A 227,128-nucleotide genomic window follows, 5' to 3' on the forward strand; every position below is an offset into this window, starting at 1 on the left:
CTGGAAAGCGTTGCGCTCGGAGTCTGGATCAAATCGGGATCGCGCAACGAGACGGAAGACGAGCACGGCATCGCCCACCTGCTCGAACACATGGCCTTCAAGGGCACGGCGCGCCGCACGGCCCGCCAGATCGCCGAAGAGATCGAGGATGTCGGCGGCGAGGTCAACGCCGCCACCTCGACCGAGACGACCTCCTATTATGCCCGGGTGCTGAAGGACCACGTGCCGCTCGCCGTCGACATCCTCGCCGACATCCTGACGGAATCGGCCTTCGAGGAGGAGGAGCTGGAGCGTGAGAAGCAGGTGATCCTGCAGGAGATCAACGCCGCCAACGATACCCCCGACGACGTCGTGTTCGACCGTTTCTCCGAGGCCGCCTATCGTGACCAGACGCTCGGACGCGCCATTCTCGGCACGCCGGAGACCGTCGTCTCCTTCACGCCGCAGCAGATCCGCACCTATCTCGGCCGCAACTACACGACCGATCGGATGTTCGTGGTCGCCACCGGCGCCGTCGACCACCAGGAATTCCTGCGCATGGTCGAGCAGCGTTTCGCCAGCCTGCCGACGCAGCCTTCGGCGCCGCCGGTGATGGAAGCGGCGCGTTATATCGGCGGCAGCGTGCGCGAGCCGCGCGACCTGATGGACGCGCAGATCCTGCTTGGTTTCGAGGGCAAGCCCTACCACGCCCGCGACTTCTACTGCTCGCAGATCCTCGCCAATATCCTCGGCGGCGGCATGTCCTCCAGGCTGTTCCAGGAAGTGCGCGAGTTCCGCGGCCTCTGTTATTCCGTCTACGCCTTCCACTGGGGCTTTTCCGATACCGGCATCTTCGGCATTCATGCCGCTACCGGCGGCGAAAACCTGCCGGAGCTGGTGCCTGTGATCATCGACGAGCTGCACAAGTCGGCCAGCGAGATCCACCAGAAGGAGATCGAACGCGCCCGCGCCCAGATCCGCGCCCAGCTGCTGATGGGCCAGGAGAGCCCGGCCGCCCGCGCCGGCCAGATCGCACGGCAGATGATGCTCTACGGCCGGCCGATCTCCAATCCGGAGATGATGGAACGGCTGGAGGGCATCACCATCGAGCGGCTGACCGACCTCGCCGGCCGGCTGTTCTACGATACGGTGCCGACGCTTTCGGCAATCGGGCCGCTGGAACAGCTCGCGCCGATGGAAGACATCATCGCCTCGCTTTCGGTCCCGGCGCCGAAGACGATGCAGGCCAGCTGAGCCGACGTCCGTCTGCCGGGAGTGATCGATGCCAAAATCGGTGTTTCGGTTCCTGTCGCGGCAGCCGGATGCGGTGGAGCTGGAGAATGAGAAATACCTCTTGCGCCTGCCGCGCTACCAGGATTTCACCCAGTGGCACCGGCTGCGCGCCGAAAGCCGCAAATTCCTCGAACCCTGGGAGCCGACCTGGCGGCGCGACGAGCTGACGGAGGGCGCCTACCGCGCGCGCGTCATCCGCGGCAAGCAGGAATATGCCTCGGGACAGTCGATCCCGCTGTTCATCTTCCTCAAGGAAAACCGCACGCTCGTCGGCGGCATCACCATCGGCTATATCAGGCGCGGTGCGGCACAAAGCTGCATGATCGGCTACTGGATGGGCGAACGCCATGCCGGCCAGGGGCATATGTATGCGGCCCTTCAGTTGGTTATTCCTTACATCTTCTCCGGGCTTGAGTTGCACCGTATTGAAGCAGCCTGTATTCCAGATAACGCGCGCAGCATGCGTCTGCTTGAAAAGGCCGGGTTTCAGCGGGAAGGTTATCTGCGCGGATATTTGAAGATCAACGGTCAGTGGCACGACCACGTGATGTTCTCACGGCTCGCCACCGATACGGATAAAGGCAGGAAAACCGACAGCCGATGACCAGAAACAGCATGCTGCCCAAGTCACCGTCCGGACGAGTGATCGCGGTGATCGCAGCCCTTTTCCTGGCGGTCTTCGCCCTTTCGGCGGGCGTTGCCCAGGCGGCCGAACCGGTGAAGATTTCCCGTGACGATACCGCGCTCGATCTCACCGCGACGACCGAGATCTATGCCAACCAGGGCGAGGCCTTCCAGGTGTCGACGGCCGCCGGCGCCGACGGCATCCGCCGGCGCATCGAGGTCCGGGCGAGCTCGGAAAACCATCAGGGCGACTGGGCGGTGTTTGCGCTCGCCAACGTCTCGGAGGAACAGCTGGAGCGCGTCATCGTCGCCCCGCATTTCCGTCTGGTCAATTCCAAGCTGTTCTGGCCGGATCTCGGCTCGCAGCGCATCAGCGCCATCACGCCGAGCGAAGGTTTTGCGCTCGACCGGCAGCCGAGCGACGAGGCCGACGTCTTCCGCATCACGCTGAACCCCGGCGCCGTCATCACCTTCGTCGCTGAGCTGTCGACGCCGGAACTGCCGCAGATCTATCTCTGGGAACCGAACGCCTACAAGGATACGATCAACGCTTTCACGCTCTATCGCGGCATCGTGCTCGGCATTGCTGGCCTGCTCGCCGTGTTCCTGACCATCCTCTTCGTCGTCAAGGGCACGTCGATGCTGCCGGCAACCGCCGCCCTTGCCTGGGCGGTGCTCGGCTATATCTGCGTCGACTTCGGTTTTCTCGGCAAGCTGATCAGCGTCGCCTCGGCCGACCAGCGAATATGGCGGGCCTGCGCGGAGGTGGCGCTGGCCTCGAGTTTCGTCATCTTCCTCTTCACCTATCTGAACCTCAACCGCTGGCACGCGCATCTCGGCTACGCCACGCTCGCCTGGGTGCTCGGCCTGGCCCTGCTCTTCGGCGTGGCGATCTACGATCCGTCGATCGCCGCCGGCATTGCCCGGCTTTCCTTTGCGCTGACGGCGGCGACCGGCCTGCTGCTCATCATCTATCTCGGCTTCAACCGCTACGACCGCGCCATTCTGCTGGTGCCGGCCTGGGCGCTGACGCTTGTCTGGCTGTTCGGCGCATGGCTGACGGTCACCGGCCGGCTCGACAACGACATCATCCAGCCGGCACTCGGCGGCGGCCTGGTGCTGATCGTGCTGCTGATCGGCTTTACCGTCATGCAGCACGCCTTTGCCGGTGGTGCCTTCCAGCAGGGGCTGTTTTCCGACCTCGAGCGGCAGTCTCTGGCCTTGACCGGCTCCGGCGACATAGTGTGGGACTGGGATGTGGCGCGCGACCGCGTCGTCACCATCCCCGACGTCTCAGTCAAGCTCGGCCTCTCCCCCGGCACCATGCATGGGGCAGCGCGCAACTGGCTGCCGCGGCTGCACCCCGACGACCGCGACCGCTTCCGCGCCACGCTCGACGTGCTGCTCGAACACCGGCGCGGCCGGCTCAATCACGAGTTCCGCATTCGCGCCGAGGACGGGCATTTCCACTGGCTGCTGATCCGCGCCCGGCCGGTGCTCGGCTCCAACGGCGAAATCATCCGCTGCGTCGGCACGATTGTCGACGTGACCGAGCCGAAGAACTCCGTCGAGCGGCTGCTGCACGATGCGCTGCACGACAATCTGACCGGCCTGCCGAACCGGCAGGTCTTCCTCGACCGGCTGCAGTCTGTGCTGGCGTTGGCGCCGGCCGGCGAGACGCTGCGTCCGACTGTCATGGTGATCGATATCGACCGCTACAAGCTGGTCAATGATTCGCTTGGAGTGGCCGCCGGCGACAATATCCTGATTGCCCTGACGCGGCGCCTGCGGCGTCTGATGAAGCCACAGGACACGCTGGCGCGGCTTGCCGGCGACCAGTTCGGCCTCATCCTGGTCTCCGAGCACAATCCGGCCAAGGTCGCCGATTTTGCCGATGCAGTCAGCAAGGCGATCATGGTGCCAATCAACTTCGCCAGTCGTGAGATCATCCTGACGGCCTCGATCGGGCTCGCTTCCTGGGTCGACCGGCAGGAGAGCGCCAGCGGGCTGCTGAGCGACGCCGAGCTTGCGATGTATCGGGCAAAACGGGCCGGCGGCAACCGCGTCGAACCGTTCCAGCCGGCCTTCCGCGATTTCGGCACCGACCGGCTGCAGCTCGAAACCGATCTGCGCCGGGCCATCGAGCGCAAGGAATTGTCGATGGTCTACCAGCCGATCGCCCGGCTCGAGGACGTCGAGGTCGCCGGCTTCGAGGCGCTGATGCGCTGGGAACATCCGAAGCGCGGCAATATCCCGCCGTCGGAATTCATCCCGCTTGCCGAGTCCTCCGACATCATCGGGGCGCTCGGCATGTTCGCGCTCGAACAGGCGACCAACGACCTGATGAGCTGGCAGAGCCAGACCGGCGAATTGCCGATCTTCGTGTCGATCAACCTGTCGAGCGTGCAGCTGCTCAACAACGAGCTCTATGACGACGTGCGTTCGGTTCTCGCCAAGACGCATTGCCCGCCTTCGCGGCTGAAACTGGAACTGACGGAATCCATGGTGATGGAGAATCCGGAACAGGCCCGCCTCGTGCTGCAGAAGCTGAAGGAAGCCGGCATCGGCCTGGCGCTCGACGATTTCGGCACCGGCTATTCCTCGCTTGCCTATCTCACCCGCTTCCCCTTCGATACGATCAAGCTCGACAAGGCGCTGGTGCGCGACAGCAGCGACAAGAAGGCGACCGTGCTCCGATCGGTGATATCAATGGCGCGCGAGCTGGAGATGAAGGTGGTGGCCGAGGGAATCGAATCCAACGAGGACGCGATCGAGCTTGCCAAGATGGGCTGCAGCTACGGGCAGAGCTATCTGTTCGGCCCGCCGATGCCCTCGGACTCGGTGCTGCGGCTGCTTCGTGACCGGTTTCCGCTGACGAAACGGGCGTGATCACCGGCGACGACCTCCCTAGAAATGGCGATTGACCGGCGGCCGGCAATATGCGCCACTCCCTTATCACATAAGGAATTTGCGATGCTCAAACTTCTGCTCGCCCTGTCGATCGGCGTCTTTTTCGTTTCGCCGCTTCAGGCCGGTGACGTCCCTCCCGTCATGAAGGCCTGCGTGCCTGGGGTGAAGCATTGTGAACGATGGACTCAGGAATTCCAGACGGCGCTGGCGCTGGCACAGAAGGGCGATCATGCCGCACAGCAGACCGTGGCTTTCTGCTTGTCTTCCGGATGCCATGGCGCGGTGAACGTCGACAAGGTTGCCTCCTGCAGCTGGCACCTCGTCATCACCAATTCGGCTGCGGCCACCGTGCTCGACCGGTCCAACCTCAGGAACACCTGCCGGCCGATGACGCCGGCTCAGAAGGACGAAGCCCGTGCTCACGCCGGCGAGCTCGTCCGCAAGATCTACAATCGTGACATGGCGGCGACCGACCAGATGTAGCCTGGCCTCCTCCGGTTCTCGGCAACGGCTGGCGCGAAAAATAAATCCCGTTGCCGTCCCGGCTTTCGCAGCTATGCTGCCGACACAGAAAATCGGGAGGACCATAATGATCCTGCACTGCGTGTTCCTGCGGCTGAAGACGGCGCTGACGATGGACGACAAGCAATCGCTGTTCGAGGCGATCGTCGCGCTGAAACAGGTCATCCCCGGCATTTTGGATATCAAGTACGGGCCGAATGTTTCGCCCGAGGGCCTGCATGCCGGCTTCGTCGATGGCTTTGCCGTGACCTTCGAAAGCGCTGAAGCGCGGGATGCCTATCTCGTCCATCCCGCCCATGTTGCCGTCGGCGAACGTATCGTCGCCTCGACGGACGGCGGCCTTGCCGGCATCCTGGTCTTCGACCTCAATCTTTAGCGTCTAAAGCGCGCCGCTTGAATCAAAGCCTCATGCGACGCGCTTTCAGAGCGGCCAGCCTTTAGCTCGATTTCGCCATGGCGGCGGCGAGCTGGTCGACATTGTAGCGGAACATCTTCTCATAGGTCGGCGCCGGGCCCTCGGCGTCGGAGAGCGATTCGACAAAGAGCTCGCCGCCGGGCTCGGCGCCGGTTGCCTTGGCGACCTGCTTGACGAGGCGCGGATCGTTGGAATTCTCGAAGAAATAGGCCTTCACATGCTCACTCTTGATCTGCCTGATCAGCTTGGCGACATCGGCGGCGGACGCCTCGCTCTCGGTGGAAAGGCCGAGCGGCGCGAGGAAGCTGACATTATATTCGCGGCCGAAATAGCCGAAGGCGTCATGGCTGGTCAGCACCTTGCGGCGGTCGTCGGCGATCTTGTCGAATTTCGAATGGGCGTATGTGTTGAGCTCGTCGAGCGTCTTTGAATATTTCTCGGCATTGGCCTTGAAGGCAGCGGCATCGGCCGGATCGGCCGCCGACAGCGCCTTTTCGATATTGGCAACCCAGACCTTGACGTTGACGGGACTGTTCCAGACATGCGGGTCGGTGATCTCAGAACCATCCTCTTCCATCGTGCGGGTGGCGATGCCTTCGGAGACCGTCACCGGCTTGCCCTTGTAGCCGGAGGCGGTGATCAGCCGGTCCATCCAGCCTTCCAGCCCTTCGCCGCTGACGAAGGTGACCTGCGCCGCCTTCAAATTCTTAGCATCGGCGGGTGACGGTTCGAATTCGTGCGGATCGCCGTTCGGGCCGACGAGGCTCGTCACCTTCACATGATCGCCGCCGACCTCTTTGACGACATCGGCAAGCACGGTGAAGGAGGCAACGATTTTCAGCGTTTCGGCCGAGGCGGGTGCGGCCGAGAGCGCCATCAGGGCGGGCAGTGCGGCGGCGGCAAGAACCAGTCTGGGCGATATCATCGAAGTCTCCTTGAGGTCAGCCCTTCAGATGCGGGCGGGGGAAGAGGCGCCGGGCGATGCCGGAGGGCGCGAACAGGATTGAGAAGGCGTAGATCAGGGCTGCCGTCATGATGATCGTCGGGCCGGAGGCGAGTTCGAGATGGTAGGAGGCGATCAGGCCAAGATAGCCGGAGGCGGCGGCGCTGGCGGTGGCAATCAGCATCATGGCGGGCAGGCTGCGCGACCAGAGCTGGGCGACGGCGGCCGGCAGCATCATCAGGCCGACCGCCATCAGCGTGCCGAGCGCCTGGAAGCTGGCGACGAGGTTCAGCACCACCAGCAGCAGGAAGAGGACATGATAGGCCGGGCCGCGGCCGCCGACGGCGCGCAGGAAACCCGGATCGAAGCATTCGGCCACCAGCGGCCGGTAGATGGCGGCGAGGACGACGAGCGTCAGCGAAGTGATCGCGCCGATCTGATAGAGAGCGGGCGCATCGATCGCCAGGATGGTGCCGAACAGCACATGCAGCAGATCGATGTTCGAGCCGCGCAGCGAGACGATCAGCACGCCGAGCGCCAGCGATGCGAGATAGAAGCTGGCGAAGCTCGCATCCTCCCGCAGCACGGTCATGCGGCTGACGGCACCCGAAAGCAGCGCCACCGAAAGGCCGGCGACAAGGCCGCCCAGGCCCATGGCCGTCAGCGACAACGAGCCAGCGAGGAGATAGCCGATCGCCGCCCCCGGCAGCACCGCATGGCTCATGGCGTCGCCCATCAGGCTCATGCGCCTCAGCATCAGAAAGACGCCGATCGGCCCCGAGCCGAGCCCGAGGCAGAGGCAGGCGACGAGGGCACGCCGCATGAAACCGAAATCGGCAAAGGGCGCCAGGAAGAGATCGTAGACCGTCATGCCGCCGGCGCCTCTTGCGGTGAGCAGGCCGCGGCGTTCTCATCCCAGCGCTCGGACATGGCGCGGGCCTTCATCAGATTAGCGGAGGACATGACCTCGGCGGTCGAGCCCCATCCGACAAGCTCGCGGGCAAGCAGCAAGGTTTGTGGGAAATGCGCCCGGACGAGCTCGAAATCGTGCAGCACGGCGATGACAGTGCGGCCCTCGCCGTGCCAGCGGATGACGAGTTCGACGAGATCCCGGGTCGTGCGGGCATCGATTGCGGTAAAAGGCTCGTCGAGCAGAATGACGCCGGCATCCTGCAGCAGCAGACGGGCAAAAAGCACACGCTGGAACTGGCCGGCCGAGAGCGACCCGACATGGCGACTGGCAAAGCCGTCGAGGCCGACGGCGGCAAGCGCCTCGCCTGCTCTCTTCAGGTCGAGGGGGCCGACACGGCTGAAGGCTCCCCTCGCCTTCCAGACGCCGAGCATGACGGTGTCGATGACCGAGATCGGAAAGCGGCGATCGATCTCGGCCGCCTGCGGGAGATAGCCGAATTCCGCCCGGCCGAGCCGGTGCTCGACCCGGCCCTCGGCCGGACGAAGCTCACCCATGATCGCCTTCAGCAGCGTCGACTTGCCCGCCCCGTTCGGCCCGGCAATCGCCGTCAGGCTGCCCGGCGCAAAGACGCCGGAGACATGATGGACGGCTGGATGCCTGTTATAGGCGATGGTCAGATTGTCGAGACGGATCAGCGGCGTCATGGCAGCAGAACCGCCCAGCGGGTGGCGAGCCAGAGGACGGCAATGACCAGTGTGATGCCGACTGCCCTCGATAAGGCCGATTGTCCCATGAGGCTGATGGGAAGGCGATCGGGGTTTCGCGGCATGGCTGATCCTAAAATGTAATAACATTACTGCTGTAATGTTATAACGATTGCGGCAAGATTGAGGCTTGGACTATCGTGGAATTGAAAAGGGCGCGAACGCCATGCCCTTTCTTGGCGTCGGCCCCTTCATCTCGGCCCAGGAGATGGCGGCTGCCCCTCATCCGCCTACCCGCACCTTCTGCCCGCTTGCGGGGCGAAGGGACACGCCGCGACCTCTCCGTTCCCCGGTAGACTCTCGCGTGGCAGGTCCGCTCTCCCCGTTTACCGGGACAGGGTTAGGGTGAGGGGCAGCTACTCCGCATGACAGAGCAGCCGTGGCCTGGGAAGAAGGAGGGCGTCTCCGCCAATTCGCCAGCACACGAGCGGCGCGGCAACAATTGAAAAGGGCGACCGAATGGCCGCCCCTTTATCTCTCCGAATGAAAACTCAAAGCAGTTCCAGCATCGCCGCTGCACCGGAAACCGTCGCCTGGCCGGGGCTTTCCTCGACGTTGAGGGCTTTGACGACGCCGTCTTCGACCAGCATCGAATAGCGCTTGGAGCGCAGGCCGAGGCCGCCGGCGGAGAGGTCGGCTTCGAGGCCGACGGCCTTGGTGAAGGCGGCGTCCCAATCGGCGAGGAAGTGGATCTTGCCGAGCCCGCCCGAGGATTGCGCCCAGGCGCCCATCACATGCCAGTCGTTGACGGCGAGAACGGCGATGTCGTCGACGCCCTTGCCAAGAATGGTATCGCGGTTTTCGAGATAGCCCGGCAGGTGGTTCAGCGAGCAGGTGGGCGTGAAGGCGCCCGGCACGGCAAAGAGCACGACGCGCTTGCCGGCAAAGAGCTGCTCGGTGGTGATTTCGACCGGGCCGTCGGTGGTCTTTTCCTTGAAGGTGGCGGCCGGAAGCTTGTCGCCGATCGCGATGGTCATGGTTTTCTCCTCGGGTTTGGCTTGTTGGGTTCGTGCTCTGCGGCGGGCGCCGCCTGGGAATAGGGCGACTATAAGTGCCGGTCACTCAAAGGCAAGCGTGGTCTCCATCGCCCTGTCGCCATCGATGACAAGCACGCCCCAGCGCTTGCCTGACATGTCGTAATCCCTGGGCAGCCTGCCGATCATCATATCGGTCTTGAAGGTGGCGCCATCGCGTTTGCCGCCGCTCTGCTTGGTGAAGGCATAACCGCTCGGGCCGGTGACGATGATATCGGGGGTCCCCTTGCCGTCACCCGGCAGAGCGAGCGTCAGCGACAGCGTCTTCCGATCAGCTGAGATCGCATGCGCCGTCACCTTGAAATCATCCGACGGCGGCTTCGGCAGCGTCGCGTCAGCGGCCGCCAGGATCGCCTCTTCCTCCGGGTGCGACTGCATGGCGCGGCCGAGCTTCAGGCTCAAATTCGCCTGGAAGGGAACGCAGATATCCCTGCAGATGCCGATAAAAGCCGAGGCGTCAATCTCGACTCCGCCTTTGCCAGCCGCCATCAAGGATAGCGGCAGCGTCACCGGCGCGTCATAGGCGATATCCTCGATCCCGCCTTTGAAAAAATGCTTCGGGACGGGATAGGCAATGGCATCGAGGGTCACACCGCTGGCCGGCGCGATGGTGACCTGAGGCGGAATGCCGCTGTTGCCGGGCTCGCGCCAATAGGTGATCCAGCCGGGTTTCGGTTCGATCTGCAGGCCGGCGCGGATTTTGCCGCCGGCATCGGGCGCCAGCGCCACCAGGCGCATGCGGCCGCCCTCGGCCTCGGCCCAGGCGCTCATCTCCGCTTTTGCGGAACAAAAGGGGACGAGGGCCGCGGCCACGGAAATGACCGCCATCAAAAGCCGTCGCGGGGCCATGAAAATAATCATCATGGAACAACGGTTTACCGAAAGTGCTCTCTTGCCGCCAGAAGCCGCGGCCATTTAAATCTTCATTTTCGGTTGATTGATTTGTGACATTGGCCCATCTTTCTCTTGTCGGGGCCTTGGTGCGGTCTGGCAGCAGGAGGAACGATGTCCTTATCGACGCTGAAGAACAGACGGGAACGTGGCTTCTTCGATGGCCAGTTCCTCATCGCCATGCCCGGCATGGAAGACCGCAATTTTGCGCGCACGGTGATTTACATCTGCGCGCATTCGGATGCCGGCGCCATGGGCTTCGTCATCAACCGGCCGCAGAGCCTCACCTTCACCGACGTGCTCCAGCATCTCGACATGATCAAGCAGGAAGAACCGATCGTGCTGCCGCAGCGGGCGCGCGATTTCCCGATCCAGACGGGCGGCCCGGTGGAGAGCGGCCGCGGCTTCGTGCTGCATTCGGACGATTATGCCAGCGACTCCTCGATCCCGGTCAGCGACGACATCTGCCTGACGGCAACGCTCGACATCGTGCGCGCCATCTCCAAGGGCGCGGGGCCGAAGCGCGCGACGATGCTGCTCGGCTATTCCTCCTGGGCGGCCGGCCAGCTGGAAAACGAGGTCGCCAACAATGGCTGGCTCACCTGCCCTGCCAATGAGGAACTGATCTTCGACCGCAATCTCGACGACAAATACGAGCGGGCGCTCGCCGGCATGGGCATCAACGCCGCCATGCTTTCGGCTGAAGCCGGCCACGCCTGACGGTCGCGGCTCACCTGACGGTCGCGGGAACGAATAGGCGCGAGTGACGTTCCCTTCCCGCGCGGACGAGAGGTCCGTCGCCGAGAATGGAGACATCACAGATGGGTAGCACCAGCGACAAGATTTCAGGCAAGGCAAACGAAATTGCCGGCAAGACCAAGCAGGCCGCCGGCAAGGCCATGGGCGATCGCGACATGCAGGCCAAGGGCGACGTCCAGGAAGCCAAGGGCAAGGGGCAGGTCGCAGCCGGCAAGGTCAAGGACAAGCTCAAGGGCGCCGTCGACCGGCTCTGAACCACAGCAGCCCGGATAAACCATGCCTGCTGCGCACGCGCGCAGCGGGCATTTTTAATCCGCCCCCCGCCTTGCAGAGATCAGTACGATGAAACTCTTTGCCTGCGACAATTGCGACCAGGTCGTCCACTTCGACAATCGTCACTGCGTGCGCTGCAACCATCGCCTCGGCTTCCTGCCCGGCGACCTCGCGATGCATGCGCTGGAGCCGCGCGATGAGACGGCCTGGCAGCTCGTTTCCGATCCCGACCGGCACGTGGGCTTCTGCGCCAATGCCGGCCTCGACATCTGCAACTGGCTGGTGGAGGACGAGAGCGACAGTGAATTCTGCGCCGCCTGCCGCCACAACCGGCTGGTTCCGAACACCGATACCCAGAACGGCATAGACCGCTGGCGGCGCATCGGTCAGGCGCAGCGTCATCTCTTCTATTCGCTGCTGCGCTGGAGGCTGCCGCATCCCGATCGCGGCGAAGATCCGCATGGCGGCCTGGTCTTCGATTTCCTCGAGGATTCCCTGCAGGGCAACGGCAATGTCGTGCCGGCCATGACCGGCCATGAGGAAGGCCTGATCACCATCCGCGCCGCCGAAGCCGACGACGCCACCCGCGAACAAGCGCGCAGCTCGATGAACGAACCTTACCGCACGCTGCTCGGCCATTTCCGCCACGAGACCGGCCATTTCATCTGGAACAAGCTGGTCCGCGATCAGAACGGCCTCGATGATTTCCGCGCCGTCTTCGGCGACGAGCGGCAGGATTATGCGGCGGCCCTCCAGAAACACTATGCCGCCGGCCCGCCCTTGGGATGGCAGGATAATTTCATCAGCGCCTATGCTTCGTCACATCCTTGGGAGGATTTCGCCGAATGCTTCGCGCATTACCTCCATATCGTCGATACGCTGGAGACGGCCCGCGCCTTCGGCATCGCCATCGATCCGCGCGGCCACGAGGAAATCGCAGGCGAGGTCGATTTTCTTCCCTATCGGGCACAGAGCGCCGAGCAGCTCGTCAGCGCCTGGGTGCCGCTCAGCCTCGCAATCAACGCCATCCAGCGCAGCATGGGCCAGCCCGACTCCTACCCCTTCGTGCTCTCCTCGCCTGTTGTGGCCAAGCTCGAATATCTGCATCGGCTGATCCAGGGGGCGGCGACGGCGTCGCAGCATTGAGATGAAAAGTGCTCGTCATCGGATGAGTCCGCCCATTGTCGGCTTTCGGGGACGAATTGGCTGGGACGACACCAGATATTCCGTCATCCTCGGCCTCGAGCAGGTCAAGTCCGAGCATGACGGAGATTGGGTTGAACCGACGGGCACATTCACGCCGCCAGTGCTTTATTGAGAGAGGTGCGTAACGGCAAAACCTCCCACACTTAAAACGAAATCGCCTTGCCCTTCTTGAACGGCTCCATGCCCCGGCGCGCAAGTTCATCCGCGCGTTCGTTTTCCGGGTGGCCGGCGTGGCCCTTGACCCAGTGCAGCGTCACCTTGTGGCGGTTACGGGCTTCCTCAAGCGCCTGCCAGAGTTCGGCATTCTTCACCGGCTTCTTGTCCGATGTCTTCCAGCCGTTTTTCTTCCAGCCGAAGATCCACTTGGAGATGCCGTCCTTGACGTAGGCGCTGTCGGTATAGAGGTCGACTTCGCAAGGGCTCTTCAGCGCCTGCAACGCCGAGATCGCCGCCATCAGCTCCATGCGATTGTTGGTCGTCTCCGCCTCGCCGCCGCAAAGCTCCTTTTCGACCTCGCCATAACGCAATACTGCGCCCCAGCCGCCGGGACCGGGATTGCCGGAACATGCGCCGTCGGTGAAGATATCGACGTGTTTCATAGGCTCAATCCGTATTCGGCGGCCGAGCCGATCTGGCGGTGGAAGCGCAGCTTGCGCAGATATTCGAGCGGGTCCTTCTTGGTGACCATGGCGCCCTCCGGCGTCATCAGCCAGTCATAGAGCCGGGTCAGGAAGAAGCGCAGCGCCGAGCCGCGCGCGAGCACCGGCAGGGCGGCGATTTCTTCACCGCTCAACGGCCTGACGCTCTGATAACCCTCGAGCATCGCCATGCCCTTGGTGATGTTGTAGGCGCCGTCCTTCTCGAAGCACCAGGCGTTCAGGCAGATCGAGACGTCATAGGCGAGCAGGTCGTTGCAGGCGAAATAGAAATCGATCAGGCCGGAGAGCTCGTCGCCGAGGAAGAAGACGTTGTCGGGGAAGAGGTCGGCATGGATGACGCCGGACGGCAGGCACTTCGGCCAGGCGGCGGCGAGAAAATCAAGCTCCTTGCGGATCTCGCCCTGCAGGCCGGGTTCGACCTCGTCGGCACGCGCCTCGGACTTCTCCCAGAGCCCCCGCCAGCCATCGAGCGACAGGGCGTTCGGCCGTTTCAACTCGAAGCCCTCGCCGGCCACGTGCATTTCGGCCAGCGCCCGGCCGACCTCGCGGCAATGCTTTGCCTCCGGCTTTCTCAGCCACATGCCTTCGAGGAAGGAAATCAGCGCGGCCGGGCGGCCGGAGAGCGAGCCGAGCAGCCCGCCGTCGCGGCGCGGCAATGGCAATGGACAGGACAGGCCGCGGGCCGAGAGATGCTGCATCAAGCCGAGGAAGAAAGGCAGGTCACTCTTTTCCACGCGCTTCTCATAAAGCGTCAGAATCAGCGGCGCCTTGGAGGTATGCAGCAGGAAATTGGAGTTTTCGACGCCTTCGGCGATGCCCTTGTAGGAGAGCAGCGTGCCTGCATCATATTCCGTCAGGAACCATTTCAGATCGTCTTCGGCGATATCGGTGTAGACTGCCAAGTGAAGTCTCGTCTCTGTATGATGGATGGATGACCTGGGACGCGATCGCGGCCTAGCCGTTGACGAACGCCATGTCGGCCGCGGTCAGCTCGATGCTGCGCAATTCGCGGTTGACCAGGAAGTTTTCGGTTTCCTGCACCGTCTCGGCCAGTTCGACGCGGGCATCGAAGCGGGCGCGGAAGGCTTCGATGATTTCGTTGACGATCACCTCCGGCGCCGAGGCGCCGGCGGAAAGGCCAAGCGTCGAAATCGCGCCGATCTCCTCCCAGTCGAGCTCTGCGGCGCGCTGGACGAGGATCGATTTCTTCGCCCCTGCCCTCAGCGCCACTTCCACGAGGCGCTTGGAATTGGAGGAATTCGGTGCGCCGACAATGATGAAAAGATCGCAGCCGGGGGCCGCCTGCTTCACCACTTCCTGGCGGTTGGTCGTCGCATAACAGATCGAATCCGCCGCCGGCGCAGTCAGGTTGGGAAATCGCTCCTGGAGGCGGGCGATGACGCCGGCGGTATCGTCGACCGACAGCGTCGTCTGGGTGACATAACCGAGATTGTCGGGGTCGGCCGGGGCGTAGGCGTCGGCATCCTCGATCGTCTCGATCAGCGAAACCGCGCCTTCCGGCAACTGCCCCATCGTGCCGATCACTTCCGGGTGGCCGGCGTGGCCGATGAGGACGACGTGGCGGCCAAGTCGATTGTGGCGCATTGCCTGCTTGTGGACCTTGGAGACCAGCGGACAGGTGGCGTCGAGATAGAAAAGGTTGCGGCTCGCGGCATCCTCAGGCACCGATTTCGGCACGCCATGGGCCGAGAAGACCACCGGCTGGGCCCGATGCTCGGGCGGGATCTCGTCCAGTTCCTCGACGAAGACGGCGCCCTTGGCCTCCAGCCCCTCGACGACATAACGATTGTGGACGATCTCGTGGCGCACATAGACCGGCGCGCCATAGGATTTCAGCGCCAGCACGACGATCTGGATGGCGCGGTCGACGCCGGCGCAGAAGCCGCGCGGCCCGCAGAGCCTGATCGTCAAGGGAGGTTTCGCCGCAATATTCATGTCCGTTCCGTCAAAATTCCGTCCGATAGGAGTAAGGGACCTCTAGCCCAATATGGCCGGGAATTGAAGCGATACTATTGCCGAGGTGCCCTGCCGGGTTTTCGGAACCAGGAGATCGCCACCACGGTGACGAGCACGGCGGCAAGCCCGTACCAGGTCAGGGCATACTGCAGATGATCGTTCGGCAGATCGACCTGGGTGACGCCGCCGATCGGCAGGCCGGCCGGGTTGGGCGTGGAATCGGCGTCGACGAAGAACGGGATGACGCGCGCCTTCTCCAGGCCGACGCTGTCAGCCATGACGTCGAGGTCCTTCCAGTAGAAGATGTTCTTGGCGACGTCGTTATCGGGCACCAGCCAGGAGGGCTTGCCGGCAAGTTTGGCGCGCGCGAGGCCCGTGACCGTCTGCTGATCAGTCAGCTGGCCCTGCATGCGCATTTCCGGCTCCTTGTTCTCATAGGGAACGAAGCCGCGGTTGACGAAGAGGATGCGCCCGTCGGCAAGCTCGAGCGGGGTATAGACGTAAAAGCCGGTCTGGCCGCGCCAAGTGGCGAAGAAGTGCCGCTCCTTGTTGTTGATGTAGCGGCCGGTGGCGGTAACCTTGCGGTATTCGATGTCGCCGCCGGAAGCCGCCATCGCCTCGATGCCGGCGAGCGGCACCGGCGCGGCAGCCTGGCGCGCGGCGATGTCGGCGAGCAGGCCTTGCTTCCAGGTGAGGCGCTGCAGCTGCCAGGTGCCGAGCGAAACCAGAATGGCAAGGGCAACCAGCACCAGAAAGCCGGATATGACAGGCAGCCGGCGGCGCGGCCCGGCGTGATCGACATCAGTCACTCAGACGTCCTTCGCGGGCATTATGACGGTACTGCATGGCAATCAGGATGCCCTTGAACCAGCGCAGCGTCAGGAGCGACAGGATGATCGTCAGCGGCGCGAAAATAAGGATATGCACCCAGATCGGCGGCCCATAATTGACCTGCAGCCACAGCACCATGCCAATGATAATGAAGCCGACGATGAGGATGACGAAGACGGCCGGGCCATCACCGGAATCGGCGAAGGAATAATCGAGGCCGCAGGAGGCGCAACGCGGCTTCAGGCCGAGCAGGCCATCGAACAGCTTGCCATGACCGCAGCGCGGGCAGCAGCCCTTGATACCGGTTTTCACCGGATCGAGAGGGGGAAATTGCGCGCTGTCCTCGCTCATGCTGTTCCTTTGCGCGGCCACTTGCGACCGCGGCTTTTCGATGCTGCCTTAACTCTCCCATAAAGTATTCGCATCCCGAATGGAAATGCCTGCGCGATTTCGCCTCACCGATTCGCGCCAAACAGAAGAAGAAGAAGACTGATGACCAATGACAGCCATGCCGGACAGATCATTATCCTGAACGGCGCGCCGCGCAGCGGCAAATCCAGCATTGCCCGGGCGATCCAGGACGAATTCGAGGGACCGTGGATCAACCTCGGCGTCGACAGCTACAATGCGATGACGCCGCAGCGCTATTTGCCCGGCATCGGGCTCAGGCCCGGCGGCGAGCGGCCGGAGCTCGAAGAGCTGATACCTTTCCTCTATGCCGCCCTTTACGAGTCGATCGCCATCCATGCCGGATTGGGCCTCAACGTCGTCGCCGATCTCGGCCATCACGACAGCTATTCGCACCCACTCGGCATACTTCCCGACTGCGCCCGGCGTCTCGATGGATTTTCCGTGCTGTTCGTCGGCGTGCGCTGTCCGCTCGAGACGATCATGCAGCGGCGAGACATTGAACAAGACGGCCGCGAGACGCTGTATCTCCGCGCCACTGCGGACATGCCGGTTCCCGAACCGGTGCAGCGCTGGCAGGACGAGGTGCACCGGCCAGGCATCTACGACATGGAGGTCGATACCTCGGTGCTGACCGCCGACGAATGCGCCGAGGCAATCCGCCAACGCCTCGATCTCGGCATCCCCGGACCTTCGGCCTTCGAAAGGATCGCTGGCGGACGTTGATGCCAATCGTACGTCCCACTCTCCATTAGGCTCAGGCTTGACCGACTTGACGCGAGCATCGACGCCGAGTTCGGCGGCAAATGCCACCATGATCGCTTCCAGGTGCGAAGCTGGGGCAGGAATCGACGAGAACATCGACATCTTTGCCATTTGCCGACGACGATGCGCCCCGCCCATCCGGGTAATATCAATGTGATCGATCGCGGCGTAGTGTTCCACTTGGCTTTGAGAGGAGGATGCTATGCCTACCATATTGGCCTACCACGACGTCAAGGACGTCAAACATTGGCTCACTTCACCGCGCCGCAAAGAGGTCTTCGAGCCCCTCGGCTGCACAAACATTCGTACGTTTGTCGATCCACAGGCGTCCAATCGCGTTGGCCTCGTCATGGACGTTCCCGACATGGGCCGCCTGGAGGAATTTATGAAGTCCAAGCAAGCTGCGGATGCGATGGAGTATGACGGAGTATTGCCGGAGACCTTGGTGATTCTCACTCAATCGTAGCGGGACGTCACGGGCCGCGCCGTGGATTAAGCCCTGCGATCACGGTGCGTGGAGCCAAAACAGAAAAGGCGGACCGAGGCCCGCCTTTCGCTTGAACATCGCTTCCGATCAGCCGGCTGCGACGGGTGCGCCCCAGCCGCCCCAGACATAGATGCAGAAGAACAGGAACAGCCAGACGACGTCGACGAAGTGCCAGTACCAGGCGGCTGCCTCGAAGCCGAAATGCTGCTTCGGTGTGAAATCGCCGCGCAGCGCGCGCAGCAGGCAGACCAGCAGGAAGATCGTGCCGACGAGGACGTGGAAACCGTGGAAGCCGGTCGCCATGAAGAAGGTCGCGCCGTAGATCGAATTCTTGAAGTCGAACGGGGCGTGGGCATATTCGTAGGCCTGCACGCTGGAGAACAGGATGCCGAGCAGCACGGTCAGCGTCAGGCCCTGAACGAGGCCCTTGCGGTCATTGTGCAGCAGCGCATGGTGCGCCCAGGTGACCGTCGTGCCGGAGAGCAGCAGGATGACGGTGTTGTAGATCGGCAGGTGCCAGGGATCGAGGACTTCGATGCCCTTCGGCGGCCAGACGCCGCCGGTATAGGCCATGCGCGAGGCCTGGATCGCCTCGTTCGGAAACAGGCTGGCGTCGAAATAAGCCCAGAACCAGGCGACGAAGAACATCACTTCCGAAGCGATGAACATGATCATGCCGTAACGCAGGTGCAGCGAGACGACGCGGGTGTGAGAGCCCTCATGGGCTTCCTTCACCGTATCGGCCCACCAGCCGTACATGACGTAAAGAACCAGCACGAGGCCGATAAAGAAGAGCCAGGGATTGGCGAGTTCAGCGCCAGCGAGCTTGAAGGAGCCGCCGTTCAGGTAACGCATATAGCAGACGCCGCCGATCGCCATGATGAAGGCGCCGAGCGAGGCGAGAATCGGCCACGGGCTCGGATCGATGATGTGGTAGTCGTGGTTCTTCTGATGCGCATCGGCCATGTGGCTATCCCCGGATGTCTTCCTCACTTCGCTCCCGGCATAGCCGGAAACGAGCCTTGATCAAAGTTTCTTTTCAATCTTTACCGTTCCACCCTCATTCGAAGCGACAGGCTTCGGACCCTCTTTCGGGTAGAACGTATATGACAGCGTCACCGTGTGGATATCTTTCGATTCCACCGCCTTGACGATTTCAGGGTCGATATAGAACACGACCGGCATTTCCAGCTTCTCGCCCGGCTTCAGGTCCGTTTCGGTAAAGCAGAAACATTGCACCTTGTTGAAATAGGCGCCCGCTTCGCCCGGCGTGACGTTGAACACCGCCTGGCCGCGCTGGGTCTCGTTCGAGCGGTTCTCGGCGACGAAATTGACCTGGATGGTTTCGCCGATCTTCGGACTGACCTCGCGCTCGACCGGCTTGAAATTCCATTGCAGGCCGGGGGCGACATTGGCGTCGAAGGTGACGCGCATCTTGCGGTCCAGCACGATGCTCGACATCTGCTCGACGCGCTGGGTCGTGCCGTTATAGCCGGTCACCTGGCAGAAGATGCGGTAGAGCGGCACGGCGGCATAGCTCATCGCACCCATGCCGAAGACGAAACTCAGGCACATCAGCACGACGGCGCCGTTGTTGCGGCCTTGCTTCCTCGGTGCGGCGGCTTTTTCGCTCATCCGGCCATCCCCCCGCCGATCTTGACGATCGTGATCGCATAGAAGAGGACGACGAGACCGGCCAGCACCAGCCCAAGGGCGATGTTGCGGTTGCGGCGCGACTTCATCTGCTTTTCGGTGAGCTTGACGAGATCCATCAGAGCGAGCCTCCCACTTGCGAAACCAGCATAGCGGCCAGCCGGTCGATCATCAAAGCGGAGAATACAGCGAAGAGATAGAAGATCGAGAAGGCGAAGAGCTTCTTTGCCGGCACCATCTTCAGATCGCCGTCGGGCATGCGCCAGACGGCGATGGAACAGGTGATGAAGATCGTACCGAGCACGGCGGCGACGAGGCCGTAGCCGAAGCTCGCGAAGCCGAGGACGGACGGCAGCACCGCGCAGATGGCGGTCAGCACCGCATAGGCGACGATCTGATGCTTGGTCACCCGCTCGCCGGCGACGTTCGGCAGCATCGGCACGCCGACGGCCTCGTAATCGCGCATCTTGAAGAGGGCAAGCGCCCAGAAATGCGCCGGCGTCCAGAGGAAGATGATCAGGAAGAGAACGGTGCTCTCGATCGTCACCGTATTCGTCACGCAGGCCCAGCCGATCATCGGCGGGAAGGCGCCGGCGGCACCGCCGATGACGATATTCTGCGGCGTCGAACGCTTCAGCCACATGGTGTAGATGACGGCGTAGAAGAAGATGGTGAAGGCAAGGATGCCGGCCGACAGCCAATTGACGGCAAGGCCGAGAATGACGACGGAAAAGCCCGACAGCACCAGACCGAAGGCGAGCGCCTCCGACGGCGCGACGCGGCCGGCCGGGATCGGGCGCTTGGCCGTGCGGCTCATGACGGCGTCGATATCGGCGTCGTACCACATGTTCAGCGCGCCCGAGGCGCCGGCGCCGACGGCGATGCAGAGGATGGCGATCAGGCCGAGGACGGGGTTGATGTGGCCCGGGGCCAGCACCAGGCCGGCAAAGGCGGTGAAGACCACGAGCGACATCACCCGCGGCTTCAAGAGCTCGAAATAATCGCGCGCGCTCGCTTCCGACATTTCGCCGTCCTCTGCAAGCGCCTCGTGATTGTCGATAACCGTCATCATTCCGTCCTGAATTTACTATGCCGGACGCCGTTTCGAATGCGGCGTCCGGTTTTCCAAGCGCTTTACTTGATGCGCGGCAGCTGTTCCCACTGGTGATAGGGCGGCGGCGAAGGCAGCTGCCACTCCAGCGTCGTCGCACCCTCGCCCCACGGATTCTCGCCGGCGATGCGCTTCTTGGCGAAGGCCTCGAAGACCGAGAAGAGGAAGATCAGCACGCCGAAGGCCGAGATGTAGGAGCCGATCGAGGAAACATAGTTCCAGCCGGCAAAGGCATCCGGATAATCGATGTAGCGGCGCGGCATGCCGGCGAGACCGAGGAAGTGCTGCGGGAAGAACACCAGGTTGACGCCGATGAACATGACCCAGAAATGCAGCTTGCCGACGAACTCGTTGTACATGTAGCCGGTCATCTTCGGGAACCAGTAATACCAGCCGGCAAAGATCGCGAAGACGGCGCCGAGCGACAGAACGTAGTGGAAGTGAGCCACGACGTAATAGGTGTCATGCAGCGAGCGGTCGAGACCGGCATTGGCAAGCTGGACGCCGGTGACGCCGCCGACCGTGAACAGGAAGATGAAGCCGATCGCCCAGATCATCGGCGTGCGGAACGAGATCGAGCCGCCCCACATCGTCGCGATCCAGGAGAAGATCTTCACGCCTGTCGGAACGGCGATGACCATCGTGGCGAAGACGAAGTAACGCTGCGCATCGAGCGACAGACCGACCGTGTACATGTGGTGGGCCCAGACGACGAAGCCGACGGCGCCGATCGCAACCATTGCGTAGGCCATGCCGAGATAGCCGAAGATCGGCTTCTTCGAGAAGGTCGAGATGATGTGGCTGATCATGCCGAAGCCCGGCAGGATGAGGATGTAGACCTCGGGGTGACCGAAGAACCAGAACAGGTGCTGGTAGAGGATCGGGTCGCCGCCGCCTTCCGGAGAGAAGAAGGAGGTGCCGAAGTTGCGGTCAGTCAGCAGCATGGTGATGCCGCCTGCCAGAACTGGCAGCGACAGCAAGAGCAGGAAGGCGGTGATCAGCACCGACCAGGCGAAGAGCGGCATCTTGTGCAGCGTCATGCCGGGGGCGCGCATGTTGAGGATCGTGGTGATGAAGTTGATCGCACCGAGGATCGACGAGGCGCCGGCAATGTGCAGCGCGAAGATCGCCAGATCGACCGCCGGTCCCGGCGTGCCGCTCGTTGCCAGCGGCGGATACATAGTCCAGCCGCCGCCCGTACCGTAAGCGCCTGCCGGGCCTTCGACGAACATCGACAGCAAGAGCAGCGCGAAGGCCGGGACGATCAGCCAGAAGGAGATGTTGTTCAGCCGCGGGAAGGCCATGTCGGGCGCGCCGATCATGATCGGCACCATCCAGTTGGCAAAACCGCCGATCATCGCCGGCATGACCATGAAGAAGATCATGATCAGCGCGTGCGCCGTCGTGAACATGTTAAACATCTGCTTGGCGCCGTCGATCGCGGCATCGCCTTCATAGCCGTAGACCATCGAGGCCAGGCCGTGGAAGATCTGGATGCCCGGCTCCTGCAGCTCCATGCGCATGGCCACCGACAGCGCGCCGCCGATGATGCCGGCGATGATCGCGAAGATCAGGTAGAGCGTGCCGATGTCCTTGTGGTTGGTCGAGAACAGCCAGCGATTGACAAAGCTCGGCTTGTGCCCGTGATCATGGTGATCGTGATCATCATGCGCATGGTCGTGGTGGGCGTGAGAATGATCGTCGTGAGCGGAAGGTCCAGCCATTGTCCCGATCCCCTTAATTACTGTGCTTCGGCAACGTCGACGGTCTTTGCGGGACCATCGGTTGCGGCCATGAGTGTCTTGTAGGCGCCGGGCAGGTCGCTGGCGGCCGCGGTCAGCCACTGCTTGTACTTGTCCTCGGAGACGACGCGGATGGCGATCGGCATGAACGCATGGTCCTTGCCGCAGAGCTCGGAACACTGGCCATAAAACAGGCCTTCGCGCTCGGCCCTGAACCAGGTCTCGTTCAGGCGGCCCGGTACGGCGTCGATCTTGATGCCGAAGGACGGCATGGCGAAAGCGTGGATGACGTCGGTGGGTGCCGCGGTCACGAGAACGCGCACCGTCTTGTTGACCGGCAGCACCAGTTCGTTGTCGACGGCGAGCAGTCTCGGATAGACCGACTTGTCTTCCTTGCCGGCGGCCGCGCGATCCTGATCCTTCAAGAGGTAGGAATCGAAGGCGAGCGGGCTGTCGCCCGAACCTTCATATTCATAATTCCATTGCCACTGGGTGGCGGTCGCCTTGATCGTCACGTCAGGATTTTCGGGCAGCGTCAGCTGCGCCGTCAGAAGATTGAACGAGGGAATGGCGAGGAAGAGCAGCACCAGGACCGGCCCCACGGTCCAGATGACCTCGATCAGCGTATTGTGGCTCGTGCGCGACGGAACCGGATTGGCGCTGGCGCGGAACTTGAAGCAGACGACGATGAGCAGGATCAGAACGAAGAGCGTGATCGGAACGATAAACCACAGGGTATATTGTTCGAACCAATGAATTTCCCGCATAATCGGCGTCGCCGCCGGCTGCAGCGTCGCCTGCCACGGCGTCGGCTGGTCGGCATATGTGCCGGAAGCAAAAAGCAGACAGACCAGCGCGGTCAGAGCTGCATAAGCCTTCTTCATCACCTTATTATCTCCCTCGAGCGCTTGACCTGCTAAATCGAACGCAGAATCCTTGCCATCTTCAGCGCTTCAAACCACAGTTTGGCATTTGCCGCAACAGGCAGGAGCAATTGTCTATGCGGCATTTTTGCTTAAAGCACAGGCAGGCCGAACGGCAAAACATCCCAAGTTTTTCATCAGCATATGAAAAATGCCATTTCCGGCCGATCCGACCACCGCACATTATTTGACAGAGGTCCAATTTCTGCCGCAGTCCCCCGGTTTTCACGGGGTGGGGCTTTTCATTTCCGGTGGGCAGCTTCAACAATAGCCGCAATGATTCGATATCCAGAGGTTTCCATGGGTTTCCGTTCCCTCGCGCGGTCGCTTCTCGTGACTGCCAGCATCGCGGCCGCAGCGACGACGCCCGTCTTCGCACAGCAACCCGCCCCTTCCCCCGCCCAACCCACCACACCGGCACCGGCCGCCCCTGCCCCGGCGCAGCAGCCCCCGGCTGCCAACCCGAATATCCAGGTAACGCCCGGCCAGACGCAGCCGCAGGCGCCCGGCACCGTGAAATCCAACCACGGCGCATGGTCGGTTGTTTGCGACAAGCCGGCCGGTGCGGCGACGGAACAATGCGCGCTGATGCAGAACGTCATCGCCGAGGACCGGCCGGAGGTCGGGCTTTCCGTCGTCGTCTTGAAGACGGCCGACCGCAAATCGAAGATCCTGCGCGTGCTGGCGCCGCTCGGCGTGCTCCTGCCGAACGGTCTCGGACTGAATGTCGACGGCAAGGATATCGGCCGCGCCTACTTCGTCCGCTGCTTCGCCGACGGCTGTTATGCCGAAGTCGTGCTCGAGGACGAACTGCTCAAGACCTTCCGCAGCGGCGCCCAGGCCACCTTCATCGTCTTCCAGACGCCGGAAGAAGGGATCGGCATCCCTGTTGATCTCAAGGGTTTCGCCGAAGGTTTTGACGCGCTGCCTTGAGGGCGGCTGCGGCCTGTCGCGGGTCCGCCCCTCATCCGCTCAATCCAGCTTCACTTCCGCCAGCGGCCCGCTCTGGTGAAAGGCTGAATTTTGAGAAAACGGACTTTTCCGGTCACGATACGCCGTTTACCGCTTGCCCGCGGGCCAATGTGGGACCATTCTTGGATCGGATCCTGGCGGTGCGGTAAGACAAGAGGTCGGGCCTCGCAACGCTCAGTCTCGACCTCGAAACACTTAACGTGGCGCCTTTTCTCGACTGATCCCGAGCGAGGAGGTTGTCCATGTCCACGCGCTATGTCGACCATCCGCTAAAACCGGGCGACCGGGTGCCGAACGTTGTGTTTGATGCAGTCTCGCGCGAAGGGAAGATCGCGCTTGATGATTTTCGCGGCCGCAGCCCATTGTTGATCGGTTTGTTTCGAGGCCTGCATTGTCCCTTCTGCCGGCGCCATGTCGCGGCCATGGCATATCTCAACCCGATGCTGCGCGAGAAAGGCGTCCAATCGCTGGCAGTGGTAAACACCCCGGTCGAACGCGCGCGGCTGTATTTCCGTTACCATCCGATCCCCGGTATTCTTGCGGCTTCCGACCCGATACGGGCTTCGCACCGAGCCTTCGGCTTACGCGAGGTCGGGATCGACACGGTCATGGCGATACGCATCGATCTGCCGGGCGAATTGCCAGAGCCTATGGGCGTGATGGCGATGGACGATTTTCTCAACAAGAAGGAAGGATATCAAATTACGGAAGCCGATCAGCAGATGATGACCGCCGACCATGGGCAGCTTGTCGGTCAGTTCCTGATCGACCGCGAGGGCATCGTCCGCTGGAGCTTCACTGAAGTTCTGGAGGCCGGGCTGCAAACGTTCAAGGCTCCGAATTCCCGGGAATTGATGTCGGCAGCTTCGCAAGTCGCACATTGACGACAAAAAATCGCTCGACGCCCCGACGGGTGGTCAGCGTCGTCTACTCCGCGCAGAGCGATCAACCGTTTGCATCGCTTCGAGACGCGTCCCACCTCCCGAGACAAAGAATATTCGCCGCGAGGGCTTCACTCCTTGTTATATGGAGCCCTATCTAGGGGATAAGTGCATTCCCGAACATGCCCATTGGAGCCAGACCATGACCACCGATCTCCTGACGCTTTTCGATGCCGACGAAGCCACGATGCGCGGCCTTGTCGCCGAGGCGCTCGCCGGCGCCGATGACGGCGAACTGTTCATCGAGCATGCGCAGGCCGAAGCGCTGACCTTCGACAATGGCCGGCTGAAGGGCGGCAGTTTCAACACCGAACAGGGTTTCGGGCTTCGCGCCGTTGCCGGCGAAGCGGTGGGTTATGCCCATGCCGGCGATCTCTCGGTGGCGGCGCTGAAGCGGGCGGCCGATGCGGTCGGCGCGGTGACGCGCGGCTATTCCGGCACCTACGCCGCCGCTCCCCAGGGCACCAACAAGAAATTCTACGGCGACCAGAACCCGATCGGCCAGCCGAGCTTCGAGGAGAAGGTCAAGGTCCTGCAGGACATCGACGCCTATCTCAGAGGCAAGGACGACAAGGTCCGGCAGGTCACCGCCTCGGTCGCCGCGAGCTGGCAGGTGGTCGACATCCTGCGCGCCGACGGCCACCGCGTGCGCGACATAAGACCGATGACCCGCATCAACATTTCCGTCGTGGTCGGTGAAGGCGAGCGGCAGGAGAGCGGTTCCTACGGCAGCGGCGGGCGCATCGGCTTCGGCGATTTCATTGCCGAGGGCAGCTGGCAGTACGGCGCCGACGAGGCGCTGCGCCAGGCGCTCGTCAATCTGGAAGCGATCGACGCGCCCGCCGGCACGATGGATGTCGTTCTCGGCTCCGGCTGGCCGGGCGTCATGCTGCACGAGGCGGTCGGCCACGGGCTGGAAGGGGATTTCAACCGCAAGAAGACCTCGGCCTTTTCAGGGCTTCTCGGCCAGATCGTTGCCGCGCCCGGCGTCACCGTCGTCGACGACGGCACGATCGACAACCGCCGCGGCTCGATCACCATCGACGACGAGGGTACACCGTCGGGCTACAACGTGCTGATCGAGAACGGCAAGCTCGTCGGCTATATGCAGGACCGGCAGAACGCCCGGCTGATGGGCATGGCGCCCACCGGCAACGGCCGCCGCCAGGGCTATGCCCACGTGCCGATGCCGCGCATGACCAACACCTATATGCTCGGCGGCGACAAGACTCCGGAAGAAATCATCGCCTCGGTGAAGAAGGGCGTCTATGCCGTCTCCTTTGGCGGCGGCCAGGTCGACATCACCTCCGGCAAATTCGTCTTCGGTTGCACCGAGGCCTATCTGATCGAAAACGGCAAGATCGGCGCGCCGATCAAGGGGGCGATGCTGATCGGCAACGGCCCGGATGCGATGAAGCGGGTGTCGATGATCGGCAACGACATGAAGCTCGATACCGGCATCGGCAATTGCGGCAAGGCCGGCCAATGGGTTCCGGTCGGCGTCGGCCAGCCGCATCTGCGCATGGATCAGGTCACCGTCGGCGGCACCCAGGCCTGAGGCGGGAGGATCTGATGGGAGAGATCGAAATCAGAGCCTTTGCCGAAGGCGATGCCGATGACGTGCTGTCGGTGATCCTGCCGATCCAGCGCGAGGAGTTCGGCATCGATATCACTGCCGATGCGCAGCCCGATCTCCGGGTCATCCCGGATTTCTACCAGTCCGGCAAAGGTCAGTTCTGGGTCGCCGTCAAGGACGGCGCCATCGTCGGCACCCTTGGGCTGAAGGACATCGGCAACAATCAGGCGGCGCTGCGCAAGATGTTCGTCGCCGCCGAGGTGCGCGGCCGCGAGCACGGCGTGGCGGCGCGGCTTCTCGAGCGCCTGTTTGACCACGCCAGAGATGCCGGCCTCACCGACATCTTCCTCGGCACGACGGACAAGTTCGTCGCCGCCCAGCGCTTCTACGAAAAGAACGGCTTTACCGAAATTGCCAAGAGCGCCCTGCCCCGCTCCTTCCCGCTGATGGCGGTGGACAGCAAGTTTTACCGGTACAAGGTCGGCTGACCGCCGATGGCGGAAAGGGTTCAGCTGCCGGCAACGGCCATGTCCCTGCCGCGGCACAACTGTCATAAATCTGTCACAAACCGAAATTCGGCCCTATCTCTTCAACGGGATAGGGTTTAGGACGGCTCGTCGTTCATAGCGCAGACCAGGATTGCGAGGTGTTCATGCTGGGTTGGTTTCGAAAGTTGATGCCGCGCGAAGACCGGTTCTTCGTCCTTTTCGAACAACATTCCAGAACGATCGTCGACGCCGCACAGGCTCTGGACAGGTTGCTGTCGGGAATAGAGATCGAGCATCAATGCGAAACGATCGTGCGGTTGGAAGATCAGGCCGACGATATAACGCGCGAAGTCATGCTGGCCGTCCGGCGGAGTTTCATCACACCTTTCGATCGTGGCGACATCAAGGATCTCATCCAATCCATGGATGATGCGATCGACATGATGCACAAAACCGTCAAAACCATCCGGCTCTTCGAGCAGACCAGCTTCGATCCACGGATGCAGGAAATGGGCAAGACCGTTGTGGAAGCTGCCAATCTCATTGCCGAGGCCATTCCCTTGCTTGATCGCATCAGCGCCAATGCGCCGCGGCTTTCTGCCATCGTCGAGCAGGTCACGCAGGTGGAAGGGCGCTCCGACGAGTTGCACGAGCAGGGGCTCAAGGATCTGTTTCGCCGGCACGGCGCCGGCAATGCGATGGCCTATATGATCGGCAGCGAGATCTACGGCGAGCTGGAGAAGGTGGTCGACCGTTTCGAGGACGTCGCCAACGAGATCAGCGGCATCGTGATCGAGAATGTCTGATGGAAGCCGCCCTCGCTCTTCCGCTTCTTGTCGGCCTGATCGGCGTCGCACTGCTGTTCGATTTTCTCAATGGCCTGCATGATGCGGCCAACTCGATCGCGACAATCGTCTCGACACGGGTCCTGAGGCCGCAATATGCGGTCTTCTGGGCGGCATTCTTCAATTTCATCGCCTTCCTGTTCTTCGGCCTGCATGTGGCCGAGACGCTCGGGACCGGCATCATCGACCCGGCGATCGTCACGCCGCAGGTGATTTTCGCGGCCCTGATCGGCGCCATCGTCTGGAATGTCGTGACCTGGGTCTTCGGCATTCCCTCCAGTTCATCCCATGCTCTGGTCGGCGGGCTGGTCGGTGCGGGCCTTGCCAAAACGGGGTTGAGCTCGATCGTCTGGAGCGGTCTTCTCAAGACCGTCTCCGCCATCGTCATGTCGCCGATGATCGGTTTTCTCCTGGCACTGTTCCTCATCCTGGCGGTGACCTGGACCTTCATCCGGCAGACGCCTTTTGCCGTCGACCGATCCTTCCGTTTCCTGCAATTCGTGTCGGCGTCGCTCTATTCGCTCGGCCACGGCGGCAATGACGCCCAGAAGACCATGGGCATCATTGCCGTGCTTCTCTATTCGCAGGGTTACCTCGGCGGCAGCTTCCACGTGCCGCTCTGGGTGGTGATCTCATGCCAGGCAGCGATGGCGCTCGGCACCTTGTTCGGCGGCTGGCGCATCGTCCATACGATGGGCTCGAAGATCACCAGGCTCAATCCGATGCAGGGATTCTGCGCCGAAACGGGCGGCGCCTTGACGCTGTTCGGCGCCACCTGGCTCGGTATCCCCGTCTCGACCACCCATACCATTACCGGCGCCATCATCGGCGTCGGCGCCGCCCGGCGCGTGTCCGCCGTCAGGTGGGGGCTAGCCGGCAACATCGTCATCGCATGGATCATCACCCTGCCGGCAGCGGCAATGATTTCGGCAGTTTCGTTCTGGCTGGTGACCGGCTTGAGCAAAATCTTCTGATGTCGCTCCCGATTTCTTACCAGCTCGGCTGAAACCGCCACTTCCGTTCGATCGCGGCGGCGAGGTCGATGTCGTTACGGCGAGCAAACAGCATGAGGTGACCAAGCAGGTCGGCCGTCTCGTCGGCGAGCTCGCGCCTGATGTCCTCAGGGGAGCGGCCCTTGGCACGGCCGCGGCCGGTCAGGCGGTTCCATGCCTGGGTCAGTTCACCCATCTCCTCCTGCAGCTTCAACAGAAACCAGTCGGCGTCGCGCTCGATGCCGCTCTCGGCGACATGGGCGGAGGAAGCGGCTTCGAACTGGTCGGCAAGACGGCGCAGCATCAATGTTCTCCTTTTGTTTATGGAGGAGACGCTGATTCCCGCTGCTTGTCCAGAGCGCACTGCCTCAGTGGGGCGTTGCGATCAGCCGCGGTCCGGGAGCAGCATGCAGTCATAGGAGCGCTGCTTCAGCGCATCGCAGGCTGAGGCGGCGTCCTCCCTGCTGGCGAAGCCGACGAAGCGGGCGCGATAGATCCTGTTGGCCCCCTGCCCGACCGCTTCGGTATAGGGCGAGGCGGAAACGAGCGGCGCGCCGCCTTCCGACTGCGCCTGGGCAAGAAGCGCCCGCGCCGCATCGGCGCTCGGGGCGGCCGAGATCTGGATCTGCCAGTCGCCGTCGGCCTTTTTCGCCGCGGTCTTCGATGTCTTGCCGGCGTTCAGGATTTCGTCCATCGCGACCGGGCGCTCCAGCGGCACGACGGCGTCATCGGCATAGGCCAGGCTCTTTGCCGCGAGATCGTCGGCCGGACGCGGCGCGTTCGCCGGCACCGGAACGTCGGAAGAATCGGCGGCGGAAGCCACTTCGACCGGCTCCCTGGCGCCGACGCTCGCCACCAGCCTTGCGCCGCCTGACGACGAAGCGCGGCCGAGGTAGCGGTCGAGCAGCGCTTCCATCCTGGCGTCGCGGCTGCGGGCGGTGCGGCCGCCGAGCACCACGCCGACGACGCGGCGGTTGCCGTCTCTGACGGCGCTGACGAGGTTGAAGCCGGAGGCGTTGGTATAACCGGTCTTGATGCCGTCCATGCCCTGGTAGCGGTACATGAGATTGTTGTGGCCGCGCACGGTCTTGCCGCGGAAACTGAAGCTTGCCATCGAGAACAGGCGGTATTCGTTGGGGTAATTCTTCATCAGCGCCACGGCGAGCGTCGACATGTCGCGCGCCGTCGTCACCTGGCGGCTGTTCGGCAGGCCCGATGCGTTGACGAAGACGGTCCGGCTCATGCCGAGCTGGCGGGCCTTGGCCGTCATCATCCGGGCAAAGCCGCTCTCCGAGCCGCCGAGCGTCTCGCCGATCGCGGCAGCGGCGTCATTGGCGGATTTGACGATCATGCCGTAGACCGCCTCGCGCACCGTGATGGTGCCGCCCGCCTTGACGCCGAGCTTGGTCGGCGGCCGCGCGGCAGCGTATCTCGACATTTTGATCGGCGTATCCCAGGCGATCTTGCCGCGTTTCAGCGCCTCGAAGGTGAGATAGAGCGTCATCATCTTCGTCAGCGAGGCCGGATGGTTGAGCGTGTCGGCGTTTTCGGACGCCAGTACCTTGCCGGTGCGGGCATCAAGGATCAGCGAGGCGCTGCCGGCAAGAGCCGCAAGCGGCGCCGAAACGGCAAGCGTCACGGTCAAAACAGCCGCCAAAAGCTTTCTCATGGAGTTCCCCCTGATGCGCTGGCTCTCGATCGGGCCGGCCATGTCTCGCAATGTGACAGAAGCCGCAAGTTTGGCGCGACTTTGCGGCAACGCCTACCATTTTTCTAGTCTTTTCATCGTCTTGGTTAACAGAAAACGAAAGAAGCTGTGCGAAACCGGGATTCAGCAAGGCTTAAGCTGCGGTTGCTAGGTTGCCGCAAAAGGCAATGGGCGGCGCATGGCGGGGCAATTGAAGCGACTGGCAAAACGGGCAGCGATCGGCGCCGGGCTCGAGGCGTCCTTTCTGATCGCCGCGGCCGGCCTGATGCGGCAGGCGCGCGGGCGCGGGGTGATCTTCACGCTGCATCATGTTCGCCCGCACGCAGCCCAGGCCTTTGCCCCGAACGCGCATCTCGAAATCACCCCGCATTTTCTCGATGCGGCGCTCAGGCGGCTGACACGCGACGGCTATCGCTTCGTGCCGCTTAACGAGCTGCCGGCGCTGTTGGCAGAGCCGGAGGGCGGCAGACCGTTTGCGGCTTTTACGCTCGACGACGGCTACGCCAACAACATGGAGCATGCGCTGCCGGTGTTCGAGCGGCATCGGGCGCCTTTCACGGTGTTCGTCACCAAGGGTTTTGCCGAAGGTTCCCATAGCATCTGGTGGGAAACGCTCGCCGTCCTGTTGCGCCAGGCAAAGGACATCCGCTTCGATTTCGGCCGCGGCAGCGAGCGGCTGGCGCTCGCCGGCCCGCGGCAGCAATGGGATGCCTTCGACCGCTTCACCTGGTATATCCACAGCTTCGACGAGGCCCGCGCCGTCGCCGCGATCGACACGCTGGCGCGGGAAAACGGCATCGAGCCGACCGATATCGTGCGCGACCTGGTGATGGGGCCGGCGCAATTGCAGCAGCTTGCCCGACATCCGCTTGCAGCGCTCGGCGCCCACACGATCAGCCATCGCGCCCTTGCCCGCCTGCCGGAGGCCGAAGCGCGAATCGAGATGGAAGTTTCGGCTGATTACGTCGAGGCCTTGACCGGCATCCGTCCCGCCACGATCGCCTATCCCTACGGCACGCCGGAGGCGGCAAGCGCCCGCGAGGCAGCGCTTGTCCGCCGGCTGGGCTTTTCGGTCGCCGTCACGACGCAGCCGGGGCTGCCGGCGGCGGGCAAGCCCGGCTATCTTCCGCGCATGTCGCTGAACGGTTTCTACCAGAAGCAGCGCTATATCTCGGCGCTTGCCTCCGGCATTCCGCTGAAAATCATGGGCCGCTAGCGGCTCACGGATACATCCGCACCTTTTCCCAAGCCCCGACTGGGGACGGGCGGCGAAATTCGATGCGGTCATGCAGGCGGAACTGCTGATCCTTCCAGAATTCGATCGACGTCGGCCGGATGCGGAAGCCCGACCAATAGGGAGGCCGGGGTATCTCGCCAATCGCGTAGCGGGCGGTGTATTCCGCCACCGCCTTCTCCAGCGCGAATCGGCTTTCGAGCGGACGCGATTGTTTGGAGGCCCAGGCGCCGATGCGGCTGCCGCGCGCCCGCGTCTTGAAATAGGCATCGGCCTCGGCGTCGCTCACGATCTCGACAGGCCCGCGCAACCGCACCTGCCGGCGCAGGCTTTTCCAGTGGAAACACATGGCGGCCTTCTTCTGCCCCAAGATTTCGCGACCTTTCTGGCTCTCGAAATTGGTGTAGAAGACGAAACCGTCATCGTCGAATCCCTTCAGGAGAACTATGCGGACATTGGGAAGACCATCTTCGTCGACCGTTGCCAGCGCCACGGCATTGGGATCGTTCGGTTCTGAGGCCTCCGCTTCCTTCAGCCATTCGGCAAAGAGCTTGAAGGGCTCGCCACTTTCGGTAAAGTCACCGCTTGTTAACTCGTTTGCCGACATATTGGTTCAAATGCCCCGGATTATTCAAAACTCGCCCAGCTTTTGATAACTGGACAGGACGCAGGGTGGAAGTCATAGCAAAGTCATATCGCCATACAAAGGGCCTGCGGCAACGCAGCAGCGCCTTCCTGGTTGTCGGCGCCGCAATGCTGTCGCTTTCCGGCTGCCTTGCGGGCGGGATGGATTTCTTGAGCGAGGCCAAGGTCGACCGGTCGGTGGCCACCGGCACCGTGCCGCAGACGCCGCCGAGCACCGACACGCTCTCGGACGAGATGACAGTGCGCAATGCCGTGACTTCGGCCGATGTGCATAAGCTTGAAGGCCAGCCGCTTCCCTGGGCGAATGCATCGACCGGCAGCGCCGGTGTCATCGATACGATCGTCGAAAACAACGAATCGGGCCAGGTCTGCCGGCAGTTCCGCACGACACGGCATTCCTATGTCGGAATCGCCAAATTCTACGGCAAGACCTGCCTCGTCGGCGGCGGCAATTGGCAGCTGCTGAGCTTTCAGCCGGAAAGTTAATTCCGGCGGGAAAGTTGATCCGGGAAAACCTGATCGCGCCCGAAATTTGATCTGCCGGAACCGATCCGGCGCGCGACAGGTTAACGGCCACCGGTTTTCCGCCGAATGCTTAGCAAAGAGCTAACCATTTACGGCAAAACACTCCCTATCCCTCCACAGAAATAAGAAGTGATTAGCAACTCGGCCGCACGATCGGTGTCGAGAGTGGCTCTCCCTGCCTTTGGGCGGTGGTGCCTCAGATGTTGATATTGGACTTCGATATTGGGCGGGGATGCCGGGCAAGGACAGGCGCCCGCATCGCAACACCGGCGGTTTTGACATGCGCGATCCTTACAAAATTCTGGGCGTCAAGCGCGACGCGGCGGCAGACGAGATCAAGGCGGCCTGGCGCAACTTGGCCAAAGCAGCCCATCCCGATCACAATCAGGACGATCCGACGGCGACGGCCCGGTTCGCCGAGATCGGCCGCGCCTATGAAACGCTGCGGGATCCGCGCAAGCGCAGCCTGTTCGACAATGCCGTGCGGATGGCGGAAGCCAGGAGACAGGAACAGACGATCATGCAGCAGCGCCAGGCCGCGCGTGAGGCGGCGGCTCGCGCCAAGGCGGCGCAGGCCAATGCCGAGCGGGTGATGGAAGAACTTGCCCGGGCTGCCCAGAAGGCCGCGGCCGACGGTCAGAGACAGCAGGCCGGCGCCAGCGAAGGCGCCGAGGAGATGGTGGAGCGCATTTTCGGCGCGCAAGCGCGCGCTGCGGCGGGGGGCCAGGCGCAAGGCCGCGCCCAGCAGCCCCAGAACCAGCAGCCCCATAATCAGCAGACGCAGGGCCAGGGCCAGTCCGAAGAGGGCAGACGTGCGGATGGCGAGACCACCGAAGCCAGCGAGGAACTCGGCGAAACGCCAACTAGTGCCGGCGCCAACCTGCCGCTGCCGCTCAGCATTCTGACATCACTGGTGCGCCGCTTCACCGGCGCCAAGGATGCGGGCCTCGAGAAAGCGCCCGACGAGGTGACGACGGCGACGGTGACGATCGACGACGTGCTGAAGAGCGGCTGGATCACCGCGTCGCTGCCGGAAGGCCGCGAAATCGGCTTCGCGCTGCCGGCCGGCACCACGGATGGTCACGAGATCAGGCTCAAGGGACAGGGCTTCAAGCTGCCGGGCATGCAGCGCGGCGATGCCGTCGTCAATATCCGCATCGCCCCCGACCCGCGCTTCACCGTCGATGGTTTCGACCTGCACGCCGTGCTCCCGATCAGCATCGAAAATGCCGTGCTCGGCACCGAGGCACGCATCGACGGCCCGGCCGGGCCGTTGAACATCACCGTTCCCGCATGGTCGGGCTCGGACAAGACGATCGCGATTACCGGCCAGGGATTGCCGCGGGAGGACGGCAGCAGAGGCGATCTCGTCGTCGAATTGCGCATCATCCTGTGGGAAAAACCCGACGACAAGATCACCGATCTGATGCGGAGCATGCGCGAAGGCCTGTTCCTGTGAAATTTTTATGACATTCGCACCCTTTGTTACGATCCCTAACAGTTGATGATCCAGGCCAAGCTTGAACCGATTAACGGCCTATGCCATAGGCAGGATCGATCAGAATCCTAGGGAGCGAAATATGGCTCAAGCATCCGGCCTCATGGCAGGCAAACGCGGCGTCATCATGGGTGTCGCCAACAATCGTTCGATTGCGTGGGGTATTGCCAAGGCCATTCATGCGCAGGGCGGAGAAGTTGCGCTCACCTATCAGGGCGATGCGCTGAAGAAGCGTGTCGAGCCGCTTGCAGCCGAAATCGACGCGACCCTCGTCGGCCACTGCGATGTCGCCGACGAATCCACCATCGACGCTGTTTTCGAAAATGTCGCAAAGCTGTGGGGCAAGATCGATTTCCTCGTGCATGCGATCGGCTTTTCCGACAAGGACGAGCTGACCGGCCGCTACATCGACACCTCGCCCGATAATTTCACCAAGACGATGCAGATTTCCGTCTACTCCTTCACCTCGGTCGCACGCCGCGCCGAGAAGCTGATGACGGAAGGCGGTTCGATGCTGACCCTGACCTATTACGGCGCCGAAAAGGTGATGCCGAACTATAATGTCATGGGCGTCGCCAAGGCCGCGCTCGAAGCGAGCGTCAAATATCTCGCTGTCGACCTCGGGCCGCAGAACATCCGCGTCAACGCCGTTTCGGCCGGGCCGATCAAGACACTTGCCGCCTCCGGCATCGGCGATTTCCGCTATATTCTGAAGTGGAACGAGTATAACGCTCCGCTGCGCCGTACGGTTACCATCGAGGAAGTCGGCGATGTCGGCCTCTATCTCTTGTCCGACCTGTCGCGCTCGGTCACCGGCGAGGTGCACCATGCCGACAGCGGCTATCATGTCATCGGCATGAAGGCGGTCGACGCGCCGGATATTTCGGTCGTCAAGGACTAAGTTCCCCGGAGTCGAGACCGTGCTCATCTACGTGATCAGACACGGTCAGACCGACTGGAATGCCGAGCGTCGCCTGCAGGGCCAGAAAGACGTTCCGATGAATGCCACGGGCCAGGAACAGGCCCGGCAGAACGGCATCGCACTGGCCGAGATCCTCGGTGAGACGGTCGGCGAATTCGATTTCGTCGCAAGCCCGCTCGGACGCACACGCGCAACGATGGAAATCATGCGCGCCGCAATGGGCCTCCCGCCGCTTGCCTATCGCACCGATCCGCGGCTGGTGGAGATTTCCTTCGGCGACTGGGAAGGCTCGACGATCAAGGAGCTGAAGGCGACGCAGCGCGAGCGGGTGGCCGAACGCAACGTCTCCAAATGGGATTTCATCCCGCCCGGCGACGATGCCGAAAGCTACGAAATCCTCTCCTGGCGTACCGGCGCATGGCTGCGCTCCGTCGAGCGTCCGACCGTCTGCGTCACCCATGGCGGCGTTATCCGCACGCTGTTCCAGGCGATTGCCGACCTGCCGAAGAGCACCGCCGCCGAAGGCGGCATTCCGCAGGACCGGATTGTCAGGATCGATACGAGCGAGCGGACGATCGTCTGGCTGTAAGGGATCGACTGGCTTTACCCCTCATCCGCCTGCCGGCATCTTCCCGCCTGCGGGGAGAAGGGACAAGCAGCGAACTCTCCGTTCCCCGCTGAGCTCTCGTGGACATGTCCCCTCGCCCCGCTTTTACGGGGAGAGGGTGAGGGGCAGCCATTGGGCGCAAACCTCATCCAGTCATTCTCTTGAAGTCTGCTTACTTGACGATATCGAGATCGTTGATGACGCGTTTGCCGTCGACCTCGGTGTAGAAGACGATGACCTTCACGCCGGCTTCGAGGCCGTCGAAATTGAATTCCTCCGGCGCCTGATAGGTCTTGCCGTCGTCGAGCGTCAGCACGAGATTGGCCGTGTCGACCTTCTTGATCGTCGCCTCGACATCGGCGCTCTCGGCAAAACCGCTCATCGGCGACAGGAAACTTGCTGTGGCCAAAAGCGTGGCGACGACGAAACGCATGGCAACAATCCTCTTGAAACGCTGCACGAGAACACTTGCCACAGATAATCTCCTGAATATGGCGAAAATTGCCCGTAAGAATGGCTTTTCCCGCCTAATTGATGAATAGCATTTTAAACATAATCAAGACGCTGCGTTAACCACGCCCGTCCGGCCTGCCGGGTTTTCAACATCGACAACAGGCAATCGTAAATTAACCCCTGCCTTTTAGAGTTACCGCGAATATGGGGGTCTCATTTTGCTATCCAGGCTGGGCGACAGCAAGCGGTTGCGACGCGTTTTGAAGAATAGCCGCCTCTCGTTTCTGGTTTCCGCGTTTGTCGCCCTCGTCGTCACCATGGTCGGCTTCGCGCTCGATCGCGCCAATACTGCCGCTCATATGCGCGAACTTCACATCCGCACCGAGAACGAGACGAACCTGTTGCGCGCCAGGGTGAAGGCCGAGATCAATATGAGCCTCACCATGGTCCGCGATCTTGCAAATCTGACCTCCGTCAACAACGCTGCAAGCCGGGAGGAAACGGAGCGCCAGATCAACTGGCTGCTGATCCAGAACCCGGCTTTCATCCATATCGCCGTCGCGCCTGATTTCATCGTCAGCGACCTCTATCCGCAACGCCCCGGCAGCGGGCGGATCGGCCGCGATGTGCGCGAAACCTCCATCTCGCAGCAAGCGACGACCCGGGCCGCCGGCGACCAGACGGCGCGCTTCTACGGCCCGATCAGCGTTGACGGCCGGGACGCCTTCGCCGTCTTCTTCCCGGTTTTCGTCAAGGAGAGCGGCCAGCGGCGCCTCTGGGGCGCCGTGGAGGTCGCCATCGACCGGAAAAGCTTTTACGAGGCGACCGGCCTGGTGGCGGCGCGCGACCGCGAAAACCAGGAGCGCTATCCCAATCTCGACCATCTTTCCATCGCGGTGCGGGATATTGGCCGGTCAACCGGGAACGCCGCGCTTTCCGCGCCGTTCTTCGGTTCGGCCGACATCGACGACAAGGATCCGATCCGCCGCGAAATCAGCTTTGCCGGCGGCAAATGGGAGCTTTCCGCCGTCCCCAAAGGCGGCTGGGCTGCAATACCGGAAAACCGGAGCGAGCTGCGGCTGATCGTCGTTGCCGCGGGATGCATCATCATCGTCCCGATCTTCCTCGCCACACTGCTGCTCGGCGAACGCAACCGCAACATTGCCGAACTGGAGACGCGCGAAGCAAAGCTCATGGAACTGTCGCAGCGGCTGAACCTTGCGCTCGAATCGTCCAATATCGGCATTTGGGAGCTGCAGGATCATTCGAGCAGCCTCCTTTGGGACGCACGCGCCGCTGCACTGCACGGCAAGCCGGCGGAGGAAGGAAGCCGGCCGCTCGACGAATGGCTGGCGGCGATCCTGCCGGCGGATCGTGAGACCGCCGAGGTGCATTTCTTCAGCTGCAGCATCGCCGGCGCCGCCTGCACGGCGCAGTACCGGATCATGCTTGCCGATGGCGGCATCCGGCACCTGCGCTCTGTCGGCGCCCTCTACAGAGATGTTGGTGGCGCCGGCAAGACGATCGGCATCGTCTGGGACGTCACCGCCGATGCGGAGGCCACCGAGGCGCTGCGCAAGGCCAGGGATGTCAGTGAGGTCAAGAATGCCGAGCTCGAGCTGGCGCTTGAAGAGCTTTCGAGCCGCGAGGGTCAGCTCGCCGAGCTTTCGAGCCGGCTCGACCTGGCGCTCAATTCCTATCGGTGCGGCATATGGGAGGCGCGGCCGGATAGAGGCGGCTCGATCTGGAATGAACGGATGCACGAGCTCTACGGGCTGGCGCCGCGCAATGGCTTCATGACCGAGGAGACCTGGCTTTCCCGCATCCACCCCGAGGATCGCGGGCTGGCGCTCGAAAGCGCGCGCCACTTCAAGCGAAGCGGCGATACGCATACGCTCGTCTGCCGGGTGCTCGCCGACGACGGCTCGGTGCGTTATGTGCGCTCGGTCGGCAAGGTCTACCAGACCGGGACCGGCGAAATGAAGATCATGGGCATCGCCTTCGACGCCACCGAGGACATGCTGATGACGATCCGGCTGAAGGCGGCCAAGGACGAGGCCGTCGCCAAGAATATCGAGCTCGAACTTGCCAAGAACAGGATCGAGCACAATTCGCTGCACGATCCACTGACCGCGCTCGCCAACCGCCGCAAACTCGACATCGCGCTGGAAAGCCTGACCAATGACGGGCGCCGGCAGCGGCAGAAATTCTCCATCCTGCACATCGACCTCGACCGCTTCAAGGACATCAACGATACGCTCGGCCATGCCGCCGGTGATGCGATGCTGGTGCATGCTTCGAAGGTGCTCGCCAGGAATGTCCGCGGCAGCGACCTCGTGGCGCGCATCGGCGGTGACGAATTCGTCATCCTCGCCTGCGATGTCGGCGACAAGGAGATGGCGGAGCTTGCGACGCGGATCATCGAGGAGATGCGCCAGCCGATCGATTTCCAGGGCTTTGCCTGCCGCTGCGGCGTGTCGATCGGCGTCGCACTCGCCAACGGCATCCATGTCGACGCGCGCAAGGTGCTGATCAATGCCGATATCGCCCTCTACCGCGCAAAGAGCACGGGCCGTAACCGCTTCGAATTCTTCAATCACACTCTTCAGGCCGATATCATCAACACCAAGCGCACGGCCGATGAAATCCTCGCCGGCATCGATAATGGCGAATTTGCCGCCTGGTATCAGCCGCAATTCTGCGCCCGGACGATGGAGCTGACCGGCGTCGAAGCGCTGGTGCGCTGGAAGCATCCCTCCAGGGGGCTGCTGACGCCAGACAAGTTCCTGCGCATTGCCGACGAGATCAATGTCGTGCAGACGCTCGACCGGATCGTGCTGGAAACGGCGCTGCGCGACAAGGCCCGCTTGTTGGCGCTGGGCATTGTCGTTCCCAAGGTCGCGGTCAATGTTTCAGCCAGACGGCTGCATGACGGCAGCCTGATGGAATCCCTCGCCGGCCTCAATATCCGCCCCGGCGAGATCTCCTTCGAACTGGTGGAATCGATCTTCCTCGACGAGAGCGAGGACGTGGTCTCGCACAATCTGGAACGCATCAAGGCGCTCGGCATTGATATCGAGATCGACGATTTCGGCACCGGCCACACCTCGATCGTCAGCCTGTTGAAGCTGAAGCCGAAGCGGCTGAAGATCGACCGCCAGCTGGTGCAGCCGATCATCGGCGCGTCGCAGGAGCGAGCGCTGGTCACCTCGATCATCGACATCGCCCGCTCGCTCGGCGTCGAGACGGTGGCCGAAGGGGTGGAGACGGCAGCCCATGCCACGCTGCTGCGCGATCTCGGCTGCGACCTGCTGCAGGGTTATGCCTTCTCGCCGGCCCTCTCCTTCGACGATTTCGCCGCTGAGGCGGCCGCAACCGGATGGCGGTTGGCTTCGTGATGGCGATGCCTCGGCAAAGGAGCGAAACAGCATTTCCGCCGCTGCCGGTTTGACGCAAAGAAAGGCTTTTGCCTCGGCGGTTTTTTGGCCTATGAGTGGCACGCCTTTTCAAGCAATGGCGCGATCGGCTTTGGCGCGCCGCCGTGGGAACACATGTCGCACAATACATTCGGTCACCTCTTCCGCGTAACCACCTGGGGCGAAAGCCACGGTCCGGCGCTCGGCTGCGTCGTCGACGGCTGCCCTCCAGGTCTGCGCTTCAAGCTCGAAGACCTGCAGGTCTGGCTCGACAAGCGCAAGCCGGGGCAATCCCGCTTCGTCACGCAGCGGCGCGAGGACGACCTGGTGAAGGTGCTGTCGGGCGTGATGCTCGATGCCGACGGCGAGACGATGACGACGACAGGCACGCCGATCTCCATGCTGATCGAGAACACCGACCAGCGTTCCAAGGATTACGGCGAGATCGCCCGGCAATACCGCCCCGGCCATGCCGATTACACCTATGACCTCAAATACGGCATTCGCGACCATCGCGGCGGCGGCCGCTCCTCGGCGCGCGAAACCGCAGCAAGGGTTGCGGCCGGCGGCATCGCCCGCCTCGTCGTGCCAGGCGTGACCGTGCGTGGCGCGCTGGTGCAGATCGGCAAGCACAAGATCGACCGCCGCAACTGGGACTGGGACCAGATCGGGCAGAACCCGTTCTTCTCGCCGGATGCGGCGATCGTCCCGGTCTGGGAGGAATATCTCGACGGCATTCGCAAGGCCGGCTCCTCGATCGGCGCGGTCGTCGAAGTGATCGCCGAAGGCGTGCCCGCCGGCCTCGGCGCGCCGATCTATTCGAAGCTCGACCAGGACATCGCCTCGCTGCTGATGTCGATCAATGCCGTCAAGGGCGTGGAGATCGGCAATGGTTTTGCCGCCGCCGAAACCTCCGGCGAAGACAATGCCGACGAAATGCGCATGGGCAATGACGGCACGCCGATCTTCCTTTCCAACAATGCCGGCGGTATTCTGGGCGGGATCTCGACCGGACAGCCGATCGTCGCGCGTTTCGCCGTCAAGCCGACCTCGTCGATCCTGACCGAACGCCAGTCGATCGACGCCGATGGCAAGAATGTCGACGTGCGCACCAAGGGCCGGCACGACCCCTGCGTCGGCATCCGCGCCGTACCCATCGGCGAAGCGATGGTCGCCTGCGCCATTGCCGATCATTATCTTCGGGATCGCGGCCAGACCGGCCGTCTGAAATAGGAGCGTCCATGTCTTACGATCAGAAACGCGTCGTCGACGCCATCAGGGCCTTCGAGGCCGGCGAAATTGTCGTCGTCATGGACGACAATGACCGCGAGAACGAGGGCGACCTGATCGTTGCCGCCGTGCATACCACGCCGGAGAAGATGGCCTTCATCGTCCGCCACACCTCAGGCATCGTCTGCGCGCCGATGCCGAAGGAGGAGGCCAAGCGCCTCAACCTCAACGCCATGGTGGCCGAGAACGATTCGGCCCATACGACGGCCTTCACCGTCTCGGTCGACTTCAAGCACGGCACGACGACCGGCATCTCGGCCGACGACCGGACGCTGACGGTGCGCAACCTCGCCAATCCGAATGTCGGGGCCGCCGATTTTGTCCGTCCGGGCCATATCTTTCCGCTGATATCGCGTGAAGGCGGCGTGCTGATGCGCTCCGGCCATACGGAAGCGGCCGTCGACCTCTGCCGGCTCGCCGGCCTGCCGCCGATCGGCGTCATCTCCGAACTGGTCAATGACGACGGCACCGTCACCCGCGGTCCGCAGGTGGTCGATTTCGCCGAGAAGCACGGGCTGAAGCTTGTCTCCGTCGCCGATCTCATCGCCTATCGCCAGCGGAAGGAAACGCTGGTTGAGCACGGCGCCAGCTTCGACATCGACACGCCGTTCGGCAAGGCCAAGGCCCATACCTATGCCCTGCCCTGGGACCCGATGCAGCATCTTGCCGTCGTCTTCGGCGACATCCGCGACGGCGTCGACATTCCGGTACGCCTGCATCCGGAAAATGTCGCCGAGGACCTTTTCGGCAGGAAGAGCCCAGTCGATTTCTACATGGAGAAGATCGCTGCGGAAGGCCGCGGCGTCATCGTCTACCTGCGAGAGGGCTCCGTCGGCGTTGGCCATTACGACAACGGCCGCAAGGCCCGCAACCAGGGCCGCGAAGCCCATGCCGAGGCGCAGACGCGCGAGAGTGAATGGCTGGAAATCGGCCTCGGCGCCCAGATCCTCAAGGATCTCGGCGTCAGCTCGATCAGGCTGCTCACCAGCCGCGAGCGCCACTATGTCGGCCTGGAAGGTTTCGGGATCAAGATCAGCAAGACGGAGATCTGCTGAGGCCAGGCCCTCTCCTCCCTCATCAAGGCCACGACTGGCTATCTGATTTCGCTAGCAGATGGCGTTGGCAACAGGCCTCTGCGCGGTGAATGGGTTCCTCGTGTGCACCCCACTCTCCGTCATGCTCGGCCTTGAGCCGAGCATCCACGCCGCATCCATCAGCAGTAGTCGCATGGATCCCAGGCTCAAGGCCTGGGATGACGGAGAGTGTGGTTGGCGTTGTTGCCAAAACCGCCGTCGGCGCACAGAAACGCCTTCATTCGGCCGGCTCTCATGACGGCCTCCCTTGTAAAGGCGAGAGACAGGCAGAGAGTAATTCGACTACCCTCTCCACCCCTCCAAAAGCACCACCTTCTCCACCCCCGCAAACCTCGCCACCCGCTCGAGCTCCGCCTCCAGCCGCTCCAGCCGCCCGGCCGACGCCCTCACGCCCGGTTCCAGCCAGAGCCGCCTGACGTCGAGCGTTGATTTCTTGCGGTCGGCCTTCATGTCGATGCGGCCGATCAGGCGGTCGCCTTCGAGCAGCGGGAAGACGTAATAGCCATACTCGCGCTTGGCTTCCGGCACGAAGACCTCGATGCGGTAGAAGAAGCCGAACAGGCGTTCGGTGCGGTTGCGATCGCGGATCATCGGGTCGAAGGGGCTGAGCACGCGGATGCGCGGCGGGGCATCGGGATGGCTGTCGAGCGTCGAGAGGAAATCGGCAAGGGCCCAGGACGGCCGCGCCTTGCCGTCGAGCGCCGGTTCGATCAGCACTTCGGTCAGCTCGTCGCGATGGGCCGATACCCAGGCCTTGGCCTCGTCGGGCGAGACCAGGTTCCAGAAGGCGGCGATCTCGCCGTGGGTGGCAAAACCGAGGCGGGCAAGCGCGCTGCGGCAGGCCCAGTCGACAAAATCTTCGCGGCTCACCTCCGGCTCGCGGAATTCGGCCGGGATGACACGCTCGGTCAGATCATAGATCTTCTGGAAATTCGAGCGGCCGGCGATGGCGAACTTGCCGGTGTGCCAGAAATATTCGAGCGCCGTCTTGTTCGGATGCCAGTTCCACCAGCCGCCGGAGACATGGCCATCGGCCTTGACGTCGCGCGCCAGCATCGCGCCGTCGCGCCGCACACGCTCATAAGTCTCCTCGAAAGCCGCCTCGAAACCCTCGCCGCGCCACTTGCGCCAGCGCTCGACGAGGACCTTCTCCTGGTGGCGGAACTTGTGCTTCCAATAGACGAAGAAGGCGCTGGGCAGGATCGAGGCATCGTGCGTCCAGTGCTCGAACAGCGCACGTTCCTTCTCCAGCAGCGCCTTCAGATGCTCGCGCCGATAGGTCTGGTTGCGGGAAAACAGGATCTGGTGATGCGCCCGCTCCACCGTCTGGATGCTGTCGACCTGGACGAAGCCGAGATCGTGGATGAGTTGCAGCAGGCCGGCCTTGGTCAAGGCGCGGTTCGGTGGGGCGCTGAGGCCCTGCTTGGCAAGAAAGACGCGGCGGGCATCGGAATTGGACAGCAGATTCGTCATGGCCGCATCATAATCCGGAAAATCTTCCTAGCCACCCGATATCGACAGGGAGATTTGCTCTTTGTAGAAGCACTGCTATCAGGTTGGCGCCAGCGGCTGCCCCTCACCCTAACCCTCTCCTCGCTCGCGGGGAGAGGGGACGTGCCATACGATAGGCATATGGGAACTGAGAGCTCGCGGCTTGTCCCGTCTCCCCGAAAGCGCGGAGACGGTGGCGGTAGCCGGATGAGGGGCTAGTGTCGGCAATCACCCTGTCGTGAAAAATGCGAGGGACTGGTTTGGACATACAATTCGAAAATGCCGGGGTCAGTTTCGGGGCACGGGTGGCGCTGGAGCCGCTGACGCTCGGCATCCGCGGCAAACGCATCGGCGTCATCGGGCTGAACGGCTCGGGCAAGACCACCTTTGCGCGGCTGATCAACGGGCTGACCAAGCCGACCAGTGGCCGCGTCATGGTCAACGGCCGCGACACGGCCGACGAGAAGACTGTTGTCGCCGATGTCGGCTTCATCTTCCAGTCGCCGCAGAACCAGATCATCCTGCCGATCGTCAAGGACGACATCGCTTTCGGGCTGAAGCGGCGCGGCTTCAGCAAAGCGGAGATCGAGGCAAAGGTCGAGGGCGTGCTTGCCCGCTTCGGCGCCGAGGCGCTGGCCGATCGCCGCGCGCACGAGCTTTCAGGCGGCGAACTGCAGGTGGCCGCACTCTGCTCGGTGCTGGCGACCGGCCCCGGCATTCTCATCCTCGACGAGCCGACCAACCAGCTCGACCTCAAAAACCGGGCACTGGTCGAGAGCATCATCGCCGGACTGCCGGAAAGCGCCATCGTCATCACCCACGACCTCGAACTGATCGCCGGGTTCGAGCGGGTTCTGCTGTTTCACCAAGGGCGGCTTGCCGCCGATGCGCCGGCGGCCGAAGCCATCGCGCGCTACAGGGAGATCGCCGCCTGATGCAATCGCTCTACGTCGAAGGCAACAGCCGCATGCACCGGCTCTCGCCGCGGGCAAAGCTCCTGTCGCTGACGACCTTCGCCATCCTGCTGTTCATCAACCACAATCTCCTTCTGCTCTCGGGCGCCGTGCTGGTGGCGGCGGTCCTCTACGGCACGGTCGGCCTGCCGCTCGGCGAGGCGCTGCGACGGCTGCGGCCGATCTTCCTGACGATTGCGGTCGTCGCCCTTTTCAACCTCATCTTCAACCCATGGCAGGCAGCGCTCGTGCCCGTGCTGCGGCTGACGGCGCTGATGCTTCTCGCCGCCAGCGTGACGGCGACGACGACCATTACCGAGTTCATCGACGAGGTGACGGCGCTCGCCCGCCCGCTCGAACGCACCGGCCGGGTTCAGGCCGACGATATCGGCCTCGCTCTCGGCCTGGTGCTGCGCTTCGTGCCTGAGATCGTCAACCGTTACCAGGCGATCCGCGAGGCGCACAGGGCTCGGGGGCTGAAGGTCCGGCCGACGAGCCTGCTCGCGCCGCTGATCATTCTGACGCTGAAGGACGCGGATAATGTCGCCGCTGCGATTGACGCGCGCCGCATTCGGCGGCATGGAAGTTAACGATTTTTTAATACGGAGTTCATGATGAGCACCCGCGACCTCGTCCTTACCGCCCTCTTTGCCGCGATCATCGTGGCGCTCGGCCTGCTGCCGCCGATCTCGCTCGGCTTCATTCCGGTGCCGATCACCGCCCAGTCGCTCGGCGTCATGATGGCCGGCGTCGTTCTCGGCGCCCGGCGCGGCGCGATCGCCGTTCTGATCGTGCTGCTGCTCGTCGCGATTGGCCTGCCGGTGCTTTCCGGCGGCCGCGGCGGCCTCGCGATCTTCGCCTCGCCGACAGCCGGTTTTCTCGTCGGCTGGATCTTTGCCGCCTTCGTGACCGGCTATCTCAGCGAACGGCTGGTCAACGACAAGCAGTCCGGCCTGGTCCAGACGGTGAGCTTCTTCCTCGCCGCCATGATCGGCGGGATCATCGTGCTCTACGCCTTCGGCATCACCTATCTCGCAACCGTCGCAGGCCTCGGCTTCACGAAAGCCTTCGTCGGCTCGATGGCCTTCATCCCGGGCGATGTGATCAAGGCCGTCGTCGCTGCCCTCCTCGGCCGCGCGGTCATGGTCGGCTATCCCCTGCTGCCGGCGCGCGCTTGAGCCGCGTAACGGCCGATACTTGTTGAGCATACCGACAATGGCCGCCTTCCGCGCGAAGGCGGCCATTGTGCGTTGAAGGAAGTCGCGTGGATCCACATGTCAAGCCTGTGCAGGAGCAAGGGTGGAGTGAGCTCTGCGGCAGGGGCCTCGTACGGGGCGTCCCCCTGCCGCTCGCTCTCCTCAACCTCCGTCATTCCAGGCCTTGAGCCTGGAATCCATTCCTCGTGCTGCAAGAGGCCACATGGATGCTCGGGTCAAGCCCGAGCAGGACGGAGAGTGGGGCGGACGTCATTGCGCGCCCGGCCTCCTCGATTTCACACCTAAGCCCGAGACTCCTTCGCCTGAAATTCGGCAGCGCGCTGCCCAAGCCGGTCGAGAAACCCTCGCAAGATCCTCCGGATCGGCGGCTCTCCCCATTTGCACACCGCAAGCGACATTGCGCAGACGATCGCGACGGCTAGAACCATTGCCAGGAGCGGCGCCAATCCCAGAGCAGTCAACCAGTCGAGAAGCTGGACGCCGATGGCGAAATGCAGGAGATAGAGCGGATAGGTCATCGAGCCGAGGGTCTTCACCGATTGAAGGAAGGAGGCCGGCAGGTGACTGATCCGCTTGCTGTAGCCGACGCTTGCAACGATCGACGCCAGCCCGGCCGCCCAGATTGCGATTGCGGGAAACGACGAGAAGCCATGGCCCGCAGCGGCGAGCGTACGGTTGCTGGTGTTCTCGCCTGCCATGTAGATCTGAACAGCCCCCGTCGCCAGGGCGCAGAGGAAACCCAGCCAGGAAATTCGGTTCATCCGACCCTGAGAGAGCAGCCATATGTAGATGCCGATAGCGAATTGGCAGCCATAATAGAAGGGAATGGCCCGCCAGGCCGTCTCGGTGAATATCGACGGGATGGCTGCATCGGGAAAGGCGTATAACAGTGCAATGAATGCCGTGCTGGACAGCGACAGGCCTAGCGCCAGGGCGGGCATCCTCGTCTTTTGCCTAGCCGCGCACATGATGAAGACGATGGCGTAGAAACAGATCTCACATGCCAGCGTCCAATATTGGCCGTCTATCCAGGGCCCGCCGGGATAGAGCGTGATCGAGCGCAGATAATTCCAGAGGATGCGCCTGTTGACGTCTTGCGTCGCGATGATGATCAGCGTCAGCGATGCGCAGATCCATACCGCTGGGTAGAGCCGCAGAATGCGCCCCTTGAGAAAGGACAAGGCGCTGGCGGAAGCTGCGGAGTTAACGATGACGAAGCCCGATATGACGAAGAACAATTCGACGCCAACCCAGCCGGGTTGGGCGATGTTCTCGATCTCGGGCATTGGATACGGTCGGAGATATAAAGGCGAAGCCCAGGAAGCAAATCCAAGATGAAATACGGTCACCATCAGCGCGCATACAAATCGCAGTGCGTCGATCCCGTAAATATACGGGCTTCCAGCTTCAGATTTTGCCATATTGATTGTCTCCAACACTTATGCCCCGGCACCGCCTCGACTGAGATAGGGCGCACATTTCCTGCGACGACCCAAAAATGCATTGCGTGATGCGTTCGTCTAAGCCCGTCGGATTGCGGCCTGTTTTGCCGGGCTGGAACAGAGTCTTGTTCGGGCAACAAAAAACCGCCTTGAGGCGGTCGGGCGTTCTATCGATTTCCGTTGATCTAGTCTCCTCCTCCACCGTCGCCGCCATCGCAGCCCCCGTCATCAGAGACCTCGAACCCAATTCCGCCATCGCCACCCGAATCGGGACTGCGCCTGGTATTTGCGGTGGTCTGGGCAGTTGTTCCGGCTTTTACCGCGGTTACGGCGAAAGCGAGGAGGCCTGCAACGAGCATGGTCGTCAGAAGATATGAATCCAATCAGTTTCCTTTCGTTTGCTTCAGGAAATCGCGTTTCCTGATCAAAAGTGTAGATTATTTTTCAAGCGCCGCAATAGCACCAATATGAAACTTTCATGACATTTCAGCTCGGGTCAAAACGAACCGTGCCCGTGGTTTCCAGCCTATTCCATGGTCGGCGGGCCGCCGGATCGACACTCCGCCGTGAACCATTCCGCAAAGCGGCGAACCGGCTTCTTCGCCCAGGAGCTGGTGATCAGGTAATAGCCTTGAGTCTCTGCCGTCGAAATGTCCGAGAGCACAACGAGGTCGCCGCGATCGATCTCTCGCCGGAACACTTCGACAGGGCATAGTGCGACGCCATGCCCAGCGATTACCGCCGTGGCAAGAATGTTGAAGTCCTGGAATATCGGCCCGCGAAGCGGGTCGGGCGCCGTTATATCAGCCTTTCGGAACCATTCTTTCCAGCCGTCCATGGATTCATCGTGCAGCAGCTCGGCTGCCGCAAAGGGAACGCCGTCGGCCGTCCAGTTTCGCTTTGCCAGATAATGAATGCTGGCCACCGGCTGGTTGCGCCTGGAGAAAAGCAGGCGGCTCTCCCGTCCCCCTGACACGTCTTGTCCCATGGTAATGAGAACATCCAGGCTTTCGTCATCGAAGCGCTCTTCCGCTTTTGCATAGACGATCCTGACATCAAGATCAGGATCGCTCTCCCGGAAAGATGGAAGTGCCGGAACCAGCCAGCGCGACGCGATCGAAGGAATGCATCCCACGGTTATCGAACGCATATTGTGGTCTCTGCGCATGTTGCCGGTGGCGTGGGCGATGGCGGCCAGCGAGCCCGAGACGGCCAGATAATATTCGGCGCCCGCCGGCGTCAGTGCAACGCCGCGTCCGGATTTTTGCAGCAGCTTGCGTCCCATCCATGTCTCCAGATGTTTGACCTGGTGACTGATCGCGGCATGGGTCACGTGCAGTTCGTCTCCGGCCTTTGAAAGACTCATGAGCCGGGCGGTTGCTTCGAAGGCTCTCAATGCGTTCAGCGGCGGCAATTGCATATGTTCGAATTCCTCACATAAGCAGCAGGATCCATTGGCCGCCCGATATGTCAAATCTTTTAGTATCGCTTCGAACGTGCCGGAGAATATCCGATCGCCCTCGGCCCGCGCCAGATTATGTGTAGAATATTCTAACAAGTCTCTCAAATTAGATCATTTGAAAGAGTCGCGGCTGCAGTGCCTAATGGATCACGGAGATCAACACATCTCAGCCATTCGCGAGGAGACGAACATGTTTGTGAGAAGCCTGAGAGAAGTCGAGCAGACCGAGCGTTTCGTCGATTGGGGCAATGGCACAAGCCATCGTCTGCTGACCAGGGATGACGGGATGGGGTTTACCGTCTGCCACACCGTTGTTCGCGCCAACACCGAAGCCCTGCTGCAGTACCGCAACCATCTGGAGGCCTGCTACTGCATCCAGGGAGCAGGCGAGGTCGAGGATATGGACGGCAATGTCTTCCCCATCCGCGCCGGCGATATCTACGTTCTCGACAAACACGATCGGCACTATTTGCGGGGTGGCAAGGATGAGGATCTCATCCTCGTCAGCGTCTTCAATCCACCATTGAATGGCACGGAACGTCACGATCTAAGCAATAGAAGCGGTTCGGAATACTGAGCCGGCCGCCCCGCCCCGCGACCAATACCGCACACCACGCCGTTCAGGTTTTTTCGCCGCCGCGGGCGATGGGCCGGGGCGGAAAGCGATGGGTTCGGCGGTGGCCGTCAAACCAGCCCCGGCACGACGAACACCAACCAGGCGACGATCGGGCCGATAATGGCAATCAGCGCGCTATAGATCAGCAACTGCTTGAGGACCTGCTCTCGCCTGTCATCCGGCGCATTGGCGACCACAAGAGCGCCATTGGTGGAAAAGGGGCTTGTATCGACGATCGTCGTCGAAATCGCGATGGCCGCGACCACGCCTATGGCGCTGACATGTCCCTGCATGAGGAACGGAACCGCAAGCGGGATGATGGCGCCGAGCAGCGCGGTCGAGGATGCAAAGGCCGAGACGATGGCGCCGGTAAAGCAAAGCAGGAGCGCCACCAGCAGCGGCATGCCGAGACTGGATATGCCGTTCGCGACATAGTCGACCGTACCGGCCTTCTCCATGACGCCGACATAGGTGATGATGCCGGCAATCAAAAGCACGGTCGACCAGCTGACCTTGTCGATGGCCGCCTTCTGGGTCTTCGGGGACAGCAGCGCCAGCGCAACGGCGACGGTCATGGCGACCAGACCGACATTGAACTTGAAAACCAGGGCGCCGATGCCGAGCGCCGTCAGGCCGATCAGGGTGGTGATTCTCTCATTGTTCAGACGCAGCGTCGCCGCCGTATCGGCCGCAGTGCCGTATGCATGGTCCCGGATCGGCTTTGCCGGCGTGCCGCCGTGGCCCCTGATCGAGGCCGACACGCCCTCGGGATGCAGTTCGGGCAAGGGGCCAGGTGATGTTGCCGGCGCGTGCTTCATGATTTTTGCGCCGCCGAAGGCGAAGAACACCAGCACTGATATCGCCAGGTTGAAGAAAAAGCTCGAGAGAAACAACGAGGTCGGTGCGAAAGGCAGGCCGGCCTTCGCGACGATCTGGTTGGTGATGCCGCCATAGATGCTGATCGGCGAAAAGCCGCCTGCCTGGGCGCCGTGGATCACCATGAGACCCATCATCACCGGGTGAATGCGGTACTGAATGGCAAAGCTCAGGGCCACAGGGGCGAGAATGGCCACTGCGGCCGGCCCAAGCGCGCCGAAACCGGTGATGATGGCGGCGACGAGGAACATAACCCAGGGGATCAGACCGATGCGTCCACGCACCAGGCGGACGGCGCATTCGACCAGCCAGTCGATGGTGCCGTTGATCTGCGCGATGGCGAAGAGGTAGGTGACGGCGACGAGCGTCAGGAACAGATCGCTCGGGAAGCCGGCAAAAATATCGCCGGTCTTCATGCCGATTGTCATGGAGCCGAGGACGAAGGCGCCGGCAAAAGCGAGCGCGCCCATGTTGATCGGCTGGATCGTCGCAATGATGAACATGGCGACCAGCAGGCCTATGGCCAGTATTTCAATACCCATGATTCCCCTCCCTCCAGCGCCGTAGCTGTTGCGTTCAAGTTTGATGCGGATGCCGACACGCCTCCTCCCAAAGGGCGGTCGCCTTACGTCCTGGTGTAAAGATCGGCGTATTGCTGCCGCAGGATGTTCTTCTGAACCTTGCCCATCGTGTTGCGCGGCAGGTCGTCGGCGAAGATGATGCGTTTGGGTTGCTTGTAGCGCGCGAGGCGGTCTTGGAGGGCGCTGACAATGCTCTTTTCATCCAGGACGGCGCCAGGCTTGCACACGACGACGGCGGTGACGCCTTCGCCGAAATCGGGATGCGGCACGCCGATCACAGCGCTTTCGACCACACCGTCGATCTGGTCGATCTCGCTCTCGACCTCTTTCGGATAGATGTTGTAGCCGCCCGAAATCACCAGATCCTTGCCGCGGCCGACGATGTGGACATAGCCGTCCCGATCAAGCTTGCCGAGATCGCCGCTGATGAAGAAGCCGTCGGCGGTGAATTCGGCCGCGGTTTTCTCCGGCATGCGCCAATAGCCCTTGAAGACGTTCGGCCCCTTGATTTCGATCATGCCGGTTTCTTCAGGCGGCAGCACCTGTCCGGTGGCGGGATCGGTCACCCGCACCGTCACGTCAGGCAGCGGCAAGCCCACCGTCCCGGCAATCCTCTTTCCGTCATAGGGGTTCGACGTGTTCATATTGGTTTCGGTCATGCCGTAGCGCTCGAGAATCGCGTGGCCTGTCCGCGCCTGGAACGCGGTATGCGTCTCTGCCAGCAGCGGCGCCGAGCCTGAGATGAACAGGCGAATGTTGGCCGCCGCCTGTTTGTCGAAGCGCGGGCTTTGCAGGAGACGCACGTAAAAGGTCGGCACGCCCATCAGCATCGTTGCCTGCGGCATCAGCGAAACGACCTCATCGGCGTCGAACTTCGGCAGCAGGAACATCGAGGCGCCGGCGAGCAGCGTGACGTTGGTGGCGACGAAGAGCCCGTGCGTGTGGAAGATCGGCAGGGCATGAATCAGCCGGTCATCTGATGTGACGCGCCAGTAGTCCCGCAGGGTCAGGGCGTTGGAGAGCAGATTTCCATGGGTGAGCATCGCTCCCTTCGAACGGCCCGTTGTTCCCGAGGTGTAGAGGATCGCGGCCAGATCATCGGCGGCGCGCGAGGCATCGACAAAGTCGGCCGGCTCGTCGCGCGCAAGATCGAGCAAAGAGCCGCTACCGTCGGAGTCGAGGGTTTCGACGATCGCGCCGTGGCGTTTGGCGATGGTCTCCACGCCTTCCCGTGCGGCCGGGGCGACGACCACCAGACGCGGCTCCGCATCACCGATGAAATAGTCGAGCTCGGCCAGCGTATAGGCGGTGTTGAGCGGCAGATAGACGGCACCGCTGCGAAGACAGGCGAGATAGAGGATGAGCGCCTCGACGCTTTTTTCGACCTGCACCGCAACCCGGTCGCCGGGGCGGATGCCGAGCGTGTCCATCGCGCCGGCGATGCGGCCGGAAAGAGCGAAGGCGTCGTCATAGGTCCATAGGCGGGTGCTATCGATCCGGATGAACGCTGCGTCGCCGGGCGCGGCGGCCCGCATGGCGTCGAAAAGATGGTTGCTCACTTTCGCCCTCCTCCAAGCGTGGAATTCATCAGTTGTACGAATGCTCGAGAGCCCTGCTGGCCATGGCCGCCGCGGCGGCCGTCATCGCTCTGGCTGAGCAGGTTTTTGACGGCGGGCGAGGCGATCACTTCGCCGCGCTGCGCCAGCGCCTCGTGGTTGGCGACGATGTCGTCGAGCTTGTAGAGGTAATTGACCATCATACCGTGCGCCTGCTGGATAGCCTTGGGCGAGCGGTCGCCGAGGAAATTCAATCGTTCGAGCCGCGCGCCATTGCCGAGATGGAAGCGGGCAACGGGATCGACGGGACGGCCCTCCGGCGTCCGCTCGGTCAGGAAGTAGCGCGCCGCAAGCGGCAGCAATATGCGCTCCACTTCGGCCGCGCCGTTCTCCTTGCCGGGCCAGTTCGGAACGTCGAGCAAGGCCAGCATTTTCAGGGCCGCTTCGGATAGAAGCAGGCCGTCTGCCGCGGCGCGCACCTTGGCAAGCCAACGGGCAAAGCCCGGGACCGGCGAGAGTGTGACGAAATTCTTCAGGCCGGGCAGGTCCCGGCGCAGGTCTTCCACCACCTGCTTGATCAGGAAATTGCCGAAGGAGATCCCGCGCAAGCCATCCTGGCAGTTGGAGATCGAATAGAAGACGGCCGTCGTCGCCTCGTCGGCATTGATCTGCTCCCTGCCCTCATCGAGCACATCGGCGATCGCCTTCGGCACGGATCGGGTAAGCGCCACCTCAACGAAGACGAGCGGCTCGTCGGCCAGTCGCGGATGGAAAAAGGCAAAGCATCGACGGTCGGCCGGCGCCAAGCGACGGCGCAACTCCTCCCAGCTGGCGATCTCATGCACGGCCTCGTATTTGATGATCTTCTCCAGGATGTTTGCCGGCGTCGACCAGTCGATGGGTCGCAGCGTCAGGAAGCCGCGATTGAACCAGGAGCCGAACAGATGCGTGAAGTCGGCATCAAGCGCGTCATAGGCTTCTGATCGGTCTTTGGAAGCAAGCAGCTGCTGACGCATGCGAACGAGCGTGGCGGTGCCGTTCGGCGCGTGATTCAACCGGCGCAGAAGCTCCTGCCGCCGCGGCTCGGCTGCCTGGTGGAGCGCAATAACGGCGGCCGAACTCTTGTCGGTGCGGTAGCGTTCAATCGCCTGGTCGAGCTTGCTCGCATCAGGTCCGAATTTTTCGTGAAGCATCTGGAGGAATGTCTGCGCGCCCTCGCTGTCGAGGGCCTCCCAGCGATCGAGTATCTCGGCCGCAAGGGCCATGCCGGATGCTTCGCCCCGGCTCGACAGCAGCATTTCACAGAGGGTCTGAAGATCGGCTTTGGCGGCGGCCTGTGTGTTGCGCGAGCCGGAAAACAAAAGCTGGCGACCGTGATCCGTGATGCTTTGCAGCATGTCGGTGAAGAAAGACGCCTCGGGCATGCCATTCTCCTCTCTTCCGAAGACCAGCCGTATTGTGCGGCCATTCAGACGATCTGCTTCCCATCGTCGGGCTTCATCGGTAGTATGTAGAGTGTCATCTTTCGTACACGGCGTCAACATTCGTGTATACAAGAATGGCGCTTGTGTATGAAGGATGCGAGACAAATGTCAGAGAATGCCGGTCGGTGGCTTCGGGATGAGATTGAAAACGCGATACTTTCCTACGAGTTCGCCCCCGGTGAACGGCTTGATGAAACGGTGCTTGCCAATCGGTTCGGCGTATCGCGAACGCCGGTGCGCGAGGCGTTGATGCAGCTTGACGCCATCGGGCTGATCGAAATCCGCCCGCGCCGCGGTGCGATCGTGATAGATCCCGGGCCGCACCGGATCTATGAGATGTTCGAGGTGATGGCGGAACTCGAAGGCCTGGCGGGATCGCTCGCCGCACGCCGGCTGGACAAGGCCTCCCGTGAAGCGATCACCGCCACCCACAGCCGCTGCGAACAATCGGCCGGCGCCGGCGACAGCGATGCCTATTATTACGACAATGAGGAATTCCATAAGGCGATCTACGCGGCAAGCCGCAGCGATTTCCTTGAGGAGCAATGCCAGCAATTGCATCGACGCCTGCGACCCTATCGCCGTCTGCAGCTGCGCGTACGCAATCGGCTCTCGACGTCCTTCGCTGAACATTGCGCCATCGTCGACGCGATCTTTGCCGGAGATGGAGATGCCGCCCGCCGCCTGCTGCGAACGCATGTCGGCATTCAGGGCGAGAGGTTCAGCGATCTGGTGGCCAGCATGGCGTCGAGATGACGAGAGGCCCAAATTTCAGCCGGCGGAAAGCCGAGGCGCATCGCGGAGATCAAGGAAACCATCTGCGTAAAAACCGCAAGCACCGGGCTCTTACTCTTGAGGTTCATCTCCACGATGCGGGGAAACGAAAATGTTTTTCTTATTGGGCCAGGCCGAGAGAAGTGCTTTCCAGAAATCCCGCAGCGCCAGAAGCTGCGCGGCTCTCTGTGTTCCATACATGAACGTCACGACGTCGTCGGCGTCCCACCGACCGGTCTCTCGCTCGTCCTTCATCGCTACCCGCCGCAACGCCCCTAATCCAAAAACCCATACAGCCAGTCGCGCGTTTCCTCGGGCAGGGAGGCCGGCTGCTCGTCCTCTCTGTTGCGGGCCTGCCAGATGATCTCGACCTCGGCGGCGCGCTCCTCCCCCGTGTCGATCGAAACCAAAAAGCCGATGGAGCGCACGCCGATCTTGTCGATGGCGGCGGTGAAGATTGCCGGCTCGTCATGGTGCAGCGGGCGGTGAAGCATGCAGGAGATCTTGCTGGCGCTATAGAGCGGTTCGTCGTCTACATCGGGCCGTGCCGACCAGAAGCTCGCAATGACGGATTCAGCGTAAGAAATATAGGAGGCCAGGAACATCTTGCCGTTCATATCGACATCGCGAAACGGCACGCGTATTTCCGTCACCCCAGGACGCTTTGACTCACTCATCAACAATACTGCCTTACAACATTCCCCCAAACCGACATTACTGCATAATTCATTGGATCGAAACAGATTTGATTCAAAGCGTTAGAGCCTGGCTTGCAGGTTCTCGAAGGCGCGCCGCGGGTATGACGATGCGATCGGAGCAAATATTGCGAGCAACGGTTCGCGTCCCCGAGCGTGGCAAGCGCCGCGGGAGCACTTGTTGAAATCGGCGGGCTATGCCCCATCTGCTGTGGAACATGACAGAAGCGGCCGATAGAGTGTCTCCATGAGCACCCGTCTTTACGAACACCCGATCTTCCTGGAACATGTGACGCCCGCCGGACACCCCGAGCGGTCGGACCGGATCCGCGCCATCAACGTCGCGCTGGAGCATCCGAATTTCGAACGGCTGGAGCGCCGGCAGGCGCCGCAGGCGAGCGAGGATGCGGTGCTGCTTGCCCATCCGGAGGAGCATCTTGCCGCCGTCATGCGGGAGATCCCCGAGGAGGAAGATCGGATCAATCAACTCGAAGCCGATACCTATGCCAGCGTCAAAAGCCTGCAGGCGGCGCTGACCGGGATCGGCGGGGCGATGGCGGCGGTCGACGACGTCTTTTCCGGCCAGGCCGACAATGTCTTCGTCGCCGCGCGGCCGCCCGGGCACCATGCCGAGAAGATGACGGCGATGGGCTTCTGCTTCTTCAACAATGCGGCGATCGCCGCCCGCCATGCGCAGAAGAGGCACGGCGCCGAGCGCGTCGCCATCGTCGATTGGGACGTGCATCATGGCAACGGCACCCAGGATATTTTCTGGGACGATGCCTCGGTGCTGTTCTGTTCGACGCATCAGATGCCGCTCTATCCCGGCACCGGCGCCAAGGAGGAGAAGGGCAAGCACAATACCATCGTCAATGCGCCGCTTTCGCCGAATGTCGGCAGCGACCATTTCCGCGAAGCGTTCAAATCGCGCGTGCTGCCGGCGCTCGACGATTTCCGGCCGGATCTGATCATCATCTCCGCCGGCTTCGACGCGCATCACCGTGATCCGCTGGCGCAGATTAATCTGACGGGTGAGGATTTCGACTGGGCGACGGGCAGAGTCCTGGAACTGGCCGACCGGCACGCGAAGAACCGGGTCGTCAGCCTGCTCGAAGGCGGTTATGATCTCGAGGGGCTGGCCGAATCGGCGGGCATGCATATTCTGAGAATGATGAAGGGTTGAGAATGACTGACAGCGCCAAGCCTGAAGTATCAGGCCTTTCCTTCGAAAAGGCGGTCGCCGAACTCGAAAGCATCGTTGCCCGGCTGGAACGCGGCGACGTGGCGCTTGATGAATCAATCGAGATCTACGAGCGCGGCGAAGCGCTGAAGAAACATTGCGAGACGCTGCTTTCGGCGGCCGAGAACCGCATCGAGAAGATCAGGCTCGACCGCGCCGGCAGGCCACAGGGCGTCGAGCCGCTGGACGGCGCCTGAGCGTAGCGAACGCGGCACTTGAAGACGCTTGGCGATCGGCTTTCGGTCGATCTATGATCCCCTTCCGGAACCATCAGGGGACAAACAATGACGGACAGATTGAAGGGCAAGGTCGCCATCATCTCGGGCGGCGCGACCGGCATGGGGGGGGCTGCCTCGAAGCTGTTTGCGGCCGAAGGCGCGCGCGTTGCGATCATCGACCGCAATGGCCAGGCGGCCGCCGAGACGGTGAAACAGATCCGTGATGACGGCGGCGAGGCCGACTGCTGGACGGCCGATGTCTCGGACGAAGCCGCCGTCAATGCCGCCGTGGCCGGCGTCGAGGAACGCTATGGCTCGGTGACGGTCCTCTTCAATCATGCCGGCACCATCGTCATCAAGCCTTTCCTGGAGACGACGCTTCAGGAATGGGACTGGCTGCACGCCGTCAATGTGCGCTCGATGTTCCTGATGACCAAGGCGGTGCTGCCGAAGATGATCGCCGCCGGCGGCGGATCGATCGTCTGCACCTCGTCGATCTCGGCGGTCGCCGCCACCCCGATGGAAGTGCTGTACGACACCACCAAGGGCGCGGTGCACATGTTCGCCCGCGCCATCGCCGTCGAGTTCCGCGACCGAAACATCCGCTGCAACGCCGTCTGCCCCGGTTTCATCCGCACGCCGCACGGGCTGCGCGAGGTCGCCGACCTGCAGGCGCTCGGCGTCGATGTTTCGGATGCCGCCATTGCCGCGCAGCAGGGACGGATCGGCGAACCGGAAGACGTGGCGCGCGCCGCCCTTTATCTCGCCAGCGATGAATCGAGCTTCGTCAATGGCGCTCATCTCTTCGTCGATAACGGCTTCACCGCGATCTGACATCATGGAGCCTCTTCGGCACATCCTGTTGGACGCGCGGCGCTGCAGGGACTATTTGTGGTCGACGTCCCTGCAAGCGGAGATCCCTCATGTCCTTCTTTCCCGGTAAAGATCCCCTGCCCGGCGATGCCTTCGCCTGCGATGCGATCGAGAACCTGATCATTCCGCGCACGAGCGACATCGGCGGCTTCCAGGTGCGGCGCGCGCTGCCGACGCGGCAGCGGCGGCTCGTCGGGCCGTTCATCTTCTTCGACCGCATGGGACCGGCGATCCTGAAGCCCAATGAGGCGCTCGACGTCAAGCCGCATCCGCATATCGGCCTGTCGACCGTTACCTACCTCTTCGACGGCGAGATCCGCCATCGCGACAGCCTCGGCACCGAAAAGGTCATCCGTCCCGGCGACATCAACCTGATGACGGCCGGCCGCGGCATCGTCCATTCCGAGCGCACGCCGGACAATCTGCGCGGCCACCCGTTGCTGATGTCCGGGCTGCAGACATGGCTCGCGTTGCCCGACGACAAGGAGGAGATCGATCCTTCCTTCGCCCATACGGAAAAGACCGACATGCCGCTGATCGAAACATCAGGGGTGCGCGGCCGGGTCGTCATCGGTTCATTCGAAGGCATGAGATCGCCGGTCGGCACGTTCTCCGACACGCTCTATGTCGATCTTAACCTGCAGCCGGGCGTCCGCTTTCCCTTCGGCGCCGGCCATGAGGAGCGCGCCGTCTACGTGCTGTCGGGCGAGGTGGTCATCGCAGGCGATCGCTTCGTCGCCGATCAGTTGCTGGTCTTCCGGCCCGGCGATCCGATCACGCTGGAAGCCGGCGGCGACGGCTGTCATCTAATGCTCTTCGGCGGCGCGGCGCTGAATTCGAAACGCTATATCTGGTGGAATTTCGTCTCCTCCTCGAAGGAACGGATCGAAAAGGCCAAGGAGGAATGGCGCACTGGCCGCTTCGATATCGTGCCGGGTGACGAAGAGGAATTCGTGCCTCTGCCGGAGGGGTGACGGCGGCGGATAGGCCGCCTGGAAATCAACCCGCCGCGAAATAGCGCGTCAGCGCCCCCTTCGTGCGATTGACGTAGCCGTCCTGCCAACTGTCGTCGACGTTGAGGAAGCCCGACCAGCCCTTCTTGCCCTGGCGCTTCAGTTCCGCCTCGACGGCACGGAAGCGGTAGTGGTCGTAGACATCGAGGATATGCACCGCATAGGCCTCGGCAAGGGCGCGGTCGCCTTTGACGATCAGCATGTTCTCATCATTGGCGTAGGAGGCCTTGAAACCGAGATTATGGCTGCCGAGGACGACGACGCACTCATCCGATAAGGGATCGATCACCAGCACCTTGTCGTGAATGATGGCGCCGACCTTCTTGGCCGTCAGTTCCTCCGCGCCGAAATCCGCCAGCAGTTGCCGGTCGTCGATGCGCGAGGCCCGGACGATCGAGACGTTGGCCTCGTCGAACGTATGCGGCGAGGTGGCGTCGACATCGTCGTCCTCGTCGTCGGGATCGTTCTTTTTGCTGGGGACATAGTTGGGCATGGCCTGGGGGCTGGAAACGGCGCCGGTGACGATCAGCTTCTGGTCCTTGAGGCCGATGTCGATCGCCTCGCCGACGATGCAATCCTTGCCGGACTGTCCGGGATAGAAGGCCAGAAACAGCACCGCATGCTCGGCGCGGCGCATCAGCCGGTAGACCTCGCGAAGGTCGGGCGGTGTATCCTTGCCCTTCCTTCGGCTCTGCATGTTCGGCGAGAACCATGCTTCCACCGAAGCGCCATTGCCGGTGGGCACAATGGACGGCGTCTCGTTCGAGCGACGGAACGCCTTGCTCTGCTGGTTGTCCGGCATGCCGTCGTCGAATTCGACGGGAGCTTCCAGCGTCGCATTATCTTCCAGCATCCGCTCCCAATAGGCAACATAGGCCGCGGCGACCGCATCGTTGCGGACGATCAAGGCGTTGTTGGACTGGCCGGCAAGTCCCGTGGCCGTCCAGTTGGTGCTGCCGGTGAACACGCTGCGCGTCCCGTCGGGCGCTATGTGCACCACGAATTTGTTGTGGCCGATCTGGCTCGAATTGTTGAACATCCGGTGGTGAATCTCGACGCCGGCCTCAATCAGCGCCTTGCGCGCCTCATGATTGCGCACATCCCAATCGTCGCTAACCTTGCCGGTGTTGGCGAGAATGATGCGTAACCTGGCCTTGTTGGCCAGCAGAAGCTCGAGCAGTTCCTTGTCCTCCAACTCATAGAGGGCGATCAGAAAGCGTCCAGGCGCATTCATGAACTCCCTGAGCATCGGAATGACATCGCCGGCCAGATATTTGCGGATGCCGTTCGCCGGATCGGAAATCATGTCGATCAGCTCGTTCGGCTTCTTCACACCGTCTTCCAGCAGGACGTTTCGCAGCCACTGGGCAGCCAGGATACCGTTGGTGAAGGTCGCTTCGAACTGGCCGCGCTTGCGCGTCACATGAACCCGATTGGAGGCGACGGCCGGCCCGAGATAACCGAGCGGCCGCGGCGGCCCTTCATAGGCCTTGACTGAGATTTTCTCGAAGGTGCCGTCAGGCTTCCTGATCGGCCTGCCCTTTTCGTCCCGCTTGTTGATTTGGACGATCTCAGGTGTCGGATCGGGCGCGGCCTGCAGGCCCGGCTTCAGGTCGCCAAGTGGACGGATCTCGTAACGCACGCGGACCTCGTCCGGCCGTCGTCTCATCTCGTTGCGCCGCTTGCGCAGCGTCAGATCGCGCCAGGAGAGCTTCTGCACCGGCCAGAGCGAGGTCGTTTGCGGCAGCCAATGCGGATTGCGCTGTCCCTTGAAGGCTACCCAGGCGGCGCAGGTCACCCGGTCCTCGCTGCCATCGGCTCTTTTCGCGACGTTTCCCTGCTCGTCGAGATACACGCGGACGACTTCGAAGCCGAGGCATCCGTCGATCTTGTCGTCTATCTCCCAGGCCACATAGGCGACCTCGTTGTTCACATAGGCATGCGCTGCAACAATCGTTCCCCATGACCCGTCTCCCAGTGAGCAAGGCAACATTGCTACCCTTCCGTGTCATATTCAAGCTGCTCGCCAGCTCTTCGCGCGTTCGATCGGCTGGGAAAATCGGGCAAATGCAACTCACAGAAATAGAAAGTGATATCTACCGAAACCGCTCACACTTTTTTCCGCCATGCTCTAAGGTGAAAACCTTCGGTTCCTGAAATGCACTTGTTTTGCCCCGATCTAATCGAATAAAGCGAAACGAGGAAAAGCAAGAAAGAGCGCCCGCCCGTGACACAACTGCCGAAGACCCCCCTGCTCGACCAGGTCGTCTATCCCGCCGACCTGCGCAAGCTCGAGGATCGCGACCTGCCGCAGCTTGCCCGCGAGGTCCGGGATGAAATGATCGATGCGGTGTCGCGCACCGGCGGTCATCTCGGCGCCGGCCTCGGCGTGGTCGAGCTGACGATCGCCATCCACAGCGTCTTCGATACGCCCAACGACCGGCTGATCTTCGATGTCGGCCACCAATGCTATCCGCACAAGATTCTCACCGGCCGGCGCGACCGCATCCGCACGCTGCGCCAGGAAAACGGCCTTTCCGGTTTCACCCGCCGGGCCGAGAGCGAATATGATCCGTTCGGGGCAGCGCACTCCTCGACCTCGATCTCGGCCGGCCTCGGCATGGCGATTGCCGCCGATCTCGACAAAACCGACCGCCGCGTCATCGCCGTCATCGGCGACGGGGCGATGTCGGCCGGCATGGCCTATGAGGCGCTGAACAATGCCGGTGCCCTCGATGCCCGCCTCATCGTCATCCTCAACGACAACGACATGTCGATCGCGCCGCCGACCGGCGCAATGAGCGCCTATCTCGCCCGCCTCGCTTCGGGGCGCACCTATATGGGCTTCCGCGACTTCGGCAAGAAGCTGACGGCCTATCTCGGCAAGAATATCGACCGGGCGATCACGCGCGCCGTCGAGCACGCGCGCGGCTACGTCACTGGCGGCACGATGTTCGAGGAGATGGGCTTCTATCATATCGGGCCGATCGACGGGCATTCCTTCGACCATCTGCTGCCGGTGCTGCGCAATGTGCGCGACAATGGCCGCGGGCCGGTGCTGATCCATGTCGTCACCCAGAAGGGCAAGGGTTATCCGCCGGCGGAGGCCGCTGCCGACAAATATCACGGCGTCAACAAGTTCGACGTCATCACGGGCGCGCAGGCGCGGGTCAAGCCGAACGCACCGAGCTATACCAGCGTCTTTGCCGAAGCGCTGGTGCAGGAAGCCGCTCTCGACGACAAGATCGTCGGCATCACCGCCGCCATGCCGAATGGTACCGGTCTCGACAAGCTCGCAGAAGCCTTCCCGTCGCGCTGTTTCGACGTCGGCATCGCCGAACAGCATGCCGTGACCTTTGCCGCCGGCCTTGCGGCGGAAGGCTACAAACCGTTCGCCGCACTCTATTCCACCTTCCTGCAGCGCGCCTTTGACCAGGTCGTGCACGATGTGGCGATCCAGGGCCTGCCGGTGCGTTTCCCGATCGACCGCGCCGGCTTCGTCGGCGCCGACGGGCCGACCCATGCCGGCTCCTTCGACACCGCCTTCCTCGCGACCCTGCCCGGCTTCGTGGTGATGGCGGCGGCCGACGAGGCCGAACTCAAGCACATGGTGCGCACGGCAGCCGCCTATGATGCCGGCCCGATCTCCTTCCGCTATCCCCGCGGCGAAGGTGTCGGCGTCGACATGCCGGCGCGCGGCGAAATCCTGCAGATCGGCAAGGGCCGCATCGTCAAGGAAGGCACCAAGGTGGCGCTGCTCTCCTTCGGCACCCGGCTTGCCGACTGCCTGCTCGCCAGCGAAGATCTCGAGGCTGCCGGCCTTTCGACAACGGTCGCCGATGCGCGTTTCGCCAAGCCGCTCGATCGCGACCTGATCCGCCAGCTCGCCCGCCACCACGAGATGCTGATCACCGTCGAGGAAGGCTCGGTCGGCGGCTTCGGCAGCCAGGTGATGCAATACCTTTCGAGCGAAGGCCTGCTCGACAACGGCCTGAAGATCCGCTCGCTCGTCATGCCCGACATCTGGATGGAACAGGCCAAGCCGGAAGCGATGAACGCCCATGCCGGGTTGGACCGCGCCGGGATTGTTTCGACCGTGTTCCGGGCGCTCGGGCGCGGTGTTGCTGTTGGAGTTGCGGGGTAGATGAATTGTGAGGGCATGCCATGTGGCCCCCTCATCCGCCCTACGGGCACCTTCTCTCCGCTGGGGAGAAGAGGGAATCGACACGCCGCCGCCGGCAGGCGGATGAGGGGGCCACACGCAAGTCCCTCAATAAAAGGGCGGCGCATCTCCCCCGCCTCCCATCTCCGTATTTGCCCAACGCGTCGCTGACGCAGTGGATCGCTGTATGATTCTCGTGTTTATCTGCGGTCCCTCCAACGAAAAAGGGCGACGCATCACTGCACCGCCCTCTTCATCTAGCATCCCACTCTGAGCGCTCTCAGAACTCCGTCCACTCCTCCTGCACCGCAGCTGCGGCGGTTGCCTGGCGCCCGGCGAAGGCCTTGGTGACCTGGCTGGCAAGGGCGCGGGCCGGAGAGGCGACCGGGCGGGAGGCAGGTGTCGCGACTGCCGTCCTCTGGGCCGAAGCGGCAGGCTCGGTTCCGAGCTTGAACTGGCGCAGCAGCTCGTCCAGGGCGCTTGCTTCCTGGGCAAGCGCATGGCTTGCAGCGGTCTGCTGCTCGACCATCGCCGCATTCTGCTGCGTGCCCTGATCCATGTTGTTGACGGCGGTGTTGATCTCCTGCAGCCCGATCGACTGTTCGCGCGTGGCGGTGACGATCGCGTTGACGTTGCGGTTGATCTCCTGCACCTCGGCGACGATCGCTTCCAGCGCCTTGCCGGTTTCGCCGACCAGCGTGACGCCGGTCTGGACATGGGTGCCGGAATTGGTGATCAGGTCCTTGATTTCCTTTGCAGCCTTGGCGGAACGCTGCGCCAGTTCGCGCACTTCCTGGGCAACGACGGCAAAGCCCTTGCCTGCCTCACCGGCGCGTGCGGCCTCGACGCCAGCGTTCAGCGCCAGGAGGTTGGTCTGGAAGGCGATGTCGTCGATGACACCGATGATGTTGGAGATTTCGCCCGAGGACTTTTCGATCTGCTGCATTGCCGAGACCGCCTTGCGGACGACATCACCGGATTTTTCGGCGCCGAGGCGGGTGCGCTCGACGAGATTGCCGACATCCTCGGCGCGCTTGGCGCTGTCGCGCACCGTCGTCGTCACCTGCTCGAGCGCTGCGGCGGTCTCTTCGACCGCGGCGGCTTGCTGCTCGGTGCGATGGGCAAGATCGTCGGCGGCCGAGCGGATCTCGCCGGCGCCGGCATTGATGGCCGAGGCATTGCGGCCGACCGACTGGAGTGCCGCCTGAAGCTTTTCCACGGCATTATTGAAGTCGTTGCGCAGGCTGTCATATTGCGATGCGAAGGGCGTCTGGATGCGGGCGGCGACATCGCCGACGGCAAGGCCGGCCAGGCCACCGGCCAAAGCGTCGACGGCGTAGCGGAGCTCGCCCTCCTCGCGCGCCTTCTGCTCATCGCTTGCCTGGCGCTGGCGCTCTGCATCGTCGCGCATGCGGTCGGTTTCACCGGCAAGACGCAGCTTCTCGATCGCCGCCTGCTTGAAGACGAGAACCGACTGGGCCATGCGGCCGATTTCGTCGCCGCGTTCGACGGCCGGGACTTCGATGTCGTTCTGACCGCCGGCGAGACGATCCATGGCGGCGGTCATGCCGACGACCGGGCGGACGATGGTGCGCGACATCAGCCAGGCAAGAAGGGTGGCGGCAAGCGAGGCGACGATGCCCCCGGCCAGCAGCGTCGTCGTCAGATCGCTGTTGGCATCGGCCCGGATCGCGGCGAGCGCATTCGACTTTTCGCGGGCGGTGGCCTTGATCTTGGCGGACGCCTGGCGGAAACCATCAAGCTGGCCCTTGGTCGCGTTGACGCCGATCTTGACGACCTCTTCGATCGGCATGTCGGTTTCCTTGCGCGCCTTGGTCTGCGGTTCGGCAAGTTCATGGAAATAGAGGTCGGCGGCCTTCTGCATGCCGTCGATCATCTCGACCAGTTGCGGCTCGCCCGCCGCCGTCTGCCTGGCGGCGGCGATCGCCTTCAGCATGCGCTCGCGATTGGCGAAGACGTCGCCATAGGTGCTGTCGCTGCGGAAGAGAATGAAGCCGCGCAGGTTGACCGCCTGCTCGAGCATGGCCTGCAGCGCATCATCGATCTGATTGACGAGCAGCTCCGATTTTTCCTGCTCGGCGGAGGCGGCCGCCGACGCCGTCGCCTTCGAATAGACGAAAGCCGAAACGGACACGAAGATCAGAATGAGGGCTGCGAACGTGGCCGCAAGCTTCCCGTTCAAGGATATATTTTTGGCAGACATCGATGAATTTCTCCTGGCGACAGTCGACGCGGCGAGAGACGGCCGCGCACAAGGCGCAACCGCAGAGACTGGGAATCGGAAACATGATCGGCGGAAGACGCCTGCGCCTTCATGGCGCCAAGCGGTTTGAACCAACCGCTGTAATCGTGCCGACCCTATGCGGGCAGACTTTAAATTTGCTTAAATTGCGCACCTCAGGAATTGCCCGGCAATCCGCAGGGAATAAAATGCTTGCAACCGACGGCTTTGCCGGTCATTCACAGCCGATGTCAGCTCAGAACAGCCAACGCCTCGACCAGCTTCTCGTCTCCCGCGGCCTCTTTGCCAGCCGCTCGCGGGCGCGCGACGCCGTGCAGCGCGGCACCGTCAGGATCGGCGGCCAGCTTGTAACCAAGGCCGGCGCGCTCTTCGGCGACGATGCCGAGATCGAGATCCACGACCCGGCACAGGCTTACGTCTCACGCGCCGCATTGAAGCTCGCCGCCGCTCTCGACCATTTCCGGCTCGATCCTGCCGGCCATCACTGTCTCGATATCGGCGCTTCCACCGGCGGTTTCACCGAGGTGCTGCTGCAGCGGGGTGCTGCGCATGTCACCGCCATCGATGTCGGGCATGGGCAGATGCATCCGCGGATCTCGGCCGATCCGCGGGTGACGAACCGCGAGGGCCTCAACGCCCGCAGTCTCAGCGCCGACGATATCGGCGAGCCCGCCACCTTCATCGTCTCCGACGTCTCCTTCATCTCGCTGAAGCTGGCGCTGGCGCCGGCGCTTGATCTCGCCGCGCCGGGCGCCGTTGCCGTGCTGCTCGTCAAGCCGCAGTTCGAGGCCGGGCGCGAGGCGATCGGCAAGGGCGGGCTTTTGAAAGATCCCTCCTCTGCTCCCGCGGTTGCCTCCGAGCTGGAGCGCTGGTTCACCGAGGACATGGGCTGGAAGAGCCTCGGCCTCATCCCCTCGCCGATACCAGGCGGCGACGGCAATCGGGAATACCTTCTGGCAGGATTGAAAGCGTGAGCACCGAAACCGTCACGATCGAGAAACTCGGCGCCCAGGGCGATGGCATTGCAAACCAGGCCGAGGGGCCGGTCTACGTACCTTTTTCCCTACCGGGGGAAACAGTGGCGATCGCCCGCGTCAAAAGCCATGGCACGATCATGTCGATCGCGGCGCCCTCACCCGACCGGCAGGAGCCGCCTTGCCGGCATTTCGGCCCGGATGGCGTCAACGGCACCTGCGGCGGCTGCACGCTGCAGCATCTGGCGGATGCCCCCTACCGCGCCTTCAAGCGCCAGCTGGTCGTCGATGCGCTGAGATCCAAGGGGCTGACGGCGGAGGTCGGCGAGATCGTTCCGGCCCGGCCGGGCGAGCGCCGGCGCGTGGTGTTTGCGGCGCGCAAGACCGAGAAGGATATGCTGATCGGCTTCAACCAGGCCGAAAGCCATCATATCGTCGCGATCGAGGAATGTCCGATCTCGTCGGCCGGGATCGTCGCCCGGCTGCCGGCGATCAAGGCGATCGCCGCCTCGCTCGCGACCAATGCCGAACCCTTCCGGGTGGCGGTGCTCGAAACGCTCTCCGGCCTCGATCTCGCAGTCGACGAGATCAGGAAACTCTCCGACCCGCAGCGGCGCAAGGCGATCGAGACCGTGCTGGCCTTGCGCGGCATCGCCCGCGTGACGCTGAACGGCGAAATCCTCGTCGAGCCGGCCAAGCCGATCGTCGAATTCGGCGGTGTCGAGGTTTCGCCGCCGGCTGGCGGCTTTGCCCAGGCGACCAAGCCGGCGGAAGAGGCGATGGCGGAGCTGGTGCTTGCCCATGCCGGGAAATCGAAACGGATCGCCGATCTCTTTGCCGGCGCCGGCACGTTTTCGCTCAGGCTGGCGCGGGTCGGCCGCGTCCATGCGGTCGAAGCCGAGGCGAAGGCGCTCGCAGCCCTCGACCAGGCCGCCCGCAATACCCAGGGGTTGAAGCCGGTGACGATCGAAAAGCGCGATCTCTTCCGCCGTCCGCTGATGACGCAGGAGCTGAAGCCCTATGACGCCGTCGTCTTCGACCCGCCGCGCGCCGGCGCGGAGTTCCAGTGCAAGGAGCTGGCCCGATCGGCGGTGAAGAAGATCGCCGCGGTCAGCTGCAATCCGCTGACGCTGGCGCGCGATCTGGCGATCCTCGTCGAGGGCGGCTACCGCATCACCGGGGTGACGCCGATCGATCAGTTCCTGTGGACCTCGCATGTCGAGGTGGTGGCGACGCTGGAGAAGTAACCGGCGTCATTCGGCAATCGGAAACGCCCGCGGCGAGCGCGGGCATCTCCGATGATAACCTTTGTCAAGCTGCGCGGCGGACAGCCAACGCTTCCTGAGCGCCGAGTCTGAACTGCGCCAGAAGCCGCATCAGTTTCGCGGCCTCCTGGGCAAGACCATGGCTGGCGGCCGTCTGTTCCTCGACCATGGCTGCATTTTGCTGGGTGCCCTGATCCATTGTGTTGACGGCAGTGTTGATCTCGGCGAGGCCTGTCGACTGTTCACGCGTGGCGATCACAATCGCCTCGACATGGCGGCTGATTTCCTGCACCTGCGTAACAATCGACTGGAGCGCCTTGCCGGTATCGCCGACGAGTGTGACGCCTGAACGAACCTGAGCATTCGAAGTCGTGATCAGGCCTTCGATTTCCTTGGCGGCCTGGGCCGAACGCTGGGCCAGTTCGCGCACTTCCTGGGCAACGACGGCAAAACCCTTGCCGGCTTCACCAGCGCGTGCGGCTTCGACGCCAGCGTTGAGAGCCAGCAGGTTTGTCTGGAAGGCAATATCATCGATAACGCCGATGATGCTTGAGATCTTCTCCGAGGACTGTTGGATGCTGGTCATGGCATCGACGGCCTTGCTGACGATCTCGCCCGAATGTTCGGCGTCGTTGCGTGTGCGGCCAACCAGACTGCCGGCCTCTTCGGCGCGGCGAGCGGTATCCTTGACGGTCGTAGTGATCTCTTCCAGAGCGGCAACCGTTTCCTCGACGGAGGCGGCTTGCTGTTCGGTGCGGCGGGCAAGACCGTCCGCGGCGGTACGGATTTCCGTCGCTCCAGCGTCAATTGCGTGGGCATTGCTGCCGACGGCCTGGAGGGCAGCGTCCAGCTTGGCGACCGAGGTGTTGTAGTCGCTGCGCAAGCGATCGAGGTGGGAGGCAAAAGGCGTATCGATGCGATGGGCAAGATTGCCTTCGGAAAGTGCTCCGAGCGCGCCAGCAAGCGCATCGACGGCCTCACGGATCTCCGCGGCCTCACGCGTTTTCTGCGCTTCGCGTTCCCGGCGCTCGCGTTCCGTCAGCGAGCGACCCTGCTCAGCCTCGCTTTCCAGGCGCTCCCGGTCGATGGCATTGGCCTTGAACACGGCAACGGTCTCCGCCATCGAGCCGATCTGGTCATGGCGTTCCTCGCCCGGAATGGCGGCGGAAAGATCTCCGCCGGCAATCTTCTGCATGGCGGCGGTCATCGCCGTGATTGGACGGATGACGAGGCCGTGCAACAGCCATGCCATGGCGGCAATCATGATGCCGACGGCCAGAAACGTGGCGACGAAGGCCGCGATGCGGAACTGGTTGAGCGTGGCGAAGGCTTTGTCGCTGTCGACCACGAAGCCGAGATACCACTTTACAGTCGGAAGACCCTCGACGGGTACGAAGGACACGAGCACCGGTTTGCCGGTAAATTCGGTCTCTGTGAGGCTGCCGCCGATCGAGGGGGTGACCGTCGGAAAGGCATCGGCCAATGTCTTCGTCACCAGCTTTGCATCGGGGTGGATGAGAATTTGGCCGCTGCTATTAACGAGGAAAGCCTCTCCCTGCCCGCCAAGATTGATCTCCTTGATCATCTTGACCATGGTTTCCAGCGAGAAGTCGCTGGCGGCAACACCGGCAAGCTTGCCGTCGCGGGAAACCGGGACCGCGGTGCTGATGATTAGATTGCCGCTGGATGCATCGGTATAGGGTTCAGTCAGCACGGGAGCATTTGCCTTGACGGCATCCTGATACCAGGGGCGCTTGCGCGGATCGTAACCCGCCGGCAGCGGCAGGTCGGGCCACGATGTGAAGACGCCCTGCTCATCGCCGAAATAGGTGCTGACAAACTGAGTGACGAGCACGTCATTCTGCAGGACTTTGCGCACGCTGTCGCGATCGACCGCCTTACCGACAGCATCGCCTACCATGGCGGTCAGGATGACGCGCCCATTCATCCAGTTGGCAAGGCTGTGGGCAGCCTGCTCGCCCGAGGATTTGATATTCGCTTCGATTGAAGAGGTGGTCACGCTACGCTGAACGTAATCGATATAATAGGAAAAGGCGGCGAAAGCGGCTAGAACCACGATAGACGCTGCAACCAGGATGCGCGTCATCAGATTGGTCTTCTTTGTCATGCCATGCACTCCTTCAAATAGATTCGGGGGCGCAACGGTTAAGCACGCTGCCAAATGGGCGGCGGCAACCGTTGGATGAATTTGAACAAGGGGGTCAAGCACATCATGCGCCCGGACGGCCGAGGAATCCGTCGCGCTCTAGTTATTTAGCTTATACTTAAAAGGAGCTTAAAATCTCATCAAGAACCGTTAGATTATAGGGGCTCAACGTCGCATAAAAGCTTCGAAGGCGGCCCGCGCCTCTGCACTTTTCAGCCGGGCTGAGAAATGGCGAGCCTCTTCATCGATGCGGGCGATAATTTCCTCGCGCGGGCCGCGGACGAGCTCGCGGGCGATGCGCAGCGCCTCGGGCGGCTTGGCGGCAAGCTTTGCGGCAGCAGCCAGCGTCTGGCTTTCAACCTCTTCCGGCGTCGTCACCTTCCAGACAAGCCCGGCTTCCCGTGCGTCCTCGGCGCTGAAGGTCTCTCCGGCGGCGAGCATGGCAAAAGCCCGCTGGTGTCCCATGATGCGCGGAGCAATCAGGCTGGACGCCGCTTCCGGCACCAGCGCCAGATCGACGAAGGGCGTGCGGAACTGGCTGCGGTCGGAAGCGATCGTCAGGTCGCAATGCAGGTTGAGGGTCGTACCGATGCCGATCGCCAGGCCGTCGACCCCGGAGACCAGCGGCTTTTCGGATCTGACGAGCGCGTAGAGAAAATCGATCAGCTCCTCTCCCATGCCGCCGCCCGTTGCGGCGGCCAGAAAATCGGCGATGTCGTTGCCGGCCGAAAAGCTGCCATCGGTGCCGAGGAACACCGTCACCCTTATCTTCGCGTCCGCATTGGCGCCATTCAGCGCATCGGTCATGGTGCGGTACATCGCCCGCGTGAACGCATTCTTCTTTTCCGGCCGGTTGAAGCGGATGAGCTGGACGCCGGGATGGGCGGAAGGCTGCTCGACGATGATGTGATCGGTCATGGAGTTTTCCTCAGACAAGCAGAATGCGGGCGGCGGCAAGGCTTGCCGCGCCATTGACGACTCGGTCGCGAAGGGCTGCGGTCTCGGCGAGCAGGTTTTCGGCGGCAAAGCGGCAGAGCGCGATTCGGCCCTCGGCTTTGCCGTCGCCGCTCACGGCCAGGCCCCCCTTGGCGAGATAACAGCCGGTGAGCACCAGCCCGAACAGGCGCTGATAGGGCGTGGCGCCGGCGAGCGCTTCCGCGGTTCTGTCGTCTGCCAGCGCCTCCAGAAGCCAGGCCGTGGCCTGCTCAAGGTCGGCGATGGCTGCATCGAGCCGCGCGGCTGTCTCGCCGAAACCATCGAGATTCGAGCGGCGGACACCGTCGGCGATCCCCTTCAACTCGGCGATGAAGCCCTTTACCTGATCGCCGCCGGAAAGCGGCAGCTTGCGGGTGACGAGATCGATCGCCTGGATGCCGTTGGTGCCCTCGTAGATCGGCGCGATACGGGCGTCGCGGAGATAACGGGCCGCACCGGTCTCCTCGATGAAGCCCATGCCGCCATGCACCTGGATGCCGAGCGAGGCGACCTCGACGCCGGCATCGGTTGAAAACGACTTGGCGATCGGCGTCAACAGCGCGGCACGCTCCTGCCAGTGGCGGCGGTCGCCTGCCCGGCGGGACATGTCGATCGCATGGGCGCAGGCATAGGAGATGGCGCGCGAGCCCTGGGTCAGCGCCTTCATTGTGAGAAGCATGCGGGCGACGTCAGGATGTTCAATGATCGGGCTCATGCCGGCGGCCGACCAGCCCGGGGCCTTGCCCTGTGTGCGTTCGCCGGCATAGGCGATAGCCTTCTGAGTGGCGGCCTCGGCGATCGCCACCCCCTGCATGCCGACCGCCAGGCGGGCATTGTTCATCATCGTGAACATGCAGGCGAGCCCCTTGTTCTCCTCGCCGACCAGCCAGCCGATCGCCCCCTTTTCGTCGCCGAACCGGCCGTCGCCATAAATCATCGTGCAGGTCGGCGAGCCATGGATGCCGAGCTTGTGCTCCAGCGCATGGCAGAAGAGATCGTTGCGGGTCCCGAGCGAGCCGTCGTCGTTCACCAGAAACTTCGGCACCAGGAAGAGCGAGATGCCGCGCGTGCCGGCCGGCGCATCCGGCAGCCGCGCCAGCACCAGGTGGATGATGTTGTCGGCCGCGTCGTGTTCACCCCAGGTGATGAAGATCTTCTGGCCTGATATGCGATAGCTGCCGTCGGGCCTGCGTTCGGCGCGGGCTTTCAGGACGCCGAGATCAGAGCCGGCATGCGGCTCGGTCAGGTTCATGGTGCCGGTCCATTCGCCCGACACCATCTTTGCCAGATATTTCTCTTTCAGCGCCGCGCTGCCATGGGTGCTGACCGCCTCGATCGCGCCCATCGTCAGCGTCGGAGCCAGCGCAAAAGCCATGGATCCGGAATTCCACATTTCGAGCGCTGCGACATTCAGCATATCGGGCAGAGCCTGGCCGCCGAAAGCTTCAGGCGCCGTCAGGCCGTTCCACCCGCCGGCGATCCAGTTGCGGTAGAGGTCACGCCAGCCATCCGGCAGCCGGACCTCGCCGTCAATCAGGCGGGCGCCCTGGCGGTCGCCGATTTCAGCGAGAGGCGCCACTTCCTCTGTGGCAAAACGTCCCGCCTCGGCCAGGATGGCGTCGACGAGATCCTCGCCGAGATCGCCGAAAAGACCATTCGACATCACCTCGCTCATGCCGGCTACATGCTTCAATGTGAACGCGATTTCCTCGACGGGCGCCTTGTACATTGCTTCCTCCTCCGTGGGGTACCTGCACCGCATGCAAAGCCCTCCCCGGCAAGGGCTAGTTGATTTTTACGTAAACGTCAATTTTGATTCATACCGCGCGATGCGATAATTCCACTGGCGCGGTGCTTTCCTCTTGCACAGCGGCGCCCATGGACGGCATGGAGAACTGAAGACAATCGATCGCCCTCGCAAAGGAACGGCGACCAATGGATACATTGCCCGTCAACATACCCGGTTTCGTCTGGGCCTATCGTTTCTCGCCGGATGAAAAGACGGCGGTGCGGCTGACCAACACCGCGACGGTGGCGGATCTGACCGCCGAGAACTGCTTCTACTGGCTGCATCTCAACCTCGTCGATGCCCGTGTGCCGGCCCTGCTCGAGACGCTTGACGGACTGACCGAAGACGCGAAATCGGCGTTGACGACGCATGACACGCATGCGGCGCTGACCGTCGACGAGCAGATGCTCTACGGCACGCTCGTCGATTGCCAGCGCGATTTCGACCAGGACACCAACAATCTCGGCTGGCTGCATTTCGCCATGTCGGATCGCTTCATCATCACCACAAGGCTGCAGCCGCTGCGCAGCGTCGAACGGGCGCGCACCCTGATCGAGAAGAACCCGGGCAAATTCTCGCGGCCGGTCGATCTGTTCGAGCTGCTGGTGATCGAGTTCCAGCGCACGCTGATTGCGATCGTCATCGAGCTCACCGAAGAGCTGAACCAGATCGAGGATATCGTCTACGACAATGCGCCGCGCGACGAGCGCCGGCGGCTGGCGCCGGTGCGGCGAACCGTGGTCCGGCTGCACCGGCATCTGCGCACGGTGCTGGCGCTGATGCGCCGCGCGGCGGCGGCCGATGACGATGAAATGCCCTTCGGCTTCGAGGACGTGGCGCGGCGGCTGACGAGCCGGCTGGAAACGGTGGACCACGATGTCTACGCGCTGCAGGACCGGGCCCGCCTGCTGCACGAAGAAATCGATTCCAAACAATCCTCCGAAACCAACCGCCACCTCTATCTGCTGTCGATCATGACCGCCTTCCTGCTGCCGCCGACGCTGGTGACGGGTTTCTTCGGCATGAACACCGCCAACCTGCCCTTCGCCGTCGGCGATTACGGCACGGAATACGCCGTCATCCTGATCATCGCCTCGATTGCGTTTGCCTGGTGGCTGCTGCGGCGGGTGAATATTCTTTGAGGGTGAGAGTTAGACGTGACTGTCGGGAGGCGCAGTCGCTTCTATACCATCAAACGTTGCGGTACTTGCCACAGAGCTCATCCAACGCTCCGTCATCTCGGGCTTGACCCGAGGATCCACGCTGCCCTGGTCCGCAGTGGCCATGGATCCCAGGCTCAAGGCCTGGGATGACGGAGGTTGGGTTAACATTCTTGTCAAATTCGCCGCCGACGCAGCGGATGGCGCGACATTGCGCCTATCGCGTCATGTGGGACGCGGCCACTGTCAGCATTGCGACGCTTCGTTCATCTGATTTCTGCCTCGGCGGTGGCAGAGTGCTCAACTGGCTTATGCCACCACCTCGCCCGGAACGGTTCTTGCACGGTTACTAATATGTTCACCGTGTGGAGGTCTAATGTCATGAAGTGGCACACACCTGGAGAATTTTGCCCTCTGATGCTCGTCGTGAACGGGCCGGAAAAATACAAGCTCGTCGCGAGCCTCTGGGAGGCGGCCCAAATGCTGACCGCCTGCTGGCCCCTCGACGATGGGGAGGAATATCTTACAGCTATCATGGTGTGCCGCGATGCGATCCATGGGGATGTTCCGGCTGAGGACGCGCGGGAAGCGCTAATCCGTGCCGCCAAGGAAGCAGGCATTCCGGTGATCACCGTCGTTCACTGAGTTGTTGCGCCGTTCCTTCGTGCCACGGCCCTCCGCTTCGCTCCCCACGTTTGGCCCTTCCCCTCTTCCGTTTGCGGGAAAGGGGAAGGGTGACGGGCAGCATTCAGGGCCCATCAATAAGGCGAATAGCACTGCTGGCGCGGGCCGTTATAAGGCTGGAAGGTGTTGTCGTAGGCGCGGTAGGACCGGTAGCGGTTCGCGCACCAGGCGACGTGAGCCGAACCCATGCGCGGCGCGGGCGCGGCGTAGCGCGGAGCAGCAATGACCGCGCCGGCGCCGAAGGCGGCGAGCGGATACCAGTAGCCGTTATAGCGGCGATAGCCGGGGCGGTAGTAGGAATAGCCGCGATAGCCGCCATACCAGCCGGGGCGGTAGTAGGCGCCGGGGCGATAGCCAGGCCGGTAGTAGTCGCGGCGGTAAGGCCGATAATAATCGCGGTAGTATTGGACGTTCTCGACAGCCGAGGTTTTTTCAACCTGCGGCGCGGCCGGCATCTGTATTGCTTGCGACGGCACGAAGCCCGTCAGCACGACGGCGGCGGCCAATACCGCGGTCGCAATTTTGTTTCTCAGGCCGATCATTTCTCTCTCTCCGTTCAGTAGCGATAACCGCTTGGTCTTGCAACGCTTTCGGGAGAAAATGGTTCCAAGAGCGGCCGGAACGGGCCGCTTTTGGATAAGCGGGGTCAACCGGCGCGCTCAGGCGACGGCTGAGATTTTCGCCTGATCGCCCTGCAGGCGGTTCACCATGAAGTTCGAATACCATTCGAGAAACTGCATGACGCCGCCCTCGTGCAGGGAAGAATAGGGGCCGGGCTCATAGGCGGGCGAGTGAATGCCGAAGGCATTCTCTTCGACGATCCGGCGATCCTGATCGTTGGTCTCGGTCCAGACATGGGTCAGTTCCTCGAGATTGTAATCCACCCCTTCGACGGCGTCCTTGTGGACGAGCCACTTGGTCGTCACCGCCGTCTCGTTGGCGTTGAGCGGCAGCACCCGGAAGGAGATGGCGTGGTCGCCGAGCAGATGGTTCCACGTCGTCGGATAGTGGAAGAGCAGCATCGTGCCGATACGATTGATCGAGATGTCGTCGGATATCCGGCGCTGCACGGCGGGCTTGCCGGACATAGTGTAGCTTTCGGCGTCCTCGATCAGCGGCATGCGGGCGGTGCGGAACTGACCGTCCGGCGAGATCTGGAACTTGCTCGGCAGGCCGGCGGCCTCGCAGCGCGCCCAATGGCCGGCGATCTCCGGGTCGTCGGCGCCGCCGTCCGTGCCGGTGACGCTCGGCGCTTCCGGATAGGTGCGGCAGAGTTCCGGGTGATTGGCGGCGCAGTGGTAGCACTCGCGGTTGTTTTCCCAGACGAGCTTCCAGTTGCCCTTCTCGATGATCGTGCTCTGGAACGCGATCTTGGTCTCGCCGATCCGGTGCGGCGCCATATAGGGCTCGATCTTGTCGCGCACCGGCTTGAAATCCGGGGCCGTGTCGGCGAGGCAGATGAAAATATAGCCTGCCACGCTCTCGCAGTGGACGGGCTTCAGATTGAAGCCGGTTTTGTCGAAATCGTCGCCCATGTGACGGGCAAAGGCAAGTTTGCCGTCGAGATCGTAGGTCCACTGATGATAGGGGCAGACGAGACGCACGGAAGAGCCGTGCTCCTTCGTGCAGACGCGCGAGCCGCGATGACGACAGCTGTTGTGGAAGGCGCGGATGACATTGTCACGGCCACGGACGATGACGACCGGATAAGAGCCGATCTGGACGGTGAAATAGGCGCCCGGCTTCGGCAACTCGCAATCATGGCCCATGAACAGCCAGTCGCGATAGTAGATCATCTCCATGTCGAGTTTGAAATAATCCTCGTCGGTGTAGAACGGCTGTTCGAGGCTGAAGCCCTCGCGGCGGTTCTTGAGCTGACGTAATACGTTGCTGCGAATATCCATCTTCATGTCCTCGTGCACCGGCTGCCGCGCCTTCAAGCGGAAGGCTATGGAAGCGCGCCTGCTTCCTTCTCCTGCGGGAGAATTGTTCATGACGCCATTTAATCACCTGGCATTCCTGCCGCTTGGTTGTAATGCGACATCGGCTTCGAAATTGACGACAGGATGCGCCGAGGCTTCGACACAGCCCCTCGCGATCGACCCGATGTCGGACTCTGCAGGCAATTATCGTCAATTGCGACATTGCGTAAAGACCGGATTGGCAAAGAGGGCGGCTCCCCGATATTGGTGATTGTCGCATTTACGACATCGCCGGCTTCCGCCGATGCGCCGGTCGCCTCTTAATACCGCTTTAAGCATACGCTCTTATCCTGCTGTCGACCTCAGACCGACGAAGCACGTAAACCATGGCCAGACTCCGCTATTTCGACGCGAAAGAAGTAATCCGGCCGCAGGAGCGGCAACTGGTCGCCGCGCATTCCGAATTCCTGCGCACCGGCCGCATCCCCCGCGAACGGCGGCACTGGCTGGCCGAGGAAAGGCGCTACCTCACCCATGACGAGGTCGCCGCAAAGACCGGCCGCAAGCTGGAGGCGGCCGGCGAGAAGACGCATCAGCACATCAACGGCTTCCACCACTCGATCCAGTTTCCGAAGATGATCTTTCACCGGACGCTGCAGGACAGCCCGCATCTCGGCTATTGCCACGTCACCGCGGCGCGCACCAAATTCGCCCATTATGAAGAGGTGAGCTGGGCCTTCTACATCTCCAATTTCTATTCCGATATCGGCGACAACGACAATTTCTTCGAACGGATCGACGTCGGCTATTCCCGGATGTATTTCGCCGTCGCGATCAAGCCTGGGGAGGATTCCGCCGAAAAGATGACCATCGACCGCTCGGTGCGCGGCAATGGGCTGCTCTTTCGCACCCACGATCCGCAGGCGGCGATCCGAAACATCCTGCTGCTCGGCGCCCGCAACGAACAGCTGCGCGAAATCATCCGCCAACTGTGAGCCAACAAGGCGATTGATCGCCGGCCGCGGAAAGCCTAATGACTGCCGGAACCAGACACGGGCAGCATATGGCACGCATCATCGACATCAGGGCAGACAGGCAGGCGGCGCTCGAAGCGGCCTGTGCCGCTCTTTCCCAAGGTTTTGCCATCGCCATGCCGACAGAGACGGTCTATGGCCTTGCGGCCGACGCCACCAATCCGACCGCCATCACCCGCATTTACGAAACCAAGGGTCGGCCGCGCTTCAATCCGCTGATCTGCCATATGGCCGATCTCGAGATGGCCGAACAGCATGCCGAGTTCGACCCCGTCTCGCGGGCGCTCGCCGAAGCCTTCTGGCCCGGCCCGCTGACGCTCGTACTGCCGCTGAAGGCTGAAAGCCCGATCCACGCGTTGGCGACCGCCGGCCTCGACAGCGTCGGCGTGCGCGTGCCCAAGGGCTTCGCCGGCACCCTGATCGGCGCCTTCGGACGGCCGCTCGCAGCTCCCAGCGCCAACACCTCAGGCGCCATCAGCGCGACCAGTGCGGCCCATGTCGAAGCCGATCTCGGGGCGAGAATCCCGTTGATCCTCGACGCGGGACCGAGCGCGGTCGGCGTCGAATCGACAATCGTCAAGGCGGAGGGTGGCCGGCTACGGCTGCTTCGGCCCGGCGGGCTGGCGGCGCGCGAGATCGAGCGCGTGGCGGGCCAGCCGCTGCTGCGCGCGAAAAAGGCATCGGCGGCAATCGAGGCGCCCGGCATGCTCGCCTCGCATTATGCGCCGGGCGCCAGCGTGCGCCTCAATGCGACGGCGGTGGAACCCGGCGAAGCGCTGATCGTCTTCGGCGGTGCGGCGGTCGAAGGCGCGCGCCAGGCACGCATCGCCCTCGACCTCAGCCCGCGCGGCGATCTGGCGGAAGCGGCGGCCAATCTGTTCGACTACATGAAGCGAGCCGATGCCTGCGGGGTGTCGAGCATCGCCTTTTCGCCCATTCCGGACGACGGACTCGGCGAAGCCATCAACGACCGGCTGCAAAGGGCCGCCGCGCCCCGCGACTGACTGACCTGATAGAAGCGATAGAGGATCGACCAGATGAACAGCGCCGGCATTTCCACCGATCTTCTCGACCGTTTCGCCGCAATCGTCGGCGAAAAATATGCGCTGCGCGATGACGCCGATCTGGCGCCGCATCTGATCGAAAACCGCGGGCTCTATCATGGCTCCTCACCTCTCCTGCTGAAGCCAGGTTCGGTCGAGGAAGTCTCCGAGATCATGAAGCTTGCGACCGAGACCGGAACGGCGATCGTGCCGCAGACCGGCAATACCGGCCTCGTCGGCGGCCAGACGCCGCGCACCGGCCAGGCCGACATCATCCTGTCGCTCGAACGCATGACGAGGATCCGCGACGTCGACCCGGTGGCGAATGTGCTGGTCGCCGATGGCGGCGCCATCCTTGCCGATGTGCAGAAGGCGGCCGAGGCGCATGGACGGCTCTTTCCGCTGTCGCTCGGCTCGGAGGGCTCCTGCCGCATCGGCGGCAATCTCTCCACCAATGCCGGCGGCACGGCCGTGCTTGCCTATGGCAATATGCGCCAGCTCTGCCTCGGCCTCGAAGTGGTGCTGCCGACCGGCGAGATCTGGGATGGCCTGCGCCGCCTGAAGAAGGACAATACCGGCTATGACCTGCGCGATCTCTTCATCGGCGCCGAAGGCACGCTCGGCATCATCACCGGGGCGGTGCTGAAGCTGTTTCCCCAGCCGCTCGGCCACCAGGTTGCGTTCGCCGGCCTCAATTCGGTCGAGGATGCGCTTGCGCTTTTCAATCTTGCCGCCAGCCTCTGCGGCACATCGCTGACCGGTTTCGAGCTGATGCCGCGCTTCGGCGTCGAGATCACCACGCGCCACATCGACGGCGTCCGCGATCCGCTGCAAGCGGCTTACCCCTGGTACGTGCTGATCGACATTTCGACATCGGATTCAGCCGAAACGGCGGAGCGGATGATGAATGGCGTGCTGGAGCAGGGCTTCGAGGCCGGTCTGGTGCTGGACGCCGCGATCGCCTCATCGGTCGCCCAGCAGAAGGCGATCTGGCATATGCGCGAGAGCATGTCGGACGCCCAGAAGCCGGAAGGCGGCTCGATCAAGCACGACGTGTCCGTGCCGGTGTCGAAGATCCCGCATTTCATGGCCGAAGCGGAAAGAGCCGTCATAGCGGCCATGCCGGGCGCGCGCATCTGCGCCTTCGGCCATATGGGCGACGGAAATATTCATTACAATATTTCCCAGCCGATCGGCGCCGACAAGGCCGCCTTCATCGCCCGCTGGCGCGAAATGAACCATATCGTGCATGAGCTGGTGCTCGCCCATGGCGGCTCGATTTCGGCCGAACACGGCATCGGCCAGCTGAAGCGCGACGAACTGGCGGCGATCCGCCCGGCGATCGAGATCGAACTGATGCGCCGCATCAAGCGGGCTTTCGATCCGGCCAATATCATGAACCCGGGAAAGGTCGTCAGTCTCGAGGCGTGAGCGGCGGCAGTCAGGGAATTGTCCCTCTTCCGCCCGCGGGCACGGACCGTTGTCGAGCGCCCTGATTGGCTCTTTCGTCGACCTCACACTCCGTCATCCCAGGCTCAAGGCCCGGGATGACGGAGTGTGGGATTAGCTTTTCGCCAAACGAAGCGGGTGCGCCGGCTTCACCGCCGTGGGCGAGACGAGTGGCTCACCCCCGGTAAGGTTACGGTGAGGGCCCGCCACCCGCGCCGCTGTGCGCGCTCCTGCCTGAACCACCTTAAGCCTGCTGCGTGCCGCCGCCGGTTAGGATCTGCAGCGCCGGCGACTGCTGGGTGCTGTTCTGGACGTCGTACATCGCGGTGAAGCGCCGCAGCAGCTTGTCGACCTTCTTCGGATCCTGGAGATCCTCGAGCTTGACGAAGCGGTTGAGGAGATCGGCCTGCTTGGCGACATCCATGCTCGACATCTGTGACGGCAGGCTGTAGGCCGTGGTGATGACCTGATAGAGCGCCTTGTCGCCGAGGATCGAATAGAGCGAGGTGATGCTGGAGGCCTTGCGACTGAAGTAGAGCGCCAGACGCACACCGTCGTTGCTTTCGCCCTCCTGGGTCTCCAGCGTCTGCTGCAGGTAGAGCTCCTGGGTATTCTCCTCGGCCGCCTTGTTCTGGATGGAGCCTATCTTGGCACGGGTCAGGTTGCCGTCCTTGTCGAAGTTGAAGGCGGCGACGATATCCTTGAAGCGCGCATCGGCCTTGGTGTTGAGGTAGCTCTTCTTGTCGTCGGGATCGGAGGTGAAGATCTTCTTCAGCGTCGCCTTGTCGTAATCCTTCGGGTCGAGGTTGTTCGCCTTCAACACCAGATCGGTCAGGCGGCTATCATCGAGGAAATCGTCGAGCGACTGCACTTTCGCCATACCCTTGGCGAAATAATCCACCTCGGCCGTTGCGTCCTTCGATGCCTTGTCCTTTACCGGCCCAGCCTTCAGCAGCATGGTTACATGCGCCTTGTAGTCCGTGGCGTATTTGGCCATGGTCGCGTCCGGCAGCGCCTGGAGGGGCGCCGCCGGCTTGCCGTCGGGGCCGAAGTTGAAGGCGCGCGCCAGGTTGGTGATGCGCTCGTCCTTCAGCGAGGCGATATAGCCGTCCGGATCATAGGCATCGCTCGTCAGGATTTTACGCATCATCGAGCGCGGCACGTCCTGATCGGCCAAGCCGTAGGCCTGCAGCGCGACATGATAGAGATCCGGCAGATTGTCGTTGCTCTTCTTGAAATCTGCCGTTCGATTGGTGCGCAGGAAGTCGTTGACGCTGTTGATCTCGGAGAAATCGAGCAGGCTCGTGCTGTCGGCCATCATGCTCTTGTAATTGTCGGCAACTTCTTCGATCGCCTCGTCGCGCTCGTCGTCATAGCGCGCCATGTAGTTGTCGTTGGTGGTCTGCGCCTGATCTGCGGTCTGGATCGAGCTGACGACGGGAAGCGATCCGTCGGCGGCAAAGTTGAAATCGGCATTGAGGTCGGAATAGCCGGCCGCGGCAGCGGCGGTCGCATCGGTCAGGATGCTCTTGAGATCGGCGTCCGTGATATCGAACGGCAGATTGTAGGTGCTCTTCAGGAAGTTGGTGATGGCAGGATCGGCGATGAGATCATCGACATTGGCGATCGTCGCCATGCGGGCGGAATAGTCGTCCGTGCGCGCCGTGGCGGCAATTTTCGTGTTGGTGATCTGGGCGGATGTCTGTGCCGCCATGCCATCCTCGAGCGAACCGTCCGCCTTGAAGTTGAAGGCGGCGGCGACGTCGGCATAGGTGCCGGTGCCGCTCTGATCGGTCAGGATAGCGCGCAGATCGACATCGCTGACGGTCGACGGGATGCCGTAGGCGTTGCGGATGAAATTGTTCAGCCGGCGGTCGCTTAGCAGCTGGTCGACATTGGAGATGCCGGCGATCGTTGCCTGGTAATAGACGGCGGCATCGTCGGCCTTGCTTGCCGTGCTGGCGCTTTGCGCCGCACTCTGCGTGGCATAGAGGGTCGCGACCGAACCGTCCGTTTTGAAATTGAAGAGATCGTGGACGTCGCTATAGCCCTGGGCGCTGGCAGCCGCGGGATCGACGAGGAAGCTCCTCAGCGTTGCGTCGGAAACGCTGTCGGCGATCTGCATGCTGGTTCTGAGATAGCTGACGGCGACGGGATCGGACATGATGTCGTCGACATTGGTGATATTGCCGATCATGGCGTTGAAGTGCGCTGCGTTCGCCGCCGATTTGTCGGTGGTCGACTTGCGCTGTGCGTCGGTCTGGATCACCGAACCGTTGATCGAGCCGTCCGCATTGAAGTTGAAGTCGGCATTGAGCCCGGCTTTCCCCTGGGCGGCGGCATAGGTCGAGTCCGTCAGAATGCTCTTCAGCTCGGCATTGCTGAAGCTGGTGCCGAGGCCGTAGGCATCCTTGATATAGCGCGCCAGAACGCTGTCGGCGAGCAGGTCGTCGACATTGGTGATGCTGCTCGACCGCGAGGTCACGCTATAATAATTGGCGGTGCTTGCCGCCGCGTCCTTCAGCTTGTTCGACTGGTCGATCGTCTGGGCACGCGCCGTTGTCGATGTCGTGCCGTCGGCCTTGAAATTGAAGGCGTTATAAACGTCGGTAAAGCCCATCAGCTGGGCATAACCGGGGTCGGTCAACACCATGCGCAGCGCCGGCGCGGTGAAATCGGCGCCCATGCTGTAGGCGGTTTTGATATAGGAGGTCAGTCGGCTGTCGGCGACGAGATCGTCGACGTTGGTGATCGTGCCGATCTTGGCGGTGTAATAGGCCTGATTGTATTCGGCCGCCGTCTTGCTGACATAGACGACATCGGAACCGACGGAATTGTCGATGATCACAGACTGGTTGTTCAGCGTATAGGTCTCGATGATCGACGCCTTCTGCGTCGCAGTCTGGGCGCTGCCGTTGACCGTACCATCGGCATTGAAGCTGAACTGGGCGGCAAGCGCCTTGTATTTGTCGCCGCCCTGCGTGTTGACGACGCTTGTCGGGTCGCTGAGGTCGCTCGTCAGCACCTGCCGCAGGAAATCCTTTGAGGCATTGGTGGGATCGATCTTGAAGGCCTTCAGCACATAGGTGCGCAGCCGGGTGTTGTTGACCAGGTCGTCGACGGTCTGCACACTGTCGATATTGTTGCTGTAATATGTGCTCTCGGTGGCAGACGCCTTGTCGGCATCGACGAAGGACTGCTTGTAGAGGCCGATGAGCTCGTCCTCCTGAGCATCGGTCTGAACGTCCTTGTCGGGTGCGTTGAAATTGAAGGCGGCGGCGAATTCGCGGTAGCGCGTATCGGAAAGCTTGTTGGCGTAGCTGTTCGGGTCGGTCAGATCGCTCTCGAGCACCTTCTTCATGAAGGCCTTGGCATAGGTCATGTCCTCAAGGCCGTAGGCCTTCATCGCGTAGCTGTAGAGCTTGTAATCGCCGAGAAAGTCGTCGACGTCTTTGACCTTGTTGATATTGTCCGCGTAGTACTGGGCATCCTTCTTGACCGTCGCCTGCGAGGCGACCTTGTTCAAGCTCGACGTCATGTCCTTCGACAGGATCGTGTAAGCGAGGGAGGCCGTGATCATCAAAAGCGCCCTTTTCGGCAAAATCTCTAAAGAACGACAAACTGCTGGTGAGCCCATTTTGCCACGCAAAACTTACCCGAGACTTACCTTTGGACTGCGCCATTTCAGGGCAGCGGGCCGTTCACCTTCCGGAAACCCTGCCGGATTCGATTTTGATAACCATCAGGGGAGGCAAAGTTTTCTTAACCGCAATTTTTAAGCTGTACGGAAGGGGGGCCGCCTATTGTCGGACATAGAGGACGAAAAGTCCCGAGGAGAAGACCGAAAACCGGCTCTCAGGTAAGACAAGGGTAGAATGAAATGAACAATCCCGTTTTGAAGCCCGCTTGGGCTGACACGACGCTGCGTCTCGATCCGTCCCGCTTTCCGCAGCAGGTCAGCTACGCCATCCATGATTGTTCGGATGACGTCAGCATCACGATCGACGAACGCGGCGCGGTCCTGCGGAAAGTCCTTCCCTCCAGCGGCCTGCCACTCTCGATTGCCCTGCCGAGGCGCGTCTTCAAGGGTGTCGCCGCCCGCGCCATCGACCATGGCGACGGCGAGGTCACCGTCACACTCGAGCTTCACCATGCGGATCCGGAACTCTGCATTCCGCTGCTCGTCGCCCATGATCTCAGCGACATCGCCGCCGACTGGCGCAGCTGGTCGGAGGCCTTCCGCATTCCGATGCTGATGGTCGAGGCCGATGGCGTCGCCCGGCCGCTCGAAGAGCATATCGGGGCGCTGCGCACCAGTGACCTCAAGCCGCGCCGCCGTCATTCCTACTTCGCCAATCGCCGTCCGCGCTTCCTCGTGCGTCGCACCACCGGGCAGCTGGGCGTCGCCATGAAGATCGAAGGCAAGGAAATCATCGCCCGCAACTGACCGAAATCGCGACAGCGCCATTTCGGCGGTAAGATCTCGGAAAATTTCGAAACCCGGCGCTTGTGCCGGGTTTTTCGTGTTACGGGTCGTTGCCCTCAAGGAAGGGCGAAGAGCAGCGAAAAGAACAGGCCGAGGAAGATGGTCAGGCCGACGCGGTTGTTCGACTTGAAGAGCGCCAGGCACTGGGCGGGATCGTTGATATCGAGCCGGACAATCTGCCAAGCGAACATGCCGGCCGCGCCGAACAAGGCAATAAAGGCGATGAGATTGGCGCCGGCGAGCGCGAAGGCCGCAAACATCAGCAACAGCGTCAGCCCATAAAGGCCGATCAGCCATTGCCTCGTCTTATCACCGAAGAGGCGCGCGGTGGAGCGCACGCCGATCAGCTCGTCATCCTCCTTGTCCTGATGCGCATAGATCGTGTCGTAACCGATCGTCCAGGCAACGGAGGCGGCGTAGAGCAGGATGGCGGCAAAGGAGAGGCCGCCCAGAATGCCGGCCCAGCCCATCAGCGCGCCCCAGGAAAAGGCAAGGCCGAGATAGAATTGCGGCCAGTCGGTGAAGCGCTTGGCATAGGGATAAAGCGCGACGATGCCGAGCGAGAGGAGGCCGAGAAAGACGGTGAACCAGTTGAACTGCAAGAGCACGAAGAGGCCGACCAGCGCCTGAATGCCGATGAAGATCTTGGCGCGGGCGCGGGTGACGCGGCCGGAGGGCAGCGGACGCGAGCGGGTGCGGGCCACTTCCATATCGATCTCGTGGTCGACGAGATCGTTATAGGTGCAGCCGGCGCCGCGCATGGCGACGGCGCCGATGAAATAGAGGAAAAGGTGGGACACCAGCAGGCTGCCGGAATAGAGCCCCTGGCCAACCGCCGCATTGGAGGCGAGCGTGGCCGACCAGAAGCACGGCCACATCAAGAGCTGCCAGCCGATCGGTCGATCCCAGCGTGCAAGCTGCGCATAAGGCCAGAGCCATGGCGGCAGGATCCGGTAGACCCAGTTATCGGAAGGTGCGTCGGAGACGCGATCGTGGAATTCGCCGGTATCTTGCATGCCATTCATCTAGCGGCGGGCCGGCGATCCGGTCAAGAAGCGATCGCAGCGCGCCAGAAGCGTGTCGCATTAAATCTGATTTCGTATGGCCGCGCTTTGGCTCTTTGTTTATGCATGTCGTTTTCCCGGAACCGCGGCACACTTCCGGGCGACATGCATTAAGTTTATGCATGTCGTTGCCTCGGAACCGCGGCACACTTCCGGGCGACATCCGTTAACTTTATGCATGTCGTTTTCCCGGAGCCGCGGTACACTTCCGGGCGACATGCATTAAATCACTGCAGCGAGAAATTGAACCTGTAGGTCGCCGAGACACCGATGAGCACCTGGTTCTTCGAGCCGCGCTGCCGCACGAGGCTGCTGTCGGCCGCCGGACCCGCCAGTCGCTTGTATTCGAGGAAAGAGCTGGCCGACAGGTTTTCCGTCGCCTTCCATGTCAGGGCCGCGCCGGCGCCATAGGACTGGATGCCCGACGACGGCTTGTATTGATCAAGCCCGCTTGCCGCCGACTGTTTGGCGTTGACGCCGTAATAGGCATCATAATAGCCGCTGGTGGCGAATGTCGCGCGCGGACCGCCGGACAATTGCAGGTTGGGGGCGATATCGGTGAAGGCATCAACGGCGAGATCGGCAACGACCCCGTCATGGGAGCGGATGCCTTGGCGAACTTCGGCGCGGGCGCGCAGGAAATCGGTCGGATAGACTTCGACGAAGCCGCCGGCTTCCGCTCCCCATTTGACCTTCTTCATGCCCTTCAGTTCATGACCGTCGCCCTCGTCGCGCGAAGGCACGAATTTGCCGACGAGGCCGGCGCGGAAAGCACCATTATCCATGAGGGCGAAGGACGGATTGTCGTTGCGCGAGGAAAAGCGCGGAGCCGAGCCCTGCCGCCCGGCCGAAATCAGCGGGCTGAACCGGAACTCATAGCGCCGTGAGCCTTCGAATTTCGGCGCTGAAAAGCCGGCGATACCGACGCTGAGATACCAGTCGCCGGACCAGAAATGCTGGCCGCTTTCCTGCGCGAGCGCCAATGCCGGGGATGAACAGGCAATAGCCAGGGAGATCGATACGACTGATCGATGAAACACGTCCGCACTCCAGAAAACGCAAAAACACAGCCGCGGAGAGCGGCGGTGGCTACATTTATCGTGAGGTCGTTACCGCGATGTTAACCACGGCGAGGAGATTGCGCGTCATCGAGACCTAGGAAACCGGCGAGAGCGGCCCCTCATCCGCCTGCCGGCACTTTCTCCCCGCCTGCGGGGCGAAGGGAACAAACCTCAGCCTCTCCGTCCCCGCTAACCTTTCGCACGGCACGTCCCCTCTCCCCGTTTTACTCGGGAGAGGTTGGTAAGGGGCCGTTGTCGGCACGAGAAAAACAGCAAATAGTCGCCCTATCTCTGGTTCCACCGGCGGATGACCGGTTCGGTCAGGTCGTGCTCATAGCCAAGCACGCTGATGCTGGCGGTATCGAGCACGAAATGCGCGCCAGCTTGCGGCGGCAGGCCGAGCCAGCGGGCGGCCAGCACGCGCAGGAAATGCGAACTGGAAAAGATCAGGATGGGGGCTGCCGCTTGGCGAAGCGCATCGATGACGGTGTCGGCGCGGGCACCGACGTCAGCGGCCGTTTCGCCGTTCGGGCAACCGTCGCGAAAGAGCTGCCAGCCTGGGCGCTCCGCCAGGATCGTCTTCGTCGTGACGCCTTCATAGGCGCCGTAATCCCATTCGGCTAGATCGTCGCGGATCGCCGCGCCCGCTCCGAAGCCGGCGAGCGCGCAGGTCTTGCGGGCCCGTTGCGACGGGCTCGACCAGACCAGCGAGAAGGAAAGGCCGGCCAGCCGCTCGGCGAGTTTTCGAGCGGCGGCTTCACCGGTCGCCGTCAGGGGAATATCGCTCCGCCCGGTATGGCGCCCGGACAGGCTCCATTCGGTTTCACCGTGGCGGACCAGGTAAATCTCGGAAAACCATTGCTCATCCGCAGCCCCTTTCATCACAAACGCCGTCGCGGGATCAGAACGTCACCTTTTCCAGCGGTGGCCGCCTCGCCTCGAATTCCTTCAGCTTCGCTTCGTTCTCAGCGATATAGTTGCGGTTGTCGGGAACGGTAAACTGGTTCTTGGCGATCTGGATCTGCAGGATGAACAGCTCATCCCAGCGGAAGCCCATTTCGGAACCGGCCAGATAAAATTCCCACATGCGGAAGAACTGCTCGTCGTAAAGCGCCACCGCGTCGGCCTTGCGCGCCACGAAACGCTCGCGCCAGTGGCGCAGGGTATAGGCATAATGCATCGGCAGGATTTCGACGTCCCTGACGAGGAGCCCGGCCTTCTCCAGGGGCGGCAAGACCTCCCCGACGGAAGGGATATAGCCACCGGGGAAAATATACTTCTCGATGAAGGCATTGGTGCCGAAGCTCGGCTTCGGACGGCCGATCGAATGCAGCACCATGACGCCGTTGTGGTCGAGCAGGTCCGATACCTTGCGGAAGAAGTTGCCATAATTGCCGATGCCGACGTGCTCGAACATACCGACGGAGACGATGCGGTCGAACTTTCGCCCGCTCATGGTGCGGTAGTCCTGCAGCTCGAAATGCACCCGCTCGGAAAGGCCGCGCTTTTCGGCGCGGGCGCGGGAGACCTTGAGCTGCTCTTCGCTCAGCGTAATGCCGGTGAACTCGGCGCCTTCAGTCGCCTCCGTCAGATACATGCCCATGCCGCCCCAGCCGGAGCCGATCTCCAGGATCCGCTGGTTGGGCCTAAGCAGCAGCTTGGCGGCGATATGGCGTTTCTTGGCAAGCTGCGCCTCGTCAAGACCAATACCCGGCGGTTCGAAATAGGCGCAGGAATATTGCCAATCCTCGTCGAGGAAAAGATCGAAGAGCTTGGCCGACAGATCGTAATGATGGGCGACATTGTGCTTGTTACGATTGATCGGCACGCGACTCTTCAGCTGCTGCCAGGCGATACGGCCGACGAGCAGCGCCGCCATCTTGAAGTCGAAGATCTCGTTGGTGGTGTTCTGCTTCACCAGCGATAGGAAGTCGTAGATGTTGCCCTGTTCGAGAATGAACCGGCCCTGCATGTACATTTCACCGAGCTTCAGCGTCGGATCGCGCCGGATGGCGTCCTCGGCCTCCTGATCGGCAAGCCGGGCGACCACCATGTCTCCGGTGCCGTCGCCGATCACGTGAGTCTCGCCATTGGCAAGGGTAAGTTTCAACGAACCCTTGCGGATGATTTGCTGGACAATCGATAGGAAAGCCGACGCCATGGACGCCTCGCAAATGTGACAGGATGGTCACATCAACTTAATAACTCTCCTCCGCCTTACAAGCGCCGGATTTAGCAGTCCGCAAAGAACGCTGCCAAACTGTTGCATTTTTGCCGAAATGACGGTTAAGCCGTTATTTTCGTTTCATGGCTTCGGCGAGTGCACTACCGAAGGCACTCTGGCTCTCCGGTTTCGGAGCTGCAGGCCGGCGATCGTTCTGCGGCCGGCCGCCCTGACCTCCGCGAGAATCAGCACGCGGCTGAGACGCCGAAGAACCATCGTCGCGGCGCATGGAGAGACCGATGCGCTTGCGCTTGGCGTCGACTTCCACGACCCGCACCTTGACGACATCGCCCGCCTTGACGACCTCATGCGGGTCCTTGACGAAACGATCGGCAAGCTGGGACACATGCACCAGACCGTCCTGATGCACGCCGATATCGACGAAGGCGCCGAAGGCGGCGACATTGGTGACGGTGCCTTCGAGCACCATGCCCGGAGTCAGGTCGGAAATCTCGTTGACGCCCTCGGCGAAGGTCGCGGTCTTGAAGCTTGGACGCGGGTCGCGGCCGGGCTTTTCCAGCTCGGCGATGATGTCCTTCACCGTCGGCAGGCCGAATTTCTCATCGATGAACCGGCGCGGGTCGATCGATTTCAGAACGGCGCTGTCGCCCATCAGGGCGCGCAGGTCGCGGCCGCAGGCAGCAACGATCTTCTTGGCGACGCCGTAGGCCTCGGGGTGGACCGAGGAGGCGTCGAGCGGCTCCTTGCCGTTCGGAATGCGCAGGAAGCCGGCGCATTGCTCGAAGGTGCGGCCGCCGAGTCTTGCGACCTTCAGCAGATCGCGCCGCGTCTCGAAACGGCCCTCGCTGTCGCGGTGGCGGACGATCGCCTCGGCGATCGATGGGCCGAGGCCGGAGACACGGGCGAGCAATGGCGCCGAGGCGGTGTTGAGATCGACGCCGACGGCGTTCACCGCGTCTTCGACCACGGCATCGAGCGAGCGCGACAGCTTCTGCTGGTCGACATCGTGCTGATACTGGCCGACGCCGATCGACTTCGGCTCGATCTTGACGAGTTCGGCGAGCGGATCCTGCAGGCGCCGGGCGATGGAGACGGCGCCGCGCAGCGATACGTCGAGATCGGGAAACTCGGCCGCTGCGGTCGCCGAGGCGGAATAGACCGAGGCGCCCGCTTCCGAGACGATGACCTTGGTCGGCTTCGGGGCCGGCAGCTCGGCCAGCATGTCGGCCACCAGCTTTTCGGTTTCGCGGCTGCCTGTGCCGTTGCCGATCGAGATCAGCTCGACATTGTGCTTGCGGATCAGCGACGCGAGCTCGATCTGGGCGCCGCGCACGTCGTTCCTCGGCTGAAAGGGATAGACGGTCGATGTCGCCACCACCTTGCCGGTGCCGTCGACGACGGCGACCTTGACGCCGGTGCGGATGCCGGGATCGAGACCCATGGTCGCGCGCGAGCCGGCCGGCGCGGCCAGCAGCAGGTCCTTCAGATTGCGGGCGAAGACATGGATCGCCTCCTCTTCGGCCCTTTCGCGCAGCTCCCGCATCAGATCGAGCGACAGCGACATGGAAAGCTTGACGCGCCAGGTCCAGCTGGCGACCTCCATCAGCCACCGGTCGCCGGGACGGCTTGTGCCGATCTCATAGGCAGCGGCGATCATCCGTTCGACCGGCTTGTTCGGCGATGCGGTCTCGGCATCGGCCTCGATCGTCAGCGTCAGCACCTCCTCGTTCCACCCGCGCAGCATGGCGAGCGCGCGGTGGCCGGGCGCGGTCGCCCAGCGTTCGGAATGATCGAAATAATCGGAGAACTTCTCGCCCGCCGCCTGCTTGCCGTCAACGACCCTGGCCTTCAGCAGCGCTGCCTGGCGCATATGGGCGCGCAACTTGCCGAGCAGGTCGGCATTTTCGGCAATACCTTCGGCGATGATGTCGCGCGCGCCTTCCAGCGCCGTCTTCACGTCGGGCACGTCAGCCGTGACGAAGCCTTCGGCGAGCACCGCCGGCTCTCGGCCACGCTCGGCCAGGATCGCCTCGGCAAGCGGGCCGAGGCCGCGTTCGCGGGCGATTTCGGCGCGGGTGCGGCGCTTCGGCTTGTAGGGCAGATAGAGATCCTCGAGCTCGGCCTTGGTTTCGGCGCCCGCGACCTTCGCCATCAGCTCCTCGGTCATCTTGCCCTGGCCGGTGATCGATTCGACGATCGCATCGCGCCGGGCTTCGAGTTCGCGCAGATAGACCAGCCGCTCGGCGAGATTGCGCAGCTGGGTGTCATCGAGCCCGCCCGTCACTTCCTTGCGGTAGCGGGCGATGAAGGGCACGGTGGCGCCCTCGTCGAGCAGCTCGATGGCGGCTTTGGCCTGGTCCGGCCGGGCGTTGATTTCGGCCGAGATACGGGCTGCGAGAAAACGGAGGTCAGCGGCCATGGGATTTCCTGTTCCGACGAAAGTTGCGGGACCATAGCGGCGAAAAGCGGCAAGGCAATGCCCGACTGTGGTTTCCACAGCGGAAGTTGGGGAATTGGGGGCATCTGCGTGTCGCCCATCCCCATCGCTCTCTTCCGTTTTTGCGGTTGTGCAGATGCGGCATTCTTTGATAGCAGAAGCAACGTTTTTGGATCGCCCTGCCCGCGGGCGCAAGGAAAAGAGTGACATGCCAAACCTTCTTCTCGAACTTCGCTCCGAAGAGATTCCGGCCCGCATGCAGCGCAAGGCTGCCGGCGACCTGAAGAAGCTCGTCACCGATGCGCTCGTCGAAGCCGGCCTGTCCTATGAGGGCGCGCGCGAATACTGGACGCCGCGCCGGCTGGCGCTCGACATCCACGGCTTGACGGCGCGCTCGGCCGATGTACGCGAGGAACGCAAAGGGCCGCGCACCGACGCCAACGAGAAGGCAATCGAGGGCTTTCTGCGCGGCGCCGGCCTTTCCTCCGTCTCCGAGGCGCAGGTGGTGAGCGATCCAAAGAAGGGCGATTTCTACGTCGCAGTCATTTCCAAGCCCGGCCGCGCGACGGAAGAGATCGTCGCCGAGGTGATGCCCGGCATCATCCGCGATTTCCCCTGGCCGAAATCGATGCGCTGGGGCAAGGCCTCCTCCAGACCGGGCGCGCTGCGTTGGGTGCGGCCGCTGCAGTCGATCGTCTGCACCTTCGGCCCGGAGCATGAAGAAACCGTCGTCATCCCCTTCGAGATCGACGGCATCACCGCCTCCAACGTCACCTATGGCCACCGCTTCCATGCGCCCGAAGCCATCACTGTCCGCCGCTTCGACGATTATGCGGCGAGCCTGGAAAAGGCGAAGGTCATCCTCGACGCCGAGCGGCGCAAGGACATCATCCTGCACGACGCGCGCGACATTGCTTTTGCCAACGGGCTCGAGCTGGTGGAAGACGAAGGCTTGCTGGAGGAAGTGTCCGGCCTCGTCGAATGGCCACAGGTGCTGATGGGCAGCTTCGAGGAAGATTATCTCTCCATTCCCTCCGAGATCATCCGGCTGACGATCAAAACCAACCAGAAGTGCTTCGTCACCCGAAGGCAGGGCGAAGAGACACTGTCGAACAGGTTCATCCTGGTGTCCAACATCCAGGCGCATGACGGTGGCAAGGAAATCGTCCATGGCAACGGCAAGGTGGTGCGCGCCCGCCTTTCGGATGCCCTGCATTTCTGGAAGCGCGACCAGAGCGATATGCCCGACCTCGAGACACTCAAAACATCTGCCGTAAGGTTCGGCCTTGACCTGAAGAAGCCGCTCGACCAACGCATGGCCAAGCTCGATGCGCTCGACGTGACCTTCCACGCCAAGCTCGGCACGCAGGGCGACCGGGTCGCCCGCATCCGCGCGCGGGCAAAGGAATTGGCTGATATCACCGGCGCCGACGCCGGTCTCGTCGATCGCGCCGCCGTGCTCGCCAAGGCGGATCTGCGCACCGAGGCCGTCGGCGAATTTCCGGAACTGCAAGGCTTGATGGGCCGCAAATATGCGGTGCTGCAGGGCGAAAACGCCTCCGTCGCCGCGGCGATCGAGGACCATTACAAGCCGCAGGGTCCGTCGGACCGCGTGCCGGAGAACAAGGTGGCGATTACGCTGGCGCTTGCCGACAAGCTCGACACGCTGACGGGCTTCTGGGCGATCGACGAGAAGCCGACGGGTTCAAAAGACCCGTTTGCGCTGCGGCGTGCCGCCCTCGGCGTCGTTCGTATCCTGCTGGAACGCAGGGTCCGCCTGCCGCTGCTGGCGGCGACCAAGGATGATGATCTGCTCTCCTTCTTCCATGATCGCCTCAAGGTCTATCTGCGTGATCAGGGTGCCCGGCACGATCTGATCGACGCCGTGCTGACGCCTGAAGCCGACGATCTGTTGATGGTGGCGCGCCGCGTCGAGGCGCTGACGGCCTTCATCTCCTCGGAGGACGGCAAGAACCTGCTCGCCGGCACCAAGCGCGCGACGCAGCTGCTCGCCGCCGAGGAGAAGAAGGGCACCGTCATCGCCGACGGCGTTTCGCCGGCGCTCTTCAGGCTCGATGCCGAGAAGGAGCTGTTCGCCGCCATATCGAGCGCTTCGCAGGATGCGGCGAATGCCGTTGCCGGCGAAGATTTTCGCTCGGCGATGGAAGCGCTTTCCAAGCTGCGCGGCCCTGTCGACCGCTTCTTCGAAGACGTGCTCGTCAACGACGAGGACGCGGCCATCCGCGCCAACCGCCTGGCTCTGCTGCGGTTGATCCGCGAGGCGACGGGAACGGTGGCGGATTTCTCGAAGATTTCGGGGTGATATTCGGCTTCTTGCAGTGCCGACGCGGCGCGGTCTCGAACATCTGCCCCTCACCCTAACCTTTGCCGGGGTCGAGCCACGGGTCTCGTCCCGTCCTCCGGACCCCCGTAAACGGGTAGAGGGGACCTGCCCTGCGAGAGGTTGTGGGGAACGGAGAGGTCGCGGCAAATCCCCTTCGCCCCGCGCGCGGGGAGAAGGCGCCGGCAGGCGGATGAGGGGCGTTTTGCTATCGCTTAAACAATCCGCCCACCCAACCCTGGCATTGCCGCCACCACGGCGCTATTCAAACAGCCATGCACAGCAAGATTCTCGTCAGCGCCTGCCTCATGGGGCACGCCGTCCGTTATGACGGACGGGCGAAACCGTTGCTTCACCCGGCGATCGAGAGATGGCGGGCCGAAGGGCGGTTGGTGACGATCTGTCCGGAGATGTCGGCGGGCATGGCGGTGCCGCGGGCGCCGGCGGAGATCGCAGAGGCGGCAACCGGCAAAGAGGTTCTGGCCGGCAAGGCGCGGGTTATAGAGCTGACGGGCGGCGATGTGACGGCAGAGTTTCTGCAGGCGGCGGAGAATGCCGTGGCGCTCGCACGGCAGACCGGCTGCCGCTATGCTCTGCTCATCGACGGCAGTCCGTCCTGCGGCTCCGGGTTCATCTATGACGGCACCTTTTCCGGACGCAGGCAGGCCGGCAACGGCGTAACGGCGGCGGCGCTGAAAGCGGCCGGCGTCGAAGTGTTTTCCGATGGGGAAATCGACCGATTGATCGACCGTCTGGCACAATGAACCCCAAACGACACGGCCGCCGGAGAACCGACGGCCGCTAAGAATTTGGTGCTGAAAATCCTGTTTGTCCCCACACTGCTTTTGTTTTTATGCAATTCCTGACGGAAACCCGCCTCTATCCTGGAATTGCGCTAGGCAGCGCGGCGACCTTGATGCGCAATGGGAGCAGCACCGGCATTGCCGACCCGGAAGCCGCGGATGAGGTCGATCAGTTCGTCGGTGTCGCTGGCGAGCGTCTCGGCCGATGCCGTGGTCTCCTCGGCCATGGCGGCGTTCTGCTGGGTGGCGGCGTCGAGCTGGTTCACCGCTGAAGAGATCGAGCGCAGCGTGGTGTCCTGTTCGGAAGCGCTGTGGGCGATTTTGGCGACGATCTCGTTGGCGGCCTTGATCTGGTCGGAGATGCGCTTCAGCGCCTCGCCTGCCTCGCCGACCAGTCGGACGCCGTGATCGACCTGGGTGGAGGAGCGGGCGATCTGGTCCTTGATCTCCTTTGCCGCGGCGGCGGAGCGCTGGGCGAGTTCGCGCACCTCCTGGGCAACAACGGCAAAACCCTTGCCGGATTCACCGGCACGGGCCGCCTCGACGCCGGCGTTCAAAGCCAGGAGGTTGGTCTGGAAGGCGATCTCGTCGATGACGCCGATGATCTTTGATATCTCCGAAGACGATTTCTCGATGCCGCTCATCGCCTCGATCGCCTCGCTGACGATCGCATCGCTATGGGTGGTCTCGGCGCTGACGGCGTGCACGCGCTTGCTCGCCTCATGGGCGCCATCGGCGGTCTGGCGGACGGCGACCGTGAGCTCATCGAGGGCGGCCGATGTTTCCTCCAGGCTTGCGGCCTGGCGCTCGGTGCGCTGCGACAACTCGTTCGAGGCGCGGCGAATCTCTTCCTTGCTCGTACCGATGTCACTGCCCTTGGCGCTGACCTTGGCCATGGCGGCTTCGAGATGCGACAGCGCATCGTTGAAGTTGTCGCGAAGGGCGGCGTATTTCTGGCCGAGATCGGCGCAGCGGACGGTAAGATCGCCGCGGGCGATCAGCTCCAGCGCCTGGCCGATCGTCGTCACCACGCGGGCCTGGAGTGCGGCGTCGTCCTGCTGCTGGCGCAGGTTGTTTTCGCGCTCGCTTTCCAGCGCCAGCTGCTGGGCCGCCTCGCGATCGGACATCTGATGCCGTTCGCGGATCTTCTCCTGCAGCGACAGCGTCGCCTTTGCCATCATGCCGACCTCATTGTTCATGCCGGTATGCGGGATGGCGATGGAGACGTCCTCTTCGGAGACCGCCTTCAGGGCGGCATGGACATTGTTGAGGGGCCCCGATATGCCGCGGATGACGACGTAGGCCGCAGCCATGGCCAGGAAGAAAAGAACGATGCTGCCGGAGAGCGCGGTCAGGATCGTGCTGTTCACCTGGGCATCGAGATCGTCCATATAGACGCCGGTGACAACGACGACCTTCCAGGGGTCGAAGGCCTGGCCATAGGCCGTCTTGCGATAATCGCCGGCCGGCTGGCCCGGCTTGCTGGTGGAATAAAATTCGACGAGACCGCCGCCCTGCTGGCCGAGTTTGACCAACTCTTCGCGATAGAGCTTGCCCTTGCTGTCCGGCTGCCCCTTCAGGTTCTGTCCGACCTTCGAGGCGTCGTAGTGAAACATCATCTGGACATCGTAGCTATAGCCGAAGAAATAGCCGTCCGGATCGTATTTCATGCCATTGACGGTGGCGTAAGCCTGCTTCTGGGCATCCTCCAGCTTCATTTCGCCTGCGGTCACCTTGGCCTGGTAAAGCTTGAGAACCGAGATCGCCGACTGAACCTCGGCACGCAGCATGTCGTAACGCTCCTTGTAAATGGCATCGACCGAGGAGCGGATCTGCAGGGACGTGGCGATCGCAAAGGCCGACATCAAACCGACGATCAGCAATATGAGCTGCTTCGATATCTTCAAATTTTTCATGATTCCTCGCAAAGGGGAATGAGGGAATACATTCCGGTGCGGTCTTCTACCGCCTGTGCGAGCGCATCTGAGAAGGACGCGTCTACCGCTGCTGAACAACATGCTGCGACCGGTGAGTAAGAATTGAAGCTGACTCAATAAGAAAGCTTTAATTTTATTCAAAACGGCGCAAATTTCCCTAAAAATCAGGGGGCGGAGTTACCAAGCATACCGCTGACTTCACCCGCCGATCGAATATCATCCGTTTTCGCTCTGCAGAACTGCCGGGGCCTTAGAGCTTTTCCGGGCTAGATTGAAGCATTCTGCCGGAGCAGGTTTTCGTCAGGGCAAAGGCGATTGGCGACGGGCATACCCCCAGGTACGTCCGAGCCGATCGCCTTTGATCCTGGCGGAAACATGCCCGGCCCACCGGCCGCACCGCTTCGCCGTGGGCGAAGCGACAAGTGCGTCCGGCGATTCCAAGGTCTTGCAGATTTGCCAAGCAAATCTGCGGGAGGGTTGGCTGAAACGGGCCGGCTGATCGACCGGCCGGCTTGGCCGTAGAGCTGGGCTACGACACGCGCCGGCCGGTCGACCATCCGACTCCGTTTGAGCCAACAGAATGCTTCAATCTAACCCGGAAAAGCTCTAAAGCAGGAATGCACCCCCGCTTCTCTTCGAGGGTGCATTCGCTCCACCGCGGTGGAACCCCAAGCGATCGAAACCTTGATCGGGCAGGGGCAGGGAACTATCGCAGCGGCTCAGATTGGCTTTAGTGGCACACAGCCGTTTTGCGTGTTGATCGTCTAGAAGCGCAGCTTGAATTCGGAAATATCGAGAGCCGCCGGCTTCTCAACCATGCCGGCGGCAACCGGCCTGGCATCGCCGCCGATGACGGCTGCGGTCGTTGCGTTCATGTCGATGCCTTGGGCGGGCGATATCGAAGGTTCGGCGGCAGCCAGGGCTTCCGGCGTTGCCTTGCTGACGAAGACGACGGGCGAACCACCCATCCAGGCTTCGGTGCGGAAGATCTTCGTTTCGCCGCCGACGTGGCGGACTTCGCTTGCCTGGAGGACGCCGGGTTTCAGTTCCGGCACCGTATAGTCCTTGCGGCTATGCTCGGCCTGCAGCGGCGGGCAAGCGGCGCAGCTTTCAGTGACGATGCTGCCTTCTGCACGGCCTGCCGTTTTGCCGATCACCTCAATCGAGGAGGCCATCGCCGTGCCTGCCATCAACAGGATTGCCGCACCGAGGAAAATCTGACGCATCAACGCACCTCCGTCTCACTACGGCAGCGGTATAGCGCAGCTTCGTTTCCATCCCGTCAGGGGAAAGGGTAAAAATTTAAGGAACGTAGCGGTTTATGCTTTGTCCGAGGCTTTTTCGCGCTCGATCGCGCGCCAGCCGATATCGCGCCGGCAGAAGCCGTTTTCCCACCGAACTCTGTCCAGCAGGGCATAGGCGCGGCCCTTCGCCTCGGCAACCGTGCCGCCTGACGCCGTGACGTTGAGCACGCGGCCGCCGGTCGCGACCAGCACGCCGTCCTTCATGCCCGTGCCGGCATGAAACACCTTCTCGCCCTCGCCTGCCGCCGGCAGCGACTGGATCGGTGTGTTTTTCTCATAGGCGCCGGGATAGCCCTTCGAGGCCATGACCACTGTCAGGGCCGGATCGTCGCTCCATTCGGCGCTCACCTGATCGAGCGTGCCATTGGCGGTGGCAAGCAGCAGCGGCAGCAGATCGCTCTTCAGCCGCATCATCAGCACCTGGCATTCCGGATCGCCGAAACGAACATTGTATTCGATCAGCTCCGGGCCCTTATGAGTGATCATCAGTCCGGCGAAAAACACGCCGGAGAAGGGATGCCCGCTCTCGGCCATGCCGCGGATTGTCGGCTCGATGATTTCCTTCATCGTCCGCTCGACCATTTCGGCCGTCATGACCGGCGCTGGCGAATAGGCGCCCATGCCGCCGGTATTGACGCCGGTATCGCCCTCGCCCACCCGCTTGTGATCCTGGGCGGTCACCAGCGGCAGCGCATGTTTTCCGTCGCAGAGACAAAAGAAGCTTGCCTCCTCGCCATCGAGATAGGCTTCGACGACGACTTCGGCGCCGGCCGCGCCAAAGGCGCCCTCGAAGCAGTCGTCGACGGCAGCAAGCGCCTCATCGAGCGTCATCGCAACCGTCACGCCCTTGCCGGCGGCCAGCCCGTCAGCCTTGACGACGATCGGTGCGCCCTGCCCGCGAATATAGGCTTTCGCCTTCGGCGCGTTGTTGAAACGCTGGTAGGCGCCGGTGGGAATGCCGTAGCGGGCGCAGATGTCCTTGGTGAAGCCCTTGGAGCCCTCGAGCTGGGCGGCGCCGGCGGAGGGGCCGAAGACTGCCAGGCCATCGGCGCGCAGCCGGTCGGCGAGGCCGGCGACGAGCGGGGCCTCGGGGCCGACGACGACGAAATCGATCGCCTTGTCCTTGCAGAAGGCAGCGACCGCTTCATGATCGTCGATATTGACCGGCACGAGGACGGCGTGTTCGCCAATGCCCGGATTGCCGGGCGCGGCGTAGAGTTCGCTCAGCAACGGCGATTGCGCCAGCTTCCAGGCGAGCGCGTGCTCGCGTCCGCCCGACCCGATCAACAGAACCTTCATGCGCGACCCTTTCCTGTTCCGTCAGGCGGTTAAGGGCCACGGGCTGAAAGGTCAAGCGGGAAAGCTTACCAGCCCCCGCCTCCGCCGCCTCCGCCACCTCCGCCAGAGGAGCCGCCGCCGGAAAAACCGGAGGATGAACTCGGCGGCGGCGGCGCGGGGATCGTCGACGCGATGGTGGACGCCATTGACGAGGAGAAACCGCCGATACGGTCGGAGAAGCTGCCGCTGTTGAAATCACCGGAATACCAGGAGGGCGAATAGGCCGCGGCCGCGCCGGCGGCGGCTGCCGCGAGCCAGGTCTCGAAGGTGCGCGACCAGGGCTTTTCGACGCCCAAAGCCACGGCATAGGGGAGCAGGGTCTCGAAATGCTGCGGCGACATTTGGGGAGCGCCGGCCATATTCATGCGGTCCTTCTCGGCCAGCGTCAGGTATTGCCGCAGGCCGTCAACGCCGTCCATCATCCTGGCGCCGAGCGGGGTCGGCGCGCCCATGATGAAGACATAGAGGACGTTGAGCAGCACGATGCCGCCGACGGCAAAGAGCATCGGCGTTTCGTGCAGCTCCACCAGCGACGAGGCAAGCGTCAGGACAATGATCGCCAGGATGCTGACGCCGACAAAAACGCCGACCGCTGCGGCGATGACGGCCATGACCTTGGCGAACAGCGATCTGCCGTGGTGCAGCGACTTGACCAAACCGGCGACGAAGACGGAAATGAAGACCGAGATGGCAATCGGGATCAGCATCAGTGCGATCGTGTCAGGCTCCAGCGAGCCGAAGACGAACAGCGCCACCAGGGCGGCGGCGCTGAGCGCGATGCCGCCTGCGGTATAGCCGATGTTGGAATTGTAATATTTGCCGCGATGTTCCTTCTCGATGGCCGAACGGAAGGACTGCCCTACCGATTTTACCCGCTCGCCATTGGCCTTGTCGATCGTCAGCGTCCTGCCTTCGCCGCCGGCCACTTTCAGCAGTTCGGCCTCGCCGGCCTGGAACTTCTCCTTGCCGAGCGCCTTGCCGGTACCGCGAATGACGATCGAGTTTTTCAGGTCTTCGAGCTTGACGTAACCGCGGACCGCAAGATTGAGCGCCGTGGCGGCAAGCGCCGTCCAGCCGCCGCCGGAAAAGCCCCTATTGTCGATGTAGTTGACCAGCGCCGGCGAGATGCCGTCAGGCGCATCCCAGCGCGGCACGACGACGCCTCGGGCGGGATCGCGACCAACCTTCAGCCAGGATCTGAGGTAGTAGGCGAAAACCAGGATCAGGCCGCCGAAGCCGATGAAATAATTGCGGTTGTCCTTCAGCCACCAGGTGCTTTCCATATCCGCGCTCGGCGGATCGATCGAGCCCTTCGGCATCCGGATCGCAAAGGTCAGGCCTTCATTGGGGCCAAGAGGCGCGGTGGTGGAAAAGACAAGGCCGGCGCTGCTTTCTCTGACACGGGCGTTCTTTCCAGTCGCGCCTTGCGGGCCGGTGAAGAAGATCGTCCCCGTCGCAGCGACACCCGGCGGCAGCGTCACCGTCGCCGTCGCGGAGCGGATCGGAAAGATCCAGCCATTGCCGGTGACGTTCCAGTAGAGTTCGTCGTGATCGTCGAAGTAGCGGATCTGGCGGTTGGTCCGGTAGGTGAAGACGTAGCGATGACGGCCCGGCGTCACCGTCACCTCGGCGGAGCCGGCATAGATGCGGATGCCGCCCGATATGGATTCGGTATGCCAGGGCTCGTCCGCGCCGTCGCGGCTGACCGACACCATGTCGAAATCGACGCTGCGGCGACGACCTCCGGCGTCGGTGAAAAAAAGCGGAAAGTCCCGGAAGATGCCATGATTGATCCGGTTGCCCTCGGCATTGACGGTGATCGTTTCCCTCACCGTCATCGCGCCGCTCTTTTCCAGCGTGATGTCGGAGGCGAAGCTGTCGATCACCTCGGCGGCAAAGACCGCCGGCGCGGCGAGCATCAAGATGAGCGCCAAGCAGAATCCGAAAAACCGACGCCCCATTCCTCTCTCCCTGCCGGCGGCCCCGGCCGCGCTTTTCGTCAATCCTTGTCCTGATAGGTCACGCCGAGGGCGGCGAGCGTCCGCCAATAGGCGGGGAAGGTCTTGCCGACGCAATCGGGGTCGAGAATGGTGATGCCATCGATCTTCAGTCCGGCGAGCGCAAAGCTCATGGCGATGCGGTGATCGGCGAAGGTGTCGATCTCGGCCGGAAGACGCTGGCCGGCGAGAACAGGATCGGAATGGACGATCAGATCATCGCCCTCCTCGACGGCCAGACCTTCGCGGATCTTGTTGAGCCCGGTGGACAGGGCGCGGATGCGGTCGCATTCCTTGACGCGCAGATTGGCAATGCCGACGAAGCGGACCGGCGTCTCGTTGAAGGCGGCAAGCACGGCGATCGTCGGAACGGCATCCTGCATCTGCGAGCCATCGATTTCGGCCGGCAGATGCGGGAACTTGGCGATCGTCTCGTAAGCCTTGGCATCCGGCTGGGTGAAGGCATCGTTCGGTACGCCGAGATCGATCTTGCCCTCGCTCAGCACTTCGGCCGCCCAGAGGTAGGTCGCGGCCGATGCATCCGGCTCGATGACGAAATCGGCGGCGCGGTAGCCAGTCGGTTCGACGCGCCAGGTGACGGGGCTGGTCTTTTCGACCTTGGCGCCGAAGGCCCTCATCGCCGCCGTGGTGAGATCGATATAGCCAAGCGCGCCGATATCCTCGCCGACCAGTTCGATGTCGACCGAACGGTCGCCGCCGGCCGCCATCATCAGCAGCGCCGAAACATACTGGCTGGACAGCCCGCCATCAATCAGGATCCGGTCGGCCTCGAAGCGGCCGGTGCCCCTGACGGTGACCGGCGGGCAGCCGGTCTCGGCGGTGATGTCGATGCCGAGCGTGCGCATCGCTTCGACCAGCGGGCCGATCGGGCGCTTGCGCATGTGCTCGTCGCCGTCGACGATGACGGTACCGTCGACCAGAGCCGCAGCCGCCGTCAGGAAACGTGTGGCCGTCCCGGCGTTGCCGAGGAAGAGCGGCGCCTTCGGCGGCATGAGCCGGCCGCTGCCGGTGACGACGAAAGTTGTGTCGTCGGGCTCGTCGATCGCAACACCCATGGCGCGCAGCGCATCGGCCATATAACGGGTATCGTCGCTCTTCAGCGCGCCGGTCAGCCGGCTCGTGCCCTCGGCAAGGCCGGCGAGAAGCAGGGCCCGATTGGTGATCGACTTCGAGCCCGGCGGCATGGCGCGACCGGAAAGCGGCCGGCCCGGCGGGATGATCGTGAGTTTGGCTGTGCGTGTCATGCTACGTCTTCCGTCCATGGGCGAGCTAAAGCGCGTCGCCACCTGCCCTTGCTCTTAATCGGTTTTTTTGCAAAGGCAAAATGCCGGATCGTCAGAATTTGACGCTGGGGACGGCGCGATCGGCCTCGTTGGTGATCTCGAAATACTCCCGCTTGGCAAAACCGAACTGGCCGGCGACGAGATTGGAGGGAAAGCTTTCGACCTTGACGTTGAGGTCGCGGGCCGCGCCGTTGTAATAACGCCGCGCCATCTGCAGCTCGCCCTCCAGAGTTTCGAGCGACGCCTGCAGTTCGGCAAAATTCTGGTTGGCCTTGAGATCGGGATAGGCCTCGGCAAGCGCGATCACCCGGCCGAGCGCCTGGCCGAGCAGGCCTTCCGCCTGCGCCCTGCCGGCAACGTCACCCGATGGCACGGCCTGCGCCTTGTTGCGGAGCGCAACCACCTCCTCGAGCGTCGACTTCTCATGGGCGGCATAGCCTTTGACCGTCTCGATCAGGTTCGGGATCAGATCGGCGCGCCGCTTCAACTGCACATCGATGCCCGACCAGGCTTCCTCAGCCATCTGCCGGGAACGAACCAGGCCGTTATAAATGAAGACGATGTAAAGCGCGATGACAACGATAAGAGCAAGTATCACATACATGCAGATGAGCTCCCCGATTTGATGATCGCACGTTAGTGATTCGGCGTGACAAAGTCATCGTGGTGCGGTCGTTCTTCGCAGATTTCAATCAGACCTTTACATCACTGTCCCTCTAAGAACTGCTCCGCCAATCCGGAGCATAGGTTTCCATCTTTTCGCTTTCTCGCCAAAGATTGAACCGCTCGGTCCAGCGTTGCTCGACGCTCAGGGCAATGGCGAAAGGAAGATAGTGCTCGTAGCATTCGACGGACATTGCCGGGCCATCTATCTCGCCGCGAAAATAACGATTCAAACTAAGGATGTTATTGCGGATCCGCCGCTGCTTCGACGTTGGCATGCGCGACATCGCCAAAACCGCAATAATGCCGGCAATGTGCAGCAAGATCGCCATCAAATATGGCCACTGTTCGCTGATCACCTCAGTCGTACCGATATAGACAAGTGCAACGATCACCGTCACCGGAAGCCCCACCATCAAACCAAGCGCCTGTTTTAACTGCTCGGCGGTGCCGGTCGCGACGGGAAACCGCTCAGGATGGCGGAACATGGTTACAACCAGAAAAACTATGAACAATAACCCTGAGATGGCGGCGGAATAGAGCGAAAGACCCGTAAGGTAGGCGACGGCAATGCCAAGAGCCAGAATTGTCGCCGAAGTTGCCAACATTGCTCGATCTACGCCACCTCTAACTTTCCGATATTCCTCTGCGACAATCTGGTGCAAGTCACGTTCGAAACCATGGAGGGCATGTCTGACCCTGCGCCGATCGTTGACTGGCCTCTCTCCTTCTATTCGACCAAATACCGAACGCGTCACAGCTGGAAGACCATACCATCTGGCGCGCGCCACCTTTCCCTTCTTGCGCACTTGCCTGGCTGACAAATCCAAAGCTTCGGCATCCTCATCAAGGCTGGAAATGCGAAGCATTCTTTTCACTGCGAGATGGCAGGCAGACGCCATGAAGGCTGCCTTTGCAGCACCGGGCTTCCAGTTCAAAAACAAATAGGCGGCTAAAGCAGGCGATATGCTCTCCGTCTCCTTGCTATCGACAGCAATTGAAGATGCGGGCAATCGCCAACCCCGCCACCTACTGAGGATAAACAGACCGGCGAGGAGCAGTCCCAAAATGCTTATGAATGGGAGAAAGTGATCGGAAAGCCACCACTCTACCCGCTTGCCACTCGTCATGGTCACAAAGGTCCCAGCGGGATATTCGATCTCGATGTCTGGCAGGACTCGATCCGCTTTACCAGCTGGAATAGACACCGAGATCTCATTCGATGCGCTCCGCACCATGTCATAGGCGGCCGTCCGATCCTGTTGCGAAGGGCGCAACGTTCCGCCCGGCGGCAGCTTCAGAGTAAGCGTCTTTTTCGCGCCCTGACCGTGCACGCGGCCCATATAGGCCGGCAGGAAGAGAACCTCGCGGTCGCCTTCCTGACGAACCAGGCGTCCGAGCCAGTAAGCGATCTGGATCTTTGCAAGACCAGTGGGCAGATCTGCAGAGCAGTCTTTGCAGTGCTCGGCTCCTATATAGATCGAGTAGCCCGGCACATTATTTTCCCGAGAATAGTATTCGTCGAGTCCGTCGCGCCGGGCTGCGGCCAATTGGAAATCTCGCCAGTGAACACCACCCGCCGCATCCACGAAACGTTGAGGGATATCGACGTAGACCCCGCCGTAATTCATCGCCATTTTTACCGCGATGTCGAAGTGCTCCGACACAAAGGCAGTGCCGTCGGTGTAGACTTCGACCGTACTGTTTGCCGACTGGACGGTGAACTCCTTGTCAAAATCGCTGCACGACGTCAGAACAACCAGTATGGAGCATAAGATGGGCCATGATAAAAGACGCAACATCCTGGCGGCGAAATTCTCATCTGAAAATTTAAAGTAAAGAATATCGTTCTTCAAAAGAGATACCGAAGCTTGCGTTGTCGCAACACCTGACAACGTAGTGATGGTTTGCGCAATACAAAAGAAGGCTGGCCTTGCACCGACGAAATTTTCGAGACTGCCTACGCCGTCTGGCTCGTCAGCTGACGCCGCCGGCGTCAGTCAGCAGGAACGTTTCGCCGCAGAGATCTTTGGGCAACAAAGACGCAGGATTCTCGGCTGTCGTCAAACACCGATATGCGTGCGAATTCGAGCCGCCGTCTGCTCCGGCGAAAGGTCCGTCGTATCAATTTCGACTGTGTGTTCAGCCAGTCCGCGCAACAGTTTATAGTTTGCCCGGAGCTGTTGCAGCTTCGCCGGATCCGTCAGCTTGAGCGCCTCGGATCGGCCGGGAGAGATGAGGCGCCTGGCATTCTCCTCCGGCGCGCAATCGAGGAGAACCGCGACCAGATCCGCGCCTCTGGCGGCAGCCAGATCGACATACGAGGAGAACATCGCACCATCATCCTCGTCATCCGCAAGAGCATCGGTAAAGACGAAGCTTTCAGCCGGATCGGCGTGCAAGGCGTGGTCGAAAACCGCTCGTCGAATCTGCTTACGCAGTGATGCATGCAGAGGATTGCTGCGGGCGAAAAGAACTTCGGCCGGATTGAGCAGCGTGTGATTGTCGATGAGCCGCGCGCCGAGGCTTCTCGCCAGCAATCGGCCGACCGTCAGCTTCCCGGTGCCTGGCCAGCCGTTGAGATGGACGATACGGCTGGCAGGCTTTTGCGTCACGCCGCCTCTTTCGACAGGTTGACGCCGCCGGCGTCGGTCAGCAGGAAGGCTTCGCCGCAGGCCTTGGCCAGCGTGCGCACCCGCAGGATATAGCTCTGGCGCTCGGTCACCGAGATGACGCCGCGGGCGTCGAGCAGGTTGAAGACGTGGCTGGCCTTGATGCACTGGTCGTAAGCCGGGAAGACGCATTTGTGCAGGCGCTGGTTGTCGCTTTGGCCGGGAGCGCCGGCATCGAGCAGCGCCCGGCATTCCTTCTCGGCATCGACGAAGTGGCGATGGAGCATCTCGGTATTGGCGAATTCGAAATTGTGACGCGAATATTCCTGCTCGGCCTGCAGGAAGACGTCGCCATAGCTGATCTTCTCGTCGCCCTCGCGGCCGTTGAAATTCAGATCATAGACGTTGTCGACGCCCTGGACATACATGGCGAGGCGCTCGAGACCATAGGTCAGTTCGCCGGCGACCGGCGCGCATTCGATGCCGCAGACCTGCTGGAAATAGGTGAATTGCGAGACTTCCATGCCGTCGCACCAGCATTCCCAGCCGAGGCCCCAGGCGCCGAGCGTCGGGCTTTCCCAGTCGTCCTCGACGAAACGGATGTCGTGCAGCAGCGGATCGAGACCGATCGCCGCCAGCGAGCCGAGATAGAGCTCCTGCAGATTGGGCGGGTTCGGCTTCAGGATGACCTGGTACTGGTAATAATGCTGCAGACGGTTCGGGTTTTCGCCATAGCGGCCGTCGGACGGGCGCCGCGACGGCTGCACATAGGCTGCCTTCCACGGCTTCGGCCCGAGGGCGCGCAGCGTGGTGGCCGGATGGAAGGTGCCGGCGCCGACTTCCATGTCGTAGGGCTGCAGCACCGCGCAACCCTTGTCCGCCCAGTAACCATGCAGGGTCAGGATCAGCGCCTGGAAGGAGCGCTTCGGGTTCATATGGTCTGGGATGGCTGACATGAAACGGCACCGATTGCTTGGGAATTATCGGCGCGACAGGTGCCATGGTGGGCGGCAGGGGTCAAGGGTTTTGCGGGGGCGAGGAGCTGTGCGGAGACACACGAGGCTTTTCGCCGAGACCTATTCGTCATCCCGCTTCAACCGATATTCCCCGGTCACGGGATCTTTGACCAGCGTGCCGATCGCGCCGGTCTGGCGCTCTTTCTCGGCGCGGCGGGACTTTTCGGCGAGCCTGCGGGCATCGGAGACGAAGCGGCGGTAGAGCCACCAGGCCGAAAAGACCAGCACCAGGATGGTGATAAGCTGTGCCATGCCCTCTCTTGCTCCTCTCAAAGCCCGAAGCGGCTCCACAATGCTCTCTCTTCCGCCACTTCGACAAGTCCCGTTGCGAGACCTGCCCCCGCGCCTTCGAGTGTAACAGGCGATACGCCGGGAATGCGGCGGCCGAAGAGGCCGCGGCCGGCGGTGACGAGTTCCAGCCGGGTCTTCTGGCCGTAGCGCCGCTTCAATTCCTGGCGCATGTCGCCGATACCGTCGATGAGGCCAAGCTCGAGGCCGCGCGTACCGCTCCAGAACAGGCCGGAAAACACCGTCGCATCATCCGTCAGCTTGCCGGCGCGGCGCTCACGCACCATTGCGATGAAGACCTGGTGGATTTCGAGCTGCAGGCTCTTGAGGTACTCGATATCCTTTTCCTTTTCCGGCTGGAACGGATCGAGGATCACCTTGTTTTCGCCGGCCGTATAGACGCGGCGCTCGACGCCGATCTTCTTCAGGAGCTCGGGAAAGCCGAAACCGCCGGAGACGACGCCGATCGAGCCGACGATCGAGGTGGCGTCGGCGATGATCTCGTCGCCGGCAAGCGCGATCATGTAGCCGCCGGAAGCGGCGACATCCTCGACGAAAACAAGCACCTTCTTCTGCTTTTCGCGGGCGAGCTCACGAATGCGGGTGAAGATCAGGCGGGACTGAACAGGCGAGCCGCCTGGCGAATTGATTGTTATGGCAACCGCCGGCGCCTCCTTCATGGCGAAGGCCTTTTCCAGGACCGGGGCGACATTGGCGAGATTGAGGGTGGGCCTGAACTGGCCACCGCCGCTGATGATCGCACCCTGCAGCCTGACGACGGGAACGGTGAGGCCCTCCTTGCGGAACCGTTTCGGCAGCAGCTTTTTCAAGAATCCGGCCATTTCCCATCCTTCGCTTCGGCTCGCGCGATCGTCAATCGGCGATCGCATCCATGTATGCGCTGGAACGACAAACGCAATGGCCGCGTTCCTGAAAAACATCGGATTGATTTTCTTGTTGCGAATGACTTGCATTATCATTCTAATCGGTCATAGTGCACGGACGATAAACAGGTGGAAATGGCATGGACGCCCTCAATCCCAATGCAAAAAGCGGCTGGCGGCACGAACGCGGAGAGGCGTCGCTGTCGGACGTCTACCGCACTGTGGGCACGGGGCGTCACAGCTCGATATGGCGCCGGGCGGGGGCCTTTGCCGGGCCGGGTTACATGGTCGCCGTCGGCTACATGGACCCAGGCAACTGGGCGACCTCGCTCGCCGGCGGCTCGAAATTCGGTTATGCGCTGCTCACCGTCGCGCTGCTTTCCAACGTGATGGCAATCGTGCTGCAATCGCTCTGCGCGCGGCTGGCGATCGCCTCCGGCCGCGACCTCGCGCAGGCCTGCCGCGACGCCTTTCCTAAATATGTCTCAGTGCCGCTCTGGGCCTTTGCGGAAATCGCCATCATCGCCACCGACATTGCCGAGGTGATCGGCACGGCAATCGGCCTCAACCTGCTCTTCGGCATCCCGCTGGAGCTCGGCGTTCTCATCACCGCGCTGGACGTCTTCCTGATCCTCTTCCTGCAGAAGCTCGGCTTCCGCTGGGTGGAAGCCTTCATCATCGCGCTGCTCGGCGTGATCGCGCTCTGCTTCGGCGTGCAGATCTTCCTTGCCGATCCGCAATGGGGCGCCGTTATTACCGGCTTCTTCCCGACAACCGAAATCGTCACCAATCCGGAGATGCTCTATCTCGCGCTCGGCATCCTCGGTGCGACGGTCATGCCGCACAATCTCTATCTCCATTCCGGCATTGTGCAGACGCGGGCCTATGGTCACACGATCCCTGAGAAGAAGGAGGCGCTGACTTATGCGACGATCGACTCCACCGTCGCGCTGTGTTTCGCGCTTCTGATCAATGCCTCGATCCTGATCCTTGCGGCCGCCGCCTTCAATGCCAACGGCAAGACCGACGTCGTCGAGCTCGGCAATGCCTATGCGCTGCTGTCGCCGCTGCTCGGCCTCGCGATCGCGCCGACGCTCTTCGGCATCGCGCTTCTGTGCTGCGGCCTCAACTCGACGGTGACGGCGACCCTTGCCGGCCAGATCGTCATGGAAGGCTTCCTGAAGATCCGGCTGAAACCGTGGGTGCGCCGGCTGATCACCCGCGCTATCGCCATCGTGCCGGCGGCGGTCGTCACCATCTGGTACGGCAACCAGGGCACGGCCGAACTCCTGATCCTCACACAGGTGGTGCTCAGCCTGCAGCTTTCCTTCGCGGTCTTTCCGCTTGTGATGTTCACCGCCAGCCGGGCCAAGATGGGCGAACTCGTCGCGCCGCGCTGGCTGAGCGGCACCGCCTATGTGATCGCCGTCGTCATCGCCGGGCTGAACGTCAAGCTGCTCTTCGACTTCGTCAGCGGCTAGCGATTGACGATCGAAGCCTGGCATAGGCTGCCCGGCCATTGTTGAAATCGTCGACCAGAGGGGAGAACTTGTGGCTCCCCTCTTCGTGCATGATGAGGGCCGCGCGTAGCGACAGCCGCGCACGCGAGCCCTTGATGGCGGTCACCAGGATGCGCACGGCATTTTCCCCGGCGCGTGGATGGATGGCGGTGATCTCGATGCCGCCGAAGCGCCGGCCGCAGGCATCGATGATCTCGGCGATCGACGGAGGCCTGGCGATCAGCGACAATTGCCCGCCCGGGATCATGATGGCGCCGGCCGTGCGGATCCAGCTTTCGAACAGGCCGTCGGTCATCGCATGGGCTTCGGCCTTCAGCGCATCGGGCGTGCGCCGGTCGCCGGCATCGTTGAAGGGTGGGTTCATGATCACGTGGTGGAAGCTTTCATCGGCAAGGCCGGCATCGTTGCGCGCCTTGGCGGTCAGCGTCACATCGGCCTCGATGACACTGAGGCGGGCTGCGAGATGGGCATTTTCCGGCAAAAGGATGCTGCGGCGGGCATAATCGGCCATTTCGGCCGAACGCTCGAACAGCACCACTTGCGTCTTGACAAGGCGCGAGGCGACGGCAAGGCCGGCAGCACCGGCGCCGGCGCCGAGATCGGCAACTTTGACCGGGCGATCGTCGGCGACAAGGGCGGCCAGCAGCATCGCATCCATGCCGGCGCGATGCCCCCTGCCCTTCGGCTGCACCACATGAAAGGCGCCGCGATGGAAGGCATCGATGGTTTCGGCGAATTTACCGGTCATCGCCCGCTCATGTCCTGTCGCGCAGTTCGCCGCCAAGACCGGCGTCGATCAGGATACGGCGGGCCCGGTCGGCCATTTCCTCATCCACCAGCAGGCGGCGCGGCAGCATGCCGAGCGAGCCTTCCAGAACGCTCATCCCCTGATCGGCGATGAAGCAGTGAATTCCGGCATCCTTCATCAGGCTCTCGGCAAAGGAGAGCAGGACGGGATCGTTGGCGCGGATAAGTTCATGCATTTGCCGTCTTTTTCCTTCCAATTTCGGCTGACGCGACAATTCACCCCTTGCCGCGCCCATCGCCCCTTTCTATTGTCAGATGCAATGAATGAACAGGAGTCCGGGTCGTTGGGCGTGGTCATACCGCTTGAAGAAAGCAAAAACAAACTGGCATCCATCAAGCCGTTGGTCGATCTCACCAGGGCTGACATGGAGCGGGTGAACCAGCTCATTCTGTCGAAAGCCGGCTCCGACGTGCAGATGATCCCCGAAGTGGCGAACCATCTGATCTCATCCGGGGGCAAGCGGCTGAGGCCGATGCTGACGCTGGCGGCCGCCTCGCTGTTCGACTACCGCGGCGAAAACCACATCAAGCTCGCCACCTCGGTCGAATTCATGCATACGGCGACGCTGCTGCATGACGACGTCGTCGATGAAAGCGACCTGCGCCGCGGCAAATCGACGGCTCGGATGATCTGGGGCAACCAGGCAAGCGTGCTGGTCGGCGATTTCCTGCTCGGGCAGGCCTTCCGCATGATGGTCGATGTCGGCTCGCTCGATGCGCTCGACGTCTTGTCTTCCGCTGCTTGCGTGATCGCCGAAGGCGAAGTGCTGCAGCTTTCCGTCGCCAAGAACATGGAGACGACGGAAGACGACTACCTCTCCGTCATCCGCGCCAAGACGGCGGCTCTCTTTGCGGCTGCCGCCGAAGTCGGGCCGATCGTCGCCGATGCCGGCCGTTCCGGCCGCAATGCGCTGAAATCCTACGGCATGAATCTCGGCCTCGCCTTTCAGCTCGTCGACGACGCGCTCGACTATGGCGGCAAGGCCGCCGATCTCGGCAAGAATGTCGGCGACGATTTCCGCGAAGGCAAGATCACGCTGCCCGTCATCCTGGCCTATCGCCGCGGCACCACGGAGGAGCGCGCCTTCTGGCGCGATGCGATCGAGGCCGGCAACAGCAGCGACGCCAACCTGGAAAAAGCGCTGGGGCTGATCACCAAATACGGCACGCTGAGCGACACGATCAATCGGGCGGTCCATTACGGCACGATCGCGCGGGACGCGCTGGCGCCGCTTCCCGATACGGTATGGAAATCCGCCCTGATGGAAGTGATCGACTTCTGCATCGAGCGCGTCAATTGATCGAACGCCGCGATCGAGGCTGATTTTCTTGCAGCGCCGCTCCAAAAAAGCCATCCTGTTATGAATCAGTGATGACGACTGATTTGCGACCGGCAGCGGCCGGACGCTCTCGAAGAAAGGTTTCCTAATGCGGCAGAGAATTGCCATCCGTCTTCTTACGAGCGCAGCCCTGGCGGCTGTCCTTTCGCTCGGCGGCGTTGCCGGCGCGAGTGCCGAAGATGCGGCCAAGGCGGGCGATGCCGGTAAGGCCGAGAGCTTCTTCGATGCCGATAGCGTCACCACTTTCTCCGGCGCCTTCCTCGCCGCGCGCACGGCCGATGTCGATCACGATTACGAAACGGCGATCGCGCTCTACAAGAAGGCGCTGCAGATCGAGCCCGGCAATCCCGAGATTCGCCAGCGGCTGATGATCTCGCTGCTGCTCAACGGCGACATCAAGGAAGGCGTCAAATACGCCAATGATCTGAAGAGCGATCCCTCGGTCGAGCGCATCACCACGATCGTGCGCGGCATGGATGCCGTACGCCGCGACGACTACAAGACCGCCGAGTCGATCCTGAAATATAAGGGGCCCAATGATCTCGACCGGATGATGAATGACCTGCTGCTCGCCTGGGCCCGGGTCGGCGCCGGCCGCGGCAAGGAAGCGCTCGCCATGGTCGAGAAGATGAAGGGGCCGGACTGGTTCCGCATCTTCCAGAATTACAATGCCGGTGCGATCGCCGTCGTCACCGGCGACGTGAAATCGGCCCGCCAGCATCTGAACGACGCCGTGCTCGACAAGGAAGGCGGGGCAACGGCGCCCGACACGTTCATGCGTGCGGTGATGGCGCTTGCCCGCCTGGAGGCGGCGCAGGGGAACAAGCAGAAGGCGCTCGATGCCGTGTCCGTCGGCGATAACCTGCTGCCGAATTATGCGCCGCTGAATGCGCTGCGCGACAGTATCGAGAAGGGCGAGAAGCAGGAGCAGCAGGTCAAGACCGCCGAAGAAGGCGCCGCCGGCGTGCTCTTCTCCGTCGGCGGCGCGCTGAACCGCGACGGCGCCGAGGATATCGTCTCGCTCTACCTGCAGACCGCCAACGCGCTCGATCCCAACAGCGCCGATACGCTGGTGCTGCTCGGCGGCATCGCCGAAAAGCAGAACCAGATGGACCGCGCCATCTCCCTCTACAAGAAGGTGCCGGAGAATTCACCGATGCGGCGCATTTCCGAGCTGCAGCTCGGCCTCGCCCTTGCCCAGGGCGGCAAGGTCGACGAGGCACGCAAGCACCTGCAGGCGCTGATCGCCTCCGACCCGAAGGACATCCGCAGCTACCTCGCCTATGGCAGCGTGCTCTCCGACGCCAAGGATTACGAGGCGATGGCCGCCAATTACGACAAGGCGGTCGAAGCGATCGGCCCAATTCCCGGCCGCGCCAACTGGAGCGTCTTCTTCCAGCGCGGCATCGCCTATGAGCGGCTGAAGAAGTGGGACCAGGCCGAACCGAACTTCCGCAAAGCTCTGGAGCTCAACCCCGACCAGCCGCAGGTGCTGAACTATCTCGGCTATTCCTGGATCGACATGAACCGGAACCTCGACGAAGGCCTCGCCATGATCAAGAAGGCCGTCGATCTTCGCCCTGACGACGGTTACATCATCGATTCGCTCGGCTGGGCGTATTTCCGTCTCAACCGCTTCGACGACGCCGTCGACGAGCTGGAGCGGGCGGCACAGATCAAGGCCGGCGACGCGACGATCAACGACCATCTCGGCGATGCCTACTGGCGCGTCGGGCGCAAGCTCGAAGCCGTCTACCAGTGGAACCGGGCGCTCGCCTCCGAGCCTGAAGCGGCCGAAATTCCGAAGATCAAGGAAAAGGTCGCAAACGGCCTGCCCGCTAACGACGATGCCAAGGCGGCCGACAAGAAGCAGCCGGATCCGGCGCCGGTCACGCCGCCGCCGGTCGACAAGAAGTCCTGACGGGCGCCACCGATGCCTGAGCAGGGCTTGGCCAATGCTTTCGGCGTCACCGAAGAGGCGCGCGCGAAGATCAATCTCGCCCTGCATGTAACGGGCCAGCGGCCGGACGGCTATCACCTGCTCGATATGCTGGTGACCTTCGCAGATTGCGGCGACCGGCTGGGCTTCCTGCCGGCGCAGGCTGACGCCTTCACCCTATCGGGCCGTTTCGGCGAGACGCTTGCCGACGACGGCGGCACCAACCTGGTGATCAGAGCGCGCGACCTCCTGCGCGAGGTCGTGGGCGCCCTTGCGTTCCCCGTTCATATCCACCTCCAGAAGAACCTGCCCGTCGCCTCGGGCATCGGCGGCGGCTCGGCCGACGCGGCGGCGACACTGCGGGGGCTGATGCGCCTCTGGGGCACTGGATTGCCGATAGAGACGCTGGCTGCGCTGGCGCTGAAGCTTGGCGCCGACGTGCCCATGTGCCTCGAGAGCCGGCCGCTGATTGCCCGCGGCATCGGCGAGGAGATCGAAGCCGTGCCCGATCTGCCGGCCTTCGCCATGGTGCTTGCCAACCCATTGAAGGGGGTTTCGACGCCGGAGGTTTTCCGCCGGCTCAAGGCAAAGAACAATTCACCCCTGACGCTCGCACAGACCGCAGGCTGGCTTGCGGCGATCGGCGCGGCTCGCAACGACCTGGAGCCACCGGCGCGCGAGGCCGTGCCCGAAATCGCGGCGATCTTGGCGATGCTGCGGACCGAGGGCGCTCTTCTTGCCCGTATGTCCGGCTCCGGCGCTACCTGCTTCGGGATCTTTGCCGACATGGCCGCCGCGCGAGATGCGGCGGCGGCTCTTCACGAGGCGCGGCCCGACTGGTATTTCCAGGCGACGGAAACGGTTTCGGGAGGCATGTGATGGCAGGTTTGGACGAAAAACGGCCCTTCATCGCCGTCGGCATTGCGGTTCTCACCGTCTCGGATACGCGCACGCCGGAGACGGACAAGTCCGGCGATACGCTGGCGGCGCGGATTGCCGAGGCGGGCCACAGGCTGGTCGAGCGGGCGATCGTGCCCGACGACCGGGAGAAAATCGCCACCCAGGTCAAAGCCTGGACCGAGCGGGAGGAGATCGATGTCATCATCACCTCGGGCGGCACCGGTTTTACCGGCCGAGACGTGACGCCCGAGGCGGTGGAGCCGCTGTTCGAAAAGCGCATGGACGGCTTTTCCGCCGTCTTCCACCGTATTTCCTACGATAAGATCGGCACGGCGACGATCCAGTCGCGCGCCACCGCGGGTGTTGCCAACTCCACCTTCATCTTCGCCCTGCCCGGCTCGCCCGGCGCCTGCCGGGACGCCTGGGACGGCATACTGAAAGCACAGCTCGACTATCGCAGCATGCCGTGCAATTTCGTCGAGATCATGCCGCGCCTGGACGAGCATCTGAAACGCGGCGCGCAGAAATAGACTGGAGCTGCCGTTCCAGCGCCGCGGTCGCGCTGTCGAAAATCCGATTCAGACTTTCGGCGCCGACGCGCTGGCATTTGTCATGTGGCAATGCCCGGCAGAGCCGGCATCGAATCCCAGCCATCACCCGACAGCAAAATGCAGCTTATGCCGTGGATATCCGTGACCACGAGCGTCCAGGTGCCGCTTTTGGCGGCATAGACCTCAAGAACGGCGTTCTGATTGACCAGCCCGACGGCGGTGAGCTTCTCACCGAAATTCTGGTCGAGGAAACTGACGACGTCGGATCGACCTGCGCAACTGAGCATCGTCTGCGATGCTGCCGAATGCGGATGCGCGATCACCAATGTCGGCAATATGACGGCCAGCAGGCCGCAGATCATACTGCGTACGCCGTGGATACTACCGCCTGGCATGACGCACCTCCTTTCGCCGGGAACCCGGCAGAAGAGGAGATTTTTCGCCGACCTGTTCTGCCGTTCACCGGCATTCCACGGCACCCGTTGCGAAGCGCGGCGCTTCGGCGGCGCCATGGACGAATTATAGCGCGAAATCCGATTGGGCGCCATCTTTGCGCGATGATGGGAAGCAATCACCAAAGCGCGCTTGCGGCGAGACCAGCCCCTCATCCGGCTGCCGCCACCGACCGGGGTCGAGCCACTGGTCTCGACGTCCTTCGGACCCCGTAAACGGAGCGAAGGAACCATGCCGCAACCTCGCCATCACCACCAACCTCTCGCCGGGCACGTCCCCTCTCCCCGTTTTCAAGGGGCAGGTTAGGGTGAGGGGCACTTTTTCGGACAGCATCGATGCAGGGATGGGCATTCTACCGCGCGGCACGCGCCACCCAGGAAGGAATCAATTCACTTGCGAGCTTGCGCGGCTTCTGGCCCTTGGCGAAGTCGGCAACAGGCATCCCGCTTCTGGCGGCGGCGAGCGCCTGGTTCTTCGGCATCAACAGCCCAAGCTCCAGCGGCGGCCGGGCGCGGGCGACGCGCTGGAAGAAGGGGCGTCGATAGCCGCGCGACGCAGTAAAGCGCGCCGGCGTCTTGTTCAGCGCCACATACTCGGCGATCTCATCGATCCAGCCGGCCTGCGGCCTGGCGCCCGGCTCGACGAAGAGCAGCCATTCGCCTCGGGCCGAGCGAACGATATCCTTGATATCCCATTGTGAATGGAAACGGCAGCCGGCGGCGTCGGCGACCCGCGAGGTGCCGTCGCGCGAGCCGTGATCGAGCACGATCACATCGCTGACGAGCCCTTCCACCGCGCCTGCCACCAATACCGATAAGGTCTGCGCCAGTTCGGATTCCTGATCCTGGCATTCGAGAACAACCGTCAACATCGATTATTCATAATGCGCCGCACAATTTTTTGCCAGCATCCTTTTCCTGATTTTGTTCTTGCATTGTTCTCGTTTTGCCGATAGGAATTTAATCATCACAAACGGGCGGAGGCAACGGCTTTTCGCTGCGGGAGAATCCGATGAGAGAGCAGTCCCTGGCAGGGCAGGCCGCATTCGCGCCTGCCAATACGGCAGATATTGCCGATGCGATGATCGTGTCGTCCGGTCTCAGGGTCGAGGGCGACCGGCGGCGCGGGCGCGGAGCGGGACTGAACCCGACAGGGCGGTTCGAAGCGCTGCAGCGGGAGACGTTCGACGACGGCTGGCAGACGCTGGAAGAGCTGCCGCCGTTCAGGACCGAGGTGCAGATCGAAAAGCCGCGCACCGCGATTACCCGCAACGAATCTCCGGATCTTTCGTTCGACCGCTCGATCAATCCCTATCGCGGCTGCGAGCATGGCTGCATCTATTGTTTCGCCCGGCCGACGCACGCCTATATGGGGCTTTCGGCGGGGCTCGATTTTGAGACGAAGCTCTTCGCCAAGCCCGATGCGGCCAAGCTGCTAGAGCGGGAACTCGCCAAGCCGGGCTACAAGGTGCGGGTGATCGCGATCGGCACCAATACCGACCCCTATCAGCCGATCGAGAAGGAATGGCGCATCATGCGCGGCATCCTCGAGGTGCTGAACAAGGCGAACCATCCGGTGTCGATCGTCACCAAGTCGGCGATGATCCTGCGCGATCTCGACATTCTTCAGGAGATGGCCGGCAAGAACCTGGTGCGCGTCGGCATCTCGGTCACCACGCTCGACCGCAAGCTTGCCCGGGCGATGGAGCCGCGCGCCGCCACGCCGCCGCGACGGCTGGAGACCATTCATGCGCTCTCGGAGGCAGGCATCCAGACTGCCGTCATGGCCGCCCCGCTGATCCCGGCGCTGAACGATCACGAGCTCGAGCGCATTCTCGAATCGGCGAAGGCTGCCGGCGCCGCCGAGGCGAGTTATGTGATCCTCAGACTGCCGCTCGAAGTCAGCCCGCTCTTTCGCGACTGGCTGTTGCAGCACTATCCCGATCGTTACCGGCACGTGATGTCGCTGGTGCGCTCGATGCGCGGCGGCAAGGATTACGACGCCGAATTCGGCAAGCGCATGAAGGGTGCCGGCCCCTATGCCTGGCAGATCGCCCGGCGTTTCGAAATGGCGGCGAAACGCTTCGAGCTGACGCGGCGCAGCGTGCCGCTGCGCGACGATCTGTTCGTGCCACCGGATGGCAGCGGCGTGCAGTTGTCGCTGCTCTGATTTTTTAAGCTTGCGCATCGGCTGCTCAGAAAAACCGCCCTGTTTCGAGCCCCGAGCGCAATTCCTGCGGATGGCCTTGACCGCCACCATCCGCCGGACCGTCCCCGGCCGCCGCCCTGATCCGGGGACTTGCGGGAAATCGGGTTGGCGTGCGAGGTTCAGCCGCATGAAACGTCGCACGCCACCCGATTCTCCCCTGCTTTTCGACACGGTCCCTCTCGTGCCGGATTTCAAGCTCGAGCTCAAAGCCCGCAAGGCCGGTCACTGGCCGGTCGCCGGCGCCGACGAGGCAGGCCGCGGGCCGCTGGCGGGGCCTGTGGTGGCCGCTGCGGTCATTCTCGATCCGAAGCGCATCCCTGAGGGCCTCAACGATTCCAAGCAGCTCTCGGCGCAGCGGCGCGAGGAACTCTTCGTGCAGATCCTGGCGACCGCGACGGTTTCCATCGCCTCCTCCAGCTCGACCCGCATCGACGAGACGGACATTCGCAAGGCGAGCCTGGACGCGATGCGTCGCGCCATCTGCAGCCTCGCCATTCCCGCAAGCTACGTGCTGACAGATGGGCTTGACGTGCCGCCTGGCCTCGATTGCCCCGGACAGGCGGTGGTCAAGGGCGATGCCCGCTCGGTCTCGATCGCCGCCGCCTCGATCGTCGCCAAGGTGACGCGCGACCGGATGATGGCGAGGGCGCATAACGTGTTTCCCGATTACGGTTTTGCCGCGCATGCCGGCTACGGCACGGCGCAGCACCGCGCCGGCATCGAGAAGCACGGCCCCTGCTCACTGCACCGGATGAGTTTTCGGCCGCTGCGCAACGGCGAGGACGGTCCTGAGATGGACGAGTTGATTTCCGAATAGGCTGCAAAAGAAAGGGCCGGCAATTGCCGATCAGGGACGCCGCACGCGGCCAGGAAAAAAACAAGCGCTATCAACAAGAAAAAGGCCAGGACATGCCTGGCCTTTTTCTCATTCTATTCAGAACCGCTCAGTTGAGCCGCGTCTTGACCTGTCCGACGGCGTTGCCGAAGAGCTCGGACTGGACCTTGCCGTCGGCCTTCTTGGCGAGCACCGTCTCGGCGGCCGCGATCGCCAGGTCGACGGCGGCGGAACGCACCGCCTTCATCGCGTCGGCCTCGGCCTGCTTGATCTTCTGCTCGGAGAGCGCCGTGCGGTTGGCAACGAATTCTTCCGTCTTCTTCTTCGCCTCGGCGGTCAGCATCTCGGCTTCGCGCTCCGCGGCGGCAACGATATGGGCGGCTTCCGCTTCCGCTTCCTTGCGCTTGCGCTGATATTCGGCGAGCAGATGCTGAGCTTCCTCGCGCAGGCGCTTGGCTTCAGCCAGTTCATTGCGGATCTGGTCGGCTCGGTCGTCGAGCGAGCGCGCCATCATGCCCGGAACCTTGAGATAGACGACCAGCGCCAGGAAAAGGATGAGGCCGACAAAGGCGAAGAAAGTCGCGTCGAGGTGAAAAATATCCATCGATCAAGCCTCCTTCTTGGCTGCCGCGACGGCGGCGGCGACATCTGCCTGAGCAGCGGTGCTGCCGATCAGCTGTTCGACGACGGCGGCCGCCGTTTCCTCGGCAATGGTGCCGACGTCGGCGAAAGCCTTGGCCTTGATGTCGGCGATACGGGCTTCGGCAGCCTTGATCTTTTCCGACAGGCTCGCCTCGACGGTCCGGCGATCCTCTTCGGCCTTGACCTTGGCAGCGTCGCGGGCGGCGGAGCCGATCGCGTGGGACTTGGCGCGGGCAGCGGCCAGTTCGCCTTCATAGGTCTGGACGGCGGCGTCGGCTTCCGCCTTCAGGCGGCCTGCTTCTTCCAGGTCCTGGGAGATGCGCGTGTGGCGCTGATCGAGGATGGCCCCGATGCGCGGCGCGATGACCTTTTGCATAAGGAGGTAAAAGACGCCGAACGTAATCACCAGCCAGAGCAGCTGAGATGCGTAGGTCGTCGAATCGAAAGGCGGGAACGGGCCGCGGGCGTGTTCGCCTTCGGCAACGCCGGTCTCGGTATGGACCTCGCCTGCGGCCGGAGCGGCGTGCGCATCCGTGCCGGTCGCTGCCGCCGGTGCTTCTTCAGCGTAAGCCGGGGTCACAAAAAACATGCTCACCTCCAGGTGGACTGCAAATGCAAAGGATCACGGCTTGCGGTCGCAGGCCGTGATCCATCTATTCGCCGATATCAGACAGCGAAGAGGAGGAGGAGAGCGACGAGCAGCGAGAAGATGCCCAGAGCTTCCGTAACGGCGAAGCCGAATACCAGACGGCCGAACTGGCTGTCAGCGGCAGACGGATTGCGCAGAGCGCCGGAGAGGTAGCTGCCGAAGATATTGCCGAGGCCGAGAGCCGTACCGGCCATACCAAAGCAAGCCAGGCCTGCACCGATGAACTTTGCTGCTTCCGCTTCCATGTTGAACTCCTTTGAAATGGTTGTTGCGGCGAATGACTGACGCCCTGGAGACGTCGTTGTCGTTATCCTTAGTGCCCGCCCGGATGGATTGCGTCGTTGAGGTACATGCAAGTCAGCACCGCGAAGACGTAAGCCTGAAGGAAGGCGACGAGGAACTCGAGACCGGTCAGGGCGACGGTCATGATGAGGGGAAGAACGGCGCCGCCGATACCGACGGCACCAAGGGTTCCAAGCGAGGCGACAAAGCCTGCGAACACCTTCAGCGTGATGTGACCGGCGAGCATGTTGGCGAAAAGACGAACGGACAGCGAAATCGGACGGGACAGGAAGGAAATGATTTCGATCGCGACGACCAACGGCAGCAATATGCCCGGCACGCCCGAGGGCACGAAGACATTCAGGAAGTGGAAGCCGTGCTTATAGAAACCGTAGGCGAGCACCGTACCGATGACGAGGATCGCCAGCGCGAAGGTGACGATGATCTGGCTGGTGATCGTGAAGAAATAGGGGAACATGCCGAGCAAGTTCGCTGTCAGCACGAACATGAATAGCGAGAAGACCAGCGGGAAGAACTTCATTCCCTGCTTGCCCGCGCCTTCCTTCAGCATGTTGGCGATGAATTCATAGGACATTTCCGCGACCGACTGCGAGCGACCCGGCACGATGGCGCGGTTCGAGGTCGAGAAATAAAGAAAGCCGGCGGCAACGGCTGCCGAAGCGACCATGAAGAGCGATGCGTTGGTGAACGAAAAATCAATTCCGCCGATTTCGATCGGGACAATCTTCTGGATCAGGAACTGATGAGTCGGATCGCTAGACACCGCTTGTTCTCTCTCTTTGGCCCGCAGGACGCGGGGTCATTGCACTGGACCGGGACCGGCCCTCTATTTCTTATCGTCCTTGTCCAGAGGGTGGGCCACCACCCCCGCAGAACGCAGCACGTTCAAAACGCCAGCACAGAATCCGAGAAGCAGAAGAACAATCAACCCCCAAGGCGCCGTGCCAACAAAACGGTCGAGAAGATAGCCAAGGACGGCACCGACGACGATTGCGGCAATGAACTCGCTGGAGAGCTTCATCGCCTGGGCATAACCTTTGCGGCTTACCTCGGCTTGGGCCTCGCTTGCTTGTTCCACTCCCGCCTCAGCGCGCTTGGTCGCGAGTTCCGCTCCCAGTTGCGCACGGCGCTTCTCAAGACTTTCCTCGCGGTCATCCGCCATGGATCTCTCCTCGCCTGCCCGTCGCCCGCACTCCCGCTACCCCGGTCATTCGGACCCCGGACGCGAAGGTTGAGACCCTTCCGGCCCGTTCTGAAGTCGCGCGCAACATAGTTTTAGGGCTTGGTATAGTCAAGGCGTAGACGGCTTCTGTCCAGCCAGAAAATAAATTCGTGAAATCAAAGGGATAAGTCGATTTCCGGCCGAGCGCGCAAATTCGACGGAAAGAATCCGCTTTTGGGGGCGAAAAATCGGCCTGGCCCCAGCGCTTTATCTCAGCTCCAGCCGCCACCATAGGTGCGATAGAAGACGTGGAGACCGATGCGGCCGACCTTCTCCATGGTCTTTGCCCATTTCGGCCTGACATAGACGGCATGGTAGTGTGTTGCCGAACCTACCTGCGGCAGCCAGATCTTGCCTGATGTCACTGCCATGGCCACGTCGCGGGCCACCCGCCAGTGATATTGCGAATTCACCCGGTCCCTGATGGCGTCGCAGGCGAAGGAAAACTGGCAGCGGTTGCGCCAATCCTCGTTCTGGTAGACGACGCCGCAAATGCTCTTGGGATAGGCGGGGTTTCGAACGCGGTTGAGGATAACCTGAGCGACGGCCGCTTGGCCCTTCACCGATTCCCCGCGCGCCTCGAAATAGATGCCGGAGGCAAGGCACTGCTGCTCGCGGGCGGAAAAGACGCTCGGCGGCAGCACGCTTGCGGCCCAGGCGTGATCGCCCGGACCGATCTGGGGGACGAAGCGGCCGCTGTCGGGTTCGGTCAAGATCGAATCGAAGGGCGACTGGCGGGCGTAATCCGGTGCCGCCGGCGCATAGGCGGTGGCCAGCACGTCGGCCTTGTTGCTGGTGACAAGGCTTGCGAGCATCGCCGGCACGCCGACCTCCGGCATCACCGGCTGCTTCTTATAAAAAGAGGTGGCGATCTCGATTTCCCTGCCCTGGATCTTCGGCCTGACGAAAGCCGACCTGTCCTTGAGATCGAAGTTCGGGGTGAACAGCATCTTGGTGCGCTCGAGAATGGAGCCGGCGGAAAAATCCTTCGGCGGCTGCATCTTCTCGACGGCGACGACGCGGCCTTTCTTCGTGCCGCGAATGACGCGATCCTCGTCCGGCGTGTCCTCGTGACCCTTGTCCTTGGCCGTAAAAGCCACCTTGCGGCCATCGGGCAGCACCATGCCGGCGCCTGAGGCGATCGAGCCGGTCGCTGCCGGACCGGCGAAGGCGAGCTCGGCCTGATGGATGGAGCCGGCCGGCGAATTGGTCAGCACCATGCGCCAGCTCTCCCCCTCACGATCGAGACCGGCGAGCATGGTGGCGAGATCGGCGTGGGAAGCAACGCTCGGGAAGATCAGCCAGCCGGCAAGCCCGAAGATAACGGGCGACACCCAGTTCTCGGGAAGAAGACGCAGCTTGCTACGGGAAGGGCTCTTTCGACGCAACACGAACTCCGTGCATGGAACGCGGGAACATGCCATCGAAAATCACTCATTAACCTTGACGTCCGGTTAACGGGGTGTGCCGGAAAGTGACTATGAGCGCCTTTGGATATTCTAATGTGGCGGATAGTTTCGTCCATCCAGAGCCGCTGCGCTCCTTCTGGCCTTATAGCTCTGCAGAGCGAGTTGGACGGGAACGCATCCCCAATCTCCGTTGTCCTCGGCCTTGAGCCGAGGACCCGTGCCGCTGCTGGCAGGTCCAGTGTGGATGCTCGGCTCAAGGCCGAGCATGCCGGAGGTTGAGATGGCGGAAGGGCCGTTCAAAGCGCGGTCACTCCCGTCAGCAATCTCGTCCGCACCCATCAAATAATAACGTGCGAGCCCAGCTCCACGACGCGGTTGGCCGGCAGACGGAAGTAATCCGAGGGGTTGGCGGCGGCGTTGGCCAGCGCAATGTAAAGACGGTCCTGCCAGTAGGGCATGCCCGACTTGGCATCCGGCACCAGTTTGCGGCGGCCGAGATAGAAGGAGGTCGACATGATGTCGAACTTCAGTCCGGTCTTGCGCAGCGTCGCCAGCGCCTGCGAGACGTTCTGCGATTCCATGAAGCCGAAGAGCAGCTCGACGCGCGAGAACCGTTCGGAAATCGGCTCGACCTTGTAGCGGTCGTGGCTCGGTACGCGCGGCTTGTTGACGGTGCGGATCGTCAGGATGACGTTGCGGTCGTGAAGCACGTGGTTGTGCTTGAGATTGTGCAGCAGGGCGGCGGGGGCCGATTCCGGATCGCTGGTCAGGAAGATCGCCGTGCCCGGAACCTGCGCCGGCGAATGCTCGCTCTTGCGCTCGATCGAACTGACGAAGGAAGCGAGCGGAATATCGGTGTGCCGGGTCTTTTCCATCAGGATCGCGGTGCCGCGGCGCCAGGTCCACATGACCACGGTAAAGGCGGTGGCGATCAGGATCGGGATATAGCCGCCATCGTGGATCTTCAGAAGGTTGGCGCCGAGGAAGATCATTTCGAGGACGACGAGCGGCGCGAGCGCGATCACCGCAACCGGCAGCGACCAATTCCAGCGGGCGCGGACGAATTCGAAGGCCATGATCGAGGTGACGACCATGGCGCCGGTGACGGAGATGCCGTAGGCGGTCGCCAATGCGTCCGACGTCTTGAAGCTCAGCACCAGGAAGATGACGCCAAAGAACAGCACGGCGTTGACCGACGGCAAGAAGATCTGTCCCGTGTTGGTTTCCGAGGTGAAGAGGATTTCCATGCGCGGCAGGAAGCCGAGGTTGATGCCCTGGCGCACCAGCGAAAAGGCGCCGGTTATGACGGCCTGGCTGGCGATGATTGTTGCGGCGGTGGCGAGGATGACGACCGGCAGCAGCGCCCATTGCGGATACATCAGATAGAAGGGATCGGACATCGTCTCCGGCTTGCCGAGCACGAGTGCGCCCTGCCCGAGATAGTTCAGCGTCAGCGCCGGGAAGACCAGCAGGAACCAAGCCCACTGAATCGGGCGGCGGCCGAAATGGCCGAGATCGGCATAAAGCGCCTCGGCGCCCGTCACCGTCAGGAAGACCGCACCGAGAACGACGACGCCGTAAAAACCCTCATGCAGCAGGAAACTGACGGCATAATAGGGGTTGAAGGCGGCGAGGATGCCGAAATCGTCGGAGATGTGGGAAATGCCGGCGGCGGCCATGACGAGGAACCAGACGGCGGTGATCGGCCCGAAGAACTTGGCGACGGCACCGGTGCCGCGCGATTGCACGACAAAGAGCAGCGCCAGGATCACCACCGAGATGGGCACGATATAGTCCGCCAGGCTGGGCGTGACGAGTTTCAGACCCTCGACGGCCGACAGCACCGAAAGCGCCGGCGTGATCATCGCATCGCCGAGGAACAGGGCAGCGCCCATCAGTCCGAGCAGCATCAGCAGTGCGGTATGGCCGTTGGCGGTCTTCATCAGAAGGGCGAGCAGCGACAGCGTGCCGCCCTCCCCGTCGTTGTCGGCGCGCAGCAGGAAGAGAACGTATTTGATGGTGACGATGATGGTCAGCGCCCAGATCATCAGCGAAATCAGACTAATGACCTCGAAACGGGTGACACCGTCATGGGCGACGGGCTTCAGCGCTTCCCGAAACGCGTAGAGCGGGCTTGTGCCGATATCGCCGTAGACGACACCGACGGAACCGAGCGCGAGATAGAACAGCTTGCGCGGCGTCATATGGCGTTCGTGCGGAGGATGGCTCTCTTCGGACATGAAATTTCAACAGGCTCCTCAGAGCCAGCCTTTCCAGCGAAAGAAGAAAAAGGGGATGACGGCCGATATTACCATCAAAGTCAGCGAATAGGGATAACCCGCCGTCCAGGCCAGCTCGGGCATGACATGAAAATTCATGCCATAGATCGAGGCGACCAATGTCGGCGGCAGGAACACGACCGAGGCGATCGAGAAAATCTTGATGATCGAGTTCTGCTCGATGTTGATCAGACCGAGCGAGGCGTCGAGCAGGAAGGTGATGTTGGCAGCGATGAAGGAGGCATGCTCCGACAGCGACTGGATATCGCGCGACACGGTGCGGCAGAGTTCCTTCGCCTCGCGGTCTTGCTGGATCGCCGGGATGGTGTGAAAGAATGTCATTAGCCGGGAAAGCGAGCCGAGGCTGTCGCGTAGCTTGCTGATCATACGATGATGGCCGGCAATATCGCGCAGCTTTTCCTCAAGGTAATTCGACGGCTTACGGACCTTTTTAGCCCGGTCGCCGAAGACATGCGTCGACAGGATGTCAATGCGCGAGACTGAGGTTTCCAGGATTTCGGCGGTCCGGTCGACGATCGTCTCCAAGAGCTTGGCGAGAAGGGCCGCACCGCTGCGCCAGTTTTCCGGCAGCCGGTGCAGGGCGGCGATGAACAGCGCAAAGGATTTAGGTTGGGCGTATCGGATGGTGACCAGACGGTTTCCGGCCAGGATGAAGGCGACATCGGTCAGCGTCGGCGCGTCGGTATCCGCCTTCCAGACCAGCGAAGCGGTCATGAAGACGGCGTCGTTCTCGATATAAAGGCGAGCCGACGGTTCGATGTCCTTCAGATCGTCGCGGGTCGGAACTCCGATACCGAGGACCTTTTCGACATAAAGCTCCTCCTCGCGGCTCGGCTCGATCATGTCGATCCAGACGATATCCTGGGGAACGGATGCCGTCTGCGAGAGATCGCGGATCTCGACCGATCTGCAATTGGAACAATAAGCGGTGATCACCGGCAGCGTCTCCGATGCTCACGCCACTTCGTGGTCATCATCTTCATTGCAAGCCTTTCCATCCGTCCGCCATCGCGGCAATGCGAGGGTGGCTCGTTCCAGGTCCAAACGGAAGCGGATCAAGAAAGTTCATACAACTCCGGCTGCATCCGGCCTTGAAGCCAGCATGCCCATTGTGCTCAACCGCATCGCAGTACCCATCCTTCGACCTTGCAGGCGGGCCGGACCTTCGAAACGAAGACGGCCGTCATGAGCATCTGCAGCAACGCCATCATGGCGCCGCGGCATATGAAGCAAAGCCGTGAAATAATCAAGACATCTTCCGTGAAGTGCGCCTTTTCACCACGTTTCCCGCACAATTCGGAGTGATCGCAACGGTGATTCGGCGGTTCAGCGCTTTGCTGTCATCCGCGCCCTGGCCCGGAAGTCGTGCCCATAGCCGGAGACGTCATTCGAAGACGATCGCCGGCGCCGGCCGCTGGGGTTGGCCGCCGAGCTGCTGCCACACCTTGGCGGCGATGCCGCGATAGATGCCGGCGACGACGCCGTTCGGATCGGAGGCGACCAGCGGCGTGCCGGCGTCGGAGGTTTCGCGGATGTTCATCGTCAGCGGCACCTCGCCGAGGAAGGGCACGCCGATGCGCTCAGCCTCCTTGCGGGCGCCGCCGTGGCCGAAGATGTCGTAGCGGGTGCCGGTGTCGGGCGCGATGAAATAGCTCATGTTTTCGACGATGCCGAGCACCGGCACCTCGACCTTGCGGAACATGTTGAGGCCCTTGCGGGCATCGATCAGGGCGAGATCCTGAGGCGTGGAAACGATGACGGCGCCGGCAAGCGGCACCTGCTGGGCCATCGTCAATTGCGCATCGCCGGTGCCGGGCGGCATGTCGACGACGAGGACGTCGAGCTCGCCCCATGCCACTTCGCGCAGCATCTGCATCAGGGCCGACTGGACCATCGGCCCGCGCCAGATCATCGCCGTCTCCTCGTCGACGAGGAAACCCATCGACATGACCTTGAGGCCGTAATTCTCCATCGGATTGATGATGCGGCCATCGATCTGCGTCGGGCGGCCGGAGATCTTCAAGAGCCGCGGCATGGAGGGGCCGTAGATATCGGCATCGAGAATGCCGACCCGGAGACCATTGGCGAGCAGGCCGAGCGCCAGGTTGACGGCGGTGGTCGACTTGCCGACCCCGCCCTTGCCGGAGGCGACGGCAATAATGGCGCCGATGCCGGGGACGCCGATCTTGCCGGCGCGGGGCGGCTGCTGCTGCGGCGCATGCGCGTGGTGCCCGTGATCGTGGCCCCCATGATCATGACCGGCGTGACCGTGAGGCGGATTCGGCACGGGCCGGGCGGCGGGCGCGGCGGACGCCGCCTTTCTGTCCGCGGTCAGCGTGACGAGCGCACCTTTGACACCCGGCATCTCCTTGATGACGCGCTCGGCGGCAAGCCGCATCGGCTCCAGCTCCTTGGCGCGCTCGGCCGGAACAGTGATGGAGAAATAGACCTTGCCGTCGGAAATGAAGACATCGGAGACCATGCCGAGCGCGACGATGTCGTGTTCGAGATCCGGTCCGCGCACGGTCTTCAGAGTTTCGAGAACCTGTTCCTTCGTGACGTCGGTCATTCCACCCTCATTGCTTCTTCTCGCAGACTACGGCGCCGCGCGTCTTTCATTGCGCACACATGATTTTAGTCCTAGCCGATTCCGACCAAGGCATGAAATCATGCGGTAGAGATAGTGGAGCCGCCCGCCTTCGCCAAACAAAATCATCGGGAGGAAAATCAATTCGCGGGCTTCGAAAAACGCCGGCGGGGACCCCGCGAATCCGTTGCGGCCATCAAGTCCGCCGGGCTTTTCGCCCTGATGGCCGCAACGGTCTCTCTCCCCGAGAACCGGCGCAATGCGGGGCGAACTAGCGCAAGCCGAAAAAAAGGCCAGAGAAAAGTGATCAGGAAGAGGAATTCGTGAACAGCTGCGAACGAAGCGGTGCCGAAAGGCAACAACCGCCTCCGACGCCGAACGCCGGGAGAGAAGCGGCGTCGGCGTCGGACAGCGGTGTGTCGGCCGCGCCATTTCCTGGCGCTGGTCATCAAAGTCCCCTCTGGACCTCTGGCAACAAAGATGCAGAAAGCGTGCCAGATGAAAAAAATCGGAAAAGCGCGGAGAAGTGCCGGGGCAGCATCCCGGTTTTGCCTAAGCACTGAGCGGCCGGCCACAGCGCGCCGCCATCTTTGCAACTTATTTGATCAGGCCGATCCGCAGCGCCTTGGCGACCGCCTGGGTGCGGTTGACCGTGTCGAGCTTCTTGGTGGCGCGATTGAGGTAATAATTGACCGTATGTTCGGACAGCGCCAGGATTTCGGCGATTTCGGCGCTGGTCTTGCCGGCCGCCGTCCAGTTGAGGCAGTCGATCTCGCGGTCGGTCAGCGAGTCCGTCATGCGCGCATCGAGGTTGCGGATTTCGGCAAGCCTGTCGAAGACATGGATGGCGATATAGCAAAGCTCGCGCATCTCGGCGGCGCTGAAGGGTTCACGATCGCCCGAGAAGGAGACGGCGCCGCGCAGGCCGGAGGCCTCATGGGTTGGGAAATAGGCGCCGCGCATCATCCTGAAACGCTCGAACAACCCCGTGACCAGGGCGGACTTGCCGTCGTCCCGCGACCAGGTCCCACGCGACATATCGTAAAAGAACGGCCGCGTCGATGTCCTCAACCGCCTCAGAACCGGGCTGTTCACCATCAAGCCCTCTTGGTCGTAAATCGCCAGAAGCTCGGCCGGCCAGCTGGTGATCACTGTGCTGGCTTGAAGATCCATAGAGGTGATCGGCGGCAGGTTGAGAACCATGAAGGCGCGGCTGCGATACGCTTCCGTCACGCGTTTCATGAAACGGAAGATATCGAACTGGGTCTTCAGCCCAGCTATTTCCTGAACATAGTCGTCTTCTTCAGTGGATACCTGTGACAAGGGTGCCATCACATTTCTTCATCTTCGACACAGCAATCGGGAAAATTCCATGCGAATTCTGCCGCCGCATGGTTGGATTGTATCGGGAAATTACAATCTTCGGTTTGAGGAAAATGTGCCATATGCTCAACATTGGGCACATGACCGCTGCATGATTGTAGATTTTCGCGCAGTAGTTGTCCAGATTCGCTAGGGCTCGATATCGCGCTCGTCATAAGCATGCTCCGCAAATCACGTCCAGCAATGGTACGGTAGATGCCTGTTCCGTCAGCGGCGCGGGCCGAGACGGACACGCATGCCTTCCATGATCTTTCTCGCCGCCCGCTGAACGGGAACGGCCCACTGGTGCAGAAGTTCCATCGACAGCCGATAGGCCGGGCCGGTGACCGAAATGCCGCCGATGAAGGTTCGATCCTCCGACCAGATGGGTGCGGCGACACAGCGGATGCCGGCCTCGTGCTCCTCGCGGTCGAAAGCATAGCCCTGTTCGGCAATCTCGCGGACTTCGGCGGCAAGCGTCTCGGCCGAAGCATGGGTCGAGGCGGTAAAGCGGGTGAAGCTCAGGCCGGCGAGGAGATCGACAAGAGTTTCGGGCGGAAGCAGCGAAAGAGCGGCCTTGCCGACGCCGGTGCAGTAGCAGGGCGACGCATTGCCGATCTGTGAATACATGCGCACCGGCTGACGGCCTTCGACCTTGTCGAGATAGATGATCGACTGTCCCCGGAGAACGCCGAGATGCACCGTCTCGCCGGTCGCCTGCTGGAGTTCGCTCAGGTGCGGCTCGGCAACCAGGCGGAATTCGTTGCGCGCCCAGCTGCGCGCGGCAAAATCGAGCAGGCGCAGGCCCGGCGCATAACGGCCGTCGCCATCGAACTCAAGCAACCCCTCCTCCACCAGGTGGCTGAGCTGGCGATGCAGCGTGCCGCGCGGCTGGCCGGCGAGCGCCAGGATATCGGTGAAGCGCAATGGCGCATCCGCGTGGGTGACGAGATCGAGGAGAACCATCAATTTGCCGAGGGTGCCGGTCTCGCGCGCTTGGGCCATGCCGTCGCTCGAAGTCATTGTCTATGTGCCATTGAATCGGTCCGCCCTTGCAAGCATGCGCCCTTGACAGAAAGGCCAGCATAATCCGATAATTCCACATAGTCAAATTAAGTTCCAAATAATGGAACACCAGAGACCGGAGGAGACGGTGAGCGCGGTGGCAGCACAATTTCCCGAGTTCAAGGATCGCGTCGTGCTCGTGACCGGCGGCGGATCCGGCATCGGCGCGGCGATCGTCGAAGGTTTCGCACGTCAAGGCGCCAAGGTCGCCTTCATCGACATTGCCGAGACGACCGGCACGGAACTCGCGGAAAGACTGTCGCGGGAAACGGCGCATCCGGTGCTCTTCTACCATGCCGATCTGCGCGACATCGAGGCGATCCGGCGCACGGTCGATGCCGTCGTTCAGACATCCGGGCCGATCCGCGTGCTCGTCAACAATGCCGCCTGGGATGACCGCCACGAATTCGACGCTGTGACCGAGGCCTACTGGGACAACAATCAGGCGGTCAATCTGCGGCACGTGTTCTTCACCTCGCAGGCGGTGGCGCCGTCGATGCGGTTGGCCGGCGGCGGCGCGATCGTCAATATGTCGTCGATCGCCTTCAAGCTGAACATGGGCGGATTTCCCGCCTATGCGGCAGCGAAAGCGGCAGTTGTCGGACTGACGAAGAGCATGGCCGGCCGGCTCGGGCCGGAAAATATCCGGGTCAACTGCATCCTGCCCGGTATGATCGTCACCGAGCGGCAGATGCAGCTCTGGCTCACCGAGGAAAGCATCGCACGCTCGGTCGAGCAGCAATGCCTGAAATTCCCGCTCAAGGCGGAAGCCATCGTCGGTCCCTGCCTGTTTCTTGCATCCGACTGCGCGGCGGCGATGACCGCCCAGTCCCTGATCGTCGACGGAGGCGTTTTGTAATGGCTAATCCCGCTTATGTCGCGGTGGACTGGGGCACCAGCAGTTTCCGGCTCTGGCTGATCGGCAGGGACGGCGGCATCCTTGCCGAACGCCGCAGCGGCGAAGGCATGACGAGCGCGGCAAAGACCGGCTTTTCCCAGGTGCTATCAGCACATCTTGCCGCCATCGAAGCGCCGGAAAGCCTGCCTGTCATCGTCTGCGGCATGGCCGGCGCAAGGCAGGGCTGGGTCGAAGCCGGCTATATCGACGTGCCGGCGCCGCTCGCCTCGATCCTCACCGCGGCGGTCCGCGTGCCGGGTGAAAGCCGCGACATCCGCATCCTGCCGGGCCTTGCCCAGCGCGATGTGGCGAGGCCCGACGTCATGCGCGGCGAGGAAACCCAGCTCCTCGGCGCGCTCGGTCGCGCGAATTCGGCGGCGCAGGCAGTCTGCATGCCCGGCACGCATTCGAAATGGGTGCATGTCGTGGACGGCAAGGTCACCGGCTTTTCGACCTTCATGACCGGCGAACTTTTCGACGCGATCAGCAAAAACACGATCCTGTCGCATGCCGTGTCAGGTGCCGAACAACAGCCGGCGGATGCGGCTGCCTTCGAGGCGGCCGTATCGGCGGCCTTTGCGCATCCCGCACTTGCCTCCAATCTGCTGTTTACCGCTCGTTCCGGCCAGCTGCTGCACGGGATCTCCGCCGCGGCCGCGCAGGCCCGGCTTTCCGGCACGCTGATCGGCCTCGAAATTGCCGGCGCGCTGCAAGATGCCGCCAACGGCACTGGCATCACCCTCGTCGCCACCGGACGCCTGCAGGCGCTCTACGAGCAGGCCTTCAACACCCTCTCCCTTGCCTTCACCGCCATCGACGCCGATGCGGCCGTGCGCCGCGGCCTATCGGCAGCCGCCGAAGCCATCTGGCCGAATTGAGAAAGCTGACACGATGAACCGTATCCCCTTCCCCGACATGAAGCGTCCGCTGATCGCCATCCTGCGCGGCATCCGGCCCGACGAGACCGAGAGCGTCGTCGGCGCCCTGATCGAAAACGGCCTGACGGCGATCGAGATTCCGCTCAACTCGCCGGAGCCGTTCGAATCCATCGAGATCGCCGCGAAGATGGCGCCGGCCGAGGTGCTGATCGGCGCCGGCACGGTACTGACGGTCGAGGCGGTCGACAGCCTGAATGCGGCCGGCGGCACGCTGCTCGTCACACCCAATGTCGAGCCCGAGGTGATCATCCGGGCGCGCGACTATGGTATGGTGACGATGCCCGGCGTCTTTACGCCGACGGAGGCCTTAGCGGCAGCGCGCGCCGGCGCCACCGGTCTCAAATTCTTCCCGGCGAGCGTGCTTGGCCCCTCCGGCATCACGGCGATCCGGGCGATCCTGCCGCCGGAACTGACGATTGCCGCCGTCGGCGGCGTGTCGGACAAGAATTTCGCCGATTACACCAAGGCCGGCATCTCAGCCTTCGGCCTCGGCACCAGCCTCTATAAGCCCGGAATGACTGCGGCAGAGGTTGCCGAGCGCGCCAAGGCGACCATTTACGCCTATGATGCAGCCATGGGAGCGTGAACGCATGACCGACATTTACGAGTTCGAAGGCAAGACCCTTTGCAACACCAATTCCGTTCTCGGCGAAGGACCGGCCTATGATCCGGACAGCAATACGGTCTGGTGGTTCAACATCCTCGGCAAGGAGCTGCACGAGCTCAGACTCGCAACAGGGGAGAAAAAGGTCCATCCGCTGCCCGTAATGGCAAGCGTGCTGGCCCGCATCGACGCCGAACGGCAGCTGATTGCGACGGAGCAAGGGCTTTTCGTGCGCGACGTGGCGAGCGGCAACCTCACCTTCTATGCCGCGCTCGAAAACGACAGGCCGGAGAATCGCTCGAACGACGGCCGCACCCATCCGTCGGGGGCACTCTGGATCGGCACGATGAGCAAGCGGGCGGAGAACCAGGCCGGCGCCATCTATCATGTCGCCGGCGGCAAGGTGACAAAGATCTTCAACGGCATCAGCATTCCGAATTCGATCTGCTTTTCCCCGGACGGCACGATCGGCTACTACACGGATTCCCGCATCAACCGGCTGATGCGCGTCATGGTCGATCCGCAGACCGGCCTGCCCTCGGGCGAGCCGATCGTGCTCGTCGACAGCATGAACGAACCCGGCGACATTGACGGCTCGGTGGTCGATGCCGACGGCTATATCTGGAATGCCCGCTGGGGCGCCGGCGTCGTCGATCGCTACAATCCCGATGGCTTGCGCATCTCGCGCTACAAGGTTCCCGCCGTCCAGCCTTCCTGCCCTGCCTTCATCGGCGCCAATGCCGACCGGCTGGCGGTAACGACGGCCTGGGAAGGGCTTGACGAGGATGCCCGTTCGGCTCAGCCGAGTGCCGGCGCGCTTCTGGAACTCGGCATCGAAGTCAAGGGCGTGTTCGATCCCGTCTATGTGCTCTGATTGCGGCGTCGGCCAGCCGCATTCAAGGCGCTCCCAAGCGGGGGCGCCTTTTTTCCTCTCGGCCCCGTTCGCTAATAAAAGTTCCGTGATAATCGAGAAATTTTCCGTGTTTTCAACCGGAACCAATCGGCGCACCACTCATTTTCCCTTCGAACCGGCGCGGCAAGGATGATGCATTGCCGAGTCAGCGATCACTCTAGGGAAATGAAAGTAGGTTCGAAATGACACGCAAACTTTTGACGACCGTTGCCGCTGGCGCGCTGTTTGCCACGGCTTTCGCACCGGCGGCATTCTCGCAGACGGCGCCGCAGCCTGCCGATCCCGCCGCCACCAATCAGGCAGCGCCGGCCGACCCGGCTGCCCCCAAGCCGGTCACCCCTGATGTCACCAAGCCCGCAGGCGACGCTGCACAGGCTCCGGCTGCAAAACCGACCACGGATGTAGCTCAAGGTACCTATCTGACGGAGCAGGCTCCGGACCAGATCAGCGCCAACACCTATATCGGCCAGTCGGTCTACAACGGCAACAATGAAAGCATCGGCAGCATCAACGACCTTATCCTCAAGAAGGACGGCGGAATCGTTGCCGCAATCGTCGGCGTCGGCGGCTTCCTCGGCATCGGCGAAAAGGATGTCGCCGTTCCGATAGACAAGATCACGGTTGCCCAGAACACCCAGGACGGCAGTCTCAAGCTGACAACAAGCGAAACGGCCGAATCGTTGAAGGCTGCGCCCGAGTTCAAGACACTGGCAATGCAGTCTGCAGAAAAGGCCCCGGCCGCAACCGGTACCGATACGACGGCAACCGGCTCGACCACGCCTAAGTAAACCGCGCGCGGTAGTATAGCGTAGGCGATGGCGCTCCTAGGGGCGCCATTGCTTTTTCTGATTGCATGTTTCACGCAATTCACCACGCAAAACCGCTGCGCACTTTTGCCTGACGCGATCCCGGGGGCAAAACCGCTGCGCACTTTTGCTGGGATTGGCTGTTTGCTTTACGCAATCCCGGACGCAAAACCGCTGCGCACTTTTGCTGGGATTGGCTGTTTGCTTTACGCAATCCCGGACGCAAAACCGCTGCGCACTTTTGCTGGGATTGGCTGTTTGCTTTACGCAATCCCGGACGCAAAACCGCTGCGCACTTTTGCTGGGATTGCTTATGCGCTGACGCGCTCGGCGGGCGCCATATCGTAATAGTTCTCGTGCAGGAAGCGCAGCGTGGCGATGCCATCGGCCGGACGGCCGAAATGGTAGCCCTGGCCCATGCCGCAGCCGAGTGTGCGCAGCTTCGCCGCTTCGGCATAATCCTCAATGCCTTCGGCCACGACTTCAAGCTCCAAGCCTTCGCACATGGAAAGGATCGCCTTGATGATGTGTTCGGAGGCGCGGTCGGAATTGATGCGCGAGACGAAGGCGCGGTCAATCTTGATCTTGTCGAAGATGAAGTCGCGCAGACGCCCGAGACTCGACTGGCCGGTGCCGAAGTCGTCGAGCGAGATGCGCACGCCGGCGGCGCGCAGATCGGCGATGATGCGATGGGCAGTATCGGCCGAACCCATCACCGCCGTCTCGGTGATCTCCAGTTCCAGGCGGTGCGGATCGAAGCCGACGCGACCGAGGATCGACAGGATGCTGCCGCTCGTGCCGGGATCCATCAGCTGCGCCGAAGAGAGGTTGAAGGACAGGAAGAGTTCGCGCGGCCAGGACAGGGCTGCTTCGGCGGCCTTGCGAAGCAGGGCCTCCGACAGCGCATCGATAAAGCCGCGCTCCTCGGCGAGCGGTACGAAGACGCCGGGGGACACGAAACCGAGATCGGGATCGTTCCAGCGGGCAAGCGCCTCGAAGCCGACGACCTGATTGTTGGCAAGCGAGACGATCGGCTGGAAATGAACGTCGATCGCGTCGGAGATGATGGCATTTCTGAGCGCCTGCTCCAGCTGTGTCGCGCGCTTCATCTCTTGGGCGATTTCACGCGAATAGACGGTGATCTGGCCGCGGCCGCGGCGCTTGGAACGATAGAGGGCGGTTTCGGCGCTCTTCAACAGTTCTTCGCAGTCCTCTCCGGCGAAGGGATAGATGGCGAAGCCGAAGGAGGCAGACAGACGCACATTGCGGTCGCCGAGGTCATAGGGCGCCGACAACACCTCGCGGATCATCTGGCCGAATTTCTCGGCGCTTGCCCGCTCGAAAATCAACGGCAGCACGAAGGCGAACTCGTCGCCGTCGTGACGGGTGACCAGCGCTCCGTCCGGAATGCAAGCCCGGAGCCGGTGGGCGACCTGGCAAAGGATCTCGTCGCCGGCCGAGGAGCCAAAGAGATCGTTGATCGGCTTGAAGCTGTCGAGATTGGCGATACCGATGGTGAAGGGCGCGGGATCGCCGGCGCGCTCGGCGGAGATTTGCAGCACCTTGTCGCGCATGCGATTGCGGTTTCCCAACCCGGTCAGCGGATCGGTATAAGCCATCGCCTGAAGCTCATTGTGACTCACGGTCAAGGAAGCTGTTTCCGCCGATTTCATCATCCAAACCCGAGCTTCCCTCCGCAGCCGGGGAGAGAATGACCGGCATTTCTTAACAATTCGCTAGTAATCAGCCACCTTGACGAACTGATCTACCCCAGATTTGGGGAGGTTGCGGTTTATGGGAGACGTCGACCGGACTTGCGTCTCATCCGCTCGCTCGAACCGGCGCAGCCCCTTCCGTCAGGTATTTCTGAAATATCGTCTCCAGCATGTCGGGACTGACAGGCTTCATGATGACGTCGTCCATGCCCGATTTGGCGCATTCGGCGCGATCGCGCTCGAAGGCCTGAGTCAGCACGCCGATGATCGGGGTGCGGGCTGCGCCACCGGCTTCCTCCATCTGGCGAATCAGGCGCGCCGCCTCGAAACCGTTGAAGCCCGGCAACGAAATGTCCATCAGCACCACCCCGGGCCGGTGTTCGGCCCAGAGGCGCACGACCTCGTCGCCGGTCGCCGCGATCATATGACGATAGCCGAGGCCCTCGAGGATCTGTGAAAACACGATCTGGTTGATATCGTTGTCCTCGGCGACAAGAACCTGCAGGCCGACCGTATCGTCGGAAATGCTGATTTCCCAATCCGTATCCGCACCGCCGCCGCTGTTGCGGCTGTTGCGGTTGAAATGGCGGGCGATCTGGAAGGTAAGTTCGTTGGCGATCTGGAACCCGTCCATGACGAGCGCCGGAATTCCATATTGTTCGGCAAGCTCGAGGCAGCGCATGCCCATCTGATTGTCGATGATCAGCAGATCGAGCGAAATGCCGGAGGAGGTGGCGATTTCCAGGAACCGCTCTTCTTCATCCTCGCCGCGCACCGAGCAGGATTCGAAACCATATTTCGTCAGCGTCCGCAGAGCGGCGGTCTCGGCAGCGAGGTCGGCGGTGACGACGAGGATCTTGCGGCCGGAGAAATTCTCCGGAACGATCGCCTCCATCGCTGCCGGCTCGCGGCGCTCCACCGCGCTCGGCACTGGCACATAGGCGCGGCGATAACTCTGGTTGGCGGAGGCGGTGATCGCCGAGGCGCGGTCGAACTCCTCGAGATCGGCGCCGTCGCGCGGCAGGTCCTGCATGGTCGACACCAGGAAATAGCGGCCGGGCTTGCCGATGCGGTGCTTGCGGCTGACGATGTCGCGCTCGATGCCGTCGCGGGAAATCTGCCGCTGGCGGGAGATCGACATCTCGCCGGTTTCCAGCACGTGACGATCGCTTTCCTCGAAGCGCTTGGCGATCTCGGGTGAGAAGAGGTCGCCGCTCTTGCGCCCGAGCACCTCGTCGGCGCTCCTCTGGTATTTCTCGCAAAAGGCGAGGTTCACCGCGACATAGGTGAGGTTGCGATCCTTGACGAAAAGCGGGAACGGCAGGTTATCGAGAATGTCTTCGGTGAGCTGCACCCGCTCCAGGTCCGAGCGCCACTGCTCCTCGCGCTTCTTGTCCTCGGAGATGTCGGAAACGACGGTGACGCCGTAACCGCCCGGCAGCCTGCGCTTGACGAAGCGGACCCAGCTGTCGGCGCCATGTCGCTCGACGGATTCGAAGCGCTCGCGCCAATGCGAGGCGATCTTCTGCGACAGCCAGTCCTCGCGACTGAGCGAGCCGCTCTGCTTGATATCATATTGCTGGCGAACGCCGGTATCGTAGATCGCGCCCAGGAAATCGCGCAGTCGGATTCCGGGCTTCAGCATCTCGGACGGCAAGGGGAAGAATTCGAGAATCTGGCGGCTTGCGAAGATCAGATGATCGTTCTTGTCGTAGATGATGAACGCTGCCGAAAGGCTGTCGCACACCGCATCGAAGAGCGCCGTCTGCAGATCGGCCCCGGCGAGCGTCCCGTCGGTCTCTGATGATGTGTCCGCCTTTTCGAAGCCGGCACTCATTCCATTTCGTCCCACATCTGTTCGATTTCGCGGCTTCCGGAGGTGTGTGATTAGAAATGCCATTTTTCTGTTAAAACCGGCTTAACACTACCGATCCCCGAATTCGGGGGAGCCGCGGATCACAGTTTCGCCAAGCGATCCGAGACCCCTTCCCTCCAGCCCGCGAATCCCCGAAAATAGCCCATGGCCATCAGACAGCTTTCCGAAACGCTCATCAACCAGATCGCCGCCGGCGAAGTCATCGAACGGCCGGCGAGCGCTGCCAAGGAATTGATCGAGAACGCGCTCGATGCGGGGGCGACGCGCATTGAGATCGCCACGGCAGGCGGCGGCAAGGCGCTGCTGCGGGTCAGCGACAACGGCTTCGGCATGGACGCCGCCGATCTGGAACTGGCAATCAGGCGCCATTGCACCTCGAAGATCTCCGAGACGCTCGAGGATATCAGAACGCTCGGTTTCCGCGGCGAGGCGCTGCCGTCGATCGGGTCCGTGGCGAGGCTCAGCATCGCAAGCCGCAAGCGCGACAGTGCCGGCGGCCACGAGATCGCCGTTGCCGGCGGCAAGGTCTTGCATCTCAGGCCCGCCGCCGCCAATCCCGGCACGATCGTCGAAGTCCGCGACCTGTTCTTCGCCACGCCTGCCCGGCTCAAATTCCTGAAGACAGAAAAGGCTGAAGCCGGCGCCATTACCGAGATCGTCAAACGCATGGCGATCGCCTTTCCCGCCGTGCGCTTCGTGCTGTCCGGCTCGGACCGCGCAACGCTGGAATTTCCGGCGACGGGCGACGATCATCTGGCGCGCATGGCGCAGGTGCTCGGCAAGGACTTCAGCGACAACGCCATTGCGCTCGACGCCGAGCGCGAGGAGATCGCGCTGACCGGCTTTGCCGGCGTGCCGACCTTCAATCGCGGTAACTCCGCGCATCAATATGCCTTCGTCAACGGCCGGCCGGTGCAGGACAAGCTGATCCTCTCGGCGATCCGCGGCGCCTATGCCGAGACGATCCCGTCCGGGCGTTATCCGGTGGCGGTGCTGTCGATCGCTCTCGATCCGGCCCTCGTCGACGTCAACGTGCATCCGGCCAAATCCGACGTGCGCTTCCGCGACCCGGGCCTGGTGCGTGGCCTGATCGTCGGCGCCATTCGCGAGGCGCTCGCGCGCGACGGCAGCCGGGCGGCAACGACTGGCGCAAGCGATATGCTGCGCGCCTTCCGCCCCGGTTTCCAGCCCTATGGGCAGCAGCCACAGGCGCCATGGTCGGCAGAGACCTCCCCTTCCCGCCCCTACCAGCCGGCACCGGCTTTTTCCGAACGGCCGCAGGCATCCTTCGACGGCCTGTCGATGCCGACCGCACGGGCCGAGCCGCAATTTTTTCCGGACCCCGTGTCTCCCGGCCTGGCCTCTCCTAGCCCGGCCGCGCCCGAAACCGTTGGGCGTTATCCGCTCGGCGCGGCACGGGCGCAGATCCACGCCAACTATATCGTCGCCCAGACCGAGGACGGGCTCGTCATCGTCGACCAGCATGCGGCGCATGAGCGGCTGGTGTTCGAGGCGATGCGCAAGGCGCTGCATTCGAAGCGGCTGGCCTCGCAGGTGCTGCTCATCCCCGAGATCGTCGACATTCCGGAAGAGGATTGCGACCGGCTGATGCTGCATGCGGCAGAGTTTGCCGAACTCGGTCTGGCGATCGAGCGTTTCGGTCCCGGTGCGATCGCGGTGCGCGAAACACCGGCCATGCTCGGCGAGGTCGACGCCCATGGCCTGATCCGCCAGCTTGCCGACGAGATCGCCGAATGGGATACGGCATCGGGCCTGTCGGCCAAGCTCGAATATGTGGCGGCGACCATGGCCTGCCATGGATCGGTTCGCTCCGGCCGGCGGCTGCGGCCGGAGGAAATGAACGCGCTACTGAGGGAAATGGAAGTGACGCCCGGCTCCGGCCAGTGCAATCACGGCCGGCCGACCTATATCGAATTGAAGCTCAGCGATATCGAACGGCTATTCGGCAGAAGCTGAAAAAGCTGGCAAAGCCGCCTTTGCGGGAGTATGGCAAACGGATGACAGACTGTAGGGAACGGAGCGCATGAATTTGTTCGAAGGGCACGGAAACCGCGAGGCGAAGATCCGCTATCTCGACGGCGATTTCCAGATTCTCTCGCCCGGCTCCTATGTGGTCTGCGCGATGACCGGAAAAAACATCCCGCTCGACGAGCTGCGCTACTGGAGCGTCGCCCGGCAGGAGCCCTATGCCGACGTTATATCTGCAATCGAAGCCGACAAACGCGCCGGCGTGCTGCCGAACCAGCGGCGCTAGGGAGACGTGTGCCGATGGGTGGTCGGCGCAGGCATCTGACCGAGGGAATCGGCGATCAATTGCATCCCGAGCCCGGGGGCTGCGATTTCGCCAATCGAGCGGTCAGATGTCAGGCCCGCCCGGCGAAGGACGAGCCGTTTGCTTGAACAGATGCCCGCAAGGCATCGACTACGGCGTATGCGCTCTCAACAAATCGCATAGAGAAGCAGCTACTTGAATTTCGCCATGTTCTCGGCCGTCACGAGCGCCGCGCCGGAGTCAATTAATGATTCAACTTTCTCGCCGCGAATAGACTTTACCAGCGCATCCACGCCGAGTTCCGCCATCTTGGTGGGAAACTGCGCCACTGATGCATCCTCGATTCCATTCTTCAGCGCTTCCTCTTCGCCGCAGCAAAAGTCGAAACCGACCAGCACAATCTTGTCACTGGCAATGCCGGCGTTCTTGATTGCGCGTGCCGCGCCAGCAGCGGGGGGGCCGCAAGCGGCATAAATGGCCTTGAGGTCCGGGTTTTTCGTCAACAGATCCTCGGCGACACTGATCCCGAGTTCCTCGGTGCAGTTGGTTGCACCTTTCCCGACGATCTTGACGTCAACGCCCTTCAGTCCTTCGAGCATACCCTTCACACGGTCATCGAGCGCCGGCACACCGGGCACGCCCTCGAGTATCCCGAGCGTATCGCCGTCATGGAGCACGGTTTTGAGGTATTCCCCCGCGATTTTGCCTGCGGCGAGGTTGTCGGTGGTGGCAAGCGCTGTCCTGCCGTTCCAATCCGGAATGTTGTTGTCCATCAGCACGACTTTGATACCGGCCGCTACCGCCTTGTCCAGGGCCGTCGACACGGTGGGATCGACGGGCGTGAGGGCGATGCCCTGCACCCCTCGTGTCACCATCGACTCAATCTGCGCGATCTGGCCTTCGATGTCGGTTGCGGACGTACCCTGGCCGTAGATGATCTCGACGCCCGGATTTCTCTTGGCGTAATCTTTCGCTGCGTCTTCCATTGTTGCGAAGAACGGTACAGGGAACTTGGTTATAAACCCGAGCTTCACTGGCTCCTCCGCCAGGGACGGGACTACAGAGACGACCAGGAGCGCAACAGCTCCCAGTAGGGATTGCGGTTTCATGATTACACCTCCCGTGTTTCGACCGCCCTCTTCTAGAGCGCGATCTCGTTTTCCGCTGCCCCAACCAAGCAGCGATCCCCTCAAGCCTCCGCACCGACGATCATCGCAACAACGTCCTGCTTGTTCGCCTCTGTGGGCTTCACTTCACCCACCTTGCGACCCTGCCGGAGGACAACCGCCCGATCGGCGATCTCAATGACATGCTCCATGTTATGGGTGATGATGATCACGGCATTGCCGTCGGCTTTGAGCTGATTGATAATGTCAAGAACCTGGCGAGACTCGCGAAGGCCGAGCGCCGCGGTGGGTTCGTCAAGGATCACCAGTTTGCGCGCAAAAACAATGGCACGTGCGACCGCGATCGCCTGTCGCTGTCCCCCCGACATCAGTGCGACCGGTGCGTCGAATTTCGGCAGCTTAACCTTCAGGCGATCGATGACGTTCGCTGCTTCCCGCTTCATTTCGCCCGTGCTGAGAAAGCGGAGCGGACGCGGCAACCAGGAGGGGAAAGAGATCTCCCGACCGCAGTAGAAATTCTGCACGGGGGTCAGGTTGTCGAAAAGCGCCAGATCCTGATAGACGGTTTCAATCCCGGCGCGGCGGGCGGCCGCAGTTGAATGAAGCGATACCGGAGCACCATCTATAAGGATCTCTCCTTCGTCGAGACTATGGAGCCCGCTGATGCATTTGACGAGTGTCGACTTGCCGGCGCCGTTGTCACCCAGGAGAGCCGTTACCTCACCTGAATAAGCATCGAAACTTACATTCTTCAGGGCATGGATTGCGCCAAAGCGCTTTTGGGCATTTCGAACCGAAAGTGCCGGTGTGGTGGATGCCGGGTTCATTGCACTGCCGCCGATTGAAGCACGCGTGCGCGCGACTCGAGATGGTTACGAAGCACGTCAGCTTCGACGGCGATGACGATGACGAACCCAATCGCGATCATCTGAAAGAACACGTCGACGCCGAGAAGGTTAAGCGCATTGCGGATGACGCCGATCAACACGGCGCCCATTAGGGCGTGGCCAAGGTGGCCTCGTCCGCCAAGGAAGCTGGCGCCACCGATGATCACAGCAGCAATCGTGTCAAGTTCCAGGAGATTGCCGTAGATCGGCGAGGCGGCACCGGTCCGCCCGGCAAGCAGCACCGCGCCCACGCCGGCACAAAAGCCAGAAACGATGTAGGTCGAGAGCAGAACGCCTCTTACCGGGATGCCCATGCTTGTCGCGGCGTTCGGCGAGCCGCCGACGGCATAGATCCATCGGCCGCAGACCATCGACTTCGTCAGAATCAGAAAAACGATCCCGAACATCCCGATGACAAAAAAAGAATTGGGTACGCCAAGCGTCGTCCCGCCGCCGATGGCGGTAACTGCATCCGGCATCCCACGTATGGTCGTGTGACCCGGAGCCAATTCGAGGGCCAGACCGCGGCAGATGCTCAAAGTCGCAAGCGTGATGATAAAGGGATGTGGCAGTCGACCATAGACAAAGACCAGGCCGTTTATAGCGCCAACGGCAGCACCGGCAAGCAGCATGGCCATGATGACGATGAACGATGAGTCAACCTGCTGGTAGACAAGTCCGCCAATGACTGTCGCCAGTGCAAGGTTCGAGCCTACAGAGAGGTCGATGCCGCGCGTCAGGATGACAAGCTGTTGGCCCATTGCCACCACAGCGATCACTGCTGTCTGCGCGAGGATGTTCCCGAGGTTTACCGGTTTTAAAAAAGCCGGGGTGACAATACTGACCACGGCGATAAGCATAATGAGGATTAACAGTGGACCCAGGCTCAACAGCTTCAGTCCCAGTGCGATGCCAGATTGTCTCGGATGGAAGGTTGCGTCCTGCGAACCACCAGGCCGGGACGAATTTTGAGGCAGCGTCCTGGAGTCTTCCAAATTCCCCGAGCCTCCCTGGTTTTTTATACATAAGAAACATATGATACACGTACGTCAACTTGTTTTTTATGGATATCTAGTCAGATCAGCAGTTGTGCCATGAGAACCGATACGACTTTCAAGCGGGCGTTCAACGATATGATCGACATTGTCCGCACGTTCGATCTTGGGGAGGAGTTACCCTCCGAAAATGCACTGCGCGCCCAGCTCGGCGTAAGCAGGACAACAGTGCGAAAGGTGCTGGCAGGAATGTCCGCACGTGGAATCATCGTATCTGAAGCGCACAGGCGGATCGTCCGTGAGCAACCGCTGCCGATAGAACGCTATCCACGCGAAGAGACCTTGGCGATTTCGGAACAGGTCGAAACAAGCTTCATGGACTGGATGTTGCGCGGTGATGCCTGCCCGGGCACAGAAATCAACGAGGCGGAACTAGCTCGTAGGTTCGGCGTCGCAACAACGATCGTCCGTGAGTTTCTCAATCGATTTCAGAAATATGGGCTGATCGAGAAACGCCCCAACGCAGGCTGGGTCTTCAAAGGGTTCACAGCGAGTTTCGCACTCGAACTGTTTGAGATCAGAGAAATGTTCGAAATGCGTTCGGCGCGGCTGTTCGCGGCCCTGCCCGACAGCTCGCCGGTCTGGAAGCAGCTCCACTCTACGCGGAGCGCACATTTGGAACTGCTCGCCGATATCGACTCCCGGTATCAGGATTTCTCGGAATTGGACAGCCGGTTTCACCGGCTGATTACGGCAGTTGCACCAAACCGATTCATTGAAAGCTTCCAAGACGTGATCGCCATGGTGTTTCACTATCACTATCAGTGGAACAAGCGTGATGAACGGGCGCGGAACGAGGTCGCCATCAGGGAACATCTTGCGCTCATCGAAGCCCTCGAAAGCCGCAATATCGCGTTGATCGATCACGCCTGTCGGTTGCATCTGACGTCTGCTCGCGAAACTTTGCTTCATTCGATCGCATGATCGGGTTGCAGGCAGATTTAGGCGGCCCAGGTGGTTCACAGCAGCCAGTTACGGCCGCTCGGCCGTTCCTGAAGTTACTTTAGCCCCAGCCTTCAATTCCCTGAGGCGCCGATCACGGCAGGCAATGATTGCCCGGTCGATGATCAGACCCGGGGCGAGATGATCCTCGAAGACCATGTCGACCTCGATCACCTTGGCCTTCTGCGCCAATTGCTCCGCCTTGCCGTGATGACCGGAGAGGCGAACGAAATCCTTTGAGGTGGTGACGATCAGGAGGTCCTGGCGTTCGGCCGTCGTCAGGATATCGTCGATCTCCTCCTCGGTCAGGTGTTCGTGGTCGCCGAAGGTCTTGGCGACCGTGATCTCGGCGCCGCGCGATTCGACGGTGCGGAAGAATTTGGCGGGATCGGCGATACCGGCGAAGGCAAGCACCTTGATGCCGGCAAGCCTGTTGTCGCCGCGTACCTTCAGCGATGCGGTGAAATAGGGCTTTGCCGCGCGTGCCGCCATGCGGACGATGCCATCGGCAGCATTACCGCCGCCTACCTTCAGCAGTGCCGTCGCCGAACTCAGCTGCTGGCGGATCGGCGCGCGGACCGGGCCGGCCGGCACGATATGGCCGTTGCCAAGGCCGCGCGTCGCGTCGATGACGAGCAGCGCATAGTCGATCGCCAGCCGGGCGCTCTGAAACCCGTCATCCATGATGATGAGGTCGGCGCCTTCCGCGACCAAGCGCCGAGCGCCGTCGACACGCCGGCGGGAAATCACCGTTAGCGCCTCCTGGGCGAGCAAAAGCGGTTCATCGCCGACGGCGACCGCCCGGTGATGATGGGGATCGACCACCGTCGTCACGTCGAGCGAGCCGCCGTAACCTCTGCTGAGAAAGCCGGGCTTCAGGCCTTTCGCCTTGGCGGCGCGGGCGAGCGTCAGCGCCGTCGGCGTCTTGCCGGCGCCGCCGACGGTGAAATTGCCGACACAGATGACGGGAACGGAAACCGAAGCGCGGCGCGCATGGGCCATGCGATGGCCGGCGATACGGCCGTAGAGAAAGGACAGCGGCGCCAGCAGCCAGGCGCGCCAATCGGCTTTCCTCCACCAGAACGGCGGCGCTTCTGAAATCATTTTGCCGTCCCGCTCCCCGCCCGGCCAGAGAATTCGTTTTCCCGGCGGGATTGAGAGGTTAAAATCGATGAAAATGCAAGCCTTTACGATCAGGCCGGCTGCAGATCGGGCAGCAACGTCTCAAGGGCGGTGATATCGTCGAGCACATGATCGGCCGCCGCGGCAAGTGAATCGCGCGAGCCGGTTCCCGTCAACACGGCGATCCTAAGTCCCGTGCCGGCATTCAGGCCCATGTGCAGATCGTGGTTGTTGTCGCCGACCATGGCGACCTCGGATGGCAAAAGCCCGGTCGCAGCGCAGAAGCCGAGCACCATGCCCGGCTCCGGCTTGACGCCGAAGCCGCTGTCGTAGCCGGCGATATAATCGACATAGCGGGCGAAACCGAAGCGCTCCGCCGTCTGGCGGATGGAGCGCTCATTGTCGCTGGAGGCAACGCCGAGCTTGAAACCGCGCCGATGCAGCCTTGCGAAAAAGCCGGCAAGGTCGGTCACCGGCACGGAAAATTCAGCGGCGCCGGAAAAGAGGTCGTCGAGACGGATCGTCAATTCCCCGATATCGATCATCGATCCGGCGGCGACGAGCCCCTCGGCGATCTGCCTTGTATTGCCGGCGGCGAGCAGGCTGTCGGGAACGATATGGCCGCTCACCGGATCCATGCCGCAGGCAGACAGCAGCCGGTCGGCCAGAAGTGGGTCGCCCTCAGCGGCGATGCGGGCAAGCTCGCGATTGACCGGCAGCCAGCTCTCGTCATAGTCGAGCAGCGTGCCGTCCTTGTCGAAGAGGATGCCTTTGATATGCGCCGGGCCCGACATCGCGTCTCCTCAGACCTGGGCCGCGGCCTTGGGCAACAAACGCGCCTTGACCGTCAGCGGATTGATATAGGGTTCGAGCCCCTTCACCGTCGCCGATAGTGCGCCCCGCATCTCGTGCACGGTGGCGACGCCGGCCTCGATCATGGTACGGCGGGCTTCATCATTGGTCAGCAGGTAATGCACGCCCTTGGCCAGCATTTCGGTATCGCGCACCATGCGGGCGCTGCCGCTGCGGGCGAGCTTCTGATAGGCCTCGCGGAAATTCTGCACATTGCCGCCGGAGAGGATGGCGCAGCCGAGCATGGCAGGCTCCAACGGGTTCTGACCACCCTCGGCAAAGAGCGAGCGGCCGACGAAAGCGATTTCGGTCAGACGGAGATAAAGCCCCATTTCGCCGATCGTATCGCCAAGGAAAACATCGACATCGGCCGACAGGACATCGTCACGGGTGCGGCGGGCGACCTTCAGTCCCTGCTTGACCAGCGCCGCCTCGATCTCGTCGCTGCGCTCGGGATGGCGGGGCACGATGATCGTCAATTGACGATCGCGCTCCTTCAGGGCGCGATGGACGATGCCGGCGGCATTCTCCTCGCCGTCGAAGGTGGAGATCGCCGCCCAGGTCTTGCGATCGCCGATCTGCTTCCTGTAGCGGGAGAAGACAGCGCTGTCATAAGGCGGGGCGTCGGTATCGACCTTCAGATTGCCCGAGGTGATGACGGGAACGGCACCGAGATTGCGGAACCGCTCGGCATCGACATCGGATTGGGCAATGACGAGGGCGAGGTTTTCGAACAAGGCCTCCGCAATCGACGGGCGGCGGCGCCAGCGGGCAAAGGAGCGGTCCGACATGCGGGCATTGACCAGGATCTGCGGGATGCGGCGACGGCCGAGCTCCAGCACCGTCGCCGGCCAGATCTCGGATTCGGCGATAATGGCGCAATCGGGCTGCCAATAGTCGAGGAAGCGGCTGACGGATGGTTTCAGATCCAGCGGCACATATTGATGGATCGCCTCCTGGCCGAGGCGCTCGGCGGCGAGCCTGGCGGAGGTGATGGTGCCGGTGGTCAGGATGACATGGATCTCGCGGCGGCGGATTTCGCGGATCAGCGGAATGACGGCATTGGTTTCGCCGACACTTGCAGCATGGAACCAGACGAGCGGGCCTTGCGGCCGGTTGGCGCTCGGATAGCCGAAGCGTTCCAGGCGGCGCGCCCGGTCTTCCTTGCCCTTGGCCGTGCGGTAGGTCAGATAGAGGCCGACGACCGGTGAGGCCACGGTTCCCGCCAGACGGTATGTGCTCAGACCGAGCCGCGCCATCCGGGAGCTCATCGCGCCAGCCTCCGACCCAAGACGATCGACATCAAACCCATTCCCTTATTATCGTTGCGGCCGGAATGGCCGATCAATTTGTTCAGAATGCGTCAAACGATCCGGATCGACGGGCGCCCGATGCACGAAGGCCCGTTCGGCTGGCGGCGGCTGCCGAGGTCAGTTGCCCCCAGCCTTTTGATGCGGATCGAGCAGACGGTGCATGTGGACGATGAAATAGCGCATATGCGCATTGTCGACCGTCTGCTGCGCCTTCGCCTTCCAGGCCGTCAGCGCCGAGGCATAGTCGGGAAAAATGCCGACGATATCGAGACCGTCCAGATCACGGAACTGGACGTCTTCGAGGCTTTCCAGTTCGCCGCCAAAAACGAGGTGCAAAAGCTGCTTCTTGTCACCGGAGTCAGTCATTTTCTTGTTCTCTTTCTGCCGAATTCCTCCGCCACCTCATCTGCGGGATTTTGACGGAAACGTCAACCGTCTCCTCGCCCGGCAAAAGCCGTTAGAAACTCATCGATCCGGGCCGTCGGCGCCGCACAGAGCACCTTATGGGTGACGTCCGCCCTGTTATAGACGATCGGCTTGCCGTCGAGATCGACGAGGCGGCCACCGGCGCAGGCCAGAACGAGATCAGCGGCGGCAAGGTCCCAGTCGTGCGAATTGCCCTTGACGAAGGTGGCTTCGAGGCGGCCGTCCGCCACCATGGCGATGCGATAGGCGAGCGATGGAATATATTTTTCGCGCCTCACGCGGTCACGGAACGCCGGCGGAAACGTCCTCAACAGGTCTTCGCCGACCGCAAGCCGGCTCACCTCGTCCGGCCCGGCGGCGGAAACGGTGAAGGGCACGCCGTTCTTCAGCGCCACGCCGCCATCGACCGCTTCGTAGAGCTCTTCGAGCGCGGGCGCATAGAGCACACCGGCGACCGGGCGACCGCGATGCACGACCGCGACGCTGACGCACCAGACCAGCTGCCCACCGAGGAAGGCGCGGGTGCCGTCGATCGGATCGACGATGAACAGCGTCTCGCACGAGAGGCGGTCAGCATCGTCCTCGGTTTCCTCCGACAGCCAGCCATAATCCGGCCGCGCCTTGCGCAGGATCGTTTCAAGCGTCTTGTTGGCGGCGAAATCGGCGGCGCTGACGGGAGAGCGGTCGCCGTTCTTCCACCAGACCTCGGGAGACTGGTTGAAGAAGCCGAAGGCGACCGCGCCGGCCTCCTTGGCAGCATCGGCGATCAAGGCGAGATCGCTCTGCCAACGCAGCTTTTCGCTATCGCTCATCCGTCAACCCATTTCCTGCCGCCCGCTTCTCACTGTCCGGCGAGCGTCATGCCTTCGATCGCGAAGGTCGGAGCCGCGACGCCGAACTTGCGGTCGATGTCATTTGCCGGCGTCAGGCGCATGAACATGTCCTTGAGGTTCGAGGCAATCGTCACCTCGGACACCGGGAACGTAAGTTCGCCGTTCTCGATCCAGAAGCCGGTGGCGCCGCGGCTGTATTCGCCGGTGATCATGTTGACGCCGTGGCCGATCAGTTCGGTGACGTAAAAACCGTTGCCGGTGCTGCGGATCAGCTCCTCCGGCGAGATCTCGCCCGGCTCAAGGGCAAGGTTGGTGGAAGACGGCGTGACGGCGCTGCCGCCGCGCACGCCGCGGCCATTGGTCCGCAGGCCGAGTTCGCGGGCCGTCGAGGTCGAGAGGAACCAGTGCTTCAGGACACCGTCTTCGATCATGACAAGCCGCTCGCCGGACACGCCCTCACCGTCGAAGGGACGCGAGGAAGGCCCGCGCACGATCAGCGGATCGTCGGTGATCGACAGCCCTGACTTCAGCACCTGCTGACCCATCCTGTCGCGCAGGAAGCTGGTCTTTCGGGCGACGGCGGCACCGTTGATCGCACCGGCGATATGGCCGACGAAACCGCGGGCGACGCGCGGATCAAAGACGACCGTGACATTCTTGCCGGTCGGCACCTGGCGCGGATTGACACGCTTGACCACCCGTTCGCCGGCCCGGCGGCCGATTTCGGCGGGATCGTCGAGTTCGGCGTAATAAAGCCGGCTGTCGAAATCATAGTCGCGCTCCATGCCGGTGCCTTCGCCTGCGATGACGCTGACGGAGTTGCCGAAACGGGAGGCCATGTAACTGCCTTGGAAACCGTGCGATGTGGCGAGAACGAGGCCGCCCATGCCGGCCGACGCGCCGGCGCCGGAGGAATTGGTGACGCCCGTGACTTCAAGAGCTGCCGTCTCGGCGGCAAGAGCCGCCTCGCGCAACATCTCCGAGGAGACTTCGGTGGCATCGAGCAACTGCAGGTCGGGATAGGACTTGGCAAGGTTCGCCTCGTCCGCCAGGCACGCATACGGGTCTTCCGGGGAAACCTTGGCCATGGCGACGGCCCGTTCGGCCAGCGCCTGGAGATCGAAGCCCGGATTGGCCGAAACGCTGGCGACGCGCTTGCCGATGAAGACGCGGAGCGAAAAATCGTCGCTTTCCGACGATTCTGTCCCCTCGACCTTGCCAAGCCGGACGCTGACCGATTGCGAGCGAGAGCGAACGACGACGGCGTCGGCAGCGTCGGCGCCCGCCTTCCTTGCCAGATCGATCAATTGACTTGCGCGGGAAAGAAGTGTCGAGGAATCGATTTCAGAGGACATGATTTGGCCTTTCCTTCGGCATCCATTTATTGTGCACTCTCCCTGGCATCAAGGCCGCCGCCGCCGATTCTTTGTCAGGGCTGCCAGGATGTTTCCCGCCGTCGAAAGAAATTGCCAGCATGTCAGCGCCCAACGACCTTTTTTCCGAAACGATCCTGCTGCTCGGCGGCGCGGTGGTCGCCGCGCCGATCTTCAAGAAGCTCGGGCTCGGAACGGTGCTGGGTTACCTCGCCGCCGGCATCGTCATCGGCCCCGTCTTCCACGGCATCACCGATGGCGAACAGATCCTTGCCGTGGCCGAGCTCGGCGTCGTCTTCCTGCTCTTCATCATCGGCCTGGAGTTGAAGCCAAGCCGGCTCTGGCAGATGCGGCGCGATATCTTCGGTCTCGGCACGGCGCAGGTGGTGGTAACAGGGCTGGCGCTGACCGCGCTCGCCTGGTTTTCCGAAGTTCTGGATTGGCGCGGCAGCATCGTCGCCGGTTTCGGGCTGGCGCTGTCCTCGACGGCCTTCGCCATGCAGATCCTCGAGGGCGACGGCGACGTCAACACGCGATACGGGCAGCGTTCCTTCTCGATGCTGCTGTTCCAGGACCTGGCGATCGTGCCGCTCTTGGCGCTGATCACCGTTCTCGACGGCAGCGGCAAGGGCAGCAATACGCCGCTCACCGATTTTGCCGTGGCCGTCGGTGCGGTGGCGGCGATGATCGTCATGGGGCGCTACCTGCTGACGCCGCTCTTCCAGATCATCGCCCGCACCGGCGCGCGCGAGGCGATGATCGCGGCGGCGCTCTTTGTCGTCATGGGATCGGCAAGCCTGATGCAGCTTGCCGGGCTGTCGATGGCGATGGGGGCCTTCCTGTCCGGGGTGATGCTGGCCGAATCCTCCTACCGGCACGAACTCGAGGCCGATATCGAGCCTTTTCGCGGCGTACTGCTCGCCATTTTCTTCATCGCCGTCGGCCTGTCGCTGCAGCTCGGCGTTCTCGTCGACAACGCGCTCTTTGTTATCGTCACTGTGCCGATCGTCATGGCCGTCAAGGCGATCATTATCTACGGGCTCTGCCGGATGTCAGGATCGCCGCACAATGACGCAATCCGCATTGCTTTCCTGTTGCCGCAAGGCGGCGAATTCGGCTTCGTGCTCTTTACCACCGCGGGCGTCGTCGGATTGATGTCGACGAGCACCGCATCGCTGCTGGTGGCGATCGTCACGCTGTCCATGGCGCTGACGCCGATCGGCGCGGCGCTGTCGAAGCGGCTGCTCAACGGCGATGAACAGGAGGAGCTGGCCGAGGATTTCGAAGGTGCCGGCGCCGACGTGCTGATGGTCGGCTTCTCGCGTTTCGGCCAGATCGCCGCCCAGATCCTGCTTGCCGGCGGGCGCAGCGTCACCGTCATCGATTTTTCCGCCGACCGTATCCGCCAGGCTTCCTCCTTCGGCTTTCGCATCTATTTCGGCGACGGCACCCGCAAGGACGTGCTGCGCTCGGCGGGCATCGACCGCGCGAAGATCGTGCTCGTCTGCACCCAGAAGAAGGAGATCACCGACAAGGTGGTGGAGCTGGTGCAGGCCGATTATCCGCAGACGCGCCTCTACGTACGCTCCTACGACCGCATCCATTCGATCGAACTGCGCAACAAGGGGATCGATTACGAGCTGCGCGAGACACTGGAATCGGGCCTGCTGTTCGGAAGGCGGACGCTGGAGGCGCTCGGCGTCTCCGAAACCGACGCTTATGAAATCGGCGAGGACATCCGCAAGCGCGACGAGGCGCGGCTCGCCCTGCAGGTCTCCGAGGGGCTCCAGGCGGGGCGCGACATGCTGTTTTCCCACCCTGTCCGTCCCGAACCGCTAGTCAAGCCGAAGCGCGCCGCCGATCCTTTCGAGGATGATCCGCTGGCCGGAATCACGGATGCGACGGCGGACGCATAAATCAAATCCGCAGGCGCGACGCTCGAGCGGATCGACAAGCGGAAGGCACGGAGGTTACTGCCAGAATCTGTCAGCATGCCTCTCTAGGGTCCTCCTGACTGACACACAGGAGGCTAACATGATCGACAGCAACAGCATTCTGCTTTTCGTAATCGACGCGCCGAAGAGCGCCAGCTTTTATGCGCGGCTGCTCGGGCAGGATCCCGTCGAAGCCAGCCCGACCTTCGCCATGTTCATTCTGCCTTCGGGGCTGGCACTCGGACTGTGGGGCAAGGCGGGCGTCGAGCCTGCTCCGGCTGCGGCGGGTGGCGGCTGCGAGGTCGGTTTCAAGGTTGCGACAGCAGACATGGTTGATAGGCTCCACACCGAATGGCAGGACAAGAGCGCGCCGATCCTTCTGCCGCCGACCAACCTCGATTTCGGCCGTAGCTTTGTCGCGGCCGATCCCGACGGGCATCGTCTGCGCGTCTACAACGTGGCGGAGGACTGAGCCATGTCGCGCAGCTGGATCGCTGTCGCATCAGCAAACCATGTCCGCATCGGACGCAAAGCCGGGTTCATGCAAGTCTGTCACGGCAAGGCCGCTCCGCTTAAGCGGAGCGCGCCAGGCGACCGCGTCATCTACTATTCGCCGACCGAAACCTTTGGCGGCACCGATCGCCTGCAGGCGTTCACGGCCATTGGCATGATCGAGGAAAAGGAGGCATATCAGGTGGAGGTTCACCCGGGCTTCCGCCCCTGGAGACGGGATGTCGCCTGGTGGCGAGCCACGGAAGCACCCATCCGGCCGCTGCTCGGTCGGCTATCTTTCACCAGCGATCGGGCTGGCTGGGGATATCGACTGCGCTTTGGTCTCTTCGAAATCGACAATGATGATGCCGAGCTCATAGCCGAAGCAATGTTCTCTGAACCGCTCGCTCATGTCGCGCGGACGCGAACAACGGTGCCCATGCAAGGTTCTTTAGCGTTTTAGCCGCGCTTCGATCTCGCGGTCGAGGGCGAATTTCAGGTCGTCCTTGACGCCGACGGACATGGCAAGCACTTCGCGGGCTTTGAGGAAATCCATGACGCCGGTGCGGCCGACCGTCGGGCGCAGGAAGATATGCGGCTGGCAAAGCTTCAGCTTCAGGGAGATCGCCGTCTGCATCATCAACTGGCCGGAACCGAAGATGCTTTCCATGCGGTTCGGGATATGGGTGCCGTCGCCTTCCGGGGCGCCGACGACGTCGATGCCGACGACGATGTCGGCAAGATCCATCAGGCATTCATAAGGGACCGGATTGCTGATGCCACCATCGATCATTACGCGGCCGCGCAGGCGCACCGGCATGAAAACGGCGGGGATGGAAGACGAGGCGGCGAGTGCCGGAAACAGCTCGCCCTCTTTGATGATCACCTCGTTCTGACCGTAATAATCTGTCGTGATGACCTTCATCGGCACCAGCAGATCTTCAAATCGGGCCGGCAGCTCGGAGGGCAGGAAGGCTTTCAGTATCCGTTCCAGATTGAACTGGCCGATGCGGATGCCCTTGGCCACCGCATCGCGCACCGTTGTCGGTCGCATCCCCCAGATGCGGGCAACGACGGCCGTCTTGTTGCCGACGGTTGCCAGCGCATGTTCGCGGATTTCGGCGCCGGACATGCCGGCGGCCATGCCGGCCCCCATGATGGCGCCGATCGACGAACCCGCAATCGCAACCGGGCGGATCCCGAGTTCGTCAAGGGTTTCAATGACATGGATATGGGACAGGCCGCGCGCGCCGCCGCCGCCGAAGGCAACCGCGACTGTCGGCAAATCGCTGATCGCAGGCAGTTTCGGACTGATGATCTCTGCCTGCTGCACGCCCCGCCCCTGCGCCTATTGCGGCTGATATCGGAAGAAATGCACCCTCGTATCGCCAAAGATGCGGCTTTCGAGGAAAACATAGGAAGGGTGGACCGAAACGACAATGTCGGCGCGCTCTTCGAGCACCGCGATCGCCCCCGGCCGCAGCCAGCCGCCGATGGCGGCCGCCGCCATCGCCTTCTCGCCGAGGCCTTTGCCATAGGGCGGGTCGGCAAAGAGCACATCGAAAGGCTCGAGATTGCCGACGCTGCCGAGATTGGTCGCATCGCGGCGCAGGATGCGGGTGCGTCCATGCAGGCCGAGCGCATCGATGTTTTCCCAGAGCAGCGCCCTGCCCTGGATGCTGTTTTCGACGAAGAGCGCGTGGCGACAGCCGCGCGAGACGGCTTCGAGGCCGACGGCGCCGGTGCCGGCGAAAAGATCGAGGATCCGGGTGCCGTCGACGCATTCCGGATAGGCATGGCTCAATATATTGAACAGGCTCTCGCGTGTCCGGTCGGCGGTCGGCCGGATCTCGTTGGATTTTGGCACGGCGAGAGGCCGTCCGCGAAACTCACCGCCGACGATCCGCACCGCGCGTCATTCCCTTTCCTCGAGCACCACCTCTGGACGGACCGCCCGCGGGCCTGTCACCGCCCGGCCTTTCACCGCCTGGCTTGGCGCCCTTCGGTTTGCCGGAAAAATTCTTGGGTCCGCCGGACCCGGCGCCAAAGCTCTTGCCGCGCGGCTTATCGCCCGAAGGCTTGCCGCTCACAGCCTTGTCGCCGAACGACCGTTCGCCGCGCGGACGCTCGGAGCGACCCTCGCCGGCGAAGCTTCTGGCTGTCCGCGGGCGCTCGTCACCCTCCTCGCGCGGCTTGCGATCGCCACGCGGCTTGCCGGCGAAAGGTCGATCGCCCCGCGATGGACGATCGCCGAAGGGGCGGTCGCTGCGCGGACGCTCAGAACGGCCCTCGCCGGTGGAGACTCTGGCGGCACGAGGACGTTCGTCACCATCCGCACGGGGCTTGCGATCGCCGCGCGGCTTGTCGCCGAAAGGCCGGTCGCCGCGCGATGGGCGATCGCCGAAGCCGCGGTCTTCGCGAGCGGGACGATCCCCGAACGAGCGCTGGCGGCCGAAGCCTTCGACCTCATCCTTGCGGCGGGGCTGCTCGCTCGAACGGATCCATTCACCGTCCTCTTCCCGCACACGGTTGATCGGCGTGCGCGGGCGATCCTCGATGCGATCGAAAGCATTGGTCTTTGCCGCCGGCTGCTCGCCGCGCCGGCGCGCAGTCTGCGCATTCTTGGCGGCCTTGGCCGCCGCCTTCTCGCCGAGAGGCCGGGCGCCGGGCGCCATCCAGACATTGGCGCTGCGGCGCTGGCCGAGCGGCTGGGCGCGCTTCGGCTTGTCTTCATCCCTGCGGCCGCCGTCGCGGCGATCGTCGTCTCTGCGCCCGCCGTGGCGGTCGTCACGTTTGGTGTCGAGGCGGCTCAGCGCCCGCTCACGCTTGTCCTCCTGGCGCCGCGGCCGTTCGCGCTTTTCCGGCGCCGCCGGTGCCGCGGCCTGTTCCTCTTCCTCGGCGGCGACAGCCGGGGCGTTGTAGATCGGCGCGTCGAAATTCGCCTTGGCTTCCTCGATCAGGCGCGGGCCGAGCTGGTCACGCAATGTGCGGCCGCGCACCTCGACGACCTGGCCTTCCGGCAAATCGCCGAGCTGGAACGGCCCATAGGAAATGCGGATCAGACGGTTGACGTCGAGACCGAGAGCGCCGAGCACATTCTTGATTTCGCGGTTCTTGCCTTCGCGAAGGCCCATGGTGATCCAGACGTTTGAGCCCTGGGTGCGGTCGAGGGTTGCCTCGATCGATCCATAGAGCACGCCGTCAACGGCGATGCCGTCCTTCAACTTGTCGAGCGCTTCCTGATCGATCTCGCCATGCGCGCGGACGCGGTAGCGCCTCAACCAACCGGTCGCCGGCAGTTCGAGGGCGCGGGCGAGGCCGCCGTCATTGGTGAGCAGCAGCAGGCCTTCGGTGTTGATGTCGAGCCGGCCGATCGACATGACGCGCGGCAGCTCTTCCGGCAGGTTGTCGAAGACGGTCGGACGGCCTTCCGGATCGGCATTGGTGGTCACGAGGCCCGCCGGCTTGTGATAGAGCCAGAGCCTAGTGCGCTCGATGCCACGGATCGGTACACCGTCGACCTCGATGCGGTCGGCAAGTGTGACGTTGACGACGGGGGTTTCGAGAACCGTGCCGTTCAGCGTCACACGGCCTTCCATGATCATGCGCTCGATGTCGCGGCGGGAGGCGACGCCTGCGCGCGCCATCACCTTGGAAATGCGCTCGGCCTTGGTGTCGCTTTCGGCTTCGGCCGCCGCCGGGCGCGCGGCCGCGGCCTTCGGACCGGCTTTCGGCCTGATATCCCGTGAAAGGGGCTTTGCGCCCGGGCGTTTTGGCTTGTCTTTGGGTGTCATTTGCTGTTTGCCTGCCTTTTGGGCCTGTCTATCAGGTCACGCATCTGCGGTTAAGTGGAAATTCTTGCGATCGTGAAGACAAATCGTTTCATGGAGATGGCGCTTGAAGAAGCGCGCGCCGCAGGAGTACGCGGCGAGGTGCCGATCGGCGCGGTCGTCGTTGTCGACGATATCGCCGTTTCACGCTCGGGAAACCGCACGCGCGAACTCAAAGACGTCACCGCGCATGCCGAAATCGCCGCAATCCGGCTCGCCTGCGAGACGCTTGGGCAGGAGCGCCTTGTCGGCGCCGATCTCTATGTGACGCTCGAGCCTTGCACCATGTGCGCGGCAGCCATCTCGTTTGCGCGCATCCGCCGGCTCTATTACGGCGCCGAGGATCCGAAGGGCGGCGCCGTCGACAATGGCGTGCGATTCTATGCACAACCGACCTGCCATCACGCTCCCGAGGTCTATTCCGGCATCAACGAGGTGCAGTCGGCCGAGATCTTGCGGCGATTCTTTGTGGAACGGAGAGAGGCGCCGTAGTGCTCAGTGCCCGCCGCCATCTTCGGCTTTTGCGCTGATAGCTGCCCCTCACCCTAACCCTTTCCCCGCTCGCGGGGCGAGGGGACGTGCCCTGCGAGACGCTGGTGAGGAACGGAGACGGTGTGGCATGTCCGTTCGCCCCGCGAGCGGGGTCCGAAAGACGGGCGAGGCCCGTGGCTCGACGCCGGTCGGTGGCGGCAGCCGGATGAGGGGCTGCCATCACCGATCTCCTGCGGCGGCGCTAAGCGCTCGGAAAACCCCTACTGCAGGAAGTTCCACCACTGCTTGCCGGAATTGGCGATTGCCGCATCCTTCTTGCGCTTCTTCTGCTTCTTGAGCTCGGGCTCGCCGACGTCGTCGAGCTTTGCCGGGTCGTCGACGGTGCGGTAACCGGGCGGCGGATCGGAAATATAGCGGCGCTGATCGAGGTATGAGCCCTTCTGCAGGGCGCGGGCCTCGCGATAGGCCTGGGTCTGGGCTTCGGTCGTGCGCCGGCCGCCTTCGATGGCGGAGCTCGCCAGCGGCGAGCGGTAATTCGGGTTGTCCGAATTGGCGTCAGCCTCGGAAACGAGGCGGGCGCGGGTCTCCTCCGGCGATTCAAGCCATTGCGGATTGTCCTTGTTGGCCACCGTCGGCTGCGGCGCGATAAGGGTCTCGCGCTGCCCCTCAGCCGGCAGCACCAGCGTCGGACGCGGCGTATATTTGACGCCCTTGTTCTTCGGGTCGGGCCCGGTCAGCGACACGGACTGGCCGAGATCGTCGGTCAGCTGCTCCATGGCCGTCTTGTCGGTGCCGTAGGTCGGGCTGCTGGCGCAGCCGGACACCAGGGAGCATCCCACCATGACAACAGACAGGCAGGCGCCTACACGGAACCAATGCGTTGCGAACATGAAAACCCTTCCAGCCACCGGTGCAATCGTCGCCCTACCGGACAACCGTCCCCCTGACGCAAAAATCCGGCCATTTTCAGGCAGCTTTTACCGGATGAACGCCTCGAAGGCAATTCACCCGGCAAATATCTTCAGGGCGCGGATGCCGAGTTCGCGCAATGCGGCGGCGTCGCGCGCTGAGACGTCGGGATACTCCGGATCGGAACCGACATCGGTGGTGATGCGCCAGGAACGCGCGCATTTGACGCCTTCGGCAAGCCTCGGCACGACGGCAACATCAGGCACCTCGGCAAGACGGAAAGCGTCAGCCGGGCCAGCATCCGTCTTGATCGTGATGCCAGAGGTGATGCAGACTTCGCTGAAGTCCTGGCCCTCGAGCGCCTTGCAAAGCGCCGCGTCGGCGACATGCACGACCGGAGCCGCCTCGAGCGAGGAACCGATGCGCTTGTCCTTGCGCTCGATTTCGAGCGCGCCGGTCACGACGCTGCGGATTGCGCGGATCTTTCTCCACTTCTCGGCCAACGCATCGTTGCGCCATTCCTTTGCGACCGGAGCGAACTGCTCCAGATGCACCGAGATGGCCGAGGGATTGCGCGAGAGCCATGCCTCTTCCATGGTGAAGGGCAGCATCGGCGCAAGCCAGGTCACCACGCAATCGAAAATCATGCGGATGACATAAAGCGCCGAGCGGCGGCGAAGGCTGGAGGGCGCATCGCAATAGAGCGCATCCTTGCGAACGTCGAAGTAGAAGGCCGAGAGCTCGACATTGGCAAAGTCGATCAATGCGCGGGCGATCTTCTTGAAGTCGAAGGCATCATAGTTCTCGCGCACGAGTTGGTCGAGCTCGGAGAGACGGTGCAGCATCAGTTGCTCCAGCTCCGGCAGATCGGCAAGCGCAATGACCTCGCCCTTGTCGTGGGCGAGCGTGCCGAGCATCCAGCGGATGGTGTTGCGCAGTTTGCGATAGGCGTCGACATTGGTCTGGATGATCGTCTTGCCGACGCGGAGATCATCGGCATAGTCCGAGGTCATCACCCAGAGACGCAGGATATCGGCGCCGGCATCCTTCATCACTTCCTGCGGGGCGGTGACGTTGCCCTTCGACTTCGACATCTTCTCGCCCTTCTCGTCCATGGTGAAACCATGGGTGAGGACGGCGTTATAGGGCGCGCGGCCGCGGGTGGCGGCCGATTCCAGGAGCGAGGAATGGAACCAGCCGCGATGCTGATCAGACCCTTCGAGATAAAGGTCGGCCGGCCATTTCAGGTCGGGGCGGTCTTCCAGTGTGAAGGTGTGCGTCGAGCCGGAGTCGAACCAGACGTCGAGGATATCCATGACCTGCGTCCACTTGGCCGGATCATGCTCGTTGCCGAGGAAGCGCTCCTTGGCGCCTTCGGCGAACCAGGCGTCTGCGCCCTCTGCGTCGAAGGCATTGAGGATGCGCTGGTTGACGGCCTCGTCCTTCAGGACTTCGCCCTGCTCATTCACGAAGACGCAGATCGGCACGCCCCACGCTCTTTGACGGGAAAGCACCCAGTCCGGGCGCTGCTCGATCATCGCGCGCAGACGGTTTTGGCCAGCGGCCGGCACGAAGCGGGTGTCATCGATCGCGCTCAGCGCCCGATTGCGCAGCGTCGTCCCATCCGACAGCGTCTTGTCCATATAGACGAACCACTGCGGCGTGTTGCGGAAGATCACCGGTTTTTTGGAGCGCCAGGAATGCGGATATTGGTGCTTCAGACGGCCGCGGGCAAAGAGCGCGTTCCGATCGATCAGCGCCTTGATGACGCGATCATTGGCATCGCCCTTCTTGCCGTTGTCGTCGATCACGCGTGCGCCTTCCAGACCGGGGGCATCGGCCGTGTAGAAGCCGCCGTCGTCGACCGGAAACGGGATCTTGGTCTCGATGCCGCGCGCCTCGATCTCACGGGCATGCGCCATCCAGACGTCAAAGTCTTCGCGGCCGTGGCTCGGCGCCGTGTGCACGAAACCGGTACCGGCATCGTCAGTGACATGATCGCCCTCGAGCAGCGGGACTTCGAACTCGTAACCGCCGTCGAGGCCTCTAAGCGGATGCGCGCAGGTGATGCCGGCGAGATCGGCAGCCGTGACGTCGGCGAGACGCTTGTACTGCAGCTTTGCCTTGGCAAAAGATTCTTCAGCCAGCTTGTCGGCGAAGATCAACCTTTCACCCGGGCGCGGGCCGAAATCGTTCTCGGCGGCCGTGACTTCGTAAAGACCGTAGGCGACACGTGAGGAATAGGCGATCGCGCGGTTGCCGGGGATCGTCCAGGGCGTGGTCGTCCAGATGACGACGAAGGCATCCTTGAGGCTCTCCGAGCCCTTCGCGACCGGGAACTTCACCCAGATCGTGTCGCTTTCATAATCGTGGTATTCGACCTCGGCTTCGGCAAGCGCGGTGCGCTCGACGACCGACCACATGATCGGCTTGGAGCCGCGGTAGAGCTGGCCGCTTGCGGCGATCTTCAGCAGTTCACCGGCGATACGGCTTTCCGCATGGAAGTTCATCGTCAGATACGGGTTTTCGAAGTCGCCGACGATGCCGAGGCGCTGGAACTCGTCGCCCTGGACCTTGATCCACTTCTCGGCATAGGCGCGACACTCGCGGCGGAACCCGATCATCGCCGCCGGCTCGCTCAGGTCGGGCTTGGCCTTGCCCTTGGCGCGATAGTTCTCCTCCTCGATCTTCCATTCGATCGGCAGGCCGTGGCAATCCCAGCCGGGCACGTAGTTGGCGTCATAGCCGCGCATCTGGAACGAACGGTTGATGACGTCCTTGAGGATCTTGTTCAGCGCATGGCCGATATGGATGTTGCCATTGGCGTAGGGCGGGCCGTCGTGCAGGACGAATTTCTCGCGGCCGGCGGCGGAGGCGCGCAGTTTCTTGTAGAGATCCATCTGCTGCCAGCGGGCAACGAGCTCCGGCTCCTTCTGCGGCAGACCGGCGCGCATCGGGAAATCGGTTTCGGGCAAATAGAGGGTCTTCGAGTAATCGATCTTTTCGGCGGTTTCGGTCATGTTCGACAATCGTTTTTGGCGGCCCAGGGAGGGGCGCAACGGACGTGAAAATAGGTGGCGGCGGAAGCGCCTGCTCGCAAGCGCCAAAAACCCGGACCTCCCGGCCGCTTAGCGCGCGCGGAAGGCCGGGCCGATAATTCGTATCGTGGTCGCCAGCCGAAATTTCGTCATAGCGCCGGTTCATAGGCGTTTTTGCCGGGAAAAGGAAGAGAAGAAATCGCAGGCCTGGCAACCCAGGTCAGGGCCGATTCCACCATGCGGAATATCCCGAGCCGTGACGAACTCAGGCGAAACACAGTTTCCGATCAAGTTCGCCGAGCGGCACGACGCCCGCCAACAGCGCCCTCGCCTCCTCCTCGTCGCGTTTGATCTGGGCGACGAGCGCATCGAGGCCGTCGAATTTCAGCTCGGGCCTGATATAGCCGAAGAAGGAGACGGCGCAGCGCTGGCCGTAGAGATCGCCGCTGAAATCGAAGAGATAGGTTTCGAGCAGCGGCGCGCCGTTTTCCGTGACGGTCGGTCGGCGGCCATAGCTGGCGACGGCATCGTGGAGCATTCCGTCCTGGCGGCGGAAGCGGACGGCGTAGATGCCGGCGGCGAGTTCGGCCTCGGGCGGCAGGCGCATGTTGGCGGTGGGAAAACCGAGCTGGCGGCCGAGCTTTTCGCCGTCGATCACCTCGGCTTCGACAGTGTAGCGGTAGCCCAGCATGCCGGCCGCTTCGCTGACATTGCCGTCCTTCAGGAGCGCCCGGATGTGGCTCGAAGAGACGACGTCGGCGTTCTCGTCGCGGAAGGCATCGATCAGAGTGACGCCGAAACCATAGGTCTGGCCGGCATTCATCAGAAAGGCAGGACCACCTTCGCGACCGCGACCGAAATGGAAATCGAAGCCGGTGACGACCTCGGAGGCGCCGAGCCAATCCTTCAGGATCGAATGGATGAAATCGTCGGCCGAGCGCTGCGAAAATTCATAGTCGAAGGGATATTCGATGACCGCATTGAAACCAAGGGTTTCCAGGATGCGGGCCTTGAGCGGCGCGGGCGTCAGACGGAAGACCGGTGTCTGCGGCCGGAACACCGTGCGCGGATGCGGCTCGAAGGTCAGCACCAGGGCAGGAATGCCGCGCGCCTTGGCGATTTCGAGCGCACGGTTCAGCACCGACTGATGGCCGCGATGCACGCCGTCGAAATTGCCGATGGCGATCACCCCGCCCTTGAGATGGGCGGGCAAGGGTTCGCGGGTTTCATTGCGGTGGAAGACGGTCATCGGCTGGCTTCTCTTCATGCAAGACGCGGCATCCACCACTTCGGCGCCGCCTTCTCCCGATCGAGATAGGCGTTGAGGATCGCTTCGTCGGTCTCGCCGTTCAAGGTGTATTCCTTCGCGTGAATACCGCCGCTGATGTAGAGAAGATCGAGACCGAAATTCAAGGCGCCGCGCACATCCGTCGGCATGCCGTCTCCGATCGCCAGCACGCGGTCAATGGAAAAATCGCCGCGAAGCTCGCGGGCGGCCGCAAGCGTCGCTTCGTAGATCGGCTGGTGCGGCTTGCCGGCAATGCGGGTTTTGCCGCCTAATTGCTCGTAATAGGCGGCCATGGCGCCGGCGCAGGGGATGATGCGATGGCCACGTTCGACGACGAGGTCGGGATTGGCGCAGATCATCGGCACGTCGCGTGCCTGAAAATCCAGAAGCATGTCGGTGTAATCCTCGGGCTTCTCCGTCTCGTCGTCGAAAAAGCCGGTGCAGACGAGCGATTGCGCTTCGCCCGCCGGCCGACGTTCGACGCCAATGCCTTCGAGAAGCGCCTTGTCGCGCTCGGGGCCGAGCAGAAAGACCGTCTTCGGCCCTTCTGAAATCAGCCCGCGAGTGACGTCGCCCGAGGTGACGATCCGGTCATAGGCGCTGTCGGGGACTCCGATATGGCGCAACTGCTCAACCACCTGCCAGGAAAGGCGCGGCGAATTGGTGATGAGGACGACGGCGACGCCGCTCTCACGCGCGGCTTGAAGGGCGGCGGCGGCCTTCGGAAACGGATCGACGCCGTTGTGAACCACCCCCCAGACGTCGCAGAGCACCACGTCGTAATGCGCCGATATCTGCGAGAAGTTTTCTATCCGCCTGGCCATGCCGATTTCCCGATTTGCTTCAGTCACCGGTGACATTGCAAAGGCGCAAGGCGATGGCAAGGCATTTTCTTCACCTTGGCAGACAAGAGCGCCGGCAATCCCGGCCAGAGCGAATGGCAAGGTCGGGCGACGTTGCCGAACGCAACGGTTAGAGAACATTTCAACGACAATCTCCGATAATTCACCGCCTCTTCACAATTCCGGCACAAAAATTCGTGATTGCTCTCATTGACTCCTCTCGGAGCCATCCCTAAATGCTCGAGCGCTAGCACTCACCTTAGAGGAGTGCTAACACTTATCCATGTGGACCGCTCCGGTCCGCGAATGTCATTCGATCGAGGGATTAGACAATGGCAAGCACCAATTTCCGTCCGCTTCACGACCGCGTCGTCGTTCGTCGCGTCGAGTCCGAAGAGAAGACCAAGGGCGGCATCATCATTCCCGACACCGCCAAGGAAAAGCCGCAGGAAGGCGAAATCGTCGCCGTCGGCTCCGGCGCACGTGACGAGTCCGGCAAGGTCGTGGCTCTCGACGTCAAGGCTGGCGACCGCGTTCTGTTCGGCAAGTGGTCCGGCACTGAAGTCAAGATCAACGGCGAAGACCTTCTGATCATGAAGGAAGCCGACATCATGGGCATCATCGGCTGATCGGCCGATCCGCTTTCCCGAAATGGCTGACGGGCGTTTCGCCCGAACAAATCGAATTCAGGAGTCACAAACATGGCAGCTAAAGAAATCAAGTTTGGCCGCACCGCGCGCGAAAAGATGCTGCGCGGCGTCGACATTCTCGCCGATGCAGTGAAGGTCACGCTCGGCCCGAAGGGTCGTAACGTCATCATCGACAAGTCGTTCGGCGCTCCGCGCATCACCAAGGACGGCGTTTCCGTCGCCAAGGAAATCGAACTCGAAGACAAGTTCGAAAACATGGGCGCCCAGATGGTCCGCGAAGTCGCTTCGAAGACCAACGACATCGCCGGCGACGGCACCACGACTGCAACCGTTCTTGCCCAGGCGATCGTTCGCGAAGGCGCCAAGGCCGTTGCCGCCGGCATGAACCCGATGGACCTGAAGCGCGGCATCGATCTCGCCGTTGCTGAAGTCGTCAAGGATCTCCAGGCCAAGGCCAAGAAGATCAACACTTCGGAGGAAGTCGCCCAAGTCGGCACGATCTCCGCAAACGGCGAACGTCAGGTCGGTCTCGACATTGCCGAAGCCATGCAGAAGGTCGGCAACGAAGGCGTCATCACGGTTGAAGAAGCCAAGACCGCCGAAACCGAACTCGAAGTCGTCGAAGGCATGCAGTTCGACCGCGGCTATCTCAGCCCCTACTTCGTCACCAACCCGGAAAAGATGGTCGCCGACCTCGAAGACGTCTTCATTCTCCTCCACGAGAAGAAGCTCTCGAACCTGCAGTCGATGCTCCCGGTTCTCGAAGCCGTCGTCCAGACCGGCAAGCCGCTCCTCATCATCGCTGAAGACGTCGAAGGCGAAGCCCTTGCAACGCTCGTCGTCAACAAGCTGCGCGGCGGCCTGAAGATTGCTGCCGTCAAGGCGCCTGGCTTCGGCGACCGCCGCAAGGCCATGCTCGAAGACATCGCCATCCTGACCGGCGGCACCGTCATCTCCGAGGACCTCGGCATCAAGCTCGAAAGCGTCACGCTCGACATGCTCGGCCGTGCCAAGAAGGTTTCGATCTCCAAGGAAAACACCACGATCGTCGACGGTTCGGGCGCCAAGTCCGACATCGAAGGCCGTGTTGCCCAGATCAAGGCGCAGATCGAAGAAACCACCTCCGACTACGACCGCGAGAAGCTGCAGGAACGCCTTGCCAAGCTCGCTGGTGGCGTTGCCGTCATCCGCGTCGGGGGCTCGACCGAAGTCGAAGTCAAGGAGAAGAAGGACCGCATCGACGACGCCCTCAACGCGACGCGCGCTGCCGTTCAGGAAGGCATCGTACCGGGCGGCGGCGTTGCCCTGCTCCGTTCTTCCGTCAAGATCTCCGCCAAGGGCGTCAACGACGACCAGGAAGCCGGCATCAACATAGTTCGTCGCGCTCTGCAGGCTCCGGCCCGCCAGATCGCTGAGAACGCTGGTGACGAAGCTTCGATCGTCGTTGGCAAGATCCTCGACAAGGATCAGGACAACTACGGCTACAACGCCCAGACCGGCGAATATGGCGACATGATCGGCATGGGCATCATCGACCCTGTCAAGGTCGTTCGCACCGCCCTGCAGGATGCCGCTTCCGTCGCATCGCTGCTGATCACCACCGAAGCCATGATCGCCGAGCTGCCGAAGAAGGACGCTCCGGCTATGCCGGGCGGCATGGGCGGCATGGGCGGTATGGACATGATGTGATAGGCCTCCGGCCTGTCACAACATCGTCCATGAAACCGCCCATCATTCAAAATGGTTCAGCGCGTAAAGCGCGCTGAACTGGCGGTATGGACATGATGTGATAGGCGAAAGCCGTCACTGAAATCCATTCCGGCACATCCGGAACAGGAAGGGCGGCCCTCGGGTCGCCCTTTTCTTTTCGCCAAAAATGATTCGACCCGTTGCGCGCTATTTTATGCTGCGCAGTGCGTCCGCGCTCGCGAAGCTTTCGTCAGGCTTATGTCGCCGCTCATTTCCTATGCGCGGGAGATTGCTTACGGGGGGCAGGCTTTCTCCCGCAAGCGCAGCGAAACGGGTCGAAAAGCGCTGAAACTGATCACTTCTGGCCGAAGACGCGGGGATGCCGACATTTCCCGCAACTGATGCCGATCCGAACAGCCCTTAAAAAGCCGTTGCCGTTTGTGCAAAAGCTCCTATAAATCCGCGCTGCAATTGATGCGCGCCCGGCGATGATTTTCGCCATCAGACGAGCGCGAGAAGGCGATGCCATAGTTGCGTACTCGAGAGGCTCCGGTCCGGAGACTCGAACGGCCGCAACGATCGCCGGTGTAGGCGCGGGCATTATGCCCCTGTCCCATGATCCTGTTTCTTTGTGTTTGCCGAGCGTGCGGCGTCGGAGCCGCATCCGAACTGGGGAACGCCTTGTTTAAGATCGCCAAAGCCAATGCAGCCGTGCCCTTGATGACCGGCTCCCTGAACGACAATCATCAAAATCACCAGATGCTTGCTCAGCTGTCAGTTTCCGAAAGCTGGACCGGAGATTTTTCGACCGGCCTGATCCGTCTCGGCAAATGGAGCGCGATGCTGCACGGCATCTCCGCCGATGAATGCGGCCTGCTGAACCTGATCCGCTGCTACGATACCAAGGATCGCAGCCACGTGCTGGAGCTGTTCGAGCAGGCGGCGACGCACTGCTCCTCTTTCTGTTTTTCGACGACGATCATCACGCGGAACGGTTTCCGTCAGCCGCTGTTCTGCATGGGGGAGTCGAGCGGGCTCGAGGAGAAATACAGCGGCCGCATGGCCGGCGTCTTCATCTTTCCGCGCTTCAAGCTGCAAGACGCAACCCAGATCACAAGCTGGCAGTGAAGACCGGCGACGCGAGATAAAGGCCGCCTCCGGGCTCAGCCACTAACGTAAAACGTGGAATCGCTAAATTTGCGGTTCCCTAAGCCTATCGCGTGAACCTAACTTCACGTGGCAGGCTTTCGGGCATTGGCTTCTGATTTGGTATTCGGCGCATAGCGGGCCGCGAGAAAGCTCGTCTCGACCAGTATCGGTCACCGCGATGCGGCCGGCATGACATCAGCACCATCCATGACATAGGTCGCGTAGCGATGGTCGCGGATCAGGCTTATCTTTTGCCCGCGCCATTCGAGCAGCATGAAATAGGAAGGACCGCCCGACGGTTCGGCCGATACCAGCAATATTTCCCGGCCTTCCAGCCAGGCCGGTTCGAGCCTGACCGGCGGATATTGGGCATAGTAGGTGAAGAACCGACCGACGTCGGCGGCACCCGAGATTTCCGGCCGTCGCGCCTGGCGAAGCCGAACGTCATCGGCCAGCAAGCGACGCAGCGCGTCCCAATCTTGGGCGTTGAAGAGCGCTGCAAAGTTCTGGGCCTCGGGACTTGGCGACGGCGCGACCTCAGACCGCACGTCGGAGATCGCGCGCAATCGCGTCCTACCGCGCGACAGATGGGCCTTGACGGCATCGACACTCAGTTCCAGCAGCGCTGCGATATCCGCAAGCGACTCTCCCAGCACATCCTTGAGGATCACCGCGCTGCGTTGCGGCACCGGCAATTCTGCAAAATGACCCAGGGCGATACTCACCGTGTCCCGCCGGATCAGCGCGTCCTCCGGGCCGACGGCGCTGATATCGGCCAGATCAAAGGCCATCTCAAGCGGCTCCGACCGGCGCGTACTGCGCTGGCGCAGGGCATCTATGGCTCGATTGTGGACGATGCGAAACAGCCACGGTCGCAGCCGCGTGCCCGGTGGGATCGAGCCGGCCGTCGCAAATACCCTGACAAACGCGTCCTGAATCACGTCCTCGCCGTCGATCACCGAACCCACCAGACGAGCAGCATAACGATGCAGTTGGGGGCGAAGCGCGTCCGCTTCCCTGGCCAGGTCTTCGAGCAGAGTTTTCCTCTCTTCGGCCCCGAGAGCTGGGTCTTTCGTCATTCGATGACCGTCACACCTGTATCACCACGCACGGCATAGACCATGGCCTCGGCGAGGCCGGAATCGCCGATCAGTTCGGCGACCGTATCACCGAAAGTCCGCGGCGTCATGTCCGGCCAGGTGGCGGCCTGCTCGGCAAATGTCCGACCCGCCTTCGCAGCATAGGCCCCAATTCCGGTATCGCCCACACCAGTTCCAACGAACATCTGCCGGGGAACGATGACCCGGAACCGCAAGCCCAGGCCGAGTTCGGCCGACAAGTCTTCGGCATATTTTGCAATGAACCACTGCGCGCGCTTGGCGCCGGCATAACCTCCCGATAGCGGCGACCCCTGCACGGCGGCTCCGCTGGAGACCAGGACGACGAGCCCGCCCGGCGCCATTGGCAAAGTCAGGGCAGCCTGTACCCAATGCAGCGCGGCCTTGACGTCCACATTCCAGTTGGTCGTGAATGCCTCCCAGCCAATGCGGTCGATCCGTTCCATGGACGGTTTCGCACCGGCATTCATGATGACAATATCAGGTCGCGTCTGCTCCATGATCCGCCACGCCGCGTCGGCATCGGTCGCATCGGCGGATATGGCGGTGACGGCCGGTTGCTTAGCCGGCCGCTGCTCAGCCGTCGCGTCTCGGGCGACCACGGTGACTTCGGCCGCGCGAGCAACGAATGCCTCGGCGAGCCCACTCCCCAAGCCGCGGCTCCCGCCGACGACCACGATTCGCTTTCCTTCCAGATCCATTTCTCAGTCCTTAGTCGGGTCGGTTTCGACCGCTCGACGACGGTCGCAACAACGACGCTTCAAGGAGGTGAAAAGAGTCATCGCCATCTGCGATTTGTGGAAGCCGGCGTCAAAAAAGCCTGACTCCGACCGAATGCCGCCGGGATTGCGGTCGTCAGCCGAAGCGGATCGCGTCCTTGATACGGGGTTTGCCGGTTTCCAGTCGGACTACCGCGCCGAACCTCCACATCTGCGGCGATCGCGAAGTTCGGGCGATGCGGGTTCTTGCAAAAGCTGACGTTCACTCCCCGGGAGAGAGAGGCAATCGAAGCCGCGTTGAGTGTCCGAAATCTCCAGCTTGAGTAATACCCCCTTAGTGGCTGGGCCTCAGGGCGGCCTTTTGCATTTTCCGGCGGATCGTCCGTTACTCCGGTTTGACCGGAATGTTGAGGCCTCTGGCGCTTGCCGGGCGGGCGATGCAGCGCTCCAGCCAATCGGAGACTGCGGGGAATTTCGCATAGTCGAGAATCTCACGGCCGCCATAGAAGATGTCGGCGCCGCGGACCCAGGTGAAGGTGGTGATGTCGGCGATCGTATATTGATCGCCCATGATCCACTGACGGCCCTGCAACCGGCCTTCGAGCACGCCGAGCAGGCGTTTGGATTCATCGCGGTAACGCTCCACCGGATAGGAATTATTGGCGACCTTGTCGGCGGCGAATTTGTGGAAATGGCCGAACTGGCCGAGCATCGGACCTATTCCGGCCATCTGGAAAAACACCCACTGGATGCATTCATAGCGGCCGGCGGCATCGGCGGGGATGAGCTTGCCGGTCTTTTCGGCGAGGTAGAGCAGGATGGCGCCGGATTCGAACAGGCCGATCGGCTTTCCCCCAGGCCCGTCCGGATCGATGATCGCCGGAATGCGGCCGTTCGGGTTCAGGGATTCGAATTCCGGCGACTTCTGCTCGTTTGCGGCAAAGGAAATATAATGCGGCTCATAGGGGAGCCCAAGTTCTTCGAGGGCGACCGATACCTTCACCCCGTTCGGCGTCTGCAGGGAATAGAGCTGGATGATATCGGGATTTTTCGCCGGCCAGCGCGTGGTGATCGGAAATGCGGAAAGATCTGCCATAGGGGACTCCATGTTTGGCGGCGACCATAGAAGACGATGCTCCAGAAAGGCAAGCGACGGCATCGTTCCATATTATTGAACGAAGCGTCTGCTTCCGTTTATCTTTCCATAACGGCAGAAAAAGGCGACATAGAACGCATCAGAGGTCCAACAGGTGCCGGGGCACCAAGATCTCCAGAGCCATTCAAACGGAGACAATGTCCATGTCGAACGCCAACAATGTCATCATCCTGATCGCCCGGATCCTTCTTTCCTTCATGTTCATCTTTGCCGGCTTCGGCAAGGTCACCGATCCGGCTTCCACTGCCGGCATGATCGCCGGCGCCGGCCTTCCGGCCTCCACCGCGCTCACCTATCTCGCCGGTCTCTTCGAACTCGCAACCGGCATTGCCGTGCTCGTCGGTTTCCAGGTCCGCATCGTCGGCTGGCTGCTTGCCGTCTTCTGCGTCTTCACCGGCGTGGTCTTCCATCTTGCGCCAGTCAACGTTCCCGATTTCCCGGCCGCCGCCAACGGCTGGATTAACGGCCTGAACTTCGTCAACTTCCTGAAGAACATCACGCTCGCCGGCGCCTATATCATGCTCGCAACCAATGGCGCAGGCGCCTACTCGCTCGACGCCCGCCGCGGTGCCTACGCAGCCGCCTGATAGCAGTTGATATCCTCCCAAAAATGCAAAACCCGCCGTCATCCGACGGCGGGTCATTTTATGCCTTGATGACCGGGATCAGAGGGCGGCGCGCACCGCCTCGATGATCGCCTGCACCGCCGGCTCGCCCGCATGGCTCTCCTTGCGGGCGCGCACGAGGCAAGCCTCTGAATGCAGGATGATGCCGTCCTGGAGCACCTTCAGATGATTGGCGCGCAGCGTCGAGCCGGTGGAAGTGATATCGACGATGATATCGGCCGAGCCGGAGGCGGGAGCGCCTTCGGTCGCGCCCAGGCTTTCGACGATGCGATAAAGCTGAATGCCGTGCTGGCTCGAAAAGAACTGCTGGGTCAGGCGCCAATACTTGGTGGCGATGGCAAGGCGTCGACCGTGGCGGGCGCGGAAATCGGCGGCGACATCGCCGAGATCGGCCATGCTGTCGACATCGAGCCAAATCTCGGGCACCGCGACGACGACATCGGCATGGCCGAAGCCGAGCCGGGCGCAGAATTCGACGCGCTTGTCGGCCTCGGCAAAGCCTTCCCGCATCAGATCCTCGCCGGTGACGCCGAAATCGACGGTGCCGTTGCCGAGCTCGCGGGAGATTTCCGACGCCGACAGGAAGGTGATCTCGATATCGTCCCAGCCTTCGACGCGGCCGCGATAGGAGCGGTCGTTGCCAACCGCCGAGATCGGCAGGCCGGCCCGCTCGAAGATCGCCGAAGCGTCGTCCTTCATCCGGCCCTTGGAGGGAAGCGCGATGGTGATCGTCATGCGGCTGCCCTTTCGGTTTCGATGCGGTCGAGCCAGAAGGAGAAGCCGACGGCCGGAATGCGGTCCGTCGCGCCGAGGAAGGTCAACAGCCGGTCGAAGCGGCCGCCGCCGGCCAGGACCGCGCTCGAGCCTTCCACCGTCACCTCGAAGACGAGGCCGGTGTAATAATCGAGCGGACGCCCGAAAGCGGCGCGGTAATCCAGGCAGGACAGGTCGACGCCGGCATCGGCAAGGGCGGCGACGCGGCCGTTGAAGCGCGACAGCGCATTGCCGAGCTTCAGGCCGGCAGCGTCGGCAAAGCCGGCAAGTGCTGCGGACGCATTGACGAGCGGCACGTGCAGAGACAGGAACTCTTGCAGCACATGGAAGGCCGCATCGTCGAGACGCGTCTCGGACAGGATGAGCTTTTCCTTGAGCCGCCGGGCGATCTCCAGCGGCGAGCGGCTGGCATTTGAGGAATAACCGGTCGCCTGCATCTCGTGCTCGATATGGGCGACCAGCGCCTGCTCGTCACCTGACACAACAAGCCTGGCGATATCGTCGTCAAGGCCGGTGACGAATTGCGGGCTGACGAGGCTTGCCAGCAAGGCTTCCAGCTGCGTCATATTGCCGAAAGCGTGGATCAGGCGCTTCTGCCAGCCGAGCGGCAGGCCGAGCGCCTGAACGACCGCTTCGAACACCGCCTGATCGCCCAACGTCACGGCTAAGCGCCGGCCCGGCAGCAGGCGGGCGAGAATGCCTGTGGCGTCACCAATGGCGCGGGCATCGGCGCCAGGTATGTTGATGTCGCCGAGATCCTCGATGCCGGCCTGGTAGAATTCATTGGCGCCTTCGCGGCGCTGGCGGAAGACTTCGCCGAGGTAGGCGTAACGCTTCGGCGTGCCGGTTGCCGTCTCGATGTGGCGCAGACAGACGGGGATGGTGAATTCGGGACGCAGGCAGAGGCTGGCGCCGGTTTCGCTTTCCGTCATGAAGATACGGCGGCGAAGATCCTCGCCGGCGATATCCAGGAACGGCTCGGCCGGCTGTATGACCGGCGTATCGATGCGATCGGAATTTCGCGAAGCGAATTCGGCAAGCAGGTCGTTGGAGAATTCCGGGAGGTTGATCAGGGGCATGCTGCGCTCCGAACAACAGGCGAAGGGCGTGCCGGAAGGCACGTATATGTCTCAGACATCACCGCCAGCCCTCTTCCGATCCTCCGCCTGCGCGGCAAGGATTTCCCTCACCTTGGCGACGAGATCGGCTTCCATAACCGTCTCCTGCGCCACGCGGGCTTCGCGCCAGCTGGCATTGTCCTCGATCTCGCCGGAAAGGCGCTTGCCCTCGATCAGATCCTTGATCTGCACGACGCCTTCAGCGCGCTCGTCGCCGCCCTGGATGATGGCGATGGGGCAGCCGCGGCGGTCGGCATATTTCAGCTGGTTGCCGAATTTCTTCCAGTTGCCCTGGAACATCTCGGCGCGAATACCGGCGGCGCGCAATTGCTGCGTCATCTTCTGGTAGCGGCCCATCGCCTCGACATCGCCGTCCATGACGGTGACCAGCACCGGCTCGATCACTTCGCTGGCGCCAAGCTTGCCGAGGTTCTTCAGCGCCGTCATCAGCCTGGAGACGCCGATCGAAAAGCCGGTTGCCGGCACCGGCTGGCCCATGAAGCGGGAGACGAGGCCGTCATAACGACCACCGCCGCCGACCGAGCCGAAAACGACCTTGTCGCCCTTCTCGTTGGTGACGTCGAAGAGAAGCTCGGCCTCATAGACCGGGCCGGTATAATATTCGAGGCCGCGCACGACGGAAGGGTCGATCTTGATTCGATCGGAGCCGTAGCCGGCGCTCGTGACGAGCGCACCGATGAAATTCAGCTCCTCGACGCCTTCGCCGCCCTTCGACGTTCCGGCGACGAGTCCGGCGAGGCGTGCGGCGCTTTCGGCGTAATCCTTGATGCCGACGAAGAACAGAACCTTGTCGATCTGTTCCTGGTTGAGCCCGGCGCCCTTGGTGAAATCGCCGGATTCATCCTTGCGGCCGGGACCGAGGAGTAGCGAGACGCCTTCCGGGCCGAACTTGTCGAGCTTGTCGATGGCGCGCAGCACGTTGAGGCGCTGGCCGGCCTTGTCGCCGCCGCCGAGGCCGATCGCCTCCAAGACCCCATCCAGAACCTTGCGGTTGTTGACGCGGATGACATAGTCACCGCGCTTGATGCCGAGCGCCTCGAGCGTATCGGCCATCATCATGCACATTTCGGCATCGGCCTGGACGCCCGGCGCGCCGACGGTATCGGCGTCGAACTGCATGAACTGGCGGAAACGGCCGGGGCCCGGCTTCTCGTTGCGGAAGACGTAGCCGGCGCGATAGGTGCGGTAGGGCAGCTGGATCTCGTTGAAATTCTCGGCGACATGGCGGGCAAGCGGCGCCGTCAGGTCGTAACGCAGCGACATCCATTGCTCGTCGTCGTCCTGCAGCGAGAAGACGCCCTCGTTCGGCCGGTCGCTATCGGGCAGGAACTTGCCGAGCGCATCGGTATATTCGAACAGCGGCGTTTCGACAGGATCGAAACCATAATGCTCATAGACTTCCCGGATCTTTGCCGTCATCTCGTTGACGGCGCGGATATCGTCGGCCGTCCGGTCGACGAAGCCGCGCGGCAGGCGGGCCTTGAGCTTTTGCGGTTTCTTCTGCTTGTCGTTCATTTCCGGGAATTCCGCTGACTGTGACAGTGGCGGTGTCCTAGCGGATTGGGCGGGGAGCGGCAAGGGCGGAGGGCCTTGATGGCGCTGCCAGAATCGATTGAACGATGAGGCATTGTTCAGAATGCGGATATGATCATGATCACCGAGGCGCTCCTCTATGCCGCGACATTGCCACTGACCGGCAAGCGCCATCGGAAGTTCATCCGCAATTCCGTCAATCTCTGGTCGCGGGCCGGACGTTGCGCCGGGGATTGGGCCGACCACGAAGAGAAGAGCCGCAACGCAATCCGTGCAGCAGCGGCCGGCCTCAGGCAGAGGCGGACCGCCGTCGTGCTCGGCTCCGGTCTGTTGCGGGATGTGCCGATCGATGAGCTGGCACGCGATTTCGACACCGTCGTGCTCGTCGATCTCATTCATCTCGCCTCGGTGCGGCTGTGGCTTGCGGCCAAGGGCTATCGCAACGTCCGGCTGATCGAGCGCGATCTCTCCGGCTACGACGATTTCGCCGCCGGTCAGGAGCCCGAACCGCTCGCCTTCCTGCGTGGCGTGCCCTATCTCGATTTCGTGGTTTCCGCCAATCTCTTGTCCCAGATCGGCCGCGGCGTGAAGCGACGCCATGAGGCCGAGGCGGCCGGTCGAATGCCTGAAGACACGGTGGAGAGGCTGATCACCGCGCATCTCAGCGGGCTTTCCGAACTTTCCTGCCGGCATTGCCTTGTGACCGACATCGCCTATGCCGTCATCGACCGCAACGGCAAAACACATGAGGAGACCGACCTGCTGCACGGCGTCACCCCGCCGCCGGCGAAAGCGGTCTGGACATGGCCGGTCGCTCCGCTCGGCGAGGAGAGCAGGGATTACCGGATCGAACACAAGGTCATTGCCGGCTGGTGATCCGGATGGGGCCGTCGGGCAGCACTTGGCGTGCAGCAGGCATTCACCTATATGAAACACCATGCGCATGATCGCCCTCATCACAATGTTTCTCGGCTGGCTGGTCTACGGCGCCATGTCCGCATGGGCTGGCTGTCCGACATGCGCGTCGATGAATGCGCCGGCCGCCGGCGGCAGCATGCACCATGAAATGGCTGGCATGCCGATGCCGAAAGAAGCAGGCAAGGCCGGTTCCTTGAAAGACCCTTGCGCCAGCGGAAACTTCGCGCATATGCCGCTTTGCGCCGCCTGTCTTATGCTGCCGGCGGCAGTGATGACCGTGGCGGGCGGAAAATCCAATTTCGGCTATCCGGCGCCGCCGCTTGCCCGCGCCCTTGATGACAACAGGCCTGCTCCACAGGCACCGCCTCCCCGACTGGTCTGATACCCGCATTTTCCATGCAGATGGGCGGCTTCGGCTGCCCGGGAACTCTATTGTCAGACAGAGGAAGGAACTCTCATGTCTTTGAAAATCATCGCCCTTACCGCCATGCTTGCCGCTTTTGCCGCACCCGCTTTCGCCGAAGACAAGCCCATGGATATGAGCGAGCCAATGGGCAACCACGACGCGGCCAGCCACGCCTTCAGCGAGGCGAACGACAAAATGCACAAGAATATGATGATCAAGTATAGCGGCGACGCCGACGTCGATTTCGTCCACGGCATGATTCCGCACCATCAGGGCGCGATCGACATGGCCAAGGTCGAGCTCCAATACGGCAAGGATCCCGAAATCCGCAAGCTCGCCGAAGCGGTGATCAAGGCGCAGGAGGCCGAGATCGCGGAAATGAACGCCTGGTTGAAGGCCCACGGCAAGTAGTCAGCCGTTGCTGAAGGGGAACGCCCGATAGGACAGGCGTTCCCCGGACCTTAGAGTGGTGAGGTCAGTCCTTCGGCTCGAAGTCGGCCGGGCGGCGACCGGCGCCTTGTCGCGACAGCATCCAGCCCGGATATTCTGGGGCAAGTGCGCTCACCTCGTCGAGCCTCTGCATATCACCTTCGTCGAGTTTCAGCCGGACGGCGGCAAGGTTCTGGTCGAGCTGATCGACACGCTTGGCGCCGATGATGACCGAGGTGACGAAAGGCTTGGCGAGGATATAGGCGAGCGCGACGGTCGCGACGCCGACACCATGCTTCTCGGCGATCTCGCGCATGACGGCGACGCAGGCCCAAGCCCTGTCCCTGTCGACCGGCGGGAAATCGAAACTGGCGCGGCGGCCTTCGCCATTGCCAGGCGCGCCCGGACCATATTTGCCGGAGAGCAGGCCGCCGGCGAGCGGCGACCAAACCATCAGGCCGAGCTTTTCCTCCTGCATCATCGGCACGATGTCCCGTTCGAGATCGCGGCCAGCGATGGAATAATAGGCCTGCACCGTCTCGAAACGGGCAAAGCCGCGGCGTTCGGAGACACCGAGCGCCTTGGAAATACGCCAGGCCTGCCAGTTGGAAACACCGATATAACGAACGAGGCCGCGCGAAACGAGATCGTCGAAGGCGCGCAGCGTTTCCTCGATCGGCGTCACCGTATCGGTCGCGTGGATCTGATAGAGGTCGATATGATCGGTCTGCAGGCGCTTGAGGCTCGCCTCGACCGAATCCATGATATGGCCGCGCGAGGCGCCGCGGTCGTTCGGCTTGTCGCCCATGATGCCATAGACCTTGGTGGCGATGACGACGTCCTTGCGCGGCACATCCAGGTTCTTCAGCGCCTGGCCGAGCAGCCTTTCGGATTCGCCGGATGAATAGACATCGGCCGTGTCGATGAAATTGACGCCTGCTGCCAGCGAGCGCTCGACGATCCGGTCGGCGGCATTCTGGTCGACATCGGCGATGGCGCCCCACATGCTGCCTTCTTTGGCGTCGCCGAAGGTCATCGTGCCCAGGCAGATTTCCGAGACGAAAAGTCCGGTATTTCCGAGTTGATTGTAACGCATGGTCGAAAAAATCCTTTGTGTCTGCCGCAAGAGGGACTTGCGAACGGAAGAACTTCATCTTTTGATTATTGGCCTGCGCGCGACAGGCACAGCCGTGGCTGGCTGCTGGGTGAGGCCCATTCGATGTAGTGCGACGGCGACGCTTTTCAACGCCAAGCCCTGTCGCATCGGAGGCTGACGCCCTTGTCTCGACATAGCCCTTGTCTCGACACAGGCGGCCGATAGATTGACGGCCATAATTGAAGAGGTGCGCATGTGACGACGCGAGCACTGACGACGATCGGCTTCGATGCCGACGACACGCTTTGGCAGAACGAACAACATTACCGACTGACCGAGGCCTATTTTACTGAGCTTCTTGCCGATTTCGCTGAAGGCCCGAAGATTTCCGAGCGGCTGCTGGAAGCCGAGAAACGCAATCTTCGCCATTACGGCTTCGGCATCAAGGGCTTCACGCTGTCGATGATCGAGACGGCGATCGAGATCACCGAGGGCAAAGTGCCGGCGAGCGTCATCGCCAAGATCCTCGATACCGGCCGCGACCTTCTCAGCCATCCGGTCGAGATCATGCCGCATGCGCGCGACACGTTGGAGGCGCTTGCCGGCAAATATCTGCTTGTCGTAATCACCAAGGGCGATCTCTTCGACCAGGAGCGCAAGCTTGCCCAATCCGGGCTCGGCGACTTCTTCGATGCCGTCGAGATCGTATCCGACAAGACGGCCGTCACCTATCGCCGCATCTTCGCCAAGGTCGGAGACGGGCCGGAGCGGGCAATGATGGTCGGCAATTCGCTGAAATCGGATATCGTGCCGGCGATCGCAGCCGGCAGTTACGGCGTTTTCGTGCCGCACGAACTCACCTGGGTGCTGGAACATGTGGACGAGCCGAGAGAAGCGCCGCGCTTCCGAAAGATTGGCCATCTCGGCGAATTGCGCGAGCTGATCGATGGGCTCGCATAGCGGGCCCAGGCGACACGCATTAAGCCAGCCTCATTTCGCCTTGGGAGGCGCCTTCGGAAACAGCGAGGGCGAGTCCGGCTCAGCCGGCGGATGCTGCGGGGCGGCGGTCAGCGGCTCGATGAGGATGCTGAAGGGGGCCCCGAGGCCGCGGCGCGGCGAGACCTTGGAGTAGTAGGGACGCAGCAGCCAGGTGGTGTTTTCCTTCACCGTCGTCTGAAAGCTCATGCCGTCCTCATCGGTGCCGAAGAAAGCTTCGTCGTCGGGTTTCGACAGGTCGAAGATCGCCAGGAAGGCGAACTTGCTCTTGGTGGAAAAATCGATCTTCACGTGCTGACCGGCGCGCACCGGCAGCGTGTAGACGTGGCCGCTGCCGAATTTCGTCCATCCCTTGAGCTGCATGGTGACGGCCGGAAACTGCAGCTTCTCCAGTTTCTCACCGGGATCGAGCTGCGGCGTCTGCGCCGCGGCAAAGGCCGGCAAGAACAACAGGGCAAGGGCGGCGATCGATATTTTCACGGACAGATCTTTCATGGTCGAACCAGGACGGCGCGCATCGCCTCCACCTCGGGCCGACAGAAGCAGCCCTCCAGATGATCGTTGACGAGGCCCATCGCCTGCATGAAGGCATAAACTGTGGTCGGGCCGACAAAGGTCCAGCCGCGTTTCTTCAGATCCTTCGAAATGACCACCGATGTCGGCGTCGTCGGATTGGCGACGATGTGCTCACGGTCGACCACAACAGGCCGCTCATTGTGGCCGGGTTCGTAGCGCCAGAAATAACGGGCGAGCGAGCCGAATTCGTCCCGAAGCTCGATGGCGCGCCCGGCGTTGTTGATCGTGGAAACGATCTTGCCGCGATGACGGATAATGCCGGCATCAGCCAGGCAGCGGGCCACATCCTTCTCACCGAAGAGGGCAACCTTCTCGAAATCGAAGCCGGCGAAGGCGGCGCGGAAATTCTCCCGCTTGCGCAGGATGGTCAGCCAGGAAAGACCGGATTGGAAACCTTCAAGGCAGATCTTCTCGAACAGGCGAATATCGTCCGTGACGGGGCGGCCCCATTCCTCGTCGTGATACTTGAGATAGTCCGGCAGGTTGGCGTGCCAGTGGCAGCGGCTCCTGCCGTCCTCGCCGATGATGATGCCAGTCGTGCTCATGTCCGCTTCATTCTCCGGGATCCGCGTCGTTCTCCGGTCATGATTCCGGCTTTACCATTTGCAAACCGTCTTTCCAAACCGATCGGTAACCCTGACGAAAAGTTTATTCGGCCGGTCGGTCTTTCATGGATCGATCTTTACCATTCGCTGGCGGATGGAGTGGCAGCGTCTTTGCGAGCGGAACATCTCCGCCAGGCGGACCCATCCCGCCAGTCCATTTTCGGTCATTTGTAGAGAGTTCGTCCGATGATGAAACACCTTTTTCTTGCCTCAGTCTTCTGCGGCATCTTCTCCACGGCCGCCATTGCAGACGACCGCTACGCCACCCGCCCGCCTATTATCCTCAGCCCCGATCTGACCGCACCTTGGATCAATCAGCTCGGCGGCAAGGTCCGGCCGGTCGTCTATCAGCGCCCGGTCGTCCAGCCGCAGCAGCGCGGCCTCTTCCAGCGCCGCGTCACCCGCCAGGCGCAGCAGCCGGCCCCTCAGACGGTTTCGGCGATCAATCCCGGCATACCGGCAATCCGCCACCCAATCGAGCCGCAATATCTGCCGCAGATGGTCGATTACGACACCACGGAAAAGCCTGGAACCATCGTCATCGATACCAACAACCGCTTTCTCTATCTCGTCATGAATGGCGGCAAGGCACGGCGCTACGGCGTGGGTGTCGGCAAGCCGGGCTTCGAATGGGCCGGCGTCCACAAGATCACCCGCAAGACGGAATGGCCGGATTGGACGCCGCCTTCCGAAATGATCAGCCGCGAGGCCGCCAAGGGCCACTATCTGCCGGCGCGCATGGACGGCGGCCTGGAAAATCCGCTCGGCGCGCGCGCCATGTATCTCGGCTCGACGCTCTACCGCATCCATGGCACCAATGCGCCCTGGTCGATCGGCAGCGCCGTTTCTTCCGGCTGCATCCGCCTGCGCAACGAGGACGTCGTCGATCTCTACGACCGCGTCAACGTCGGAACCCGCGTCATCGTCATGTAACGGCGCACGCAAAAGCTGGAGCACCAGCAAGAGTGTGCAGTGGTTTTGCGTTGAGAATTCAGTAAAAACAAAGAGATGGAGCATTTTCGTGTTTCGGAGAAATACGGAAATGCTCTATGAAGCCGCTAGGACAGGTGGCTCCACTCGTCAAAATTGCTTTATCCGGCCATGTCGATCTTGAATCGGGCAGAAGATCATGTAGCTTCGGGCGGACTTGCTTGAGGGGAATCGACTAATGATCAAAGTGATGCCGGGACTGGCCGCGGCCGGACTTGTCCTGTCCTTGATTTCTACATCAGCCTTTGCCGCGCCTGCCGGCCCGGCTTCCGACAATGCACGGCATCCGGCGCAGATCATGCGCGTGGCGCAGATGCCGAAATATGTAAAGCCGCAATTCAAGCGCAAGAAAGTGCGCCTGGTGACGACGGAAGTGGCCGGCACTGTCATCATCGATACCAATAACAAATATCTCTACCTGGTCGAAGGCAACAACCGCGCGACCCGCTACGGCATCGGGGTCGGCCGGGACGGCTTCGGCTGGTCGGGCATCGTCAAGATCGGCCGCAAGGCTGAATGGCCGGCCTGGACGCCGCCGGCCGAAATGCGCCGCCGCGAAGCCGCCAAGGGTCACATCATCCCCGCTTACCAGGAAGGCGGCGAGGACAATCCGCTCGGCGCCCGCGCCATGTATCTCTACCAGGGTGGCCGCGACACCATCTTCCGCATCCACGGCACCAACCAGCCCTGGACGATCGGCCTCAATATGTCTTCCGGCTGTATCCGCATGATGAACGAGGACGTGATGCATCTTTACGATCGTGCGCCTGTCGGCACCAAGGTGATCGTCATCGGCCCCGGCAACAAGCAGGGCAATGTGGCTTTCGAGGACAGGGGTATCGACGTGCTGCGCACCATGTTCGGCGGCTGAGCAACACTTGTCAAAAAACGAGGGCGCTTTTTAGAGGCGCCTTTTATTTCTCTTGGACTTTGCGGCTGAAAGCTGGCAGACGTGCCTAGGAGTGGACATATTTGCAATATCGGGGCTATTCAATGACATATGCGCTGCGTTCTTCCGCTTCCCTGCTTGCGGGCATCGCGTTTTTCACATTCTGTTCGGCAGCATCCGCCTCGGCGGAAGATCTGCAGTTCTCCATTTACGGCGGTTACCAGACCGCGCCGCACAGCGGCGTCGATCTTTCCGACGGCACGCATTTCACCGCCGGCTGGGAAGGCAAGTCCTTCGGCGCGCCGCCCTATTACGGCGGCCGCGTCACCTGGTGGCTGGAGAATTTCAACAAGCCGAACTGGGGTATCTCGCTCGATTACACCCATGACAAGGTCTATGCCGACGACGACACGCTCGCCAAGGCCGGCTGGTCGCATTTCGAATTCACCGACGGTCTGAACCTGCTGACGGTGAACGGGCTCTACCGCTTCCAGGATCCGAGCCGCCGCTGGACGCCTTATCTCGGCGCCGGCATCGGCGTGAACATTCCGCATGTCGAGGTGATTCGTCCCGAGGGCAAGACCTGGGCCTACGAATTCGGCGGCGTGACGCTGCAGGCCCAGGCCGGCGTCGATTTCAAGGTGACCGACCGCTGGTCGACCTTTGTCGAATACAAGGGCACCTATTCGCGCGTCGACGTTCCGATCGACAGCGGCGTTGACCTGAAGACCAACATCTTCACCAACGCCGTCAACGTCGGCGTCTCGTTCCACTGGTAATGAATTGAATTTCGGCTGCGGCGCTATTTCGTGCCGCAGCTGACCTTGCCCTCGGCAGCATAAGGTTTGCTGCCGCCTTCGATGGTCAGGGAATAGGTGCCGCTGAAATTCGACGCCGGCTTGCCACGGACGCCGGCGACCACCACCAGATCCAGCGTTGCGCCGCCAGTATCGTCACCGCCGCCGTCGAAGACCTCCAGAAGCAGTTCGCCATCGCGCGACCAGTGATTGCTCAGATGCTGCGATTCGAACAGACGTTTGGCAAAGGTCGCTTGCGCGGGATCCTTGACAACAAGCGCACCGCGGAAATGGTTGAGCCTATGGCCGGCATCGCTTGCGAAACCGCTTTCAAGGGTGAAGCGCGCCTGCGCGTCATCGGCGGAACAGAATAGGCGGCTGTCGGCATGGGCCGCGCCTGCCGCACCGAGCAGTCCCGCAAGTACAATCATTCCCCGCCACATCGCCCAACCTCCCGGGAGCGGCCCGAATGGGCCCGCATTCCCGTCAGCCTAACGGCAAACCGGTTAATTTTTCCGGCATAGCGCCGCCATAGGCCCAGTCGAGAAGCTCGACCGTATGCAGGATCGGGATCTCGGTGCCGGCGGCGATCTGGGTGATGCAGCCGATATTGCCGGTGGCGATGATGTTGGCCTTGGTGGCCTCGATGTTTTTGACCTTGCGTGCCTTCAGCGCCGCCGAAATCTCCGGCTGCATGATGTTGTAGGTGCCGGCCGAGCCGCAGCAGAGATGGCCTTCGGCCGGATCGCGCACGGTAAAGCCCGCCGCCTTCAGCAGTTGCTTCGGCGCAAGGGTGATGCGCTGGCCGTGCTGCATCGAACAGGCGGAATGATAAGCGACCGTGATGCCCCTCGGCATATGGGCCGGCAGGTCGAGGGTCGCCAGATATTCGGTAATGTCCTTTGCCAGCGCCGAGACTCTGGCCGCCTTTGCGGCATAGGCGGGGTCGAGGCGCAGCATGTGACCGTAATCCTTGATCGTCGTGCCGCAGCCCGATGCGGTGATGAGGATCGCATCGAGGCCATGGCTGTCGATCTCGCGCGTCCAGATATCGACATTGGTGCGGGCGCTTGCGAGCGCCTGTTCGGCCCGGCCCATATGGTGGACCAGCGATCCGCAGCAGACCTCGCCTTCCGGCGCCACGACCTCGATGCCGAGCCGTGTCAGCAGCCGGATCGCCGCCGCGTTGATGCCGGGATCGAGCACCGGCTGGGCGCAGCCGGTGAGAATCGCCACCCGGCCGCGCCGCCCCGCCTCGGGCCGATGGGTGCCGGGTTTTGAAAAGTCTGAAGCCGCCGGGATGCGGCGCGGCGCAAGCGCCAGCATGGCGGCAAAGGGCTTCAGCGCTGCCCCCCGCATCAGGCCGGCAAAGGGGCGGCCGAGACGGGCGAGATGGAGCGCCAGCCGGAAACGGCCGGGATAGGGCAGTACGGTCGCGAGAATGGCGCGCGTCAGCCGGTTCGTGAACGGCCGTCTGTAAGTCTTTTCGATATGGGCGCGGGCGTGATCGACCAGATGCATATAGTCGACGCCCGAGGGACAGGTGGTGACGCAGGCAAGGCAGGAGAGACAGCGGTCGATATGGGTGACGACCTCGGCATCGGCGGGGCGGCCGTTTTCCAGCATGTCCTTGATCAGGTAGATCCGCCCGCGCGGGCTGTCGAGCTCGTTGCCGAGCGTCACATAGGTGGGACAGGTGGCAGTGCAGAAGCCGCAATGGACGCACTTGCGCAGGATCTTTTCGGATTCGGCGACATGGGGGTCGGCGAGTTGCGATGGGGTGAAGTTGGTTTGCATCTAGCGGGACCTCCGCTTTGGGGGCGCTGTGCCTGGGGCACCCCCCTCTGTCCTGCCGGACATCTCCCCCACAAGGGGGGAGATCAGATGGGCGCAACGGTTTCCCCAAACAGCCACCGTGGAATTACTTCGATACGGCAGAGAGGGACCGGTGATCCAACCTCTTGCCAATCTTCCCTCTTGTGAGGGAGATGTCCGGCAGGACAGAGGGGGGTGGACCACGCGCAAACTCATCTTCTCACCCCATCTTCCCCGGATTGAAGATCCCCGCCGGATCGAACTTCTCCTTCACCCGCCGCGACAGCATCGCCACTGCCTCCGGCTCCGGATGGAAGGCCGCCGTTGCCGCCCTCGCCGCGTCCGAAGCACGGATCAGCGTCGCATGGCCGCCACCGAGCACCTTGATGAAGCGGCGGACCAGATCTGCTTCGGGGTCCGCCTCCATCCTCATCCAGACGAGACCGCCCTGCCAGTCGTAGAAGGCGTCGACGCCGGCTTCTAGACGAAGGGCCGCGACCAGCTGGTGGCCGGCTCCCGGCGCGACCGAGACGCGCCAGACCGGCCGTGTCGTACCGTCGGCATAGGGTAATACATCACGGATTTCTCGCCAGAGCCTCTGGCTCTCCGGCTCATCCAGCCGCGTCACCGTGGCAAAGGCCGACATCGCCGCCGCAAGCTTTTCCATGCGCACGCCGACCGAACCGGCCAGGCCCTCAACGCGCAGAACCGTCGCCTCGCCCTCGGGCAATTTGCCGGCAAGGAATTTCCAGGTCACCGTCAGCGGCAGATGGGCGGCACTGGAGACCTCGACCGGCAGCGCCATCGCCGCCGCCATGGCATTGGCCGCTTCGGCATCGTTGAGGCCGGAGAGAACCAGCGTCTGTTCCGTCTTCGGGCGCGGCGGCACGCGGAAGGTCAGTTCGGTGAGAAAACCCAGCGTTCCATGCGAGCCGGCGATCAGCTTGACGAGATCGAGGCCGGTGACGTTCTTCATCACCCGGCCGCCGGCCTTGATGATCTCGCCCCTGCCGTTGACGAAGCGAACACCGAGCAGGCTGTCGCGGGCCGCTCCGGCAACGAGGCGGCGCGGGCCGGAAACATTGGCGGCGAAGACGCCGCCGATCGTCGGCTCGCCCGACCTGCGCATGATTGGGCGATGATCCATTGGCTCGAAGGCAAGCATCTGGCCGCCTTCGGACAGTGCCGCCTCGACCTCGGCAAGCGGCGTACCCGAGCGGACCGTCATGACCATCTCGCCGGGATTGTAGGCGATGATACCGGAAAGCCTGGTCGATCGCAGCCGGTCTTCTGATGCAACGGCATTGCCGAAACCGGAGCGCGTATCACCGCCACAGACAGCGAGCGGCCGGTTCGTCTCCGCATGTGCGAGGACGATCGCCGCCGCCTGTTCCTCGCTTGTCGGCATCAGATCGATCATGCGGCAGGGCGCCCTTCGAGCGGGAAGACCTTCGACGGGTTGAGGAGCCAGCCCGGATCGAAGGCGGCGCGCACCGCCATCTGCTGGGCGAGATCGGCCTCCGAATATTGATGGCGCATCAGGTCGCGCTTTTCGATGCCGACGCCATGCTCGCCGGTGAGGCAGCCGCCGGCATCGACGCAGAGCTTGAGGATATCGTTGCCGGCGGCTTCTGCGCGGGCGGCATCCTCGGGGTCGTTGGCATTGAAGAGGATCAGCGGATGCATGTTGCCGTCGCCGGCATGAAAGACGTTGGCGACCCGCAGGCCGTAGTGATCGACGATCTCGGCAGTTCTCTTCAGCACATGGGAAAGCTGGCTGAGCGGCACGGTGCCGTCCATGCAGATATAGTCGGCGATGCGGCCGGTGGCGCCGAAGGCGGATTTGCGCCCCTTCCAGATCAGCGCCGCCTCGGTGGCCGACTGGCATTCGCGCACGGTCTTCACAGCATGGCGGCGGGCGATCTCGACGATGTCTTTGAGGGTGGCGTCCATTTCGGCGTCCGAACCCTCGACCTCGACAATCAGCAGTGCCCCGACATCGAGGGGATAGCCGGCATGGGCGAAGGCCTCGCAGATCTCGATCGCCGGCTTGTCCATGAACTCGATGGCAACCGGGATGATTCCGGCGGCGATGACATCGGCAACGCAGGCGCCGGCCTCTTCCGAGCTTTCGAAGCCGAAGAGCACCGGACGGGCGCCTTCCGGCTTGGCGATCAGCCGCACGGTCGCCTCGGTGACGATGCCGAGCTGGCCTTCGTGGCCGCAGACGAGGCCGAGCAGGTCGTAACCGGCCGCGTCGAGCGCCTTGCCGCCGAGTTCGATCACCGTGCCGTCGACCAGCACCATTCTGACGCCGAGCAGATTGTTGGTGGTGACGCCATATTTCAGGCAGTGGGCGCCGCCGGAATTCATGCCGATATTGCCGCCAATCGTGCAGGCGAGCTGCGAACTCGGATCAGGCGCGTAGAAAAAGCCGTCGGCCGAGACGGATTCGGAGATGTTGAGATTGGTGACACCCGCCTGAACCACGGCGACACGGTTCGGCAGATCGATTTCGAGAATGCTGTTCATCTTCGACAGGCCGAGCACAACGGCATCCTCCTGCGGAATGGCGCCGCCGGAAAGCGAGGTGCCGGCGCCGCGCGGCACCACGGGAATGCCGTAGCGTTGGCAATAGCGCATGACGGCCGCCACCTCGGCCGTGGTGCGCGGCAGGGCGACGGCAAGCGGCAGGCGGCGATAGGACACGAAGGCGTCTGTCTCGAACGGCACAAGTTCGCGCGCCTCATGAACCAGGCATTCCGGTTGCAGAAGATCGGCGAGATCGGCAACGATCCGGGCGCGGCGCGCCAGCACATCGGCGCGCGGGGCGAGAAACGGAATGGCGTCGGACATGATGTCCTCCCTGACCCTGACGACCGGAAGTCACAGCGGTAAGATGACAGCGGGAAGGGCCGCCAGCCTCTGTCGCCGGTGAACCGGCTTAGCACTTTCCCGAAAGTGGCGCAAATGCTAAGCACTTATGCCAAAAGGGGAAAAAGTCTGAAAACCTTATGACCAATCTGGGTGATCTCGAAATTTTTGCCAAGGTCGTTTCGACGGGAAGCATGTCGCTCGCCGGGCGGGCGCTCGGCTGTTCCCCAGCCGTCGTCTCCAAGCGCATCAAGCGGCTGGAGGACCGGCTCGGTACCCGGCTTTTGCAGCGCACGACGCGGCAGATCTCGCTGACGGAAGCCGGACAGGGTTTTTACGACCGCGTTCTCGGCATTCTCGCCGGGTTGGAGGAGGCCGAATTCTACATTTCCGGCCGCTCGGCGCAAATGCACGGCACGCTGAAGATCTCGGCGCCGACCTCCTTCGGTCGCATGCATATCGCGCCGCATCTGAAGGCGTTCATGCAGGCGCACCCGGAGCTTGCGATCAACCTGGTGCTGACCGACGAATTCAGCGACATCGTCGGCGGCGGTTTCGATCTGGCGATCCGGATTGCCGAACTGACCGATTCCAGCCTCGTCGCCCGACGGCTGGCGCCCGTGCGCCGGCTGCTCTGTGCTTCGCCGGATTACCTGGCCGCGCATAGCGAGCCCAGGCATATCGACGATCTGAAACACCATCGCTGCCTGCCGGCGCACAATAACGACACCTGGCGGCTGAACGGGCCGGACGGAGCCCTCAGCCTGCGGCCAGACGGCATGCTGATCACCAATTCCAGCGAGGTGATCCGCGAGGCCGTCATCGCGGGGCTCGGGATCGCGCTGCGGTCCACCTGGGATATCGGCGAGGAACTGAAGGCCGGCCGTCTGGTGCAGGTGCTGCCCGCCTATGAGGGCTCGCACAATGTCGCGCTCTCGGCCGTCTATCCTAGCCGGCAGTTCCTGCCGGCCAAGGTGCGGCTGTTCATCGACTATCTGAGCGAGCTTTACGGGCCGATCCCCTATTGGGAGCGCTGATGGCGGCCCGTAACCGCGGCACGAAAGTGCACGAAGCAAGGCAGCGGTCGGACAGCGAGGCATGGTTACCACATTTTCAAAAATCCTGGTGGAACAATTCGTCCCGCCATTGATTAGGGGTCCGGACGAAGCCATATTGTACACCTGTGCAACATGGCGCATTCGAAACAGGATGTGACGGTTTTTTTGAGCCTGCCCCAGCCCGATTTCCCCTATGAACGGCGGTTAAATCATGTTTCGGACCGTCGCGGCTTTGGATTGTGTCAGCGTTCCGTGATACACGCATATGAGTGATTCCTAACAACCACTGTAAAGGTGACCCGACAATTGACTCTTCTCGCCCGATTGGCCTCCGATGTGCGACTGATGTTCCGGCGCCCGCCGCGACAGCAATATGGTGCGCTCTGCTACCGGTTGAAGAAGAAGAGCGGTGAAGTCGAGGTACTCCTGATGACGAGCCGCGACACCGGCCGCTGGGTCATTCCCAAGGGCTGGCCGATGAACGGCAAGTGCGCCCATGAGGTCGCCCTGCAGGAAGCTCTGGAGGAAGCCGGCGTTCGCGGCTCCGTCGAGGCGGAAACGCTCGGTTCCTACACCTATCCGAAAGTGCTGCGCGACGGTGTGCAGGTGGTTTGCAAAGTGCAGGTCTATGCGCTTGAGGTCACCGACATGGCGAAGAACTTCAAGGAAAAAGGCGAACGCACCATCGAGTGGGTCTCGGTCGACGAGGCGGTGAGCCGCGTGCGCGAACCGGAGCTTCGCAACCTCTTCCTCGCCTTCAAACAAAAGATGACCGACAAGCTTTCAGTCAGACCGGCGAAGCGAATTCCGGTGGCCAAAAAAGGTCCGGCGGCCAAGCAAATTCCAGCGGAATGAATCCTGCCATCTTGCACTGCTAGGAAAGCAGCGTAGAAGCAGCTTCATCCCTCAGGAAAAAGAATGCCGCCCCGTCCCGCAGTTCTTACCAAACGCACGCTCGATAAAGACCTCGATAAAATCACCTATGTCGAGGACGCGGCAAAGCACGTTGCGCGACTGCTGGTGGCACCCGGGCTCGGGCTGATTTTCGTCGGCCTGGTCATGCTCTTTGCCGGCGTCTATGTCTTCGACCGTCCGGGCGCCGTACTCGTCGTGGCGGCAGCGGCCCTTGCCGGCTACATGGCGATGAATATCGGCGCCAACGACGTGACCAACAACGTCGGTGCGGCCGTCGGTGCACGCGCCATGACGATGGGCCAGGCGCTGGTCATTGCTGCGATCTTCGAGGTCTTGGGCGCCACGATCGCGGGCGGCGAAGTGGTCAAGACGATTTCCTCCGACATCGTCGATGCTGGCCAGGTGTCGCCGGCGGTGCTCGGCTGGATCATGATGGCGGCGCTGACCGCAGCCGCCCTTTGGATCAACCTTGCAACCTGGATGAACGCGCCCGTTTCCACCACGCATGCGATCGTCGGGGCGGTGATCGGGGCCGGCATCTCAGCTGTGGGGCCGGAGCCGGTGAATTGGCGGGTAATGTTCGAGATCGCCTCGAGCTGGATCACCTCGCCGCTCCTTGGCGGACTGATCGCGGCCGGCCTGCTCTATCTCGTCAAGACGCTCATCATCTATCGCGACGACAAGATCGCGGCGGCGCGGCGTTGGGTACCGGTGCTGGTCGCGACGATGGCTGGCGCCTTCATGGCCTATATGGTGCTGCAGCTGTCGCCGATCGGTAGATTTCCGCCCTTCACCGTCATTCTGATCGGGATCGCCATCGGGCTGGTGACCTGGCTTATCGCCCGGCCGCTCGTCCTCGTCCAGGCGCGGGATCTTGAAAACCGCAACAGTTCACTGCGGGCGCTGTTCCGGCTGCCGCTGATCGGCTCGGCGGCGCTGCTATCCTTCGCGCATGGCGCAAACGACGTTTCGAACGCGGTCGGGCCGCTTTCGGCGATCGTCCATTCGGTCGGCATCGGCGGCGTTGGCGGCGTCGGCCATTCGCCCCTCTGGGTGATGCTGATCGGCGCCTTCGGCATCTCCGTCGGCCTGCTGCTCTTCGGGCCACGGCTCATCCGCCTCGTCGGCGAGGAGATCACCAAGCTCAATCCGATGCGCGCCTATTGCGTCGCGCTGTCGACCGCTTTCACCGTCATCGTCGCCTCTTGGCTCGGCCTGCCGGTCAGCACGACCCATATCGCCGTCGGCTCCGTCTTCGGCGTCGGCTTCTTCCGCGAATGGTATACGCGCCATTCGAAGCGCCGCATCGCCTATATCAGGCGCAAGACGGAGAGCTTCGATATCGACGAGCCGGAGGAGCCGAATATCCACGAGAGGCGGCGACGCTATCTGGTGCGGCGCTCGCATTTCATGACGATCATCGCCGCCTGGATCATCACCGTGCCGGTTTCGGCAGCGCTTGCGGCGATGATTTATTGGGTTATGTTCGCGCTCTTCGTTTGAGATCCCGAGTTTTTTCCAATGCGCGCCAATTTCCGCATGCAACGACTTTTCGTCGACGCGCCGCTTTCCAGCGGCGCCGTCGTGGAGGCGAATGCCGACCATTTCAACTATCTCGCCAACGTGCTGAGGATGGAGGACGGCACAGACATCCTGCTCTTCAACGGCCGCGACGGCGAGTGGCGGGCGACGCTGTCCTTCCCGACGCGCAAACGCATCCTGCTGACGGCAACCGAAGAGACGCGGCCGCAGCCGGCGGCCACGGACCTGCACTATCTCTTTGCCCCGCTCAAAGTCGGCCGCATGGATTATCTCGTGCAGAAAGCGGTGGAAATGGGCGCCGGGCTGCTGCAGCCTGTCATGACCCAGCATGTGCAGGGGAAGATCACCAATCTCGACAAGCTGCGCGCCAATGTCGTCGAGGCGGCGGAGCAATGCGGTATTCTCGGCATCCCTGCCGTGGCCGAGCCGGTGAGGCTTTCCGACCTGCTCGACCATTGGCCGAGCGAGCGCCGCATCATCTATTGCGACGAGGGTGACGCCGGGCAAAACCCGCTGCCGGTGCTGGCAGCCATCCAAGAAAGGCATCTCGCTCTGCTCGTCGGGCCGGAAGGCGGCTTTTCGGAGGATGAGCGGGCGCGGCTTCGAAGCCTCGATTTCGTCACTGCCATTCCGCTCGGACCTCGCATCCTCCGGGCCGATACGGCCGCTGTTGCGGCGCTGGCAGTGGTCCAGGCGGCGATCGGCGACTGGACATGACCGGGAAAACGGGTTGACGCGGAAATCACTGCTGTTTTTTTGATGCGTCGTTGAAAGAATTTCACTTGCAACATACGTGGCTTGGGTCCTAATCACCTTCCAATTGCCCGGCCCCCTGGGCGCCTTTTGAATACAGGTACCCCGCATGGCCCGCGACACTACCGACCAGACACCGCTCTCTTCCGTTCAGGAATTGACCGATTACATCGCCGCGGGCAACAAGCCGCGGGAGCGCTTCCGGATCGGCACCGAACATGAGAAGTTCGCCTTCTTCCGCGCCGACAACAGCCCGGTTCCCTACTTCGGCGATGCCAGCATCTCGGCCCTGCTTACCGGCCTGCAGAAAAAGAGCGGCTGGGAGCCGATCATGGACGGCGGCAACATCATCGGCCTTGCCGAGCAGCACGGCATGGGGGCGATCTCGATCGAGCCCGGCGGCCAGTTCGAACTGTCAGGCGCGCCGCTGGAGACAATCCACCAGACCTGCAGGGAATCGAACCAGCACCTGGCGACGCTGCGCGAGATCGCCGAACCGATGGGCATCCGTTTCCTCGGCATCGGCGGCAGTCCGAAATGGACCTATGCCGAAACCCCGCAAATGCCGAAATCGCGCTACGAGATCATGACCCGCTATATGCCGAAGGTCGGCACCAAGGGCCTAGACATGATGTATCGCACCTGCACGATCCAGGTGAATCTCGATTTCTCCTCGGAAGCCGACATGCGCCAGAAGATGCGCGTCTCGATGAAGCTGCAATCGCTGGCGACCGCGCTGTTTGCATCCTCGCCCTTCACCGAGGGCAAGCCGAACGGGCTGCTCTCCTGGCGCGGCGATATCTGGCGCGATGTCGACAACCAGCGCTCGGGCCTGCTCGATTTCACGTTCCGCGACGATTTCGGCTTCCGCGATTATGCCGAATGGGCGCTCGACGTGCCGATGTATTTCATCGTCCGCGACGGGCACTATCACGACTGTACCCATGTGACCTTCCGCCAGTTCATGAACGGCGCGTTGAAGGGCGAGGTCGCCGATCCGGCGCCGACGATGGGTGACTGGACAAACCATCTTTCCACGCTCTTCCCGGACGTGCGAATGAAACGCTTCCTCGAAATGCGCGGCGCCGACGGCGGCCCATGGCGGCGCATCTGTGCGTTGCCCGCTTTCTGGGTCGGCCTGCTCTACGACGATGCGGCCCTTCAGGCCGCCGACGAGCTGACGAAGGATTGGAGCTTTGCCGAGATCGGCGCCCTGCGCAATGCCGTTCCGGCGCAAGGGTTGAAGGCCGAGTTTCGCGGGCATGCGCTGCTCGAGGCGGCGCGCGAGGTCGTCGGCATCTCAAGGGCCGGCCTCAAGGCGCGCGGCAGGCTTAACGGCGAAGGCCAGGACGAAAGCATCTTCCTGGCGCCGCTCGACGAGGTGCTTGCCAAGAAGGCGACGCTCGCCGAGGATCTGCTGTCGCTCTATCACGGCCGCTGGCAGGGTTCCGTCGAACCGGTCTTCGAGGATTATCAGTACTGAGATCGTCCTAAGCCCCTCTGACAAAAAGCCGTTTGCGTATTACCATTTCCGGATATAGTGACGTCACAACGCGTCACGACTCGGGGAAAGGGACCTCCATGCTGCCACTCTTCGATATGATGATGCAGGCGCAGAACGGCGCGGCGATGGAAGCGATCGCCCGGCAATTCAACCTGGCGCAGGAACAGGCGACGAAGGCCATGGCGGCGCTGATGCCGGCCTTTTCCGCCGGCCTGAAGCGCAGCACCGGCAATCCTTACGATTTCGTCGGGCTGATGCAGGCCGTCGCCTCCGGCAATTACGCGCGATATTTCGAGGATATGAGCCGGGCCTTCACGCCGGAGGGCATTTCCGACGGCAACAACATCCTTGCCCAGTTGTTCGGCTCCAAGGAGGTTTCGAGGGCGATCGCAGCCCAGGCCGCCCAGATGACCGGGATCGGACAGGACATCTACAAACAGATGCTGCCGGTGCTGGCCGACACGCTGATGGGCGGGCTCTTCAAGCAGACGACCGGCCAGATGGCCTCTCCTGTCAACCCCTTCGCCAACACGGCGATGGGCGAGAGCATTCAAAAATGGCTTGAGAGTACGGGCTTTGCGCCGAAGCCGAAGGCAGCCCCGGAGTCCAGCATTTTCGACAATCCCTTCACGCAGGCGATGCAACTGATGTTTTCGATGCCGAAACAGCAACCGGCGCCTGCCCCGAACCCATTCCTCGACAATCCTTTCGCCAAGGCCTTCCAGGAGATGATGGCCGGGCTCGGCCAGCAACCGGCAGCCCAGCAGCCTACCGCGAAGACGCCGGAGGCTCCGAAGGAAGAGGCGAAGGTCAATGCCGACAGCTATGCGGAGATGTTGAACGCCATGTTCGACAGCGGGCTGGAAGTGCAGAAGAGCTACCAGAGGAATCTGGAGGCGATTTTCGAAACTTACCGGCCGAAGCCTTCGCCTGACCCTAAGACATAAAAAGACCCGGCGATGGCTGGGAAAGCCGATCGCCGGGTCAAGCGGCAGGGCTATTGGCTATCACCCTGCGGGGAAACTTGCGCTCCTACTCGTCGCAGGAACGGAAGAACTGCAGGCGCCAACGATTGCGCGCCGAACGCGTCAGATGTTCCGACGGATCCTCGAAAAACGTCGAGGCCAGGAACGCCGAGGTCAGATCGGCCCTGGTGAGGCCGATATCTCTCAGCTGCGTATCATTCAGATCATGCAGCGCGTTGATCTCCATGCGATTGCGAAACACGCGAAAGAGGAAGGTCAACGGGGCGAGGCCTGCCGCCAGACGCTGGGAAAACGTCGGGGTAAGCTTGCCGCAGTCGAGTTCTAGTGTCCGGTCTGTCGTGTGCATCGAACTCTCCTTTCTTTCGGGGCACGCAACAACCCACCCCTGCCGCGAGGTCGTGCGGAAGGGAGCAGGCTGAATTCGGCTCGGACAGGCAGGGTGTCTGTCCTTCACTTTGCTTGATTTGCATCCCGAAGATGCCAAAGACCTATTGATCAGTCCAACGAATGTTTCTAATGATTATCATCAGCTATCTTTATAGGTGAACCCATGTCCGCGCCTCTTGATCTCGACCAGTTGCAGACTTTCATCGCCATCGTCGATTCCGGCAGCTTCACCAAGGCCGCCGACAGGGTCTACAAGACCCAATCCGCCGTCTCCATGCAGATGCGCCGTCTCGAAGAGCGCATCGGCAAGCAGCTGTTCATCAAGGACGGCCGCGGCAATCGGCTGACGGTCGAGGGTGAAAAACTGCTCAATTACGCCCGGCGCATCATCCGCCTCAACAATGAGGCGATCGCCGCCTTTGACGACAACAGGCTGGAGGGGACGCTACGCATCGGCACGCCGGACGATTACGCCGACCGCTATATGCCTGAGATCATCGGCCGTTTTGCCAAGACGCATCCGAATGTCGAGCTTTACATCGTCTGCGAGCCGTCGATGGACCTTGCCGAGCGCATGCACAAGGGCGAGCTCGATATCGCCCTCGTCACCCACAATCCGCGCGAGCGCATGTCCGATGTGGTCAGAACCGAGCCGCTCTGCTGGGTCGGCTCGGCCAACCATCCGATCCGCGACGATGCGCCGGTGCCGCTAGCCGTTGGCCGCCGCGACTGCCAATGGCGCCAGCTTGCCTGCTCGGCGCTCGATGCCGTCGGGCGCGAGCACCAGATCCTGTTCACCAGCTGGTCCTGCACCGTCGTCGCCGCGGCCGTGCTTGCCGGTATGGCGGTCTCGGTGATGCCGGAATCGGCGCTGCGGACGGGCATGAAGGTGCTGAGCCAGGCCGACGGTTTCCCGGCGCTGCCGCCGGTGCAGATCGGCATCATGAAACGGCCTGGCGTCTCGCTGTCGCTGATGAACGCAATCACGGCCCATATCACTGCCTGCCTCGACAACATCACGCCGGCTGTCGTCGACGACGGGCTGGAAGCGGATGTCAAATCCGCCCAGGCGCGCCTTTATCCGCGGCTGAAGGCTGCCAATATGGTGCCGAGCTGGTAGAAGTCCTCAGGCGACGCTCGCGGCAAAAAGGGAGGCGCGGATGACGCGTTTCCACTCGCCGAGCATGCGCTGCGCTATGGCCTCTTCGCTGACGGCCGCAAGTCGGATGACGGCGCCGATCAGGTGGCTAAAAAGGTAAGTGCGCGCGAACATTTCCTCGTCGCAACGGTCGGGAGCCAACCGGCGTACAGCGTCATCGAAGATACCAGCGACGCGACCGCTATGCTCGATATTCAGCCGAAGCAGATCCTGATCGGTCTCGGTTCCCATCCAGACGCCGAGATAAACGGGATCGTCGCGATAGGATTCGTAATACCAGTCGATGGTGGCGCAGACGAGATCGAGGGCCTGGTCGAGGGACTGCACGTCGCTGAACATCGCCGCCGTCTTCGCCTGAATCGCCGAAGCGTGCTGGTCGAACAGGGCTTTGACGATCGCCGCCTTCTCCGGGAAATACTGGTAAACCGAGCCGATCGGCACCTTGGCGGCGACCGCGAGTTCCGTCATCCGCATGGCGCTGACGCCCTTTTGGGCGATTATCTTGGCGGCGGCAGCGAGGATAAGATCCAGTCTCTGGATGCTACGCTCCTGCTTCGGCTTCCTGCGCAAGCCGATGCGATCCATGCTTTCCGCGCCCATGTCGTTCCCATTCTTATTGTTTCGCGCCGCAGGCTATCTACCACCACCGCGTCGAGCGGATATGACATTGCAGGCCTTCATCAGCGGTAAATGGAAACGCTCAGATTTTAACGATAGGCAAACGCGTGAGAAATCAGGCTCCTAGGCCGCATTGCTCTGATTGACGAGGGCGCAAAAAACGTCAGATAGTTGTAAAATCCGGCAGATTGCCGCCTGCGCACATCGCCGTCAGCCCATCGCCATCCAGATGGCGAGCCAACCCCACATGGCTGCAAGCACCAGATAACCGGCAGCAAAGATCGGGCTGCGGTAACTGAGATCATTGCTGGTGACGTGAATGGCGGCATGAGCGTAACGCAGAGCGACGAAGAGCCAGGCGAGGCCGAGGGCGACAAGATTGTCGGCCTCGGCGATATAGAGAAGAATGCAGCAGGGGTAAAAGAGTACAGGCAATTCGAACTGGTTGGCGAGGCAATTCTTGACGACAAGGCTTTCGGCGGGTTCGTCACGATTTTCGCGATAGTCCTGTTTGCGGATCTTTCCGACCCGCACCATTTTCCCGCGTCTCAGGCCAAGAAGCGCGTAGAGACCATAGACCAGGGCCACATGGGCAAGGAGTGGCCAGAAGATTTCATAGCCGGTCATGATCGCCACTTCCTTTCCGCTTTATATGCCGTTGGCAGCATTAGCGGAAAGGATAAGCGGATGCCAGCGGCTCGCCGCTGTGCAACCGCAAACCCGATATTGTCTTCACACCTGGGCGCTGCCGCCATCGACGAAGAGTTCGGCACCGCTGACGAAGCTGGAATCCTCCGAGGCAAGGAAGAGTGCGGCAGCGGCAACTTCCTCGGCGCGACCGACCCTGCCCATAGGCACCTGGGCTGCCAAGGCGTCGAGCAAGCCCTGCTGCTGCGTTGGGTCCTTGCCCGCCAATTCGACCAGTCCAGTCGTTTCCGTCGGGCCAGGACTAAGCGTGTTGATCCGAATGCCGCGATCCTTCAAGTCGAGGATCCAGTTGCGCGCAAAGCTGCGCAAGGCGGCTTTCGATGCGGCGTAAACGCTGAAGGCGGGTGTGCCGGTCGAGCCTGCGGTCGATCCCGTCAAGATGATCGATGATCCTGGCGAGAGCAGCGGCAAGGCCTTCTGCACCGTAAAGAGAACCCCCTTCACGTTCCGATCGAACGTGTCGTCATACTGCTCTTCAGTGATTTCGCCGAGGGGCAACATGGAGCCGCCACCCGCGTTGACGAAGAGCACGTCAATTTTCCCGGATTCTGCCTTCACCCGTTCATAGAGGCGATCGAGGTCGGCGAGATTGGCTGAATCCGCCTGAATTCCCACAACCTCGCCGCCTATCTCAGCGATTGCTGCATCGAGAACATCCTTGCGGCGACCCGTGATAAAGACCCGGGCGCCCTCGGCTACGAAGCGCTTGGCCGTTGCAAGGCCGATGCCCGAAGTGGCGCCCGTGATAACCGCAATCTTTGCGTTCAGTCGTTGTGTCATTGTCGTCTCCTTGGTTCGACTGAAGCTGAGATATGGACGAAAGCATCGTTGCGGAATAGAAAGAGTTGAAAGCCATTGTTTCAGGAATGAAATGACAAAGTTTCCCGATTTCGAGGGTCTGGCGATGTTTGCGAAGGTCGCGGAAGAGCGTTCCTTCCTTCGGGCTGCGCAGACGCTCGGCGTGTCGGTGCCGACCGTTTCGCGAGCCGTCAGCCGTCTTGAGCACAGACTCGGCGCCAGGCTCTTCAACCGGACGTCCCGGCAGCTGGCGTTGACCGAATTCGGCCTGCGACTGGTCGATAGCGCCGCACGAATCTATGCCGAGGCCGAGAGGGCGGAGGACGCTGCCCGGGAGATTGCCACCCGGCCGAAGGGTCTCATCAGGCTTGCCGCACCGATGGCCTTCGGGACGCGCTGGCTTGCCCCGGTCCTGCCTGATTTTTTCGAGCGCTTTCCGGAGATTTCCATCGACCTGCACATGAGCGATGCCGTCGTCGATATCGTGGGAGAGGGTTTTGATGCCGCGCTCAGAATCGCAGTACTGCCGGATTCGTCCTTGGTCGCGCGAAGGCTGACGCCGGTGGATCGCTTCATTCTCGCTGCACCCGCATATCTCGACCGGTACGGCGTGCCGGAACATCCGCGCGACCTAGCGGCTCACCATTGCCTGGGATACGCCTATAGGGCGCGACAGGATGTCTGGCGCCTGCGCAACAGTGAAGGCAAGGAGGAGGTCATCGTGCCAAGTGGCTCTCTCAAGGCCACAAATTCGCAAGCCTTGGTGCCAATGGCGCTAAGCGGCCTCGGGATCATCGAACTTCCGGAGTTTCTCGCGCATGACTATCTGATAGACGGCCGGCTGAAGCCGATTCTTCCCGACTGGACACTGCCGACCGGCGCACTGTATTTCGTCACACCTTCCGCGCGGAACCGGCCAGCGAAGGTCGAGGTACTTTCCGATTTCATGATGGCGAGATTGTCAAATCCGGTTTGGCGGCGAAGGAGCTGATAGCCACTTCAGTCCTGGCGTGGCGACAGCCAACGGGCAATTGCAAGCCGGGCCGCGACGATGAAGCAGATAGCGAGGCTTGCGAATTTCAACCGCGTCATCCACGGCAGCACGTGCATTGCAAGACCTGCGGACGCGCTGTTGCCGAAGGCAATCAGACTGGAAATGTTCTCGCCGTAGTCGGAGATGCCGTAGATGAAAGGCAGCAGAGAGATCGCCTTGGCTATGAGCGGATGAAGTGACCGGCCGAACCACGAGCCGACGGGACCAAGCCTGAGGAAGACGACGAACAGCAGCGCCGTCAGCAATGCCGGAAAGATCAGCTCCGGCCCGAAATACATGGCGCTGAGCAGTTTGGCCGCCGTCTTATTTTCATCGAGCAGCTTCTGCATGTGGAAGACGGTCGATTCGTCGTAGCCGGCGAAGTAGGTGTCGAGCACCGCCTGCCCGGTTTCGTGCTTGAAAGGAACGACGAAGCCGAAGGTCGTCCAGGCGAGCACGGCAAGGCAAAGGGCGGCGAGCAGCGCGACGATCCAGAGCGGAATTGCGCTGCCCGCCTTCATGATCAGAGGCCGGCGCCAGGATAGTTCGGGCTCTCGCGGGTGATCGTCACGTCATGGGCGTGGCTTTCGCGAAGGCCGGCGCCGGAGATGCGCACAAAGGTGGCGCGCTCCTGGAAATCCTTCAGGTCCTTGCCGCCAACATAACCCATGGCCGCCTTGAGACCGCCGGCGAGCTGGTGGACGACGGCCGAGACCGGTCCCTTGTACGGCACCTGGCCCTCGATGCCTTCGGGCACGAGCTTCAGCGTGTCGCGCACCTCAGCCTGGAAATAACGATCGGCCGAACCGCGGGCCATGGCGCCGACGGAGCCCATGCCACGATAGGCCTTGAAGGAACGGCCCTGGTAGAGATAAACCTCGCCTGGGCTCTCGTCGGTGCCGGCGAGCAGCGAGCCGATCATGACGGCAGAAGCACCGGCGGCGATCGCCTTGGCAAGGTCGCCGGAGAATTTGATGCCGCCGTCGGCGATGACGGGCACATCCTGATCCTGGGCGGCCTGGACGGCCGACATGATGGCGGCGAGCTGCGGAACGCCGACGCCGGCGACAATGCGCGTCGTGCAGATCGAACCCGGGCCGATGCCGACCTTGACGGCGTCGGCGCCGGCATCGATCAGCGCTCGGGTGCCGTCATAGGTGGCGACGTTGCCGGCCATGATCCTGACCGAGTTGGAAAGCTTCTTGACCCGGGCGACAGCATCGAGAACACGCTGCGAATGGCCATGGGCGGTATCGACGACCAAAAGGTCGACGCCGGCCTCGATCAGGCGTTCGGCCCGCTCGAAGCCGTCATCGCCGACGCTGATGGCGGCGGCGGCGCGAAGCCTGCCCTGCGCATCCTTGGAGGCGTTCGGGTTCAGCTGCGACTTCTCGATATCCTTGACGGTGATGAGGCCGACGCAGCGGCCTTCGGCGTCGACGACCAGCAGCTTCTCAATACGATGCGAGTGCAGCAGGCGCTTGGCTTCCTGCTGATCGACGCTCTCCTTGACCGTGACCAGATTGTCCTTGGTCATCAGCTCATGGATCTTCTGCTCCGGATCCGAGGCGAAGCGGACGTCGCGGTTGGTGAGGATGCCGACGAGGCGGCCGGACTTCTCGACCACCGGGATGCCGGAGATGCCATGCGATTTCATCAGGGAGAGCGCTTCGGCAAGCTTCGCCTCCGGGCCGATGGTGACCGGATTGACGACCATGCCGCTTTCGAACTTCTTCACCTGGCGGACCTCTTCGGCCTGCTCGATCGGCGTCAGGTTGCGGTGGATGACGCCGAGGCCGCCGGCCTGGGCCATGGCGATCGCCAGCCGGCTCTCGGTGACGGTATCCATGGCCGAAGAGAGGATCGGGATGTTGAGATCGAAGTCGCGGGCGATGCGGGTTGCGATATTCGTCTGGCCGGGCATGACCTCGGAATGGCCGGGCTGCAGCAGCACGTCGTCGAAGGTAAGCGCGTCCGCGCCGGTTGCCGTTTCAATGATGCGGGCCATGGCCAAATTCCTTCAGTTAAGAAAATGCAACCCGTCCCGGAAACGAATCGTCCGCCCCGGCGGTGTGCATGAGTTGCTTGGAAGTTGGCGAGGGCTGGTAACACGTCTATGACAGGAAGGAAATAGCAAAAAGCCCGGCGTGGCCGCCGGATCGTCATGGGAGCCATGCATCTACCGCATCGGCCCGAAAATCGGAATCGATTTCGGAAAGCACGATGCGTAGATTCAAAGTGTTACAGCGTCCCTTGCGCGTCTGCCAAGACGCGCGGCGCGGGAAAGCGCATCGCGTCAAACTTCATTCATGCGATGCGCTTTAGCTCTTTGTTTTTACGCATGTCGTTATCCCGGAACCGCTACACACTTCCGGACGACATGCGGTAGATCAAATGTCGAACTGATAGGTCTTCGCCACGAAGCGATAGCCGCCATCCTGCCTTTCGGCGAAACCGACCGCGGGGAACGGCATGTGGTAACCGAGGAAGGCGATCTTGTCGGTGGCGATCATGTCGAAAACCTTACGGCGGCTGGCCGCCGCCTGCGCCTTGTCCATATCGAAGCGCACTTCCCAATCCGGGCGCAGCAGCGACAGAATATAGTGGTTGGCCGTATCGCCTGTCAGCACCAGGCGCTTGCCCTCGGATTCCACATGGAACACCATGTGGCCCGGGCTGTGACCGGCGGCCAGCATCGCCGTCATGCCGGGCGCAATGCTGTCACCGTCCTTGATGAAGGTGGCTTTTTCGACGAGCGGCGTCAGGTTGGCAAGCACGGCCTTGTGGCCGCCTTCGGCGGGCGTGCCTTCGCGTGATTTGTTCGACCAGAAATCATATTCGGCCTGACCGATGACATAGCGGGCATTCTTGAAGGCGGCTGCGCCATTTTCCATGAGACCGCCGATATGATCGCCGTGCAGATGGGTGAGCGCCACGAGGGTGACGTCGTCGGCCGAGTATCCTGCGGCTTTCAAGCCTTCGGCAAGCCGGCCGGCGCCACGCGCCCGCCCCGCTGCACCGAAGCCGGTATCGACAAGAATGACATCCGCGCCGGTATCGATGAGGGCAGGCGTATAGCCGCTCAGGAGCTTGTCGGCCGGCAGGAAGTTTGCAGTCAGCAATGCCTTGACCGTCTCGGGATCCTGATTGGTGCCGTAGGTTTCATAGGGTTTTTCGGAGATGTTGATGCCATCGCGCACCACTGTGAATTTATAGGAACCGAGCTTGAATTGATCGATCTCGGGCAAAGGCATTGCATTCATATTGCTGCTTTCTCCAGTCGCGGCCGCCACGGCCTTCTCTCTTAAAATCACCGGCGCAGCCAGCAGCCCGAGGCCTGTGGCAAAAAACGTGCGCCGCCTTATTGGCGTTGAGATTGCCATGTCCACTCCCCTTTGATGCGCGGCGCGCCATCGCGCCGACCCGACGATCTGGCCGTATTTCCTGCCCGGGTAGGTGAACATAGGTCAATGTTGATAGGGAAGGATGTCGGGCAAGCCATCTCACGCAGACGTGAACCGAACGTTCCATCGAAGCGGATTGAAGGATTGGCAGGCCCGGGAAGTGAGTCTACACAGCAAATGCCTTTCCTGCTCCAATCCGCAGCCTATCAAGGCTCCCGCCTATGAACCGCATCGTCCCGCTGATCCTTGCCGTCGCTCTCTTCATGGAGCAGATGGACTCCACCGTGATTTCGACGGCGTTGCCCGCAATCGCCGGGGATCTCAATGTCGGGCCGATTACGCTGAAGCTGGCGCTGACCTCCTACATGGTGGCGCTGGCGGTGTTCATCCCGGTCAGCGGCTGGATGGCCGACAGGTTCGGCGCCAAGAAGATTTTCCGGCTTGCCATCTCCGTCTTCGTCATCGGCTCGATTTTCTGCGCCTTCTCGTCCAATCTCGTCGAATTCGTGTTTGCCCGCTTCCTGCAGGGCATGGGCGGCGCGATGATGACGCCGGTCGGCCGCCTGGTGCTGGTGCGCACGACGAAGCGCAGCGATCTGGTTTCCGCCATGGCGCTGCTGACGATCCCGGCGCTGGTCGGCCCGCTCACGGGCCCGCCGCTCGGCGGCTTCATCACTACCTATTTCAGTTGGCATTGGATCTTCCTGATCAACGTGCCGGTCGGCATCATCGGCATCTGGCTTGCAACGATCTTCCTGCCGGAGGTGGAAGCGATCGCGCCGCCGAAGCTCGATTTCACCGGCTTCGTGCTCACCTCGCTTTCAGCCGCCGGCGTCGTCTTCGGCCTGTCGGTGGTCAGCCTGCCGGCCCTGCCGCCGATCATCGGCATCACCGCGACCTTTATCGGCCTTGCCTGCGGCGTCCTCTACATCAGCCATGCGAAGCGCCACCCAGCGCCGATCCTCAACCTCAACCTGTTCAAAAATCCGACGTTCCGGGCTTCGACCATGGGCGGCAATCTCTTTCGAATCTGCGTCGGCGCCATGCCGTTCCTGACACCGCTGATGCTGCAGCTCGGCTTCGGGCTGACGCCGTTCCAATCCGGCCTCATCACCTTTGCCGGGGCGATCGGGGCGATCACCACAAAGTTCATGGCCAAGCGCGTTTTCGCCGCCACCGGCTTTCGCACGACACTCGTCGGCGCCGCCATGGTGACGACGCTTGTGACCGTCATCACCGGCTTCTTCACGCCGGCAACGCCGCACCTCGTCATCATCGGCGTGCTGCTTCTCGGCGGTTTCTCCCGCTCCTTCATGTTCACCGGCGTCAATGCGCTTGCCTTCGCCGATATCGATGATGCCGAAGCCAGCCAGGCGACATCGATGAGCTCCGTCATGCAGCAGGTCAGCCTGGCGCTCGGCGTCGCGGTGGCGGCCGCAATATTGGAGACCTCGATCTATATCAGGGGCGAGGCGCTTGATGTGGCCGATTTCCATCTGGCTTTCTACATCTTTGCCGGACTGACGGTGATTGCGACCATTCCCTTCGTCCGGATGGATCGCAACGCTGGCGCCCTCGTTTCCGGCCATCGCTCGAGAGGCGTGAAGCCGTCGGCCATCGAAGCCGAACAATCGATGGTGAAATAGGCCGGGCTTTATTCGGGACGTTCGCAGACTGCACTAAGCTTGTTGCCGTCGAGGTCGCGGACGTAGGCCGCATAGAAATGGGCATGGTAGGAGCGCAGGCCAGGCCCGCCTTCATCCGCCGCGCCCGCCGCAATCGCGGCTGCGTGGAAGGCATCGACAGCCGCCCGCGTTTCGGCCGCAAGCGCCACCATGGCGCCGTTACCGGCAGTCGCCCGGTGGCGATTGAACGGCGTCACCACCCAGAAGCGGCAGCGCGTGTCGCCTTCGGCGGAATAGCCGATCTCCTCTTCTGTATGACGCTGGCGACGATAGCCGAGCGCACCCAGCACGGCGTCATAGAAATGACCTGCGCGATGAAGATCGTTGGTTCCGAGCGTGATGTAGAGAAGCATGGGATCATCATCAACCGGGATGGACCCGAGATCAAGCTTGCTCTGCGTCAGCTTCCGCCTTGCGGCCTTTGAAGCCCTTGGCCAGCAGGAACATCTCCACCGATTCGGCGCGTGACGAGTTCGGCTTGACATGGACGACCTGGCGGAAATTCTGCTTCAGCATGGCGAGCAGATCACGCTCGGTGCCGCCCTGGAAGGTCTTGGTGAGGAAATGCCCGCCCTCTCCCAGCACCTCGACGGCGAAATGGGCCGCAACCTCGCACAAATGCATGGTGCGCAGATGATCGGTTCTGTGGTGGCCCGTGGTCGGCGCGGCCATATCGGAAATGACGAGATCGGGCGTGCCGCCGACCGCCTCCATCAGCTTTTCCGGCGCGCTCGGATCGAGGAAGTCGAGCTGCAGGATCTTGACGCCGGGAAGCTGGGCCATTTCGAGGAAATCGATCGCGGCCACACGCACGTCCTCATCCGTCGAACCGGTGACCTTGGCGGCGATCTGTGACCAGCTGCCGGGAGCCGCACCCAGATCGATGATGCGCCTGGCGCCGCGCAGGATGTGGTATTTCTCGTCGATCTCCAACAGCTTGAAGGCGGCGCGGGCGCGATAGCCTTCGAGCTGGGCGCGCTGCACATAGGGATCGTTGATGTGGCGCTGCAGCCATTGGCGGGAGGACGCCTTCATCTTCTTGTTCTTGACGCGCTGGCCGAGCTTGCGGCCGGTGCGGTTTCCCGCGATCGGTGCCTTTGTCATGCCCTTCCCCTTATTTCGCCCGCTGGCCGCGGCGGTTGCGATGGCGCCGCCACACGCCGTCATCGGCCATCATGTCGGTGAGCAGGCCTTCCCTCAAGCCGCGATCGGCGACCCGCATGCGCGGGCTCGGCCAACGGCGGCGGATCGCCTCCAGAATGGCGCAGCCGGCAAGCACCAGATCGGCCCGGTCCGGCCCGATGCAGGGATTGGCGGCGCGGCTTTCGAAATCCCAGGAGAGAAGCTTCGCCTGCATGGCGGAGACCTCGTCATCCGAGAGCCAGATGCCATCGACCTTGCGCCGGTCATAGCGCGGCAGGTCGAGATGGACACCGGCAAGCGTCGTCACCGTGCCCGACGTGCCGATCAGGTGGAAATCGCCAGTCTGGGCGATCTCGATCTCCGGGCAGTCGAAGCATCCGAGCATGGCTTCGACCTCGCGCACCATGCCTTCGAAAACATCCGGCGTGACGTCGCGCCCGCCGTGACGCTCCGACAGCGTCACGACGCCGACCGGCAGCGAGGTCCAATGGGTGATGTGATTGGCGAGCCGGCTGAAGCGACTATCGCCGATGCGGATGACGGCGATCTCCGAGGAGCCGCCACCAATATCGAAGAGGACGACGGAACGAGTCTCGCGGCCAACGAGCGAGGAGCAGCCGGAGACCGCGAGGCGTGCCTCGGTCTCCCGGTCGATGATCTCAAGTTCGAGGCCGGTTTCGGCGACAACGCGGCCGAGGAACTCCGCGCCGTTGACCGCCTGACGGCAGGCCTCGGTGGCGATCAGCCGCATGCGGCGGATCTCCCGGTTCCTCAGCTTGCCGGCGCAGATCCTCAGCGCCTCGATCGCCCTTTCCATCGCCTCGTCGGAGAGACGGCCGCTGGCGGCAAGACCCTCGCCGAGCCGTACGATGCGGGAAAAGGCATCCACGACGCGGAACTGGCCCGGCCGGGTCGGCTGGGCTATCAGCAGACGGCAATTATTGGTGCCGAGATCGAGCGCGGCATAGAGTTCTTCCGGCCATGCGTGCTCGCCGGCCTGACGATCCCCCTGGTGACCGTGGCTCTCCTGGCGGCCTTTGCGGCCGGCGCCGGCGCCGTTCTGCATCTCGCGCGGGACGGCACTGCGCACCGTCTCTTCGACGCGGCTTTCCTGCAGGGGCACATGGGAAGGCTTTGCCGATGACAGCGGCCGGCCCTGCAGCCCGCGCTTGCCGCGATGCTTCCGGCGGTTGCGCCGGCTCGATGCCTGTTCGCTGTCGGGCCGGGCGGCTGCCGCGTCCTGTTCCACCTTCTGGTTTTGAACTGAACTATCCTGCGAAGCGCCTTGACCGCCGCGACGACGGCGCTTGCGCTTGCGAGCCGGATGTCCGGCCGCATCTTCCATGGGGCGCGCAGGCTGCCCGGCACTGCCGGGGAACTCATGCGAAGCGGGATGGGCGACGCTGCGGGTTTGCCCGCCGCGCTTGCCCTTGCGACGCCTGGACTTCTTGCCGTCCCTGCGCCCTGCCGCCGTCGCCCCGTCAAATTGCGGCTTCGCGCCGCCTTCGGGGTCTTCCACGTTGTTTTCCACCGCGCCGCGCAAGTCCCGGAGGTATGCAGCAGGCGCTCGTTTGATTTTTGCGTTGCCGCAAGAATATCAGCGCCCGCCAAAATCACCAAATTCTTTTTTGACAGAGGGCTTTGCGGAAGAGTTTCACCGCCGGCCTGAGAAGGCCGATTTTTTTCAAAACAGGTATTTGCAATCGCCGGGCTTTTGTTTATAAGCGCCGCACACCAGCCGAACCGCCCGCCGGTTCGCTTGCTGGGGAATAGTTCAATGGTAGAACAGCGGACTCTGACTCCGTCGATCTTGGTTCGAATCCAGGTTCCCCAGCCAATTCTCTCCCAGTCCTTTAATTCCGTGATTTTCCAGTCATGCCGGATATCGTGTTGGCATCATTGGGGACCTGATGCCCAGAACTGCAGCCCGCAGCTGATGCCCACGCGAGTGAGCGCGGCCAGCGTCCCAGCGGGCAGGCAAGGGCAACGCACGCTTCGAATACGAGCGGGACGTCATGCTTTGGCATCTCAAAGACGCGGCGCGTTGTAAATCACTCCACTGGTTCCCCTAGTCTATGATGTGGTAGCCGCCGTCGATGTAGATGGTGTCGCCGGTGATCAGCCGCGCTGCATCATGAGCGAGGAAGGCCGTTGCCATGCCGACATCGTCTATCGACACAAGGCTGCGTGTCGGCGCCCTTTCCTCGGCCTTGCTAAGAAGCTCGTCGAATTCCGGGATGCCGGAGGCAGCCCGCGTCGCCAGCGGGCCTGGCGAGATGGCATGCACCCGAATGCCCTTCGGCCCGAGTTCGGCGGCGATGTAGCGCACGGCGCTTTCGAGCGCCGCCTTGGCGACACCCATGACGTTGTAGTTCTTCACGACCATCTGGCTGCCGTAGTAGCTCATGGTGAACAGCGTCCCGCCGCGTTTCATCAGCGGTTCCGCAAGATGCGCCATGCGAATGAACGACCAGCAGGAAATGTCCATCGTCTTCAGGAATCCTTCACGAGGCACGTCGACCACTCGCCCCTGCAGAGTATCCTTTGGCGAAAAGGCAATCGAATGCACCAGGAAATCGAGCTCGCCCCATTGCTCGGCTATCCGGTCGAACACCGCCTCCAATTGTGCCGGCAGGGAAACGTCGAGCGGCATGAAGATGGGCGCTTCCAGCGCCTCGGCCAGCGGCTCGACATGGGGCTTGGCCTTGTCATTGAGATAGGTCACCGCGAGCTCGGCGCCGAGCGCACGGAAGGCTCTGGCGCAACCCCAGGCGATCGACTGGTCATTGGCGATGCCGACCACCAGCCCGCGCTTGCCTTCAAGAAGCTTGGCCTTCACATCAGGGATCATCATCAGCCCCTCTCCCGGGTCATGGGTTGCCCATCATGCGGCGAGCAATGCGTATGTATGCCGCGCGATCATCAGTTCCTCGTCGGTCGGCACGGCATAAATGGCGAGCCTGCTATCGTCGCCCGAAATCAACAGCTCGCCGGCGGCGTTTCGCCTGCTGTCGAGCTTGGCGCCTAACCATTCCAGCTTCCTGCAGATCCGCTCACGCATGACCGGCGAGTTTTCCCCGACGCCGGCGGTGAACACGAAAGCGTCCAATCCGCCGAGAGCGGCCGCGAGCATGCCGGCATTGAGGCCGATGCGATGTACGAAATGATCGAGCGCGAGTGCCGCACCCGGCTCCTCGCTCGCTAACAGGTCGCGGACGTCGTTGCTGGCGCCCGAGAGGCCCTTGAGGCCGGATTCCCTGTAAAGAAGGTCCTGCAGCTCAGCTGCACTCATGCCGCGCTGCTGGAGAAGATAGAGAAGCACGCCCGGATCGATCTGGCCGCATCGTGTGCCCATCGGCAGGCCATCCAGAGCAGTGAAGCCCAGTGTGCTCTCCACGCTTTTTCCGCCGCGGAGCGCGCACATCGAGGCACCGCTTCCGAGGTGGGCGACAATGACCCGTCCTCGGCCAACGTCCGGCGCGATCTCGGCCAGCCTTCCGGCGACATATTCGTAGGACAGGCCATGAAAACCATAGCGCCGGACACCCTCTTCGAAATAACGCGCGGGAATGGCGTAGTGGTCAGCCATCGGATCATGGCCGCGATGGAAGGCCGTGTCGAAGCAGGCGATCTGCGTTAGCTGCGGCTGACGCTCCAGCAGTGCGCGGATCGGCGCGAGATTGCTTGGCTGGTGCAACGGCGCAAGCGGCGTATAGCGCTCCAGTTCGTGCAGCAGGGTTTCGTCGATGCGCGCCGGGCGCATGTGGTTCGGGCCGCCATGGACGACCCGATGGCCGACGGCAATCAGACGGCCGTCGTGCCGCTCGCGCAGCCATTCGCCCACAAGGCGCATCGCCGCGGGCAAATCGGCAACGGTCTCGTTTGGATAGCTTGCGTCCGCCAGCCGCTCGCCGCCAGCACCCTTGATGGCCAGGCGCGGCGCAGTGCCGATGCCTTCCATCTTACCCTTGACCAGTCGCGTGAGCGAACCCGAGACCGCGAAGACCTCGAACTTCAGGCTGGAGGAGCCGGCATTGACGACGAGGATGGTGTCCATTGCATCATCCCCCCTGTATCGGCGCCGTGCGGCGGCGCGCATCGGCCAGCAGGACGCCGACGGCGCAGGAGGCAAGGCGCGCCAGCACGGAATCTGCCCGCGACGTCAGGATGATCGGCACGCGCGCTCCAAGCACGATGCCTGCTGCATCTGCCTTCGCCAGGAACGTCAGGTTCTTCGCCAGCATGTTACCGGATTCGAGATTGGGGACGACGAGTATCTGGGCGTGGCCGGCCACCGGCGACTGGATGCCCTTTATCCGTGCAGCCTCCGGATCGATCGCATTGTCGAAGGCAAGCGGCCCGTCGAGAATGCCGCCCGTTATCTGTCCGCGCTCGGCCATCTTGCAAAGAGCAGCGGCGTCGATCGTCGAAGGGATCTTCAATGTGACCGTCTCAACCGCCGAAAGGATCGCCACGCGGGGCGTGCCCAGGCCGACCTGGGTGAAGAGATCGATGGCGTTCTGAACGATGTCGCGCTTGGCATCGAGATCCGGCGCGATGTTGATGGCCGCGTCGGTAATGAACAGCGTTTCCGAATGGTGCGGGACATCCATCACGAAGACATGGCTGATCCGCCGCGCCGTCCTCAGTCCCGTGGCCGATGACGTCACGGCGCGCATGAGCTCATCCGTGTGGAGGCTTCCTTTCATCAGCAAATCAGCGCCGCCTTGGCGGATGATCTCCACCGCCTTCGCCGCCGCCGCGTCGCTATGCGGCGTGTCGACCAGCTCGAATGGGGAGATATCGATGTGATGCGCGTCTGCAATTGTGCGCACCTTTCCCGCCGGCCCGACCAGGACCGGACGGATCAGTCCTATCTCGGCTGCCTCGACGGCGCCGCGCAGCGATGTCTCGTCGCAAGGATGGGCGACGACCGTCGTCATCACAGGAACCTGCTTTGCCTTGGCGATCAGCCGCTCATACTTCTGATGCGGCACGTACTCTTTCCCAACGTCGTCTAAATCCTGCATCTTCACACTCCATGTTGAAGGGCGGGCTCAGTCCCTCGGCTTCAGCATCTTGTCGGCTAACTTGCGCGGCGAACAGACTTCCCCGGGATGGCCTTCGCCGGCGACAAGACAGGTTCCGGCAGCGTCTCTCCGGAAAGGCCGAATATCCCGACAATCCTCTTCCAGCGCTGTTCGGCTTCGCCGGAAAGCGCGCCGCGCACGTTCAAGACCTCACGCAGGGAAGACAAGGCCTCGCGGCGAACACTCTCCTCCGCCGGCAATAGCCGTGGGATAGCGCTCACGGCAGCCTCTTCGTCGATCAGCAGCATGAGGAACTGGTCGCGGATCAAGGCCTTGAATTCCGCGAGCGTCATCGCCGGCATGCCGTCCTCGGTGCGCCGCATCCGGCGAATGGCGGCAAAGCCACGCTCATCGGCTGCACCATTGGCCATGGCGACGTAGAGCAGGCTGCGCGCCAGACCTTCCCGAAGTCCGCCGTCCTCCATTTGCGCCTTGAGTTCCTCGATCCTCTCCTTGAGAACCTGCGCATGCAGCGCGGTCTTGCTTGCTCTGCGCTGCGGCCTAGTGTCAGACGGATCGATGCCGACTGCCGCCTGCAGGAGCGGAGACCCGTAGACGGAGAGGAAGGTCGCCTCGCTCAGCGCCTCGATCCCTTGACGCCATGCATCCAGCCCCGCAACGACCTGGCGTGAGAAGGCTTGCTCCAACGCCAGGAAGGGATTGTCGGCACGAACGGGACGGCGCTCTTCCGCCACATCGAGGGCGAGATCTGCAATCGGCGCCATCCAAGGATTGACGTCGCTAAACACCTCGTATTGCAGCCGGAGCGGATGCATCTCACGCAGATGCTTGGCCGCCCAATCCGGCGCCATTGCGCGGACGAAAGGCTGAAGGAAAGTCCGGTAGAGGGACAGGTTGATCTCCGAGACCTTCGCAACGGTCGCAAAACGCCGGTCATCCGCGGCGTTATTGCAGCCGAGCGCGCGGATATCGTCCAGCGTCCTTGCCTCGCAGCGCATGATCCAATCACCCTCGACGAGGTCCCCGCCTACTGTCTCAGCGGTCTTTGCCTCGAAAATCGCCTCGTAGAGCCCGGGTGGCAGCGCATCGATCAGATCGATATTGCTGGAGAATTCTCCATGCTCCTTGCGGGCAACGCTCGCGGACACGAAAATTCCGAGGTGACCGATCGTTTCGTGCACCGTGTAAACGATCGTCTGGCCGTGTGAGCGTATCTCGTTCACATCGTCATAGAGATCCAGAATCCAGCCGAGCGCCTGCGCGGGCGGCGTGACGTTGTCTCCCTTCGAGCAGAAGACGACGATCGGCGTGCGGATGTTGCGAAGATCGATCGCCTCGCCCTTTGACGTCTTGATGCGGCCCGCGGCAAGATTGTTGCCGACGAAGAGTTCGTCGACGATGAACTGGATTTCCTCCGCGTTCAGATTGACGTGACCACCCCACCACTGCTCGAAACCGAGATAGCGTGGTGCCTCGGTGTCGATCTTCGAATAGAGGTTATATTGCTTGGTCCATAGCGTGTTGGCCGGATTCTGGTTCTCGAAATTCTGCACCAGCCATGCGCCGTCGAACTGCCCGTGTCCGAGGTCGCTGGTGAGTGCGGTCATCCAAGTACCGCCAAGCAGTCCGCCGGTATATCGCATCGGATATTTGCCGCGTTCACCCGCCCAGTAGGAAAGTGGCGCGCCGGCAATGATGATCGAGCCGAACAGTTCTGAGCGCATGGCGGCCAGCATCATGACGGCCCAGCCCGCCTGGCAGTTGCCGATCACGCATGGCTTGGCGTCGGCCTGCGGATGCAGCGATATCACCTTCTCCAAAAAGATGGCTTCAGCCAGTGCAATGTCTTCGATCGTCTGTCCCGGCATCGGCTGCGGAAGAAAGCCAATAAAATAGCACGGGTGCCCGGCTCTCAGTGCAACGCCGATCTCGCTGTCAGCCTTGAAGCCACCGATGCCCGGCCCGTGTCCAGCTCTCGGATCGACCACGACGAAAGGCCGGCGCTTTTCATCAATCTCTACCCCCTCAGGCGGGACGATCCGAACCAGCGCGTAGTTGACGGGCTTCTCGAGCGAACGTCCGTCAAGCACGACCTCGGGCGTGAAGCTCAGGACATGCGGCGCGGTTGCTTCCGCATGGGCGCGATACTGGTTGCCGCGCTTGCGCATGACGTCCCAGAACAGCACGCTGCGCTGGGCGGCATCCAAAACATAGTCGAGGGCGTAACCGGCCGGACCGAACTGCGTGGCGAAACCGGCTGTGGGAAGATAGGAAGAATGCCGCATGCCAAATCTCCTGTTCACCGCTCTTGGCCAGAGACTTATACTTGGATGATCATATTCTTGATCTGCGTCCGCTCTGTGAATGATGGCCGCGCTGTGGGCCATGCACGCTCTTAGCACATGCAGCATAGGCGCAGCGTGGTGCCGGACAAACGTATCTTACGGTAGCATACGCGGCAGCGCGGCTGGCCTCATGAGACCGCAGCGGCTGGGGCGCCGCTCGGCATCAGACTTTCCGCAGCCGGTATTCTCGCTCATGCGTCGCGGGTCGAACTCGACATCGCGGATCATCGACCCTGTTACAGGGCAGCGAAGGCCGACTTCGCTCATCATATCCGGGATCCGCAAGTGTCTCCATCATCGTGACCCTCGCCGTCGCCGAGGCACAAGGGGGCATCCACGGTCGCTGGCGGCGGGACACTGAAGGATCTCAAGGCGCCTTCGATAAGCCATTGAGCCCAGGCGCGAACCCCCAGCCAATTTCCCTCAAATCTCCGATGAGCTCGGTTCCGCCGATAACATAGAACAGACAGCCTTGAGCTGCGGCTATTCAAAGACAATGAGGCTCGCAGGGGTTGGCGGCATCGATTTGACCGTGACGCCGGTGAGGCCGGCCAGTTTTGCCATCTCGGCCAGTTCGCTTTGCTTGTAAGCCTGGCCGGCCGGTGTGCTGACGAGCATCTCCCAGGAGAAGGCCGCTGGAAAAGGCGGCGACACGCCATCTTCATTCGGCACGAAATCGACCGCGACGATCCGACCATCCGCTGCAAGGCTCGCGATGATCTTTCGCAACAGCGCGGCACATGTCGGCAAATCGAAATGGTGCAGAAAATTCGGAAGCAGGACGAGGTCATAACCAGCGCCCCAGTCGATCTCGAAGGCACTGCCGGCGATCGTCCGGTACCGGTCCGCGACGCCTGATTTTTCCGCATTCTGCCTCGACAGCTCCAAGACGGCGCCCCAGTCGACGGCGACGATCTCCGCGGATGGAAAGGCCCTGGCAATTTCGATGCCGAAGACGCCTGGGCCTGCAGCGATGTCCAGGACCTTCTTGGGAGACATCGCCCAGCTGGAGATTTCCCCAGCCAGCAGTTTGGCGCTGAGCCCGGTGAAAGAGCCCATGCCACGCGCAAACTTCAGCCAGATGGGGTTGTCGGGCGACATGTTCGCAAGGCCCATCGAACCGCCGTTTCGCACGACGGACGTCGGATCGCGCAGAAAATTATCGAGTACTTCTGGTGCGGCGGCGAACTCGACGGCAGAGCCCATATAGGCCGGCGAATTGCGATCGAGGAACGTACTGGTCGAGGGCGTCATTTTGTACTGTTCGCCCTCCTTGGTCAGGAAGCCATGGACCACAAGGTAATCGCAGAGGATGCGCACGCCACGCTCCGAGGCGGCTGTTGCCGACGCCAGGACTGCCGGCGTCTTGCCCTCGCCAATATGTGTAAAGAGATCAAGTTCGATGGCCGCCCTGATCGCTGCCGTCTTTCGGCACGCAAACAGCGCATCGACCACAAGTTCGGGCGACACTGCGCCGGCATGGGCGTGCTCGATGCTCGTTTCCATGGAACCCTCCCAAGAAATTCGACCGATCTTGCCTGGCAGCGCCAGCAGCGGAAATTATGCGTATATTCGCCCCTCCTACAATACCCACCGCGCTAACCCTATCGGGTTCCCCGCCGCAATGATCGGGCTTGCCGCCGGTCGCCGATATTGTTCGAATTGCTCTTCCTCGCCGGTGGACTGTAATTCGGACCGGCTTTGGCGTTTATACCGACGCGTGGTGAAGCTTAGACACCAATGCGTTCCGGACCCGCCGGCCAGGACCACGAGGCAATCGGAGGCTCGGCGACAGCGCTGTGTCGCGAATCAATGTGGGACAGAGAAAGTGCCGGCCCGCAGGAACTCGGGCATCAGGCCGCTGGATCAGATCCGTTTTCGCATTCGAGAAACCAAGCGTAAGTGGCTCTAATGCCGTCCTCAAGCGAAATGCTCGGTTTCCAGCCCATGTCCTGCAGCTTCTTGTTGCTCATCAGCTTTCGCGGCGTGCCGTCGGGCTTGGAAAGGTCATTGACGATCTCACCCTCGTAACCGACGACGCGGCAAACCAGACGCGTCAACTCGATGATTTCAAGATCCGTGCCCGAGCCGACATTGACGTGCTGCGTGCCCGAATAGGTTTTCAGCAGAAACACCAGCGCGTCGGCGCAGTCGTCGACGTGAAGAAACTCGCGGCGCGGGGTTCCGGTGCCCCAGACAACCATTTGCGGGTCTCTGCGCAATTTCGCCGCATGCGCCTTGCGGATCAGCGCGGGCAGGACATGACTGGAGTTCAGGTCGAAATTATCGCCAGGGCCGTACAGGTTGGTCGGCATCGCCGAAATGTAGTCACGGCCATATTGCTTGCGATAGGCTTCCGCGAGCTTGATACCGGCGATCTTGGCAATGGCGTACCATTCGTTGGTCGGCTCAAGCGGACCGGTCAACAGAGCCTCTTCAGGAATCGGCTGGGGAGCGAGCTTGGGATAAATGCAGCTTGAACCCAGGAAGAGAAGCCGGTCCACCTCCGCCCGGTGAGCGGCTTCAAAGATGTTGGTTTGAATGATCAGATTGTCGGAGATGAATTCGGCAGGATAGCTGTCATTGGCGAGGATTCCGCCAACCTTGGCTGCGGCGATTATGATCGCGTCCGGCCGGGTTGCTTCAACAAACTTCCCGACCTGGTCCTGGCGCTTCAAGTCGACCTCGGCGCGCGTGGCCGTGATGATCCTGCAATTTTCGGATTGAAGCCTGCGCACAAGAGCACTGCCGACCATACCGCGATGACCGGCAACCCAGATCTTCTTGTTCGATAAGTCGTACACTCAGACCTCTTTCCGGCTGCCTTGAGCCTTCCAGTGCTTGATATCCTCGCGCACCATCTCAGCGGCGAGTTCACGAACCGGGGTCTTATGGTGCCAGCCCAGATTCTGACGTGCCTTGGTCGGGTCGCCAAGCAGAAGATCGACTTCCGTCGGGCGGAAATACCGGGGATCGATTTCCACAAGGCAAGCGCCGGAGGCGGCATCATAGCCCTTTTCGTCGACACCGGATCCCTTCCATTCCAAGGTGATGCCGACATCGGCAAAGGCCCACTCGACAAACTGGCGCACACGCGTCGTCTCACCCGTCGCCAAGACGTAGTCATCCGGCTTGTCCTGCTGCAGCATCAGCCACATGCCCTCGACATATTCGCGCGCATGGCCCCAGTCACGCTGGGCGTCAAGGTTCCCCAGGAAAAGCTTGTCCTGAAGGCCGAGGCTGATGGCAGCCACCGCCATCGTGATCTTGCGCGTGACGAAGGTCTCGCCGCGAAGCGGGCTTTCATGATTGAACAGAATGCCGTTCGACGCGTGCATGCCGTAGGCCTCGCGATAATTAACGACGATCCAGTAGGCATAGAGCTTGGCTGCGGCATAGGGGGAGCGCGGATAGAACGGCGTCTTCTCGTTCTGCGGCACTTGCTGCACGAGACCGTAGAGTTCCGACGTCGACGCCTGGTAGAACCGGCTTTTTTTCTCAAGACCCAGGATGCGGATCGCTTCGAGCAGCCTCAACGTCCCGATACCATCGGCATCGGCCGTATATTCCGGCGTTTCGAAACTGACGCCGACATGGCTTTGTGCGGCCAGGTTGTAGATTTCGTCAGGCTGAGTCTGCTGGACGATCCGCAGCAGGTTGGTCGAGTCGATCATATCGCCATAGTGAAGGACGAAGCGTGGGTGGGCCTCATGCGGATCCTGATAGATATGTTCGATGCGGCCGGTGTTAAAAGATGAGGACCGCCGCTTGATACCGTGCACCGTGTAGCCTTTGCTCAGAAGCAATTCGGCCAGATAGGCACCATCCTGACCAGTCACCCCAGTAATAAGCGCGGTTTTCGTCATTTTTCACGTCGTCTTTCGATGCAATCTTCGGGAGGTGTTTATGGAAACGACCGAACCAGCGCAACCCCAATGTGACCGACACCGGGGACAAACGAAATTCAGCATTGTCGATCTCTTCGGTTGACGGCGGATGGGCGCAATGAGACTAGAGCGTTCCATTTATCAGATGTCCAAAGGGAAAGACATGATCTTGGTGACGGGAGGTGCCGGCTTTATCGGTGCGAATTTCGTGCTCGACTGGCTTGCGCTTCACGATGAGCCGGTCGTCAACCTCGATGCCCTCACCTATGCCGGCAATCTTGAGAGCCTTAACTCCATCTGGAGTGACCCGCGTCATGTCTTCGTCAAAGGCAGCATTGCGGACTACGACCTTGTCGACGCACTGCTCCGTTCCCACCGGCCTCGCGCAATCCTGAACTTCGCTGCCGAAAGTCATGTCGATCGATCGATCCATGGGCCAGAAGAATTTATCCAGACCAACATTGTCGGCACGTTTCGTCTGCTGGAGGCAATCCGGGGATTTCTTGCCTCACAGAGTGAAGACTTCCGGGAGAGCTTCCGCGTCCTCCACGTATCGACGGACGAGGTCTATGGTTCGCTTGCTCCCGACGAGGCCGCTTTCAGCGAACATCGCAAATACGAACCCAATAGTCCTTATTCCGCGAGCAAGGCAGCGAGTGACCATCTGGTTCGCGCCTACCATCACACCTATGGCCTACCCGTTCTGACGACGAACTGTTCGAACAATTACGGTCCCTATCATTTTCCGGAAAAGCTTATTCCCCTCGTCATCCACAATGCTCTGTCGGGGAAACAGATTCCGATCTACGGAGACGGGATGCAGGTGCGCGACTGGCTGTTCGTCAAAGATCATTGCAGCGCGATCCGGCGTGTTCTGGAGAGAGGAAAAGTCGGGGAAACCTACAATGTCGGCGGCAGGAATGAACTGACGAACCTGTCAGTCGTCAATACGCTCTGCGAAATTCTCGATGAATTGACGCCCCTGCCAAACGGCGCAAGCTACAAGGCCCAGATTTCCTTTGTGCGTGATCGGCCAGGTCATGATCGTCGTTACGCCATCGATGCGGCAAAGATAGAAAGGGAGCTGGACTGGCGCCCTAGTGAGACCTTCGAGACGGGCATTCGCAAGACCGTCGAATGGTATCTCGCCAACGATGCTTGGGTAGAGAATGTGACAAGCGGCAGCTATCGACAGTGGATCGATCGGCAGTACCAATAACGAGGCGAGGAGAAGCGAGGCTCCTCCCCGCAATCGTGACATCAGTACCTGATGAAATTGTGCAGGAAGCTTATGACCGGCCGGGGTACATTGCTTTGCACCCATCGGCGCGCCTTAACCCGGAAAAAGGGACGAATGCCGCCGGAAAAGCCGGGAGAAACCGTCCTGATCGCTTTCAGGGCTTGCCTCAGAGCGCGTTCATAGACCCTGTAAGCAGCGTCGGGCTCCTCGCAGACGGCGGTGTAGAAAGCCGACAGCCGATCGAACATGCCATTGGTCAGCAACTGAAACTGGTGGAAGTGATAAAAGATCAGCGGCGAACCATCGACCTCGATCCTGCCTGATGCATCCTGCGAAAAATGCAGCTTTTCGTAGTTCCAGGGCGCGATTCCGGCTCCGGGATGCTCGATGATATGGCAATTCGGGTAGAGATCCGGCCATTCATCCAAATACTTCTGATCACCCATCTTGCCGTCTTCCAGGCGATAGTAGCACCATTCGATGCACTGCTCGCGCCAGCGAGTGAGGCAGCGCATTCCCTCTTCGTCGCGCCGGAAACTCACCCATTCGACGCAGAAACGGCCGTTAATTTCGCGATTCTGCAGCCGCGGAGCAAAACGGTGTTCGATAATGGCGATGGAACTATTGCCGATTTCGTCGAAAATCGGACCGAGCGGTGAATAAAACAGCAGATCGGAATCGAGGTAGGTGATGAAATCAATGTCGGGATGCTGCTCCAGCAGGAAACTCGGCAGACACGGAGACAGGGTCCAGCAATATTCGGCGACGCCGCGCGATTTCTTGACCGCCAGAAGTTCCGGCGTCTCGAGATCAGCGAGTGGAATGCAGGTGATGTAGGACCTGTTGAGAGCGGTCAATATCTCCTGCGTCTGCTGGTCCATGCAAAGCACAAAAACATGCGCATCGGGGCACCACTGGACGAGGCTCTCCATCATGGCCATTCCCTTGATGAGATAGCCGTTGTCGAAAAGGGTACAGAAATAGTTCGTCATGATTGGGTTTGTTTCCTGCACAAATAGGTGCGCATTGCATTGCCCTTACGACTGTCGTGCGGATCCACGTTCTCAGTTAGCGTGAACGTCGCCAGGACGTGCAGGCCGTGAACTCGAAAGATGTCCAATAGCTGCGGCTCGGAAAAATGGATCTCTATGGTCTCGACGCCATAGGCCTGTTTGCGGAAATACTTGGTCGGCTCGCCATAGACAACAGGCGTACGGTGAAAAATCACGTATTCCTTGGCAACACGGGCGCTCTCTGCGATCGCCGCGTCATAATCGGGGATATGCAGCAGACAACATCCTGAGACGACGACATCGAAAGCGTCATCCTGATAGTTGAGCCGCGTCGCATCCTCCACGTCGAACGACAGCCCGGGATAAATGCTGCGCGCCATATCGATGAAAGCATCGGAGTAATCGCAGCCGCGATAACGCAGCGGCAAGCCACTCACATCAAGCACTTCGGAATAATAGCCGCTGGAACAACCGATTTCGAGCAGCGAAGCATTAGCCGGAAGATCGTCGATGCTGCGCAAAGCGGCGGTAAAGACATCGAATACATCAATGGAAGCGCCATTGCGGTATTCCTTCAGCTGGCGCTCGACGAGGGCTCTCTGGCGGGCGGGCAGATCACTTGCTTTCCAGGATGCAGCAAGGCGCGAACTTTCGCTGTCTCGACGAGCCGCCTCTATCTCGACATAGCGGGACGATACCGACGTCGTCGGCAACAGCCGATCATGCAATCGCTTCAACTGGCTCTTCATCCCCGGAAAGCGATTGAGACTTGTGCGCAGAAACGACATCAGCCCTGTTTCTCCAGATATCGTTCGAGGATCGGCACCAATTCTTCCATTCTCGACTTGTAGGTGTGGTCCTTCAGCGTCCTTGCCTGACCGGCCTTCGCGATGGCGTCGGCCTCGTCCGGGTGGTCTATATAGTAGCGGACGAGTTCTGTCGCTTCTTCCGCACTGGAATAGGCAACCACTTCCTTTCCAACCTCGAAAATCTCCCCGAGATTATCCTTCTTGTCGGTTATCAGCAGCGATCCGACACCGGTCGCCTCGTAGAGCCGCATGTTATTGGCGTTGTTTTCGGCAACATTGATATGGCGGTTGACGGTGATCCGGCTGCGCGCCAGCGCCCGATACATATCCGGCCCCCAGACTTCGCCATTGTGACGTTTGCGAATCGGAGAAGAGCGCGGGAGCGTCTTCGCGCCGTAACCGAAAAACTGTATCGGCGTGGTATCGGCAAGATGTTCGAGCAAGGGTACGGCCTTGCCATGATGACGGCTTATGCCGCCGACGAAGCTCACCGGCACATCGCGCCTGATGTCGCCAAGGAGATCGAGCACCCGAGTGTCGAAGCCAATCCTGAAATATTCGGATTTTATCCCCATCTCATGAAAACGGGGTACGAAATGGGGGAAAGACGTCAGAATAAGGTCATAGGGTCGCAGAAACTCACCCGGCGGCAGCGGACAAGCGATCTGGCCGACAATCAACGGCACCGTCTTCTTCAACTCCGTCAGGGCATGCGGCGGAAAGAAGCTGAGATCCTGACAGTAGAGTACATCCGGCTTGAATGTTCGAACCCGGGCCATTGCGACCTCCAGCAAGCCAGGGAGCGCCGCCAGGCGTGCGCCAACATAAGGCAGCCTGAAAAACCGATGCGGCAGTTTCATCGCCCAAGCGCTGAACGGCTCGTTGTTTTCTTGCGCCCAGGCCGATTGAAGCGGGACACAATTGCCGATGATGTCAATGACGTCGCAACCCTGGTCCTTCAGGTGGCGCGAGTAGAAATCGGACGTGCCGAATGCGGCGGCCAAAAGAGCTTTCGTCTGTTCTAGCGAGGTCGATTTTCGGAGCTGTGGCCGCCGCGCATAGAATTGCTTCAGAAACCGCGCGTAATAGGTGTCAAATATTGCTATTTTCATGTTCACCGTCTGGTTGACTGCCGGGACGTTCCTGTGACGTTCTATAGACGCTACCGACAAGCTTTGCCGGGTTCCCGGCAATTATTGCCCCTTCGGGGAAATTTCCGCGGACGACCGCACCCGCAGCGACAATGCTATCACGTCCTATTTCTGTGCCACGCAAGATCAGGGCATTGGTGCCAATGAACACATTATCGCCAATGTGCACCGGTGCAGTCTTGATGTCCGCCTCGACATCCGAATGACGGCGCCCTTCCGGACGTATCGGATGAAAGTCCGTGTCGAAAATCGTGACGTTGGCTCCCATCAGCACTTCCGCGCCGATTGAAATCCCTACAGCCGAGACGATGGTTGCACCACTGATGCCGCTGTCTGCGCCAATGCTGATCTTCGATCCGGCGCGAATGGTCGCTATCTTCACCGGATGATTGAGAGCGAGCGCTGTAAATCGGGAATCAGAACACAGGACGACGCGATCACCGAGGTGAATCTCACTGTCAGGATGTCGTTGCAACAAAGGGGCGCCATAGAGCACAACATCGCGGCCAACGCTTACCCCGTGACGTTTCAGTTCGCCAAGCTGCCTTGCACGCATACGGGAAAAGGCGAATTTCTTAAGGCTGGTCGTGATCTTTCCCAAAAGGACACGTGCGTAAAAGAAATAGGCCATGCGGAAAGGTGCGGTCGATCTCTGCACCGGTGAACCGACAAGCGAATAGAAGATCAGGCGTTGAAACACATTGTGAGGAGAGCGCCTGCCAAACAATCGTTTTTTCCATGAATGCCTGGAGATGTCGTTTCCATATACTGGCGGGGAATAGACGATTGCTTTTGTGCTGACGATCAGAGGCACTCCGGCGCGCGAAAAGCGCATCGCGATTTCATAATCGGCCATGTAGTGCGGCAGCAGGCGTGGCCGCATACCGCCATATCTCCGAAACAAGAGGGCTGGATATAGAGTACCTCGACCGCTCAATGCATCCACGCGGTATTGGCTCTCAGGCGACCGTTGTTGCGCTTCGCTCAATTCCGAAAGGACATCCCAGATCGCGAACCTGTTGATGTTGATCCGAGGTCCTATACTCACAAGAGGTGGGTCTTTCCCCTCTTCATGGATAACGCTTCCGACGGCGGCTTCGCCATTCGCCTTGGATGTTTGCACCAGGGTTTCAACATAATCTTCGTCGAACCAGGTGTCATTATTCAGAAACAGGATATAATCTTCCGCCTTGCAAGACGGAAGGACGTATTTCAGCCCCTTCTCGATGGCACCCCCCCACCAAAGATTGCCGTCGCCTCGGATTTCGACAACATCGCCCTGCGACTGCAGGTATTCTGCCGTGCCATCGGTCGAACCGTCGTTGACAACGACGATCGTCAGCGCGTCGGCGAGAGTTTGTCTCCTGAGAGCCTCCAGCACCTTCCGGGTGTGCTCCAGACGATTGAAGACAGGGATAATGACGTTAACGCGCATCGCTAGATTTCCGGCTTCTCAAGAAACCAGCCAGTATACGACCATTCGTATTGTCCCTGAGCTGGCGTAAGGCCAACGCCCCAACGCGTCAATTCCTGCAAGGGCGGCGGTGTTGCTATTCCAAATGTCCCAGCTGGCTGGAACCTGTCCAGCACCTCGTAGCCATGCCTCGCGAAGCGATTCTGCAATTCATGCGCGTTCAAGAACCACACGGGGTAGCTCGCGCGATAGATGCGTTCCGGCACATGCTGTACAAAAGGGGCTTCGGGGATATCGACCTGCGCGCTTGTTCTGTCAACAAGGATGAACTTGACGCCTTTCGAAAGAAGGCTCTCAAGATGCTCGTGGGGATATTCGAGGTACTGGAGCACGCCCGAGAGCAGAACGATGTGAGGGTTCACAAATTCGATTGCTTCTTCGAGGCTACGAGAAAAGCTCAGAAGCCCGTCTTCAAATTCTGCTCGCCCTGCTTCTGCAAAATGAGGCTGCTCCACGACGCACCATTTCAATTCCGCGAGATGAGCGAGTTTTGACCGGTGTTGAAAATAGGAACTTCCGAGCGCGCCTCCAAAGTCGACCACTCTCAAACGACCATCGGATCTGGATGCAACATAGAGCAGCCAGGCAAGCAGCGGATGCGAGTAGATTCTCTCTCTGAAGATTACAGTGTCCCGCTCATATGAGGCACGGCCCTGAACAACTGCGCGTGTCGCTTCGACGGCTTTTGCAAGAATGGCCGGCGCATCATAGCCGGTTGAATCAGCCATTGCCGAACGCCAATCATCGTAAGGTCCGTCGAAAATGATGTTGTGCCGTCGGAATTCGGCCCAGATCTCCTGTTCGCGCGCTTGGGGCGATTCTCGCGTCACCTCAAGCAAACAGTGGATTCCCGGAAGCGCAAATTTAAGCCGTCTCATTCTTCAAACCAGGCTTGGAACGGCCGGCGCTCAAATTCGTCCAGTGCCCCACCGGGTGTGGAATTGAAGATGCGGATATCATTTGCTCGCGCGATATTCGCGATGGCTCGATATTGTCGCCACAGCCGCGCCGCCTGCTGAAAGTCGTCGTGACGGTTCGTTGTCGGGGTGCCGTCCGCATTTACGGTGAAATCTTTTCCCTTTTGCACCTTGAGGTCGAACGCGTATTCATAGGTTGCTGACAGGAAGCGATCATGGTCGACGCCGAGCAGGATGATTTCCTTGAAACCAAGATACATCGCTATCATCAAGGCCATCACCGGGACTGAATCGACACGTGGCACCGGTTTGGAGATATCGACGATTTCTACCGATGGTCTTTCGTCGAAGCTTTCGCCGAGCATGAGATAGCGGACTATTCGTCCTGAAAACAGATCGTGTTTTCGAACCAGCTCCGCTTCCGTGGAGCTGAGGAAGAGTTCCGCGCCGCCCAGGTGCGAATGCATCTCCTCGAACCAGCGGACCACGTCCTCGGGTGTCATCAATCCGTAGGTGATTTGCGGAACACAATGATAACGAGACTGGAACTTGTCGAAATCGGAATGCAGATAGCCGTTGGAAACGGTTATCACATTTTCGCCTTGAAGCCGCGACAGATCCAAGCCCTTGACGCTCGGTCCATTTCCTAAAATGAAACAGCGTTGGCCCGCACGCAGCCCGGCAAGCTGCCTGTTTTCTGCCAGCGATCTCGCGACATCAGCAGATAACTTGTGACGATTTTTAAGCCTGCGCTTCAGCTCATGCACACCATAGGGAAGCAGCATGGAGCCAAAGGTCAAAATCTTCCTCAAGGCTGCAGCCACTTCACCACCTCAAAGACTTCGGCGTATTTTACACCGATGCGCTGGCCGGCGTTCTCGGCTTCATTGCGGAAGAAGCTCACCCATTTCCGCCCGGTGCGCTCCATCTCGGATTCATGGGCAAGGATCGCTTTTTCCTTCTGGTCCCAATGGGCGGTAATGTCGACGTAGAAATTCCCCCTGAAATCGACGGTCGAATGATACCAGTTGCTGCGATACATCAGCAGGCGGGGCACGTGCCGGCAGCTGTGCAGCGATGCGCGCGACAGTGCCAGGTGGTCATGATGGATATCGCCGACCCAGTGGGTATAGACCATATCGATCTTCAGATCCTGCACCAGCTTGAGGATCTCGATATTCAGCGGGTCGACGAATTCGATCTGGAGCGTTTTGAACTCGCCGCAAAACATCTGTTGAACGCCGAGGATTTCCATCGCGGCATCCGCTTCCGCTCTGGCGACCTGGCTGCTGCGCACGGACTGGTCATATTGGTTGGAAAAGCCGGATACGGTCGCGACATAGACGTAAACGGTGTCGCCATTTGCTGTATGGCGCGCCAGTGCACCACCGCAGCCGAGCTCAACGTCGTCAAAATGGGCACCGATCGCGAGAATATTCATTTGCAACTCCAGAGCAGGTCACGCGTGCCTGCAATACCACAATTCAGCAGTGTGTCGAGAATACTGAGATAGGGAATGAAATCGCCGAAGGGCTGTGGATAAACCGGATGGACGAAATGCTGCCACTCGATTTCGATTCCGGCTGCCTCGAACAGTTCCGGCCGCATATAGTCGCGAGCGCCGAGACCCGAGAGATAACGCGTCGCTCCGACTTTGCCCAGCAATTCGACAAGCAACTCGTTCCTATGACCCACGGGGCTTAGAGTGCTCGATCGCACCGTCGGCATGGTGATTTCAAGCATATCCAGAATACCGTCCAGGAAATGCATGTTGAAATCGGCCAAGAGGTCGAACCGCTTGCCGTAGAGGACTTCGATGCGGGGAAAGACTTCGCTCCAGCCGGCGGACTTGCGATAGTTTTCACGAAGCAACGAAAGGTTCTGGTCTATCCATCCGGTGCCCGGTGCCAGCTCCACCGCGTTGATCGGTGTGCCGAAGCTTGGCTTTCTGATTCCGACGGTGAGCCAGCGGTCGCCTTGTGCCGTCTTTATCTTGTCACGGTGCGTCCAGCTTTTGCTCGTTCCGTGGACAAACTGGACGTGGTCCAGAACGACGTAGAGGTCGGCGTTCAGAAATCGCTGAAAAAAGCCGAGATAGGACGCAAAGTCCGGCTGATGGATCACCGCTGTCAGGGTCATGCAGCCAATCTTTCCAGTAAATCGGCGACTCGGCCAACCCCGCCAAGGTCGACCTTGGTCATGGCGGTCTCGCTCATGCTCCTGATGGGAATTGCCTTTTCCAGGATGCCGAGATCGAAAGCGGAGTGATGACCGGCGAAGAGCGCTCCTCCAAGTTCCTCGAGCGCACGCCCGACCGGGATTTCAAACGGTTCGTTTGCGACCACGACACAGGGCAGGCCGGCCGCACACGCTTCGAAGGGCGTAAGACCGCCCCCGGTAATCGCCAGATCGTGCCCGTACATCTCCGCCGCAAGCGACGGCACCTGGTTCAGCAATCTGAACCGATCCGGCGGAGCCGCCGCGACGACCTCTTCAAGCTCCGCCATGTGCTGGAAACTCGGGCCTGTCACGATGGTGACAGGGAAAGGCTTGCTGCTCAGCCATTTAGCGACGCGGACCGTCACTCCATAAGTGTCGGCGCCGCCGAGGGTGACAAGTATCGATGCAAGCTTTTCCCGAACTCGGCGATACCTGGCGATTTCAGGATTGAGTATCATGTACTCTATGCCCAGCCGAACATCTCTGCCCTTCAGACCCTTCGTGTTTTCGAACAGCAGAGCGCAGATATTCAGGTCGGCAAGTTCCGCGCCATCACCACGATCATCGAAGGTAACAAGCTTGGCGTCCAAGCGTTTGATCGTCTCGCTGTGGGATCGCTGCGTATTAAGGCGGTCGTTGATCCAGATCGGAGACGGAGCAGCGGCTTCGAGGAAAGCCTTCTCCCATCCCGTCACGGCTGCCAGATCATAGAGCGCCACGGCAAACCCGCGCTCGCGGATGATTCTCAAGGAATTCGGATGATCGTTTGCCAAAAATCGGACCGAATGACCGCGGGTGCGCAGCTCGGCGGCGAGCGTCAGCGACCGAAAAAGATGCCCCATGCCGCGTGCATGCGAACTTTCTACGCAGAAGACGAACATAGCCTGATCGCCTCTTCCGTCCCGAGCCAGGTTCCGCCCGCCTGCGCTGCGAGCGCACAGGCGCGTCTCCAGTCCTCCTCAGTATCCACCGTCAGGCGCAGCTCCGGAGAGATTTTGGCTGGGGGCACCTCGAGCCGACCAATCTTGAACAATTCGGGGCGATCCGTGAAGTATTCATTCACGTGTTCGCGATGGTGCGGCAGCTTCCCCTCGCAGTGGCTGCGCGATAGAGCTTCGAAGGTAAATATCTCGGCGCCGACGCCAATAGGCAACTGGCCAAAGGCATGGGTGTAATCGAATCCCTGCTTTTGGTGCAGATCGATCAGCCTCTCAAGCTCCTCGACGTCGGTAAAAGGATTATCTGCGGTCAACCGCACGATATCTGACATCCCGAGCGATCTCGCACACTGAAAATAACGATCGAGAACGTCGGTTTCGTCGCCGCGAAAGCAGCTAACGCCGTGCTCAAGGCAGCAGGCTTCGATAATATCGTTCTCGCTGGCGGACGATGTCGCAACGACAACCTTTGCCGGGCGCTTCAGTATCTGAAGCCGACCAAGAACATGTCCGAGAAGGGGCTTTCCGCAAATGTCGCGAAGCACTTTTCCCGGCAGCCGCGTCGATCCCATCCGCGCCTGAATAATAATTCCAAGCGTCACGCCAGATCGCTCCATTGAAGGACCGCGTCCGCATCGAGGTCGTTTGCGACCCGCCGTCCTGCGAGAGCTTCGAAATGCTTCGGTTCAATTCCTGTTCCAGGTCGCTTAACGGAAATGTCGCCGGCGGAGATGACATGGCCGGCCTTGAGCGGTCGATTGACGACAACGCTCTTGCGATTGTTCAATCTCGTCGTTGCTTCACTCGCAGCCGGCTCCTTGCGGCCACTGCCTTTCATGATCTCGAACGCTCGTATCGCGTCGACGAGCCATTTCATTTCCGTCGGATCGGCCGAAAGCATGTGGTCCGGGCCGTCGGCGGACTTGTCGTAGGTGAAATGACGCTCGATCACCCGGGCGCCCATCGCGACCGCACAGAGGCTTGCGACCGGCGTCAGCGTATGGTCGGAATAACCGATGTCGAGATCCGGAAACGCTTTCATCATCGTCTGCATTGCACGCAGGTTCACATTTTCCGGATGCGTCGGATAACTCGTGATGGCATGCAGCAGAATAAGCTTGTCGTTGCCGGCTTCCTTGATGGCGGCGACGGACTCCTGAACTTCGTCGAGCGTCGACATCCCCGTCGACAGGATGATCGGCTTGCCGGTTTTTGCCAGATAACGGAGAAAGGGAATGTTGACCGCGTCGTCCGAACCCACCTTGTGGGCGCCGACTCCACACTTCTCCAGTAGATCGACATCCGTTTCATGCGAAGGCGAGGAGAACCAGTCCAGCCCGTGCTCTTCGGCATAGCGAAACACCGCTTCGTGAAGCTCGTGGCCGATTTCATATTTGCGGAAGAGTTCGAACTGCGAGGTAACGCCGGTGTTCTCCATGTCGAACATGGCGTTGCGGCTCGACAAAGTCTCTGCGCGATAGGTCTGGAGCTTGACGGCATCCACCCCCGCCGCCTTTGCCTCGTCAATCAAGCGCTTTGCCTGATCAAACGTCGTGAAGTTTCCGCCGATCTCAGCGATGATATAGCACCGATCAGGCCGGTAATTCCGGAACATCCTGTTACTCCCTGTAATTCACGACCGGCAAAGCCGCCTCGCTCTCGCGGCGATCGCAGCCCCTAAACTATAGGCTTGGCGAGGTCTGGTCGTAGCGCGTGGAATTCGGCCGATTACTGCCCGATTTCCTGGTTTCGGTCGACGTAATTCCGCACAATGACCTGTCGGCCGCAAATCTCAGCCGTCTCATCATTGGTCTGTCTCGGCAGATAACATCTGCGGCAGACCTCGCTCTTCAGGAAGCCTTGCGGTTCCTTGTGCAGAGCGCGCACCGCGTTCATTTTTTCCCCATGCCAGATCTGGTGCACGGTTTCGGTGTTCGCATTGCCGATAACCTCGCGGTTCTCCTCGTCGTTCGAGCACTTCATGACCAATCCGTCGGCACCAATCACAAGGCGTTGGTACTGCTGCGGGCATGTGAAGTTATCGAGATAGGCGATCTCGGAATCGTTGCCGAGGTAATCGATCAACGGATTGAAAGCGACCAGATCCACATGAGGTGCAAAGGTCTCGTAGTAGAGATCGGGATTCTCCCGGATTGCCGGCCAGATACCCTGCACCTTGATCACAGGACGGTGGAGACCGCGCTCTTCCTTGTACTTCTTTATGTCCTTGATCTTGTCGAGCAGGGCTTCGAACTTGATCGGCTTGCGGATCTTCTCGTAGGTCTCACCGGTGCCGTCGATCGAAACGGTGATCCAGTCGATGCCGGCATCGACAAGCTGGGCGAAATAGTCTCTGTTGAGCTTGAAGCCATGCGTGAGGGTCGAAACCTCTTTGATCCCATGGTCCTTAGCGTAGCGCACACAGTCGGCGAAACGCTTGTGCAACGTCGCCTCGCCGCGCAGCGAGAGGCGGATCGCCGGAACCTTGCCGCCGATCTCATCGATAATCCGGCAATAGAGGTCCCAGTCCATCCGCGTCGTATTGACGTTTTTCTTGAACTCGTCGCTGATCGTATAGCACATGGGGCAGCGCAGGTTGCAGATCGACGCCAGCTCGAGATCGACGAGCAGCGGGTAATCCGAAACCTGCTGGTTCAGGGCATATTCCGACCATTTGCGACGGTAATCCGCGTATTCGGCTTCCCATCCCTCGCCACGGAATCTGTCGAACGTGGCTTCGCGCTCGTCCGTGTCCATCGAGTAGTTGCCTTTGTTGATCGGAACGTAACGCTCGTTCAATTTTACGACTCCTTCATCATCACGCGGATGCCGGCGGGCAGATCCCACTCCGGCTGCCATCCGAGAACGGCGCGAGCCCGCGTAATATCGGCCCGCACGTCAGGTATTTCATTCCGCCGAACAGCGCAAGACGACACTACTGGTAGATTAGTGCCGGCAGCTTCTTGCAAGATGTCGATGATTTCCTGCACCGAATACGACATTCCGGAGCCGATATTGATGCAGTGGTAACCTTCCGACACGTCCATTGATTTGGCAAAGGCGCTCAGGACATCGTCGACGAAGACATAATCCCGCCGCGGACCGAGGTCCATGACCTGTATTTCCTGTTTCGTTCTTACCTGATTCAGTAGCGTCGGTACCAGAAATTC

At 62.0% G+C, this 227,128-nt stretch carries 212 protein-coding genes and 1 tRNA gene (2 of these 213 only partly in view); 86 read left to right on the forward strand and 127 right to left on the reverse strand.

Annotated features, from left to right (window positions below; all coding sequences use genetic code 11):
• From HJB91_RS07640 to HJB91_RS07660, 5 genes are all read left to right on the forward strand, one after another.
• Positions 1-1,233 carry the 3' portion of a pitrilysin family protein gene (locus HJB91_RS07640; RefSeq protein ID WP_210628907.1) on the forward strand. Its footprint begins 63 nt before the window's first position, so only the last 1,233 of its 1,296 coding nucleotides appear in the window; its start codon lies off the left edge, out of view; the stop codon is at positions 1,231-1,233.
• Positions 1,234-1,261: 28 nt separating this feature from the next.
• Positions 1,262-1,876 (forward strand): GNAT family N-acetyltransferase, encoded by a 615-nt coding sequence (locus tag HJB91_RS07645; protein ID WP_210628908.1) that lies wholly within the window; start codon positions 1,262-1,264, stop codon positions 1,874-1,876.
• Complete coding sequence (locus HJB91_RS07650) at positions 1,873-4,785, forward strand: sensor domain-containing phosphodiesterase (protein ID WP_221154251.1); 2,913 nt, start codon at positions 1,873-1,875, stop codon at positions 4,783-4,785. The genes HJB91_RS07645 and HJB91_RS07650 overlap by 4 nt, the downstream gene beginning before the upstream one ends.
• Positions 4,786-4,869: 84 nt before the next feature.
• On the forward strand, positions 4,870-5,289 hold the full coding sequence (locus tag HJB91_RS07655) for a hypothetical protein (RefSeq protein ID WP_210628910.1): 420 nt from the start codon (positions 4,870-4,872) through the stop codon (positions 5,287-5,289).
• A 106-nt stretch (positions 5,290-5,395) separates the two neighbouring features.
• Positions 5,396-5,704, forward strand: coding sequence for a Dabb family protein (locus HJB91_RS07660; RefSeq protein WP_210628911.1), 309 nt, complete (start codon positions 5,396-5,398; stop codon positions 5,702-5,704).
• Positions 5,705-5,765: 61 nt separating this feature from the next.
• Here the strand turns inward: HJB91_RS07660 and HJB91_RS07665 are convergent, their stop codons facing one another.
• The 5 genes from HJB91_RS07665 to HJB91_RS07685 all read right to left on the reverse strand — a co-directional run bounded on the left by HJB91_RS07665 (position 5,766) and on the right by HJB91_RS07685 (position 10,261).
• Positions 5,766-6,668, reverse strand: coding sequence for a metal ABC transporter solute-binding protein, Zn/Mn family (locus HJB91_RS07665; protein WP_210628912.1), 903 nt, complete (start codon positions 6,666-6,668; stop codon positions 5,766-5,768).
• A gap of 16 nt (positions 6,669-6,684) precedes the next feature.
• Complete coding sequence (locus tag HJB91_RS07670; protein ID WP_221154253.1) at positions 6,685-7,557, reverse strand: metal ABC transporter permease; 873 nt, start codon at positions 7,555-7,557, stop codon at positions 6,685-6,687.
• A complete protein-coding gene (locus HJB91_RS07675) occupies positions 7,554-8,303 on the reverse strand; it encodes a metal ABC transporter ATP-binding protein (protein WP_221154255.1) in 750 nt (249 codons plus the stop codon). Before HJB91_RS07675 ends, HJB91_RS07670 begins: the two co-directional genes overlap by 4 nt.
• A 551-nt stretch (positions 8,304-8,854) precedes the next feature.
• Complete coding sequence (locus HJB91_RS07680) at positions 8,855-9,340, reverse strand: peroxiredoxin (RefSeq protein ID WP_210628915.1); 486 nt, start codon at positions 9,338-9,340, stop codon at positions 8,855-8,857.
• Between the two features lie 81 nt (positions 9,341-9,421).
• On the reverse strand, positions 9,422-10,261 hold the full coding sequence (locus tag HJB91_RS07685) for a protein-disulfide reductase DsbD domain-containing protein (RefSeq protein ID WP_221154257.1): 840 nt from the start codon (positions 10,259-10,261) through the stop codon (positions 9,422-9,424).
• Between the two features lie 141 nt (positions 10,262-10,402).
• Between HJB91_RS07685 and HJB91_RS07690 the strand changes: the two genes are divergently transcribed.
• The 3 genes from HJB91_RS07690 to HJB91_RS07700 all read left to right on the forward strand — a co-directional run bounded on the left by HJB91_RS07690 (position 10,403) and on the right by HJB91_RS07700 (position 12,466).
• Positions 10,403-11,008: a YqgE/AlgH family protein gene (locus HJB91_RS07690; protein ID WP_088396070.1), complete on the forward strand. Its 606-nt coding sequence runs from the start codon at positions 10,403-10,405 to the stop codon at positions 11,006-11,008.
• A gap of 101 nt (positions 11,009-11,109) precedes the next feature.
• The gene (locus HJB91_RS07695) at positions 11,110-11,301 is read left to right on the forward strand and encodes a CsbD family protein (RefSeq protein ID WP_210628917.1); all 192 of its coding nucleotides are present in this window, start codon (positions 11,110-11,112) and stop codon (positions 11,299-11,301) included.
• Positions 11,302-11,389: 88 nt separating this feature from the next.
• Positions 11,390-12,466 (forward strand): putative zinc-binding metallopeptidase, encoded by a 1,077-nt coding sequence (locus HJB91_RS07700; protein ID WP_221122523.1) that lies wholly within the window; start codon positions 11,390-11,392, stop codon positions 12,464-12,466.
• Between the two features lie 203 nt (positions 12,467-12,669).
• On the opposite strand, the gene rnhA is transcribed toward HJB91_RS07700, so the two are convergent.
• The 5 genes from rnhA to HJB91_RS07725 form a co-directional block, all read right to left on the reverse strand.
• Positions 12,670-13,125: a ribonuclease HI gene (rnhA, locus tag HJB91_RS07705; RefSeq protein WP_210628919.1), complete on the reverse strand. Its 456-nt coding sequence runs from the start codon at positions 13,123-13,125 to the stop codon at positions 12,670-12,672.
• Positions 13,122-14,087 carry a homoserine kinase gene (locus HJB91_RS07710; RefSeq protein WP_221154259.1) on the reverse strand — a complete coding sequence of 322 codons (966 nt, stop codon included), beginning with the start codon at positions 14,085-14,087 and terminating at the stop codon, positions 13,122-13,124. The genes rnhA and HJB91_RS07710 overlap by 4 nt, the downstream gene beginning before the upstream one ends.
• A gap of 52 nt (positions 14,088-14,139) precedes the next feature.
• Complete coding sequence (gene ispH, locus HJB91_RS07715) at positions 14,140-15,141, reverse strand: 4-hydroxy-3-methylbut-2-enyl diphosphate reductase (RefSeq protein ID WP_210628921.1); 1,002 nt, start codon at positions 15,139-15,141, stop codon at positions 14,140-14,142.
• A 74-nt stretch (positions 15,142-15,215) separates the two neighbouring features.
• Positions 15,216-15,971, reverse strand: a complete 756-nt coding sequence (locus tag HJB91_RS07720; protein WP_210628922.1) for an SURF1 family protein — start codon at positions 15,969-15,971, stop codon at positions 15,216-15,218.
• Positions 15,964-16,344, reverse strand: coding sequence for a DUF983 domain-containing protein (locus HJB91_RS07725; protein WP_210628923.1), 381 nt, complete (start codon positions 16,342-16,344; stop codon positions 15,964-15,966). Before HJB91_RS07725 ends, HJB91_RS07720 begins: the two co-directional genes overlap by 8 nt.
• Before the next feature lie 141 nt (positions 16,345-16,485).
• On the opposite strand from HJB91_RS07725, the gene HJB91_RS07730 reads away from it, so the two are divergent.
• Complete coding sequence (locus HJB91_RS07730; protein WP_210628924.1) at positions 16,486-17,127, forward strand: chloramphenicol phosphotransferase CPT family protein; 642 nt, start codon at positions 16,486-16,488, stop codon at positions 17,125-17,127.
• Between the two features lie 241 nt (positions 17,128-17,368).
• Entirely contained in the window at positions 17,369-17,632 is a 264-nt protein-coding gene (locus HJB91_RS07735) for a hypothetical protein (protein ID WP_097597707.1), read from the forward strand.
• 108 nt (positions 17,633-17,740) lie between these two features.
• On the opposite strand, the gene HJB91_RS07740 is transcribed toward HJB91_RS07735, so the two are convergent.
• The 6 genes from HJB91_RS07740 to coxB form a co-directional block, all read right to left on the reverse strand.
• Entirely contained in the window at positions 17,741-18,619 is an 879-nt protein-coding gene (locus HJB91_RS07740; RefSeq protein WP_064800923.1) for a cytochrome c oxidase subunit 3, read from the reverse strand.
• 60 nt (positions 18,620-18,679) lie between these two features.
• Positions 18,680-19,288: a cytochrome c oxidase assembly protein gene (locus HJB91_RS07745; RefSeq protein ID WP_221146658.1), complete on the reverse strand. Its 609-nt coding sequence runs from the start codon at positions 19,286-19,288 to the stop codon at positions 18,680-18,682.
• Positions 19,285-19,425 (reverse strand): hypothetical protein, encoded by a 141-nt coding sequence (locus HJB91_RS07750; RefSeq protein WP_004672998.1) that lies wholly within the window; start codon positions 19,423-19,425, stop codon positions 19,285-19,287. The genes HJB91_RS07745 and HJB91_RS07750 overlap by 4 nt, the downstream gene beginning before the upstream one ends.
• Positions 19,425-20,375, reverse strand: a complete 951-nt coding sequence (locus HJB91_RS07755; protein WP_210628926.1) for a heme o synthase — start codon at positions 20,373-20,375, stop codon at positions 19,425-19,427. The genes HJB91_RS07750 and HJB91_RS07755 overlap by 1 nt, the downstream gene beginning before the upstream one ends.
• Before the next feature lie 65 nt (positions 20,376-20,440).
• Positions 20,441-22,141, reverse strand: a complete 1,701-nt coding sequence (gene ctaD, locus HJB91_RS07760; RefSeq protein ID WP_210628927.1) for a cytochrome c oxidase subunit I — start codon at positions 22,139-22,141, stop codon at positions 20,441-20,443.
• A gap of 17 nt (positions 22,142-22,158) precedes the next feature.
• Positions 22,159-23,043, reverse strand: a complete 885-nt coding sequence (gene coxB / locus HJB91_RS07765) for a cytochrome c oxidase subunit II (protein ID WP_210628928.1) — start codon at positions 23,041-23,043, stop codon at positions 22,159-22,161.
• A 315-nt stretch (positions 23,044-23,358) separates the two neighbouring features.
• Between coxB and HJB91_RS07770 the strand changes: the two genes are divergently transcribed.
• From HJB91_RS07770 to HJB91_RS07795, 6 genes are all read left to right on the forward strand, one after another.
• A complete protein-coding gene (locus tag HJB91_RS07770; RefSeq protein ID WP_210628929.1) occupies positions 23,359-24,015 on the forward strand; it encodes an invasion associated locus B family protein in 657 nt (218 codons plus the stop codon).
• 281 nt (positions 24,016-24,296) lie between these two features.
• Complete coding sequence (locus tag HJB91_RS07775; RefSeq protein ID WP_210628930.1) at positions 24,297-24,938, forward strand: peroxiredoxin-like family protein; 642 nt, start codon at positions 24,297-24,299, stop codon at positions 24,936-24,938.
• Between the two features lie 199 nt (positions 24,939-25,137).
• The gene (gene tldD, locus HJB91_RS07780; protein WP_221146659.1) at positions 25,138-26,553 is read left to right on the forward strand and encodes a metalloprotease TldD; all 1,416 of its coding nucleotides are present in this window, start codon (positions 25,138-25,140) and stop codon (positions 26,551-26,553) included.
• A gap of 14 nt (positions 26,554-26,567) precedes the next feature.
• Positions 26,568-27,059: a GNAT family N-acetyltransferase gene (locus HJB91_RS07785; RefSeq protein WP_210628932.1), complete on the forward strand. Its 492-nt coding sequence runs from the start codon at positions 26,568-26,570 to the stop codon at positions 27,057-27,059.
• Between the two features lie 164 nt (positions 27,060-27,223).
• Positions 27,224-27,865 (forward strand): DUF47 family protein, encoded by a 642-nt coding sequence (locus HJB91_RS07790; RefSeq protein WP_221146660.1) that lies wholly within the window; start codon positions 27,224-27,226, stop codon positions 27,863-27,865.
• Positions 27,865-28,878 (forward strand): inorganic phosphate transporter, encoded by a 1,014-nt coding sequence (locus HJB91_RS07795; protein WP_210628934.1) that lies wholly within the window; start codon positions 27,865-27,867, stop codon positions 28,876-28,878. Before HJB91_RS07790 ends, HJB91_RS07795 begins: the two co-directional genes overlap by 1 nt.
• Before the next feature lie 16 nt (positions 28,879-28,894).
• On the opposite strand, the gene HJB91_RS07800 is transcribed toward HJB91_RS07795, so the two are convergent.
• Both HJB91_RS07800 and HJB91_RS07805 read right to left on the reverse strand, forming a co-directional pair.
• Complete coding sequence (locus HJB91_RS07800; protein WP_210628935.1) at positions 28,895-29,200, reverse strand: pyrophosphatase; 306 nt, start codon at positions 29,198-29,200, stop codon at positions 28,895-28,897.
• Between the two features lie 81 nt (positions 29,201-29,281).
• Positions 29,282-30,565, reverse strand: a complete 1,284-nt coding sequence (locus HJB91_RS07805; protein WP_221146661.1) for a D-alanyl-D-alanine carboxypeptidase family protein — start codon at positions 30,563-30,565, stop codon at positions 29,282-29,284.
• Between the two features lie 217 nt (positions 30,566-30,782).
• Between HJB91_RS07805 and HJB91_RS07810 the strand changes: the two genes are divergently transcribed.
• Entirely contained in the window at positions 30,783-31,820 is a 1,038-nt protein-coding gene (locus HJB91_RS07810; RefSeq protein ID WP_221154263.1) for a polysaccharide deacetylase family protein, read from the forward strand.
• A 4-nt stretch (positions 31,821-31,824) separates the two neighbouring features.
• Here the strand turns inward: HJB91_RS07810 and pdxH are convergent, their stop codons facing one another.
• Positions 31,825-32,445, reverse strand: coding sequence for a pyridoxamine 5'-phosphate oxidase (gene pdxH, locus HJB91_RS07815; RefSeq protein ID WP_221154265.1), 621 nt, complete (start codon positions 32,443-32,445; stop codon positions 31,825-31,827).
• A 65-nt stretch (positions 32,446-32,510) separates the two neighbouring features.
• On the opposite strand from pdxH, the gene HJB91_RS07820 reads away from it, so the two are divergent.
• The 4 genes from HJB91_RS07820 to HJB91_RS07835 all read left to right on the forward strand — a co-directional run bounded on the left by HJB91_RS07820 (position 32,511) and on the right by HJB91_RS07835 (position 36,017).
• Positions 32,511-32,969 (forward strand): RT0821/Lpp0805 family surface protein, encoded by a 459-nt coding sequence (locus HJB91_RS07820; protein WP_210628939.1) that lies wholly within the window; start codon positions 32,511-32,513, stop codon positions 32,967-32,969.
• A gap of 319 nt (positions 32,970-33,288) precedes the next feature.
• Complete coding sequence (locus HJB91_RS07825; protein WP_221154267.1) at positions 33,289-34,467, forward strand: DnaJ C-terminal domain-containing protein; 1,179 nt, start codon at positions 33,289-33,291, stop codon at positions 34,465-34,467.
• 121 nt (positions 34,468-34,588) lie between these two features.
• On the forward strand, positions 34,589-35,407 hold the full coding sequence (gene fabI, locus HJB91_RS07830) for an enoyl-ACP reductase FabI (RefSeq protein WP_210628941.1): 819 nt from the start codon (positions 34,589-34,591) through the stop codon (positions 35,405-35,407).
• Positions 35,408-35,426: 19 nt separating this feature from the next.
• The gene (locus HJB91_RS07835; RefSeq protein ID WP_210628942.1) at positions 35,427-36,017 is read left to right on the forward strand and encodes a histidine phosphatase family protein; all 591 of its coding nucleotides are present in this window, start codon (positions 35,427-35,429) and stop codon (positions 36,015-36,017) included.
• Between the two features lie 190 nt (positions 36,018-36,207).
• Here HJB91_RS07835 and HJB91_RS07840 read toward each other — a convergent pair whose 3' ends face one another.
• Positions 36,208-36,468: a DUF1344 domain-containing protein gene (locus tag HJB91_RS07840; RefSeq protein ID WP_003569889.1), complete on the reverse strand. Its 261-nt coding sequence runs from the start codon at positions 36,466-36,468 to the stop codon at positions 36,208-36,210.
• Between the two features lie 238 nt (positions 36,469-36,706).
• Here HJB91_RS07840 and HJB91_RS07845 point away from each other — a divergent pair, with 238 nt between their 5' ends.
• The 3 genes from HJB91_RS07845 to ribB all read left to right on the forward strand — a co-directional run bounded on the left by HJB91_RS07845 (position 36,707) and on the right by ribB (position 42,249).
• Positions 36,707-39,886: an EAL domain-containing protein gene (locus HJB91_RS07845; protein WP_221154269.1), complete on the forward strand. Its 3,180-nt coding sequence runs from the start codon at positions 36,707-36,709 to the stop codon at positions 39,884-39,886.
• A 153-nt stretch (positions 39,887-40,039) separates the two neighbouring features.
• Positions 40,040-41,137 carry a chorismate synthase gene (aroC, locus tag HJB91_RS07850; RefSeq protein WP_210628944.1) on the forward strand — a complete coding sequence of 366 codons (1,098 nt, stop codon included), beginning with the start codon at positions 40,040-40,042 and terminating at the stop codon, positions 41,135-41,137.
• An 8-nt stretch (positions 41,138-41,145) separates the two neighbouring features.
• Entirely contained in the window at positions 41,146-42,249 is a 1,104-nt protein-coding gene (ribB, locus tag HJB91_RS07855) for a 3,4-dihydroxy-2-butanone-4-phosphate synthase (RefSeq protein WP_210628945.1), read from the forward strand.
• A 321-nt stretch (positions 42,250-42,570) separates the two neighbouring features.
• Here the strand turns inward: ribB and HJB91_RS07860 are convergent, their stop codons facing one another.
• Positions 42,571-43,761 (reverse strand): winged helix-turn-helix domain-containing protein, encoded by a 1,191-nt coding sequence (locus tag HJB91_RS07860; protein WP_210628946.1) that lies wholly within the window; start codon positions 43,759-43,761, stop codon positions 42,571-42,573.
• 278 nt (positions 43,762-44,039) lie between these two features.
• Between HJB91_RS07860 and HJB91_RS07865 the strand changes: the two genes are divergently transcribed.
• The 3 genes from HJB91_RS07865 to HJB91_RS07875 are packed head-to-tail and all read left to right on the forward strand — an operon-like array spanning position 44,040 to position 45,910.
• Positions 44,040-44,714 (forward strand): energy-coupling factor ABC transporter ATP-binding protein, encoded by a 675-nt coding sequence (locus HJB91_RS07865; protein WP_210628947.1) that lies wholly within the window; start codon positions 44,040-44,042, stop codon positions 44,712-44,714.
• Entirely contained in the window at positions 44,714-45,322 is a 609-nt protein-coding gene (locus HJB91_RS07870; protein ID WP_210628948.1) for an energy-coupling factor transporter transmembrane protein EcfT, read from the forward strand. Before HJB91_RS07865 ends, HJB91_RS07870 begins: the two co-directional genes overlap by 1 nt.
• A 24-nt stretch (positions 45,323-45,346) precedes the next feature.
• Positions 45,347-45,910, forward strand: coding sequence for a biotin transporter BioY (locus tag HJB91_RS07875; protein WP_210628949.1), 564 nt, complete (start codon positions 45,347-45,349; stop codon positions 45,908-45,910).
• A 320-nt stretch (positions 45,911-46,230) separates the two neighbouring features.
• Here HJB91_RS07875 and HJB91_RS07880 read toward each other — a convergent pair whose 3' ends face one another.
• Positions 46,231-47,370 carry an acyltransferase gene (locus HJB91_RS07880; protein ID WP_210628950.1) on the reverse strand — a complete coding sequence of 380 codons (1,140 nt, stop codon included), beginning with the start codon at positions 47,368-47,370 and terminating at the stop codon, positions 46,231-46,233.
• Between the two features lie 547 nt (positions 47,371-47,917).
• On the reverse strand, positions 47,918-48,811 hold the full coding sequence (locus HJB91_RS07885; protein ID WP_221154271.1) for a LysR substrate-binding domain-containing protein: 894 nt from the start codon (positions 48,809-48,811) through the stop codon (positions 47,918-47,920).
• 232 nt (positions 48,812-49,043) lie between these two features.
• Here HJB91_RS07885 and HJB91_RS07890 point away from each other — a divergent pair, with 232 nt between their 5' ends.
• Entirely contained in the window at positions 49,044-49,430 is a 387-nt protein-coding gene (locus HJB91_RS07890) for an ectoine synthase (RefSeq protein ID WP_085779980.1), read from the forward strand.
• A 107-nt stretch (positions 49,431-49,537) separates the two neighbouring features.
• Here HJB91_RS07890 and HJB91_RS07895 read toward each other — a convergent pair whose 3' ends face one another.
• From HJB91_RS07895 to HJB91_RS07905, 3 genes are all read right to left on the reverse strand, one after another.
• Positions 49,538-50,887 carry an SLC13 family permease gene (locus tag HJB91_RS07895; protein WP_221154273.1) on the reverse strand — a complete coding sequence of 450 codons (1,350 nt, stop codon included), beginning with the start codon at positions 50,885-50,887 and terminating at the stop codon, positions 49,538-49,540.
• Between the two features lie 83 nt (positions 50,888-50,970).
• A complete protein-coding gene (locus HJB91_RS07900) occupies positions 50,971-52,485 on the reverse strand; it encodes a malonyl-CoA synthase (RefSeq protein WP_221154275.1) in 1,515 nt (504 codons plus the stop codon).
• On the reverse strand, positions 52,482-53,906 hold the full coding sequence (locus HJB91_RS07905) for a malonyl-CoA decarboxylase (protein ID WP_221154277.1): 1,425 nt from the start codon (positions 53,904-53,906) through the stop codon (positions 52,482-52,484). The genes HJB91_RS07900 and HJB91_RS07905 overlap by 4 nt, the downstream gene beginning before the upstream one ends.
• Positions 53,907-54,071: 165 nt before the next feature.
• Here HJB91_RS07905 and HJB91_RS07910 point away from each other — a divergent pair, with 165 nt between their 5' ends.
• Positions 54,072-54,722: a GntR family transcriptional regulator gene (locus HJB91_RS07910; protein WP_221146671.1), complete on the forward strand. Its 651-nt coding sequence runs from the start codon at positions 54,072-54,074 to the stop codon at positions 54,720-54,722.
• A gap of 293 nt (positions 54,723-55,015) precedes the next feature.
• Here the strand turns inward: HJB91_RS07910 and HJB91_RS07915 are convergent, their stop codons facing one another.
• A complete protein-coding gene (locus HJB91_RS07915) occupies positions 55,016-55,417 on the reverse strand; it encodes a thioesterase family protein (RefSeq protein ID WP_085777184.1) in 402 nt (133 codons plus the stop codon).
• A 265-nt stretch (positions 55,418-55,682) separates the two neighbouring features.
• On the opposite strand from HJB91_RS07915, the gene HJB91_RS07920 reads away from it, so the two are divergent.
• From HJB91_RS07920 to HJB91_RS07935, 4 genes are all read left to right on the forward strand, one after another.
• Positions 55,683-56,618, forward strand: coding sequence for a histone deacetylase family protein (locus HJB91_RS07920; protein WP_221154279.1), 936 nt, complete (start codon positions 55,683-55,685; stop codon positions 56,616-56,618).
• A gap of 2 nt (positions 56,619-56,620) precedes the next feature.
• Positions 56,621-56,872, forward strand: a complete 252-nt coding sequence (locus HJB91_RS07925) for an exodeoxyribonuclease VII small subunit (protein ID WP_039618216.1) — start codon at positions 56,621-56,623, stop codon at positions 56,870-56,872.
• A gap of 87 nt (positions 56,873-56,959) precedes the next feature.
• Positions 56,960-57,727 carry an SDR family NAD(P)-dependent oxidoreductase gene (locus tag HJB91_RS07930; protein ID WP_221154281.1) on the forward strand — a complete coding sequence of 256 codons (768 nt, stop codon included), beginning with the start codon at positions 56,960-56,962 and terminating at the stop codon, positions 57,725-57,727.
• A gap of 89 nt (positions 57,728-57,816) precedes the next feature.
• Positions 57,817-58,740, forward strand: a complete 924-nt coding sequence (locus tag HJB91_RS07935) for a pirin family protein (RefSeq protein WP_210628958.1) — start codon at positions 57,817-57,819, stop codon at positions 58,738-58,740.
• Between the two features lie 25 nt (positions 58,741-58,765).
• On the opposite strand, the gene HJB91_RS07940 is transcribed toward HJB91_RS07935, so the two are convergent.
• The gene (locus HJB91_RS07940) at positions 58,766-60,772 is read right to left on the reverse strand and encodes a phospholipase D-like domain-containing protein (RefSeq protein ID WP_221154283.1); all 2,007 of its coding nucleotides are present in this window, start codon (positions 60,770-60,772) and stop codon (positions 58,766-58,768) included.
• 234 nt (positions 60,773-61,006) lie between these two features.
• On the opposite strand from HJB91_RS07940, the gene dxs reads away from it, so the two are divergent.
• Positions 61,007-62,923, forward strand: coding sequence for a 1-deoxy-D-xylulose-5-phosphate synthase (gene dxs, locus HJB91_RS07945; protein WP_221154292.1), 1,917 nt, complete (start codon positions 61,007-61,009; stop codon positions 62,921-62,923).
• A 298-nt stretch (positions 62,924-63,221) separates the two neighbouring features.
• Here the strand turns inward: dxs and HJB91_RS07950 are convergent, their stop codons facing one another.
• Positions 63,222-65,165 (reverse strand): methyl-accepting chemotaxis protein, encoded by a 1,944-nt coding sequence (locus HJB91_RS07950; RefSeq protein WP_210628961.1) that lies wholly within the window; start codon positions 65,163-65,165, stop codon positions 63,222-63,224.
• A 227-nt stretch (positions 65,166-65,392) separates the two neighbouring features.
• Between HJB91_RS07950 and HJB91_RS07955 the strand changes: the two genes are divergently transcribed.
• Positions 65,393-66,178: a TlyA family RNA methyltransferase gene (locus tag HJB91_RS07955; RefSeq protein WP_221146676.1), complete on the forward strand. Its 786-nt coding sequence runs from the start codon at positions 65,393-65,395 to the stop codon at positions 66,176-66,178.
• Entirely contained in the window at positions 66,175-67,425 is a 1,251-nt protein-coding gene (locus HJB91_RS07960; protein WP_221154294.1) for a class I SAM-dependent RNA methyltransferase, read from the forward strand. The genes HJB91_RS07955 and HJB91_RS07960 overlap by 4 nt, the downstream gene beginning before the upstream one ends.
• A gap of 64 nt (positions 67,426-67,489) precedes the next feature.
• Here HJB91_RS07960 and HJB91_RS07965 read toward each other — a convergent pair whose 3' ends face one another.
• The 3 genes from HJB91_RS07965 to HJB91_RS07975 form a co-directional block, all read right to left on the reverse strand.
• Complete coding sequence (locus HJB91_RS07965) at positions 67,490-69,571, reverse strand: methyl-accepting chemotaxis protein (RefSeq protein WP_221154297.1); 2,082 nt, start codon at positions 69,569-69,571, stop codon at positions 67,490-67,492.
• A gap of 204 nt (positions 69,572-69,775) precedes the next feature.
• Positions 69,776-70,528, reverse strand: coding sequence for a crotonase/enoyl-CoA hydratase family protein (locus tag HJB91_RS07970; protein WP_221154300.1), 753 nt, complete (start codon positions 70,526-70,528; stop codon positions 69,776-69,778).
• Between the two features lie 10 nt (positions 70,529-70,538).
• Positions 70,539-72,314 (reverse strand): acyl-CoA dehydrogenase, encoded by a 1,776-nt coding sequence (locus HJB91_RS07975; RefSeq protein WP_221154302.1) that lies wholly within the window; start codon positions 72,312-72,314, stop codon positions 70,539-70,541.
• A 206-nt stretch (positions 72,315-72,520) separates the two neighbouring features.
• Between HJB91_RS07975 and HJB91_RS07980 the strand changes: the two genes are divergently transcribed.
• Positions 72,521-73,516, forward strand: a complete 996-nt coding sequence (locus HJB91_RS07980) for a transporter (RefSeq protein WP_210628967.1) — start codon at positions 72,521-72,523, stop codon at positions 73,514-73,516.
• A gap of 399 nt (positions 73,517-73,915) precedes the next feature.
• A complete protein-coding gene (locus HJB91_RS07985; RefSeq protein WP_168300710.1) occupies positions 73,916-74,179 on the forward strand; it encodes a DUF982 domain-containing protein in 264 nt (87 codons plus the stop codon).
• Between the two features lie 113 nt (positions 74,180-74,292).
• Here HJB91_RS07985 and HJB91_RS07990 read toward each other — a convergent pair whose 3' ends face one another.
• Together HJB91_RS07990 and HJB91_RS07995 are read right to left on the reverse strand one after the other, a co-directional pair.
• Entirely contained in the window at positions 74,293-74,760 is a 468-nt protein-coding gene (locus HJB91_RS07990) for a BA14K family protein (RefSeq protein ID WP_168300709.1), read from the reverse strand.
• Positions 74,761-74,877: 117 nt separating this feature from the next.
• Positions 74,878-76,122 (reverse strand): aromatic ring-hydroxylating dioxygenase subunit alpha, encoded by a 1,245-nt coding sequence (locus HJB91_RS07995; RefSeq protein ID WP_221154304.1) that lies wholly within the window; start codon positions 76,120-76,122, stop codon positions 74,878-74,880.
• Between the two features lie 404 nt (positions 76,123-76,526).
• Between HJB91_RS07995 and HJB91_RS08000 the strand changes: the two genes are divergently transcribed.
• From HJB91_RS08000 to HJB91_RS08010, 3 genes are all read left to right on the forward strand, one after another.
• Positions 76,527-77,135 carry a DUF6656 family protein gene (locus HJB91_RS08000; RefSeq protein ID WP_210628971.1) on the forward strand — a complete coding sequence of 203 codons (609 nt, stop codon included), beginning with the start codon at positions 76,527-76,529 and terminating at the stop codon, positions 77,133-77,135.
• 68 nt (positions 77,136-77,203) lie between these two features.
• Positions 77,204-78,178, forward strand: a complete 975-nt coding sequence (locus HJB91_RS08005) for an L-threonylcarbamoyladenylate synthase (RefSeq protein ID WP_221146749.1) — start codon at positions 77,204-77,206, stop codon at positions 78,176-78,178.
• Positions 78,179-78,211: 33 nt separating this feature from the next.
• Positions 78,212-79,648: an FAD-binding oxidoreductase gene (locus tag HJB91_RS08010; protein ID WP_221154306.1), complete on the forward strand. Its 1,437-nt coding sequence runs from the start codon at positions 78,212-78,214 to the stop codon at positions 79,646-79,648.
• Positions 79,649-79,910: 262 nt separating this feature from the next.
• Here the strand turns inward: HJB91_RS08010 and HJB91_RS08015 are convergent, their stop codons facing one another.
• Entirely contained in the window at positions 79,911-83,246 is a 3,336-nt protein-coding gene (locus HJB91_RS08015) for a DUF1217 domain-containing protein (protein WP_221154308.1), read from the reverse strand.
• Positions 83,247-83,546: 300 nt separating this feature from the next.
• Between HJB91_RS08015 and HJB91_RS08020 the strand changes: the two genes are divergently transcribed.
• A complete protein-coding gene (locus HJB91_RS08020) occupies positions 83,547-84,113 on the forward strand; it encodes a DUF6101 family protein (RefSeq protein WP_210628974.1) in 567 nt (188 codons plus the stop codon).
• A gap of 95 nt (positions 84,114-84,208) precedes the next feature.
• Here HJB91_RS08020 and ubiA read toward each other — a convergent pair whose 3' ends face one another.
• The 5 genes from ubiA to HJB91_RS08045 form a co-directional block, all read right to left on the reverse strand.
• The gene (gene ubiA, locus HJB91_RS08025; RefSeq protein ID WP_221154310.1) at positions 84,209-85,168 is read right to left on the reverse strand and encodes a 4-hydroxybenzoate octaprenyltransferase; all 960 of its coding nucleotides are present in this window, start codon (positions 85,166-85,168) and stop codon (positions 84,209-84,211) included.
• A gap of 275 nt (positions 85,169-85,443) precedes the next feature.
• Positions 85,444-86,256: a MipA/OmpV family protein gene (locus HJB91_RS08030; protein WP_221154312.1), complete on the reverse strand. Its 813-nt coding sequence runs from the start codon at positions 86,254-86,256 to the stop codon at positions 85,444-85,446.
• Between the two features lie 306 nt (positions 86,257-86,562).
• Positions 86,563-87,159 carry a histidine phosphatase family protein gene (locus HJB91_RS08035; protein WP_221154323.1) on the reverse strand — a complete coding sequence of 199 codons (597 nt, stop codon included), beginning with the start codon at positions 87,157-87,159 and terminating at the stop codon, positions 86,563-86,565.
• Between the two features lie 19 nt (positions 87,160-87,178).
• On the reverse strand, positions 87,179-88,438 hold the full coding sequence (locus HJB91_RS08040) for a cyclopropane-fatty-acyl-phospholipid synthase family protein (RefSeq protein WP_210628978.1): 1,260 nt from the start codon (positions 88,436-88,438) through the stop codon (positions 87,179-87,181).
• Between the two features lie 133 nt (positions 88,439-88,571).
• The gene (locus tag HJB91_RS08045; RefSeq protein WP_221123922.1) at positions 88,572-90,881 is read right to left on the reverse strand and encodes a Tex family protein; all 2,310 of its coding nucleotides are present in this window, start codon (positions 90,879-90,881) and stop codon (positions 88,572-88,574) included.
• Positions 90,882-91,107: 226 nt separating this feature from the next.
• On the opposite strand from HJB91_RS08045, the gene glyS reads away from it, so the two are divergent.
• On the forward strand, positions 91,108-93,222 hold the full coding sequence (glyS, locus tag HJB91_RS08050; RefSeq protein WP_210628980.1) for a glycine--tRNA ligase subunit beta: 2,115 nt from the start codon (positions 91,108-91,110) through the stop codon (positions 93,220-93,222).
• A 293-nt stretch (positions 93,223-93,515) separates the two neighbouring features.
• On the forward strand, positions 93,516-94,004 hold the full coding sequence (locus tag HJB91_RS08055; protein ID WP_210628981.1) for a DUF523 domain-containing protein: 489 nt from the start codon (positions 93,516-93,518) through the stop codon (positions 94,002-94,004).
• A gap of 131 nt (positions 94,005-94,135) precedes the next feature.
• Here HJB91_RS08055 and HJB91_RS08060 read toward each other — a convergent pair whose 3' ends face one another.
• The 11 genes from HJB91_RS08060 to HJB91_RS08110 all read right to left on the reverse strand — a co-directional run bounded on the left by HJB91_RS08060 (position 94,136) and on the right by HJB91_RS08110 (position 107,344).
• A complete protein-coding gene (locus HJB91_RS08060) occupies positions 94,136-95,959 on the reverse strand; it encodes a methyl-accepting chemotaxis protein (protein ID WP_210628982.1) in 1,824 nt (607 codons plus the stop codon).
• 785 nt (positions 95,960-96,744) lie between these two features.
• On the reverse strand, positions 96,745-97,206 hold the full coding sequence (locus HJB91_RS08065) for a plant virulence effector HPE1-like domain-containing protein (protein WP_210628983.1): 462 nt from the start codon (positions 97,204-97,206) through the stop codon (positions 96,745-96,747).
• Between the two features lie 93 nt (positions 97,207-97,299).
• Positions 97,300-98,583 (reverse strand): phosphoribosylamine--glycine ligase, encoded by a 1,284-nt coding sequence (gene purD / locus HJB91_RS08070; RefSeq protein ID WP_221154325.1) that lies wholly within the window; start codon positions 98,581-98,583, stop codon positions 97,300-97,302.
• A 65-nt stretch (positions 98,584-98,648) separates the two neighbouring features.
• Positions 98,649-100,583 (reverse strand): DUF2207 domain-containing protein, encoded by a 1,935-nt coding sequence (locus HJB91_RS08075; protein ID WP_221154326.1) that lies wholly within the window; start codon positions 100,581-100,583, stop codon positions 98,649-98,651.
• 38 nt (positions 100,584-100,621) lie between these two features.
• Positions 100,622-101,884 carry a 3-phosphoshikimate 1-carboxyvinyltransferase gene (gene aroA, locus HJB91_RS08080; protein WP_221154328.1) on the reverse strand — a complete coding sequence of 421 codons (1,263 nt, stop codon included), beginning with the start codon at positions 101,882-101,884 and terminating at the stop codon, positions 100,622-100,624.
• A 91-nt stretch (positions 101,885-101,975) separates the two neighbouring features.
• Positions 101,976-102,527 (reverse strand): LemA family protein, encoded by a 552-nt coding sequence (locus HJB91_RS08085; RefSeq protein ID WP_210628987.1) that lies wholly within the window; start codon positions 102,525-102,527, stop codon positions 101,976-101,978.
• A 112-nt stretch (positions 102,528-102,639) separates the two neighbouring features.
• Positions 102,640-104,388, reverse strand: a complete 1,749-nt coding sequence (locus HJB91_RS08090; RefSeq protein WP_221154445.1) for a DUF2207 family protein — start codon at positions 104,386-104,388, stop codon at positions 102,640-102,642.
• A 261-nt stretch (positions 104,389-104,649) separates the two neighbouring features.
• Entirely contained in the window at positions 104,650-105,201 is a 552-nt protein-coding gene (locus tag HJB91_RS08095; RefSeq protein ID WP_221154330.1) for an AAA family ATPase, read from the reverse strand.
• The gene (locus HJB91_RS08100; protein ID WP_210628989.1) at positions 105,198-106,154 is read right to left on the reverse strand and encodes a glycine--tRNA ligase subunit alpha; all 957 of its coding nucleotides are present in this window, start codon (positions 106,152-106,154) and stop codon (positions 105,198-105,200) included. The genes HJB91_RS08095 and HJB91_RS08100 overlap by 4 nt, the downstream gene beginning before the upstream one ends.
• 120 nt (positions 106,155-106,274) lie before the next feature.
• The gene (locus HJB91_RS08105) at positions 106,275-106,466 is read right to left on the reverse strand and encodes a hypothetical protein (protein ID WP_221122514.1); all 192 of its coding nucleotides are present in this window, start codon (positions 106,464-106,466) and stop codon (positions 106,275-106,277) included.
• A gap of 17 nt (positions 106,467-106,483) precedes the next feature.
• On the reverse strand, positions 106,484-107,344 hold the full coding sequence (locus tag HJB91_RS08110) for a S49 family peptidase (protein ID WP_221122513.1): 861 nt from the start codon (positions 107,342-107,344) through the stop codon (positions 106,484-106,486).
• 182 nt (positions 107,345-107,526) lie between these two features.
• On the opposite strand from HJB91_RS08110, the gene HJB91_RS08115 reads away from it, so the two are divergent.
• The gene (locus HJB91_RS08115; protein WP_221154332.1) at positions 107,527-108,867 is read left to right on the forward strand and encodes an Nramp family divalent metal transporter; all 1,341 of its coding nucleotides are present in this window, start codon (positions 107,527-107,529) and stop codon (positions 108,865-108,867) included.
• Here HJB91_RS08115 and HJB91_RS08120 read toward each other — a convergent pair.
• Positions 108,857-109,654 carry a tRNA1(Val) (adenine(37)-N6)-methyltransferase gene (locus HJB91_RS08120; protein ID WP_210628992.1) on the reverse strand — a complete coding sequence of 266 codons (798 nt, stop codon included), beginning with the start codon at positions 109,652-109,654 and terminating at the stop codon, positions 108,857-108,859. The genes HJB91_RS08115 and HJB91_RS08120 overlap by 11 nt on opposite strands.
• A 7-nt stretch (positions 109,655-109,661) precedes the next feature.
• Complete coding sequence (locus tag HJB91_RS08125; RefSeq protein WP_088939554.1) at positions 109,662-109,889, reverse strand: DUF2007 domain-containing protein; 228 nt, start codon at positions 109,887-109,889, stop codon at positions 109,662-109,664.
• Between the two features lie 108 nt (positions 109,890-109,997).
• Here HJB91_RS08125 and HJB91_RS08130 point away from each other — a divergent pair, with 108 nt between their 5' ends.
• From HJB91_RS08130 to moaB, 4 genes are all read left to right on the forward strand, one after another.
• Entirely contained in the window at positions 109,998-111,014 is a 1,017-nt protein-coding gene (locus tag HJB91_RS08130) for a polyprenyl synthetase family protein (RefSeq protein ID WP_210628993.1), read from the forward strand.
• 127 nt (positions 111,015-111,141) lie between these two features.
• The gene (locus HJB91_RS08135; RefSeq protein ID WP_210628994.1) at positions 111,142-112,974 is read left to right on the forward strand and encodes a tetratricopeptide repeat protein; all 1,833 of its coding nucleotides are present in this window, start codon (positions 111,142-111,144) and stop codon (positions 112,972-112,974) included.
• A 12-nt stretch (positions 112,975-112,986) separates the two neighbouring features.
• Positions 112,987-113,871 (forward strand): 4-(cytidine 5'-diphospho)-2-C-methyl-D-erythritol kinase, encoded by an 885-nt coding sequence (locus HJB91_RS08140; RefSeq protein WP_210628995.1) that lies wholly within the window; start codon positions 112,987-112,989, stop codon positions 113,869-113,871.
• The gene (gene moaB / locus HJB91_RS08145; RefSeq protein WP_210628996.1) at positions 113,871-114,422 is read left to right on the forward strand and encodes a molybdenum cofactor biosynthesis protein B; all 552 of its coding nucleotides are present in this window, start codon (positions 113,871-113,873) and stop codon (positions 114,420-114,422) included. The genes HJB91_RS08140 and moaB overlap by 1 nt, the downstream gene beginning before the upstream one ends.
• 80 nt (positions 114,423-114,502) lie before the next feature.
• Here the strand turns inward: moaB and HJB91_RS08150 are convergent, their stop codons facing one another.
• Positions 114,503-114,838, reverse strand: coding sequence for a hypothetical protein (locus HJB91_RS08150; protein WP_210628997.1), 336 nt, complete (start codon positions 114,836-114,838; stop codon positions 114,503-114,505).
• 410 nt (positions 114,839-115,248) lie between these two features.
• On the reverse strand, positions 115,249-115,767 hold the full coding sequence (locus HJB91_RS08155) for a glycosyltransferase family A protein (protein ID WP_210628998.1): 519 nt from the start codon (positions 115,765-115,767) through the stop codon (positions 115,249-115,251).
• 140 nt (positions 115,768-115,907) lie between these two features.
• On the opposite strand from HJB91_RS08155, the gene HJB91_RS08160 reads away from it, so the two are divergent.
• Both HJB91_RS08160 and HJB91_RS08165 read left to right on the forward strand, forming a co-directional pair.
• Positions 115,908-117,065, forward strand: coding sequence for a PA0069 family radical SAM protein (locus tag HJB91_RS08160; protein WP_210628999.1), 1,158 nt, complete (start codon positions 115,908-115,910; stop codon positions 117,063-117,065).
• Between the two features lie 166 nt (positions 117,066-117,231).
• Positions 117,232-117,921: a ribonuclease HII gene (locus HJB91_RS08165; protein WP_210629000.1), complete on the forward strand. Its 690-nt coding sequence runs from the start codon at positions 117,232-117,234 to the stop codon at positions 117,919-117,921.
• Positions 117,922-118,048: 127 nt separating this feature from the next.
• Here the strand turns inward: HJB91_RS08165 and HJB91_RS08170 are convergent, their stop codons facing one another.
• From HJB91_RS08170 to HJB91_RS08220, 11 genes are all read right to left on the reverse strand, one after another.
• Positions 118,049-118,543 carry a F0F1 ATP synthase subunit B gene (locus HJB91_RS08170; protein ID WP_210629001.1) on the reverse strand — a complete coding sequence of 165 codons (495 nt, stop codon included), beginning with the start codon at positions 118,541-118,543 and terminating at the stop codon, positions 118,049-118,051.
• A 3-nt stretch (positions 118,544-118,546) separates the two neighbouring features.
• Positions 118,547-119,170: a F0F1 ATP synthase subunit B gene (locus HJB91_RS08175; RefSeq protein ID WP_064800845.1), complete on the reverse strand. Its 624-nt coding sequence runs from the start codon at positions 119,168-119,170 to the stop codon at positions 118,547-118,549.
• A 77-nt stretch (positions 119,171-119,247) separates the two neighbouring features.
• Positions 119,248-119,475, reverse strand: coding sequence for a F0F1 ATP synthase subunit C (locus HJB91_RS08180; RefSeq protein ID WP_003588243.1), 228 nt, complete (start codon positions 119,473-119,475; stop codon positions 119,248-119,250).
• A 68-nt stretch (positions 119,476-119,543) separates the two neighbouring features.
• The gene (locus HJB91_RS08185) at positions 119,544-120,296 is read right to left on the reverse strand and encodes a F0F1 ATP synthase subunit A (RefSeq protein ID WP_210629002.1); all 753 of its coding nucleotides are present in this window, start codon (positions 120,294-120,296) and stop codon (positions 119,544-119,546) included.
• 63 nt (positions 120,297-120,359) lie between these two features.
• Positions 120,360-120,695 (reverse strand): AtpZ/AtpI family protein, encoded by a 336-nt coding sequence (locus HJB91_RS08190; protein WP_210629003.1) that lies wholly within the window; start codon positions 120,693-120,695, stop codon positions 120,360-120,362.
• Between the two features lie 272 nt (positions 120,696-120,967).
• Entirely contained in the window at positions 120,968-122,179 is a 1,212-nt protein-coding gene (locus HJB91_RS08195) for a cell wall hydrolase (protein ID WP_210629004.1), read from the reverse strand.
• 323 nt (positions 122,180-122,502) lie between these two features.
• The gene (locus tag HJB91_RS08200) at positions 122,503-124,404 is read right to left on the reverse strand and encodes a potassium transporter Kup (protein ID WP_221146689.1); all 1,902 of its coding nucleotides are present in this window, start codon (positions 124,402-124,404) and stop codon (positions 122,503-122,505) included.
• A gap of 18 nt (positions 124,405-124,422) precedes the next feature.
• A complete protein-coding gene (locus tag HJB91_RS08205; RefSeq protein ID WP_210629006.1) occupies positions 124,423-125,400 on the reverse strand; it encodes a magnesium transporter CorA family protein in 978 nt (325 codons plus the stop codon).
• Between the two features lie 448 nt (positions 125,401-125,848).
• Complete coding sequence (locus tag HJB91_RS08210) at positions 125,849-127,033, reverse strand: Mrp/NBP35 family ATP-binding protein (RefSeq protein WP_221154335.1); 1,185 nt, start codon at positions 127,031-127,033, stop codon at positions 125,849-125,851.
• Between the two features lie 615 nt (positions 127,034-127,648).
• A complete protein-coding gene (locus HJB91_RS08215; protein WP_221154337.1) occupies positions 127,649-128,383 on the reverse strand; it encodes a LuxR family transcriptional regulator in 735 nt (244 codons plus the stop codon).
• Positions 128,384-128,641: 258 nt separating this feature from the next.
• Complete coding sequence (locus tag HJB91_RS08220) at positions 128,642-129,436, reverse strand: IclR family transcriptional regulator (RefSeq protein WP_210629009.1); 795 nt, start codon at positions 129,434-129,436, stop codon at positions 128,642-128,644.
• A gap of 103 nt (positions 129,437-129,539) precedes the next feature.
• On the opposite strand from HJB91_RS08220, the gene HJB91_RS08225 reads away from it, so the two are divergent.
• From HJB91_RS08225 to HJB91_RS08250, 6 genes are all read left to right on the forward strand, one after another.
• Entirely contained in the window at positions 129,540-130,337 is a 798-nt protein-coding gene (locus HJB91_RS08225; protein WP_221146692.1) for an SDR family NAD(P)-dependent oxidoreductase, read from the forward strand.
• Positions 130,337-131,254, forward strand: a complete 918-nt coding sequence (locus HJB91_RS08230) for a 2-dehydro-3-deoxygalactonokinase (RefSeq protein ID WP_210629011.1) — start codon at positions 130,337-130,339, stop codon at positions 131,252-131,254. The genes HJB91_RS08225 and HJB91_RS08230 overlap by 1 nt, the downstream gene beginning before the upstream one ends.
• 13 nt (positions 131,255-131,267) lie before the next feature.
• A complete protein-coding gene (locus tag HJB91_RS08235; RefSeq protein ID WP_210629012.1) occupies positions 131,268-131,900 on the forward strand; it encodes a 2-dehydro-3-deoxy-6-phosphogalactonate aldolase in 633 nt (210 codons plus the stop codon).
• A 4-nt stretch (positions 131,901-131,904) separates the two neighbouring features.
• Complete coding sequence (locus HJB91_RS08240; RefSeq protein WP_210629013.1) at positions 131,905-132,792, forward strand: SMP-30/gluconolactonase/LRE family protein; 888 nt, start codon at positions 131,905-131,907, stop codon at positions 132,790-132,792.
• 221 nt (positions 132,793-133,013) lie between these two features.
• Positions 133,014-133,619 carry a PRC-barrel domain-containing protein gene (locus HJB91_RS08245; protein WP_210629014.1) on the forward strand — a complete coding sequence of 202 codons (606 nt, stop codon included), beginning with the start codon at positions 133,014-133,016 and terminating at the stop codon, positions 133,617-133,619.
• Positions 133,620-133,667: 48 nt separating this feature from the next.
• Positions 133,668-133,985, forward strand: coding sequence for a hypothetical protein (locus HJB91_RS08250; RefSeq protein ID WP_259672815.1), 318 nt, complete (start codon positions 133,668-133,670; stop codon positions 133,983-133,985).
• Here HJB91_RS08250 and HJB91_RS08255 read toward each other — a convergent pair.
• Positions 133,949-135,313 (reverse strand): bifunctional diguanylate cyclase/phosphodiesterase, encoded by a 1,365-nt coding sequence (locus HJB91_RS08255; protein ID WP_210629016.1) that lies wholly within the window; start codon positions 135,311-135,313, stop codon positions 133,949-133,951. The genes HJB91_RS08250 and HJB91_RS08255 overlap by 37 nt on opposite strands.
• A 145-nt stretch (positions 135,314-135,458) precedes the next feature.
• Positions 135,459-137,189, reverse strand: coding sequence for a response regulator (locus HJB91_RS08260; RefSeq protein ID WP_221146693.1), 1,731 nt, complete (start codon positions 137,187-137,189; stop codon positions 135,459-135,461).
• A 183-nt stretch (positions 137,190-137,372) separates the two neighbouring features.
• Between HJB91_RS08260 and mutL the strand changes: the two genes are divergently transcribed.
• Together mutL and HJB91_RS08270 are read left to right on the forward strand one after the other, a co-directional pair.
• Complete coding sequence (gene mutL / locus HJB91_RS08265; RefSeq protein WP_210629018.1) at positions 137,373-139,205, forward strand: DNA mismatch repair endonuclease MutL; 1,833 nt, start codon at positions 137,373-137,375, stop codon at positions 139,203-139,205.
• Between the two features lie 67 nt (positions 139,206-139,272).
• Complete coding sequence (locus HJB91_RS08270; protein ID WP_010010632.1) at positions 139,273-139,503, forward strand: DUF2093 domain-containing protein; 231 nt, start codon at positions 139,273-139,275, stop codon at positions 139,501-139,503.
• Positions 139,504-139,712: 209 nt separating this feature from the next.
• Here the strand turns inward: HJB91_RS08270 and HJB91_RS08275 are convergent, their stop codons facing one another.
• The 3 genes from HJB91_RS08275 to HJB91_RS08285 all read right to left on the reverse strand — a co-directional run bounded on the left by HJB91_RS08275 (position 139,713) and on the right by HJB91_RS08285 (position 142,530).
• A complete protein-coding gene (locus HJB91_RS08275; RefSeq protein ID WP_210629020.1) occupies positions 139,713-140,630 on the reverse strand; it encodes a sugar ABC transporter substrate-binding protein in 918 nt (305 codons plus the stop codon).
• Between the two features lie 80 nt (positions 140,631-140,710).
• Positions 140,711-141,475 (reverse strand): ATP-binding cassette domain-containing protein, encoded by a 765-nt coding sequence (locus HJB91_RS08280; protein WP_210629021.1) that lies wholly within the window; start codon positions 141,473-141,475, stop codon positions 140,711-140,713.
• Positions 141,472-142,530, reverse strand: coding sequence for an ABC transporter permease (locus tag HJB91_RS08285; RefSeq protein ID WP_210629022.1), 1,059 nt, complete (start codon positions 142,528-142,530; stop codon positions 141,472-141,474). Before HJB91_RS08285 ends, HJB91_RS08280 begins: the two co-directional genes overlap by 4 nt.
• A gap of 99 nt (positions 142,531-142,629) precedes the next feature.
• Between HJB91_RS08285 and HJB91_RS08290 the strand changes: the two genes are divergently transcribed.
• Positions 142,630-143,514, forward strand: a complete 885-nt coding sequence (locus HJB91_RS08290; RefSeq protein ID WP_221146696.1) for a GntR family transcriptional regulator — start codon at positions 142,630-142,632, stop codon at positions 143,512-143,514.
• 48 nt (positions 143,515-143,562) lie between these two features.
• On the opposite strand, the gene lpxK is transcribed toward HJB91_RS08290, so the two are convergent.
• The 6 genes from lpxK to HJB91_RS08320 form a co-directional block, all read right to left on the reverse strand.
• Complete coding sequence (lpxK, locus tag HJB91_RS08295; RefSeq protein ID WP_221146697.1) at positions 143,563-144,636, reverse strand: tetraacyldisaccharide 4'-kinase; 1,074 nt, start codon at positions 144,634-144,636, stop codon at positions 143,563-143,565.
• Between the two features lie 89 nt (positions 144,637-144,725).
• Positions 144,726-145,448, reverse strand: coding sequence for an HAD family hydrolase (locus HJB91_RS08300; protein WP_210629025.1), 723 nt, complete (start codon positions 145,446-145,448; stop codon positions 144,726-144,728).
• A gap of 9 nt (positions 145,449-145,457) precedes the next feature.
• Positions 145,458-146,777 (reverse strand): lipid IV(A) 3-deoxy-D-manno-octulosonic acid transferase, encoded by a 1,320-nt coding sequence (gene waaA / locus HJB91_RS08305; RefSeq protein ID WP_210629026.1) that lies wholly within the window; start codon positions 146,775-146,777, stop codon positions 145,458-145,460.
• Positions 146,778-146,936: 159 nt separating this feature from the next.
• The gene (locus tag HJB91_RS08310) at positions 146,937-147,185 is read right to left on the reverse strand and encodes a DUF4170 domain-containing protein (protein WP_210629027.1); all 249 of its coding nucleotides are present in this window, start codon (positions 147,183-147,185) and stop codon (positions 146,937-146,939) included.
• Between the two features lie 62 nt (positions 147,186-147,247).
• On the reverse strand, positions 147,248-148,057 hold the full coding sequence (locus HJB91_RS08315) for a 3'(2'),5'-bisphosphate nucleotidase CysQ (protein ID WP_221154340.1): 810 nt from the start codon (positions 148,055-148,057) through the stop codon (positions 147,248-147,250).
• Positions 148,058-148,086: 29 nt separating this feature from the next.
• A complete protein-coding gene (locus HJB91_RS08320) occupies positions 148,087-149,433 on the reverse strand; it encodes a TldD/PmbA family protein (protein ID WP_210629029.1) in 1,347 nt (448 codons plus the stop codon).
• 119 nt (positions 149,434-149,552) lie between these two features.
• On the opposite strand from HJB91_RS08320, the gene HJB91_RS08325 reads away from it, so the two are divergent.
• The 3 genes from HJB91_RS08325 to HJB91_RS08335 all read left to right on the forward strand — a co-directional run bounded on the left by HJB91_RS08325 (position 149,553) and on the right by HJB91_RS08335 (position 152,340).
• A complete protein-coding gene (locus tag HJB91_RS08325) occupies positions 149,553-151,367 on the forward strand; it encodes a monovalent cation:proton antiporter-2 (CPA2) family protein (RefSeq protein WP_221154342.1) in 1,815 nt (604 codons plus the stop codon).
• A gap of 118 nt (positions 151,368-151,485) precedes the next feature.
• On the forward strand, positions 151,486-151,857 hold the full coding sequence (locus HJB91_RS08330) for a VOC family protein (RefSeq protein WP_221154344.1): 372 nt from the start codon (positions 151,486-151,488) through the stop codon (positions 151,855-151,857).
• A gap of 3 nt (positions 151,858-151,860) precedes the next feature.
• Positions 151,861-152,340, forward strand: a complete 480-nt coding sequence (locus HJB91_RS08335) for an EVE domain-containing protein (protein WP_210629032.1) — start codon at positions 151,861-151,863, stop codon at positions 152,338-152,340.
• Here the strand turns inward: HJB91_RS08335 and HJB91_RS08340 are convergent.
• The 3 genes from HJB91_RS08340 to HJB91_RS08350 are packed head-to-tail and all read right to left on the reverse strand — an operon-like array spanning position 152,329 to position 155,671.
• Positions 152,329-153,210, reverse strand: a complete 882-nt coding sequence (locus HJB91_RS08340; protein ID WP_221146700.1) for a patatin-like phospholipase family protein — start codon at positions 153,208-153,210, stop codon at positions 152,329-152,331. The two genes, HJB91_RS08335 and HJB91_RS08340, sit on opposite strands and share 12 nt — an antisense overlap.
• Positions 153,211-153,225: 15 nt before the next feature.
• Positions 153,226-153,786, reverse strand: coding sequence for a 16S rRNA (guanine(966)-N(2))-methyltransferase RsmD (rsmD, locus tag HJB91_RS08345; RefSeq protein WP_221146701.1), 561 nt, complete (start codon positions 153,784-153,786; stop codon positions 153,226-153,228).
• Positions 153,767-155,671 (reverse strand): pseudouridine synthase, encoded by a 1,905-nt coding sequence (locus HJB91_RS08350; RefSeq protein ID WP_221154353.1) that lies wholly within the window; start codon positions 155,669-155,671, stop codon positions 153,767-153,769. Before HJB91_RS08350 ends, rsmD begins: the two co-directional genes overlap by 20 nt.
• Positions 155,672-155,761: 90 nt before the next feature.
• Between HJB91_RS08350 and HJB91_RS08355 the strand changes: the two genes are divergently transcribed.
• On the forward strand, positions 155,762-156,199 hold the full coding sequence (locus HJB91_RS08355) for a nucleoside deaminase (protein WP_210631690.1): 438 nt from the start codon (positions 155,762-155,764) through the stop codon (positions 156,197-156,199).
• 260 nt (positions 156,200-156,459) lie between these two features.
• On the opposite strand, the gene HJB91_RS08360 is transcribed toward HJB91_RS08355, so the two are convergent.
• The 4 genes from HJB91_RS08360 to HJB91_RS08375 all read right to left on the reverse strand — a co-directional run bounded on the left by HJB91_RS08360 (position 156,460) and on the right by HJB91_RS08375 (position 162,258).
• Positions 156,460-157,089, reverse strand: coding sequence for a hypothetical protein (locus tag HJB91_RS08360; protein WP_210629036.1), 630 nt, complete (start codon positions 157,087-157,089; stop codon positions 156,460-156,462).
• 114 nt (positions 157,090-157,203) lie between these two features.
• Positions 157,204-160,128 (reverse strand): isoleucine--tRNA ligase, encoded by a 2,925-nt coding sequence (gene ileS / locus HJB91_RS08365; RefSeq protein WP_221154370.1) that lies wholly within the window; start codon positions 160,126-160,128, stop codon positions 157,204-157,206.
• Between the two features lie 283 nt (positions 160,129-160,411).
• The gene (locus HJB91_RS08370; protein ID WP_210631691.1) at positions 160,412-161,395 is read right to left on the reverse strand and encodes a bifunctional riboflavin kinase/FAD synthetase; all 984 of its coding nucleotides are present in this window, start codon (positions 161,393-161,395) and stop codon (positions 160,412-160,414) included.
• Between the two features lie 14 nt (positions 161,396-161,409).
• Positions 161,410-162,258 (reverse strand): TIGR01459 family HAD-type hydrolase, encoded by an 849-nt coding sequence (locus HJB91_RS08375; protein ID WP_210629038.1) that lies wholly within the window; start codon positions 162,256-162,258, stop codon positions 161,410-161,412.
• Between the two features lie 350 nt (positions 162,259-162,608).
• Between HJB91_RS08375 and groES the strand changes: the two genes are divergently transcribed.
• From groES to HJB91_RS08390, 3 genes are all read left to right on the forward strand, one after another.
• On the forward strand, positions 162,609-162,905 hold the full coding sequence (gene groES / locus HJB91_RS08380; RefSeq protein ID WP_004675403.1) for a co-chaperone GroES: 297 nt from the start codon (positions 162,609-162,611) through the stop codon (positions 162,903-162,905).
• 72 nt (positions 162,906-162,977) lie between these two features.
• On the forward strand, positions 162,978-164,615 hold the full coding sequence (gene groL, locus HJB91_RS08385; protein ID WP_088396568.1) for a chaperonin GroEL: 1,638 nt from the start codon (positions 162,978-162,980) through the stop codon (positions 164,613-164,615).
• 681 nt (positions 164,616-165,296) lie between these two features.
• Positions 165,297-165,743 (forward strand): hypothetical protein, encoded by a 447-nt coding sequence (locus HJB91_RS08390; protein ID WP_210629039.1) that lies wholly within the window; start codon positions 165,297-165,299, stop codon positions 165,741-165,743.
• 191 nt (positions 165,744-165,934) lie between these two features.
• On the opposite strand, the gene HJB91_RS08395 is transcribed toward HJB91_RS08390, so the two are convergent.
• The 3 genes from HJB91_RS08395 to HJB91_RS08405 form a co-directional block, all read right to left on the reverse strand.
• Positions 165,935-166,843 (reverse strand): sigma-70 family RNA polymerase sigma factor, encoded by a 909-nt coding sequence (locus HJB91_RS08395; protein WP_221146703.1) that lies wholly within the window; start codon positions 166,841-166,843, stop codon positions 165,935-165,937.
• Positions 166,840-167,583, reverse strand: coding sequence for an SDR family NAD(P)-dependent oxidoreductase (locus tag HJB91_RS08400; RefSeq protein ID WP_221154372.1), 744 nt, complete (start codon positions 167,581-167,583; stop codon positions 166,840-166,842). The genes HJB91_RS08395 and HJB91_RS08400 overlap by 4 nt, the downstream gene beginning before the upstream one ends.
• A gap of 403 nt (positions 167,584-167,986) precedes the next feature.
• Entirely contained in the window at positions 167,987-168,697 is a 711-nt protein-coding gene (locus HJB91_RS08405) for a glutathione binding-like protein (protein WP_210629041.1), read from the reverse strand.
• A gap of 203 nt (positions 168,698-168,900) precedes the next feature.
• Here HJB91_RS08405 and HJB91_RS08410 point away from each other — a divergent pair, with 203 nt between their 5' ends.
• A complete protein-coding gene (locus HJB91_RS08410) occupies positions 168,901-169,344 on the forward strand; it encodes a DoxX family protein (protein ID WP_210629042.1) in 444 nt (147 codons plus the stop codon).
• 78 nt (positions 169,345-169,422) lie between these two features.
• Here HJB91_RS08410 and hisG read toward each other — a convergent pair whose 3' ends face one another.
• Genes hisG through hisS form a run of 3 tightly spaced genes read right to left on the reverse strand, consistent with a single transcriptional unit; the run spans position 169,423 to position 172,811 of the window.
• Positions 169,423-170,118 carry an ATP phosphoribosyltransferase gene (gene hisG / locus HJB91_RS08415; protein WP_210629043.1) on the reverse strand — a complete coding sequence of 232 codons (696 nt, stop codon included), beginning with the start codon at positions 170,116-170,118 and terminating at the stop codon, positions 169,423-169,425.
• On the reverse strand, positions 170,115-171,236 hold the full coding sequence (locus HJB91_RS08420; protein WP_221154374.1) for an ATP phosphoribosyltransferase regulatory subunit: 1,122 nt from the start codon (positions 171,234-171,236) through the stop codon (positions 170,115-170,117). The genes hisG and HJB91_RS08420 overlap by 4 nt, the downstream gene beginning before the upstream one ends.
• 51 nt (positions 171,237-171,287) lie before the next feature.
• Complete coding sequence (hisS, locus tag HJB91_RS08425) at positions 171,288-172,811, reverse strand: histidine--tRNA ligase (RefSeq protein ID WP_221154377.1); 1,524 nt, start codon at positions 172,809-172,811, stop codon at positions 171,288-171,290.
• A 129-nt stretch (positions 172,812-172,940) separates the two neighbouring features.
• Between hisS and HJB91_RS08430 the strand changes: the two genes are divergently transcribed.
• From HJB91_RS08430 to HJB91_RS08440, 3 genes are all read left to right on the forward strand, one after another.
• Entirely contained in the window at positions 172,941-173,705 is a 765-nt protein-coding gene (locus HJB91_RS08430) for a hypothetical protein (protein ID WP_221154379.1), read from the forward strand.
• A 61-nt stretch (positions 173,706-173,766) separates the two neighbouring features.
• Positions 173,767-174,129, forward strand: coding sequence for a hypothetical protein (locus HJB91_RS08435; RefSeq protein WP_221146708.1), 363 nt, complete (start codon positions 173,767-173,769; stop codon positions 174,127-174,129).
• Between the two features lie 75 nt (positions 174,130-174,204).
• Positions 174,205-174,564, forward strand: coding sequence for a DUF305 domain-containing protein (locus tag HJB91_RS08440; RefSeq protein WP_210629048.1), 360 nt, complete (start codon positions 174,205-174,207; stop codon positions 174,562-174,564).
• Between the two features lie 64 nt (positions 174,565-174,628).
• Here HJB91_RS08440 and HJB91_RS08445 read toward each other — a convergent pair whose 3' ends face one another.
• The gene (locus HJB91_RS08445; RefSeq protein ID WP_210629049.1) at positions 174,629-175,678 is read right to left on the reverse strand and encodes an aldo/keto reductase; all 1,050 of its coding nucleotides are present in this window, start codon (positions 175,676-175,678) and stop codon (positions 174,629-174,631) included.
• A 255-nt stretch (positions 175,679-175,933) separates the two neighbouring features.
• On the opposite strand from HJB91_RS08445, the gene HJB91_RS08450 reads away from it, so the two are divergent.
• A complete protein-coding gene (locus HJB91_RS08450; RefSeq protein ID WP_210629050.1) occupies positions 175,934-176,638 on the forward strand; it encodes an HAD family hydrolase in 705 nt (234 codons plus the stop codon).
• A gap of 30 nt (positions 176,639-176,668) precedes the next feature.
• Here HJB91_RS08450 and HJB91_RS08455 read toward each other — a convergent pair whose 3' ends face one another.
• Positions 176,669-177,169 carry a hypothetical protein gene (locus HJB91_RS08455; protein ID WP_210629051.1) on the reverse strand — a complete coding sequence of 167 codons (501 nt, stop codon included), beginning with the start codon at positions 177,167-177,169 and terminating at the stop codon, positions 176,669-176,671.
• The gene (locus tag HJB91_RS08460) at positions 177,166-177,795 is read right to left on the reverse strand and encodes a DNA-3-methyladenine glycosylase I (protein ID WP_210629052.1); all 630 of its coding nucleotides are present in this window, start codon (positions 177,793-177,795) and stop codon (positions 177,166-177,168) included. Before HJB91_RS08460 ends, HJB91_RS08455 begins: the two co-directional genes overlap by 4 nt.
• Before the next feature lie 246 nt (positions 177,796-178,041).
• Between HJB91_RS08460 and HJB91_RS08465 the strand changes: the two genes are divergently transcribed.
• The 3 genes from HJB91_RS08465 to HJB91_RS08475 all read left to right on the forward strand — a co-directional run bounded on the left by HJB91_RS08465 (position 178,042) and on the right by HJB91_RS08475 (position 180,513).
• Entirely contained in the window at positions 178,042-178,788 is a 747-nt protein-coding gene (locus HJB91_RS08465; protein ID WP_210629053.1) for a L,D-transpeptidase, read from the forward strand.
• 235 nt (positions 178,789-179,023) lie between these two features.
• Positions 179,024-179,716, forward strand: coding sequence for a L,D-transpeptidase (locus HJB91_RS08470; RefSeq protein WP_210629054.1), 693 nt, complete (start codon positions 179,024-179,026; stop codon positions 179,714-179,716).
• Positions 179,717-179,838: 122 nt separating this feature from the next.
• Positions 179,839-180,513 carry an outer membrane protein gene (locus HJB91_RS08475; RefSeq protein WP_210629055.1) on the forward strand — a complete coding sequence of 225 codons (675 nt, stop codon included), beginning with the start codon at positions 179,839-179,841 and terminating at the stop codon, positions 180,511-180,513.
• Positions 180,514-180,536: 23 nt separating this feature from the next.
• Here HJB91_RS08475 and HJB91_RS08480 read toward each other — a convergent pair whose 3' ends face one another.
• From HJB91_RS08480 to HJB91_RS08495, 4 genes are all read right to left on the reverse strand, one after another.
• Complete coding sequence (locus tag HJB91_RS08480; protein ID WP_210629056.1) at positions 180,537-180,974, reverse strand: hypothetical protein; 438 nt, start codon at positions 180,972-180,974, stop codon at positions 180,537-180,539.
• A gap of 43 nt (positions 180,975-181,017) precedes the next feature.
• Positions 181,018-182,328, reverse strand: a complete 1,311-nt coding sequence (gene glcF / locus HJB91_RS08485; protein ID WP_210629057.1) for a glycolate oxidase subunit GlcF — start codon at positions 182,326-182,328, stop codon at positions 181,018-181,020.
• Positions 182,329-182,566: 238 nt separating this feature from the next.
• Positions 182,567-183,766, reverse strand: a complete 1,200-nt coding sequence (locus tag HJB91_RS08490; RefSeq protein WP_210629058.1) for an FAD-binding protein — start codon at positions 183,764-183,766, stop codon at positions 182,567-182,569.
• On the reverse strand, positions 183,763-185,202 hold the full coding sequence (locus HJB91_RS08495) for an FAD-linked oxidase C-terminal domain-containing protein (RefSeq protein ID WP_210629059.1): 1,440 nt from the start codon (positions 185,200-185,202) through the stop codon (positions 183,763-183,765). Before HJB91_RS08495 ends, HJB91_RS08490 begins: the two co-directional genes overlap by 4 nt.
• Before the next feature lie 158 nt (positions 185,203-185,360).
• On the opposite strand from HJB91_RS08495, the gene HJB91_RS08500 reads away from it, so the two are divergent.
• The 6 genes from HJB91_RS08500 (at position 185,361) to HJB91_RS08525 (ending at position 191,939) form a co-directional block, all read left to right on the forward strand.
• Positions 185,361-186,257, forward strand: a complete 897-nt coding sequence (locus HJB91_RS08500) for a LysR family transcriptional regulator (RefSeq protein ID WP_210629060.1) — start codon at positions 185,361-185,363, stop codon at positions 186,255-186,257.
• 327 nt (positions 186,258-186,584) lie between these two features.
• Positions 186,585-187,133: an NUDIX hydrolase gene (locus HJB91_RS08505; RefSeq protein WP_221122506.1), complete on the forward strand. Its 549-nt coding sequence runs from the start codon at positions 186,585-186,587 to the stop codon at positions 187,131-187,133.
• Positions 187,134-187,196: 63 nt separating this feature from the next.
• Positions 187,197-188,696, forward strand: coding sequence for an inorganic phosphate transporter (locus HJB91_RS08510; RefSeq protein ID WP_210629062.1), 1,500 nt, complete (start codon positions 187,197-187,199; stop codon positions 188,694-188,696).
• An 18-nt stretch (positions 188,697-188,714) separates the two neighbouring features.
• On the forward strand, positions 188,715-189,452 hold the full coding sequence (locus HJB91_RS08515; protein WP_210629063.1) for a 16S rRNA (uracil(1498)-N(3))-methyltransferase: 738 nt from the start codon (positions 188,715-188,717) through the stop codon (positions 189,450-189,452).
• A 145-nt stretch (positions 189,453-189,597) separates the two neighbouring features.
• On the forward strand, positions 189,598-190,971 hold the full coding sequence (locus HJB91_RS08520) for a glutamate--cysteine ligase (RefSeq protein WP_210629064.1): 1,374 nt from the start codon (positions 189,598-189,600) through the stop codon (positions 190,969-190,971).
• A gap of 98 nt (positions 190,972-191,069) precedes the next feature.
• Complete coding sequence (locus tag HJB91_RS08525) at positions 191,070-191,939, forward strand: DUF937 domain-containing protein (protein WP_210629065.1); 870 nt, start codon at positions 191,070-191,072, stop codon at positions 191,937-191,939.
• A gap of 85 nt (positions 191,940-192,024) precedes the next feature.
• Here the strand turns inward: HJB91_RS08525 and HJB91_RS08530 are convergent, their stop codons facing one another.
• Positions 192,025-192,324, reverse strand: coding sequence for a DUF1127 domain-containing protein (locus tag HJB91_RS08530; RefSeq protein WP_210629066.1), 300 nt, complete (start codon positions 192,322-192,324; stop codon positions 192,025-192,027).
• A 204-nt stretch (positions 192,325-192,528) separates the two neighbouring features.
• On the opposite strand from HJB91_RS08530, the gene HJB91_RS08535 reads away from it, so the two are divergent.
• Positions 192,529-193,485, forward strand: a complete 957-nt coding sequence (locus HJB91_RS08535; protein WP_210629067.1) for a LysR substrate-binding domain-containing protein — start codon at positions 192,529-192,531, stop codon at positions 193,483-193,485.
• Positions 193,486-193,491: 6 nt separating this feature from the next.
• Here HJB91_RS08535 and HJB91_RS08540 read toward each other — a convergent pair whose 3' ends face one another.
• The 3 genes from HJB91_RS08540 to HJB91_RS08550 form a co-directional block, all read right to left on the reverse strand.
• The gene (locus HJB91_RS08540; RefSeq protein WP_210629068.1) at positions 193,492-194,124 is read right to left on the reverse strand and encodes a TetR family transcriptional regulator; all 633 of its coding nucleotides are present in this window, start codon (positions 194,122-194,124) and stop codon (positions 193,492-193,494) included.
• 228 nt (positions 194,125-194,352) lie between these two features.
• Positions 194,353-194,769: an MAPEG family protein gene (locus HJB91_RS08545; protein ID WP_210629069.1), complete on the reverse strand. Its 417-nt coding sequence runs from the start codon at positions 194,767-194,769 to the stop codon at positions 194,353-194,355.
• Between the two features lie 105 nt (positions 194,770-194,874).
• Positions 194,875-195,630, reverse strand: coding sequence for an SDR family oxidoreductase (locus HJB91_RS08550; RefSeq protein ID WP_210629070.1), 756 nt, complete (start codon positions 195,628-195,630; stop codon positions 194,875-194,877).
• Between the two features lie 91 nt (positions 195,631-195,721).
• On the opposite strand from HJB91_RS08550, the gene HJB91_RS08555 reads away from it, so the two are divergent.
• Entirely contained in the window at positions 195,722-196,639 is a 918-nt protein-coding gene (locus HJB91_RS08555) for a LysR family transcriptional regulator (protein ID WP_210629071.1), read from the forward strand.
• 8 nt (positions 196,640-196,647) lie between these two features.
• On the opposite strand, the gene HJB91_RS08560 is transcribed toward HJB91_RS08555, so the two are convergent.
• The 3 genes from HJB91_RS08560 to HJB91_RS08570 all read right to left on the reverse strand — a co-directional run bounded on the left by HJB91_RS08560 (position 196,648) and on the right by HJB91_RS08570 (position 200,064).
• The gene (locus HJB91_RS08560; RefSeq protein WP_221122505.1) at positions 196,648-197,202 is read right to left on the reverse strand and encodes a hypothetical protein; all 555 of its coding nucleotides are present in this window, start codon (positions 197,200-197,202) and stop codon (positions 196,648-196,650) included.
• Between the two features lie 2 nt (positions 197,203-197,204).
• Entirely contained in the window at positions 197,205-198,689 is a 1,485-nt protein-coding gene (gene guaB, locus HJB91_RS08565) for an IMP dehydrogenase (RefSeq protein WP_210629073.1), read from the reverse strand.
• Positions 198,690-199,071: 382 nt separating this feature from the next.
• Positions 199,072-200,064, reverse strand: a complete 993-nt coding sequence (locus HJB91_RS08570; protein ID WP_221146711.1) for an MBL fold metallo-hydrolase — start codon at positions 200,062-200,064, stop codon at positions 199,072-199,074.
• A gap of 242 nt (positions 200,065-200,306) precedes the next feature.
• Here HJB91_RS08570 and HJB91_RS08575 point away from each other — a divergent pair, with 242 nt between their 5' ends.
• A complete protein-coding gene (locus HJB91_RS08575) occupies positions 200,307-201,731 on the forward strand; it encodes a DHA2 family efflux MFS transporter permease subunit (protein ID WP_221154381.1) in 1,425 nt (474 codons plus the stop codon).
• 8 nt (positions 201,732-201,739) lie between these two features.
• On the opposite strand, the gene HJB91_RS08580 is transcribed toward HJB91_RS08575, so the two are convergent.
• The 3 genes from HJB91_RS08580 to HJB91_RS08590 are packed head-to-tail and all read right to left on the reverse strand — an operon-like array spanning position 201,740 to position 204,432.
• The gene (locus tag HJB91_RS08580; protein WP_210629076.1) at positions 201,740-202,123 is read right to left on the reverse strand and encodes a VOC family protein; all 384 of its coding nucleotides are present in this window, start codon (positions 202,121-202,123) and stop codon (positions 201,740-201,742) included.
• 31 nt (positions 202,124-202,154) lie between these two features.
• On the reverse strand, positions 202,155-202,874 hold the full coding sequence (locus tag HJB91_RS08585; protein WP_064681032.1) for an RlmE family RNA methyltransferase: 720 nt from the start codon (positions 202,872-202,874) through the stop codon (positions 202,155-202,157).
• A gap of 10 nt (positions 202,875-202,884) precedes the next feature.
• Positions 202,885-204,432, reverse strand: coding sequence for a Ppx/GppA phosphatase family protein (locus tag HJB91_RS08590; protein WP_210629077.1), 1,548 nt, complete (start codon positions 204,430-204,432; stop codon positions 202,885-202,887).
• Between the two features lie 244 nt (positions 204,433-204,676).
• Here HJB91_RS08590 and HJB91_RS08595 point away from each other — a divergent pair.
• Positions 204,677-204,750 (forward strand) — tRNA-Gln (locus HJB91_RS08595).
• 231 nt (positions 204,751-204,981) lie between these two features.
• On the opposite strand, the gene fabI (HJB91_RS08600) is transcribed toward HJB91_RS08595, so the two are convergent.
• From fabI (HJB91_RS08600) to gmd, 7 genes are all read right to left on the reverse strand, one after another.
• Complete coding sequence (gene fabI, locus HJB91_RS08600; protein ID WP_221146719.1) at positions 204,982-205,767, reverse strand: enoyl-ACP reductase FabI; 786 nt, start codon at positions 205,765-205,767, stop codon at positions 204,982-204,984.
• 30 nt (positions 205,768-205,797) lie between these two features.
• Positions 205,798-206,970, reverse strand: coding sequence for an acetate/propionate family kinase (locus tag HJB91_RS08605; RefSeq protein WP_221146720.1), 1,173 nt, complete (start codon positions 206,968-206,970; stop codon positions 205,798-205,800).
• A gap of 4 nt (positions 206,971-206,974) precedes the next feature.
• The gene (locus tag HJB91_RS08610) at positions 206,975-207,943 is read right to left on the reverse strand and encodes a phosphate acetyltransferase (RefSeq protein ID WP_221122499.1); all 969 of its coding nucleotides are present in this window, start codon (positions 207,941-207,943) and stop codon (positions 206,975-206,977) included.
• A 56-nt stretch (positions 207,944-207,999) separates the two neighbouring features.
• Complete coding sequence (locus HJB91_RS08615) at positions 208,000-210,249, reverse strand: DUF3141 domain-containing protein (protein ID WP_221154383.1); 2,250 nt, start codon at positions 210,247-210,249, stop codon at positions 208,000-208,002.
• Positions 210,250-210,792: 543 nt separating this feature from the next.
• Positions 210,793-211,815, reverse strand: a complete 1,023-nt coding sequence (locus HJB91_RS08620; protein ID WP_221154385.1) for a bifunctional 2-polyprenyl-6-hydroxyphenol methylase/3-demethylubiquinol 3-O-methyltransferase UbiG — start codon at positions 211,813-211,815, stop codon at positions 210,793-210,795.
• A gap of 347 nt (positions 211,816-212,162) precedes the next feature.
• Positions 212,163-213,113, reverse strand: coding sequence for a GDP-L-fucose synthase (locus tag HJB91_RS08625; RefSeq protein WP_221154387.1), 951 nt, complete (start codon positions 213,111-213,113; stop codon positions 212,163-212,165).
• A complete protein-coding gene (gene gmd, locus HJB91_RS08630) occupies positions 213,114-214,175 on the reverse strand; it encodes a GDP-mannose 4,6-dehydratase (protein WP_221122496.1) in 1,062 nt (353 codons plus the stop codon).
• Between the two features lie 184 nt (positions 214,176-214,359).
• Here gmd and rfbB point away from each other — a divergent pair, with 184 nt between their 5' ends.
• Positions 214,360-215,415 (forward strand): dTDP-glucose 4,6-dehydratase, encoded by a 1,056-nt coding sequence (gene rfbB, locus HJB91_RS08635; protein ID WP_221122495.1) that lies wholly within the window; start codon positions 214,360-214,362, stop codon positions 215,413-215,415.
• A 41-nt stretch (positions 215,416-215,456) separates the two neighbouring features.
• Here rfbB and HJB91_RS08640 read toward each other — a convergent pair whose 3' ends face one another.
• The 13 genes from HJB91_RS08640 to HJB91_RS08700 form a co-directional block, all read right to left on the reverse strand.
• Positions 215,457-216,428: a hypothetical protein gene (locus HJB91_RS08640; protein WP_221154389.1), complete on the reverse strand. Its 972-nt coding sequence runs from the start codon at positions 216,426-216,428 to the stop codon at positions 215,457-215,459.
• Complete coding sequence (locus HJB91_RS08645) at positions 216,425-217,237, reverse strand: class I SAM-dependent methyltransferase (RefSeq protein ID WP_210629112.1); 813 nt, start codon at positions 217,235-217,237, stop codon at positions 216,425-216,427. Before HJB91_RS08645 ends, HJB91_RS08640 begins: the two co-directional genes overlap by 4 nt.
• Positions 217,237-218,370 carry a glycosyltransferase gene (locus HJB91_RS08650; RefSeq protein WP_210629113.1) on the reverse strand — a complete coding sequence of 378 codons (1,134 nt, stop codon included), beginning with the start codon at positions 218,368-218,370 and terminating at the stop codon, positions 217,237-217,239. The genes HJB91_RS08645 and HJB91_RS08650 overlap by 1 nt, the downstream gene beginning before the upstream one ends.
• Entirely contained in the window at positions 218,351-219,844 is a 1,494-nt protein-coding gene (locus tag HJB91_RS08655) for a glycosyltransferase (protein WP_221146725.1), read from the reverse strand. The genes HJB91_RS08650 and HJB91_RS08655 overlap by 20 nt, the downstream gene beginning before the upstream one ends.
• A gap of 2 nt (positions 219,845-219,846) precedes the next feature.
• Positions 219,847-220,713, reverse strand: a complete 867-nt coding sequence (locus HJB91_RS08660; RefSeq protein WP_247241763.1) for a TIGR04325 family methyltransferase — start codon at positions 220,711-220,713, stop codon at positions 219,847-219,849.
• A gap of 44 nt (positions 220,714-220,757) precedes the next feature.
• The gene (locus HJB91_RS08665; protein WP_221154391.1) at positions 220,758-221,624 is read right to left on the reverse strand and encodes a hypothetical protein; all 867 of its coding nucleotides are present in this window, start codon (positions 221,622-221,624) and stop codon (positions 220,758-220,760) included.
• Positions 221,609-222,241 (reverse strand): PIG-L deacetylase family protein, encoded by a 633-nt coding sequence (locus HJB91_RS08670; RefSeq protein WP_221154393.1) that lies wholly within the window; start codon positions 222,239-222,241, stop codon positions 221,609-221,611. Before HJB91_RS08670 ends, HJB91_RS08665 begins: the two co-directional genes overlap by 16 nt.
• Positions 222,238-222,939, reverse strand: coding sequence for a WbqC family protein (locus HJB91_RS08675; RefSeq protein WP_210629117.1), 702 nt, complete (start codon positions 222,937-222,939; stop codon positions 222,238-222,240). The genes HJB91_RS08670 and HJB91_RS08675 overlap by 4 nt, the downstream gene beginning before the upstream one ends.
• A complete protein-coding gene (locus HJB91_RS08680; RefSeq protein WP_221122490.1) occupies positions 222,936-223,901 on the reverse strand; it encodes a PseG/SpsG family protein in 966 nt (321 codons plus the stop codon). Before HJB91_RS08680 ends, HJB91_RS08675 begins: the two co-directional genes overlap by 4 nt.
• Positions 223,883-224,560 carry a cytidylyltransferase domain-containing protein gene (locus HJB91_RS08685; protein WP_210629119.1) on the reverse strand — a complete coding sequence of 226 codons (678 nt, stop codon included), beginning with the start codon at positions 224,558-224,560 and terminating at the stop codon, positions 223,883-223,885. Before HJB91_RS08685 ends, HJB91_RS08680 begins: the two co-directional genes overlap by 19 nt.
• Positions 224,557-225,573: an N-acetylneuraminate synthase family protein gene (locus HJB91_RS08690; protein ID WP_210629120.1), complete on the reverse strand. Its 1,017-nt coding sequence runs from the start codon at positions 225,571-225,573 to the stop codon at positions 224,557-224,559. The genes HJB91_RS08685 and HJB91_RS08690 overlap by 4 nt, the downstream gene beginning before the upstream one ends.
• 113 nt (positions 225,574-225,686) lie before the next feature.
• Positions 225,687-226,757 carry a radical SAM/SPASM domain-containing protein gene (locus HJB91_RS08695; protein ID WP_210629121.1) on the reverse strand — a complete coding sequence of 357 codons (1,071 nt, stop codon included), beginning with the start codon at positions 226,755-226,757 and terminating at the stop codon, positions 225,687-225,689.
• 2 nt (positions 226,758-226,759) lie between these two features.
• On the reverse strand, positions 226,760-227,128 hold the 3' portion of the coding sequence (locus HJB91_RS08700; RefSeq protein WP_221154395.1) for an NAD(P)-dependent oxidoreductase. The gene runs 477 nt beyond the window's last position; 369 of the gene's 846 nt are visible here — the last part of the coding sequence; its start codon lies off the right edge, out of view; its stop codon occupies positions 226,760-226,762.

Source organism: Rhizobium sp. NLR10b (assembly GCF_019685435.1).
In the GTDB taxonomy this organism is placed as follows: Bacteria; Pseudomonadota; Alphaproteobacteria; order Rhizobiales; family Rhizobiaceae; genus Rhizobium.

What these genes read in the sequence shown, in the direction of transcription:
- HJB91_RS07890 (WP_085779980.1), top strand. Translation starts at nt 49,044, where the DNA reads ATGTTTGTGAGAAGCCTGAGAGAAGTCGAGCAGACCGAGCGTTTCGTC.
- HJB91_RS08075 (WP_221154326.1), bottom strand. Translation starts at nt 100,583, where the DNA reads ATGGGGCGTCGGTTTTTCGGATTCTGCTTGGCGCTCATCTTGATGCTC.
- HJB91_RS08155 (WP_210628998.1), bottom strand. Translation starts at nt 115,767, where the DNA reads ATGTTGACGGTTGTTCTCGAATGCCAGGATCAGGAATCCGAACTGGCG.
- HJB91_RS07740 (WP_064800923.1), bottom strand. Translation starts at nt 18,619, where the DNA reads ATGGCCGATGCGCATCAGAAGAACCACGACTACCACATCATCGATCCG.
- HJB91_RS08220 (WP_210629009.1), bottom strand. Translation starts at nt 129,436, where the DNA reads ATGACTTCGAGCGACGGCATGGCCCAAGCGCGCGAGACCGGCACCCTC.
- HJB91_RS08680 (WP_221122490.1), bottom strand. Translation starts at nt 223,901, where the DNA reads ATGTTCGTCTTCTGCGTAGAAAGTTCGCATGCACGCGGCATGGGGCAT.
- HJB91_RS08440 (WP_210629048.1), top strand. Translation starts at nt 174,205, where the DNA reads ATGTCTTTGAAAATCATCGCCCTTACCGCCATGCTTGCCGCTTTTGCC.
- HJB91_RS07990 (WP_168300709.1), bottom strand. Translation starts at nt 74,760, where the DNA reads ATGATCGGCCTGAGAAACAAAATTGCGACCGCGGTATTGGCCGCCGCC.
- HJB91_RS08160 (WP_210628999.1), top strand. Translation starts at nt 115,908, where the DNA reads ATGAGAGAGCAGTCCCTGGCAGGGCAGGCCGCATTCGCGCCTGCCAAT.
- HJB91_RS08570 (WP_221146711.1), bottom strand. Translation starts at nt 200,064, where the DNA reads ATGGCAATCTCAACGCCAATAAGGCGGCGCACGTTTTTTGCCACAGGC.
- aroA (WP_221154328.1), bottom strand. Translation starts at nt 101,884, where the DNA reads ATGACACGCACAGCCAAACTCACGATCATCCCGCCGGGCCGGCCGCTT.
- HJB91_RS07670 (WP_221154253.1), bottom strand. Translation starts at nt 7,557, where the DNA reads ATGACGGTCTACGATCTCTTCCTGGCGCCCTTTGCCGATTTCGGTTTC.
- hisS (WP_221154377.1), bottom strand. Translation starts at nt 172,811, where the DNA reads ATGAACGACAAGCAGAAGAAACCGCAAAAGCTCAAGGCCCGCCTGCCG.
- HJB91_RS07745 (WP_221146658.1), bottom strand. Translation starts at nt 19,288, where the DNA reads ATGAGCGAAAAAGCCGCCGCACCGAGGAAGCAAGGCCGCAACAACGGC.
- HJB91_RS08395 (WP_221146703.1), bottom strand. Translation starts at nt 166,843, where the DNA reads ATGACGAAAGACCCAGCTCTCGGGGCCGAAGAGAGGAAAACTCTGCTC.
- HJB91_RS08325 (WP_221154342.1), top strand. Translation starts at nt 149,553, where the DNA reads ATGTCAGCGCCCAACGACCTTTTTTCCGAAACGATCCTGCTGCTCGGC.
- HJB91_RS07910 (WP_221146671.1), top strand. Translation starts at nt 54,072, where the DNA reads ATGTCAGAGAATGCCGGTCGGTGGCTTCGGGATGAGATTGAAAACGCG.
- HJB91_RS07935 (WP_210628958.1), top strand. Translation starts at nt 57,817, where the DNA reads ATGTCCTTCTTTCCCGGTAAAGATCCCCTGCCCGGCGATGCCTTCGCC.
- ispH (WP_210628921.1), bottom strand. Translation starts at nt 15,141, where the DNA reads ATGAATATTGCGGCGAAACCTCCCTTGACGATCAGGCTCTGCGGGCCG.
- HJB91_RS08255 (WP_210629016.1), bottom strand. Translation starts at nt 135,313, where the DNA reads ATGATGAAATCGGCGGAAACAGCTTCCTTGACCGTGAGTCACAATGAG.
- HJB91_RS08645 (WP_210629112.1), bottom strand. Translation starts at nt 217,237, where the DNA reads ATGTCGTTTCTGCGCACAAGTCTCAATCGCTTTCCGGGGATGAAGAGC.
- HJB91_RS08100 (WP_210628989.1), bottom strand. Translation starts at nt 106,154, where the DNA reads ATGTCAGCCATCCCAGACCATATGAACCCGAAGCGCTCCTTCCAGGCG.
- HJB91_RS08435 (WP_221146708.1), top strand. Translation starts at nt 173,767, where the DNA reads ATGCGCATGATCGCCCTCATCACAATGTTTCTCGGCTGGCTGGTCTAC.
- HJB91_RS08350 (WP_221154353.1), bottom strand. Translation starts at nt 155,671, where the DNA reads ATGACACCCAAAGACAAGCCAAAACGCCCGGGCGCAAAGCCCCTTTCA.
- HJB91_RS08580 (WP_210629076.1), bottom strand. Translation starts at nt 202,123, where the DNA reads ATGCTTCTCTACATCACGCTCGGAACCAACGATCTTCATCGCGCAGGT.
- HJB91_RS08020 (WP_210628974.1), top strand. Translation starts at nt 83,547, where the DNA reads ATGAACAATCCCGTTTTGAAGCCCGCTTGGGCTGACACGACGCTGCGT.
- HJB91_RS07975 (WP_221154302.1), bottom strand. Translation starts at nt 72,314, where the DNA reads ATGTACAAGGCGCCCGTCGAGGAAATCGCGTTCACATTGAAGCATGTA.
- HJB91_RS07995 (WP_221154304.1), bottom strand. Translation starts at nt 76,122, where the DNA reads ATGGATATTCGCAGCAACGTATTACGTCAGCTCAAGAACCGCCGCGAG.
- waaA (WP_210629026.1), bottom strand. Translation starts at nt 146,777, where the DNA reads ATGAGCTCCCGGATGGCGCGGCTCGGTCTGAGCACATACCGTCTGGCG.
- coxB (WP_210628928.1), bottom strand. Translation starts at nt 23,043, where the DNA reads ATGAAGAAGGCTTATGCAGCTCTGACCGCGCTGGTCTGTCTGCTTTTT.
- ileS (WP_221154370.1), bottom strand. Translation starts at nt 160,128, where the DNA reads ATGACCGAAACCGCCGAAAAGATCGATTACTCGAAGACCCTCTATTTG.
- purD (WP_221154325.1), bottom strand. Translation starts at nt 98,583, where the DNA reads ATGAAGGTTCTGTTGATCGGGTCGGGCGGACGCGAGCACGCGCTCGCC.
- HJB91_RS08230 (WP_210629011.1), top strand. Translation starts at nt 130,337, where the DNA reads ATGGCTAATCCCGCTTATGTCGCGGTGGACTGGGGCACCAGCAGTTTC.
- HJB91_RS07930 (WP_221154281.1), top strand. Translation starts at nt 56,960, where the DNA reads ATGACGGACAGATTGAAGGGCAAGGTCGCCATCATCTCGGGCGGCGCG.
- HJB91_RS08175 (WP_064800845.1), bottom strand. Translation starts at nt 119,170, where the DNA reads ATGTTTTTTGTGACCCCGGCTTACGCTGAAGAAGCACCGGCGGCAGCG.
- HJB91_RS08280 (WP_210629021.1), bottom strand. Translation starts at nt 141,475, where the DNA reads ATGAACCCGGCATCCACCACACCGGCACTTTCGGTTCGAAATGCCCAA.
- HJB91_RS08190 (WP_210629003.1), bottom strand. Translation starts at nt 120,695, where the DNA reads ATGGCGGATGACCGCGAGGAAAGTCTTGAGAAGCGCCGTGCGCAACTG.
- HJB91_RS08115 (WP_221154332.1), top strand. Translation starts at nt 107,527, where the DNA reads ATGGACGCCCTCAATCCCAATGCAAAAAGCGGCTGGCGGCACGAACGC.
- HJB91_RS07940 (WP_221154283.1), bottom strand. Translation starts at nt 60,772, where the DNA reads ATGTTGCCTTGCTCACTGGGAGACGGGTCATGGGGAACGATTGTTGCA.
- HJB91_RS07655 (WP_210628910.1), top strand. Translation starts at nt 4,870, where the DNA reads ATGCTCAAACTTCTGCTCGCCCTGTCGATCGGCGTCTTTTTCGTTTCG.
- HJB91_RS08530 (WP_210629066.1), bottom strand. Translation starts at nt 192,324, where the DNA reads ATGCACACGACAGACCGGACACTAGAACTCGACTGCGGCAAGCTTACC.
- HJB91_RS08620 (WP_221154385.1), bottom strand. Translation starts at nt 211,815, where the DNA reads ATGGAAACGAGCATCGAGCACGCCCATGCCGGCGCAGTGTCGCCCGAA.
- HJB91_RS08035 (WP_221154323.1), bottom strand. Translation starts at nt 87,159, where the DNA reads ATGAAAGGGGCTGCGGATGAGCAATGGTTTTCCGAGATTTACCTGGTC.
- HJB91_RS07785 (WP_210628932.1), top strand. Translation starts at nt 26,568, where the DNA reads ATGGGAGAGATCGAAATCAGAGCCTTTGCCGAAGGCGATGCCGATGAC.
- HJB91_RS07755 (WP_210628926.1), bottom strand. Translation starts at nt 20,375, where the DNA reads ATGACGGTTATCGACAATCACGAGGCGCTTGCAGAGGACGGCGAAATG.
- HJB91_RS08200 (WP_221146689.1), bottom strand. Translation starts at nt 124,404, where the DNA reads ATGTCCGAAGAGAGCCATCCTCCGCACGAACGCCATATGACGCCGCGC.
- HJB91_RS07700 (WP_221122523.1), top strand. Translation starts at nt 11,390, where the DNA reads ATGAAACTCTTTGCCTGCGACAATTGCGACCAGGTCGTCCACTTCGAC.
- HJB91_RS08515 (WP_210629063.1), top strand. Translation starts at nt 188,715, where the DNA reads ATGCGCGCCAATTTCCGCATGCAACGACTTTTCGTCGACGCGCCGCTT.
- HJB91_RS08455 (WP_210629051.1), bottom strand. Translation starts at nt 177,169, where the DNA reads ATGAAAGATCTGTCCGTGAAAATATCGATCGCCGCCCTTGCCCTGTTG.
- ribB (WP_210628945.1), top strand. Translation starts at nt 41,146, where the DNA reads ATGTCTTACGATCAGAAACGCGTCGTCGACGCCATCAGGGCCTTCGAG.
- HJB91_RS08370 (WP_210631691.1), bottom strand. Translation starts at nt 161,395, where the DNA reads ATGACCGTCTTCCACCGCAATGAAACCCGCGAACCCTTGCCCGCCCAT.
- groL (WP_088396568.1), top strand. Translation starts at nt 162,978, where the DNA reads ATGGCAGCTAAAGAAATCAAGTTTGGCCGCACCGCGCGCGAAAAGATG.
- HJB91_RS07775 (WP_210628930.1), top strand. Translation starts at nt 24,297, where the DNA reads ATGTCCACGCGCTATGTCGACCATCCGCTAAAACCGGGCGACCGGGTG.
- HJB91_RS08575 (WP_221154381.1), top strand. Translation starts at nt 200,307, where the DNA reads ATGAACCGCATCGTCCCGCTGATCCTTGCCGTCGCTCTCTTCATGGAG.
- HJB91_RS08210 (WP_221154335.1), bottom strand. Translation starts at nt 127,033, where the DNA reads ATGACCGACGTCACGAAGGAACAGGTTCTCGAAACTCTGAAGACCGTG.
- HJB91_RS08640 (WP_221154389.1), bottom strand. Translation starts at nt 216,428, where the DNA reads ATGACGAACTATTTCTGTACCCTTTTCGACAACGGCTATCTCATCAAG.
- tldD (WP_221146659.1), top strand. Translation starts at nt 25,138, where the DNA reads ATGACCACCGATCTCCTGACGCTTTTCGATGCCGACGAAGCCACGATG.
- HJB91_RS07665 (WP_210628912.1), bottom strand. Translation starts at nt 6,668, where the DNA reads ATGATATCGCCCAGACTGGTTCTTGCCGCCGCCGCACTGCCCGCCCTG.
- HJB91_RS08480 (WP_210629056.1), bottom strand. Translation starts at nt 180,974, where the DNA reads ATGTGGCGGGGAATGATTGTACTTGCGGGACTGCTCGGTGCGGCAGGC.
- aroC (WP_210628944.1), top strand. Translation starts at nt 40,040, where the DNA reads ATGTCGCACAATACATTCGGTCACCTCTTCCGCGTAACCACCTGGGGC.
- glyS (WP_210628980.1), top strand. Translation starts at nt 91,108, where the DNA reads ATGCCAAACCTTCTTCTCGAACTTCGCTCCGAAGAGATTCCGGCCCGC.
- HJB91_RS08260 (WP_221146693.1), bottom strand. Translation starts at nt 137,189, where the DNA reads ATGAGTGCCGGCTTCGAAAAGGCGGACACATCATCAGAGACCGACGGG.
- HJB91_RS08690 (WP_210629120.1), bottom strand. Translation starts at nt 225,573, where the DNA reads ATGTTCCGGAATTACCGGCCTGATCGGTGCTATATCATCGCTGAGATC.
- HJB91_RS08525 (WP_210629065.1), top strand. Translation starts at nt 191,070, where the DNA reads ATGCTGCCACTCTTCGATATGATGATGCAGGCGCAGAACGGCGCGGCG.
- HJB91_RS07965 (WP_221154297.1), bottom strand. Translation starts at nt 69,571, where the DNA reads ATGACAAAGAAGACCAATCTGATGACGCGCATCCTGGTTGCAGCGTCT.
- HJB91_RS08090 (WP_221154445.1), bottom strand. Translation starts at nt 104,388, where the DNA reads ATGTTGCGTCTTTTATCATGGCCCATCTTATGCTCCATACTGGTTGTT.
- HJB91_RS08560 (WP_221122505.1), bottom strand. Translation starts at nt 197,202, where the DNA reads ATGAAGGCGGGCAGCGCAATTCCGCTCTGGATCGTCGCGCTGCTCGCC.
- HJB91_RS08165 (WP_210629000.1), top strand. Translation starts at nt 117,232, where the DNA reads ATGAAACGTCGCACGCCACCCGATTCTCCCCTGCTTTTCGACACGGTC.
- HJB91_RS08110 (WP_221122513.1), bottom strand. Translation starts at nt 107,344, where the DNA reads ATGGCCGGATTCTTGAAAAAGCTGCTGCCGAAACGGTTCCGCAAGGAG.
- HJB91_RS07695 (WP_210628917.1), top strand. Translation starts at nt 11,110, where the DNA reads ATGGGTAGCACCAGCGACAAGATTTCAGGCAAGGCAAACGAAATTGCC.
- guaB (WP_210629073.1), bottom strand. Translation starts at nt 198,689, where the DNA reads ATGGCCCGCATCATTGAAACGGCAACCGGCGCGGACGCGCTTACCTTC.
- HJB91_RS07870 (WP_210628948.1), top strand. Translation starts at nt 44,714, where the DNA reads ATGCAATCGCTCTACGTCGAAGGCAACAGCCGCATGCACCGGCTCTCG.
- HJB91_RS07800 (WP_210628935.1), bottom strand. Translation starts at nt 29,200, where the DNA reads ATGCTGCGCCGTCTTGCCGACCAGTTCGAAGCCGCTTCCTCCGCCCAT.
- HJB91_RS08015 (WP_221154308.1), bottom strand. Translation starts at nt 83,246, where the DNA reads ATGATCACGGCCTCCCTCGCTTACACGATCCTGTCGAAGGACATGACG.
- HJB91_RS07650 (WP_221154251.1), top strand. Translation starts at nt 1,873, where the DNA reads ATGACCAGAAACAGCATGCTGCCCAAGTCACCGTCCGGACGAGTGATC.
- HJB91_RS07825 (WP_221154267.1), top strand. Translation starts at nt 33,289, where the DNA reads ATGCGCGATCCTTACAAAATTCTGGGCGTCAAGCGCGACGCGGCGGCA.
- HJB91_RS08355 (WP_210631690.1), top strand. Translation starts at nt 155,762, where the DNA reads ATGGAGATGGCGCTTGAAGAAGCGCGCGCCGCAGGAGTACGCGGCGAG.
- HJB91_RS08300 (WP_210629025.1), bottom strand. Translation starts at nt 145,448, where the DNA reads ATGTCGGGCCCGGCGCATATCAAAGGCATCCTCTTCGACAAGGACGGC.
- HJB91_RS08000 (WP_210628971.1), top strand. Translation starts at nt 76,527, where the DNA reads ATGGCCAGACTCCGCTATTTCGACGCGAAAGAAGTAATCCGGCCGCAG.
- HJB91_RS08445 (WP_210629049.1), bottom strand. Translation starts at nt 175,678, where the DNA reads ATGCGTTACAATCAACTCGGAAATACCGGACTTTTCGTCTCGGAAATC.
- HJB91_RS08610 (WP_221122499.1), bottom strand. Translation starts at nt 207,943, where the DNA reads ATGCAGGATTTAGACGACGTTGGGAAAGAGTACGTGCCGCATCAGAAG.
- pdxH (WP_221154265.1), bottom strand. Translation starts at nt 32,445, where the DNA reads ATGTCGGCAAACGAGTTAACAAGCGGTGACTTTACCGAAAGTGGCGAG.
- HJB91_RS08215 (WP_221154337.1), bottom strand. Translation starts at nt 128,383, where the DNA reads ATGGCACCCTTGTCACAGGTATCCACTGAAGAAGACGACTATGTTCAG.
- HJB91_RS08120 (WP_210628992.1), bottom strand. Translation starts at nt 109,654, where the DNA reads ATGACCGGTAAATTCGCCGAAACCATCGATGCCTTCCATCGCGGCGCC.
- mutL (WP_210629018.1), top strand. Translation starts at nt 137,373, where the DNA reads ATGGCCATCAGACAGCTTTCCGAAACGCTCATCAACCAGATCGCCGCC.
- HJB91_RS08465 (WP_210629053.1), top strand. Translation starts at nt 178,042, where the DNA reads ATGATGAAACACCTTTTTCTTGCCTCAGTCTTCTGCGGCATCTTCTCC.
- HJB91_RS07675 (WP_221154255.1), bottom strand. Translation starts at nt 8,303, where the DNA reads ATGACGCCGCTGATCCGTCTCGACAATCTGACCATCGCCTATAACAGG.
- HJB91_RS08430 (WP_221154379.1), top strand. Translation starts at nt 172,941, where the DNA reads ATGATCATGATCACCGAGGCGCTCCTCTATGCCGCGACATTGCCACTG.
- ctaD (WP_210628927.1), bottom strand. Translation starts at nt 22,141, where the DNA reads ATGGCTGGACCTTCCGCTCACGACGATCATTCTCACGCCCACCACGAC.
- HJB91_RS07885 (WP_221154271.1), bottom strand. Translation starts at nt 48,811, where the DNA reads ATGCAATTGCCGCCGCTGAACGCATTGAGAGCCTTCGAAGCAACCGCC.
- HJB91_RS08410 (WP_210629042.1), top strand. Translation starts at nt 168,901, where the DNA reads ATGTCGAACGCCAACAATGTCATCATCCTGATCGCCCGGATCCTTCTT.
- gmd (WP_221122496.1), bottom strand. Translation starts at nt 214,175, where the DNA reads ATGACGAAAACCGCGCTTATTACTGGGGTGACTGGTCAGGATGGTGCC.
- HJB91_RS08170 (WP_210629001.1), bottom strand. Translation starts at nt 118,543, where the DNA reads ATGGATATTTTTCACCTCGACGCGACTTTCTTCGCCTTTGTCGGCCTC.
- HJB91_RS08315 (WP_221154340.1), bottom strand. Translation starts at nt 148,057, where the DNA reads ATGAGCGATAGCGAAAAGCTGCGTTGGCAGAGCGATCTCGCCTTGATC.
- lpxK (WP_221146697.1), bottom strand. Translation starts at nt 144,636, where the DNA reads ATGATTTCAGAAGCGCCGCCGTTCTGGTGGAGGAAAGCCGATTGGCGC.
- groES (WP_004675403.1), top strand. Translation starts at nt 162,609, where the DNA reads ATGGCAAGCACCAATTTCCGTCCGCTTCACGACCGCGTCGTCGTTCGT.
- HJB91_RS07750 (WP_004672998.1), bottom strand. Translation starts at nt 19,425, where the DNA reads ATGGATCTCGTCAAGCTCACCGAAAAGCAGATGAAGTCGCGCCGCAAC.
- HJB91_RS08240 (WP_210629013.1), top strand. Translation starts at nt 131,905, where the DNA reads ATGACCGACATTTACGAGTTCGAAGGCAAGACCCTTTGCAACACCAAT.
- glcF (WP_210629057.1), bottom strand. Translation starts at nt 182,328, where the DNA reads ATGCAAACCAACTTCACCCCATCGCAACTCGCCGACCCCCATGTCGCC.
- HJB91_RS08045 (WP_221123922.1), bottom strand. Translation starts at nt 90,881, where the DNA reads ATGGCCGCTGACCTCCGTTTTCTCGCAGCCCGTATCTCGGCCGAAATC.
- fabI (WP_210628941.1), top strand. Translation starts at nt 34,589, where the DNA reads ATGGCTCAAGCATCCGGCCTCATGGCAGGCAAACGCGGCGTCATCATG.
- HJB91_RS08150 (WP_210628997.1), bottom strand. Translation starts at nt 114,838, where the DNA reads ATGCCAGGCGGTAGTATCCACGGCGTACGCAGTATGATCTGCGGCCTG.
- ubiA (WP_221154310.1), bottom strand. Translation starts at nt 85,168, where the DNA reads ATGCAAGATACCGGCGAATTCCACGATCGCGTCTCCGACGCACCTTCC.
- HJB91_RS07925 (WP_039618216.1), top strand. Translation starts at nt 56,621, where the DNA reads ATGACTGACAGCGCCAAGCCTGAAGTATCAGGCCTTTCCTTCGAAAAG.
- HJB91_RS08135 (WP_210628994.1), top strand. Translation starts at nt 111,142, where the DNA reads ATGCGGCAGAGAATTGCCATCCGTCTTCTTACGAGCGCAGCCCTGGCG.
- HJB91_RS08650 (WP_210629113.1), bottom strand. Translation starts at nt 218,370, where the DNA reads ATGAAAATAGCAATATTTGACACCTATTACGCGCGGTTTCTGAAGCAA.
- HJB91_RS08510 (WP_210629062.1), top strand. Translation starts at nt 187,197, where the DNA reads ATGCCGCCCCGTCCCGCAGTTCTTACCAAACGCACGCTCGATAAAGAC.
- HJB91_RS08495 (WP_210629059.1), bottom strand. Translation starts at nt 185,202, where the DNA reads ATGTCCGACGCCATTCCGTTTCTCGCCCCGCGCGCCGATGTGCTGGCG.
- HJB91_RS08105 (WP_221122514.1), bottom strand. Translation starts at nt 106,466, where the DNA reads ATGGCACAGCTTATCACCATCCTGGTGCTGGTCTTTTCGGCCTGGTGG.
- HJB91_RS07840 (WP_003569889.1), bottom strand. Translation starts at nt 36,468, where the DNA reads ATGCGTTTCGTCGTCGCCACGCTTTTGGCCACAGCAAGTTTCCTGTCG.
- HJB91_RS08180 (WP_003588243.1), bottom strand. Translation starts at nt 119,475, where the DNA reads ATGGAAGCGGAAGCAGCAAAGTTCATCGGTGCAGGCCTGGCTTGCTTT.
- HJB91_RS08555 (WP_210629071.1), top strand. Translation starts at nt 195,722, where the DNA reads ATGACAAAGTTTCCCGATTTCGAGGGTCTGGCGATGTTTGCGAAGGTC.
- hisG (WP_210629043.1), bottom strand. Translation starts at nt 170,118, where the DNA reads ATGACGATCACCATCGCGCTTCCCTCCAAGGGCCGGATGAAGGACGAC.
- HJB91_RS08125 (WP_088939554.1), bottom strand. Translation starts at nt 109,889, where the DNA reads ATGCATGAACTTATCCGCGCCAACGATCCCGTCCTGCTCTCCTTTGCC.
- moaB (WP_210628996.1), top strand. Translation starts at nt 113,871, where the DNA reads ATGGCAGGTTTGGACGAAAAACGGCCCTTCATCGCCGTCGGCATTGCG.
- HJB91_RS07805 (WP_221146661.1), bottom strand. Translation starts at nt 30,565, where the DNA reads ATGAGAAAGCTTTTGGCGGCTGTTTTGACCGTGACGCTTGCCGTTTCG.
- HJB91_RS08675 (WP_210629117.1), bottom strand. Translation starts at nt 222,939, where the DNA reads ATGACCCTGACAGCGGTGATCCATCAGCCGGACTTTGCGTCCTATCTC.
- HJB91_RS08245 (WP_210629014.1), top strand. Translation starts at nt 133,014, where the DNA reads ATGACACGCAAACTTTTGACGACCGTTGCCGCTGGCGCGCTGTTTGCC.
- HJB91_RS08360 (WP_210629036.1), bottom strand. Translation starts at nt 157,089, where the DNA reads ATGTTCGCAACGCATTGGTTCCGTGTAGGCGCCTGCCTGTCTGTTGTC.
- HJB91_RS08040 (WP_210628978.1), bottom strand. Translation starts at nt 88,438, where the DNA reads ATGGCGTCGGCTTTCCTATCGATTGTCCAGCAAATCATCCGCAAGGGT.
- HJB91_RS08585 (WP_064681032.1), bottom strand. Translation starts at nt 202,874, where the DNA reads ATGACAAAGGCACCGATCGCGGGAAACCGCACCGGCCGCAAGCTCGGC.
- HJB91_RS08490 (WP_210629058.1), bottom strand. Translation starts at nt 183,766, where the DNA reads ATGATCGATCTGATGCCGACAAGCGAGGAACAGGCGGCGGCGATCGTC.
- HJB91_RS07645 (WP_210628908.1), top strand. Translation starts at nt 1,262, where the DNA reads ATGCCAAAATCGGTGTTTCGGTTCCTGTCGCGGCAGCCGGATGCGGTG.
- fabI (WP_221146719.1), bottom strand. Translation starts at nt 205,767, where the DNA reads ATGATGATCCCTGATGTGAAGGCCAAGCTTCTTGAAGGCAAGCGCGGG.
- HJB91_RS07970 (WP_221154300.1), bottom strand. Translation starts at nt 70,528, where the DNA reads ATGACCGATCACATCATCGTCGAGCAGCCTTCCGCCCATCCCGGCGTC.
- HJB91_RS08330 (WP_221154344.1), top strand. Translation starts at nt 151,486, where the DNA reads ATGATCGACAGCAACAGCATTCTGCTTTTCGTAATCGACGCGCCGAAG.
- HJB91_RS07915 (WP_085777184.1), bottom strand. Translation starts at nt 55,417, where the DNA reads ATGAGTGAGTCAAAGCGTCCTGGGGTGACGGAAATACGCGTGCCGTTT.
- rfbB (WP_221122495.1), top strand. Translation starts at nt 214,360, where the DNA reads ATGATCTTGGTGACGGGAGGTGCCGGCTTTATCGGTGCGAATTTCGTG.
- HJB91_RS07770 (WP_210628929.1), top strand. Translation starts at nt 23,359, where the DNA reads ATGATTCGATATCCAGAGGTTTCCATGGGTTTCCGTTCCCTCGCGCGG.
- HJB91_RS07725 (WP_210628923.1), bottom strand. Translation starts at nt 16,344, where the DNA reads ATGAGCGAGGACAGCGCGCAATTTCCCCCTCTCGATCCGGTGAAAACC.
- HJB91_RS07920 (WP_221154279.1), top strand. Translation starts at nt 55,683, where the DNA reads ATGAGCACCCGTCTTTACGAACACCCGATCTTCCTGGAACATGTGACG.
- HJB91_RS07735 (WP_097597707.1), top strand. Translation starts at nt 17,369, where the DNA reads ATGCCTACCATATTGGCCTACCACGACGTCAAGGACGTCAAACATTGG.
- HJB91_RS08405 (WP_210629041.1), bottom strand. Translation starts at nt 168,697, where the DNA reads ATGGCAGATCTTTCCGCATTTCCGATCACCACGCGCTGGCCGGCGAAA.
- HJB91_RS08520 (WP_210629064.1), top strand. Translation starts at nt 189,598, where the DNA reads ATGGCCCGCGACACTACCGACCAGACACCGCTCTCTTCCGTTCAGGAA.
- HJB91_RS08010 (WP_221154306.1), top strand. Translation starts at nt 78,212, where the DNA reads ATGAACAGCGCCGGCATTTCCACCGATCTTCTCGACCGTTTCGCCGCA.
- HJB91_RS07680 (WP_210628915.1), bottom strand. Translation starts at nt 9,340, where the DNA reads ATGACCATCGCGATCGGCGACAAGCTTCCGGCCGCCACCTTCAAGGAA.
- HJB91_RS07985 (WP_168300710.1), top strand. Translation starts at nt 73,916, where the DNA reads ATGAAGTGGCACACACCTGGAGAATTTTGCCCTCTGATGCTCGTCGTG.
- HJB91_RS08140 (WP_210628995.1), top strand. Translation starts at nt 112,987, where the DNA reads ATGCCTGAGCAGGGCTTGGCCAATGCTTTCGGCGTCACCGAAGAGGCG.
- HJB91_RS08335 (WP_210629032.1), top strand. Translation starts at nt 151,861, where the DNA reads ATGTCGCGCAGCTGGATCGCTGTCGCATCAGCAAACCATGTCCGCATC.
- HJB91_RS08375 (WP_210629038.1), bottom strand. Translation starts at nt 162,258, where the DNA reads ATGGCCAGGCGGATAGAAAACTTCTCGCAGATATCGGCGCATTACGAC.
- HJB91_RS08320 (WP_210629029.1), bottom strand. Translation starts at nt 149,433, where the DNA reads ATGTCCTCTGAAATCGATTCCTCGACACTTCTTTCCCGCGCAAGTCAA.
- HJB91_RS07685 (WP_221154257.1), bottom strand. Translation starts at nt 10,261, where the DNA reads ATGATGATTATTTTCATGGCCCCGCGACGGCTTTTGATGGCGGTCATT.
- HJB91_RS08545 (WP_210629069.1), bottom strand. Translation starts at nt 194,769, where the DNA reads ATGACCGGCTATGAAATCTTCTGGCCACTCCTTGCCCATGTGGCCCTG.
- HJB91_RS07690 (WP_088396070.1), top strand. Translation starts at nt 10,403, where the DNA reads ATGTCCTTATCGACGCTGAAGAACAGACGGGAACGTGGCTTCTTCGAT.
- HJB91_RS07810 (WP_221154263.1), top strand. Translation starts at nt 30,783, where the DNA reads ATGGCGGGGCAATTGAAGCGACTGGCAAAACGGGCAGCGATCGGCGCC.
- HJB91_RS08655 (WP_221146725.1), bottom strand. Translation starts at nt 219,844, where the DNA reads ATGCGCGTTAACGTCATTATCCCTGTCTTCAATCGTCTGGAGCACACC.
- HJB91_RS08060 (WP_210628982.1), bottom strand. Translation starts at nt 95,959, where the DNA reads ATGAAAAATTTGAAGATATCGAAGCAGCTCATATTGCTGATCGTCGGT.
- HJB91_RS08535 (WP_210629067.1), top strand. Translation starts at nt 192,529, where the DNA reads ATGTCCGCGCCTCTTGATCTCGACCAGTTGCAGACTTTCATCGCCATC.
- HJB91_RS07955 (WP_221146676.1), top strand. Translation starts at nt 65,393, where the DNA reads ATGCTTGCAACCGACGGCTTTGCCGGTCATTCACAGCCGATGTCAGCT.
- HJB91_RS07950 (WP_210628961.1), bottom strand. Translation starts at nt 65,165, where the DNA reads ATGTCTGCCAAAAATATATCCTTGAACGGGAAGCTTGCGGCCACGTTC.
- HJB91_RS08475 (WP_210629055.1), top strand. Translation starts at nt 179,839, where the DNA reads ATGACATATGCGCTGCGTTCTTCCGCTTCCCTGCTTGCGGGCATCGCG.
- HJB91_RS08470 (WP_210629054.1), top strand. Translation starts at nt 179,024, where the DNA reads ATGATCAAAGTGATGCCGGGACTGGCCGCGGCCGGACTTGTCCTGTCC.
- HJB91_RS07905 (WP_221154277.1), bottom strand. Translation starts at nt 53,906, where the DNA reads ATGCCCGAGGCGTCTTTCTTCACCGACATGCTGCAAAGCATCACGGAT.
- HJB91_RS08225 (WP_221146692.1), top strand. Translation starts at nt 129,540, where the DNA reads ATGGAACACCAGAGACCGGAGGAGACGGTGAGCGCGGTGGCAGCACAA.
- HJB91_RS08275 (WP_210629020.1), bottom strand. Translation starts at nt 140,630, where the DNA reads ATGAAACCGCAATCCCTACTGGGAGCTGTTGCGCTCCTGGTCGTCTCT.
- HJB91_RS08400 (WP_221154372.1), bottom strand. Translation starts at nt 167,583, where the DNA reads ATGGATCTGGAAGGAAAGCGAATCGTGGTCGTCGGCGGGAGCCGCGGC.
- HJB91_RS08540 (WP_210629068.1), bottom strand. Translation starts at nt 194,124, where the DNA reads ATGGGCGCGGAAAGCATGGATCGCATCGGCTTGCGCAGGAAGCCGAAG.
- HJB91_RS08005 (WP_221146749.1), top strand. Translation starts at nt 77,204, where the DNA reads ATGGCACGCATCATCGACATCAGGGCAGACAGGCAGGCGGCGCTCGAA.
- HJB91_RS08460 (WP_210629052.1), bottom strand. Translation starts at nt 177,795, where the DNA reads ATGAGCACGACTGGCATCATCATCGGCGAGGACGGCAGGAGCCGCTGC.
- HJB91_RS08235 (WP_210629012.1), top strand. Translation starts at nt 131,268, where the DNA reads ATGAACCGTATCCCCTTCCCCGACATGAAGCGTCCGCTGATCGCCATC.
- HJB91_RS08270 (WP_010010632.1), top strand. Translation starts at nt 139,273, where the DNA reads ATGAATTTGTTCGAAGGGCACGGAAACCGCGAGGCGAAGATCCGCTAT.
- HJB91_RS07790 (WP_221146660.1), top strand. Translation starts at nt 27,224, where the DNA reads ATGCTGGGTTGGTTTCGAAAGTTGATGCCGCGCGAAGACCGGTTCTTC.
- HJB91_RS07860 (WP_210628946.1), bottom strand. Translation starts at nt 43,761, where the DNA reads ATGACGAATCTGCTGTCCAATTCCGATGCCCGCCGCGTCTTTCTTGCC.
- HJB91_RS07660 (WP_210628911.1), top strand. Translation starts at nt 5,396, where the DNA reads ATGATCCTGCACTGCGTGTTCCTGCGGCTGAAGACGGCGCTGACGATG.
- HJB91_RS08550 (WP_210629070.1), bottom strand. Translation starts at nt 195,630, where the DNA reads ATGACACAACGACTGAACGCAAAGATTGCGGTTATCACGGGCGCCACT.
- HJB91_RS08065 (WP_210628983.1), bottom strand. Translation starts at nt 97,206, where the DNA reads ATGCGTCAGATTTTCCTCGGTGCGGCAATCCTGTTGATGGCAGGCACG.
- HJB91_RS08195 (WP_210629004.1), bottom strand. Translation starts at nt 122,179, where the DNA reads ATGGCATGTTCCCGCGTTCCATGCACGGAGTTCGTGTTGCGTCGAAAG.
- HJB91_RS07895 (WP_221154273.1), bottom strand. Translation starts at nt 50,887, where the DNA reads ATGGGTATTGAAATACTGGCCATAGGCCTGCTGGTCGCCATGTTCATC.
- HJB91_RS08605 (WP_221146720.1), bottom strand. Translation starts at nt 206,970, where the DNA reads ATGGACACCATCCTCGTCGTCAATGCCGGCTCCTCCAGCCTGAAGTTC.
- HJB91_RS08420 (WP_221154374.1), bottom strand. Translation starts at nt 171,236, where the DNA reads ATGCCCCTGATCAACCTCCCGGAATTCTCCAACGACCTGCTTGCCGAA.
- HJB91_RS08670 (WP_221154393.1), bottom strand. Translation starts at nt 222,241, where the DNA reads ATGAATATTCTCGCGATCGGTGCCCATTTTGACGACGTTGAGCTCGGC.
- rnhA (WP_210628919.1), bottom strand. Translation starts at nt 13,125, where the DNA reads ATGAAACACGTCGATATCTTCACCGACGGCGCATGTTCCGGCAATCCC.
- HJB91_RS07795 (WP_210628934.1), top strand. Translation starts at nt 27,865, where the DNA reads ATGGAAGCCGCCCTCGCTCTTCCGCTTCTTGTCGGCCTGATCGGCGTC.
- HJB91_RS07875 (WP_210628949.1), top strand. Translation starts at nt 45,347, where the DNA reads ATGAGCACCCGCGACCTCGTCCTTACCGCCCTCTTTGCCGCGATCATC.
- HJB91_RS08085 (WP_210628987.1), bottom strand. Translation starts at nt 102,527, where the DNA reads ATGTATGTGATACTTGCTCTTATCGTTGTCATCGCGCTTTACATCGTC.
- HJB91_RS08290 (WP_221146696.1), top strand. Translation starts at nt 142,630, where the DNA reads ATGAGAACCGATACGACTTTCAAGCGGGCGTTCAACGATATGATCGAC.
- HJB91_RS08055 (WP_210628981.1), top strand. Translation starts at nt 93,516, where the DNA reads ATGCACAGCAAGATTCTCGTCAGCGCCTGCCTCATGGGGCACGCCGTC.
- HJB91_RS08615 (WP_221154383.1), bottom strand. Translation starts at nt 210,249, where the DNA reads ATGCGGCATTCTTCCTATCTTCCCACAGCCGGTTTCGCCACGCAGTTC.
- HJB91_RS07730 (WP_210628924.1), top strand. Translation starts at nt 16,486, where the DNA reads ATGACCAATGACAGCCATGCCGGACAGATCATTATCCTGAACGGCGCG.
- HJB91_RS08310 (WP_210629027.1), bottom strand. Translation starts at nt 147,185, where the DNA reads ATGACTGACTCCGGTGACAAGAAGCAGCTTTTGCACCTCGTTTTTGGC.
- HJB91_RS08500 (WP_210629060.1), top strand. Translation starts at nt 185,361, where the DNA reads ATGACCAATCTGGGTGATCTCGAAATTTTTGCCAAGGTCGTTTCGACG.
- HJB91_RS07980 (WP_210628967.1), top strand. Translation starts at nt 72,521, where the DNA reads ATGGATACATTGCCCGTCAACATACCCGGTTTCGTCTGGGCCTATCGT.
- HJB91_RS07880 (WP_210628950.1), bottom strand. Translation starts at nt 47,370, where the DNA reads ATGGCAAAATCTGAAGCTGGAAGCCCGTATATTTACGGGATCGACGCA.